The sequence below is a fragment of the Nocardia sp. NPDC087230 genome, from assembly GCF_044744725.1.
GTDB lineage: Bacteria > Actinomycetota > Actinomycetes > Mycobacteriales > Mycobacteriaceae > Nocardia > Nocardia canadensis.
The window spans coordinates 341849-570956 of sequence record NZ_JBIUYV010000003.1 but is presented as its reverse complement, the minus strand read 5'-3'; the positions used below and the strand labels follow the sequence as shown (position 1 = coordinate 570956).

The following is a 229108-nucleotide window of genomic DNA, read 5'->3' as shown; positions in this document are numbered from 1 at the left end:
TCGGGTGCGCACCTCAAGTAGTGCACAACGGCGTCAGGTGTGCGAGTGTGGTCCCTCGTGCGTGACCGTTCCCCCGCCACCCGCGTCGTTCCCCGGGTCGCAGCAACCGCCTGTCTCCTCGCCGCCGCGGCCGTCCTCACTCCGGGCGTCCCCGTGCTGGTCCCTTCGGCCCACGCCGTGCCACCTGCGCTCACCCAGGTGTCGCAGCCCGGCTTCGACAGCGATATGAGTTCGCGGATCGCGCGGGTGAACGCCTATCTAGCCGGGCGCCCCGGCGTCACCGGGTACGTGCTGCGCGATCGCCGCACCGGTGGCATCTACGCCAACGAGCACGCCGAGAACCAGGTGTGGACCGCCTCGACGATCAAGCTGGCCATCGCCGCCGACCTGCTCAACCGGGCCAGGGTCGGCGCCATCGGACTGTCTCCCGAGGACCGCGCCAACATGGAGTCGATGCTGGCCACCTCCAACGATCACGCCGCCGACGTGCTGTGGAACAAGTACATCGGCATCGATCGGATGGCCTACAACAACGCGTTTCGCGCGTACGGCATGGTCAGCCTGATCCCGCAGCCGACCGCCTCCGCGATGTTCCCCGACTGGTCGTTCCAGAAGTGCACCGCCGCCGACCTGGACCGGCTGATGAACACCATCCTCGACACGATGCACCCCGACGACCTCGCCTACCTGCTGGACCGGATGCGCTCGGTCGACTCCAACCAGCATTGGGGTGTCTGGGGCGCCGGCTCGCGGATGCGGCCCGGCCTGAAGAACGGCTGGTCGGCCGAGGCCGACGGCTGGGTGGTCAACTCGGTCGGCGTCGCCGGTGACGGCGAGCGCTACACCCTGGCCATCATGAATGCCCTCGGCAGCGACGGCGGATACACCGAGGGTTCCGAGACCGACACCAAGGTCGCCGAGCTCCTGCTTGCCGGTCGCTGACCTTTCCCGTCCCGTATTCTCGATCTTGTCGACCGGTCCGCGTGCCACGGTGTCGCTCACCGCGGTCCGCGGTTCCCGGTGAGAGAACGCACCACAGCAGGATCGGAACCGGGATCTCGTGGCGACGCTGCCTCCGGAGCCGACTACGGTTAACCCTGTCACCACCGTTGCGGGGCCCACCCCAGTCTGTCGAGGAGCAGGACGATGAGCACTCAGTCTGTCGGGAACCAGCGACACCGTGTGGTGGTGATCGGTTCCGGGTTCGGCGGCTTGTTCGGCACCAGGCACCTGCGCAAGGCAGATGTCGACATCACCCTGATCTCCAAGACCTCCACGCACCTGTTCCAGCCGCTGCTGTACCAGGTGGCCACCGGCATCCTCTCGACCGGCGAGATCGCGCCGGCCACCCGGCTGGTGCTGCGCAAGCAGAAGAACGCGCAGGTGTTGCTCGGCGATGTCCACGACATCGACCTGGTCAACAACACGGTCACCTCGCGACTACTCAACCGCGACACCGTCACCCCGTTCGACAGCCTCATCGTCGCCACCGGCGCGCAGCAGTCGTACTTCGGCAACGACCACTTCGCCACCTTCGCGCCCGGCATGAAGACGATCGACGACGCCCTCGAACTGCGCGCCCGCATCCTCGGCGCCTTCGAGCAGGCCGAACTCGCGACCACGCAGGAGGAGCGCGACCGGCTGCTCACCTTCATCGTCGTCGGCGCCGGTCCGACCGGCGTGGAGCTGGCCGGTCAGATCGCCGAGCTGGCCGACCGCACACTCGACGGCACCTTCCGCACCATCGACCCTCGTGACGCGCGCGTCATCCTGCTCGAGGGCGCGGGCGCGGTGCTCGGCCCGATGGGCCCCAAGCTGGGCGCCAAGGCCGCCAAGCGGCTCGAGAAGATGGGCGTGGAGATCCAGCTCAACGCCATGGTGACCGATGTCGACGCGCACGGCGTCGTCGTCAAGGACGCCGACGGCGGCACCCGCCGGATCGAATCCGCCTGCAAGGTGTGGTCGGCCGGTGTGCAGGCCAGCCCGCTGGGCAAGATGATCGCCGAGCGCTCCGAGGGCACCGAGGTCGACCGGGCCGGGCGCGTCATCGTGGAACCGGACCTCACGGTCAAGGGTCACCCGAACATCTTCGTGGTCGGCGACCTCATGTCGGTGCCCGGCGTGCCGGGTCAGGCGCAGGGCGCGATCCAGGGTTCCACCTACGCGGCCAAGGCCATCAAGGCCGGTCTCAAGGGCCAGACCCCCGAGCAGCGCGCGCCGTTCAAGTACTTCAACAAGGGCTCGATGGCGACGATCTCGCGGTTCGACGCCGTCTGCCAGATCGGCAAGATCGAGTTCAGCGGCTTCCTGGCCTGGCTGGCCTGGCTGGCGCTGCACCTGTACTACCTGGTCGGATATCGCAGCCGGATCGTCACCGTGATCGGCTGGTTCGTCTCCTTCCTCGGCCGCAATCGCGGTCAGATGGCCGCCACCGAGCAGTGGGTCTTCGCCCGGCTGGCGATCGAGGAGGTCCAGTCCGATCAGGCCGACGCCGACGAGCTGGCGGCGGCGCTGGGTGCCCCGCCCGGTAACAACAGCAAGGCGCGTCAACAGCGCGAAGTCGGCTAGGTGCCGTGTACCGCGAGGCCGGGTGGTTCCCCGAACCACCCGGCCTTCGCCGTATTCCGGGTTGCCGTCGTTTCGGACCCATCCGGGTCCGGTCCCGGTCCGAATGCCGGACGTCATATGTGTGACCAATCCCCCGGATGAAAGGTGATCTATGGCGACGGGGAAACACAGGGCGCCGAGCCCGCAGCGACAGAAGGTGGGTTCGGTCGTCGCGGCAGGAGCGGTACCCCTGGTCATGGCCCTGATCGGCACGGGCACCGCGAACGCCGATCCCGCGCAGGCGGCGGTGACCCAGACCGAGCATCCGGCCGGGCCGGAGTTCGACGCGGTGGCACCCAACGCCACCCCCTATGTGGGCCAGCAGATGCCGGAGAACACGCGCAGTTCGCTGGCGTGGTCGCGATCCGGCCCGGAGACGGATTACCTGTCCCCGGTGGGCACGCTGCACACGCCGACCGCGGTCGCGCCGGTGCCGCCGATCCTGCCGCCACCGGGACAGTTCCGCTTCGGTGACCAGCTGGTCCCGGTGCCGGACTTCGTCCCGGTCGACACGTCGATCCAGATCAACGACGCCGCGGCCAACACCGAGGCCAATCTCGCGACGTTCCTCGACTCGGTCGGGCTCGAGCGCAGCCGCTCGGACCGGATCGCCTCGGAGACCCTGGGCTCGGCCGCCCGCGGCGCGGCGGTCGGGTCGATGGTGGCCACCCCGTTCGCCATGGTGGCGAGCACGGGCGGCGCGGTGGCCGGTCTGGTCGCCGGTATCCCGTTCGTCCCGATCGGCCTGGTCGCGGGCCCGATCCTCGGCGGGATGGCCGCCTACATGGCGGTGTCGGTGCCGTTCACGGTGGTCGGCGCCGGTGTCGGCGCGGCGGTGGGCGCGGCGAGCGGGTTCCTCGCGCCGCCGCGCGCGGCCGCGCCGGAGTCGATCGCCGACGACGCGGCGCTGGTCAGCGCCTGATCGTCGCTTGGTACCGCAGTGGGAGCCGGGGTTCGCCCCGGCTCCCACTGTGGTTCTAGCCGACCGTGACCGCGTGCGCCGCCTCGTCCGGCGAGCCGGCGCGCAGGCGGGCGCCGGTCCGGGTCGCCAGTGATCCGCCCGCGGCCAGCGGCAACCGCACCGCGTCCAGACCACCGGACCAGGCGGGTCGATCGTCCGGATAGCGCAGTTCGCTGTCGAGGGCACGGGCGGCGCTGAGCCGGTCGTCGGTGACCGTGTCCGCACCGAGGGCGAGGCGGTGGCGCAGCAGCGGCAGATCGTCGAGATCGGCGATCAGGTCACCACGCCACCGGCCGGCGTCCTCACCGCTGCGCCCGAGCTGCACTCGCTCGCGAAGCCGCAGCCGCGCGTCGGCGGCCAGCCGCACGGTCGTCACCGTGTGGTGCTGTGCGCCACCGGCGACGATCGTCGGTTCCGGAGCGAAATCCAGTTCCGCGCCCGCGCCGACCTCGAAGTGCCAGTGCCCCACCGACATCGGTGTCCGCGCACTCGGCAGCGCGATCGTCGCCGCCACCGACCGGACGATCAAGCGCGCGCCCGGCAGCACGACGATGCGGATATCGAGCTCGTCCCCACCGAGCGGGGTCGCCGCGGTCCCGATCAGGTGCACGGTGTCGGCGCCGGTGGACCGCCCGGCCAGCCCGCCGACCGCGTCGATGCGCGGCAGCCTGCCCGGGGCGGCGACGATGCTCAGCTCAGTGCGCAACGCCGGTCGCCGCGTCCTGTGCGGCGGCCACCCGCAGCTGCTCGCGCACCCACGCCAGCACCGGGGTGGCGGCGGGATCGTCGGTCAGCGATACCAGCGCGGTGGGACGCCCCTCGCGTACCTTGGCCGCGTCGCGTTCCATGACCCCCAGATCGGCGCCGACCAGGGGCGCCAGGTCGGTCTTGTTGACCACCAGCAGATCCGAGAAGGTGACACCGGGGCCGCCCTTGCGCGGCACCTTGTCGCCACCGGCCACGTCGACGACGAAGATCTGCACGTCGATCAGGCCCGAGGAGAATGTCGCGGTGAGGTTGTCGCCGCCGGACTCGACCAGGATCAGGTCCAGCGGCGGGTTGGCCGCGACCAGGTCGTCGATGGCGTCGAGGTTGGCGGTGATGTCGTCACGGATGGCGGTGTGCGGGCAGCCGCCGGTCTGCACGGCGGTGATCCGCTCGTCGGGCAGGACCGCGTGACGGCGCAGGAAGTCGGCGTCCTCGGTGGTGTAGATGTCGTTGGTCAGCACGGCGAGGGACAGCTCGTCACGCAGCTGCCTGCACAGCGCCGCGACCAGCGCGGTCTTGCCGGAGCCGACCGGGCCGCCGATGCCGATCCGCAGCGCCTCGCCCGGCGTGCGGTGCCGCTTGGGACGGTCGTGGCTGTGATCGTGCGGTTCACCGTCGATCAGATGGGGCGGCATGGGAACTCCTTCTCGAGGGGACGGGGATGTGGGGCGGCTACGAAGCGAACAGCGGCATGTCGCGATCCAGGTGACGTTCGGCCAGCGCGTCCTGCAGGGGGTCCGACAGCGCGGCCAGGCCGGTGACCGCCTCGGCGGCGATCCGGTCGCACAGCGGGGCCAGCCGCATCGTGCCCGCGGCGATGGCGGCGGGATCGAGGGCGAGCAGCCGTTGCGCGGCGGTGGCCGCGCCGGTGAGCGTGGTGTAGACGACGACGCCCGCGAGCTGGTCGGGGCTGGCGCCGCAGGCGGCGCCGACCATCCCGAACACCGTCGACAGATGCGGCCGTGCCCCGGCGCGGGCCCATTGCTGTTCCGGCCACAGCTGTTTGGCCAGCCGCAGCAGGCCACGGCCCTGCGCGCGCGAGGCCGCCCGCGCGGCGGGCGAGGGCGTCCTGGCATCGGCTTCGAGCTCGGCGCGTTCCGGGGTGAGCGTCGCCCCGCACACGGCGGCCGCGAGCGAGGCGGCGACCAGGCCCGAGGTGGCGATCCGCCGGCGCAGATACAGCTCGACACCGGCGGTGTCACGCACCAGCCCCGCCGCCACCGCTTCCTCGACACCGCCGGAGTGCACGTGCCCGCCGATGGGCAGGCGCGAATCGGCCAGAGCGAGCAATGTCGCCAGGCCCGCCGCACCCTCGTTTCGCATCCGCCGATCCTATGCAACGGATCTGGACATCCGCCCGGTGAGGGCGCACAGTGGCGCCGGTCACCCCGCCGCTCGGTCGTGGGTCAGCGGGCGCTGCGTGCCGATCGCCAGGCCAGCGCCGCCATCGCGATCAGCAGCAGCGCGCCGCCCGCGGTCGCGACATGCATGCCGCTGACGAAGGACTCGCGCGCCGCGTCGATCAGGCCGGTGTCGCCGTTCGCCTCGGCGACGGTCTCCCCGAGGGTCTCGCCGAAGTCACCGCCCGACCGGAAGACCAGCGCCGCCACCGAGCCGAGCAGCGCCAGCCCGAGCGCGTTGCCGAGTTCGAAGCTGGTCTCGGAGATGCCGACCGCCGACCCGGCCCGCTCGGCGGGCACGGCCGAGACCGCCACGTCCGAGACCAGCGTGAACGAGATGCCGTAGCCGATACCGGCGATCACCGATCCGAGGATGTACCACGGCAGCCCACCGTCGACACCGACGCCGAGCAGCATCAGATTGCCCAGGGCCGACATCACCAGCGCGAGGGTGAAGGTGGCCCGCACGCCGAGCGCGCGCCCGACCCGCGCTCCGCTCATCGAGAACACGAACACCGCGATCGCCATCGGGATACCGAGCAGCGCCGCCTGCAGCGGGTCACGCCCGCTCACCGACTGCAGGTAGATGCTGGTCAGGTAGCTCATCGCGGCCAGCGACATCATGCCGACCAGGCTCGCGCCGATCGCGACCCGGAACAGCGGTCGGGTGAACAGGCTCAGGTCCAGCAGCGGCTCGCTCAGCTGACGCTGCCGGTGCACGAACGCCGCCAGCACCAGCACGCCGATCGCCGCGATCCCCAGCGAGGCGAGGTCGAAGCCCTCGGCCGCGAGGTGCTTGATCCCGTAGACCACCGGCAGGATGCCGCCGATCGAGAGCACGACGCTGGGCAGATCGAGCGGGCCGAGCGCGGTCGAGCGGTGCTCGGGCAGCAGGATCGGCCCGAACACCAGCAGGATCGCCAGCACCGGGATGTTGATCAGGAACACCGAGCCCCACCAGAAGTGGTGCAGCAGCAGGCCGCCGATGATCGGGCCGACGGCCGAGCCGCCGGCGAAGAACGCGGTCCAGACGCCGATCGCGGTCGCCCGTTGCCGGGCGTCGGGGAACAGGCTGGAGATCAGCGCGAGGCTCGACGGCAGCAGGGTCGCGCCGCCGATGCCCATCAGCACGCGCGCGGCGATCAGGACCGGGGCGCTGGGCGCGAACGCGGCGAGCACCGAGGCGAGGCCGAAGATGGTGGCGCCGACGAGCAGGATGTTGCGCCTGCCGATCCGGTCGCCGAGGTTGCCCATCGTGATGAGCAGGCCGGCCAGCATGAACCCGTAGATGTCGAGGATCCAGAGTTGCTGGGAGGCACTGGGATCCAGGTCCGCGGTGAGGGTCGGCATGGCGAGGAACAGCACCGAGATGTCCATCGACACCAGCAGCACCGGCAGCAGCAGCACGCCCAACCCGAGCCATGCGCGGCGTCCACCGGCGACTGCGGTGGGCACCGCCGGGTCCAGCTTCGTCATTCCGACATCCTTCCAGGGGTTTGCGTACACCGTACGCGGGGAACGGGTACAGTGTACGCAGCAAAAGGCAAAACGGAAAGCGAGTCATGGGATGACTGACGCGAAGCTCACACGCACCGCGATCGTCGACGCCGCGATCACCCTCGCCGACGCCGACGGACTCGACGCGGTGTCGATGCGCCGCATCGCCGACCGGCTCGACGTCGGCACCATGTCGCTGTATCGCCACGTGGCCAACAAGGACGAACTGATCGCGGCCATGACCGACGAGATCGCGGCCCGCCATCCCTACCCGGATCCGACCGGCCAGGGCTGGACCTGGCGTGACCGGGTCCGCATCGCCGGCGAGATCGATTGGCAGCTCTACCAGCAGCATCCCTGGGTGCTGCTGACCTTCGCCGTCCCCCGCTACAGCTTCGGCCCACAGGGCCTGACCAGCCTCGCCTGGCTGGTCGAGGGCCTGCGCGCGCTCGACGTCTCGGCCCGCGAGGCCACCACGATGGCCTTCACGGTCTGGAACTACATCTCCGGCGCCAGCCTGCCGGTGGTCGGCGGTGCCCTGCTGACCGAGAAGCGCACCGCCACCGACGACGCGAACGGCCTGCGCGATCTCCTCGACGGCACGCCGTCGTCGCCCGTGCCGCCCGCGCTGGCGGAGCTCAACGGCGCCGGGGTGAGCGAGCTGACCTCCGAGGACCTGCTGTTCCTCGGCTTGGACGCCCTCTGCGACGGTTTCGCGGCCCGCGCCGAACGCCGTGCCGCCGTGGACGGGCGGGCTTGACCTCGAGCGCCATTCAGGTTGAACAGTGGGTGGCATGCACGCAATCCGACTGCACGAATTCGGTCCGGCCACCAACCTCCGCTACGAGTCCGTTCCCGATCCCGAGCCGGCGCCCGGCCAGGTGCGCATCGCGGTGGCGGCCTGCGGCGTCCACCTGGTCGACACCGCCCTGCGCCGGGGCGAGCCCGGCCCCTTCCCGGTCCCGTCACTGCCGACGGTGCCGGGCCGTGAGGTCGCCGGCACCGTCGACCGGGTCGGTGCGGGTGTCGACGCGCGGCTGCTGGGCACCCGGGTGGTCGCGCATCTGGGCGCCGCCCCCGGCGGGTACGCGGAGTTCGCGACGGCCGACGCCGACCGGCTGCTGACCATCCCCGACGGCGTGTCCCCGAGCACGGCGGTGGCGATGCTCGGGACCGGGCGCACGACCCTGGGCATCCTGCTGTTCACCGAGCTCGACGCCGACAGTGTCGCGGTGGTGCCCGCCGCGGCCGGTGGGATCGGCACCCTGCTCGTGCAGTACGCCGTCGCGGCGGGCGCGACCGTGGTCGGACTGGCGGGCAGCCCGGACAAGGTGCGCCGGGTCGCGGCGAACGGCGCCGCTGTCGCGGTCGACTACACCGCCGAGGACTGGCAGGGCACGGTCCGCGCTCAGCTGGGCGGGCGCACCGCGACCGACGTGTTCGACGGTGTCGGCGGCGCGGTCGGCGCCGCCGCGGTCGAACTGCTCGGCTCCGGCGGCAGGCACCTGGTCTTCGGCTGGTCCAGCGGCGCGCCGACCGCCGTCGATCCGGACGCACTGGCCACGCGGGGCATCACCTCCCGATCGGTGCTCGGTCCGGCGATGCTGGAGCGCGCCGGCGGCGACCTGCTGCCGCTGTCGCGGCGGGCACTGACCGCCGCCGCCGACGGCCTGTTCCGGCCCGCCCTCACCGAGTTCCCGCTCGCGGAGGCAGCGCGGGCGCACGAATCCCTCGAAAACCGGTCGACCACAGGAAAAGTCGTGCTGATTCCCTGATTCGCCGAATCCTTTCCCGCGGCTCGCCGAATGTCGTGCGGCGGTCTCGCGCGCGGTGGTGGAGACTGGAACCATGACCGACGCGCAGCCGTCCGCCGACCGTCGACTCGCCGCCCAGGCGCTGGCGGCCGACGATCCGACCGGCTGGTTCGAACCGCTCTACGCCGAGGCCGCGGCGGGGACCTCGGTCGTTCCGTGGGACCGCGACGAACCCAATCCGCTGCTGGTCGACTGGTTCACCACCACCCCGACGCCCCTGGGCCGCCGCGCTCTGGTCATCGGCTGCGGGTACGGCGTCGACGCCGAGTTCGTTGCCGCGCAAGGTATCCGGACCACCGCCTTCGACATCTCGCCCACCGCCATCCGCGGCGCCCGCACCCGCTTCCCGCAGTCCCCGGTCACCTACAAGGTCGCCGACCTGCTGCACCCACCCGCCGCCTGGCTCGCCGCCTTCGACCTGGTCGTGGAGTCCATCACCATCCAGTCCCTGCCCTCGTCCGTCCGCGCGGCCGCGATCGCCGCCATCCGCGGTTTCCTGGCCCCCGACGCCACCCTCCTGGTCATCGCCGACATCGCCACCACCCCGGCCCCGGGCCCACCCTGGCCCCTCACCCCCGCCGACATGAACGCGATCGCCACCCCCGACCTCATCCCGATCCGCATCGAACGTCTCCCCCGCCCCGACACCCCGGGCCGCCACCGCTGGCGTGCCGAATTCCACCGCCCCGCGGCCACGGACACCTCTGCCTGACCGACACCGCTACGCCGCCCCGAGTCAGCGGGACGCCGGCGCATCGCCAGAGCCTGCCGCCGTGGTTCGGACTCCTCGCCAGCCGGCCCAGGTCAGCACAAGTCCGGCCAGCAGTCCGAGCATGGCGGGTACGGCGACCAGACCGATGCGCAATCGCACCGTCGGGTCATCGAGGCTCCCCCTCGGCTCCACATCGACACTTCCCGCTGTCCCGGACCACGGCTCATAGCTGCCGCCGTAGACCACGAAGACGTCGATGTCGCTCACCCACCATTCGAACAGGCCCATCGCGGCCAGCCCGCATCCGAGACCGAGCGTGGTGAACGCGAGAATCGTGCGAGCGCGGGAGCTCGGCATAGCGGTCGTCATGGCCCCAGTGAAGCAGCATCGACCGCAGCCCGGTCGCAGTCTCGGCGGTCGCGACGACGCCGCCGGCTATCGGGCTTGTACCGCAACCGATTCGGTCGGCCGGCGCCACGCCGGGACGGTCAGGTAGGTCGCGGCACGCAGCACCCATTCGATCGGCCCGTACGGGTGGCCGCGCAGCCACCACGAGCTCAGGGCCAGCTGGGCGGCGAAGGTGAGCAGGCCGATGCCCACGACGCCCAGGGGCGGGATGTCGTCGGCCAGGGCGAAGCCGTAGCCGGTGTAGACCACCATGAGCACGATCGATTGGCCGATGTAGTTCGACGCCGCCATCCGGCCCGCCGGTGCGAGCCGGGCGGCGAAGCGGCTCGTGCGGGCCGACCGGGCGAGCCGCACCACCACGGCGACGTAGGCGAAGGTCATCACGGGGCCGACGAGGTATTGCAGCCCGTGGATCAGCGCGGGCGCGTTCCACCAGCCCATGACGTCGGCGAAGGTGAGTGCCGAGATGGGCAGGCCGAGGCCGAAACCGACCACCAGCGCGCGGGCTGACCAGCGGCGCACGGTGTCGGGGTCCTCGAACAGGTTCCGCTTGCCCGCCGCCATGCCGAGCAGGAACATGGCGAAACTCGGAATGCCCTGGGCGAACCAGATCAGCAGCAGGAAGATCGGAGCGAGCGCGGTCTGCGCCGCGAAGGTGTCGGCGAAGCCGCCGGTGTAGTCGGCGGCCAGCTTCGGCAGGTCGAAGAACTCGCCGAGGCCGAGGATGCTCGTCTCGCCGGGCAGGAAACTCCACACCGACCACACCGTGTAGAGCACCACCCCGGTGACGACGGCGGTGCGCGGCCGCAGCTTGCGCAGCAGGATCAGGTGCAGGCACAAGAACGCGTACAGGGTGAGGATGTCGCCGATCCACAGCAGATACACGTGAACGAGCCCGATCGCCATCAGCGCGGCGCAGCGCCGCAGCAACCGCCGCGCTGGCGCGACTCCGGCGCGTTCGGCCGCCGCGATCTGCAGGGTGAACGAATACCCGAACAGGAACGCGAACAACAGGTAGAACCGGCCGGTGAACAGGGCGTCGACGGTGGCGCGCACCAGGTGGTCGGCCGTGCCGTCGAACCGGGGCACCGGTGCGTCGCGGGTTCCGGTCGCCGACCACAGTGTCGTCGCCACGATCAGGTTGGTGATCAGGATGCCGAACAGGGCGAACCCGCGCAGGATGTCGACCTCGGCGATCCGTCGACCGGAAGATACTGTGGGCGAACGCGTTCCGAGTGCCTCAGCCATAAGGTGAGCGTAGGCGCGGTGGCGGGTCCACTTCGTCCACCGTGCGGGCTATTTTCAGCCGCTACCGCCGCCGTACCCCATCCACCCTGCGGCGTATTGACTTCCCCCGCCGGGCCTGCCACGGCGCCCACCTAGACTGCGGGAGTGTCGCATTCCCTTCCGGTCCGCCCCGAGCTGTCGGCGGCCGTCGAATCCCTGCACGCCGACCTCGCCCGATGGCTGGGCACCGCCGCGCCGGTCGAGGTGTTCGACCGCTTCGCCGCCGCCCAGCACCCGGACTTCACCATGGTGACCACCACCGGCGCGGTCCTGGCCCGCGACGAGCTGCTCACCGGGCTGCGCGGTGCCCGCAACGCACAGCCCGGCCTGGCGATCGAGATCACCGAGCTCGAATGCCTCCTCGACGACGACACCGTGGTGATCCGCTTCCTCGAACGCCACCTGTCCGGCGACGCCGCGACCGCCCGCCGCGTCACCGCGGTCCTTGTCCCCGACGACCGCGCCGGGCAGCCGCGCTGGCGCACCGTCCACGAGACGCCCCTGGCCTGACCGGGCCGCCGCGCCCGCGGTGCCACAATGGAACGCGAACATGCTCGTGCAGGGACTCGCAACCACCATGGAGGCGGACATGCAGGCAGTTGTCATCGACCGGTTCGGCGATCCGAAGGACGTGCTCACCGCGCAGGAGGTGCCGCCGCCGGAGCCGGGACCGGGCGAGGTGCGGATCGCGATGACGCTGTCACCGATTCACAATCACGACCTGGCCATCATTCGCGGTGTCTACGGGTACAAACCGCCGCTGCCGGCCATCCCCGGTACCGAGGCGGTCGGCGTGGTCGACGCGGTGGGGCCCGGCGCGGGCGGGGTCGCGGTGGGACAGCGGGTCGCCGTGGCGGGCGCTCGCGCGGCCTGGGCCGACTTCGTCGTCGTCCGGGGTGAGCAGGTCGTGCCGATGCCGCCGCAGGTCCCCGACGGCACCGCCTGCCAGCTGCTGGCCATGCCGCTGAGCGCGCTGATGCTGCTCGACGATCTGCACGTGCACCCCGGGCAGTGGATCACGGTGAACGCCGCCAACGGCGCGGTCGGCCGGCTGCTCAACCTGTTCGCCCAGCAGCGCGGCGTGCGGGTGCTGAGCCTGGTCCGCGGGCCGGACTCGGTGCGAGCCCTCGAACAGTTCGGCTACGGACCGGTGATCGACACCGGGACCGAGAACTGGGCGACCCGTGCGGCCGAGGTCACCAACGGCGAGCCGATCGTGCGGGCGGTCGACCAGGTCAGCGGCCCCGCCGCGGGCACGCTGATGTCGCTGCTGGCGCCGCGTGGTGAACTGATCTCCTTCGGCGCGCTGTCGGGTCAGCCGCTGGTCATCGACACCGGCGCCGTCATCTTCAAACAGGCCGTGGTGAAAGGCTTCTGGGGCCAGCAGCGCTCCAGCGAGATCGAGCACGCCGACTACGTGCGCCTGATCACCGAACTGGTCGGCCTGGCCGCCGCGGGCACCTTACGGCTGGAGGTGCAGGCCGAGTTCCCGCTCGACCGCGCGGGCGAGGCGGCGGTCGTGTCCGAGACCCCCGGCCGCAACGGCAAGGTGGTGCTGCGCGCGGGCGCCCGCTGACCCCATCATCCACAAGTTCGATCCCACGATCGAAGCCCACGGCGACCCGACGCCGTGGGCTTCGCCCGTTGTTACGGTCCGACCATGACGCGAGAAGACACCTCGCCGCGGAAGAAGACGATCAGCAACCCCTACATCCATCGACTGCAGCGCAGGCACTTCCTGCTCTTCGATGTCGCGCCGATCGTGGGAACCGTTGCCGCGCTGGCCTTCCTGTTCGTGCGCCCGCTCGGCGCCGTGGAGCTGGGGCTGCTGTTCGGGATGTGGCTGCTGACCGGTCTCGGCATCACCGTCGGCTACCACCGCCTGTTCACCCATCGCACCTTCCGCACCACGCCCGCGGTCGCGGCCGTGCTCGCGGTGTTCGGGTCGATGGCCGGGCAGGGCCCGGTGGTGTCGTGGGTGGCGCTGCACCGGCGCCATCACGAATACAGCGATCGCGAGGGAGATCCGCACTCCCCCAACCTCTCCGGTGACGGTCTGCGCGGCGCGCTGCGCGGGCTGGCGCATTCGCACTTCCTGTGGATGCGCCGCCACGAGTACCCGAACATCGTCCACTACGCCCCCGACCTGATCAAGGACCGGTCGCTGGTACGGGTGGCGCGGCTGTACTACTGGTGGGTGGGCCTGGGCCTGCTGCTGCCCGCCGTGCTGGGCGGACTGCTCACCCTGAGCTGGACCGGCGCCGTGAGCGGTCTGCTGTGGGGTGGGTTCGTGCGGATCTTCCTGCTCGAGCACATCGTCTGGGCGATCAACTCGTTCCTGCACATGATGGGGACCCGCCCGTATCAGTCCAGGGAGAACAGCCGCAACGGCGGCGTGTTCGCGCTGATCACTCTCGGCGAGTCGTGGCACAACAATCATCACGCCTTCCCCGAGTCACCGTCGTTCGGATTGCACTGGTACCGGCTCGATCCCGGCTACTGGCTGATCTGGACGCTCGAAACCTTCGGTCTGGCCTGGGATCTGAAGATCCCCTCGGCCGACCGGCTGGCCGCCAAACGCGCATGAGGAGCTGTCGTGGACACCAGTAGAGAAGCCATCGTCACGTGGTGCCAGGAGTATCTCGGGCAGCTGCTCGAGGTCCCGGCGAGCACCATCGACCCGCTCGCCGACTTCGACCGTCTCGGTGTCGATTCCGCGCTGGCGGTCGCCCTGCTCATCGAGGTGGAGGAGCAGTTCGGCGTCGACCTGTCGCCCGAGGACCTCTACGAGAACCCGACGCTGGACGCGGTCGCCGGGCATCTGCACGAGCGGCTGACCGCGAACGCGGGCCGCCGGTGACCGAGCCGGCCGATGCCCGCGCCGACGCCGCGGCCGCGGCGATCCGGCACCACTACGACATCGGCAACGCCTTCTACCGCCTGTGGCTGGACACATCGCTGAGCTACTCGTGCGCCATGCCCGCCACTCCCGCCGACACCCTCGAGTCCGCGCAGGACCGCAAGCTCCGCCACCACCTGAGCGCGATCGGCGCCGACCGGGCGGAGTCGGTGCTCGACATCGGCTGCGGCTGGGGCGCGGTGCTCGCGCGCGGCAGCCGCGAGCACGGTGTGGCGCGGATGGTCGGGCTGACCCTCAGCGACGAACAGGCCGAGCATGTCCGGGCGCTGGCGCTGCCGGGCGTCGAGGTGCGGACCGAGAGCTGGGTGCACTACGCGCCGGAGGCTCGCTTCGACGGGATCATCTCGATCGGCGCGTTCGAGCACTTCGCGCGGCCCGACGACACCCCGGCCGCCAAGATCGCGGTGTACCGGGAGTTCTTCACCCGCTGCCGGGACTGGCTCACCGCCGACGGCACGCTGTCGCTGCAGACGATCGCCTACGGCAACATGCGCCGCGAGCAGGCCAGCGCCTTCATGCAGCAGGAGATCTTCCCCGATGCCGACCTGCCGACCCTCGCCGAGATCACCGCGGCCGCCGACGGGCTCTTCGAGATCGTCGGGCTCACCGACGACCGGCTCGACTACGCCTGGACCTGCGCGCAGTGGGCGCGCCGGCTGCGCGAACACCGGGCCGAGGCCGTCGCGCTGGTCGGCGCGGAGACCGTCGCCCGGTACGAGCGCTATCTGAAGCTGTCGGCGCTGGGCTTCCGGATGGGCAAACTCGGCCTGTTGCGCATCGTCGCCCGTCCCTATCCGGAGACCTTCTTCTCGCGCCGGGGGCGAGGATGACGCTGTCCGCGCCGCGCCCGTCGATCCGGTTCAACCCGTTCAGCGCCGAGTTCCGGCGTGATCCCTACCCGGCGTACCGAGCGCTGCGGGAGTCGCGGCCGGTGCACAAGACGCTCGGCATGTGGGTGCTGACCCGGCACGCCGACGCGCGAACCGTGCTGCACGACAAATCCTTCAGCGCGGGGCTGATCCCACGGCTGGTGACCGAGCAGGCCCGCAGGCTCGGTCAGCCCGAGGTCGCGCGGATCGAACGCCTCGGGCGCACCTCGCTGGTGTTCACCGACAACCCCGAGCACGCCCGCCTGCGCGGCCTGGTGAACAAGGTGTTCACGGCGCGCACGATCGCGACCCTGGAACCCCTGGTGGCCTCCATCGCCGACCGGCTGCTGCGGCCCGCGATCGCCGCGGGCCGGGCCGAGGTGATCACCGACCTGGCCGGACCGCTCCCGGTCGCGGTGCTGTGCGAGTGGATGGCGCTGCCGCCCGCCCTGCACGCCTGGGTCGGTGGCTGGACGCACGACATCCGCTTCCTGCTCGAGCCCGGCCTGATGAAGGCCGAGGACCTGACCCGCGTGCGCACCGTCGTGGAGTTGTTCGCCGACGCACTGGCCGAGGTGCTCGCCGAACGCCGCGCCGCCCCCGGTGACGACTTGATCAGCCGCCTGCTCGCCGCGCGCACCGCGGGCGGGGACCGCCTGACCGACGAGGAGCTGATCTTCGTCTGCATCATGTGTTTCGTCGCGGGCACCGAGACCACAAAGTCGCTCATCGGCACCGCCACCCTGGCCCTGCTGCGGCACCCGGATCAGGCCGCCATGGTGCGGCGGTCCCCCGACTCGCTGCGCGCCGCGGTCGCGGAAGCCCTGCGCTACGACGCGCCGCTCCAGCTGACCAAGCGGCTGGCCACCCGGGACGTGACGATCGGCGGGGAGACGATCCGCGCGGGCGAGCATGTCCTGGTGTGTCTGGGCGCGGCGAACCGCGATCCCGAGATCTTCGCTCGCCCCGACGAATTCGACATCACCCGGACGCCGGGGAATCACCTGGCGTTCGGGCACGGCATGCACGGCTGCCTCGGGGGCGCCCTCGCCGAGCTGCAGACCCGGATCGCCCTGGACGCCCTCCTGCGCAGGCATCCGCGCCTGGCCACACCGGCGGGCGACTTCGCCTGGCAGGAGCACAGTTTCCTGCTGCGCGGCCTCGACAGCCTGCCCGTGTCGTTCGGAGCGAGCCGATGAGCACTCTTCTGCTGCCCGAGGTCCTGCGCGAGCGTGCGCACGCCACCCCCGACCGCGTCGCCTACCGCTTCCTCGACGACACCGGCGCCGAGGCCGACCACCTCACCTACGCCGAGCTACACGCCAGGGCCATGGCGGTGGCGGCGCAGGTGCGCGCGGTCTGCGCGCCGGGCGAACGAGCGCTACTGGTCTTCCCGCCCGGACTCGACTTCCTCGCCGCCTATTTCGGCTGCCTGTTCGCGCGGGTGATCGCGGTCCCGGTCAATCCGCCGCGCCGCACGCACGTCCAGCACGCGACGCGCTCGATCGTGCGGGATTGCGCGCCCGCCGTGGTTCTCACCGTCACCGGGGCGCTCGAGCCGCTGCGCACCGCGCTGCAACCACTACTGCCACAGGCCTCCTGGCTGACCGTCGACACCCTGACGCGCACCGAGTTCCCCGCCGAGCCGATCGACCCCGGCGCGGTGGCGTTCCTGCAATACACCTCCGGGTCCACCTCGGCGCCCAAGGGCGTCATGGTCTCGCACCGCAATCTGGCCGCCAACCAGGAGATGATCCGGCACGCCTTCGGTCACGACAGCGGGTCGACGGTGGTCGGCTGGGCGCCGCTGTTCCACGATCAGGGCCTGATCGGCAATGTGCTGCAACCACTCTGGGTGGGCGCGACCAGCGTGCTGCTGTCACCGGCCACCTTCGTGCGCAGGCCGCTGCTGTGGCTGACGGCGATCAGCGAGTACCGCGCGCACTCCAGCGGCGGTCCGAACTTCGCCTTCGACGCGTGCGTCGCCAGGGCCGCCGCCGAGCCCGTGCCCGACCTGGATCTCACCAGCTGGCAGGTCGCGTTCAACGGCGCCGAGCCGATCCGCCCGGCCACGCTCGCGCGGTTCGCCGAAACCTTCGCCCCGCACGGCTTCCGGGCCACTTCGCTCTACCCCTGCTACGGGCTGGCCGAAGCGACCCTGCTGGTCACCGGCAGCGACAAGGGCCGCGGCCCGCGCACACTGACCGTCGACACCGCCGCGCTCGGTGCCGGGCACTATCGACCCGCCCGACCGGGCACGGCGCGCACGCTGGTCAGTTCCGGGCGGGTCCTGCCCGGTGAACGCGTCCGCATCGTCGACACCGCCACGCTGCGGTCGTGCCCGGCGGGCCGGACCGGTGAGATCTGGGTGACCGGCGACCATGTGGCACAGGGCTATTGGCGGCGCCCCGAGGCGACCGAGGAACTGCTGCGGGCCCGCGCCGCCGACGATCCGCGCACCGCCTGGCTGCGCACCGGCGATGTCGGGATGCTGGTGGACGGCGACCTGTATGTCGTCGGCCGGATCAAGGACATGGTGATCATCCGCGGCCGCAATCACTATCCGCACGACATCGAGGACACCGTGCAGTCCGCGCATCCCGCGCTGCGCCACGGCGGCTCGGCGGCCTTCGCCTACCCCGGTGACGCGGGTGAGCGGCTGGTGGTCGTGCAGGAGCTGCGCCGTGACCGGCTCGACGCCGATCCCGCCGAGGTGATCGGAGCGATCCGGGCGGCGGTGATCCGGGAACACGAACTCGCCGTCGGCGACCTGGTGCTGACGCCGCCGGACCAGCTGGCCAAGACGAGCAGTGGCAAGATCATGCGATCGGCCGCCCGCGCGCGGTACGCGGCAGCGGGTTTCGAGGCATGGCCATCCACCCCCGACCAGAGGAGCCCGACCCGATGACGACGCAGGCCCCCAACCCCGATTTCGCCCAGGTCGTTCCCGCCGCGGTGCTGTCCATGCCCGCTGCCGCCCATCTGGGTTTCCATTTCGGACGGATCGCGCCCGGCGAGGTCGAGATCGTGCAGCCGCACCGCCGCGAACTCACCCAGCACGACGGCTATTTCCAGGGTGGTGTGCTCGGCTCGCTCGCCGACTTCGCGGCGGGATCGGCGGCGGGCACCCTGCTGCCGATCGGCTGGATCAATATGACCGTCGACTACACGGTGAAGATCCTCGCTCCCGCCAAGGGCGCGACGGTGATCGCGCGCGGCCGGGTGATCAAGCCCGGTGCGCTGCTCACCATCGCCGCCGCCGAGGTCTTCTCCGTCGAGGACGACGGTGAAACCCTGTGCGCGACAGCGCTGGTCACGATGCGCAATGTGCGCATCGCGAGACCGTGACCCGAGAGGCCGTGATCCCATGCCCTTCGTCGTCGTCGACGGTGTGTCCATCGCCTACACCGACACCGGTACCCCGGCGGGCAAGCCCGACGCGCCCACGGTCGTCTTCGGCCACGGCTTGTTGTTCGGCGGCTGGATGTTCCGCGCCCAGCTGTCATCCCTGCAACTCGACTACCGTTGCGTCACCCTCGACTGGCGCGGCCAGGGCCACACTCCGCGCACGCCCGGCGGCTACGACATGGACACCCTCACCGCCGACGCCGTCGGCGTCCTCGCGGCCCTGCGCACCGGCCCGGTCCACTGGGTCGGTCTGTCCATGGGCGGCTTCGTCGGCCTCCGCCTCGCCGCCCGGCACCCTCGACTCCTGCGTTCCCTCGCCCTCCTCGATACCAGCGCCGACGCCGAAGACCCCACGAAAGTCGCCGAGTACCAGCGCCTCGCGTGGGCGCTGCGCTGGTTCGGCCACCGCCCCGTCTTCGGCCGCGTCGCTCCCCACCTCTTCGGCCCCACCTTCCGCGCCTCCCCGGCCGCTTCCGCGGTCCTGGGTGACTGGTCCCGCCGTCTGGCCGCCACCGACCGCGTCGCCCTCCGCAAAGCCGTCCACGGTGTCACCGCCCGCCCCGCCATCGCCCCCGAGCTCCCGTCGATCACCGCCCCCACCCTCGTCCTCGTCGGCGCCGACGACACCGCGACCCCGCCCTCCTGCGCGGACCGGATCGCCACCCTGATCCCCCACGCCCGCCGCTACCACCTGCCGAACTGCGGCCACTCCAGCACCCTCGAACAACCGCAGCTGGTCACCGAGCACCTCCGCCGCTTCCTCACCGCAGTGGACACCGAATCCGTGCACTGATGTCGATCACCGGCTGCCACTGCGCCACCGCCGTCGACCCGGCCGAGGCCCGAGCCGCCGGCACCTGCGCGGGCGCGGCGACGCCGGTCAGCGCAGCCCCGATGGCGAAGAGCGCTTCATCTCGTCCGCCGCCCTGCCCCGGCACACACCGGCGCTGAACTATCGTCGGGCACAGGCATTTCGGCGGCTGATACGACTGGCTTGTCGGGCAGCTGACCGGCCACGATGGCGGCCAGCGCGAGACCGAAGCCGACGAGCTGGACCGGGCCGAGCCATTGGCCGAGCAGGACCGCGCCGAGCACGGCCGCGACCAACGGCGACAGCAACAGCAGCACCGCGACCGAGGTGACCGGCAACGTGGCCAGCCCGCGGAACCACACGATGTAGGCGAGCAGTCCGCCGCACAGACCCATCCACAGGTAGCCGAGTGCCGCGGGCCCGTCGATCGGGGGTGGCGCGCCCTCGACCAGGGCGGTTACCGGCAACAGGACCAGCCCGCCGGCCGTCAGCTGCCACCCCGCGAAGGCCACGGGGCCGACCCCGGGCGGGCGTCCCCAGCGTTTGGTGAGAGTCAGCCCCAGCGCCATCGATGCCGCGCTCACCAGTCCGGCCGCGACCCCGGTGACGTCGAGCGCCGCACTCGGCCCGAGCACCACCAGCCCCACCCCGGTGACGCCGATCGTCCCCCAGACCAGCCGCCGCGGGGACGGCCGCTCCCCCAGCACCGGCATCGCCAGCACCGCGACCGCCAATGGTTGCGCCGCCGCGAGGGTCGCCGCGACCCCGCCGGGCAGGTGTTCGGCCGCGAGGAACAGCAGCGGGAACGGCACCCCGATGGTGAGTATCCCCAGCACCGCGATCTTCGCCCACCACAGTCCGCGCGGCAGGATCCGGGTGAGCGCGAGCGCGATCAGCCCGGCGGGCAGGGCGCGCAGCAACCCGGCGAACACCGGGTGATCGGGCGGCAGGAGTTCGGTGGTCACCACGTAGGTCGTGCCCCAGGCGGCGGGCGCGAGCGCGGTGATCGCGGTCCGTGTCACCCGCCCCGCGCCGAGGTCACCGGAAGTCGGCCGAGCCACTGAACCTTTCATGGACCCATCGAACCGCGCGACGATCTATGAATCCAACACATGTTTGTCACTGCAACGATCGTGAATCACGATGGATACATGGAGCTCCAGCAGATGCGCTACGTCCTCGCCGTCGCCGAGACCGACAGCTTCACCCGGGCCGCCGAGCGGTGCCTGGTCGTGCAGTCGGCCCTGAGCCATCAGATCGCCCGGCTGGAGCGTGAACTGGGCGCGAAACTGTTCGAACGGACGAGCCGCCGGGTCCGGCTCACCCAGGCGGGCGCTGCCTTCCTCCCGGCGGCCCGTCAGTGTCTCGACGCCGCCGAGCGGGCGGCGGCCGAGGTGGCCGCGGCGGTCGGCGAGGTGCGAGGCAGGCTCGCCGTCGGCCTGATCCCGACCGTCGCCGCGGTCGATCTGCCCGCCGCGCTGCGCGAATTCCGGACCGCGTACCCGCACGTGCGGATCAGTTTGCGGGTCGGCGCGAGCGAGGAGCTGGCCGAGCAGGTCGAACAGGGCGTCCTCGATGTCGCCTTCCTCGGCTTGCCGACGACCACACGGCCGAGCGGGGTCGCCGCCCACGAACTCGCGCGCGACAAGCTCGTCGCGGTGGTCGCACCGGGCCACCCGCTCGCCGAGGAACCGAGCGTCGACCTGCGCAGGCTCTCGACCGAGGTCTTCGTCGACCTGCCCGCGGGCACGGCGGGCCGGATCCAATCGGATCTGGCGTTCGCGGCGGCGGGCCTGACCCGCGATGTCGCCTTCGAGGTGACGACCGCCGACTACATCGCCCGCCTCGTCAGCCAGGATTTGTGTGTGGCGATGATGCCCGCCGCCCACGCCCCACAGCTCACCGGCGTGCGCATCGTGACGGTCACCGACGCGCCGAGCCGCGTCGAGTACGTCGTGTGGAACCGCGCCGACCGCAGCCCGGCGGCATCGGCCTTCCTCGCGGCACTGGATGTTCCGACGACCCAGCGCTGACAGCTCCCGGCCCCGCCGGCTGCACCGACGGGGCCGGGAACTACGTGTTCAGGCCGGGGTGACCGCGACCGCCAGCGATTCCAGCCCACGGATGACGACATTGGGCTTGAACGGCGGGTTCTCCGAACGCAATTCGACCGTGCGCACCTTGCGCAGCAGCACGTCGAGCAGGATCTCCATCTCCAGCAGCGCCAGCGGGGCGCCGAGGCAGTAGTGGATGCCGAGGCTGAACCCGAGGTGCTTCTTGGCCGGGTTCATCGGATCGGCGTAGCGGGTCAGGTCGACCCGGTCGGGGTCGGGGTAGGCGGCCGGATCGTGATTGGCCGAATTGATCAGCACCACCACACCTTCGCCCTGCTCGAACTCGTGCCCGGCGACGGTGATCGGCCGGGTCGCGGCGCGCGTGGTGATCTGCACCGACGGATCCAGGCGCAGCAGTTCGTCGGGGGCGACGGCCAGCAGTTCGGGACGATCGCGCAGCAGCTGGATCTGGTCGGGGTTGCGCAGCAAGCGCAGCATGCCGGTGCCGATCAGATTGGCGGTGGTCTCGTGACCGGCGACGAAGGTGGTGATGCAGGTCGCGAGGAGCTCCTGCTCGGTGAGCACATCGCCGCGGTCCTCGACCTGCGACAGCACGCTGAGCAGGTCGTCGCGCGGGGTGACGCGCCGCTCGTTGAGCAGCTCACGGAAGTAGCCCATGAACCCGCGCGAGGCGGCGCTGCGGGCGCTCAGGCATTCCTCGGGCAGCGTGTAGTCGTGGTCGAAGCCGCGGGCCAGGTCCTGGGACCACCGGTGGACCTGGTCGTAGGCCTGCTCGGGCACGCCGATCAGCTCGCAGGCGATGATCAGCGGCAGCGGATAGGCGATCTTCTCGACGAGGTCGAATTCGCCCGCGGCCAGGGCGTCGTCGACGAGCTGCTCGCACAGCTGCTCGATCCGGGGGCGCAGCCTGGTCACCATGCGCGGGGTGAAACCCTTGGTGACCAGGTTGCGCAGGCGGGTGTGGTCCGGCGGCTCCATCCACAGGAACGAGGTGGGCAGTTCCTCGGCGGCGTTCTCCGGCGACACCGTGGGGTGCATCATCGCCGCTTCCTCGGCGTGGCTCCACGCGGTGGTGGACAGCACGGCCGCGCAGTCCTCGTAGCGGGTCAGCACATGGTGACCGAGCGGGGTCTGATGGATGGGCCCCGCCTCGCGCAGGACGCGGGCGGGGGCGTACGGATCGGCGCGGCCGTCCGGCCCGAACAGCTGGACCAGTGCGGTCTGGACCGCCTGGGCGTCGATCGGGGAAGTCGTGGAGGTCATGGGTGGGTCTCCTGGTTCTCCGGTGGTGGTCAGGGAAGGAGGATGCGGCGCAGCGTGCCCGGCGCGGTGAGCGCGGCGGGCGGGTCGACCAGGTGGGCGACCCGCAGGAAGGTCCTGGCCACGCGCGGATCATGGTGCGCGACCCGCTGCACCCGGCTGACGAAGACAGTGGTGAGCCGGGTCCGGACCGTGCGCCTGCCCACGACGCCCGGATGCCGCAGATCCGAGCCGGCGGCCAGCTGCCAAGCCACCTCGACCGCGCCGGCGGCGGCCGCGTAATACCGGGCGGGCAGGTCGGTTTCGCCCGTACCGAGGCACTCGCGCAGCGCCGCGGCTTGCAGCGCGGCGACCGTCATGCCCTGGGCGTAGAGGGGATTGAAGGCGCACAGCGCGTCGCCGAGCACGAGCAGCCCGTCCGGCGGGGCGCTCTGGCGGTCGAAGCGGCGGCGCACGGCGGTCCGGAACCGGTAGGGCACCGCGTCGCCGAGCGGCTCGGAGCCGATCACCAGGGTGTGGATGTCGGGGGCCGACAGCGAGGCGGCGTACTCGCGAAATCCCGCGTCGTCGACGGGCGGATGATCGCCGAGCATTCCGGCCAGGGTGACGTGCCACCGATCGCCCTCCACCCGGACCGCGCCGCCGCCGCGCCCGTTCGCACCGGTCGAGACGATGACCGAGGCCTGTCCGCCGAGCTGACCGGGCCGATGCCGGAAGAACCGCGACGCGTAGCCGAGGTCGACGTCGAGCCGCTTCTCCTCGGGTACCTCGGCTCCGATCGCGGTGAGCCACTGCGTGATCCGTGATCCTCGACCGCCCGCGTCGACGACCAGGTCCGCGGACAGGGTCTGCGCGCCCGCCGGACCGATGACAGTCACCGCGCGCACCCGCCGGGCGTCGCCGACCAGGCCCTGCACGGTGGTGCGGGTCAGCAGTTCGATGCCGCGCAGCTGCAAGGTCCGCCTGCGCAGCACCGTCTCGAGCAGCGAGCGGGTGGCGATCACCGAGGTGAGTCCGGTCGAGCCCGCCGCGAGCCGGGAGCCGCCGACATACCACCGGGTGCCGACCAGCACCTCGGCGACGGTCGCGCCGTCCGAGACCGCCTGCTCGGTGAAGCCCGGGTAGAGCTCCTCCATGACGCGGCGGCCCCGGTCGAGCAGACCGTGCAGGTGCCAGGCCTGCGGAACACCCCGGCGCACAGTCTCTTTCGCGTCGAGCTCGTCGCGTTCGACCAGGGTGACCCGCTCGTAGGTATCGGCGAGCACGCGCGCGGCCAGCAGCCCGGCGACCCCGGCGCCGATGACGATCGCCTGCCCGCGGCGCGCGGTCACAGCGTCACCGGCAGGTGCAGGATGCCCCGGTGGATCAGGCTGGGACGGTAGACGATCGGCGCGTCGGCCAGGGCCAGCTCGGGTGCTCGCGCCAGCAGCGCGAGGATCGCGGCCTCGGCCTCGATCCGGGCCAGCGGCGCGCCCACGCAGTAGTGGATGCCCAGGCTGAACCCGAGATGCTTGCGCGGCGGCCGGTGTCCGGTGAACCGGGTGATGTCGAAGGTGTCGGCGTCGCGGTAGACCCGCTCGTCGCGGTTGGCCGAGCCGGTCAGCACCACGACACCGTCACCGCGCCGGAAGGTGTGCCCGCCCACGTCGGTGTCGTCGAGGGCGACCCGGATCGTGAACTGGGTCGGCGCGTCGTAGCGCAGCATCTCGTCGATCGCGGGCCCGATCAGCTCGGGATGCGCGCGCAGCAGCGCCAGCTGGTCGGGGTGGCGCAGCAGCGCGAGCAGGCCGTTGCCGATCAGGTTGATCGAGGTCTCCATGCCGGCCACGAGCAGCAGCAGCGACATCCCGATCACCTCGGGTTCGGTGGGAAGCTCACCCGAGCCGCTCGCCGCGACCAGGTCGCTGAGCAGGTCGGGGCCCGGCTGCCGCTTCTTCTCGGCGATCAACCGCGCGAAGTACCCCATGCAGGCGATCGCGGCGTCGGTGCGGGCGCTGATGTCGCCGGGACCGAGCAGCGAGTCGGGGTCGCTGCCCCGCGCGATCGCCAACTGCCAGGCGCGGAAGTCGGCTCCGTCGGCGGCGTCCGCGCCGAGCAGGCGCACCGCGACCATGGCGACGGCCAGCGGCACCGCCAGATCGTCGAGCACGTCGAACTCACCGCGATCGAGCGCGGCGTCGATCAGTCCGTCGACCACGGTGCCCGCCAGCGGCGCCAGTTCGCCGATCGTGGCGGGGGTGAACGCTTTCGCCACCAGCTTGCGGTAGCGGCCGTGCTCGGGCGGATCCATCCGGACGAAGGACCCCGGGATGGCGGCGGTGGTGTCGCGGAACGGGCTGATCCCCGCCGAGTAGCCGTGCCCCCAGTCGGTGCCGGTGAGGACCGCGGCGCATTCCTCGTAGCGGGTCACCAGCGTCACCGGGACCTCGCCGAGGGCGAACGGGAACAGCGGCGTCGCCTCGCGCACCCGGTGGTAGGCGGCGTACGGGTCGGCACGGTGCTCGGGCGCGAACGCGTCGAAGGTGAGGTCGGCGGGGACAGCGGTACTCATCGGCCCTCCAGGCTGATTCGCAGTTCGGACATGCCGCGCACGACCACGTTCGGGCGGTACGGCGGTTCGGCGAGCAGTGACATCCGCTCGACCCGGGTGGCCACGGCCCGCAGCACCGCCTGCATCTCCAGGCGGGCCAGCGGTGCGCCGAGGCAGTAGTGCAGGCCGAGACCGAACGACAGATGCCGCTCGGGTCGCCGGCCGGGCCCGTAGCGGCCGATGTCGAACCGGTCGGCGTCCGGGAAGGCCCTGGGATCCCGGGCCGCCGAACCGATCAGCACGATCACCGCGTCACCGGGCACGAAGGTCCGGCCGGCGAGCTCGATCTCGTGCCGCGCGGTCCGGGTGGTCAGGTGCACGGGCGGGTCGTAGCGCAGGACCTCGTCGACCGCGGGAACGCACAGCGCCGGATCCTCGCGCAACCGCTGGAACTGATCGGGGTGGCGGATCAGCGCCAGCAGCCCGTTGCCGATCAGGTTGACAGTGGTCTCGTGGCCCGCCACCACCAGGATCAGCAGGGTCCCGATCAGTTCGGTGCGGGTCAGCTGCACCCCGGCGTCCTCGGCCTGCACGAGCGCGGTGATCAGGTCGTCGCGGGGGTCGCGGCGGCGCCGGGCGATCAGGTCGCCGAAGAAGTCGGTGAACGCGTGCACGGCGGTGGTGCGCGCGGCCAGCTCGACCGGGCTGAGCAGGGTGTCGGGGTCGAGGCCACGGGCGATGTGCGCGGAGATCTCGCGGACGTGGGCATGGGCTTCGGCGGGGACACCGAGCAGTTCGCAGATCAGCGTCAGCGGCACCGGGTAGGCCAGCGCCTCGAGCGCGTCGGTCTCGCCTTCGGCCAGCATCGCCGTCAGCAGGCCGTCGACCAGGCGCTCGGCCCGTTCGTGCAGTCCCGCCACGGTGCGCGCGGTGAACGCCTTGCCGACCAGGCCGCGCAGCCGGGTGTGGTCCGGCGGTTCCATCCACAGGAAGGAACCGGGCAGTTCCACCTCGCTGTCGCCGTGCAGCAGCTGCGGCTCCTCGGCATGACTCCAGCGCGGGTCGCTCAGGATGGTCTGAGCCTCGGCGTGCCGGGGCACGAAGTGGATCCCGTGCGGGCCGGGGACGAACGGGCCCGCCTCCCGCAGCGTCGTGTAACTGCGGTACGGGTCGTGGCGGCAGTGCGGTGCGACGCTCTCCAGCACCGCGATCTGCACCGGGGTCGGGTCGTCGACCGCGACATGATCGGAAGTCACCGGCAGCTCCTACGGCGATAACGGTGCGGGGATTTCGCCGCCCATCGTCGCCGCCGGGCCACCGCGAATTCGTGCAGTATTGTCTGCTCCGATCGGGCGATAGCCGAATATCTTTATCGGGCAGTGCAATTGAACGATCGGCGGTCATTATCGGCGCGCGTATTTCGGAATTCGTTCAGCGCGATTTCATATGGCACTGTTGTCGTTTCCGGCATGAATTCCTCGCGTTCGGGTGAAACGCTCACCACGCTGCTGGCCGGCGTCGCCGCCGCGCATCCGCAGGTGCCCGCGACGTTCTGGTCGGTGTCGGAGCGGGTCGGCTACGCCGAGCTGCGACTGCGCGCGCAGACCACGGCCACGGCGCTGGTCCGGCGCGGGATCGGGCGCGGCGAGCCGGTCGGCGTGCTCAGTCCCAACGCCCCCGAGTTCCTGGTCTCGCTGTTCGGCATCGCCGCGGCGGGCGGGGCGGCCACGCCGCTGCCACTGCCCGCGGGTGCCCGCGCCACGGCCGCCTACCCGGCCAAGCTGGCCGCGATCACCGCCGCCGCCGGCATGCGCACCGTGCTGGTCTCACCGCGCTTCGCCTCGATGATCCCGCTGATCGGCGACATCGGCGTCGAGTTCGTCGACACCACCGACCTGGTCACCGATGTCGTCGCCGACCCGGACACGCTGCCCGAGCACGGACCCGACGACCTGGCGATCGTGCAGTTCACCTCCGGCAGCACCGCGCTGCCCAAGGGCGTGCGGCTCACCCACGCCAATGTGGTGGGCGGGCTGGCCGCGATCCGCACCGGCATCGACCTGAGCCTCGACGACCAGGGTGGCTTCTGGCTGCCGCTGTTCCACGACATGGGCCTGTTCGGCACCTTGTCGGCGGTGCTGCGCGGGATCCCCGCCCACGTCTGGTCCCCGCTGGCCTTCGTCAAGGACCCGGCGCGCTGGCTGAGCGAGTTCGCCTCGACCGCGACCACGATCACCGCCATGCCCAACTTCGGCTACGAGGCACTGCTCGGCGCGATCGGTCCCGAGCAGGTCACCGACTACGACCTGAGCCACTGGCGCATCGCGTTCAACGGCGCCGAGCCGATCTCGGAATCGGTGGTCACCGCGTTCTGCGAACGGTTCGCGCCCGCCGGCTTCGCGCCGTCGACGATGTTCGGCGTGTACGGCATGGCCGAGGCCACCCTGGCCGTCGCCTTCCCGCCGCTGCTGCGCGAGCCGCGCTTCGAGTGGGTCGACCGCGCCCGGCTCTCGGATGCCGCTGTCGCCGAGCCGGTCTCGCGCGGCGAGGACGGCGCGCGGGCGGTCGCCTCCGTCGGTTCGGCGGTCGAGGGGATCGCGCTCCGGATCGTCGACCTCGACACCGGCGCCGACCTGCCCGACGGCCGGGTCGGCGAGATCCTGATCGAGGGCGCGCCCGTCACCGGTGGCTATCTCGCCGTCGATCCCGACGCGGTCGCCGATCGTTTCGTCGACGGCTGGTTGCGCACCGGCGATCTCGGCTACCGCCGCGACGGCGAACTGTTCGTCACCGGACGCTGCAAGGACATGATCACCGTGCGCGGGGTGAACTACTACGCCCAGGACGTCGAGGCCGCGGTCCGCGATCTCGACGGCATCCATCAGGGCCGCTGCACCGCGGCCGTCGAGCCCGACGGCGACGACGTGATCGCGCTGATCGCCGAGACCGAACGCACCGGCGCCGAGGCCGAGGCGCTGGCCGCGGCCATCGTCGCCGCCGTCGCCGCCGAGCTCGGACTCTCCGCCGTGCGGGTGCATCTCGTCGCGCCGCGCAGCATCCCCCGCACCAGTAGCGGCAAGCTCCAGCGGCTGGCCGCCCGCGACCTGATCGGCCGGCGATGACGCCGCGCCGCTCGCCCCTGCGATCGAATGGGAGTGCCTAGTGCACAGCTTCGACATCTTCCGCCACTACGAACGCCTGCACTGGAAACTGAGCGACCTCGACCTGGCCGCCGTCGACCCGACGCTGGTCCGCCCGGAGTACATCACCCTCGCCAAGAGCGCGGCGATGGGCGAGTCCAATGTCATCGCGGCCGTGCACGGTTTCCTCGACGAGTTCGTCGACGACTACGACTTCTCCACCTTCGCGGTGGTGTGGGGCTACCAGGAGGTGCAGCACCACTACGCCTTCCGCTCCTGGCTGGGCGCCATCGGCGAGGACGTCGACGACCGCGCGGTGGACGCGATGCGCGAGCCGTACGCGCCGGGCAGCACGCCCTCGGCGACGCTGGCCACCAACATCATCTCCGAGCTCACCGTCAACCACGTGTACCGCGCGGTGTCGAGCTGGGTGGCCGAGCCGGTGCTGAAGACGTTGCTGCTCAACGCCAGTCGCGACGAAGCCGGGCACGCCCGGGAGTTCATCCACTACACCACCGAACGGCTGAAGCGGCGGCCCGACGAGCTGCCGTCGGTGCTCGAGACGCTCTACGTCTACAGCTCCGAGGCCAAGATCAAGCACCCGGTGAGCACCTTCAAGGCCGGCATCGCCGAGCTCGGCGACCACGAGACCATCGACACCGGTTTCGAGCTGTTCCTCGAGCAGGTCGCCGCCGAGGGCGAGCTGGAGGTCCTGCACGACAAGGTGCGCCGCACCTTCGCCGGCATCACCGGCCTCGACCTGTCCAGCAACGCGAAGGTGCGCCGCGCCCTCGCCGACGCCATCGCGTGATGACCGCAGGCGAACGGCCCGACGCCGTCGAGGTGCCGTGGTCGGTGATCCCCGACTATCACTGCTTCGGCTGTTCCCCGCACAACGCCACCGGGCTGCGTCTGAGCTTCACCCCGCGCGCCGACGGCGCGCTGGAAGCCGCCTTCCGGCTCGGGCGCGCGTTCGAGTCCTATCCCGGCGTGGTGCACGGCGGCCTGATCGGCGTCGTGTGCGACGAGGTGATGGGCAACCTGATCGTGCTGGCCCGCCGGGTTCCCGCCTTCACCGTCTCCCAACGCACCCGCTTCCTCACTCCCCTGCTGATCGACCGCGAATACCGCTGTGTGGCAACGCTGCCGCCCGCGCGGGCCGACGGCCCGATCCCCGCGCACGCCGAGATCCTCGACGCGAACGGCGCGGTGTGCGCGACCTCGACGGCCAGCTATCAGCCGTTCGATCTGCATGCCGTCCGCGACCAGCTCACCCTCGACGACGACGAAGTCGCCCTGCTCGACCACGCCCTGTCCACGGCGAAAACCCTCTCCCCGAACGGAGCCCGGCCATGACCACCACCTCTGCCGACACCATCCTGCGCACGGTCACCGAGATCGCGATCACCGAGACCGGCCTGACCGCCGCCGAGCTGACCCCCGACGCCGACCTGCGCGCCATGGCGGGCGTGGACTCGGTGCGGGTGCTGCGGATGATCGCCCGCATCGAGCGCACCTTCGACATCGAACTCGACGACGCCGACGTCTTCGGGATGTCCACCCTGGCCGAGGTGACCGCGGTGGTCGAACGGTCCGTGGCCGAGGCGGCCGCATGACCGTCGTCGCCGATACCAATCAGCACTACGATCTCGACCCGGACATCTTCGGGCAGTTCCTCGACCCGCTGCGCAAATACAGCTCCGCGCTCTACACATCCGACAGCGACACCCTGGAGCTGGCGCAGCGCAACAAGCTGCGCTTCGTCGCCGAGCGGCTCGGTCTGCGCGGCGGCGAGCAGCTGCTCGATGTGGGATGCGGCTGGGGTTCGCTGATCCTGTACATGGCGAGCGAGCTGGGCTGCCGCACGCTCGGGGTCAGCCCCGCCCCGCGTCAGCACGACTACATCGCCGAGCAGGCGGCCGCGCGCGGCGTGGCCGATCTGGTGCGCACCCGGGTCGGGCACTTCGAGCAGCTCGACCTGCCCACCCGCTCCTTCGACGCCGTCACACTGCTGGGGTCGATCGTGCACATGCCCGACCCCGACGAGGTGTTCCGCCGCGCGCGGGGCGTGCTGCGCCGCGGCGGCACGCTCTACGTCTCGGAGAGCTGCTTCCGTAATGCGGCCACCCGCAGCGCGTTCGACGATCGCGACGGCACCGGCTTCGTCCGCGAGGACATCTTCGGCTTCGGTGAACTGCGGCCGCTGTCGGAGCTGATCGCCGCCGCCGAGAACGCCGGCTTCTCGGTGATCTCGGTCGATGACCTGACCGAGCACTACCGGCGCACCATCGAGGATTGGATCGGCAATGTCGACGCCGCCGCCGAGCGCATCGACGCGCACGGCCCCGGTCTGGCCGCCAAGCTGCGCCACTATCTCGAGATCGCCAACGCGGGCTGGGGTTACACCACCAAGCACTACGCGCTGGTCTGCCGGAATGCCAGGTAGGACATGATCACCACACCGGGGCTGTTGCCCGTGCGGGACCTGGTCGCCGCGGTCGACGGCTTTCTGGCCGCGTCCCCGGCGACCCGTGCCTGGGATGTGGAGACCGCCGTCGACTGGGCCGCCGCCGACGCGGGCAGGCTCACCGAGGGTCAGCGCTCCGCGGTCCAGTTCGTCACCCTGATCGAAGACCACCTGCCCGGCTACTTCGACGTCTACCACCGGCATTTCCCCGTCGACGACAGCGTGGATCTGCCGACCTTCGAGCACAATCGGGAGCTCTACCACTTCACGGTGCGCTGGGCCCTCGAGGAGGACACCCATGCCAGGGCGCTGACCCGCTACCAGGAGGCGGCCGGCATCGCCGACCGCGACACCCTGCGCTCGGAACTGGCGATCGAGGGCCACAAGCCGTTCGACCTGCCCTACGACCACCCCGTTCAGTTCTTCGCCTACGCCTTGGTGCAGGAGAAGGCGACGCAGATGTACTACCAGCAGTTGCGCGATGTGGTCGCCGACCCGGTCCTGGCCGCGGTGCTCACCCGGTTGTCGCGCGACGAGGCACGGCATTTCAGCTTCATGGCCGAGGTGGTGACCCGGTATCTGCGCCACGACGGTGACGCGGTGGTCGAGCCGATCCGCGATGTCGTCGCCAACTTCCGGATGCCGCTGTCGGACACGCTGCGCGGCTATTGGCGGTGGGCGCTGCGGATCGCCGATGTCGCCGACTACGACCACACCGCCGCCTACGAACATCTGGTGAAGGTGATCGACCGCGCGGTCGATGCCCGCACCGAGCCGGTCGACGAGTTGATCACCTTCGTCGAGGGTTGCCGCACCCTGGCCTGAACCGGCCCTGGCCCGGACCGAAGAGAACCGGCCTTGCGCGCGATGATCCGCGCAAGGCCGGTTCTCTTCGCCGATCGGCCCTGAGCCGTCAGTTGCCCTGCGCCAGCACGAGAATCGTGGTGGTGCCGTGCGCGATCAGCTTGCCCGCCGCGTCGGTGATGCGACCTTCGGCGGTCGCGGTCCGCCTGCCGACGTGCACGGCGGTGGCCTCGCAGGTGAGCCTGCTGCCGTCCAGGGTCACCGCGCGGATGAAGTTCACCTTCAGTTCGAGCGTGGTGTAGGCGACGCCGTCGCCGAGTTCGGTGAACACCGCGCTGCCCATGGCGGTGTCCATGAGCGTGGCCAGCACGCCGCCGTGCACCGTGAACATCGCGTTGATGGTCGCCGGATTCGGGTCGAGGTAGTAGCGGGTACGGCCCTTGGACGCGCTTTCCAGCCGAATTCCCAGCGAATCGCCGACGCCCAGCTTCTCCTGCAGCCCGCGCTCGAAGACCGCGGTCAATTCGGCGACCCGCCGGTCGGCGGTCGCGTCGATTTCGGTGGTGGTCATGGTTTTCCTCCCTGCGGACGATTCCTCCGCCATTCGATCAGCGCTCGGTGAATTCCGTCTTGCCACAGGACATTCCATTTCCAGCTCCGATCGGCTGATCGGGATCACCCGAGGCCGGTGAGTCGTCGACCCGGCGCGGGTACCGTCGGGCAGATGGCCGACACCACCGCTGCTGCCCGCGTCGAGTCCATCGAGGCCGACTTCTTCGACGATCCGCACGCGCACTACCGGCGCTGGCGCGCAGGTGGCCCGGTCCATCGGGTCCGCTTCCCCGACGACGTCGTGCGCTGGGTGGTCATCGGCTACGCCGAAGCCCGGATGGCACTGGCCGATCCACGGCTGCGCAAGGACATCGTCCGGATCGACGAGATCGTGCACGACAAGCGCGGGTCGACCCCGAGCGATCCGAACGTCGTCGCGCTGCTGAGCCACATGCTCAGCACCGATCCGCCCGCGCACACGCGGCTGCGCAAACTGGTCAACAAGGCCTTCACCGCCAAGCGGGTCGCGGCGTTGCGCCCGCGGATCGAGCAGATCACCGAGTCGCTGCTGGACGCGATGGCCGAGCGCGAACAGGTCGACCTGATGGACGAATTCGCCAATCCGCTACCGGTGACGGTGATCTGCGAACTGCTCGGCGTGCCCTACGCCGATCGCGACGACTTCCAGACCTGGACCAGGGCCCTGGTCACCGTCGTCGGCGAAGGCGAGGACGACGAACGCCCCGCGGCCTCGGCCGCGATGGTCGCCTATCTGGCGAACCTGGTGCGCGCCAAGCAGTCCGAGCCCGCCGACGACCTGCTCTCCCAGCTGGTCCTGGCCGACGACGACGGCGACCGCCTCACCGATCGCGAGCTGGTGTCGATGGCGTTCCTGCTGCTGGTCGCCGGGCACGAGACCACCGTCAATCTCATCGGCAACGGCGTCAACGCGCTGCTGCGCCGCCCCGCGCAGTGGCGGGCCCTGGGCGCCGACCCCGCCGGCATCCCCGCCGCGATCGAGGAGTTCCTGCGCTTCGACGGCCCGGTCGACATGGCCACCGTCCGCTACACCGCCGAACCGGTCGCCCTGGGCGATACCGAGATTCCCGCGGGCGAACTCGTCTACGTCGCGCTGGCCGCCGCCAACCGCGACCCGGCCCGTTTCACCGACCCCGACGCGCTCACCACCGACGGCCACCCCTCCGGCCATCTGGCCTTCGGCCACGGCATCCACTTCTGCGTCGGTGCTCCCTTGGCCCGCCTCGAAGCCGAGATCGCCTTCACCGCCCTGCTCCGCCGCTTCCCCGACCTGCGCCTGGCCGAGGCCGCCGGCACCGACCACTGGCAGACCAGCACCCTCATCCGCGGCCTGCTCGAACTGCCGGTGCACGTGCGCTGAGACCCCGGTCACCCAGACCGGCGTACCGTCGGGAGTCGATCGGATCGTCGAGCTGCTCGCCTGCCCGGCGCCGCCTCGGCGTCCGCCGACCCCGCCCAGGGTTGCGCCACCTGATCCGGACCAGGTCAGAACAGGCTGGTCTGGGCAGGCGCGGTCACCGCGGTGATCGTGGCGTCGAGTTCGATGCGGCGGCCGATGAGCCGGGAGTCGTTGACGAGCACGAGTTCACCGGACCCGGTGTCGTCGGCGCAAGCGATGGTGTGGCCGTGGGCGGTGACGGCGTCGAGGACGTATTCGCCGGCGTCCTCGGTGAATTCGATGGCCTCCGGGTAGCGCCCACGCTCGAGGATGGTGGCGTAGAAGTCCCGCCCGCCGGACCACGCGGTGTCGGTGCGGGCGATGTCGTCGGGCAGGGTGCTCGCCGCGTGGTCGGCCGCGTCGGCGACGGCGGCCTCCAGCGCCGACCACGGCCGCAGCGGCTTGGTCAGGATGCGGGTCTTGGTGACACCGGCGACCGCCTGCCGCAGCCCCGCCCGTCCCGAGACGACCCGCTCTAGCTCACGCACATGCAGCCCGTCCGGCGAATCGGTGATGAAGCGGGCCACCAGCGCACCCTGCTCGAAGAGCCGCCGCTGCCGCCGTACCGCCGACGCGGTCCCGACCTTGGTCATCCCGTCGCCGAAGTAGGCGATGTAGAGGTGATGGGGCTGCGCGACATACCCGCGCACCTGCTCGGGCAATGCCGTGAGCGGACCACGATGGCTGTGCACCACCGACCACCCCTCGGTGACCCGGCATTGCGCGCACTGCTTTCCGCTGTCGACCCGGGCCCGGCTCGGGCACGCTTGACGCCCCCTGCGCCCGGCGCCGAACCCGTGGTACCCGAGACAGAACCGCCCGGCCCCGGCGAGCCGGAATGCCAACCGCGTCCCGATTCCCGGCAGCAGCTCGGTACTGCCGTCCTCGCGGATCACCTCGTAGAACCACCGGCCCTGCTCATCCCAGTGGGTCCCGCAATACAGGGCGGTGGAGGTCGCGGTCATCGGTCGAATCTACTGAACGCGCCCGGTGTTCGGTCGACGGGAGGACAGATCGCCCAGCCGGCGGGGATCGGCGAGGTTCGGTGCGATTGCACAGCCTCGGCGCGCGCTGTCGGCCCCGCACCACGTCGAATTCGATCCGGCAGACCGGGTCGACCCACCGGACGCGGTGACCGGCGACTGTTGCGCCGTAGCTGTCAGTGGTCGGCCCGTGCCCGTGCGGACAGCGACCGGACTCGCTCGTTCGGGATCGATCCCCCACGCACGAGGCCCACCCGGGCTCCCGAGCTCACAGGTCGAGGACAAGGACCTCCGAGCGGGCGCGGGAGACGCACAGCATCATCGTCTTGCCGCTGTCGCGCTCCTCGGCGGTGAGCAGGGAATCACGGTGGTCCACCTCGCCGTCGAGCACGGAGGTCTCGCAGCTGCCGCAGGTGCCTTCGCGGCAGGAGGTGATGACCGCGACGCCCGCCGATTCCAGGACGTCGACGATGGAGCGGTCGGCGGCGACCCGCAGCGTCCGCCCGGTCTGGGCCAGCTGGATTTCGAAGGCCTGGTCGGCGCCGGCCGGCTCGAGCTGTCGCGGGACGAACCGTTCCGTGCGTACTGTGACGCGCTGCCGCTGTCCCTCCGCCTCGACCGCGGCCAGCAGCGGTTCCGGGCCACAGCAGTACACGGTCGCGCCGGGCCGCTCGGCCACGATCTCGGCCACCGGCAGCAGGCCGGACTCGTCCTGGGGCACCAGCCGCACCGCCGGATAGCGCGCGGTGAGCGCCTCGGCGAAGGCCATGTGGGTGCGTGAGCGCGCGCCGTAGTGCAGCGTCCAGCGCGCGCCTGCCCGCTGCGCGGCGGCGATCATCGGCAGGATCGGGGTGATCCCGATACCGCCAGCGACGAACGTGTACTCCGGGGCCTCGGACAGCTCGAAGTTGTTGCGCGGCAGAGAGACCGACAAAGTGGTGCCGGGCAGCGCGGTCCGGAACAGGTGCGCGGACCCGCCGCGGCCGTTCGGCTCGTGCAGAATCGCGATCCGCCACCGGTCGCGCTGCGCGGGGTCGCCGCACAGCGAGTACTGGCGCAGGCCGGCCGCGCCCGCCGCCACGTCGATATGCGCGCCCGGCGTCCAGGCGGGCAGTTCCCCACCGTCGGCCGCGGCGAGCACCAGGGCGAATACCGCGTCGGCTTCGTCGGTGCGCTCGATCACCCGCACGCTCACGTCGGTCATGGCCATCCCCTCGCCCGCATGGTTGTCGAGTTTCACCGTGCTCGACGTCCGGCGTGTCCGCCCCGTGGGCGCGGCGAGACGATTGGCGCGATCGACATTCACTATCGTCCCGCCGCCCGGTGCGCACCCCGCCCGACACTGACGGCATGACTCCAGTGGCGGAACTGGTCGCCAAGACCAGGCAGTTCGTGCAAGACCACGTCATCCCGGTGGAACGCGAGGTCGTGGTCGGTGGCCGGGTCACCGACGACGCCCTGCGCCTCGACCTGCAGAAGAAGGCCAAGGAGGCCGGTGTCTTCGGCCCGCTCTCGGATCCCGCCTACGGCGGCCTCGGCCTCGACACCAGGGCGCAGGCCGAGGTGCTAGAAGCCGCGGGCGCCAGTCTGCTCGGCCCGCTCGCGGTCAACGCCTGGGCGCCCGACGACGGCAACATCCACCTGTTGGCCGAGGTCGCGAATCCCGAACAACGTGAACGGTATCTGGCCCCGCTGGCCTCCGGCGAGGTCCGCTCGGCGATCGCCATGACCGAACCGGCGCCCGGCGCGGGATCGGACCCGCGGATGCTGGCCACCGTCGCCGAGGAGACCGACACCGGCTGGGTTATCAACGGCCGCAAGCACTTCACCACCGGCGCGCAGGGCGCGGCGTTCACCATCTGCGTCGCCTCCACCACCGACGGCCCGACCATGTTCCTGGTAGACCAGGACAACCCCGGCCTGAAGGTCGGCCGCCGGATGCCGACACTGGACCACACCAGCGCGCCCGGCGGGCACTGCGAGGTCGAGTTCGCCGACTGCGAGGTCCCCGAGTCCGCGATCCTGGGCGCGGTGGGCCGCGGCCTGGATCTGGCGGCGGTCCGGCTCGCGCCCTCACGCCTGGTGTTCTGCATGAACTGGCTCGGCCTGGCCGTGCGCGCCCAGCAGCTCACCGCCGAGCACATCAACGGCCGTCACGCGTTCGGGGTACCGATCGCCGAACACGGTCTGGCCCAGGGCCTGATCGCCGACAACGAGATCGATATCGCGGCGTCGCGCAGCCTGATCCGATCCACCGCCGCCACCATCGACGAGCACGGCGCCGCCTCCTCCCAGGCGCGCCACGAGGCCTCGATCACCAAGACCTTCGTCTCCGAGGCGGTCTGGCGGGTGCTCGACCGCGCGGTGCAGCTGCACGGCGGCCTCGGCGTCTGTGAGGACCACCTGGTGGCCCGATTCCTGGTGGAAGCCAGGGCTTTCCGCATCTACGAGGGTCCGTCGGAGGTGCTGCGCGGGTCGATCGCGCGGCGCGTCCTGCGCGGATCGCGCTGAGAGGACGTCCCATGACCACCCGCAGCATCGCCGGATTCGGCGCCGCCTACCCCGCCCTCGACGCCGAGGCCGTCGACTACGCCTACCTGCGCGACGCCTCGCAGGCCCTGGTGCCCTTCGGCGCGCACGTCGGCACCCGGATCACCGAGATCTCCCCCGCCCGTTCGGTCGTCGAGATCCCGGCCGAACCGGTGATGTGCAACCACATGGGCACCGTGCACGCGGGCGCGCTGTTCACCGCCGCCGACATCGCCGGCGCCGCGGCGTTCGTGGGCGCGGCGGCGCACCGGCTGTTCACGGTCGACCGGCTGGTCCTGCGCGGCGGCACCGCCGCCTACCGCAAGCCGGCCCGCGGCCGCATCCGCGCCGTCGCCACCGTGGACCCCGACGGCCTGGCCGCCGTCCTGGCCGCGACCGCGACCGCCCGATTCGAGCTGTCCGGCCGCGCCGAGCTGCTCGACGACAACGACGTGCTCACTGCCGAATTCACCTTCGACTACGTGTGCGATGTGCGCATCGCCGGAACGGACGAGTGATGACCACGACCACGCCCGACGCCACCACGGTCGACACCGCCGACGGCGTGCGCTTCACCGTGCGCTGGCTGGCCGCCGACGACCCCACCGCCCCGGTGGTGCTGATCCTGCCCGCCATGGCGATGAAGGCACGCAACTACCAGTCGCTGACCAAGTCCCTGCACGCCACCGGTCTCTCGGTGGCGACCTGCGATCTGCGCGCCCACGGCGAGGCCGAGCCCGCGCTCGGCGAGCACACCGACTTCGGCTACCGCGAAATGCTCGAGATCGACCTGCCCGCCGTCGTTTCCGCGATCGAGGAGCGGTTCCCGCAGGCGCCGCTGCACCTGTTCGGGCACAGCCTGGGCGGCCAGCTCGCGCTGCTGTTCGCCGCCGCCGAACCCGAGCGCGTCGCCGGGGTCACCGTGATCGGTACCGGCACCGTGTTCTGGTGGGCCTTCGGCCCGCGCCGCTGGTTCGAGGCACTGAGCCAGATCCAGTGGATCGGCCTGGTGTCGCGGATCAAGGGGCACTGGCCCGGCGGCGTGCTGATCCCGGCGCCGATGCCGGGCGGGGTGATGGTCGACTGGTCGATCCACTCGCTGACCAGCTACTACCGCCCCAGCGGCAGCAAGCGCCGCTACAACACGCTGCTGGCGAACATGACCCTGCCGGTGCTGGCGATCTCGCTGTCCCAGGACGTGCTCGGCCCCAAGTCCAATGTCGACTTCCTGGTCTCGCGGATGCCCTCGGCCGCGGTGACCCAGTGGCACCTCGACGAGAACTCCGCGGTCGAGCACCTGGATCACTTCACCTGGCTCAAGGACTCGCCCGCGATCGCGGCGGGCGTGTCGCAGTGGATCACCGCCGGCACCGCGCCGGCCTGAAGGAGAGACGTGGCACGACTGCAGATCGAAGCGGTGTCGAAGAAGTTCGACACCGACTACGCCGTGCGCGAGGTCAGCCTCGACATCGCCGACGGCGAATTCATGGTGCTGCTCGGCCCCAGTGGCTGCGGCAAGTCCACCCTGCTGCGGATGATCGCGGGGCTGGAGGAGCCGAGCGAGGGCCGGATCCTGGTGGGCGGCAACGACGTCACCGACGCGGCGCCGCAGCGTCGTGACCTGGCGATGGTGTTCCAGAGCTACGCGCTCTACCCGCACCTGTCGGTGGCCAAGAACATCGGGTTCCCGCTGCGGGCCCGGCGCAAGCCGCGCGCCGAGATCGCCCAGCGGGTCGCCGAGGTCTCGGCCACCTTGGAGCTGTCCGCGCTGCTCGACCGCAAGCCGGTCGCGCTCTCGGGTGGCCAGCGCCAGCGCGTCGCCCTGGCCCGCGCCATGGTCCGCGATCCCGGCGCGTTCCTGATGGACGAGCCGCTGTCGAACCTGGACGCCAAGTTGCGCAGCGCGACCCGCGCCGAACTGATCGCCCTGCACCAGCGACTGGGCGCGACGTTCCTCTACGTCACTCACGACCAGGTCGAGGCGATGACGATGGCCTCGCGCATCGCGCTGCTCAACGAGGGCCGGGTCGAACAGTGCGGCACCCCCGCCGAGCTCTACGACCAGCCGCGCTCGACCTTCGTCGCCGGTTTCCTCGGCTCGCCGCCGATGAACCTGTTCCCCGCGGTCGTCCAGTCGCGCGCCGGTGCCCTGCGCGTGACGGCCGACGGTGTCGACGCCGCGCTCGACATCACCGACGAGCTCGACACCGCCACCCCGGTGATCGCGGGTATCCGGCCGGAGCGCCTGCGCATCGACCCCGCCGGCGGCGCCGTCCGCGGCCGGGTGCGGATGGTCGAGAACCTCGGCAGCGAGGAACTGGTGCACCTCGACGCGGGCACCACCAGCCTGTGCGTGCGCGCGCCGCGCCCGGCCGGGGTGCGCGTCGGCGAGGACATCGCCGTGCGGGTCGACCCCGCCGACATCCACCTGTTCGATCCCGACACCGGCCTGCGCCTGACCTGGCAGGCGCCGCAACCGGAGTCGATCCCCAACCAGGACGCGGCTGCCGTGCCCGTCCCCTGACTACCGCACGAACCATTGATGAGGAGAACCACCATGAAACGCACCCTGCCCATCTTGGGCGTGGTGTTCACCACCGCCGTCGCCCTGAGCGGCTGCGGTCTGGGCGGCACCGTGTCCTCGGACACCACGACGACCGCGCAGATTCCGGAGCTGAAGCCCGACCAGCAGGTCTCGATCGTGTTCGAGTCCTACAACTACGGGCTCGCCGGCGCCTGGACCGACACGTTCAACGCGCTGATCGCCGACTTCGGCAAGAAGTACCCCAACATCAAGGTCACCGCGCAGAAGCCGCAGGGCAACAGCCCGAACCCGGCCACCGACACCATCTCCAGCATCCAGAACCAGATGGTCGCGGGCACCCCGCCCGACGTCGCCCAGCTCGGCTTCTCCGACCTGGACTTCACCGTGCACCAGCTGCAGGCCAAGCCGCTCGACACCCTCGTCGGCAAGCAGGAGGTGGCCGAGAACTTCGACGGCCGACACGCCTACGCCCCGCGCGCCCGCGTCCTCGACGACTGGGACGGCCACACCTACGGCGTGCCCTTCGTGTTCTCCACCCCCGTGCTGTACCTGAACGCCTCGCTGTTCACCGAGGCCGGTCTGGATCCGGCCACACCGCCTGCCACCTGGGCCGAGGTCGCGACCGCGTCCAAGCAGATCGCCGACCGCACCGGCAAGGGCGGTGTCTACATCGACTGCCTGACCAAGACCGCCAAGGACTGGTGCTTCCAGTCGCTGGTGCGCTCCAACGGCGGCCGGGTCATCGCCGAGGACCGCCGCACCCTCACCTACGCCTCCGCGCCCGTCGTCGAGGTGACCAAGATGGCGCAGGACCTGGTGAACACGGGCAGCATGCCCAAGCTGAACCAGAAGCAGGGCTACGAGGCGTTCGCGCGCGGCGAGATCGGCATGATCCTCGAGACCAGCGCCATCCAGGGCACCTTCGTCACCGGCGCCAAGGACAAGTGGGACCTGCGGTCGGCGCCGATGCCGTCGTTCGCGGGCAAGCCGACCGTGCCCACGAATTCCGGTGCGGGCCTGCACATCCTGTCCAACGATCCGGCCAAGCAGCGTGCCTCCTGGGAGCTGATCAAGTTCCTCACCAGCGAGGAGTCCTACATCAAGATCGCGCAGAACATCGGCTACCTGCCGCTGCGCACCGGACTGCTCGATCAGGCCGACGGACTCAAGGACTGGGCCGCCAAGAATCCGCTGCTGAAGCCGAACGTCGCCCAGCTGGCGAACATGGAGCCGTGGGTGTCCATGCCGGGCAACAACTATCTGCAGATGCGCGACGGCATGATGGACGCCGTCGAAGCCATCGTGTTCCAGGGCAAGGATCCGCAGTCCACGTTGACCGCTGCGCAGGCAGAGGGCACCAAACTCCTGCCGGTCGCATGAGCGATCTGACCATCGTCCAGCTCACCGATACCCACCTGCGCCCGGCCGGTGAGCTCGTCCACGGTGTCGTCGACACCGACGCGAACCTCACCCGGGTGCTCACCCACCTGCGCGAGGCCGGGCAGCACGTCGACGCCCTGGTGCTCTCGGGTGACCTGTCCGACAACGGGTCACCCGAGGCGTACCGGCGGCTGCGGGCGGCCGTCGAACCGGTCGCGGCCGAACTCGGCGCCGAGATCGTCTACGTCATGGGCAATCACGACGAACGTGGCGCCTTCGGTGAGGAGCTGCTCGACCTGGCTCCCGGCTCGGTGGACACCACGCTGCCCCACGACCGCATCGTCGAGGTCGCCGGTCTGCGCATCATCGCGTTGGACAGCACCACGCCGCTGCGGCACGAGGGCAGGCTCGAACTCGAGCAGCTGGCCTGGCTGAGCGTGCAGCTGCGCACCCCCGCGCCCCGGGGCACCGTGCTGGTACTGCACCATCCGCCCCTGCCGTCGCCCATCGCCACCGTCGACTTCCTCAAGCTCGAGGACGCCGACCGGCTGGCGGAGGTCCTCGCGGGGTCCGATGTGCGGATGATCCTGTGCGGGCACAACCATCTGACGGCCGCCGCGGCGGTCGCGGGGATCCCGGTGTGGATCGGGCCCGCGCTGTCGTACCGGATCGATCCGATGCCCCCGGCGGGCAGGCACCGCGGGTTCGCCGGATTCGGGTACAGCCGGATCGATGTCGTCGGTTCGACGGTGCTGGCCACCGCGATCGAGGCGACCCCGGCCACCCCGGTCTACGACCGGCCCGAGGCCGAGGTGCTCGAGCAACTGGCGGCGATCGCCGCGCGGACGCGGTGACATGTTCGTCATCGACGACAGGCAGGACCCGGCGCGGGCGGCGATCATCGCCCCCGCGGCGGGTCCGCGCCGGTTCACCCGGCGCGCGGCGCTGCGCCTGATCGCGCCCTATCTGTATCTGGCGCCGGCGGTGGTCCTGCTGGTGGTGTTCACCTACCAGCCGCTGGTGCAGGCGGTGCAGCTGTCCACGGTGTCGTGGAATCTGCTGCCGACCGCGCCGATGAAGGCGGTCGGTACCGCCAATTACTCCCGGCTGCTGGATCTTCCGGCGTTCTGGGGCTCGCTGGGCCGCACCGCGACGCTGATCCTGGGCCTGCTGCCGTTCACGGTGCTGCTGCCGGTGCTGATCGCGCTGGCCAGCAGGCGGGTGCAGGGCCGGGCCCGCACGTTCTATCAGGCGCTGGTGTTCGCCCCGTTCCTGGTCGCGCCGGTCGCGGCGGCGGCGGTGTGGCGCTGGCTGCTGCATCCCGGCTCCGGATTCGTCGACCAGGTGGTCGATTCCGGCCGCAATTGGGTCTACGACGCCTCGACGGCGCAGGCGGTGATCGTGCTGATCACCGGCTGGCAGCTGCTCGGTTTCGCGGTACTGGTGGTGTGGGCCGGACTGGCCGGGATCAGTGGCGACTACAGCGAGGCCGCGCAGGTCGACGGCGCGACGCCGGGGCAGATCCGGCGCTGGATCACCCTGCCACTGCTGTCGCCGACGCTGCTGTTCCTGGTGCTCACCACCGTGCTGCTCAGTCCCACACTGTCGTTCCCGCTCATCGATTCGATGACCCAGGGCGGACCGGCGCAGGCCACGACCAACATCTACTACCTGCTCTGGGACTACGCGTTCCACAGCTTCGACGCGGGTCTGAGCGCGGCGGCGGGCGTGCTGTTGTTCGTCGGGTTCGGCGCGCTGGCGGCCGTGCTGGTCTGGATCTCGGAAAAGGTTGCCGTTCATGATGATTGACCGTCTTCGCCTGGCGGGCAGCCATGTGCTGCTCGCCGGGACGGCGCTGGTGTGCGTGTTCCCCATCTATTGGCTGTTCGCCACCGCGCTGCGCAGGCCCCAGGACGTCACCTCGCTGTCGCCGCTGCCGTGGCCGTTGTCGATCGACAACTACCTCGACGCGGCGCAGAAGGTCGACGTCACCGGCTTGATCGTCAACACCTTCGTCGTGGCGATCCTGTCCGCGGCCGGTCAGCTGCTGATCGCGCTGCTGGCGTCCTACGCCTTCGCGATGTACACCTTCCCGCTGCAGCGGCTGATGTATCTGGCGTTCGTCGGCGTCTGGCTGGTGCCGTTCCAGGTCACCATGCTGCCCAACTACATCCTGCTCAACCGGATGGGGCTGATCAACACGTTGATCGGCTGCGTGCTGCCGACACTGTGCTCGGCGCTGGCGGTGCTGCTGTTGCGCCAGCACATGAACGCCTTCCCGAAGGAGCTCGTCGCCGCGGCCAAGATCGACGGCCGTTCCTCCTGGGCCATCCTGTGGACGGTGGTGGTGCCGAATCTGCGCCCCGCGCTGGCCGCGCTGGGCATCCTGCTGTTCATCAACGCCTGGAACGAATACTTCTGGCCCGCGGTCGTTCTGCGGCAATCCAACGATGTCCTCCAGCTCGGTCTGCGCAGTTTCATGGGCACCGAGGGCGACCAGTGGGGTCCGATGATGGCGCTGGCGAGTCTGGCCTGTCTGCCGGTGCTGCTGCTCTATCTGGTGTTGCAGCGCCACATCGTCAACGCCTTCGTCCGGTCGGGGCTCAAGTGAGGCGGCGGAAGGGCGCGATCAGCTGATCCAAGTAGCCGACCGGATAGTCGGGATGTGCCGCCATGCCGAGCTGGTCGGAGGTGAACCGGCGGCGCGGATCGTAGCTGTAGGTGCGCAGCAGGTGATCCCAGAGCAGGGTGAACAGGCCGAAGTTGACGTCGCCGACGCCGGCCCATTTGAGGTGATGGAAGCGGTGACCCTCGTTGAGGGCGAGCACGTACTTCAGCGGACCGACGCGATAGTCGGCGTTGGAATGTTGCAGCAGCAGCTGCACGGCCACGGCGAGGGCCAGCGCGGCGGCGACGTCGACCGGCAGCCCGATCACGATCAGCGGGGCCACGCCGGCGGCCATCTCGGCGGTCTGGTGCAGCGGATGCTTCATCAGGCCGTTGAGGCCGTAGAACCGGGTGACGCTGTGGTGCACGGCGTGGAAGCGCCACAGCACCCCGATCTTGTGACTGGCCCAGTGCACCAGCGTGATTCCGGCGTCCGCGATCAGGATGGCGAGGACCACCTGGACCACGAACGGCCAATCGCCCGGCCACAGCCCCGGGGCGGGCACGATCGCGGCAAGCAGCGGGATCACCGCCACGCTGACCAGGATCAGCGTCTCGTTCACGACAGCGTGCAGCCGGTCGCGGACGCTGTCGGCCTGGGGTCCGTTCCAGGCGGGTTCGTACGGGATGACCCGTTCGACCGCGAACGAGGTGGCGATCGCCACGGCGAGCACGAGCAGCAGCCAGGGTTTCGGGGCATGGGCGGCGGCGAGGGCGATGCCGATTCCGTTGAGCCCCACCAGCATCAATGGGACGTAGCCGTAGCGGGCGAGACGGCGCACAGCGAGGTTCATGCCCTCAGCCTGGCCGCCGGTCCCCCGTGGACGCTTGAACGATTCGGCTGACCCGACCGTCCCAGACCACGGCGCTGGTCAGCGCCGACGGCGGCAGTCCGAAGATCTCCCGGCACGTGCGGGTGAGATGCGCGCTGTCGGCGAATCCCGTCGCGTGCGCGATCGAAGTCAGATCCTGTCCACCCCGCGCGAGCTCGACGGCGTTCATCAGCCGCAACCACAGGATGTAGCGGCGCAGCGGCAGCCCGACCTGGGCGGTGAACAGGTGGGTGAGCCGGCTGGCCGACAGGCCGACGACGGCGGCGACCTCCCCGGTGCGCACCGGCCCGCGCGCCACCATCGCCGGCAGCGCGGCCACCGCGGCCACGACCGCCGGATGCCGCGGGGAGACGGCACCGCCGCTCGCCGCCGCGAGCGTGCCCAGCAGTCCGTCGACGAAGTCCGCCGTCGAGGTGATCGGCCGGGCGCGATCGCGCAGGGCGGGACCACCGCACCACCCGGCGGTCGCCGCCCGGAGTTCGGCACCGCGACCGGCCGGGGAATCGGGGTCGAGGAACACCACGATCCCGGTCGCGCCGCCGGTGTCGACGCGGTGTTCGGTGTCGGGCGGGATGACGATCTCGGCCCCGGTGTGCGGTCGGCCGTCACCGTCGAGCACGGTTACCGGCGCGTCGGCCACGATGATCTGCGCGGCATGGTGGGCATGCGCGCGGGTGCCGCCGATCGTCCCGGTGAAGGCGAGCACGCCGGGCCGGATCAACGCCCCGGCACCGCGCCAGGCGACCTCGCTCACGCCACGGACCCGGCGCCGGAGCCGGCCGGTGTCACTGCCGGTAGGTCGCCAGGAAGCGGCCGATGCGCTCGATGATGGCCTCGAGCTCGTCGGCGTGCGGCAGGGTGACGATCCGGAAGTGGTCGGGGCGTGGCCAATTGAAGCCGGTGCCCTGGACGATGTGCAGCTTCTCCTGCAGCAGCAGGTCGAGCACGAACTTCTCGTCGTCGTGGATGCGGTACATGTCCAGGTCGATGCGCGGGAAGGCATACAGCGCGCCCTTCGGTTTCACGCAGGACACACCGGGGATGGCGTTGAGGGCTTCCCAGGCGCGGTCGCGCTGCTCACGCAGCCGCCCGCCGGGCAGGGTGAGGTCGTAGATGCTCTGATGCCCACCCAGGGCGGCCTGGATCGCCTGCTGCGCGGGCACATTCGCGCACAGCCGCAGACCGGCCAGCATGGTCAGGCCCTCGAGGTAGCTCGCGGCGTGCTGGGTGGGGCCCGACACCACCAGCCAGCCCGAGCGCAGTCCGGCGGCCCGGTAGTTCTTCGACAGACCGGAGAAGGTCAGGCACAGCAGATCGGGCGCGAGCGAGGCGACGGCGGTGTGCTCGAGGTCGTCGTAGTAGATCTTGTCGTAGATCTCGTCGGCGAAGACGACCAGATTGTGCCTGCGGGCGATCTCGAGGATCTCGCGCAGCACCTCCGGCGGATACACCGCGCCGGTGGGGTTGTTCGGGTTGATCAGCACGATGGCGCGGGTGCGGTCGGTGATCTTGGCCTTGATGTCGGCCAGGTCGGGGTACCAGTCGGCACCCTCGTCACACAGGTAGTGCACCGGCGTGCCGCCGTTGAGGGCGGTCGCGGCGGTCCACAGCGGGAAGTCCGGGGCGGGGACGAGGACCTCGTCGCCGTTCTCGAGCAGCGCGGTCATCGCCATCATGATCAGCTCGGAGACACCGTTGCCGAGGAAGACCTCCTCGACGCTCACGTCGTCGACGCCGAGTGTCTGGTAGTACTGCACCACCGCGCGCCGGGCCGAGAGCAGGCCCTTCGACGAGCTGTACCCGGTGGAGGTGGGCAGCGTTCGGACCATGTCCTGCAACAGATCCGGGGGCGCGTCGAAGCCGAAGATCAACGGGTTGCCGGTGTTGAGCTTGACGACGTGATGGCCCTCGGCCTCGAGCCGGGCCGCCTCCTCCGCGACCGGGCCGCGGATCTCGTACGACACTCCCGACAGCTTGCTGGACTGCTTGACCTGCATGAACATCCCTCCGAAGTGTGGTTGCCGCACACACTACTTGGTATTTCCAAGATTTCACTTGGTTTTTCCAAGTCTATGGTTAGAGTAGGACACGTGCCACGCCGAAGCTACGACCACTACTGCGCGGTCAGCCGCGCGCTCGACCTCGTCGGGGACCGGTGGACCCTGCTCGTGGTCCGCGAACTGTGCGCGGGCCCGCGCCGCTACAGCGACCTGTTCGCCGACCTGCCCGGGATCAGCACCGACATGCTCGCCACCCGGCTCAAGGATCTCGAGCGCGAGGGCATGATCACCCACCACCGCAACGGCATGCGCTCCAGCTACGAGCTGACCGACGCGGGCCTGGCCCTGCGCCCGGTGCTCGACGCGCTGTCGGTGTGGGGCACACCCCGCCTCGGCGACCGCAAGCCGACCGACGCGGTGCGCGCGCACTGGCTGGCACTGCCGCTGGGCCACGCGGTCGCCCAGATCGTCCCGGCGGGCACCGTGACGGTCCACATCGGCGACACCGTGCTGCACTACGTGATCACCGCCGACGGCGTCACCCACCACGACGGACCAGCCCCGGCACCGGACCGGGAACTGCGGCTCGAGCTGGCCGAGGCCACCGAGATCGCCACCGGCGCCCGGTCACTGACCGCCTGACCGGATCAGCGGGAAATCCGTGACCGCACCACCGAACCGCCGGTGACGCCTCGGCCGGATCTCGGTGCTGATGACGGTGGCCGGATCGCGTGATCGTCGTACCGGCAGCTCGGTTCGCCGGCGCTCGCCCGGACCGGCCCGGGCAGGGAGCCGTTCCGGGCGGGTGTCAGCGGGCGGCGACGGCCGGGGCCGTGCAGGTGCCGATGAGGGCGGTGTCGTGGGTGGCGGCGCGGAAGCGGGGGTGGTCGAGGATGTCGTGCAGGAACTCGGTGGTGGTGGCGACGCCCGCGCCGGTGATGGTGGTCTCGGCCAGCGCGCGGCGCATGCGGGCGATGGCGGCCGGGCGGTCGGGCGCCCAGACGACGACCTTGGCGAGCAGCGAATCGTAGTGCGGGGGAATCGCGTAGCCCGTCCTCACATGGGTGTCGACGCGCACGAACGGACCACCGGGCAGCGCGCACTCGACGAGAGTGCCTGCGGCCGGGGCGAATTCGCGCTGGGGATCCTCGGCGTTGATCCGGCACTCGATCGACACCCCGCGCGAGCGGAGATCGGCGGGCAGGGACAGCGGTTCGCCCGCCGCGATCCGCAGCTGTGCGGCGACCAGGTCGACGCCGGTGACCATCTCGGTGACCGGGTGCTCGACCTGCAACCGGCAGTTGACCTCCATGAAGTAGAACTGCCCGTCGGGACCGAGCAGGAACTCCACGGTGCCCGCGCCGACGTACCCGGCCGCCGCGCAGCCGCGCACGGCCGCCGCGCCGATCCGGTCAGCGAGTTCGGCGGACAGGCCGGGAGCGGGCGATTCCTCGACGAGTTTCTGGTGTCTGCGCTGTAGCGAGCAGTCGCGCAGGCCCAGGTGCACCACCGTGCCGTGGGTGTCGGCGAGGATCTGGACCTCGACGTGCCTGGCCGATTCCAGGTAGCGCTCCAGGTAGAGCCTGCCGTCGCCGAAGACCGCGGCGGCCGAGGCCCGGGTGTGCTGCCAGGCGGCCCCGAAGTCGTCGCCGTCGCGGACCACCCGCATCCCGCGGCCACCGCCGCCGGCGACGGCCTTGATGATCACCGGGTAGCCGATCTGCTCGGCCAGCGCTCGGGCGGCCTCGGCGTCGTCGATCGGGTCGCGGCTGCCGGGCAGCAGCGGCAGCCCCGCGTCGGCCATCAGCGCCCTGGCCGTGGACTTGTCGCCCAGCCGCGCCATGACGGCGGCGGGCGCGCCGACGAACACGAACCCCTCCGCCTCGCACACCTCGGCGAAATCCGGGTCCTCGGAGAGGAAGCCGTAGCCGGGGTGGATGGCGTCGGCGCCGGTGGTGCGGGCGGCCTCGATGATCGCCGGGATCGACAGGTAGCTGCGCTTGGCCGGGGCGGGCCCGATCTGCACGCGTTCGTCGGCCAGCCGGACCGCCGCCGAGTCCCGGTCGGCGGCCGAGTGCACCGCGACGGTCGCGATGCCGAGTTCCCGGCAGGTGCGGATCACCCGCACCGCGATCTCGCCGCGGTTGGCGATCAGCACCTTACGGAGGGGGCGGGTCACCGCAGCGCCTCGAACACGATCAGCGGCTGGCCGTGCTCCACGGCGTCGCCGTTGTCGACGAGCAGTTCGGCGACGACGCCCTCCGTGGTCGCGGTGACCGGGATCATCAGCTTCATCGCCTCGATGATGCCGACCTGCTGACCCGCCCGGACGGGGTCACCGACCGAGACGAACGGCGCGGCACCGGGTTCCGGCGACCGATAGAACACCCCGACGGTCTCGGCGGTCAGGGCGAAGGTGTTCGCGCCGGTCGCGGCGGACTCGACCGGCGCGGGCGGGGTGACGAGCGCGAGATGCCCCGTGGTCTCGGGGACGACGGCGGGAGCCGAGACGGGCCGGTCGTCCCAGGTGACCCGCAACGAGACCGGGCCGTTGGCGACGGTCACCGAGCTCGGGTCGGCGGCGGTGGCGCGCACCTGCAGCGCGTGGCGGGTCAGGACGGCGAGGCTGTGGTCGGCGTCGGTGGCGCTCACCGCCCGCTGGACGGATTCGCTGAGGGCGGGCTCGGTCATCGGTTCTCCTGAATCTCGGTGCGGGCGAGTCGAATCGGTGGTCCGGTCCGGCAAGCGCAGGACCTGACCGAGGGCCGTCAAGGGACGGAGGCGGAACGGGCGGATCGTGGCCGTCATCGGGTCGCCGCGGCCTCGGGACGCGCCAGGCCGTAGGCCCGGAATCGGCGGTGGCGCTGGGCCAGCAGCTCGGCGGTCGGCCAGGCGCGCAGTTCGTGCACGGCCTGGCGCACGGCGCGCCGCAGCAGCGCGGCCGCGCCGACGGGATCGCGATCGGCCCCGCCCGCCGGCTCGGGAACGACCGCGTCGGCGATGCCCAATTCGAGCAGGGCGGCCGCTTCGACGCGCAGGGCGGCGGCCGCGCGCGGCGCGGCGGCCGGGTCCTTCCAGAGGATGGCGGCGCAGCCTTCCGGGCTGATCACCGAGTAGACCGCGTTCTCGCACACCAGCACCCGGTCGGCCAGCGCGAGCGCGAGCGCTCCCCCGCTGCCGCCTTCGCCGGTGATCACGGTGACCACCGGAACGGGCAGTCCGGCCAGCAGTTTCAGCGACTCGGCGATGGCCACGGCCTGACCCTGCTCCTCGGCCTCGATGCCGGGGTAGGCGCCCGCGGTGTCGACCAGCGCGACGACCGGGCGACCGAGCTTGGCGGCCAGCCGCATCACCCGGGCGGCCTTGCGGTAGCCCGCCGGGGTCGGCATGCCGTAGTTGCGTTCGGTCAGTTCGGCGCCGGTGTGGCCCTTCTGGGTCCCGACCACCACGACCGGCAGGCCGTCGAGACGGGCCAGGCCCGCGATCATGGCCGGGCAGTCGGCCGACATCCGGTCGCCGTGCAGCTCGACGAAATCGTCGAAGGCGGCAGCCAGGTAGTCCAGGGTGGTCGGCCTGCCGAGCTGGCGGGCCGCGCGCACGCAGTCCCAGGATCCGCGGGCGGCGAGCACGGCCGGGTCGGTGATGACGGCGTCGGTGTCGGCGGGCTCGGTGCGGCGCGACGGGCGAGTGGTCATCGCGACCAACCGCGACAGCCGGGCGCGCAGTGCCGAACGATGGCAGATCATGTCGACGATGCCGTGGTCGAGCAGGAACTCGGCGGTCTGGAAGCCGGCGGGCAGGATCTGGCCGATGGTCTGCTGGATCACTCGTGGGCCCGCGAAGCCGAGACGCGCGCCGGGTTCGGCGATGATGATGTCGGTGGCGGTGGCGAAGGAGGCGGCCACACCGCCGTAGGTCGGGTCGGTGATGATCGAGACGGTCAGCACGCCCGCGTCGTCGAGACGGCGCAGCGCGCGGCTGGTCTTGGCCATCTGCATGAGCGCGAGAATGCCCTCCTGCATGCGCGCGCCACCGGAGGCGGTGACGATCACCAGGGGCGCGCGGTCGGCCAGCGCCGCCTCGGCGGCGGCGGTGACCGCCTCGCCCACCGCGCTGCCGAGACTGCCGCCGAGGAAGCGGAAGTCCATGACCGCCAGCACGATCGGCGTGCCGTCGAGGGTGCCGCGCACGCAGCGGATCGCCTCGGGCAGCCCGGTCGCCCGGCGCGCCTGCTCGGCCCGCTCGGGGTACGGGCGGGTGTCGACGAATCCCAGCGGATCGGTGACGGTGGCCGCGGTGACGATCGGCCGGGCCGAATCCTCGTCCAGCAGTTGGTCGATGCGCTGATCGGCGGTGAGCATGCCGTGGTCGTCGCATTCGGGGCAGACCCGGTCGGCCCGGTCGTAGCGTTTGACGTAGATCACCGTCCCGCAGGCCGGGCACAGCATCCAGGCGGTGCCGGTGGTGGCGGTTCCGGTCTCGACGATGGTCATCGGTCCTCCAGCGGGCGTGGGACGTAACGGGCACTGGCCGCGGGCAGCCGGACACCCGCTGTCCGCAGCTGGGCGACGCGGGTCAGGTAGGCGGCGCCGAACAGCAGCTGTCCCGCGATGTCGGCGACGGCGCGGTTCTCCGGCGCGGCCAGGTAGGTGCCCGCCGCCCAGGTGTTGAAGGCGCCCATCGCGGGCCCGCACCAGATCTGGTAGTCGGCGACCCGGTCGGCCTCGCCGCGGATGCTCCAGCCCGAGGACAGGCCGAGGTACCAGCGGAACACCAGCGCCATCTTCGCCTTCGGGTCCTGTTCGGCGCCGGCGAGCTGGGCCGGGTCGCGTTCGGTGAAGTACCGCACGCACTCCTGCCACACCTCGTCGAGCGGCCTGCGGAACAGGCTGGACTCGAGCTCGGCGCGCAGCGTCGCGGGCAGAGCGTCGAGACCGTCGTAGGCGCGGTAGGCGTCGTAGAGCCGCTGGGCTCGGGCGGCGAACATGGTGCCGCGCCGCAGCACCTGGACCTGCACGCCGAGTTCGAACATGTCCGAGGACGGCGACATGGCGCAGTCGGCGAATTCGGCCCTGGCCAGCAAGGTCTTGGTAGCGCCGCATTGCGCCGCCTCGACGGCCGACTGGTTGACCGACCCCGTCACCACATAGGCCGCGCCGAGCCCGAAGGCGGCCGCGACGGCATCGGGGGTGCCGATACCGCCCGCGGCACCGATGCGCACCCGGTCGGCCCCGGTCACGGTGGCGGCCAGGCGATCCCGGGCCGCGATCAGTTCGGGCAGCAGGACCGTGAGCGGTCGGCGGTCGGTGTGGCCGCCGGAATCGGCCTCGGCGGTGATGTCGTCGGCCATCGGCACCCGCTCGGCGAGGCGGGCCTGCTCGGCGGTGATCCGGCCCGCCGCGACGAGCTCGCTCAACAGCCGCGCGGGCGCGGGCCGCAGGAACAGCTCGGCCACCTCGACCCGGGACACCTTGGCGATCACCCGATGCCCGATCGCGATGCCGCCCTGCCGGTCCACCGTGAGGCCGGCGGCCCGGTACCGCACGACCTCGGCGGTGAGATCCATGAAGGCCGAGGCCTCCACGCAGCGCACGTCGTGGCGCAGGCAGGCCTCGACGATGGCGCGTTCCAGCGCGGGCTCGCTGGGACTGTGGATGAGGTTGCAGGCGAACGGCTGTCCGCCCAGCTCCCGGGCCAGCTCGCCCAGCGCCGCGTCGACCGCGGCGGGCGGGACTCCGGCCGCGCCGTAGGCGGCCAGATAGCCGTTGCGCGCCATGGCTTTCACCAGGGCGGGTGAGGCGATGCCATTGGCCATGGCGCCCGCGGCATACGCCGCCCTGACCCCGTGCGCGGCGCGGAACGCGCTGTCGCCGAGCCGTTGCGGCGGCAGCGGCCCGACGGCGGCGAGCACCTGGGCTCCGGCCGCCACGGCCTGGTCGGCGGTGGCGCCGACCCCGTCCGCGGTGCGGACGATCCAGACGGGGGCGTCCAGATCGAGCAGCAGCGCGGTGATCTCCTCGGCGGTGTTCGCCACCGCGGTGCGCATCGTGGTCATCACGCCCTCCGATCGACGAGTTCGACGGCCAGATCGGTGACTTCGTAGATCCGCAGGCCCGGCTTCCACAGCGAACCGTCCACCACCGCCGTCACCCCGTGCGGACCACGGCGCAGTTCCTTGATGTGCGCCTCGAGTTCGACGGTGCCGTCGGTGGGCAGGAACTGGCCGCGATAGCGCCAGCTGAACGGGATGTCGGCGGGGATACGGAACACCGGATCGGCCATGCCCGCGGCGTGGCCGGCGTCGACGAGCCATTCCTGCACGGCGTGGATCACCGATTCCACGCCGAGCGAACCGGGGATGACCGGGTCGAGGTGGAAGTGGCGGGCGAAGAACCAGTCGTCGGGGTCGATGGCGCGCAGCGAATGCAGGTATCCCGCACCGTGTTCGCCGCCGCCGTCGACCACGTCGATCCGGTCGATCAGGGCCAGCGTGCCGCGCGAGCACAGCGGTGCGGACGGATCGGCGCGGCGGCCGGCCACGTCGATCGTCCTGACCTGGGCCCGCGGGTGCTCGGCCAGCCAGGACGGGGCGGGACGGCCCGCGTCCAGGCCGGTCTGGTTCGCCAGCGCCTCGTCGCTGAAGTACCCGAACATGGTCTCGCCGGTGTAGAACGGCTCACCGTCGACGCTGAGCGTGTAGTCGAAGGTCTGCAGCGAGGACCCGGGCAGGATCGTCGTCGACAGCATCCGCGAGGACTGCTCGATCGTGCGGTCGCGCAGGTCGACCTGGCGCAGTACGGTGGCCGTGCCGCCGAGATTGCGCAGGCTCAGAGTGACGCCCGGCTGGGTCAGCGTCGGCCCGGCGTAGTAACCCATGAGCAGCGCGGCCTGCAGCGAGGTCTCCATGTACACGAAGTGCGGCATGGAGTCGTTGGCCGTGTCGGCGTAGTACCAGGAGTCGGCGGGCGAGTCGTACTCGGTGGTGTAGGACGCGGCGTCGAGCGTGCCTCGGGCACCGTCGAAGTCGCGGACCCGGTCGACCAGGAGCAGGCCGCCGGTGGGCAGGCGGGTCGCACGCACACCGGTGTACTCCGCGAACTCCGGGCCCATCGCGATCGCCTGATCACCGCGGGCCAGGTGCGTCATGTGGAACTCGTTGAGCAGCAGGCCCGGCACGGCCCGGCCCGGGCCGACGTCGGCGCCGGAGGGTTCGGCGACGGTGACCTGGACCGCCACGCTCGCCTCGCCACCGCTGACACTCGCGGTGGCCGCGACGTGCGGGCGGGGCACGAGATCCAGGCCGGTGACGACGAGTTCGAGCGTCCCGCGGGCCGCGCCGGACACCGCCGGGGTGGCACCGGTCAGTGTGCTGCCCGACAGACACAGGTGCATACCGGTGAACAGAGCGAACACCTCGGCGGCCTGACGCGCGGCCGCGCCGAACGCGCCGTCGTAGTGGGCGACCACGCGACCGTCGCCGGTTCCGCCGTAGAGCTCGATCGAGGCGATCTCGGTGAGCGCCAGCGGTTCCCCGGCAGCGAGCCGTGCGGCCACCGCGACACCGTCGCGCTGATGGCCGGGTCCGAACACCTCGGTGATCGCACCCTGGGCCAGTGATTCCAGGGCCGCGCGGTCGAGCTGGGTGCGCCCGGTACGCGCCAGCGGCTTGAACGCGCCTTCCCTGGCTACCGGAGAGGTTGCCGAACCGGCCTCGCCGGCCACGGCTCCCCCGGTGCCCGGCTGCGGCACCGGACCAGCCGCCGCGCTGCGGAGGCCGATCGCCCCCGACTCGCCACCGTCGGTCCGGCCCGCCCCAGCGGCCTGGCCTGTGCCTGTGAGCTGGGCCGTGCCGGCTGAGCCGGCCGGTGCGCCGGACCCCGCTCGGTGGCCGAGGGACGTCGCGGCAGCCTGTGCGGTGACGGCCGACTCCGCCCCGCCGACGGCTCGGTCGGCGGCCGGCGCGGCGCCGGTCGCCCGCTGCCACAGGGCCCGCTGGAGCGCGACCTGCGCGCCGAGGGCCGCGCGGTGGGCGGCGACGAGGCCGGTGCGCAGCTCGCCGATCGGGCCGAGGGCCGAATCGGGCACCGGCGCACCGGAGTACCGCGCGCTCTCGGCGGTGGGCGCAGGCGACATTGCCCGCGCGGTGGACGTGGTGGTCGGCTGGGCCCGCGGCGCGGGCGGTGCGTCGACCGCACCGACCGGGTCGAAGGCGACGCCGTCGAAATCGAGGACTGTCATCGGGTCCACTCCCTCACCGAGGTCTGGAACTTCTCCGTCAGATCGGGCGTCGTGAGGACCGTGACGTCCGAGAACCGCTGCAGCACTGTGCCGTCGGTGGCCAGCGCGGTCGCGTCGATGCGGGCTTCGAGCCGCCCGGCGCGCGGGTTGTCGACCACCAGGACGAACGGTTCGGTGGTCGGCAGCGGGTGGTGGTAGTCGATCCGGCCGACACCCAGCGGCAGGCAGGCCGCGCCGAGCAGGCGGTGGCCGAGGACCGGCGGTCCCTGCAGGATCAGGTCGGCGGCGACGGGATCGTGCAGGCGGCCCGCGTAGGCGCCGTCGGCGACCGGGCCGGTGGGCAGGAAGCACTCCAGCACGATCGCGCTGTCGCTCTCGGAGCGGATGCCGCGCAGCCCCTGGAGCGCGGGGGCGTGGAACTGGACGGCATCGGTGTAGATCCGTCCGGCGTCGACGCCAGGACCGGCCACGATCGGCTGGGTGCCCGCCGTCTCCGGCCCCGCCGCCAGCAGCAGGGTCGCCCGGAAGTGGGCGGCCTTGTCACCGAAGACGGTGGCGCGCACCGCGGTGCGGCCGTCGACATCGGCCACCGGTTCGAGCTCGATCTCCAGCGCGGTGACCGGATGATCGAACACGAGCCCCTTGAGCACCTGGTAGTCGCGGACTCCGATCACGGTGCGGCCCGGCCGGGTTCGCTCCGCGAGGTTGATCATCGCGCCGAGCCCGAAGGTCGCGGGCAACACGATGTGCTCGCCGATCCGGTGCGCGGCGATCACGGGTTCGTCGACCAGATCGGTGACGTCGCGGCGGGCCCGCACCGGCGTCGCCGGGCGTTCGCCCGTCGACAGCGCGGTAGCCGCCCCGACCAGCAGGACCGGTTCGGGCCTGCGCGCCGTGGTGAACTGCGTGGTGAACGCGGCGGCACCGGCGGCGGGTGCGAGCAGCGGGATGCCGCGGCTGCGGAAGTGCTCGCGCAGGTCGTCGGTCACCATGCCGCCGTCCCAGGCGCCCCAGTCCAGCGCGGTGACGCGGTGGCCGGGATGCCTGCGCCGCCAGCTCACCGCGAAGCGGCACAGCGCCTCGTTCGCGGCGGCGTAGTCGGCCTGCCCGGTATTGCCGAACAGCCCGGCCACCGAGGTGAACAACACCAGATCCTTCGGCTCCCCCACCGCGGCCAGCACGGCGGCGAGACCACCGATCTTCGGACGCAGCACCCGCCCGATCGAGTCCGCCGTCTTGTCCGGGATCAGCGAGTCGGCCAGCACACCGGCGCCGTGCACGACACCGGTGACGGTGTCGCGCCACGGCGCGATCGCCGCGGCGAGGGCGGCCGCGTCGGTGGCGTCGACGGCCAGGTAGTCGGCGCGGTCGCCGAGCGTGGCCAGGGTGGCGCGGATTTCGCGGATCGCGCGGATCTCCCCGCACGCCCGGTCGATGTCCTTGGGCTTGACCCCGGTGCCCGCCAGGGCCCGCACGGCGGCCGGCTTGAGGTCACCGTCGGCGACCCCCACCGCCCAGGTGGGCTCGTCGGTGAGCTGGGTCCGGCCGAGCAGGACGAAGCGCGCGGCGCTGTGCGCGGCGAGGGCGAGCACACAGGTGGCGGTGACGCCGCGCGCGCCACCGGTCACCAGCAGGACGTCGTCGGCGGTCAGCACCGACGGATCGAGTTCTGCTGCGGCACTGATGATCTCGGTGGTGAGGGCGGGCTTGTGCCCGCTCGGCACCGGCGTGCGGCGGCGGCCGGAGCCGTCGACGCCGACCTCGACGGTGTCGATCGCCGCGTCGCACAGTTCCTCGAGCACGATCTGGGCCACCCGCCCCGGCGTCGCCGCGGGGGCGATGTCGAGGGCCCGGCAGAACAAGGCCGGTTCCTCCGCGGCCAGGGTCTTCACCAGACCGCCCAGCCCGCCGAGCAGCGCCGGCACCGGCTCGGCGTCACCGAGCAGACCCAGGTGCCCGTCGAGCCGGGTGACGGTGACAAAGCCCGCCCGGGCGCTCGCGCCGCGCAACGCGGGCAGCACCCGGCCGCCGACCAGGATCGCCTCGGTGAGGACGCGTTCGGCCTGCTCCCATTCCGACGCGACACCGGCCACGACCACGCAGACGTCCGCCGGTCCGGTCACGGCGTCGGCCGCGCCGACCCGCTGCACGCTCCAGCTGCGTTCGCGCAGTGCCTCTTCGATCGCCTCGCCGTCGGTCTCGGCGGATTCGTCCAGGCAGACCACCAGTGCGCGACCCGCCGGGCGATACGGATCGACCGCGAGATCGACCGGCGCCAGCTCGACGAGTTCGACGACGTGCCGCGGCGTTTCGGCCGCGGCCTCAGCTTTTGGGTGGACATCACCCCCGGCCAGCTCGGCCACGATCTGATCCAGCGACCGCAGGGTGCCGAGTTGCTCGGGTCCGAGGCTGGGCAGATTCGGAAACCGTTCCTGCAGAGCGCCGATCACCTGGACCCGCTTGATCGAGTCCACGCCCAGATCCGCTTCCAGATCCATGGTCGGGTCGACCATCTCGACCGGGTAGCCGGTTTTGTCGGCGACGACTTCCCGCAGCGCCTGCCGCAGGGTGTCGGCGCTGGTGGCGTCGTCGGCCGGGGCGGCCTCGCTGGTCACGGGGACGTCGGGCGCGGCGGAAGTGGCGTCCGCGCCGGCCAGCAGATCCGCGATCTGGTCCAGAGTGCGCAGGGTGCCCAGTTGCTCGGGGCCGAGGCTGGGTAGCGACGGGAAGCGTTCCTGGAGTGCGCCGATGACCTGGACGCGCTTGATCGAGTCGACGCCGAGGTCGGCTTCCAGATCCATGGTCGGGTCGACCATCTCGACCGGGTAGCCGGTCTTGTCGGCCACGACCTCGCGCAGTGCCGCGCGGACGGCGTCACCGGTGACCGCACCAGCCGAAGCCGCGGGCTGCGGGGCGACGGCGGCCGGAGCGGCCTGCGCGGCAACCGGCGGTGTGGCGACCGCAGGAGCGGCCTGCGGCGCGATGGCAGTCGGAACCGCGTGGGCGACCGACCCGTTCGTGGCGGGTACGGGCTGGGCGGCGTGCCCGTTGGTCGGCGCGGGAGCCTGGGCGGCGATCGCGGGTACGGCGGGCGCGGCGGTGATCGCCCGCGGCGCGGGCCGGGCGGCGGCGACGGTGCGGGTCCCCGAGATCGGCGCACCGCCCTCGAGCTCGGCCAGCTGGGCGAGCACATCACTGGCCCGCGAGTGGCTTTCGCTGATCGCGATGCCGTGGTCCTTCACCGCTTCGATGGCGCGCAGGGTGTTCTCGTCGAGCGTGCCGTTGCTCAGCGCGCCCGCCAGGCCGCGGGCCAGGTCGAGCTGTCCGTCCAGGTACTGCCGGTGCGTGTCGAGGTGCTGCACCAGGGCGGTGTCGAGCGAGTCGGTCGTCCGGTACTCGGACGGGCCGGGGGCGGGGATGGTCACGAGCTGTTCCTCCACGATCGGTGGCACCACAGGCTGGTGCGGGGATGCGGGCACCTCGATGTGCACGCGGTAGCCGTCGGACAGGGCCGCGGCGTAGGCGTCCCGGCGGCTGTCGGGCACGTATTCCGGGGCCGACAGGGTCACGGTCATCCGGTTGCCCGCGGGGGCGGGCCGCGCGTCGTCGCCGGCGGCGTAGCGGTTGATGCCGGCGATCTCGACGCCGAGGACGGCCAGGCGCACCGCGGCGCGCTTGAGGGCGACGTCGCCGTTGCCGATGGGACCGGTGTCGGTGGCGAAGGCGATCACGTCGTCGCCGAGAGTGCGGCGCACCAGCGAGGTGAGGACCTGCTTGGGACCGCATTCGACGAAGACGGTGCATCCGTCGGCGTGCATGGCGCGCAGCGCGTCGACGAACTCGACCGGCTGGCTGAGCTGGGCGGTGAGCGTCGCCCGGTTGGCGGCCACGTCGGCACCGTAGGACGCGCCCGCGGTGTCGGCGTAGACCGGCGCGTCCGGCTCGGTGATGTCGACCTCGGCCACGGCGGCACCGAATTCGGTGACAGCGTGCGCGACGTAGGGCGTGTGGAAGGCCGCCGCCACCGGCAGATCCCGGGTGGCCCAGCCCTTCTCGGCACTGCGCGCGGTGAAGGCGGCGATGCCCGCTCCGCCGCCGCCGACCACGATCTGATCGGGGGCGTTGTGGTTGCAGATCCACACGTCGTCGAGCTCGGCCAGGACCGCGGCGACGTCCTCGCGCGGTGCGTTGACGGCCACCATCGTGCCCGCCTCGGCGTCGTCGGCGACGGTCATCGCCTCGCCGCGGGCCCGGGCCAGGGCGAAGAAGTCCGCGGTGCTCAGCGCGCCCGAGGCCCACAGCGCGGTCAGTTCGCCGAAGCTGTGGCCGAGGTACCCGTGGGCACGCAGACCGAACTCGGTCAGCACCCGGAACTGGCCCGCGGCGAGCGCGCCGATCGCCGGCTGCGCGAACGCGGTACGGCGCAGGGCGGATTCCTGGTCCGCCCGGTCCTGTTCGGTGAACGCGGGCGGCGGGAAGACCACCGCGCCCATCCGCTGCGCGGCACCGGTGAACGCGGCGTTGGCAGCGTCGAAGGCCGCGCCGACGGGCGGGTTGTTGAGCGCGGTGTCCAGGCCCATGTCCACGTACTGGCTGCCCTGGCCTGCGAACAGCACGCCGACCTTCGGGGCGGGTAGCGCCGCGGCGCGGAAGTAGACGCCCTCGGGGTGGTCCCAGTGCGCCGCTTCGGGATTGCGCACCATCTCGTCGACGGCCAGCGCGCGCAGATCGGCGGCGGTGTCGGCGTCGACGGAGACGAAACCGATCCGGGCGTGGTCGGCGGGAATGTCGCCGCCGTCGGTGCCCGGAGTGCTGCGCACCACGTCGATCAGGCCGGCCACGTCCGGCGCGTGCCACAGGTGCGCGCGGGGGACGCGGTGCAGCACCGGGCCGCGCTCGCCGTCGGCCTCCTCGAGCACGAGGTGGAAGTTGGTGCCGCCGAAGCCCATCGCCGAGGCGGCGGCCCGGCGCACCGGGCGCTGCGGGTCGCGCACCCACGGCCGGGTCCTGGTGTTGACGTAGAACGGGGTCCGGGTGGCGTCGACCTCGTTGTTGGGCGCGTCGACGTTGATCGTCGAGGGCAGGATCTTCTGGTGCAGGGCGAGGGCCAGCTTCATCACGCCCGCGGTGCCCGCGGCGCCCTTGGTGTGCCCGATCTGCGACTTCACACTGCCCAGCGCGGCGAACCCGGTCTCCGAACTCGCGTCGGCGAGCAGGCCTTTCAGCGCGGTCAGCTCGGTCTTGTCGCCGACGGCGGTACCGGTGGCGTGCGCCTCGATCAGCTCCACGTCGGCGGGCGAGCATTCGGCGTCGGCGTAGGCGCGCTCCAGCGCCACCCGCTGGCCGGCGGCGACCGGGGCGTAGATGCTCTTGGCGCGACCGTCGCTGGAGGACCCGAGACCGCGGATCACCGCGTAGATCCGGTTGCCGTCGCGGCGGGCGTCGGCGAGCCTGCGCAGCGCCAGCATGGTGATGCCCTCGCCGAGCAGGGTGCCGTCGGCCTCGGCGGAGAACGGGCTGATCCGGCCGGTCGGCGACAACGCGCCGACCTTGCTGAAGCACAGATAGATGAAGATCGAGTTCTCGGTGTCGACGCCACCGGTGATCATCATGTCGGCGCGACCGTCCTGCAGTTCGGCGATCGCGGTGCGGATCGCGGCCAGCGAGGCCGCGCACGCCGCGTCGACGGTGCAGTTGATGCCGCCGAGGCCGAGCCGGTTGGCGACCCGGCCCGCCACCACATTGGCGAGCAGGCCCGGAAAGGAGTTCTCCTCCCACGGCGCGAACGCGGCCACGAACCGGCGCGAGATCTCCGCGACGTCGCTGTCGGACAGGCCGACCGAGCGGGCCGCCTCCTCGAGCACCGGGGTCGACAGGCGCGCGGCCAGCGGGTGCATCAGCGGCACCGGGCCGGTGGTGCCCAGCACCACGCCGGTGCGGGCCGGGTCGTACCACGACGAACCGGTCGCGCCCGCGTCGAGCAGCAGATCCCGCGCGACCCCCAGGCTCAGGGTCTGCATGGTGCTGGTGACCTCGAGCTGGTTCGGCGGCATGCCGAACTCCAGCGGGTCGAACTCGACGTCGGGCAGGAAAGCGCCACGACGCGAATAGGTCTTGTCCGGCGCCGAGCGGTCGGCGTCGTAGTAGTCGTCCAGGCTCCAGCGCGACGCGGGCACCTCGGAGGTGCAGTCGACGCCGTCGATGATGTTCTGCCAGTACTCGCGGTGGGTGTGTGCCTTGGGCAGCAGACCCGACATCCCGACGATGGCGATCGGGTCGCGGGCCAGACGTCGTTCGTCCGTCACGTAATTTCCTCTCGAAAACGGGCAGTCGCGAAACTCAAGCGGCGACAGTGGTGGCGGTGGTCGACGAGATCAGTTCGGCCGCGGTGGCGGCGAAGAGGCGGTGACCCGCCGGACTGGGGTGCAGACCGTCGGCGGTCCACACCTCCGGCCGGGCCCAGTCGGGGTGCGCCGCGATGTCGAGCAGCAGGGTGCCCGTGTCGGCGGTGACACGGGCCAGCACCTCGTTGGCGACGGCGAAACGCTCACGCAGCAGGGCGCGGAAGCCGTCGGGGACGGGCAGCCGGGCGGGGATGTCGGGGTAGGTCGCCGTGAACACGGTGGCCCTGCCCGCCCGCAGGGTGGTGAAGATGGTGTGCAGATTGTCGGCGAACCGGTCCTCGTCGTAGGCGCTGACCAGGTCGTTCACACCGACGACCACACCGTAGAGGCCGGCCCGGGCGCTCGTCGCCGCCGCGAGCTGACCCGCGACGACATCACCGGTGGTGGCGCCGTGGGTGCCGAAGTTGCGAATCGTGGCGGGGCGCAGGCCGAGCTGGCCGCCCAGCCGCGACACCCAGCCCCGGTAGCCGCCCGCCGCGGCCGGGTCGCCCCGGCCTTCCACGAAGCTGTCGCCGAGCGCCGTCAGGCCGGCCGCGATCACGCCGCCACCTCCCGCGGCAGCGACGGGTGCCCTGCCTGGTGCCGCCGCGCTACCACCGCCGGGCGCTGACCGTTCATGCCGAGACTCCGGTGTTGACCACGTGCCGGTCGGCGACGGGGAAGTTCACCTCTTCGTAGAGCGCGGCCAGCTCCTGCTCGCCGAAGAACTTGTCCGGCGGGTACAGCCCGGCGATCAGACCGAAGAACTTCTTCGAGTAGTGCGGGCTCAGGCTCGCGGCGCGGAACACCGAGTCGTAGTACGGCGTCAGGGTGAGGTCGGAGATCGACTGGGTCAGCTCGTAGGTGCTGGCGCTCTGGGCGTCGCGCTCGCGCTGGTACTCCGGCATGGTCTCTTCGAACGGCCGCGCGCCCGAGAGGCTTTCGTGCACCAGGTCGGCCAGCAGCTGGCTGTACTTGAAGGCATCGGTGATGCCCCAGCCGGTGAACGGATCCTTGTGGTAGCCGGCGTCGCCGACCAGGGCCCAGCCGGGGCCGAAGGACTGGCGACGGTAGTTGTCCGGGTAGAGCATCGGCCGGAACGGCTCGACGCGCTTGCCGGTATCACGCAGGCGCGCACCGATCTCCGGGTCGACCTGGTCGACGATCTCCTGCAGGCCCGCGTCGGGATCGGTGCGGAAGTCGCGGAAGCGGTCGCGCTTGCGCATCACCGCGACCAGGGCCAGGCCGTCGTTGGTCGGCCAGGACGCGAACTGCTGCTCGCCGAAGCCGGTGCGGTGGTGCATGCCCCAGTCGACGCCCTCGTAGTAGGAGTAGTAGACGAAGCAGGCGGCGGGCGAGCCCTCGTAGGTGGCCGCGCCGACCTCCTTGGCGACGATCGAGTTCGCGCCGTCGGCACCGACGACCAGCCTGGCCCGGAACTCCTGCTCGGGGCCCTCGCCGACGCGGCCGCGGATACCGGCGACCCGGTCGCCGTCGCGCAGCAGGCCGGTGACGGTGAAGCCCTCGATCAGCTCGGCGCCGGACTCCCCCGCCGCGTCGACCAGGATCTTGTCGAGCACGGTGCGGCGCGGGCAGTACACGGCGTCGATGCCGTCGGCCGACGGATCGGCCATGCCCGGGATCTCGATGTCGGTGTAGGTGAAGTTGAGGTGGCGGATCGGCGGGCAGCCGGTGGCCACGACGGTGTCGAGCAGACCCCAGGACTTCAGAAAGCCGAGGCCGGCCTGGTGGATGTAGTGCGTGGACGGGGTGTCGCTGGGAAAGGTCGCGCGATCCACGGCGAGCACCCGGTAGCCCTGACGGGCCAGCAGCATGGCCAGGGGCGAGCCCGCGACCCGGGTTCCGACGACGATGACGTCATACATGATGTGATCACTTTCGGTGGTCGAATTCCGATTTCGAGTCTGTCGCCGATGAATTGCGGAAACCACTGCGGGCCACCGCTATTCATCGGCCGATCGGTCCCGGCTATCGTCGGCGGGACGGCTGGGGAATTTCGCGTCGCGTTACCCGCGCGACATGTACAGCTGATCGATTTCCGCGGAATAGGCGTCGGCGATCGCGGCCCTGCGCAATTTCAGCGACGAGGTGAGCAACCCGGCCTCGACGGTGAAATCGCCGTCGACGACACGGAACGCGCGAATGGATTCCGCGCGCGACACCAGGGAATTGGCGTCGTCGACGGCGGCCTGGATCTCGGTGGCCGGCTCCGCGTCGGGATGGTCGATCTGCCACTTGGCGGCGCGATCGGCGTCGAGGGTGATCAGCGCGGTCACGAACGGGCGCCCGTCACCGACGAGCATGCAGTTGCTCACCAGCGGGTGCAGCCGGACCCGGTCCTCGAGCAGGGTCGGGGCGACGTTCTTGCCCCCGGAGGTCACCAGGATCTCCTTCTTGCGCCCGGTGATTCGCAGGTGGCCGTCGTCGAGCTCGCCGATGTCGCCGGTGTGCAGCCAGCCCTGCTCGTCGACGGGCCGCTGATCGGCCGCCGCGCCCCAGTACCCGGGCGAGACGTGCGGACCGCGCACCAATACCTCGCCGTCGGCGCCGATGCCGACCTCGGTACCGGGAATCGGACGCCCGACCGTGCCGACCCGGTTGGTCTCGGGCGCGCTGACGGTGACCGCGGTGGCCGCCTCGGTGAGGCCGTAGCAGTTCAGGATCACCACGCCGACACCGGCGTAGAAGCCCGCGGTGGTGTCGTCGAGCGACGCGCCGCCGGAGATCACGTAACGCAGCTGCCCGCCGAACGCGGCCGAGACGGCGTCGTTCGTCGCGGTCGGCGCCGCGCCCTCGGCCAGCAGGGCGAGTCCGCGCTCGACCGCCGCCGCCTCCTGCTCCTCGGTGAGCAGGGCCCGGGTGTGCTTGCGGATCTTCTCCAGCGCGTAGGGAACCAGCGCCAGGAAGGTGGGGCGCAGCCGGGCCAGCGCCGGCACCAGGTCCGGGACGCCCGGCAGCAGGTGGGTGCGGCTGCCGCCGTAGAGGCAGGCGAACAGGATGGTCTGGCCGAACACGTGCGACAGCGGCAGGGCCAGCGCGGTGGTGCCGTCGAACAGCGTGCCGGTCTGGCGGGCGGTGTTCGCGGCCGTCACGTACATGTTGCGGTGGCTGATCATGCAGCCCTTGGCCAAGCCGGTGGTGCCGCTGGTGTAGACGATCATCGCCAGATCGCCGGCGCCGACCGCGGCGATCCGCGCGTCCAGCTCCGGGTGCTCGCCGTCTCGGCCGGTGGACCATGCGCCGAGTTCGTCGAACGACCACACCTCGCCGTCGGCGCCCGCCGAGGTCAGGCGGACCGCGTCGGCGGCGGTCTCGGCCGCGAAGAAGCGGCTGCCGCTGTCGCGCAGGATGTGCTCGATCTGGGCGGGTGAGGAGGTCGGGTACACCGGCACGATCACCGCGCCGATGGCGACGGCGGCACAGTCGAGCAGTGCCCATTCCAGGCTCGTGCGCCCGAGCACCGCCACGCGATCGCCCGCGGCCACCGCTCGGTCGAGCAGGGCCGAGGCGAGCGCGCGGACACGGGTGTCGAGGTCGCCGGTGGTCAGCTGGGTTCCGTCGACGGCACACAGGGAATGGCGCGCGGGGTCACGCCGTGCCGCTTCGGAAACAATCGCATACAGACTGGAGGTATCGGATGGAACGAATCCGTTCGCGGTGACAGACACTGTGTTCACGAATTGAATTCTTCACGGCGGCAACCATTCCCGTCGCCGCCGCCATCGCTGTTCCTACCGCGCGAAAGTCATGTCCTATCGACGGGTTCACGCCGACAATGCCCGGACATCATCTAGCTGTGTCGATTCGATGCATTCCAGGAACAGCGCGACGGCGGGATTGGGCTCGTCGGCACGCCACACCGCGTGCAAATCCAGGGTCGGCACCGGGTCGAACAATTTCACCGCCACCGAACTACTGCCCGCCACTCCCATTCCCATCGAAATCGCCCGCGGTAGCGAGGCGAATCCGACGAGCGGACGGACCGAGACCATGTGCGCGGTCGCGCCGGGGTCGTCGGCCGAATGCGTGACGTTGAGCGAGATCCTGGTCTCGGCGGCCGAGCGCAGGATCGTGTCGTACATCGCGGGACACTGCTCGCGCGCGAACAGCACACAGTCCTGATTCTGTAGTTCGGCGAACGGGACTCCTGGCCGGTCCGCCCACCGATGTCGTCGTCCGACGACAGCCACCAGTGGAACCCGGTGCAGCAGGCGGCGATACCGGAAGTCCGCGGTACTGGGGTGACCGTAGACCAGGGCCAGATCGAGTGAGCCGTCGGCGAGACCGGCCAGCTGGGGCCCGGTCCGCTTCTCCCACAGCGACACCACGATGTCGGGGTGTCGTTCGGTCATCCTGGTCAGCGCCTCCGGCAGCACGTGTCTGCTGGCAGGCAGGTTGTAGCCGATGTTGAGACTGCCCGCGCGACCTTCGGCGGTCGCCTTGGCCGCCTGGGCGGCACGGTCGAGCTGGGCGACGATCTGGCGGGCCTGGAGTTCGAACTCCCGTCCCGCCGGGGTCAGCCGCACCTCATGGGAGTTGCGGGCGACCAGTTGGACGCCGAGCGACTTCTCCAGCTTCTGCAGCTGGGCACTGAGACTTGGTTGGGTCAGATGGAGGCGCTGCGCTGCGCGACCGAAATGCAACTCTTCGGCGATGGTGATGAACGAAACGAGGTGTCGGAATTCCATGACGCCGGGCTCCTTCCGAGTACCACCACGCTATCGAGAGCGGATAACCCGTGATGAATACCGATCGCCCAGAAGTCGCCATGCGCGTTGCCGGTGGGTGAACCCGCCCCGGATTCGGCGTGGCCGCCCCGGCGCGGCGCGCGTGCGGCCGAAACACACGGCGCGCCACCGGCGCACCGGGGAACCGCCCACTCTACCGCGCGGCCGCCCTGGATGGCGCTCAGGAGACCGGGCCGTTGACCACCGCGTAGGCGAAGCCGTCCCAGCCCTTCGCGCCGACCGTCTGCAGCACCGTCGCGTCCAGGCTCGGCTCCGCGGCGAGCAGGTCGACGAGCTCGCGGCTCGCGCGCACGTTCGGGTCCTCGGAGTGCTCGTCGGCCAATCCGCCCTGGCGCACCACGTTGTCGACGATGATCACCGAGCCGGGACGGGTCAGCCGTAGCGCCCACTGCACGTAGTTGGCGTTGTTGACCTTGTCGGCGTCGATGAACACCAGGTCGAACGGTTCGGTCGTGTCCTCGGCGACCTCGGGCAGCGTGTCCAGCGCGGCGCCGACCCGGATGTCCACCCTGGCCCCGACTCCGGCCCGGTCCAGGTTCTCCCGGGCGACCTTGGCGTGGCGCGGCTCGAATTCGAGGGTGACCACGGTGCCGCCGTCGCCGACCGCCCTGGCCAGCCATTCGGTGCTGTAGCCGCCGAGCGTGCCGATCTCGAGGATCCGCCGCGCGCCGGTCGACCGGGCGAGCAGGTGCAGGAACTTGCCCTGTGGGGGCGAGACATCGATCGCGGGCAGTCCGGCTTCGGCGTTGGCAGCCAATGCGGGCGCGCCGTCGCCGCCGACCAGCGCGTCCACGATATAGCGATCGACAGCGGCCCAATCGTTGTCCGTCATGGGGCCAGTGTGCCACCGTCGGCGGCCCTCGGCTTGTTCTCGACCGCGCGAGCAGCCGGATGTCCCACTCCCGCAGATGCGCTCGCCGCCCGGCACCGCCGGACGGAGCACATCCCCGACCCGGGGTTCCCGGCGTGCAGTAACAGTGTTACCGTTCGGTCGGCCGCTGCGGCGTGACGTGCGTCATGAATCCGCTCCGACGCGGCCGGGGACACAGTCGCGACGGTGCGGCGGTGGCATCGATGGGAGTGGTATGCAGCAAGCACGATCGCTGGCGCGCCGGGCGGCGGTGACCGCACTGGCCTGTCTGGCCGCGGTGGCCGGGTCGGGGGTGGTCGGCACGCAGGTCGCCGCGGAGCCGGTCAGCGCGTTCTACGTGCCGCCCGCGCAGATCCCCCAGGCGCCGGGCGCGATCGTGAAGACCCAGCCGATGACGATCCTCGCGACGCCGCCGACCGCGGCGGGCTGGCCGACCCAGGCCCAGCACGTGATGTACACCAGCCGGTTGCAGGACGGCTCCCCCGTCGCCGTCACCGGCACCTATATCGAGCCGAAGAACCCGTGGCAGGGCGCCGGTCCACGGCCGACCGTGGTCATCGGTCCCGGCACCTCCGGCCAGGGCGACCGGTGCGCGATGTCGGTGGCGTTCTCGACCGGCGTCTCGGTGACCGCCGATCCGCTCGGGCTCTCGGCGAATCAGGAACTGCCGTCCTCGGCGGTGTGGAGCGCGCTCGGCGCGCGGGTGCTGATCACCGACTACATCGGTCTGGGCACCCCCGGCATCCACACCTACGCCAACCGGTTCGAGAGCGGCCACGCGATCCTCGACGGCGCTCGTGCCGCGAACGCGCTCGGCGGGGTCGGACCCGAGACGCCCCTGGTGCTGTGGGGATACTCCCAGGGCGGCGGTGCCACCGCGGCGGCGGCGGAGATGGCGCCCAGCTACGCGCCGGAGCTGAATCTCAAGGGCACCTGGGCCGGTGGACCGGTCGCCGACCTGTCGGCCATCCTCGAGCGCATCGACGGCGCGCTGATCGGCGGCGCGATCGGGTTCGCCGTCAACGGCATGCTCGCCCGCTACCCCGAACTCGAGCAGGCCGTCGACCGGGTGACCAGCCCGCAGGGCCGCGCCATGCTCGCCACGCTGAGCGACTCGTGCGTCGCCGACCTGATCACCTATCACCCGTTCCTGCGGACGAATTCGCTGACCGTGGACGGGCGTTCGCTCACCGAGCACCTCGCCGAGATCCCCGAGGCCGCGCCCGTACTGGCGGAACTGCGCCTGGGCAGCACCACGCCGACCACCCCGGTGCTGATCACCAGCGGTCGCAACGACGACACCGTCCCTTACGGCCAGGCCCGGCGGCTCGCCGAGGACTGGTGCGGGCAGGGCGCCACGGTCACCTTCCGCACCAACGAACTGCCGCCGATCCTGCCCGGCACGACCATCCCGAACCACTTCGGTCCGGAACTGATCGACGGCTTCGGTCCCGACAACGCGGTGACCTACCTGCTCGACCGGCTTGCGGACAAGCCGGTCGGCGGCTGCTCGTTCGACTGAGCGCCGCACGGCAACGGGGCCCGCAACGGCGCGGGCCCCGTTGTCGTGTCCGGTCTCAGAACAGGAAGTAGCGCTGGGCCATCGGCAGTTCGGTGGCCGGGTCCTCGGCCCACACCTCGCCGTCGACCCGGACGGTGAAGGTGTCGGGGTCCACCTCGATGCGCGGCATGGCGTCGTTGCGCGGCATGTCGGCCTTGGTGACCCGGCGGACGTTCTTGACCGGCACCAGCTTCCGGCGCACGGCCAGCCGGTTCGCGAGACCGTCGTCGATGGCCTGCTCGGAGACGAAGTGCAGCGAGGTGGCCGCGGCGGCGGGCGCCGCGGCGCCGAACATCGGCCGCGGCAGCACCGGCTGCGGGGTCGGGATGGAGGCGTTGGCGTCACCCATCGCGGCCCAGGCGATCATGCCGCCCTTGAGCACCGCGTGCGGGCGGACACCGAAGAAGGCGGGCTCCCACAGCACCAGATCGGCCAGTTTGCCGACCTCCACCGAGCCGATCTCGTCGTCGAGGCCGTGCGAGACCGCCGGGCAGATGGTGTATTTCGCGATGTAGCGCTGCACGCGGGCGTTGTCGGCCGCGCCGTCGCCGGGCAGGGCGCCACGGCGGCGCTTCATCACGTGCGCGGTCTGCCAGGTGCGCATCACCACCTCGCCGATGCGGCCCATGGCCTGCGAGTCCGAGCCGATCATCGAGATGGCGCCCAGGTCGTGCAGCAGGTCCTCGGCGGCGATGGTGGACGGGCGGATCCGCGATTCGGCGAAGGCCAGATCCTCGGGGATCGACGGGCTCAGGTGGTGACACACCATGAGCATGTCGAGGTGCTCGTCGAGGGTGTTGACCGTGTGCGGCCGGGTGGGGTTGGTGGAACTGGGCAGCACGTTCGGATGCGAGGCGACGGTGATGATGTCGGGCGCGTGCCCGCCGCCCGCGCCCTCGGTGTGATAGGCGTGGATGCCGCGGCCGGCGATGGCGGCCAGGGTGTCCTCGACGAAACCGGCCTCGTTCAACGTGTCCGAGTGCAGCGCCACCTGCACCCCCGCCGCGTCGGCGACGGTGAGGCAGGCATCGATCGCGGCGGGCGTGGAACCCCAGTCCTCGTGCAGCTTGAAACCCGAAGCGCCGCCGCGCAACTGCTCCCACATGGATTCCTGGCTGACCGTGTTGCCCTTGCCGAGCAGCACGATGTTCATCGGCCAGTGGTCCAGCGCTTCCAGCATCCGGGCCAGGTGCCAGGAGCCGGGGGTGACGGTGGTGGCCTTGGAGCCCTCGGCCGGGCCGGTGCCGCCGCCGATGAGCGTGGTGATGCCGCCGCCGAGCGCCTCGTCGAGCAGCTGCGGACAGATGAAGTGCACGTGACAGTCGATGGCGCCCGCGGTGAGGATGCGGCCGTTGCCCGCGATGATCTCCGTCGACGGGCCGACGACCAGGTCCGGGTGCACGCCCGACATGGTGTCGGGGTTGCCCGCCTTGCCGATGCCGCAGATGCGGCCGTCGCGGATGCCGACGTCGGCCTTGATGATGCCCCAGTGGTCGATGATCACCACGCCGGTGATGACGGTGTCGGGGGCGCCGTCGGCGCGGGTGGCCCGGGACTGGCCCATCGACTCGCGCAGCACCTTGCCGCCGCCGAAGACGGCTTCCTCACCGGCGAGTCCCGGTCCGCCGCTGCGGTCCTCGGTGATCTCGATGATCAGGTCGGTGTCGGCGAGCCGGATGCGGTCGCCGGTGGTCGGCCCGAACAGTTCGGCGTAGCGGGCGCGGCTCAGTTCGGTCATCGGTTCTCTCCCGAAGAGGTCGTGTTCTCACGCATCGAGGCGGCCCGGCGGGTCGGCGCTGATCCCGTACACCTCGCGGGTGCCGCCGATCGGCACCAGCGAGACTCGTTGTGGCAGACCGGGTTCGAAGCGGACAGCGGTGCCGGCGGGGATGTCGAGGCGGTGGCCGTGGGCGGCCGCGCGGTCGAAGTCCAAGGCGGCGTTGGCCTGCGGGAAATGGACGTGGCTGCCGACCTGGACGGGGCGGTCGCCGGTGTTGACGACGTCGAGCGCGAGGCGCACCGCGCCCGCGTTGAGTTCGATCGTGCCCTCGGCACAGAGGTATTCACCGGGAATCATGGACCTCGCCTATCCGATCGGGTGGTGCACGGTGACGAGTTTGGTGCCGTCGGGGAAGGTCGCCTCGACCTGCACGTCGTGGATCATCTCCGGCACCCCGTCCATGACGTCGTCGCGGGTGAGCACCGAGCGGCCCGAGGACATCAGCTCGGCCACGGTCCGCCCGTCCCGCGCCCCTTCGAGCACGTGATCGGTGATCAGGGCGACCGCCTCGGGGTGGTTGAGCTTGAGTCCCCGCGCCTGCCTGCGGCGGGCGAGTTCGGCCGCGTAGCTCAGCAGCAGCCGTTCCTGCTCGTGCGGCGACAGGCGCATCGGGTCTCCTCGCGGATCGTGGACGGGTGTCCGACATTCTGACACGCCCGACGCGCCCTCGCCCGTCCACCCGACACGATTACCGACCGCTCGGTCTCTCCCATCGGCCGGTCCCGAACCCGCACTCCGGCACCGAGGTCGAAATCGGTGGCACGCCGCGCGACCCGCGCCTGACGTCGCTCGGCATGGACGAAGGGACCGGGCTGCTCGATGTGGTCGACGTGGAGGCGACGTGCTGGGCGGGCGCGGTGCCGTCGGGGCAGTGCGGCGAGATCATCGAGATCGGACTCACCGTGGTCGATCTCGGGATGCGGAAGCGGGTGCGCAGGCACGGGATTCTCGTGCGGCCCGCGCGGTCGACGGTGAGCGCGTTCTGCACGGAGCTGACCGGCCCCACGCAGGAGCAGGTCGACGGGGGTGTCACGTTCGCCGAGGCCTGCCGGTTGCCGGCAACCGAGTTCGACTCGGGGTCGCGGCCGTGGGCGAGCTGGGGTGACTACGACCGCAAGCAAGTTCCTCGCGCAGTGCGCGGCCACGGGCGTGCGGTATCCCTTCCGTGGCCGGCACACCAACGCCGAGCAGGTCTTCGCCGAGAGCTACGGGTTGCGCAAGCGGCAGGGCATGGCGGGGGCGCTCCGCATCGCCGGGTTGCCGCTCGAGGGCCGCCACCATCGCGGCGAGGACGACGCGTGGAACATCGGGGCGCTGGTCGTCGACGTGCCCGGCCGCGAGGGGTGGCGGGTCACCACGGAAGGAGTGGGGTCAGGCGGCGAGATTCTGTAGGCGGACCTGGCCGCGGGCGACGGTGCGGCCCTCGGCGTCGGTGATCACCACGACCCACAGCTGCTGGCTGCGGCCGCGGTGGAGGGGGGTGGCCTCGCCGGTGAGGACGCCCTCGCGGACCGCGCGCAGGAAGTCGGTGTTGTTGTTGACACCGACGACCGAGCCGCGCTCGCCGAACCAGACGCCGGCGCCCACGCTGGCCAGGGTCTCGATGACGGTGCAGTAGACGCCGCCGTTCTGGATGCCCGCGGGCTGGTGCAACTGCGGGCGCACCTCCCATTCGCCGCGCACCCGGTCGGGGCTCACCTCCGTGTAGCGCAAACCGATCAGATCGGTGAAGGTACCTTCGCTGGCCTTGGTCATCAGCTCCGGGGTGATCTCGGCCAGAGACAGGGTGTTGTCGGTCATACGTTCCGGTCTACACCATCGAATTCGGCGGCCGACACCCCGGGAGACGAAGCGGCGGACCCCGTCACTGGGACGGAGCCCGCCGCGGCAGGAATGAGGGGGTCGACCGCAGCCCTCGGGACCACCGGCTCATCCATACGCCGAGATGAGCATAGGTCAGGCTTACCTAAGTGGTCAACCCTCACCCCGACTCGTCTCATCTGTCTCACAAAGAGTCTCATAATCATCTATTGGAGATACCGGTACACCGTCGCGCGAGAGACGCCGAGCGCGGCCGCGATCTCGGTGGCGCTGCGCTGTTCCACCGCGCTCATCCGGCGCGCGGTGGCGATGCGTTCCGCGTCCAGCGCCGCCGGGCGCCCGCGCGTGGCGACCACCCGACCGGCGTCCACGGGATAGAGCAGTTCCACCCCGGCCAGCACCTCTGCCCGCAGGTCGCCGGGTGATTCCGCGGCGAACACCACCACCGGATCGCTGAGCGCGCCCAGCGCTTGCGCCGCGCGAACCCGGTCGGCCAGCGCCGGACTCGGCCCGGCGACGAGCCGGTGCGCGGCCAGCATCGTGGCACGGAACCGCTCGAAGATCGCGCCCGGCGCGGCGAGGGCCAGGTCGTTCATGGTGAGCCGCAACAGATACCGGTGTTCGAGGAAGACGTCGAGCAGCCCTTCGAGGACGCGCCGCCGGGCCGTGCGCGGATCGGGGTGGGCGGCCTCGGCGACCGCCGCCGCCATAGCGGCGAGCAGCGGCTCGGCGAGTCCGGCGAGGATGTCGTCTTTGCTCGGAAAGTGATAGAGCACACCAGCTTTGGAGATATCCAGCCGATCGGCGATCGCCCGGACCGTGGTGCGGTGGTATCCGTGCGCACCGAACAGTTCCAGGGCGACCATCAGGATGCGCTCGCGGGTACCCGGCATCCGCTCGTCGGTCATCGCGACATCCTAGCGCCCTTCACTGACCGGCGGTCAGAATCTACCGCGCGGGGACTAACCATGGGTCAGCCCCTTCGCGGAGAGTCACCACGCCGACCCGTCCACGCCCTCTCAGCTCCGGCGCCGGCATCGGCAGGCCCACCCTCGCCTACCGGCTCGCCCGGCCCGACGCCGAACCGACGGCCGTCGAACTCGCACCCGAGCCGCGTCCCGGCGGCAACGGCGTCGACCCGCGCGGTGCGCATCGCCGACGCCACGGGCGTGCTGCCCGCGACGAGCGGGGGGTTGCACGCCACCGCGCAGTCGGTCAGCGCGAGCGGCGCCCTGCGGGTCCCGGCGTCGAAACCGCCCCCTGGCTGCGCAATCAGCTCACCCGCTGACGATGCGGCCGCCGTTGGTCGCCCGGGCGTTCCGGCCGGAGAGCGCGCGGGCCGCGTGACGGCACGCCGCAGCCGGCCGCGTGGGCTTGCTCAACACGATCGCAATACTCCATGATCACACCTACCTCTATGTTTCCGAGGCTTGTGTCGATGTTGAAAGCTCATGTTCTGGGCGCACGACGGCCAGGGGTGGGCGCGGCGAGAGAGGCAAGATTTCGTGAGTAGTAGTCGTATCCCCCGCTGGGCCGCGCAAGCGGCCATGTGCGCGGCCGTCGCCGGTGCCGCCGTCGCGGCACCGGTGCAGGCCGAGCCGCTGTGGCCCGGCGGTCCCGATGTGCCCGGCGTTCCGGCGATCATTCCCGCGCCGCCGCCGGAGCCGGTGGTCGCGCCGTGTAGTGAGAAGGCGCGCGCCTGCCTGCAGCTGTCCACCAACAATGCCTGGCTGATGGACAACGGCAAGGTGACCTACGGGCCGACCCCGATGTCGCACGGCCGTCCGGGTTACGAGACCCCGCCCGGCGTCTTCAAGGTGGCGTTCAAGAAGCCGTTCCACTGGAGCACCCTGCACAACGCGCCGATGGAGTACGCGGTGTTCTTCAACGGCGACATCGCCTATCACATCGGGCCCACCGAGGAGCAGTCCCACGGCTGCATCCGGCTGACGCCCGAAGGCGCCAAGGCGCACTACGAGTGGCTGGAACCGGGCGACGTCGTCGAAGTGGTGCCCTGAGTCGTCGCGAACCGAAGGGGAGGCCGGATCATCGGCCTCCCCTTTCTCATGCCACCGACACGGTCAGCGCGTCGAAGAGCCAGAGGTGGGCGGCACCGGAGGTCACCGTGGGCCGGTGAGGGTCGCGGTGAGCCGCCAGTACCGGATTCCGGCACGTCTCCGGCGTGCTCCTCGCCAGGGGGATTGACGGCGTCGACGGCGAACGTGATTGTTCGCCGTCGACCTGACGGGACCGGTCGTCGGCACAGGTCACGCCGCGATCGGCTGTGACAGGACACCACTACCGGCCAGTAGTTCCACCAGGAAGTATCTGGATTCGAATTTCGCGAATCGGCCGATTTCCTTGCCGAGGGAAATGAGCGGGGCTACGTTACCCACATCACAGCAGAGGAGATCTGATTGTGATCCCCATCCCGGCCGACGGGTCCTCCATTTCCGGCGGGATGCTCATCGATCATGCAAGGAGATTTACCATGGGTTCGCTGACCGAGATAATGATGGCCGCCATTGCGGGATTGGGTTCGATGGTCGAGGGCGATGGACTCCTGGCGGTCTTCCTCGGCTCCGTCGAGGCATTCTTCCCGTAAAAACTGCCGGTGACACCCCCCTGCCGGACTCGTCGACGAGTCCGGCGACCCTCCCGAGGCAAGGACAATAACCATGGGATCTCTCTACGAATTGATGCAGACCGGCGCGGGCAGTTTGAGCGATGCCGTGCTGCCTTTCATCCAGGCGCTGATCACCGTCAGCGGCGGCACGCCGACGCCGGGTAAATAGCACACAGCGAAACAGCGCGGGGGCGGGCCGGTCACGGTCCGCCTCCGCCCCGTTTCCGGCCACCTCTCTCGCCCGAGCAGCACAGCATCAATAGCTGAACCGAATAACTGATCAACACCGCGCGGCGAGAAGAATGAGGATGCCGAACACTGCTCGAATCCGCGGAAAGTGGGGACCGGCGAACAGGCCGGTGCGCGACGGTTGCCACACGTCCGCCCACTTCAGGCGCTGCGGTGGTGCCCCCGCAGCACACCGCCCCCCATCGCGAGTGCCACCATCGGAACTCCCTCCGCCCCACCCGCGACGACGACTCATCGCAGATCAGGCCGACCACAGGTCGAAATCCACCCCACTTGACGCACTCGTCGTGAACAGCTCCGTTCGCAGCGTCCACCCGGAGTCGCCGTACCAGACAGTCGCCGTAACCACAGGTCACACGTAGCTCCGCCATGCCCGACGGCAATCGTCGGGGAGCTTCCAGAAGGAAAGAAAAGAATGAACGAATCACCATGAGTGAAACAGCGGGTTGCCACACTGTGGCGGCAGCGCTACGTTACCGGCATCACATCGAGTTACGACGTGATGACCGCCCCAGGAAGAGGGACCACCCCATTTTCGGGGGCATGACAACAGCGCAAGGAGATACTGCATGGGCTCGTTCGATGAGCTGCTACTCGGCGTACTGGGAGGAATGGCTTCCGCGAACCAAGGAGATCTTCTGCTCGAGACCTTCCTGGGCTCCGTCGAAGCGTTCTTCCCGTAATCCGAAAACACCCGCAGGAGTAATACATGGGTTCCCTCTACGAAATGTTCGCGACCGGCATGGCCAGTCTCGGCGATACCACCCTGCCCCTCGTCCAGGCGCTGATCTCCCTGAGCGGTGGCACGCCCATCGGCGGCTGATCCACCCGCTGACCTCAGGTTTCTCGACAATCAAGCAAGGAGTTCGACCATGGGTTCGTTGACAGAGCTGATGATGGCGGCGATCGCGGGCTTGGGTTCCGCGGCCGAAGGTGACGGCCTGCTCGCCGTCTTCCTGGGCTCGGTAGAAGCCTTCTTCCCGTAAACCGCCCACCCCACCGACCCTCAGGAGTACGACATGGGTTCCCTCTACGAACTGCTGGAGACCGGCGCCGGCAGCCTCAGCAATGCCGCGCTGCCCTTCATCCAGGCGCTGATCACCGTCAGCGGTGGCACGCCCACCCCGGGCAAATAATCACCAGCGCACGTAGTTTCAGCGCGGTGTGGGGGCAGGCCGCCCACCGGCCCGCCCCCGCATCCGCCCGAGAAGTCAGCAGGCTCGCATCACCATGAAGATCGACATGCTCCGCGCGCTCGTAGCGGCCGCCTGCGTCGTGGCTGCCGCCGCGACGCCCGTGTTCGTCGACACCGCGCAGGCCGGAGCCACCCCCGGCGCCCGGCTGGTCAGCCGGACCGAATCCGGCCAGGTCGCCGACATCAGCGTCTACTCCCCCGCCATGGATCGCACGATCGCGGTGCGCGTCCTGCGACCGGTCGATGCCTCGACCCCGGCGCCGACGTTGTACCTGCTCAACGGCGCGGGCGGCGGCGAGGACTCGGCCAACTGGCCGGGGCAGACCGATGCGGGCGGGTTCTTCGCCGACAAACACGTCAATGTCGTCATCCCGATGGAAGGCGCGTTCAGCTACTACACCGATTGGCTGCGCCCCGACGAGAAGCTCGGCAAGAACCTCGAGAACAACGGCCGCAACATGTGGACGACCTTCCTGACCCAGGAACTGCCGCCGGTCGTCGACGCCGCCTTCGGGACGAACGGCGTCAACTCGCTGGCGGGCATCTCGATGGCGGGCACCTCGGTCCTCGACCTCGCGATCCAGGCCCCCGATCTATACCGCAGCGTGTCGGCCTACAGCGGCTGCGCGATGACCAGCGACCCGATCGGGCGGGCCTTCGTCTCGACGGTGGTGCGTATGGGCGGCGGCGACGTCGAGAACATGTGGGGTCCGGTCACCGACGCCGCCTGGCGCGAACACGACCCCTTCGTCCAGGCCCACCGCTTGCCGAATATCCCGATGTACATTTCCGCCGGCACGGGTTTGCCCGGAATTCACGATACTCTCGACAATCCGCGCGTCCATATCAATGGAAAGAATCCGACCTCCATTCTGACGAATCAGATGATCGTCGGTGGCGGTATCGAGGCGGCGACGATGTATTGCACGGCCAATCTGGCTCAGCGCACCCGCGAACTCGGCCGCACGAATATCACCTACAACCTCCGGCCGACCGGCACCCATTCGTGGGGCTATTGGGAAGACGATCTGCACGAGTCGTGGCCGATGATGGCGACGGCACTCGGCCTGTGAGCGCCGAACTGCGCGTCGGCACCGAGCAGCTGCGCCCGCGCGACGCGGTGTTCGTCTACGACGAGACCGACCGCCACCTGTCCAACGTCGTCGGGGTGTACTTCGCCGACGCGTCGGACCGGGAACCGTTGACCCTCGGCGAGGTGCTGGACTGGGCGCGGGCGGGTATCGGGCACGCGGCGCTGTTCCACCGACGGCTCCAGCGCGTGCCGATGGATCTGGATCTGCCGTACTGGGTGCCCGATCCGTCCCTGTCGGTGCGCGAGCACGTCACCCTGACGCGGCCGGGGGCCGGAACCTGGGACGACGCGCGCGCCCGGATCGCCGAGATCACCGCCACGAGAATGGACCTGACGCGGCCGCCCTGGCAGATCCACGTGCTCGATCGCATCGAGGGTGTCCCGGCGATGCCGGGCCCGACCACGATCGTGGTGCTCGCGTTCCATCACAGCGTCGGCGACGGCGTCGCCACCCGCGCGCTCGAGCAGCGGCTGTTCGGTACCGCCCCGGCGCCCGCGATCCGGCTCGACGAACCGCGTCCGCTGGTGCGGGCGCTCCGGACGACCGCCGCGCTCCCGCTGCGGCCCGCGCAGTTCGTCGGCGGACTGCGGCGGGCCCGCGCGGCGCGGGACGAACTGCGCGCGCTGGTCGAGGCGGGCGCCGTGCACGAGCCGGTGGCCGAGCGTCCGGCGACCCGGTTCAACCGGGACATCCACGCGGAGCTCACCTTTCACCTGTTCCCGATTCCGCTGCCGGAGGTGCTTGCCGCGAAGACCGCCGCGCCGCAGCGGGTGACGATCAACGACCTGATGCTGACGACGATCGCCGGCGCGCTGGCCGCCTATCTGGCCGAGCACGACGAGACGCCCGAGGGCTCGCTCGCCGCGATGGTGCCGATGTCGATGCGCGGTGTCGCCGACTGGGATTCGGCGAATCAGCTCAGTCAGATGATCGTCGACCTGCACACCGACCGCACCGACCCCCTCGCCCGGCTGACCGCGCTCAAGCGATCGGCGGACCTGGCCAAACAGCGCACCGCCGATCCGGTGGTGCGGCGTGGGGACCGCCGGGTGGAGACCGCGCCCGCCCTGCTGCTGCGCGCCGCCGGATGGGCCAGGGCGCAACGACGTTTCGACGACGCGGCGACGGTACCGCTGTGCAACACCACCATCAGCAACGTGCCGCCGGTGACCGACACCCTGGTCTTCTGCGACCGCCCGATCCGCCGGGTCGTCGGCTCGCTGCCGATCCTCGACGGTGACGGCCTGCGGCACCTGATCACCTCGCAGGGTGACGAGATCGTCATCGCGGTGACCACGAATCCCGCGATGATGCCGGACCCGGAGCACTACGGCGAGCTGCTGCTGCGGTCCTTCCGAGAACTCGCCGCCGCGCTGCGCGCGTCGACCGATCCCTAGCGTTGCAGGCAGCTGGTCCGGCGCACCGGCAGGCCCCGATCCTCGAGCGCGCCGAGCAGCAGCTGGCCGCGCCGGGCACCCGCGGTGGCGTCGGTGCGAGCCAGGTCGGGCACGTAGGTCGCCGCGCCGATGACGGATTCGCCGACCAGCGACCAGAACCGGCGCGCGGGCAGGCCCGAGCAGCGGGTGAGCACCGATTGCAGCGGGATCAGCGAGGACGCGCACCGCTGGGCCAGCCAGACCGCCATCGCCGCCTCGCAGGGCAGGGCGACGGTGTCGCGCTCGTCGACCTCGGGGTCACCGTCGACGACGCGAATCGTGGTGTCGGACAAGCCCGCCCAGTCGATGCCGCCGTCGTTGTCGTGGTGGATCCAGAGGTTGTCGCGGCCGGGGTCCCAGGCACGGCCGGCCATCACGAACAGGGCCGTCACCCGGCCCGCGACGGCGTGGATGAGGGCGGTCGCCACCACCTCGGCGGCGATGTCGTCGTTGATCATCTCGGCGGCGTGCCTGCGGTACATGAGTTCGACGCGGCCCTCGGACAGGCCGTTCGGCACGTGCCACCAGCGGCGTTTACCCTGACCGGCCATCGCCGCCACGGCATAGACCCGCGGATGTTCGGGTTGCAGCGATTGCAACCGGGCGCACGCGCGATCGAACGCGGCGGTGCTGCGGGACGTGACGGTGGTGACGGGCTCGGGCATCGAACCTCCTCGAACAGTGGGTTCCCGTGACGATGATGTCTCGGAACATAGGTTAGGCTTACCAGACTTCACAAGTCGTGTCCGGATTCGAGTCAGGAGAAGTACGTCGCCGTGATCCACCCTGGCACCGTCAGACGTCGTCGTCTGACCGGCCTTCTTCTGCTCGTTGTCCTGCTCACCGTCGCGGTGGTGGCGAGCATCGCCATCGGTACCCGCTCGCTCGCACCGGCCACGGTGTTCAACGCCGTCACACACGCTCTCGGCTGCGACGGCGGCCCGTTCCGATGCCCGGCCCGCTCCACCGCCGAGGAAATCGTGCGTGAGCTGCGTCTGCCGCGCACCGCGTTGGCCCTGGTCGCCGGGATGGCACTGGGCATCGCGGGCGCGCTCATCCAGGGGTATACCCGCAATCCGCTCGCTGATGCCGGTTTGTTGGGACTGAATGCGGGCGCGGGCTTCCTGGCCGCGCTCAGCATCTACCTGTTCGGCTTCACCGCGCCGAGCCAGTACATCTGGTTCGCCTTCGCCGGGTCGGCGATCGCGGGGGTGGTCGTGTTCGGGGTGTCCTCGATCGGTGGCGGCAAGGCGAGTCCGCTGAGCCTGGTGCTCGCCGGAGCGGCGGTCACCGCGTTCCTCCAGGCGATGACCAACGCCGTGGTCGTGCTCGACAACGCCGCGCTCGACACCTACCGGTTCTGGGTCGTCGGCACGGTGAACGGACGCGAGGGCGGGGTGTTCTGGCAGGTGCTGCCGTTCCTCGTGGTCGGCATGGCGATGGCGGTCGCCGCGGCGCCCAGCCTGAACCTGCTCAGCCTCGGCGACGACGTCGCCCGCGGGCTCGGCGTCGATGTCGGCCGGGCGCGCGCGTTCGGGCTGTTCGCGGTGGTGCTGCTCAGCGGCGCGGCCACCGCGGCCATCGGGCCGATCGCCTTCCTCGGCCTGGTGGTGCCGCATATCGCGCGCACGATCACCGGCCCCGACAATCGCTGGCTGATCCCCTACTCGGGACTCATCGGTGGACTGTTGCTGCTGGTCGCCGACATCGCGGGCCGGGTGGTCGCCCGGCCGGGCGAACTCCAGGTCGGCGTGATGCTGGCGGCGATCGGCGCGCCGTTCTTCATCGCGCTGGTGCGCCGCAAGAAGTTGGTGACGCTGTGAGCACACTCGAGACGGACAAGCCCACCGACGCGGGCGCCGCCCTGCGCAAGGTGCGCCCCGCGCTGCGGATCGGGCCGGTGTCGCTGGTGTGGCGACCGGTGCTGTTCGGGGCCGTGCTGGCGCTCGCGGCGCTGGTCTTCGCGCTGTTCTGCCTGGACATCGCCGTCGGCGAGACCCACATCCCGCTGCGCCGGGTCCTCGATGTGCTCGGCGGCGGTGGCACCCGGTCGCAGCGGTTCATCATCATCGAGTCGCGGCTGCCGCGGGCGCTGACGGCCGTGGTGGTCGGCGCGGCACTCGGCCTGTCCGGCGCGCTGATGCAGTCGATCCTGCACAACCCCCTGGCCGGACCCGATGTCCTCGGGATCACCACCGGCGCCAGTGTCGGCGCCGTCGCGGTGCTGGTCGGCAGCGGCGGCGCGACCACGGGGCTGATCGCCACGCTCGGCGCGCCGCTGGCCGCGCTCACCGGCGGGCTGCTGACGGCGGTCGTGATCTATCTGCTCGCCTGGGGCCGCGGCCGGGCCGGGGAACGCGGGGTCACCGGATTCCGCCTGGTCCTCATCGGCATCGGCGTCAACGCGGTACTCCTGTCGGTGATCAGCTGGCTGCTCACCCGGGCCAGCCTCACCGATGCCGCCAGGGCCCAGCTCTGGCTCACCGGGTCGCTCAACGCCGCGGACATGGCCAGGGTCGCGCCCGCCGTGGTCGCATTGGCCCTGGTGACCGTCGTCGCGCTGGTCTCGGCGCGCACGCTGGCCGCGCTGCGCCTCGGCGAGGAGTCGACCCGGGTGCTCGGCGTGCGCATCCAGGCCCAGCAGGCGCTGCTCATCGGCGCCGCGGTGGTGGCGGCGTCGGTGGCCACGGCGGCCGTCGGGCCGGTCGGTTTCGTGGCGCTCGCGGCGCCGCAGATCGCCAGGATGGCGCTGCGCACGCCGGGGGAACCACTGCTGGCCTCCGCGCTGACCGGCGCCGGGCTGGTCGCGGCGGCCGATATCATCTCGCGCACACTGCTTCCCGTCGAGCTGCCCGTCGGCATCGTGACCGCCGCGCTCGGCGGGCCGTTCCTGCTCTACCTGCTCGTCCGCATGAATCGGAAGGCCACGCTCTCATGACCAGCCCCGCCCATCGCCTCGCCGCCGACAGCGTCTCCCTCGGCTACGGCGAGCGGGTGATCGTCGACGAGCTCAGCCTCGACATCGCCCCCGGCGTGGTCACCACCGTCATCGGCCCCAACGGCTGCGGCAAGTCGACGCTGCTCAAGTCGCTTGGCAGGCTGCTGCGCCCGCGCGAGGGACAGGTGGTGCTCGACGGCAAGGCCATCTCGTCGATGAAGACCAAGGACGTCGCCCGGGTGATCGGCATGCTGCCGCAGACCCCGGTGGCCCCGGAGGGACTCACGGTCGCGGATCTGGTCGCCCGTGGCAGGCACCCGCACCAGTCCTGGCTGCGGCAGTGGTCGGCCGACGACGAGACCGAGGTCGCCGCCGCGCTGGCCCAGACCGGCATCGCCGACCTCGCCGAGCGCACCCTCGACGAGCTCTCCGGCGGCCAGCGCCAGCGCGCCTGGATCTCGATGGCCCTGGCCCAGGGCACCGACATCCTGCTGCTCGACGAACCGACCACCTACCTCGACCTCGCGCACTCGCTCGAAGTGCTCGACCTCGTCGACCGGCTGCACGCCGAGTTCGGGCGCACGGTGGTGATGGTGCTGCACGATCTCAACCTCGCCATCCGCTACAGCGACGAGCTCGTGGTGATGTCGGCCGGGCGCATCGTGGCGCGGGGGAAGCCCGCCGACGTCGTCACCGCCGAGCTGCTGGCCGAGGTGTTCGGACTCGACGCGACCGTGCTCACCGATCCGGTCTCGGGGCGGCCGATGATCGTCCCGATCGGCACCCGGCACGTGCACGGCGCGGACGGGTATGACGAATGACACACCAGCAAACCCCCCGTTACGACAATCTGTAGTACGCATCTTTGTCGTTGAGTCCGTAAAATTGTGGGATGGCAGGACTCGGCGAACTCGAAAAAGCGGTCATGGACCAGTTGTGGTCGGCCGACGAACCGCAGACGGTGCGGCAGGTCCACGAAGCACTGGCCGCACGGCGCGAGCTCGCGTACACGACAGTGATGACCGTGCTGCAGCGGCTGGCGAAGAAGGATCTGGTGGTGCAGCGGCGCGATGATCGTGCCCACAGATACGCACCGGTACACAGCCGCGACGAACTCGTCGCGAGCCTGATGGTCGACGCATTGCAGCAGGCCGACGCGGCGGGCAGCCGTGCCGCGGCACTGGTGCACTTCGTGGAACAGGTGGGCAAGGACGAGGCCGATGCCCTCCGGGAGGCACTCGCCAAGCTCGAATCCGACGAGAAGAGCAGCTAGACTCCCTGGCGGCTCTCACAACGACGTGAGCGCCCCTGGTCCCACAACGCAGTGAGCAGAGTCGATGAACGCAACCGCGGCAGTCTTCGCCGGTCTCGCCTTGCTTCTCGCAGGGCCGGTACCAGCGCTGCTCAGCCGCGCGACCTGGGTGCATCGGTCCCCGCGCGCGGCCCTGGTGTTGTGGCAGGCCATCGCGCTGGCCGCCGTGCTCAGCGCCTTCGGCTCCGGGCTGGCCATCGCCAGCCTGCTGCTCGTCCCCGGCCCCGACGGTAGGCCGACCACCTCCCCCACCCAGGAGATCGACGCCCTCGGTCTGCCGCTGTGGACGATCTACGTGCTGGTCTTCGCGCTGACCCTGATGATCGGCGCCCGGCTCATCTTCTCCATCGTGCGCGTCGGCGTGCACACCCGTCGCCGCAGGTCCCGGCATCGCATGCTGGTCGATCTGCTGGATCAGAGCGGGCCGGTCCGCCGCGCCGCCGATATCCGCGTGCTCGCCGCGACCGAACCCATCGCCTACTGCCTGCCCGGGCTGCGGCAGCGGGTGGTGCTCAGCGAAGGCACGCTGACCAGCCTCGACGATGCCGAGGTCACCGCGATCGTCAGCCACGAGCGCTCCCATCTGCGGGCCCGTCACGACCTCGTGCTCGAGGCGTTCACCGCCGTGCACGAGGCGTTCCCCCGGGTGGTCCGCAGCAAGGCCGCGCTCGGCTCGGTGAAACTGCTGATCGAACTGCTCGCCGACGACTCCGCCGTCAAGGTGACCGGCCCCAAGCCGCTGGCCCGCGCGCTGGTCGCCTGCGCGAAGTCGACCGCACCGCAGGGCGCGCTCGCCGCGGGCGGACCGAGCACGCTGATCCGCATCCAGCGGCTCGCCGGCCGCACCGGCGACGTGAGAGTCGCCACCGTCGCCTACCTCGGTTCGGCGGCCATCCTGGTCGTGCCGACCCTCGCGGTCGCGGTGCCGTGGCTACAGGAGCTCAACCGCCTCTTCCGGGGCTGACCTGGCGATTCGTCGCCGCGCGTCCGGCCTGACGAGGACCCGATCGACGCGTCGCGCCGCCGCCGGACCAACCCGCACAATCCTCGCTACAAACAGTCACCTGACCAGCGTGTTTACCCACGCGCCGCCGATCCCGCCTATCCTGGGAGATCGGTCCTTCCTGCTGGGCCGCACCCCGTGCACGCCGTCGGCGTATCCGGGTCATCGGCGCCGGTCATCTTCCAGCGCGATGCGCAGCCCAACGAAAGGCCATTTTGTCTTCCTCTCCGCGTCCCGACGCCTCCTTCGCCGACCTCGGTCTGCCCGTCGCACTGGTGCAGACCCTGCGCAACGCGGGCATCGAGAAGCCCTTCCCCATCCAGGCCGCCACCATCGGCGACGCGCTCGCCGGGCGTGACGTGCTCGGCCGCGGCCCGACCGGCTCGGGCAAGACCCTCGCCTTCGGCCTGCCGATGCTGACCCGGCTCACCGGCGCGTCCGCCAAGCCGGGCCGCCCGCGCGGCCTGGTCCTGGTGCCCACCCGGGAACTCGCGACCCAGATCGAACGCGCGCTCGACGAGGCCGCGCTCTCGCTCGGCCTGCGCGTGGCCTCCGTCGTCGGCGGTGCGCCGATCAAGCGCCAGGCCGACCGGCTCGCGCGCGGCGTCGACCTGCTCATCGCCACCCCCGGACGGCTCGACGACCTGATCAAGCAGCGCGCCGCCGATCTGTCCGACGTGATGATCACCGCGCTCGACGAGGCCGACCACATGGCCGACATGGGCTTCCTGCCCCAGGTGACCCGCTTGCTCGACCGCACGCCGAAAGACGGTCAGCGCCTGCTGTTCTCGGCCACCCTCGACGGTGACGTCGACAAGCTGGTCAAGCGCTACATGCACCAGCCGGTCACCCACTCCACCGCGCCGCCGGAGGCGTCGGTGACCACCATGTCGCACCACCTGCTCTACGTACGCGACAAGAACGTCAAGCGTTCGGTCGCCACCGAGATCGCCGCCCGCGAGGGCTTGACCATCATGTTCGTGCGCACCAAGCACGGCGCCGACCGGCTGGCCAAGCAGCTGCGCGGCGCCGGTGTCGCGGCGGGCTCGCTGCACGGCGGCAAGGCGCAGAACAACCGCACCCGTACGCTGGCGGCCTTCGCCGACGGCTCGGTGCCGGTGCTGGTGACCACCGATGTCGCCGCGCGCGGCATCCACATCGACGGCGTCTCGCTGGTCGTGCACTTCGACCCGCCCGCCGAGCACAAGGCCTACCTGCACCGCGCCGGGCGCACCGCGCGCGCCGGTGAGGACGGTGTCGTGGTCACCCTCGTCACCGACGAGGAGCGCAAGGACGTCGCCGCGATGACCCGCAAGGCAGGCGTGCAGACCGACGGCGTCGACGTCCGCCCCGGCGACCGCAAGCTGGTGGAGATCACCGGCGCGCGCAAGCCCAGCGGCATCGCGCTGGCCGCCCCGGCCGCGCCGGCGCAGGCCACCGCACCGAGGTCGGCGACCGGTGGACGCACGCGACGCCCCCGCTCCGGTGGCGCACCGGCGAGCGAGGCCGCGCAGGGCCACAGCCGCACCGGCGGCGCGCCGCGCCGGGAACGTCCGACCGGCGAGTCCCGCAGCCGCAAGCCCGCGGGCACCGGCGGACACGCCCGCAGCGGCGACACGCCGACGAATTCGCGTCGTCGAGCCGCGCGTCCGGCCGCTCCGGCGGCCCGCCGCAACCGCTCGGCAAACTGAATCATCGCGTGGCCGAACCGATTACGGTTCGGCCACGCTGCTGTTCGGGGCGCGTCGGATCGGTGCCGTCGCCGACGTCGTGATCCGGCGCCGACGACGTGTTCGCATCGTCGTCGCATCGCGGGCGCCGCCCGCGTCCACACCGTCGGCCGGCTCGGCCCCTCGAAGCGGCCGGGCGCCTCCCGCCGACGTCGTGGTCCGGCTGCCACACTGACCTGGTGACGAACCGTTCGATCGCCGCGATCGTGTGCGCCGTCGTCGCCGCGATGCTGTTCGCGGTGGCGTCGGTGGCGCAGCAGCGCGCGGCCGCCGCGGTCCCCGGCGACGCGTCGCTGGTGCGTTCGCTGCTGCGGAACAAGCGGTGGTGGGCCGCGATCGTCGGCGATGCCGGCGGGTACGGCATGCAGGTGCTCGCGCTGGCCTTCGGCGCGGTATTGGTCGTCCAGCCCATCCTGGTGAGCTCCCTGGTCTTCGCGTTGCCGCTGTCCGCGCGGTTGAACCATCAGCGGATCACCGGCCGGGCCGCCGCGACGGCGCTGGTGCTCGTCACCGCCCTCGTCCTGTTCCTCGTCATCGGCGATCCGACCGCGGGCGAGCAGACCGCGCCGCTGCGAGAGTGGCTGGTGCCCTTGGCGATTCTGCTGAGCGTCGTCGCGATCGCGACGCTGGCGGGGGTGCTGCTGCGCAATCCGTCCGAGCGGGCGCTGTGCCTCGGACTCGCCGGTGGCGCGCTGTTCGGCCTGGCCGCCGCCCTCACCGATCGCGTGGTCACCCTGTTCGGCGACGGGCCCGGCAGCGTGATCACCGGCTGGCAGACCTGGGCGCTGGTCGGGGCCGGTCTGCTCGGCTTCTACCTCCAGCAGCGGGCCTACCAAGCCGGACCACTGTCGGCCTCCCTGCCGGCCGCGGCGGTGGCCGAACCGCTGGCCGCCGCCTTCCTCGGCCTCACCGCCCTGAACGAGCAGCTGCGCACCGACGATCTCGGCCTGGTGGCGGTCGTGACCTGCGTCGTCGTGATGTGCGGGGCCACCGTCGTGCTGTGCCGGACGCAGGCGGCGCCGCTGCCGGAAGCCGCCGACACCGCGCACTGAGGTGCCGCCCACGGCGGACCTCACCCGGCTATCATCGAACAAGTGCGATTTCTTCCGGGACCCCAGCCGCCGTACGACCTGACCTACGACGACCTCTTCCTCGTCCCGAACCGGACCGATGTCGCGTCCCGGTTCGATGTGGACCTGGCCAGCGTCGACGGGTCCGGCACCACCATCCCCCTCGTGGTCGCGAACATGACGGCCGTCGCGGGCAAGCGGATGGCCGAGACCGTCGCCCGGCGCGGTGGCCTCGTCGTCCTGCCCCAGGATCTGCCGATCCCGGCGGCCGCCGACACCATCGCGTTCGTCAAGAGCCGCTCGCTCACCGCCGACACCCCCGTCACCCTCGACCCCGACCACTCGGTGTCCGACGCGGTGGCGCTGATGCACAAGCGCGCGCACGGCGCGGTCGTGATCGTCGAGGACGGTAAGCCGGTCGGCGTGGTCACCGAGGCCGCCTGCGCGGACGTCGACCGGTTCGCGCGACTGCGCGAGGTCGCCTTCACCGATTTCGTCCAGGCCCCCGTCGACGAATCCCCGCGCGAGATCTTCGACCGCCTCGCCGAGGCGCACGCCCAGCTCGCCGTACTCACCCACACCGACGGCACGCTGGCCGGGGTGATGACCCGCACCGGCGCGATCCGGGCCGGCATCTACACCCCCGCGATCGACGCGAACGGCAAGCTGCGGGTCGCCGCCGCGGTCGGCATCAACGGTGACGTGGCGGCCAAGGCGAAGGCGCTGGCCGAGGCGGGCGCGGACGTGCTCGTCATCGACACCGCGCACGGCCACCAGGCCAAGATGCTCGAATCGCTGCGCGCCGTGGCCGATCTCGGCCTCGGCGTGCCGCTGGCCGCGGGCAATGTGGTCTCCGCCGAGGGCACCCGCGATCTGGCCGCGGCGGGCGCCACGATCATCAAGGTCGGGGTCGGCCCCGGCGCCATGTGCACCACCCGCATGATGACCGGCGTGGGCCGCCCGCAGTTCTCCGCGGTGGCCGAATGCGCCGCGGCGGCCAAGGAACTCGGCGTGCACGTGTGGGCCGACGGCGGCGTACGGCACCCGCGCGATGTCGCGCTGGCGCTGGCGGCGGGCGCGTCGAACGTGATGATCGGCTCCTGGTTCGCCGGCACCTACGAATCCCCCGGCGACCTGCGTGTCGACCGCGACGGCAATGCCTACAAGGAGAGCTTCGGCATGGCCTCCAAGCGGGCCGTGGCCGCCCGCACCGCCGCCGACAGCGGCTTCGACCGGGCCCGCAAGGCGCTGTTCGAGGAGGGCATCTCCAGCTCGCGCATGCGCCTGGACCCCGAGCGCCCCGGTGTCGAGGACCTCATCGACCACATCTGCTCGGGCGTGCGCAGCTCCTGCACCTACGCCGGCGCCCGCTCGCTGCCGGAGTTCCACGAACGCGCCGTGCTCGGCGTGCAGTCCGCGGCCGGATTCGCGGAGGGCCGCCCGCTGCCCAGCGGCTGGTGACGACCGACCGACCACGGCCGATCGGCACGCCGGTGCCGATCGGCCGCTGTCGTTTCCGCCGGTCCACCGGTCGGCCCACCCGCGCCGCTGACACATCATCGGTGGGGACCGATTACTATGGAGTTGCCGATCTCGGCAGTGCTTTCTTCCCCACTCGAAAGGATCCAGTTGTCACCCGCGTCCAAGGGCGCCACACAGGAGGGTTCCTCTACGGAGCCGGGTGACCAACCCGGCGTCCTCCTTTCCGCAGCGTCCGTTCGATCCTCCGATCTCCCCACGGCATCACCCGGGTGGTGCTGAGGATGTCCATCGTTGTGACCGTGCTCAGCCTTCTCGGCTTCGTCGCACTCACCCTCGGCACGGCGCTCTTCGTCGCCGCCGAGTTCTCGCTCACCGCACTCGAACGCAGCACCGTCGAGGCCGCGGCCCGCGAAGGTGACGTCCGCTCCCGGCTGGTCAAGCAGGCCCACCACACCCTGTCGTTCCAGCTCTCCGGTGCGCAGCTCGGCATCACCATCACCACCCTGATCACCGGCTTCATCGCCGAGCCCGTGCTGGCCCGGCTGCTGGACCCGCTGCTGGACGCGGCCGGTCTGAGCCCGAGCGCCGCGCACGGCGTCGCCCTGGTGGTGGCGCTGGTCCTGGCGACCTCGCTGTCGATGATCTACGGCGAGCTCGTGCCGAAGAACATCGCCATCGCCAAGCCGATGGCCACGGCCCGGCTCACGGCGGGCCCGATGATCGGGTTCTCGGCCATGTTCAAATGGTTGATCCGGTTCCTCAACGGCGCCGCCAACTGGATCGTGCGCAGGCTGGGCATCGAGCCCGCCGAGGAACTGCGGTCGGCCCGCTCGCCGCAGGAGCTGGGTTCGCTGGTCCGCACCTCGGCGCTGCGCGGAGCGATGGACCAGCGCACCGCGCAGGTGATGGACCGCTCGCTGGAATTCGGTGAGCGCAGCGCCGAAGACCTGATGACGCCGCGGGTGAAGGTCGAATCGCTCGATCGCGACGACACCATCGCCGACCTCATCGCCGCCTCCGCCCGCACCGGATACTCCCGGTTCCCGGTCATCGACGGCGACCTGGACAATACGCTGGGCGTCGTGCACGTCAAGCAGGCGTTCACCCATCCGGCGCATCTGCGCAAGCAGATCCCGCTGAGCAAGCTGGCCGTCGCGGTCCCGATCGTGCCGGCCAGTCTCGACGGCGACGCCGTGATGGAGCGCGTGCGCGCCGATGGCATGCAGGTCGCGCTGGTCGTCGACGAGTACGGCGGCACCGCCGGCATGGTGACCATGGAGGACCTGATCGAGGAGATCCTCGGCGACGTGCGCGACGAGCACGACGAGGAGGAGCGCGATGTCCGCCGGGTCTCCGACGGCTGGGACTGCTCGGGTCTGCTGCGCATCGACGAGGTGTCGCGCGCGACCGGATACGAAGCGCCGGAAGGCGAATACGAGACGCTGGGCGGCCTCGTGCTGACTCAGCTCGGCCGGATCCCGGCCACCGGCGACGAGGTGGTGCTGCCCGAATCCCGCGGTTCCGGCGGCGGCTGGATCGCCCGGGTGGAACGGATGGACGGCCGGCGCATCGATCGGGTGCGGTTGATCCCGGTCGACGCGGCGAACCTCGCGGCACGGGAGCACAACCATGGGTGATCTGTTCGGCATCGTGCTGACCGTCGTGCTGCTGGCGGGCAACGCCTTCTTCGTCGCCGCCGAGTTCGCGCTGATCTCGGCGCGGCGCGACCGGCTCGAGGCTCTTGTCGCGCAAGGCAAGAAGAACGCGAAGACGGTCATCGAGGCGGGTGAGAACCTGTCGATCATGCTGGCGGCGGCTCAGCTCGGCATCACCATCTGCTCGATCCTGCTGGGCCGGGTCGGTGAACCCGCGGTGGCGCATCTGCTCGAGCGCCCGTTCGAGCTGCTGGGCTTGCCCGATCAGCTGCTGCACCCGGTTTCGTTCACCCTCGCGCTGACGCTGGTGGTGATCCTGCACATCCTGCTGGGCGAGATGGTGCCGAAGAACATCGCGCTGGCCGGGCCGGAACGCTCGGCGCTGCTGCTGGTGCCGATCCACCTGATGTGGTTGCGGATCGCGCGCCCGCTCATCGCGCTGTACAACTACCTCGCCAACCTCTCGCTGCGGATGCTGCGGGTGGAACCGAAGGACGAGCTCGACGCGACGGTCTCCACGGTGGAGCTGGCCGAGATGATCGGTGAGTCCCGCTCGGAGGGGCTGCTCGACGAGGAGGAACACCGCAGGCTGACGCAGGCGCTGGGCACCTCGGAGCGGATCGTCGGCGATGTGATGGTGCCGCTGGCGCAGGCGCGCTCGGTGCCGTTGCGCGGCAACGGCACCACGCTCGGCGACATCGAGGCCGCGGTCGGCGAGACCGGGTTCTCGCGCTATCCGGTGCGCGCGGCCGACGGGTCGCTGGTCGGCTATCTGCACGTCAAGGATGTCCTCGACAAGGTCGCCGACGACACCGCCGGACCGGAGACGCAGATCCCGCGCACCGACATCCGCCCGCTGCCGACGGTCAGCTCCGGCACCACGCTCTACGAGGCGCTGGCGCGGCTGCGCCGGACCAACAGTCACCTGGGGCGGGTGGTGGACAGCCGGGGCAACACGGTCGGCGTGGTCGCGCTGGAGGATCTGATCGAGGAGTTCGTCGGCACCGTGCGCGACGGCACCCACCGGCTCGCCGAATGAGTTCCGTGACACCGGATCTCGCGCTCGTCGACACGCGGTAACAGGCATCTCGGGAACGGCCCGACCACATCGGTCGGGCCGTTTCTCGTGCGCTGCGTGACTCGCGCCCTTGACTAATTGGTAACAGATGAGTTACCAATAGAGGATGGATGTGTTCGAGGCGCTCGCCGATCCGGTACGTCGCGACCTGCTCGTGCGGCTCGCCGGGGCACCGGCCCGGGTCGTCGATCTCGCCGCCGAATACCCCATCAGCAGGCCCGCGATCAGCAAGCACCTGCGCCTGCTCACCGAGGCGGGGCTCGTCGAGGCCGAACCACAGGGCCGCGAACGGCACTATCGCCTCGCCCCCGAGGGCCTGGCCCCGCTGCGGGCCTACCTGGAGCAGCTGCCCCTGATCAGGCCACTGATTCCGGAGCACGCGCTCGACGGTCTCGACCTCGAGGTCCGCCGCACCACCCGGGAACGCCGGGCCACCACCGGCACCGCCACCGACAAGGAGCAGACAGCATGACCATCCCCACCGCGACCGGACATCGCCGCGATCTCGCCGACGGCACCTATTGCGAATGGACGCGCACCTTCCGCGCCCCGATCGAGGACGTCTGGGCCGCCGTCACCGAGCCACACCGGCTCGCGCGCTGGCTCGGCACCTGGACCGGCGACCCGGCCACCGGCGAGGTGAAGTTCCAGATGCTGTTCGAGGACGAGATGCCCGCCGAACGCTTCCACATCGACGAGTGCGATGCCCCGCACCGGCTGCGGATCACCACCGCCATGCCCTACGACGGGGACAACCCCGAGCACTGGCAGCTCCGTCTCGATCTCTCCGAAGAAGCGGGCATCACCACCCTCGTCTTCGCCCAGAACGTGCCCGACCCCACCATGGCCGAGGGCGTCGGCCCCGGCTGGGACTACTACCTCGATCGCCTGGTCGCCGCCGAAACCGACCAGGACCCGGCCACCGTCCGTTTCGACGACTACTTCCCGGCCCTGTCCGAGCACTACCGCAAGGAATTCGGCGCGACCGACTGATCCCCTCTTGGTGCCCGCTCCCCTCCGGGCAAGCAGGCCGTCGCCGACGTCACCAGCGAACAGTCCCGTCACCGGCGTGAGTTCGGGGTGGCTCCGCCGCGTCGAACCGATGCGGGAGAATGTCCCGGTGAGCGCGCATGACGACCTGGACCATGCTCTCGGCCCGCGGGTGCTGCCCGCGGTCGAGTGGCAGGCCCGCGCGCGGGCGCATCGGGAGCGGCTCGACGAGCTGGTCGGGCCCTACCTCGAACGCCGGGCGGCGGGCACCACCCATCCGGTGATCGACTTCCTGTTCACCTACTACGGCCACAAGCCCGCGCAGTTGCGACGCTGGCATCCCGGGTTCGGCATCGCCCTGAGCGACGCGCGCGAGTACGCGGGCGCTCGCGGCTACCACCGGGTCGACGCCGACGTGTATACCGCCGACCCGGCCTACCTGGCGAAACGGCGCGACACGATCGCCTTCGTCGAACGGCTGCTGAGCGCGACCGCCCAGCGTCCCACCCACCTGTCCTGCTTCGGCCTGCACGAGTGGGCGATGGTCTACCGCACCGACGACGTCCGCCACCAGCAGGTCCCCCTGCGCCTGGGCCACGCCGGTACCGACGCGGTCGTCGAGTCGATGTCGCTGCGCTGCACCCACTTCGACGCCTTCCGCTTCTTCACCCCCGACGCCGTCGGCCGCAACGCCGAGCCCCTCACCCGCGCCGACCAGATCCTGCGGGAACAACCCGGCTGCCTGCACGCCAACATGGACCTCTACAAGTGGAGCTTCAAGCTCGCTCCCCTGATCCCGTCGGACCTGCTGCTGGACTGCTTCGAACTCGCCTGCACCGCACGCGAACTCGACATGCGCGCCAGCCCGTACGATCTGCGCGAATTCGGCTACGAGCCGGTCCGCATCGAAACACCCGGCGGCCGCGCCGACTACGTGCGGGCCCAGGCCGCGGTGGCCGAGAGCGCCGATATCCTGCGGGACCGCCTGCGCCGCGCCTGCGCCGAGCTCACCTCGGCGCAGGCGCGGATCGAGCGAACGGTCTAGCTCGGCTTCTCGTCGGCGTCCTCGGTGGGTTCGGTGACCAGGGCGAAGTCGCCCTCGTGTTGTTCGGTGCCCTTGTCGACGGCGACCTCGACGAGTTCGATGCCGCGGTCGGCGCGCAGGATCAGGGGGTCCTCGCGGAGGTCCTTGTAGAGGGAGACACACATCGCGGCCATCACCACCAGGAACGGCAGGGAGACCACGGTGGTGAGGGCTTGCAGGCCGGTGAGGGCGCCGCCCAGGTCGTCGGAGTCGGCGATGACCAGCATGATCGCGGCGACGGCGCCGGTGGCTGCGCCCCAGAAGATGACGATCGGGCGGGAGGGTTCGATGCTGCCGCGTTCGGACAGGGTGCCCATCACGATCGAGGCCGCGTCGGCGCCGGAGACGAAGAAGATGCCGACCAGGATCATCACGACCACCGTGGTGATCGAGGTGATCGGGTACTGGTCCAGCAGGTGGAACAGCGCGAAGTCCGAGTCGACCGTGCCGTCGGGCTCGGTGAGGTCGCCGTGCTCGGCCTGTTCGGCGATGCCCGCACCACCGAAGATCGCGAACCACAGCAGGCTGACCACGCTGGGCACCAGCAGCACGCCGGTGACGAACTGGCGGATGGTGCGGCCGCGGCTGATCCGGGCGATGAACATGCCGACGAACGGGGTCCACGAGATCCACCAGGCCCAATAGAAGATCGTCCAGCTCGACAGCCACCCTTGCATCGCCTCGTCGCCGGCGCCGGTGCGGGAGGCCATCGTCGGCAGCATCTCCACGTAGTCGCCGATCGAGGTCGGCACCATGTTCAAGACGAACAGGGTCGGCCCGGCGACGAAGACGAACGCCGCGATCGCCAGCGCCAGCACCATATTGATATTCGACAGCCACTGGATGCCGCGCTCGACACCCGAGACCGCCGACAGCACGAACGCGACGGTCAGGCCCGAGATGATGGCGACCAGGCCGATCTTGCCGATGCCGTCGATCCACCCGTTGAACTCCATGCCCGCGCCGATCTGCAGGGCACCGAGACCGAGCGAGGCCGCCGAGCCGAACAGGGTCGCGAAGATCGCCATCATGTCGATGGCGCGCCCGCCGATCCCGTCGGCGTGCCTGCCCAGCAGTGGCCGGAACACCGCGGAGATCAACTGCGAGCGGCCCTTGCGGAAGGTGCCGTAGGCGATGGCCAGGCCCGCCACCGCGTAGATCGCCCACGGGTGCAGTGTCCAGTGGAACAGCGTGGTGGCCATGGCGACCTCGGCGGCCGCTGGCGTGCCGGGTTCGGCGGTGTGCGGCGGCGGAGTCACGAAGTGTGACAACGGTTCCGCCACACCCCAGAACATCAGGCCGATGCCCATGCCCGCGCTGAACATCATCGCGATCCAGGAGACGGTGCGGAATTCGGGCTTCTCGTCGTCGGCGCCGAGCGGGATCCGGCCGTAGCGGCTGACGGCCAGCCAGATCACGAACACGACGAACGCCGTGGCGACCAGGACGAACAACCAGCCGGTGTTGGTGATGACCCATTTCTGCGCGGTGCCCGCCGCCGAGGCCAGACTCTCGTCGTCGAGGACACCCCAGGCGACGAAGGCGAGTGCGCCGATCGCGGTGGCGCAGAAGACGAACAGATCGATCCGGGGCTTGCCCGGCGATCGACCGGCAACCCGGCCACCGTCCGCGTCCGCGGCTCCGGACCTGCCTACGACATCGTTCGACATGGAATCCGAGTCCTTTCCGGTCGCGGAAGACGGCCCTGACAGACGCGCAGTCGTAACGCAGGCAACCGTACAGCGTTCCCCCACCGGGGTGGGGGACCCCGACCCGCCGGTCGAGCGGCCGTTCGGCGAAATCGCCCGCGCCGAGGGGCCGCCCGACTTACCATCCAAAGCAGCGACTGCTGTCTGAGTCAGTTTGGGCGCAGGGCATGATCGGGAGGCAACGATGCGCGCACGGTCGGGACGGACGGTCCTGCGATTCACGGCTTCGGCCGCGGTCGCGGTGCTGGTGGCGATGGGGGTGCCGGCGGGATCGGCGGCGGATCCGTTCGCGGATCTCACCGGTGCCGTGCAGGAATTCCTGGATGTCGGACGAACATCGGTGCCGCGGGCCGACTGTGGACCGGGTTCGCTTCCCGAGACGGGAATGCAGGGCGACGTGCCCGCCGCTGACCGAGACAGTGGCCGCAGCACGCAGGGCTACCGCTGCAATATGTCGATGGTCGGCAACTACCAGGGGCGCGGGGCGGGCATCACCTCCACCAGCTTCGAGCACTGCGCCTATGTCGGCACGTTCTTCCCCGGCAACATGCTCAGCGAGCAGCAGGGCGTGCAGGTGCTCGACGTGTCCGATCCGGCGAACCCGCGTCGCACCGCGACGCTGGCCGAGCCCGCCATGCTGGCCGGGACCTGGGAGACGTTGAAGGTCAACACCACTCGCAAGCTGCTGGTCGGCACCGGGGTCCCGGTCGGGATCGGCGCGGGCTATCTGTCGGTCTACGACATCTCCGACTGCGCGCACCCGCGACTGCTCAATCCGGGCACCGGCTCGAATCTGCTGATGCCGCTGCCGATCACGACGCACGAGGGCGGCTTCTCCCCCGACGGCCGCACCTACTGGGCCTCCGGGATCGCGCCCGGCTTCCTGAGCGCGATCGATCTCACCGACCCCGCCCACCCCCGCGTGATCTGGCAGGGACTGACCGGAATCGAGGCGCACGGCCTCGGCGTGAGCCCGGACGGCAACCGGCTCTACATCTCCGCGCTCGGCGGTTTCACCGTGCTCGATGTGAGCGCGGTGCAGCGGCGCGACCCGAATCCGCAGGTGCCCCACCTGGGCCGGACGTTCTGGACCGACGGGTGGGCCACCCAGCACAGCGTGCCGGTGACCTACGACGGTGTGCCGCACGTCTTCACCGTCGACGAAGGCGGTTCCGGCGGGGTGAAGCTCATCGATGTCTCGGTCGACGGTGATCCGCGGATCACGGCGAAGATCAAGCTGGAGATCAATCTGCCGGCCAACATCGATGCCAATGTCGGGTCGTCGATGGGCGGTTCGGCGTTCTCCTACGAATCGCACTACTGCGCGGCGGATCGCCCCGACGATCCGACAGCGCTCGCGTGCGGATGGATCTCGTCGGGGATCAGGGTGTTCGACGTGCGCGATCCGGGGGCGATCCGCGAGATCGCGTACTTCAACCCGCCCGCGCGGACCGGCCGCAACCTGGAGGTGTGGAACTCACCGCACGCGCTGGCCTCGATCATCGGCGTTCCGGTGATGAGCGCGCCCGCGGCCCTGCGGGCGATGGCCGAGGGGCTGTTCGATCCCGCCCAGGTGCTGACTTCGCGGGCGGGCGACATCGCGTTCGGCGACATGTCGAGCGATTGGTGTTTCTCGCCGCCGGAGTGGCGAGGCGACCAGCTCTATGTCACCTGTTCCGACAACGGGTTCATGGTGCTGCAACTCGACAACGACGTGTATTCGCCGCCGGCGGATCAGCAGTCGACCGTGGGGTCGTGAGGGTGGGGCGCGCGATGCGGGTCGCGGCCCTGGGGGCGGCCGCGGTGTTCCTGATGGTGCTCGGCGCGGCGCTGCGGCCGTTGCTGATCACCGAGACCGCCACGCCCGCACCGGTACTCGACGCGGTCGAGCTGGGCTTCGTGCAGGACATGACCGCCCACCACCAGCAGGCGCTGATCCTCACCGAACGTCTCGATCCCGCCGCCGATCCGGCCGTGCGCAAGATGGCCGACCAGATCGCCGCCGTCCAGCGGGTGGAGATCGGCACCCTGCTCGGCTGGACCCAGCTCGCGGGCGCGGCTCCGACGTCGGCACAGCCGATGACGTGGATGGCGACCTCCCCAGGGCACCACCATGATTCGACGACGGCGATGCCGGGCATGGCCACCCCCGCCGACCTCGACGCGCTGTCGGCCGCGCGCGGCGCCGACGCCGAAACCCTGTTCCTGCAACTGATGTACCGCCACCACTCGGGCGGGATCACCATGGCCAGGGCCGCCGACGCCCTGCTCACGTCCGGGCCGGTGAAACAGGCCGCCCGCGCCATGGCCCAGGCCCAGAGCCAGGAACTCGGCTACCTCGGCATGCTCCTGGACGCCCGGGGCGTGCGTCCCTGAACGACCCGGCGCTCCACCCGGCGGGTCGCTACGATGCGATCGGGGATCGGGCTCCGGGGGGCACGGCTGCGCGCGAGGAGCGGCCGGGGATCGCGCCGAGGGTGATGTGTCCGAATCCGCACGAGCGGGGCTGCCGCCGGGTGAGCACAACGTCATCGTGGGGCAACTGGCCAGAAAATCGCAGGCAATGGCCGATGCGCACGATGAGTCGGATTGTCGGTGAATTGTGGGCGGAGGCTGGACGTGGTGGTGAGCGCGCGAGCGGGCGTGGTTGTTCCGGCCGTGGGATGTGGGCTGGCCGAGGTGCGCGCACTGATCGCCGCGCGTCTGCGACCGATCGGGGTCAGGGAGCTACCCGTGGCCGACGCGATCGGCGCCACGCTGGCCACCGCGCTCACGACCGGCGGGCCACTGCCCCGCGTGGACAGTGCGGCGATGGACGGCTACGCCGTCGCGGGCCCCGGACCGTGGTGGAGCCTGCACCAGCAGGTCCGCTACGCAGGCCGCGGCTGCTCGGTGGTGCTCGCGCCCGGTGAGGCGGTGCGGATCGCGACCGGCGCCGCCACCCCGCTGGGTACCACCGCCACGCTGCGCGACGAGCACGTGGTGCAGACGACCGTCTCGGGCAAGCCGGTGGTGATGCGCGCGCCGGGCGCCCCGGTGCGCGACGACACCCGCCGCCAGGGTGAGCACTGGGACAGCGGGGTCGAGCTGGCGCGCGCGGGCACCCGGGTGTCGGCCGCACTGGCCTCGGCGGCCCTGAGCGCCGAAGCCGAGACCGTCACGGTGCGCGGCCCGCTGCGCGCCGACGTCGTGATGACCGGCGACGAGATCCGCGCGGTCGGCCCGCTCGGCGCGAACGAGACCAGGGACTCCCTCGGTCCGGTGCTGCCCCAGTTCCTGCGCTGCTGCGATATCGAGAGCACCGGCCTGTGGCATCTGGCCGACGGCGAAGACCTGCTGCGCTCCTGGCTGACCCTGAAATCCCACGCCGACCTGGTGGTGATGGTCGGGGCGACCGGGCGCGGCGCCGCCGACCACCTGCGCACCCTGCTGGCCGACCTGGGCGCCCGGATCGTGGTCGAACGCGCCGCCATCCGGCCGGGCGGCTCCACTCTGGTCGCCCAGCTGCCCGACGGACGCGTACTGCTCGGGCTGCCCGGCAACCCGTTCGCCGCAATCGCGGCGCTGCTCGCCATCGGCCCGGCGGTGGTCGATGCCCTGACCCAGCGGACACCGGGGCCCACCATGTGGGGGCGGCTCTCCGACGCCGGCGTGCTCGAGGGGGCCTCGACCCGCCTGGTTCCCGTTCAGCAGCAGACCGGTGGTGTGTGGCGCAGCACCGGACCCGCGCACACGCCGCACCTGGCCGGGCTGATCGGCTGCCAGGCCCTGGCCGTGCTGCCACCCGGCACCGGCCGGGGCACGCTGGTCGAGCTGCTCCCGCTCCCGCACTGACCCCGGGGGCTAGTGCCGGCGCCCGCAGCGCGGAAAGACCGCCCGCGCGGCCTCGTCGGCGACGTCGACGAGGATATGCGCCAACCGGCTCGTGCCGGGTGCGCGCGGCCCACCGAGCCTGCCCGACAGCGACAACGCGGCGACCGCCCCGGGCGCCCGGCCCCGGATCGGCACCGCCACGCACACGACACCGGCGACCGATTCCTCCCGATCGACAGCGATCCCCTGATGACTCCGGACGCGATCGAGCTCGCGGTGCAGTTCGGCCCGGCGACCGATCGTGCGGGGCGTCCGCTGCGGCAGCCGCTCCCGGAACGCCAGCTCGACGACGCTCGGCTCCAACGTGGCCAGCAACGCTTTGCCGACCGCTGTGCAGTGCGCGGGCATCCGGCCGCCGAGCCGGGTGGGGATGCTGTCGCGGGAACGGCCCGCCGCCTTGTCCAGGTAGAGCACTTCGGGACCGTCGAGCACACCGAGGTGCCCGACCATGCCGGTCCGCTGACACACCTCGTGCAGCAGCGGACTCACCGCCTCCCTGATCTCGTTGTGCTCGACCGCGAGCCCGCCGACCTCGAGCGCCCGTGTCCCGAGCCGGTATCCGCCCGGCGCGTGCGCCAGCCAGCGCAACCGGACCATCTGATCGATGATGCGGTGCACGCTCGAGCGGGGCAGGCCGGTGCGGTCGGCCACCTCGAGCAGCGAGCGGACCGGGTCGGGCCCGTCGAACGCGTCCAGGATCGCCGTCATCCGCTCGATCATGGACGACGGCGGCGGACCGCTGTGCTGCGCGGACCGGGGCTGGACGAGTACGTCGACCGTCATGGGTCACCTCATTTGCCTAGCGATGGTGTCCCCCATCACAGTGCCGTCCCGGTGGTGCGCGGGAATCGCGGAAACTACGGAGATCGCTCGGCGACTACGGATGTTTCCCCCGTCACCCCCGTCCCCACTGTCGGCACGGGGTTGCACTGCGCGCGGATTCGGTCCCACTCAGTGGCAGGCCGGGCCCGCCCTGTGGGACCGCCTGCCCCGTGTCACCGCGACGGTGTCACCGTCAGAGGGAGTTCCGGCTGGCCCAGGCGGCGATCTGGGTGCGCGAGGTGAAGCCGAGTTTGGTGAGGATGTGGTCGACGTGGCTCTCGGCGGTGCGGATCGAGATCACCAGCTCCTGCCCGATCCGGCGATTGCCGTAACCCTTGGCGATCAGGCGCGCGACATCGCGTTCCCGCCGGGTCAGTATTTCCATCCCGCCGGGTTCGGCGGCCGGGGCCTGCGCCGACGAGGTGTCCATCGCGTAGTCGACGGCGTCGTCGAGGGGCAGCGCGGCACCCGCGGCGAAGCACGCCCCGAACTCCCGCTCGCCCAGTGCGGCGAGGACCTGATCGCGCACTCCCCGACCGATGAGCTGGGTCATCGCGTGCGCCAGCCGTTGCGAACTGCCCCGGCGGACCGTCGATGCCACGCCCATCAGGCGGGCCGCGCGCACCAGGTCGCCGTCGGCGGCGGCCGCCCAGGCCAGGCCGTCCACGCTGGTGGCGAGCCAGGCGCACCGATCGAAGAGCTGGAACAGTTCGATCGACCGGCGCAGCGCCGCGACCGCGCTCCGCTGATCACCGTCACGCCACTGCTGGGTGCCGACCGCCCAGTAGGCCAGCCCCCCGAGCAGGTGCGAGCCGTGCTCGGTGGTCACCGCCAGCAGCCGCTCGGCCATGGCACCGGCGATCGGGTCGTTCAGGGCCAGCGCGCAGACCGCGGCGAAGGCCAGGCTCTCCATCTCCACTTGGGGGTGCGCGCACTCGTGCGCGCTCATCGACGAGGCCACCGAGATGTCCAGCGCCCGATGCAGCTCGCCCGCCCCGAAGGCCAGCACCGCGCCCGCCATCGCGGTCTCGACCTGCACTTCGGCCGACCCGGTTTCGACCGCGATCTCGGTACCGGCCCGCACGAATTCCGCCGCCGTCTCGGTCTCGGAGAGCATGGCCGCCATCACCGAGCTCGCGGCCAGCGCCCTGGCCCGACAGACCGTGCGCTCGGTGTCCTTCGCCAGCGCCGCGGACAACCAGCGGTAGCCCTCCAGCAGGAAGTGACAGTGCTCCCAGAACGGCCACAGCTCCGTCGCGATCTCCAGCGCCCGCCGCGCACCGGCCGGATCGCCGAGTGAGAATTGCAGTGCGGCACGGAGATTGGCGTGCTCGCGGCTGACGTCGCGGAACCAGTCGACGTCGGTGGCGCTCCAATAGTCGGTGCGCCCGCGGCACGCGAGCCGGTAGTAGTACTCGCGATGGCCGACGCGCACCGTGTACTCGGTGCCGCGTGCCCGCAGCCGCTCGCCGGCGAACTGACGCAACGGCTCGAGCATCGAGTACCGGCCTGCGCCGTCGCCGCCGGGCCCGTAGGCCAGCACCGACTTCTCCACCAACCCCGTCAGCGCGGCCAGCAGCGCGTCCGGCGCATCGACCAGGCAGACCGCTTCGGCGGCGTCGAGGTCGAAGCCACCCGCGAACACCGACAGCTGCTCCCACAGCGACTGCTCGTCGGGAGTGCACAGGTCATAGCTCCAGCGGATCGCCGAGGCCAAGGTCTGCTGCCGGTGCGGCGCGGTCCGCAGTCCGGTGGTGAGCAGACCCATCGCGTCGTCGAGGCGGGTGAGGACCTGTTCGGGGGTGAACATCCGCATCCGCAGCGCCGCCAGTTCCAGCGCGAGCGGAATACCGTCGAGCCGTCGGCAGATGGCGGCCAGGGTCGCCGCGTTGGCCGGGGTCCGCCGGAAGGCCGGGTTCGCCGCGCTCGCGCGATCGACGAGCAGCCGGGCCGCGGGACTGTCGAGCTCGCCGGAGTCCGGGTCGGGCACCGACAGCGGCGCCACCGGCAGGACCTGCTCGCCCGCGACGCCGAGCGGCTCACGGCTGGTCGCGAGGATCCGCAGGCCGGTCGTCGCGGGGATGATCCGGTCCGCGAGCGCCGCGCACGCGCCGATCACGTGCTCGCAGTTGTCCAGGATCAGCAGGAGATCGCGGTCGGCCAGGAAGTCGGTGAGCACGGCCAGCGGGGCACTGGTGTCATCGCGCAGGCCGAGCTCACGCGCCACCGTCGGAGCGACCAGGTTCTGGTCGCTGACGTGCGCCAGCTCGACCAGCCACACACCGTCGGCGAACGCCCGCTGCACGGCCTCGCCGACCCGCCTGCTCAACCGGGTCTTGCCGACCCCGCCCACCCCGGTCAGGGTGAGCAGCCGGGTACCGGCGAGCAACTGCTTGGCCGTCGCGACATCGTCATCGCGGCCGACGAAGCTGGTCACTTCCGCCGGGAGGTTCCCGGACACACGCCTGCCCACGCCCGCTACTGTCGCACGCGCGCCGAGGCCGGTGGCGGCTTTCGGCACACTCGCGCGCAGGCGGGGGCGGCCGGGCTCGCTCGGCTCAGCCGTGGTGCGGCGGCTGCCAGGGACGGCCGTACGGATCGTCCGGGCGCGACGCGGGCGGCTGCTGCTGCGGGGCGATCGGCGGCGGTGTCGGCAGCGGCGAGGGTTCCACCGGCGCAACGGTTTTCGGTCGTGGCGGCTCGAAACCCTCGACGGGGGTGCGAGCGGTGGCCTCGGCGGCGCGCACGGCCTGCTCGATCTTGGGGTCCGACGCGGTCTCGAACCAGTCGGCGACGTCGGAGTCGTCCTCGATCTTCACCGGCGGATGGTCCTCGGTCGACGGCTCGTAGCGGAACACCCCGTCCTCGCCCTTGGTGGCGAAGTTCTGGGCGAAGCCCTCGAGCGCCTTGCCGAAATCACTGGGCACCAGCCACACCTTGTTGGCGTCGCCGCGCGCCACCATCGGCAGCGTCTGCATGTACTGGTAGGCCAGCAGCTCCGGCGTCGGCTTGCCGTTCTTGATGGCGGCGAACACCTTCTCGATGGCCTTGGCCTGGCCCTGGGCCTGCAGGTAGGAGGCGGCGCGTTCACCCTGCGCGCGCAGGATGCGGCTCTGCCGCTCACCCTCGGCCGACAGGATCGCCGACTGCTTGCCGCCCTCGGCGGCCAGGATCTGCGCCTGCTTGGCGCCCTCGGCGGTCTTGATCTGCGATTCGCGGGTGCCCTCGGCGGTGAGGATCATCGCCCGCTTCTCGCGGTCGGCCTTCATCTGCTTCTCCATCGATTCCTGGATCGACGGCGGCGGATCGATGGACTTGAGCTCGACCCGGGCCACGCGCAGGCCCCAGCGACCGGTCGCCTCGTCGAGGACGCCACGCAGCTGGTTGTTGATCTGGTCGCGGGAGGTCAGGGTCTCCTCCAGCGTCATCCCGCCGACCACGTTGCGCAGCGTGGTGACGGTGAGCTGCTCGACGGCGGCGATGTAGTTGCTGATCTCGTACACCGCGGCCTGCGGGCTGGTGACCTGGAAGTACACCACCGAGTCGATCTGCAGGGTGAGGTTGTCCTGGGTGATCACCGGCTGCGGCGGGAAGGACACGACCCGCTCACGCAGGTCCACCTTCGCGCGGACACGGTCGGCGAACGGGACGAGGAATGTGAGCTGACCGGACACGGTGCGCGAGTAGCGTCCGAGCCGTTCGATCACCGCCGCCTCGGCCTGCGGAACGAGGGCGATCGATTTGAAGACCACCACCACGACCAGCAGGACGAGGACAGCGGCCACGATCAAGGCAACCATTGCTAGGGACCCTTCCAGACGACGGCGGTCGCGCCGTCGATCTTCATCACATAGACGGTCACGCCGGCGTCGTAGACTTCGGTCGGGTCCAGCGGTCGTGCGGTCCAGACCTCACCGCCGAGCTTCACCTGACCCGAATGCGCCGCGACCTGTTCGAGGACGAGCGCCGACTTCCCCGGCAGCGCATCGACATTGGTCGGAATCGGGGGCGGGGAACCGAATTTGCGGCGCAGCACCGGCCGCACCCCGAGGAACAGCACGCCCGCGACCGCACCGAACACCAGCGCGTCGCCCCACAGCGGTAGGTCCGCGGCGGCGCTGATACCCGCGGTGCCCAGCGCGGCGACACCGAGCATGAGCAGGGTGAGATCCCCGGTGAGCATTTCCGCCGCCGCGAGGACGATGCCCGCGATCAGCCAGACTATTGCGGCCACCATCCCAGACTAGCCGCGATAACGGCTTTCTGGGCGGCCTCGCCGACCCCGGCCGCGATCATGGGGTCCAACCGCTTTCGCGCGCCGCTACCGCCGCCGGCCTGCCCGCGCCTCTAAGCTCGGCCGGGTGAGTGGGCGTGACATGTACGGCGGCGACATCTATTCCGGACACCGGCGGACCAAGAAGACACCGGTGCCGAAGGTGAGCGCCGACCGGGATCTGGTCGTGGAGGACGCGGCGAGCGGATTCTGCGGCGCGGTAGTCGGTTTCGATCGCAGCTACGACGGCGACTTCGTCAAACTCGAGGACGGGCGCGGCGCGGTCCGGCTGTTCGCGCTGCGCGAGGCGGCCTTCCTCATCGACGGCAAACCGGTCACGCTGGTACGGCCGACGGCGACCGCGGCGGCCAAACAGCCGACCCGGTCGGCCTCCGGATCGACGCGGGTCGAGGGACTGCGCGCCCGCGTGGCCAGGACCAGTCGGATCTGGGTGGAGGGCGTGCACGACGCCGCCCTCGTCGAACGGGTCTGGGGTCACGACCTGCGAGTGGAGGGCGTCGTCGTCGAGCATCTGGAGGGGCTGGACAATCTCGGCGGCAAGCTGACCGAATTCGGGCCGGGCCCCGGCGCCCGGGTCGGCGTGCTGGTCGACCACCTGGTGACCGGTTCCAAGGAGACCCAGCTGACCACCGGCCTCGGCCCGCACGTCTTGGTGACCGGGCATCCGTTCATCGATGTGTGGCAGGCGGTGCGGCCCGCCGCGGTCGGCATCGACGCTTGGCCGACTGTCCCGCGCGGCGAGGACTGGAAGACCGGGATCTGCGCGCGCCTGGGCTGGGGAACACCGCAAGAGGGGTGGCGGCGCGTCTACAACGCCGTCGACTCGTTCCGCGATCTGGAGGCGCCGCTGATCGGCGCGGTCGAACGGCTCATCGACTTCGTCACCGAGCCGGAATAAGTCCACCCGCAGGTCAGACAGGCCCTCAGTGCCCGCACACGATCCCGGGCAAACCTTTATGCTCGATGATTATGTGCTCTCCCAGTGCCACGCTGACGCTGTGGGCCGGCTCCTGGCTGGCCGGTACCAGCGCGCCCGACGACGTCCTGGAGGCACTGCACGCCTGGGCGGCACGACACACGCTGGCCGCGGGTGACCCGGTCACCGGCGGCCGCACCGACCTGCCGTGGACCTCGCGGGGCGAGTCCGTCGGCACCGGAGTCATGCCGCTGCTCAAGGTGATCCGCGAAGCGATGGCACCCGAGGGCGCGCACCTGCGCCTGGTCCTGCCCGCCCCCGGTGACGTGCGCGGGCTGCCGGTCGGCACCGCCTTCGCCGCCGACGCGATCGACGCCGAGGAGGGCCTGCTGCTCGGGGTCCCCGGCGAACAGGGCACCGGTTTGATCCCGCAGTGGGATGACGACGAGACGCTGCAATGGACCGTGTACAGCGTCGACATCCCGCACGTCACCGGGCCCGACATGTCGCTGGGCGAAGCCGAATACACGATGCGCGAGTCCGTCCGCGACGCCGCCGACGCGCTCATGCAACTGCACACCACCTCCGTCGGCACCGGCGACGCCGACCCGCGCGAGCAGATCGAAGCGCAGCTGGCAGCGTACTCCCGGCACGCCTATCCCGACTCGATCCCGTTGCGCGCCAAGCGCATTCTCGACACCGCCGACCATGTGGCCGCGATCCTCACCGTCGCCCAGCACGAGCCCGCGTCCGCGCCGACCTCGGCCAGCGCGATCGGCGCGCACGAGTCGCTGCTGCGGCCACTGTGGAACACCATCAGGGAAGCCCGGCTGGTGGCGGTACACGCCGCCGCCGGGCCCGCCCGCTAGCCGCGGTCAGCGCCGGTAGGGCTGCTGATACTGCGGCTGTCCCTGGTACGGCGCGTACTGCTGCGGATACGGCATCGGCTGCTGCGCCGGGTATGGCTGCGGATACTGCGCCTGCGGATACTGCGGCGGGTACGGCTGCTGTTGCGGGTACGGCTGCTGCTGCGGGTATCCGTGTGGCTGCTGGTACTGCTGCGGCGGCATCTGCTGGGGCGCACCGGCATTCGAGCCGCTGCTGAGCTTGCGGATCACCACGACGGCGACGATCACCACGACGATGATCAGGATGGTGATCCACAGCCAATCGGGCAGGCCGATCCCGACGCTGGTTCCCCCGCCACCACCGCGGCGGGCCAGCACACCGTCCGGCATGTGGGCATGATTCATCGGGCCTCCCCCGTCTCGAACATCCACCTTCCCTCGAAGGTCTGCGCGCAGATGCTAGCGCAGCGGATATCCGAAGTGGCAAGCGCCGGTTCGGAATCCGTTCACCTCGCGCTCAGCGGCAATCGTGGGCGGGTGGGACGGCGCCCGGGGGAAAGAAGTCGATCCGGCTGGCCTCCGAGCGCGGCAGCAGGAAGGCGACCCCGCCCGCCCGATTCCAGGACTCCGGGAGCAGCAGGTACTGATTCCCCGACTGCAGAACGAGTTTGAGGCCGTCGTAGCGGAAGTGGTAGGCGGTATCGGGAGCGGGGCAGGTGAGTTCGGTGACGCCGGGAGCCGCCAGACCCAGGCGCTTGTCCGAATACACCGAGACACTGGGCTGGTCCGGGAACTGCGCGACCTGCTCGATCGCCCGTCCGGTGCCGACCGCAGCCGAATAGTCCGCGACCGCCCAGAACAAGCCGACCCCGACGAGCGCGAACACCGCACCCCACTCCCCCGCGGTGAGCACGTCCCCGACCGGTTCGGCACCACCGCGCGCGGCCCGCCGCAACCGCACCGCGGCGACGACCAGCACGACACCACCGACCAGACACAGCCCCGGCGCCCCGACCAGCGACCGCAGCGGGGTCGCGACAACGATGCTGACCAGTCCGGCGGCCACGAGCACACACCCGACCACCATGGTCACGCCCACCAGCCGACGACGCTGCGCCTCACTCAGCCGCGGCACCACGAACTCCCGGAACACCCTGCGTCCCAGCAGATACAGCAGGAACAGACAGGCCCCGGCCGCGAGCGGAATGAACAGCGAATCCTGACTCCGCATCAGATAGTCCTGCGTCGTCAACCCGATCGTCGTCGAGTTCACGCCGAAGTAGTCGAAGAACCAGAAGGCGTGCGACCACCCGAAGAAGAACAGCAGCGCGGTCACCAACGTGGTCGGCGCGGCGAAATTGCGGACCATCGGACCGAGGCGGGACAGGCCGGTCTCGGCGGGCGGCGGGGCCGGGGCACCCGGGGCCGGGGTCGAGACCGGCGCGTCGCTCGTGGGGGCCGCCGCAGGCGCGTTCGAGGCGGGGGCGGGGGTGGAGGTAGGGGCCTCCGTGGTGAGGGTGGGTCGCGGTACACCGTTTACCCGGTGTGTGCTGTTTCCGGGGTCGGTCGGGGTGGTGTCTGTGCTCATGTCGTCCTCCTTTGCCTCGCGGTTCAACCGCCGGACGGTGCCGGTGAGACTTCGGTGCCGCCGGTGTCCGCAGGGTCGTTCAGGGTGTCGTCTCCGAGGCGGGAGCTCGTGTTTCCAGCGGTCCCGCTGCCGTCGCCGGGCCCGCCACCCGAAGTCCCGGCGCCCGTTCCACCGGTCGTCCCCGAGCCGGGACCGGTTGTCTCGCCGCCGCTCGTACCCCCGCCGTTGCCGGCACTGCCGCCCGTCGAACCGTCGCCGCCGCTAGTGCCGCCGGCGGCCCCGCCTCCACTGGTCGTCTCGCCGGGCGTCTCGTCTCCCCCAGTCGTTCCCTCTCCGCCGGGCGTTCCGCCACCCCCAGTCGTTCCCTCCCCGCCGGGTGCTCCGCCTCCGCCGCTGCCCGCTGTTCCGTCACCGCCGGTCCCGCTACCTGCGCCGCCACCACCGGTGGAACCACCGCTGCCGGCCGGGCCTGCGCCACCGGTTCCGGTGCCGCCGTTGTCGTCGGTGGTCGGGCACGGCTCGCTGCCGGACAATTGCACCGTGACCGGGGTGCCGGGGTCGACGGTTCCGTTGGACGGCGAGAGCCCGCTGAAGGTGCAGACGCGGGCGTCCGGGGTTCCCAGGACGAAGGAGAGTGCGAGGCAGGTCGGGTCGTGTCCGGCCTCCTGGCAGGCCGTGGCGACGGCGGCTTCGATCCGTCCCTTCAGCTCCGGGGTGAACGGGCTGCCGATTTCGGTGAAGGACGGGATCTTGACCGGGGAACCCTTCGCCTGGTTGCCACCGGGCTTCTTCGCGGGCGCCGGGCCGCCGCCGGGAGGCCGGGCGCCGGGACCGACCGGGCCGCCCGGTGCGCTCCCACCACCGGCCTCACCGACCGGACCGCCCGGGGCCCCGCCGCCGTCGGGAGCCGACTCACCGCCGGGTGACCGGCCACCCGGTGCGGTCGCCGACTGCTGATCGGCGGTCGCCGAGAGACCGGGGTCCGAGGGGCCGGGCGAGCGCGAATCGGCCGCGGGCCGCACACAACCCACCGACAGCGACACGACGGCGGCCACCGCGGCCAGTACCACGCCGCAGCGGATACGGCCGGTGGGCCGGCGGATGCCGGCCCGGGGGCGGGCTCGGGCCGGATCAGGTCGAACGGGGTCGCGTCGCATCGTCCTCTCCTGTCGTGCAGGTGGGACGAGAATGCGCCGGGCGGGCGAGGGAACGCGCGAGTACCCGACTACTCGACTATCCGGTCCGCGATCAGGTGCGGCGAAGCGGCAAGCGCTGGTTCAGAATCCGCCGAGCGCGGCCTTCAGGTCGGGGACGTCGAGCACCACCAGGGTGTCGTCGCGGACGACCGGACAGGTCTGAGTGGTGACGGTGTCGACGATGTGGCGATTCCAGGAGAGCGCGGCGTTGGCGGTGGTGTCCTGCACGGTCCACAGCTTCATCGCGCCGGTGAACGCCACCCGGGCGACCCGGGGGCCCAACGCCTTCCAGGTGCCCTGCTGACCGTCGAGGATCCCGCAGAGTTCGTCCACCGAGGCCTGCGAGATGGTGGGTTCGGTGGGGACCGGGCCCGCGTCGTCGTACCCGGAGTCGTTGCCGCAACCGCTCAGGCCCAGTGCGGTCACGGTCAGCACGAACAGGGCAGCCACCCGGCTGCGGTGGAGCATCGTCGAACGCATCGGAATACCTCCGATCTGTCGAGCACAACTCCGCAAAGCCTACTCCCCGGACCCGGGCGACCCGGCGAATGTTTATCCGGTTGTGTTCAGGGCCGGGCCGGACGCGACGCCGGTGCGCAGCAGCCGGGTGCGCACAGGGCCCCGTCGACGGTGCAGCCGTAGCCCGGCACCTCACCCAGTTCGCGCACCGGTCCCCCGGCGAGTCGCTCCTGGATCAGCTCGACGATCATGCGCGAGAAACGCGCATCGGTGCCCGGCGTCGCGGCCCGGGCGAAGGCCATGCCGAGCTCGGCCGCCTTCTGCGCGGCCTCGTTGTCGAGGTCCCAGATCACCTCGAGATGATCGGAGACGAAACCGACCGGGCAGACGACCACGGCGTCGATCCCCTTGCCGTGCAACGCATCCAGATGGTCGACGATGTCGGGTTCCAGCCACGGCACCTGCGGCGGGCCCGACCGTGACTGCCACACCAGGTCGTAGTCGGCGAAACCGGTCGCGGCGGCGCACAATCGGGCCGCCTCGGCGACCTGCCTGCTGTAGAGGCGGCCGCCGTCGGCGGGCGGGCCCGCGGCGATGTCGGCCGAGATCGGGATGGAGTGCGCGGTGAACACCAGGCGCACACCGTCGCGGCGATCGGCCGGGATCCGGGCGACCGCGGCGGTGATCGCGTCGGCGAACGACGCGATCAGCAGCGGATGGTCGAAGTACTGGCGCAGCTTCACCAGTTCCGGCGCATCGGCACCGACCGCGGCCCGCGCGCGGGCGATGTCCTCGTCGTACTGGCGGCAGCCCGAGTACCCGCCCCACGCCGAGGTCGGGAAGACCAGGGCCGAGCGCACACCGTCGGCGGTCATCCGCGCGACCGTGTCCTCCACCAGGGGATGCCAGTTGCGGTTGCCGAAGTACACCGGCAGGTCGAGGCCGGCGTCGGCCAGATCGGCCTCGACCGCGGCGATGATGTCGCGGTTGAGCGCGTTGATCGGCGAGACACCACCGAAATGCAGGTAGTGCTGGGCAACCTCGTCGAGCCGCGCCCGGGGTACCCCGCGGCCCCGAGTGACGTTCTCCAGGAACGGGATCACGTCCTCGGGACCCTCGGGGCCACCGAAGGACAGCAGCAACAGGCCGTCGGTCATCAGTTGGCGGTGAAGCCCTCGGGGAACCACATGTTGTGGCTGGCGCCGCCGTCGACGTAGATGATCGAGCCGGTGGTGGCGGGCAGCCAGTCCGACAGCAGCGCGACGATCGACTTGCCGACCGCGCGCGCGTCGGCGCCGTCCCAGCCGATCGGCGACGCGCCGTCCCAGTACTCGTCGAGCTGACGCAGCTGCTTGGCGTCGTCGGTCGCGGTACCGGCGATGGCCTTGGCCGCGAGGGTCTTCACCGGACCCGCGGCGATCAGGTTGGAGCGGATCTTCTTGGCGTAGCCCACTTCCCGGGCCACGTACCGGTTCACCGACTCCAGCGCGGCCTTGGAGACACCCATCCAGTTGTAGTACGGCATCGCCACGCGCGGATCGAAGTCCATGCCGACGATGGAGCCGCCCTCGTTCATCACGGGCAGCACGGCGCGGGCCAGCGAGGCGTAGCTCCACGCGGAGATCTCGAACGACTTCGCCACATCGGGGCCGGGGCCCTCCAGGAACGGCACCGCGTCCGGGCCCATCAGGGTCTTGGGCGCGAAGGCGATCGAGTGCAGCACACCGTCGATGCCCTCGGGCGCCAGCTCGCGCAGGGCGTCGGCCAGCGCGCCCAGGTTCTCCTCGTTGGTGACGTCCAGCGGAATCGCCGGCGGCACCTCCTGCGGCAGGCGCTTGGCGATGCGGTCGATCAGCCGCAGCCGTTCCGGGATGCCGGTGATGATCACCTTCGCGCCCTGCTCCTGCGCGACCGCCGCCGCGCTGAACGCGATCGACGAATCGGTGATGATGCCGGTGACCAGAATGGTCTTGCCTTCGAGCAGTCCGCCCATGAGTTTTCGGTTCTCCTGAAATCAGTATGGTTGCCGCCACCTTGTCGGTGGCGCGGGGCAATCCGTTAGCGGATCAGTGACCCATGCCCATGCCGCCGTCGACCGGAATGACGGCACCGGTGACGTAGCGCGAGTCCTCCGACGCCAGGAAGCTGACCACCGCGGCGACGTCCTCGGCCTGGCCGAGGCGACCCAGCGGAATGAACTTCTTGGCGGTTTCCTTCAGATCCTCGGGCAGCTCGGCGGTCATGTCGGTCTCGATGAAACCGGGAGCGACCACGTTGGCGGTGATCGAACGCGAGCCCAGCTCACGAGTGATGGAGCGCGCCATACCGATCACGCCCGCCTTGGAGGAGGCGTAGTTGATCTGGCCGGGGCCACCGCCGAGACCGACGACGGAGCCGAGGAAGATCATCCGGCCCCACCGCGCGCGGAGCATGGCGCGGTTGGCACGCTTGGCACAGCGGAAAGCGCCGGTGAGGTTGGCGTCGATGACGCGCTCGAACTGGTCCTCGGTCATCCGCATCAGCAGGGTGTCGTCGGTGATACCCGCGTTGGCGACCAGCACCTCGACCGGACCCTGGTGCTCCTCGACCTCGGTGAACGCACGGTCGACCGACTCGCTGTCGGTGACATCGCACTTCACTCCGAACAGACCCTCCGGCACCCCCGATCCGCGGTGCGTGACGGCGACCTTGTGGCCGTCGGCGAGCAGGCGCTGGGCGACCGCGAGACCGATACCGCGGTTACCACCGGTCACCAGGACCGAGCGGGATGTGACGTTCAACATAGGGTCCAACCTATCTGTTCCGGTTCGTGTGCCCCGCGTCAGGGTCGCGGCACTGCGACGTCTCACAACGCGGGGCGAGGCGTGCTAGGGCAGGCGTTGACGATAGAGCAAACTGACCACGACGCCGGCGGCGACGAACAACATACCGAGCAGCAGCCACGGCCTGCTCGCGTCGCCGCGGGTGGTCTCGTAGCCGATCTGTTCCTCGAGGGTGTCGTAGACGGCACGCAGTTCGGCCAGTGAGGAGGCGGTGTAGAACTCACCGCCGGACAGCTTGGCGATCTCCTGGAGCGAGGCGTTGTCCACGGGCACCTTCACCCGCTGCGAACCCTTGCCGTCGGAATCCGGGATCTCGACGGTGCCCCATTCGGTGCCGAAGGAGATCGTGGAGACCGGGATGTTCTTGTTCTTGGCCAGCCGGGCCGCGGTGAAGCCGTGCCGCGGGTTGTCGACGTCCTTGTCGTCGGGCACGGTCTGCTTACCGTCCGACATCAGCACGATGCGGGCGGGCGGCGGGGTCTCCGCGCCGCCGAGCACGGCGGCCAGGGTGTCGATCGACTGCAGGGCGGTCAGGATGCCCTCGCCGGTGGCGGTGCGCTCGGCCAGCTTGATGTTGTCGATCGAGTGCTTGACGGCCTCGCGGTTGGTCGTCGGCGACACCATCACCGACGCGGTTCCGGCGAAGGTGACGAAACCGAGGTTGATGCCGGGGGTCAGGCCGTCGACGAATTCCTTGCCTGCCTTCTGCGCGACCTGCAGCCGGTTCGGCTCCACGTCGGTCGCCTCCATCGACAGCGACACGTCCATCACCAGCACGACGGTCGCGCGGTTGCGCGGCACCTTCTGCACTGCGGTCGGTCCGGCGGCGGCGACGGTCAGCAGCACCAGGCCGGCGAGGATGAGCGCGATCGGCACGTGCCGCATCGGGCTGGGTCGCGACGGGGCGACCCGCTCGAGCACGGACATGTTGCCGAACTGCAGCATCCGTTTGTGCCTGGCCCGCTGGACCAGCACATAGCCGAGGACCAGCAGGGCGACGACGACCAGGAAACCGAGCCAGACGACGGCCGTGAAATGCGAAATACTCACTGGCGAGGCACCCGCCCGCTCGGGGCGCCGAGGCTGTGGCGCCGGGTGGACACGAACCGGACCACGTCGGCGATCCAGTCCCGATCGGTCTGTAGCGACAACACCGGCGCACCGCAGCTGCGCAGCGCCTGCTGCACCTGCGCGCGCTGGGCCTGGGCGGCGGCCGCGAAATCGGCACGCAGTGTGGGGGTGACGCTGAACTCGCGGGTGCGACCCGATTCCGGATCGTGCAGCACCACGTCGCCACCGTCGGGCAGCGCGACGTCGAGGGGATCGAGCACCTCGACCGCGAGCAGGTCGTGGCGGGCCGAGATCGCGCGCAGCGAGCGCTGCCAGTCGACGTCACCGAGGAAGTCGCTGATCACCACGGCCAGACCACGTTTGCGCTGCGGGCGGCGCAACGACTCGATCCCGGCCTTGAGGTCACCGCGCACGCCGTCGCGGGCGTGCGGGGTGGTCGCGATGCCGCGCAGCATGGTCTGGGCGTGCAGGCGACCGCTGCGCGCGGGGATGCGCACCAGGTCCTGGCCCGTGGCGACGACGGCGCCGATGCGATTACCGCCGCCGGAGGTGAGGTGGGTGATCGCCGCGGCCGCCGCGATCGCGAGATCGCGCTTCTGCACCCGGCCGGTGCCGAAGTCCAGACTCGACGACAGGTCGACGACGAGCCAGGTCTCGAGCTCGCGGTCGGCGATCATCTGCCGCACGTGCGGATGGGTGGTGCGGGCGGTGACCGACCAATCCATCTGTCGCACATCGTCACCGGGCTGGTACAGCCGCGCCTCGCCCGGTTCCGAGCCGGGCCCGGGGATCAGGCCCTGGTGGTCGCCGTGCAGGACACCGTCGAGGCGGCGCCGCACCGTCAGTTCGAGTGTCTTGAGCGCGGCGGCCAGCTTCGGGTCGGTCAGTTCACCGGCACGGAACGACGGCGGCGCGTGGGACGAGGTGGGCACGCGGACAACGGGTTCCGGCGCACTCACTGGGGCGCGACGTGGCCGGCGGGCTGGGACTGCTGCCCGTTCACCGGCTGCGGCACGGGCTGTTGCTGGGCGGGCGGCTGGGGTACCGCGGGCTGCTGGGGCGCGGCCTGGCCACCGACGGCCTGGGGCGCGACCTGCGGCAGGCCGACGGTCTGCAGCACCCGCTTGATGACGTCCTCGGGGGTGACCTCGTCGGCCAGCGCGTCGTAGGACAGCACCAGACGATGGCGCAGCACGTCCGGGATCACCTCGACGACGTCCTGCGGCACCACGTAGTCGCGGCCGCGGATCAGGGCGACGGCGCGCGCGGCGGCGATGATGCCGAGGCTGGCACGCGGCGAGGCGCCGTAGGAGATCCAGCTGGCCACATCGGGCATGCCGAACTCGGCGGGGGTGCGGGTCGCGGTGATGACGCGGACGACGTAGTCGACCAGCGCGTGGTGCACGAAGACGTTGGCCGCCAGCTTCTGCAGCCGGATGATGTCCTCGGGCGCGAGGATCTGCTTGGGCTCCGGCGGGGTCACGCCCATCCGGTAGATGATCTCGCGCTCCTCCTCGACCGAGGGGTAGTCGACGACGACCTTGAACAGGAAGCGGTCGCGCTGGGCCTCGGGCAGCGGGTACACGCCCTCGCTCTCGATCGGGTTCTGGGTCGCCATGACCAGGAACGGATCGGGCATCGGGTAGGTCTTGCCGCCGATCGACAGCTTGCGCTCGGCCATCACCTCGAGCAGTGCCGACTGCACCTTGGCGGGCGCGCGGTTGATCTCGTCGGCGAGAACGAAGTTCGCGACAACCGGGCCGAGTTCGGTGTCGAACTCCTCGCGGCCCTGCCGGTAGATGCGGGTACCGATGAGGTCGGTGGGCACCAGGTCGGGCGTGAACTGCACACGCGAGAACGAACCGCCGACGACCTTGGCGAAGGTTTCCACGGCGAGGGTCTTCGCGACGCCGGGCACACCTTCGAGCAGCACGTGGCCGCGCGACAGCACACCGACGAGCAGCCGCTCGACGAGACGATCCTGGCCGACGATGACCCGCTTGACCTCGTAGATCGCCTTCTCGAGAGTCTGGACGTCACGCTCCAGGGTGCTCGGCGTTGCCGTACCGGCGTCCTTCGCCAGCTTCGGCCCGCTCACACCTTCCGTCGAAGTCACCAACATCCCCGCTTTCGCTTTGGTCCTGTGCGTGCCGCCCCAACTATTCCAGGTAATCGCCCGGCGCGCCGCAACCGGCCGGGAGCGGACGCGGATTCGTCGTATTACCCAGCCCAGCTCGGTACGCCCGTCACCCTACGCATGTCGCGTGCCGGTCGCCCGCGCGACGCGGACACCCGGCCGCAGCGCCGATTCCGGCGGAGCACAGTGGCTAATCATCAGCAACATGATCTCGCTCGCAGGGGGCGCCACCGGTAACGATCCGGAATCGGCGATGGTCACTCGCCCAGGTCGGCGCGGCCATCCGCCCGCGCGTGGTGTTGAACACACAGATCAGCGGCATTTTGACTGACCTCGTTGCGGTTCCATGGACTACCTCCGCAAGCCGATCAACTTTTCGCATCCATACCGGCCTGTCGGATTGTTTCGATCCTTAGAAGGTGATGTTCATGCGGTTTCCACCCCTCTCGCGATTCTCTCGCCATTTGCTGCCGTCGGCCGCCGTCGCCACCGTGGCGGCGATCGGCCTCGCCGCCGCGCCCGCGGCCGTAGCGAACCCCCTCACCCCACCCGGCATCGGCGTGCTCGGCATCGACACCGGTTCCGCGGGCCTGGATCTCGGCGCTACCGGTTCCGGCGCGGCGGGCCCGGCGCTCGGGCTGGGGGCCGACGGCTCCGGTGCGGGAGTGCTCGACACGGGCAGCGGCGCCGGGACCGAGCTCGGCCTGGGCACCGGCTCGGGAGCCGGTGGCGCGCTCGGCACCGGCAGCTCCGACGCGGCCGCGGGCAGCAGCGCCGCGGGAACCGAACTCGGACTGGGTCCGGGGGCCGGCGGTGCGGCGGGATCCGGGAGTGGCGCGCTGGGTTCGGGTAGCGCCGACGTCGGCAGCGCAGCGGCATCCGGCAGCTCCGAAGCACTCGGCACCGGCAGCGCGCTCGGCGCGGGCGACGCCCTGGCCAGCGGCAGTGGGGAGGTGCTCGGGACCGGCAGCGCCCTCACGGGCAGCGCTGCGGGAGCACTCGGCACCGCACTGGGCGCGGGCGGTGCCCTCGGCAGCGGCAGCGCGGCGTCCGGAAGCGGGGCCGAGCTGCTCGGGACCGGCAGCGCCCTTGCCGGCGGCACGGCAGGAGCACTCGGCAGCGGCAGCGCGGCGTCCGGAAGCGGGGCGGGGTTGCTCGGGTCGGGCAGCGCCGCCACCGGTGGTGTTGCCGGACTCGGCGCCCTCGCAGCCCTGCTCGACACGGGCAGCGCGCTAGGCGGGTTCGGCGCAGCAGCCGGCTCGGCAGGGCTGCTCGGCACCGGCAGCGCGGGAGCGGGCGCCCTGGCGACGGGCAGCGCCGGGGTTCTCGGCACCGGCAGCGCGCTCGGCCTCGGCAGCAGCATCGCAACACTGGCCCTCCTGCTCGGCACCGGCAGCGCAGGGGTCGGCAGCGCCGCGGTCGGCAGCGCGGCGGTCGGCAGCGCCGCGGTCGGCAGCGCCGCACTCGGCAGCGCCGCACTCGGCAGTGCCGCAGTCGGTGGCGCGGTGCTCGGTGGCGCGTTGGCAGGGTCGGGGTCGGCTCAGGGGCCCGGCGCCTCCGGCGACCAGGGCACACCTTCGCCGGTCGAACAGGCTCCGGGCGCCGGCGCTCGGAACGGGTCCGACACGCCCGCAGGGAATTCCGGCGACACGACGAAGCCGGACAACGGCCGTTCCGGTGGCGCGTCCGTCACCGGCGGCGCCACCACAACCGGCGGCACGGGAACAGCGACCGCCGCGAGCGGCTACGGCATGCCCTCGGGCGCACCCGAGACCGGTGCCGGCGGCCGGTTGCGCGACGACCGGCTCATGCTGGCCGGGTTCGGCGTGCTGGCACTGCTCGGCGCCGCCGTCGCCGTGACTCGCGACCAGCGCCGCGCAGGAAGGACCCGACCGTGACCACTCGATCGACAGCCGGTCCGCGGCCCGACCACACCCGGGTCCGATGGGCCACCGATCCCGACCCCACCCGGCTCGAACGAACTCGAGTGCTGCGCTCCGGCACTGCTCGGCGCCGCGGCCGCGCTGACACTCGACCGCTCGGTCCGGACGACACCGAGGCAGGCAAACGACGTGGTTCCAGGTCGGGCGGCGGTCGACGGCGCGATCGAGCATGGCGCAGAACGAGTTTTGGCGATGCGCGGTAGGCAGGGGTGGCGGACCGTCGTGGTAGCGGTGGTCCTGGTCGGTGTGGCGGCGGCGTTCTTCCGGGCCGCCGCCACACGGGTTCCGGGGCAGGCCGCACCGCCGCCCGCCCACGTCGCCACCGCGCTGCCGGGCGCGGTGGCGGCGGCCGCCCCGCTGGGCCGCTCGGCACCGGTCCGGCTGGAGATTCCGCGGATCGGGCTCGACACCGGCGTGGAGCGCAGCGGGACCGCCTCGGCCGGGGCACTCGCCGCGCCCCCGGACTTCGAGCGCCCGTCGTGGTTCGAGCCGGGCGCCAGTCCCGGGGAGGCGGGGGCGGCGGTGATCCTCGGACACGTCGACTCGACCGGCGGGCCCGCCGTCTTCTTCCGGCTCGCCGAGCTCGCCGCGGGCGACGAGATCCGGCTGACCAGGGCCGACGGCAGCACCGTCCGGTTCGTCGTCGACCGCACCGAGTCGGTGGACAAGACGCAGTTCCCGACCGAGCGCGTGTTCGCCGACGACGGCACGGCCCGCCTGCGCCTCATCACCTGCGGCGGCGCGTTCGACCCGGCCCAGCGCCGCTACCTGTCCAATGTCATCGTCTCCGCGACCCTGGTCGCCACCACCTGACCCCGGTGACACCACCTGAGCGGAATAGCCATCAGGGTCCGGTCCTGGCTCGGCCTCGGTGCGCAGGTCGGCCCCAGACGCGCAACCCGATCCAAGGTCCGCAGCCCAACCCCAGGTGCCCGACCCGGCCCAGGCGCACAACCCGGTGCAGCGCCTACTCGGTGACGATGCGGACCGCGTACGGCATGATCCCGTCCTCACGGACCGGCGAGATCTTCACGACGTCACCGGATTCGGGAGCCTCGATCATTTTCCCGTTGCCCAGGTAGAGCGCGACGTGCGCGCTGCCGCCCGGCCCCCAGAACAGCATGTCGCCGCGTTCGCGGTCCTCCACGTCGACGCGGGTGCCCGCGTTGTATTGGTAGCCGCTGTAGTGCGGCAGCGAGACGCCGATCCCGGCGAAGGCGTAGAGCATCAGGCCCGAGCAGTCGAAGCCGACCTTGTTGTAGTCGCCGTGCGCGTCGGCGGTGCCGCCGTCGCGGATGCCCAGGGTCGGCCCGTCCTCGTCCCCGCCGCCCCAGGCGTAGGTGACCCCGAGTTGCGACATCGCCCGGTCGATCACCGTCTCGATCGCGGCCGATCCGGTGACCTGTGGTTTCGTCGGTTTCGGCTGGGTCTTGCGCGGCGAGGCGGGCGTGGACTCCAGCTCTGTGTGGGGGCGCTGGCCCTCGCCGAGGCGGGCGGCGCGGTCGCGGGCGGCCTGATCGGCGGCCGCGCGCTGGGCGGCGGCGTTGGCGGCGGCGAGCAGCGCGGTGACCTCGGCCTGGCGCTGATCGTCCCAGGCCAGGAACACCTCGCGCTGGCTCTGCAGGCCCGCCACCGTCTGGCGGGCGACGTCGAGGGCGGACTGCGCCGCGGCGCGATCGCGCTGGAGGTTGTCGCGGGTCACGGTCTGGCTGTCGTATTCGGACTTGGCCACGGCCACCGCGTTCTGGGCGGCGTTCTTCTTCTGCTCGGCGGCGTCGGCGGCACTGTCGGCGTCGGCCTTGGCCTGACGGGCCGCGGCGTTCTGGTTGGCCTGCGCGATCTGGGTGCGGCGCAGGTCGTCGAGCACCTGGCGCTGGTTCTTCGACACCATGCTCAGCACCTGCGCGCGATCCATCGCGGCATCAGGGGTCGAGGAGGCCAGGTAGGTGACGACCGAACTGTTCACCGGCCGCACATAGGCCTGGGTCGCGAGCTGATCGAATTCCTGGCGGGCCACACCGACTTTGGCGCCCGCGTCGGCCAGCAGCGCCTGGGAATCGGTGACCGCGGCCGCGGCCGCGTCGGCGGCGTCACGGGCGGTCTGCAGATCGACCAGCGCCTGGTTGACCGCCTCGCGTTTGGCGGCGAGTACGTCGTCGAGGGCCCGCAGCTGCTGATCGGCCGCGGCGACGCGGTTGATCAGCACACCGATCTCGCCGACCCGCGCGTCGACCTGCGCGCCCGCGCCCGCGATCTCGCCGGCGGAGGGATTGGGGGGCGGCGGTGGCACCGCCGCGACCGGTCCCGCACTCGCGAGAACGGCCAGCGCCATCAGCAATCCTGCCGCTACCCGTAATAGCCCTGGTTCGTCCTGCCTGCCCGCACCGCGCACGGCACCTCCGAGTGACTCGACTCGACATACGCCACCGGTGCATCAGCCCACCCATCGACCACACAAGTCGACCAATGCCCCCTGTACCACTGCTTTCACGATCGCGATCACCGCAACCGTACGACACATAGTTCACAAAGGAAACATCTGCCACAGGATGACAGGGGTGTAATTTGCCGATTGCCCGGAATTAGCCTTACGAGCGACAGGTTTGCACGCGAAAAACAGACCAGAGGTCTGGAAATGTGACGAAAGGGAGACTTGTTACTCGGGGGATCCCGCATCGCGGTGCGCCACAGCGACCCGATCCCGCTCCTCGCCCTCGGGTCCGCGACGGACCTTGACGAGGTACAGACCGGCGATCACGAGCGCGGTGAGCACCAGCAGCACAGCCGTGATCACCCCCCAGGACACACCTTCGGGCTCCTCGAGCCGGGTGACGAAGGCCTGCACGGCCTCCTCGGGATGGTTGCCCTTGTATTTGGCGCCGTCCTCGGCCCACTCCAGCCGGACGCGGCTGATGCCGTCGCTGTAGGTGCCGATCCAGTCGTCGCTGAAGACCGCGACGGTGCCCTGCGTACTTTTGCCCACCTCGGTGGCCAGGTCACGTAGGCTCGAGTCGTGGCCTGGGTTGCCGGGAACGACGACGACGCTCAGCGGGATCCCCTCGGATCGCGCCTCGGCGACGATCGCCGCCAGCTTCTCCTGGTTCACGCCTTTGGGAGCGGCGACATGATTGTCGGCGAGATCGGACCGGACACTGCTCAGCACGGTGTTCGGCGGCAGTTCGGCGGCCATCGGCGCAAAGGTGTGCAAGACGGTCATCTTCCATCCGGTCTGTCGAGCCTCGATCGCCTGCGTTGCGACGGGCATCCAACACTGCAGGGTGAGCGTCAACGCGTCATTCCCCGACTCGCTCGACTGGCACAGTAGCCGACGGTGCGCGCGGACACGCTCACACGGCTCGCCGAACCGCCCCCGCGTATTTCATAGGACAAGCGTACTGTTAGGCTCGTACGGCGAGGAATCCGGCGCTCACGGCGCCGAACCCCCTCCGAAGACGCGAGTCGCCGGCACAGCCCCGCCGGCGGCACACCCTCACAGATGAGTGGAGCTGACGTGACGAAGATTGATACCTTCGGCGCCAAGGGCACGCTCGAGGTCGGAAGCAACTCCTACGAGATCTTCCGTCTCTCGGCTGTTCCCGGCACCGAGAAGCTGCCCTACGCCCTGAAGGTGCTGGCGGAGAACCTGCTGCGCACCGAGGACGGCGCCAACATCACCGCCGATCACATCCGCGCGATCGCGAACTGGGACCCCTCGGCGCAGCCGAGCGTCGAGATCCAGTTCACCCCCGCGCGCGTGATCATGCAGGACTTCACCGGCGTGCCCTGCATCGTCGACCTCGCCACCATGCGTGAGGCCGTCACCACTCTCGGCGGCGACCCGAGCAAGGTGAACCCGCTCTCCCCCGCCGACATGGTCATCGACCACTCGGTGATCCTGGACGTCTTCGGTCGCGCCGACGCGCTGGAGCGCAACGTCGAGCTCGAGTACGAGCGCAACGGCGAGCGCTACCAGTTCCTGCGCTGGGGCCAGGGCGCCTTCGACGACTTCAAGGTCGTCCCCCCGGGCATGGGCATCGTCCACCAGGTCAACATCGAGTACCTGGCCCCCACCGTCATGGTCCGCAACGGCCAGGCCTACCCCGACACCTGTGTGGGCACCGACTCGCACACCACCATGGTCAACGGCCTCGGCGTGCTGGGCTGGGGCGTGGGTGGCATCGAGGCCGAGGCCGCGATGCTGGGCCAGCCGGTCTCCATGCTGATCCCGCGCGTCGTCGGCTTCAAGCTGACCGGTGAGATCAAGCCGGGCGTCACCGCCACCGACGTGGTGCTGACCGTCACCGACATGCTGCGCAAGCACGGCGTCGTCGGCAAGTTCGTCGAGTTCTACGGCGCCGGCGTGTCCGAGGTGCCGCTGGCCAACCGCGCCACCCTGGGCAACATGAGCCCCGAGTTCGGCTCCACCGCGGCGATCTTCCCGATCGACGAGGAGACCATCAACTACCTGCGCCTGACCGGCCGCACCGACGAGCAGCTCGCGCTCGTCGAGGCGTACGCCAAGGAACAGGGCATGTGGCACGACGCCGACAACGAGCCCGCGTACTCGGAGTACCTGGAGCTGGACCTGAGCACCGTGGTGCCGTCCATCGCCGGCCCGAAGCGCCCGCAGGACCGTATCCTGCTCAGCGAGTCCAAGGCGGCCTTCCGCTCCGACATCGTCAACTACGTCGGCCAGGGCGAGCTGTCCGCACTGGACGAGGCGGGCGAGGAGTCCTTCCCCGCGTCGGATTCGGTCGCCGTGTCCGCCAACGCCGCCGACGACACCTACACCCCGGCCCACTCGGCCGCCAAGGGTGCCAACGGCCGTCCGTCCAAGCCGGTCGAGGTGCGCTCGGCCGAGCGCGGTGACTTCGTCCTCGATCACGGCGCCGTCGTGGTCGCGGGTATCACCTCCTGCACCAACACCTCCAACCCGTCGGTCATGCTGGGCGCCGCCCTGCTCGCCCGCAACGCGGTGGAGAAGGGCCTGTCGACCAAGCCGTGGGTGAAGACCAACATGGCGCCGGGCTCGCAGGTCGTCTCCGACTACTACGAGAAGGCCGGTCTGTGGCCCTACCTCGAGAAGCTCGGCTTCTACGTCGGTGGCTACGGCTGCACCACCTGCATCGGTAACACCGGCCCGCTGCCCGAGGAGATCTCGGCCGCGATCAACGACAACGACCTCTCGGTCACCGCCGTGCTGTCGGGTAACCGCAACTTCGAGGGTCGTATCTCCCCTGACGTGAAGATGAACTACCTGGCCTCCCCGCCGCTGGTCATCGCCTACGCGCTCGCGGGCACCATGGACTTCGACTTCGAGACCGACGCCCTCGGCCAGGACGCCGACGGCAACGACGTCTTCCTGAAGGACATCTGGCCCTCGGCCCAGGAGATCGACGACACCATCAAGGCGTCGATCAGCCAGGACATGTTCCGCAACTCCTACGCCACCGTCTTCGACGGCGACGCCCGCTGGCAGGGCCTGGCCACCCCGGAGGGCGACACCTTCGCGTGGGACGAGAAGTCGACCTACGTCCGCAAGGCGCCGTACTTCGACGGCATGTCGATGGACCCGAGCCCCGTCACCGACATCAAGGGCGCCCGCGTCCTGGCGCTGCTGGGCGACTCGGTCACCACCGACCACATCTCCCCGGCCGGCCCGATCAAGCCCGGCACCCCCGCCGCGCAGTACCTCGACGCCAACGGTGTGGCCCGCAAGGACTACAACTCGCTGGGCTCGCGTCGTGGTAACCACGAGGTGATGATCCGCGGCACCTTCGCCAACATCCGGCTGCGCAACCAGCTGCTCGACGACGTCTCGGGTGGCTACACCCGCGACTTCACCCAGGAGGGCGGCCCGCAGGCGTTCATCTACGACGCCTCGCAGAACTACCAGGCCGCGGGTATCCCGCTGGTCGTGCTCGGTGGCAAGGAATACGGTTCGGGCTCCTCGCGTGACTGGGCCGCCAAGGGCACCAGCCTGCTGGGCGTCAAGGCCGTCATCACCGAGTCGTTCGAGCGCATCCACCGCTCCAACCTGATCGGCATGGGCGTTGTGCCGCTGCAGTTCCCGGCCGGCCAGTCGGCCGCGTCGCTGGGCCTGACCGGCACCGAGACCTTCGACATCGAGGGCATCACCGCCCTCAACGAGGGTGTCACCCCGAAGACCGTCAAGGTCACCGCCACCGCGGAAGACGGCAAGGTCACCACGTTCGACGCGGTCGTGCGCATCGACACCCCCGGTGAGGCCGACTACTACCGCAACGGCGGCATCCTGCAGTACGTCCTGCGCAACATGATCCGCGGCTGAGATCATGCGTCGCTTCGCGGCGGGGTCCGGGGCCTCGTGACCCCGCCGCCGGACACTCGAGACTCGCGCCTGCGGCGCATGCGCTTCGAGTGCCCGGCGGCGGGGCGGCCCCGGACATCGCTCGTCGGGCTCGCTCCCGACGGGGTGGGTTCCTGCTCGGACCTCATCCACCATTGCTCGGCCACAAGCCAATTCATCATCGACCCCCGCTCCGCACTCCGGGGCGGGGGTCGATGTATCGTCAGTCGGAGGACTCATGCCCAAGGTCAGCGACGACCACCTCGCCGCCCGCCGCAGCCAGATCCTCGACGGCGCACGGCGCTGCTTCGCCGAATACGGCTACGACGGCGCCACGGTGCGCCGTCTGGAGGAGGCCATCGGCCTCTCGCGCGGCGCCATCTTCCACCATTTCCGCGACAAGGACGCGCTGTTCTTCGCCCTGGCCAAGGACGACGCCGAGCGCATGGCCGAGGTCGCGGCCAACCAGGGCATCGTGCAGGTCATGCGCGACATGCTCGCCCGCCCCGAGGAATTCAACTGGCTGGGCACCCGCCTCGAGATCGCGCGCCGGGTGCGCACCGACCCGGAATTCCGCGCAGGCTGGACCCAGCGCTCCGCCGAACTCACCGCGGCCACCCTGGCCCGCCTGGAACGCCGCAAGGCCGCGGGCGCGCTGCGCGACGACGTCCCCACCGACGTCCTGCTCGGCTATCTGGACCTGGTGCTGGACGGCTTGATCGCCCGGATCGCCTCCGGCCACACCGACGACAACCTCTCCGCCGTCCTCGATCTCGTCGAAGCCTCCGTCCGCCGTCGCGACTGAGCTCCGGAACCCGAACCGCCGCAATGTTTTCCGGAACACCGCGGCGGTTCTTTCGTCGGTGCACCCACTGCCGACTCACCGATTGCGGTGCGCGGGATCTCCGATGACGATGGTTGCGCGTTGCGGGATCGGCTAGCCTTCGAGGCTGCGCAGCATGATGCGCGCGATCCGGTCCAGCGCCACACGATCGGCGGGATCGAGCACCGACAGCATGCGCGTCTCGTTCTCGATGTGCGCGCCGACGACGACGTCGACGAGTTCGCGCCCCGCGCCGGTGAGCGCGACGCGCACCGCCCGGCGATCGCCCTGATCGGCGATCCGGCGGACCAGTCCGGCCGTCTCCAGCCGGTCGATCCGCCCGGTCATCCCGGCGCGCGAGAGCATCAGCGTGTCGGCGAGCACCGAGGGGTTGAGTTCGTACGGCGCCCCCGAACGGCGCAGTGCCGCAAGCACATCGAACTCACCACGCTGCAATCCGTGCGCGGTGAACACGGCCTCGATGCGGGCCGTGGCGACGGTCATCAGCCTGCCGAGCCTGCCGAAGACGGCCATCGCCGCCAGGTCGAGGTCGGGGCGTTCGCGCCGCCACTGGGCGGCGATGGCATCGACGGCATCCGGATCATCCATGGACGCAATTCTATTCGCTGCGATATAGTTCGGTAGCGAATTATCAACCAGCGAATGGAAAAGCCATGACGAACGCCCGCGATATCGCCCTCTGCCTGCCCGAGGACGCGGAGACCCTCGGCACCGAGTCCGTGCGGATGCGCCTGCTCACCGACGCCGACGCCAGCGACGGCACCGTCAGCACGCTGGAGGTCACCATGGCGCAGGGCGCCGACGGCGCGGCGCCGCACTTCCACACCCGCTCCGACGAGCTGTTCTACGTCGCCGACGGCGAACTCCAGGTCATGGCGGGCGACCACATCCACACCGTCGGCGCGGGCGGCTCCCTGGTGGTCCCCCGCCACATGCCGCACGCCTTCGGCGCCACCCCCGACAGCGGCGCGCGCATCCTCATCGCCCTGATGCCCGGCGTGCAGCGCTTCGAGTACTTCCGCCTGCTCGACCGCCTGATCCGCGGCGAGGCGACGCACGACGAATTCGTCGCCGCCCAAGAGGAATTCGACAACCACTTCGTCGACGCGCCCGCCTGGTGGGCCGAGCGCAACGCCCACCGCCGCTGACCCGCGATACCGAACCGAGCAGTCTGTGGCACAGATTGCAGCCATCGCGGGAACAATAGCGGCGAAACCCCTGGTTATACGCCGTATGACGTTCTCCGTACCGGTCCTCGTCCGCGGCTACGAGCTCGACACCCAGGGCCACCTCAACCACGCCGTCTACCACCAGTACGGCGAGCACGCCCGCTGGGAGCTGATGCGGGCGGCGGGGATCCCGCAGGACAAGTTCCTCGCCGGCGGGATCGGCGCGGTCGTCCTCGAATCGACGATCAAGTACCGGCGCGAACTGCGCGGCGGCGACGAGGTGACCGTGACGGCCACCTGCGAATGGGACGGCGGCAAAGTCTTCCGCTTCCACCACCAGATCATCAAGCTCGACGGCACGGTGTCCGCGGAGATCACCGTGGTGGCCGGCGCGATGGACCTGACCGAGCGCAAGCTGGTCCCCAACCCCGGCGAGCACTTTCGCGCTCTGGCCGAACGCCCGGAGCTCCTCGGCCTCTGAACCCGAGCCGACACGGCCCGTATCGTTCAGCAATCTCGCGGCGATGCGGGCCGTCGGCGTACCCGACATCGTTAGCTGATCGATTGCCGGTGCGACGGTGTGATCCCTGGTCGAGTTGTCCGAAATTCTCTCCCCGCTAGGCGATCACGCGCCGCTCGGCGGTTTGCCCGAGGCCCCGCAAATCTTGCGAACCGACTCGGTGACGCCCGCTCGCGCGTTATGATCCGTAGCACCTTCGGGGGTTCTGGCAAATCGCGAGCAGACGAGAAGATCGGAGTGAGTGCCCATGACCGACGCCATCCACCTCCCCGCTACCGCGTCGTCCCGAGATCGGGGCCCCGCCTTGCGCGGATTGCTGGTGGCCGAGTCCGAGCGCGACATCTCGGTGCGGGTCGACGGTGGTACGTGGACCTTCGACCGGCGTGACGTCGTGCGGCTCACCGAAGACCGCGCCACCGCGGGGGAACGGCAGGTGCGCGTCGACATCCGGCCCGGCGCGACCGCCGATTTCACCCGCCGGATGCGGGTGGAACTGGTCGACCGGCCGATCACCCTGGCGCCCGAGCCCTCCGAGGCACTCGGTGACGACCTGCTGGCCCAGGCCACCCGCGCCTGGGCGGCCAAGCTGCGGATCGCGGAGCGCGGCGGAGTCACCGGCGCCACGTTCACCTTCCGCGACGGCATCAACTGCGACAGCCTCGACTGAACGGCCCACGGTCATGGAACGCGCGACCGACGCGGTGCTCATCGTCTCCGAAACCGACGACCTGCACGCCGATGCGCTGGCCGCCACGTTACGAGAACACCACGGGCTCGACCCGATTCGGCTGGATCTGCGCGACTTCCCCAGGGAGACAGGCAGTTTCCGGCTGGACAAGGCAGGCACCAATCGCGCGCTGGCCCACATCCACGGTCTCGACGACGTGCGCGCGGTCTGGTGGCGCAGGCCGCACCCGTGTCTGGTACCGCACGGCGTGCGCGCCGCCGACGACGAGTTCCGCCAGGCCGAATGCGACGGGTTCCTCCAGGGCATGCTGTGGTCGATCCCGGCGTACTGGATCAACGATCCGGCCGCCGAGCGCACCGCCAGCCGCAAGATCGTGCAGCTCGAGACGGCACAGCGGGCCGGGTTCGCCATCCCGGAGACACTGATCACCAACGATCCGGACGAAGCCCGCAGTTTCGTCGAATCCCGTTCCGGCCCAGTGGTATACAAGCGCACGGGCACCGGGCGCGGCGAATTCTCCGAGACCAGGATCATTACCCGGCCGGAGCTGAGCAGGCTCGGCTCGATCCGGTCGACCCCGACCACGTTCCAGGACTACGTCGAGGCCAGCTGCGATCTGCGGGTGGTCTGGGTCGACGGCATCGAGTGGTCGGTACGCATCGATTCCCAGGCCGGCGTCGGCCGGGTCGATTCCCGGCTGGACACCTCGGTCGGCTTCGCCCGCGACCGGCTGCCCGCCTCGGTCAGCAAGTCGCTGGCCACCCTGATGGGGGCCCTCGGGCTGAGCTTCGGCGTCGTCGACCTGCGACTGGGCAACGACGGCGAGTACTACTTCCTCGAGGTCAACCCACAGGGGCAGTTCGCCTATCTCGAGATCAAGACGGGCCTGCCGCTGTTCACCAGCCTGGCGAACCTGCTCGTGCACGGGGACGGTGCGGTCCCCGGCTGGTGAGCGCGCCTCAGTCGGCCGGATTCTTGCGCCGGTTGGCGCCGCCACGGCCGCGCAACTCGACGTGCGACTCGACCAGCACATTGTGGATGAAGCCGTACGAGCGGCCGGTGGCCCTGGCCAGCGAGCGGATGCTCGCGCCCGCCTCGTACTGCTTCTTCAGCTGGGACTGCAACCGGTCGCGGGACTTGCCCGTGACCCGGGTGCCCTTTCCCAGCGCGGCCTTGCCGATCGTCGTCTTGCCCTTGGCCGACCTAGCGGCCTGTCTCGCACTGTCGCTCATGGCTTCCTCCGAGTCGCCGAGCAGCTGATTCCAGGCTAGACACTCCGGAGTCGGTGATCAACGAAAACAGTGATGAAACTCACGCGAGTGCCGCGAGTTCCCTCCCGACACAGCGTTTCACGCGCGACACACCGCCGTCACGGGCCCATGACGGCTCAGGCGGTGTAGGACAGCGCCCGAGCCGGGGACCTCCGTGGTGACGCTGCGCTACCGCCTCCGGCCCCTGACGGCTCAGGCGGTGTAGGACAGCGCCAGAGCCGGGGACCTCCGTGGTGACGCTGCGCTACCGCCTCCGGCCCCTGACGGCTCAGGCGAGGTCGATCAGCTCGGCGTATTCCTTCGACCAGTGGTCCTCGGTGCCGTCCGGCAGCAGGATGACGCGTTCCGGGTTCAGCGCCTCGGCGGCGCCCGGGTCGTGCGTCACCAGGACGACGGCGCCCGCGTAGGTGCGCAGCGCCTCGAGCACCTGCTCGCGCGAGATCGGGTCGAGGTTGTTGGTCGGCTCGTCCAGCAGCAGCACATTGGCCGCCGAGGACACCAGCCCGGCCAGCGCCAGCCGGGTCTTCTCACCACCGGACAGGGTGCCCGCGGGCTGCTCGAGCTGCGGACCGGTGAACATGAAGGCGCCGAGCAGGCTGCGCAGCTCCTGCTCGCCCGCGTCCGGGGAGGCGTGCCGGATGTTCTCCCACACCGTCGCCTGATCGTCGAGGGTGTCGTGCTCCTGGGCGAAGTAGCCGACCTTGAGGCCGCGGCCCTGTTCGATGCCGCCCGAGGTCGGCGTCTCGACACCGGCGAGCAACTTGAGCATGGTCGTCTTGCCCGCGCCGTTGAGGCCGAGCACCACGACGCGGCTGCCCTTGTCGACGGCGAAGTTGACGCCGGTGAAGATCTCCAGCGACCCGTAGAGCTTGGTCAGGTTGTTCACCATCAGCGGCGTCTTGCTGCACGGCGCGGGCTCGGGGAAGCGGATGCGGGCGACCTTGTCGGCCACGCGCACGTCGTCGAGCTCGGCCATCAAGCGCTCGGCCCGGCGCACCATCTGGTGTGCCGCAGCAGCTTTGGTGGCCTTGGCGCCGAGCTTGGCGGCCTGCTGACGCAGTGCGCTCGCCTTCTTCTCGGCGTTGGCGCGCTCGCGGACGCGGCGCTGTTCGTCGGTGGCGCGGGCGTCGAGGTACTTCTTCCAGCCCATGTTGTAGACATCGGGCTCGCCGCGCACCGCGTCGAGGAACCACACCTTGTTGACCACGGCCTCGAGCAGTTCGACATCGTGGCTGATCACGATGAGGCCGCCGTCGTGGTTCTGCAGGAACCCGCGCAGCCAGGTGATCGAGTCGGCGTCGAGGTGGTTGGTCGGCTCGTCGAGCAGCAGGATGCGGTCCGAGCGCCCGCCCGAGCCGTCGGAGGCGGAGAACAGGATGCGCGCGAGCTCGATGCGGCGGCGCTGACCGCCGGAGAGCGTGCGCAGCTGCTGGCCCAGGACCCGGTCGGGCAGGCCGAGGCTGTTGCAGATGCGGGCGGCTTCGCTTTCGGCGACGTAGCCGCCGAGCGAGGAGAACTGGTCCTCGAGGCGGCCGTACTTGCGGATCGCCTTCTCGCGTTCCTTCTCGTCGGCCACCTCGGCCATCAGCGCCTGCTGCTTCTCCATGTCCCGGATCAGGGTGTCCAGGCCGCGCGCGGACAGCACCCGGTCGCGGGCGATCACATCGAGATCGCCTTCCTTGGGGTCCTGCGGCAGGTAGCCGATCTCGGTGGAGCGCGTGATCTTTCCGGCGTAGGGCTCACCCTCACCCGCGAGGATGCGCAAGGTGGTGGTCTTGCCCGCGCCGTTGCGTCCGACCAGTCCGATCCGGTCGCCGGACTGCACCCGCAGCGCCGGCCCGGGGGCCGAGAGCAGGGTGCGGACTCCGGCCCGGACCTCCAGGTCGGTCGCCGTGATCACAGGGCTTCTCCTCGTGTCGAAAAAGAATGGTGAGCGCCGATTCGACCCATCGTGCACCGTCGATGTCGGCAAGAACCACTCATTTTACCGTCCGCGGACTCGGCGACCGAACCGGCGCCGCCCGGTGTGAGCGTGGTTACTCTCGTCGCATGACTACCGATCTACTGGGCAGGACCGCCCTCGTCACCGGAGCGAGCCGCGGCATCGGCCTGGCCACCGCCGCCGAACTCCTGCGTCGCGGGGCCAACGTGCTGATCACCGCGCGCAAACCCGAACCGCTCGAGGCGGCGGCCACCGAGCTGCGCGCCCTCGGACACCCGGGGCAGGTGAGCGCGCTGGCGGGCAACGCGGGCGACGCCGAGGCGCGCGCCGAGGCGGTGGCCCGCGCGGTCGCGGAGTTCGGTTCGCTCGACATCCTGGTCAACAACACCGGCATCAACCCGGTGTACGGCGCGCTGATGGACGCCGACCTGGGCGCGGTCGGCAAGATCTTCGACGTGAACGTGGTGGCCTCGCTGGGCTACATCCAGCAGGCCTACCGGGCGTGGATGGCCGAGCACGGCGGCGCGATCGTCAACGTGGCCAGCGTGGCCGGCATCCGGTCCTCGGGCGTGATCTCCGCCTACGGCGCCTCCAAGGCGGCGCTGATCCGGCTCACCGAGGAACTGGCCTGGCAGCTGGGCCCGAACATCCGCGTCAACGCGGTGGCGCCGGGCGTGGTGAAGACCAAGTTCGCCGACGCCCTGTACTCGGCCGACGAGGACCGCGCCGCGAGCGTCTACCCCTTGAAGCGCCTCGGCGTCCCCGAGGACGTCGCCAAGCTGATCGCGTTCCTGGTCTCCGACGAAGCCGCCTGGATCACCGGCGACTGCGTCCGGGTCGACGGCGGCCTGCTCGCCACCGGCGGCATCTGACCGACGCGAAGGGCGGCATCGGTTTCCCACGCGAAACCGATGCCGCCCAGCGGAACTACGACGTCGGGGTCAGTCCGCGGACTCCCGTCCGGCGGCGGCCAAGCCCTCCTCGGCGCGGGCCGCCTGCGCGCGCGCCAGCGGGTCGTTGACCAGGGTCTCGGTCTCGGCCACCGGCCTGCCGGTGGTGACACCCAGCGGATCACGCACGGGGACATCGTGATTCAGCGACCGGCCGGCGCCGCCCTCGTCCAGGCCCCACCGATCGTGCAGGCGGCGCAGGAATTCCGGTGCGTACCAGTTGGCGTCGCCGAGCACCTTCATCGCGGCGGGCAGCAGGAAGCCGCGCACCAGGGTGGCGTCGACGATGACCGCCAGCGGCAGGCCGATGCCGAAGGCCTTCATGAAGGTGATGTCGGAGGCCAGGAAGCCCAGGAACACCACCGAGATCAGGATCGCGGCGGCGGTGACGATGCGGCCGATCCGCTCCAGGCCGAGCGCGACGGCGGTGTCGTTCTTGCCGGTGCGGTCGTACTCCTCGCGGATGCGCGAGAGCAGGAAGACCTGGTAGTCCATCGCGAGACCGAACGCGGCGGCGAACAGCATCACCGGCACGGTGGCGGACAGATCGCCGGTGACGGTGAAGCCGAGCAGCCCGGACAGGTGCCCGTCCTGGAAGATCCACACCAGCGCGCCGAAGGTCGCGGTCAGGCTCAGCGCGCTCAGCACCACCGCGAGCACGGGCAGCACCACGCTGCCGGTGAGCGCGAACAGCACGAGCAGCATCACGATCACCACGAAACCGAGCGCCCAGGGCAGGGCGTCCTCGATGGCGGTGATGGAGTCGACGTTGGCCGCGGGTACGCCGCCGACCAGCAGCTCGCTCGGCGTCTCGACCGCGCGCACCTGCCCGACCAGGTCCGACAGCGCGGCGCTGTCGGTGGTGGCGGGCACGATGGACAGGTAGACGGCCCGATCCGCCCGGAACCGGGCGTTGGCCGCGGTGGGACCGGTGAGCAGACCGCCCTGGGCGTAGCTGCCGGTCGCGGTGTCGACCCGGCGCACGTGCGTCAGATCCGACATCCGGCGGGCGATGGCGTCCACTCCCGCCGCGCTGTAGGCGCTCTCGGGCAGCACGGCGACCAGGGGGTTCTGGTCGCTCTCGCCGAAGTCGGCGTGCACGATCTCGGTGACCTGGCGCGAGGGCATCGACGCGGGCAGGCTGCGCTCGTCGGGGAAGCCCAGCTGCACGCCCAGGAACGGCGCGCCCAGGATCAGTAGCAGCGCGGTCACGGCCAGGCCGATCGGGATCGGCTTGCGCATCACCGCGGTGGCCAGCTTGTGCCAGGCGCCCTCGCCCGGAGCCGGCCGCGGCGCCCGCAGGAACCACCAGCCGAGCTGGCCCTTGTCGATGCGGGTCCCGAGCAGCAGCAGGGTCGCGGGCAGCACGGTCAGCGAGACCGTCGCGGCCAGCGCCGCGACGAGGATGCCCGCGTATCCCATCGACCGGATCGCCAGCAGCGGGAAGAACAGCAGACCGGCGAGCGCGACGGCGACCGTCAGCGCCGAGAACGCGACCGTGCGGCCCGCGGTGCGCAGGGTGGTCGCCACCGCGCCGGCCGGGGTGCGGCCCTCGGACAGTTCGTCGCGATAGCGGTTGACGATCAGCAGGCTGTAGTCGATGGCCAGACCGAGACCGAGCAGGGTGGCCACGTTGGTCGCGCTCACCGAGAGCGGCGTGAACAGGGTGAGCATCCACAGCGCGCCCATGGTCGTCAGCACGGTCACGAACGCGACCAGCAGCGGCAGACTCGCCGCGACCAGCCCGCCGAAGACGAACAGCAACGCGAGCAGTGTGAGCGGGAAGGCGATCGCCTCGCCCTTGGCGATGTCGCGCTTGCCCTGCTCGACGGTCTCGTGCATCAGCATGGCGAAGCCGCCCGCCCGCACCTGCAGCGTCCCGTGGGTGCCGCTGAGCTCGTCGGCGATCGCGGCGACGCGTTCGTCGATCTCGCGTTCGCTGCCGAGCACACTGGCCACGATGAGGCCCTGCTTGCCGTCGACACTGCGCAGCGCGGGCTGGTGGGTGGTCCAGTAGGAGGCGACGTCGGTGACGCCCTCGCGTTCCTGCAGGTTGGCGACCAGCGCCGTTGCCGCGGCAGTGGATTCGGGGTCCTCGACCGAGGACTCCGTCTGTACCAGCAGCAGCAGGTTCGGCGGTGACTGCCCGAACTCCTCGCGCAGCACCTCGAGCGCTCTGCTGGATTCGCTGCCCGGGTCGGTGTATCCGCCGCCCTCCACCCGCTCGAACAGCGTGGCGCCGAGTGCGCCGAGCACCACCGCGAGCACCGCGAACACGCCGAGCACCCAGCGGCTGCGCCGCTTGGTGAATTCGAACACCGATATTCCCCTAACTAGTCACGCAACTGGGCGGCACGCACATCGACGCGCGGGGCTGGGGGAACTCCCGGCCATCCGCCTCGTCGGCCCGATCCTGTTGGCGGGTGGGCGCGTTCGCTCGGCGATGGTAGCAACTTCGTGGCGCCGCCGCCGGGCCTCGGGCCGACCCCGCGCACACCCACCGGATCCGGGTCAGCGACCGGTCCGCTACACCGCGCCGCGCGAGCACCGCTCGTCGTGCTCGGCGCACCAGCACCCGGCACGTCGGGCGGTCGCGATCGGGCCGGATCTCACCCGATTCCGGCCACCGAGATCACCAGGGTGCGGCGCAGGCGCGGAGGTAGCGCGGCGAACAACGCGCGCATCGCCGCCAGGGTGCCGCCCAGGTCGTCACCGGACAGGTACGACCGTTGCAGCGTGTCGGGCAGCGCGAAGAAGGCGGCGAAGAAGATCGCGACGTCACGCGGCGGGAGCGCCAGCAGCGCCCGCAGACCGGCGCGGCGCAGGGCGGCCACGGCGCGCGCCCGGCCGGTCCACGCAGTCCCGCCCGCGACGACGAGGTCGGCCGCGCGCAGCGAGGCGGCGACGCTGTACCCGGTGGCGGGATGGGTCAGGCCACCCGCGGCCCCGAACCGGCCACCGCCCGGCCTGCCACCTTCCACGGGGAAGCGCACCCGCTCGACCGGTTCCGCACCGGTGACCGCGATGCCGCGGGCGCGCAAGCGGTGTTCCAGCCTGCGCCGCAGCACCTCGAGCCCGAGAGCGGGCCTGCCCGCGAGGCACGTTTCCTCGAACAACATGGTGTCCGGGCCGAGCGGGACGACGTAGAGGAACGAGGCCGGATCATCGGTGCCGGCGCCGTTGTCCGACCGCCAGTCCATGAACAGCGTCGGCTGGTCGGCGTCGAGGGTGTCGCGGCGGACGACGATGCCGTACGCCGTCTGCTCGGCCCGGCGTGCCGATCTGGTCAGGCCGCGGGCGTCGATCACCCGGCCGGCTCGGGTGATCCCGCTCGCCGTGCGCACCGTGCCCGCCCGCGCGTCCAGGTCGACGACTCGATCGGCGATCACCTCGGCACCGTCGATCGTCAGCGATCGTTGCAGCGCCGCGGTATCGAGGACCTGATAGGCGCGCTCGAGCCGGTGCTCGCCGAGCGCCCAGGCCGTCGGCCGGTCGACGGTCGCGGCGACGACCGCCGGGTCGAGCCAGTCCGGCAGTTCGTCGGCCCAGGCGGCATAGGTGGGCGTCCAGACGCGGTCGGGGTGCGGATCGATCACCGTCACCGGCCGCCCACGGGTCAGGGCGCGATGGGCCACCGCCCGGCCCGCGGGGCCGAGTCCGCAGATGATCAGCTCGGCGTGCACCCGTCGATTGGATCAGACGCGACGATTTCAAGCACCGCCGCGTCACGGACGGGCACCGGTTCGGCGGCGGCCGCTCGCCCCCGGGCGATATCTCGGCCATCATGGGGAAATGAGATCGATCTGGAAGGGCTCGATCGCATTCGGGCTGGTCAATGTCCCGGTCAAGGTCTACACCGCGACCGAGGACCACGATATTCGGTTCCATCAGGTCCACGCCAAGGACGGCGGCCGGATCAAATACGACCGTGTCTGCCAGGTGTGCGGCAATTCCGTCCAGTATTCCGACATCGACAAGGCCTACGTCTCCCCCGACGGCGACCAGGTCGTGCTCACCGACGCCGATTTCGCGAAACTCCCCGCGGCGGAGAAGCACGAGATCCCGGTGCTGGAATTCGTGCCCTCCGAACAGATCGACCCGGTGCTGTTCGACAAGAGCTACTACCTCGAACCGGATTCGGCCACGCCCAAGGCCTACCAATTGCTGGCCGCCACCCTCGAGCGCATCGACAAGACCGCGCTGGTCCACTTCACGCTGCGACAGAAGACCAGGCTGGCGGCATTGCGGGTGCGCGACGGCGTGCTCGTGCTGCAAACCCTGCTGTGGCCCGACGAGGTGCGTGCCGTCGACTTCCCGGCCCTCGACGACGCGCCCGCGCCGCGCCCGCAGGAATTGAAGATGGCCGAGACGCTGGTCGAATCCATGTCGGGCGATTTCGATCCCAGCGAATACACCGACGAATACCAGATCGAATTGCAGAAACTGCTCGACGAGGCGATCGCCAGCGGCTCGGGCAAGGTGGAGTCCACCGCGGCGGCCGAGCCCGCCGAACAAACCGATGCCGAGGTCGTCGATCTGGTCGCCGCGCTGCAACGCAGTCTCGAGGCGAGCGGCCGCCGCGACGCCGACTCGGCGCAGGCACCAGCGAAGAAGGCGGCGAAGAAGGCGCCCGCCAAGAAAGCGGCGCCCCGGAAAGCCGCGCCGAAGAAATCCGCCGACAGCAAGACCGCGGCGCGCAAAGGCGCGTAGGGCAGACTGGCCCGCATGGACTCCTCGATCGCTGTCGTGCCGATGGGGCTGGGACATCTGCGTCAAGTCCTCGATCTCGGCCACCAGGTGTTCGACACGACCACCAAGCCCTACACCTCGTGGTCGCTCACGGCGGTCGCCGAGCATCTGGACAGCCCCGACAACGCCTGCTGGGTCGCCCTGGACTCCGACCGCGTCGTCGGCTTCGTGCTCGGCTCGATGGAATTCGAGCACCGCGACGACTGGGCCTACCTCGAATGGATCGCCGTCGCGCCCGACATGCAGGGCCACGGCATCGCCCGGCGGCTGGTGAACGTGTGCTCGGAGGCGCTGTTCGCGCGCGGCGCCCGCCATATCGTCACCGATGTCGAGGACCGCAACAGCGCCTCGGCGGCGCTGATGACCAGCACCGGCTTCGTGCCCGCCGCGACCGTCACCCTGCTCGTGCGCCCGAACCCCGACGAGGCGGGCGGCGAACAGCCGCTGCCGCCGATGTCGGCCACCACCCGCCACGATCTGATCCGGCGCGGCAGGCTGTCGGTGGAGCACCCGCGCCGCTGAACGGGCCTATCCTCGACGGGTGGCTCCCACCGCACCGGACGAGCACGACTCCGCCGCGCTGACCGTGGTCGGCGAGGTGTGGTCGCCCGCGTGCGCGGCCATTCGCACCTTCCTGAGCCGTAACGAGATCGCCTGCCGGTGGGTGCGCCCCACCGATCCGGCGGGCCGGGAGCTGCTCACCGCGCACGGCTTCGACGCCGCCGACACCCCCGTGTTGATCGGGCCGGACGGGCGCGCCCTGCGCCCCGCCGACGAGGAACAACTCGCCCGCTGGGCCGGGCTGCACACCACGCCGAGTTCCGGCGGCTACGACCTGCTCATCGTCGGCGGCGGGCCCGCGGGGATGGCCGCCGCCGTCTACGGCGCGTCCGAGGGGCTGCACACCGTCCTGCTCGAACGCTGGGCGATCGGCGGGCAGGCCGGGCTGAGTTCCCGCATCGAGAACTATCTCGGCTTCCCCGACGGCATCTCCGGCGCCCAGCTCACCGATCGGGCGCGTCGCCAGGCGGGCAAGTTCGGCGCGGAACTGGTGATCAGCCTGGCCGCCGACGCGCTCACGGCCGACGCCGACGGCGTCACGGCGCACTGCGGCGCCACGACGGTCACGGCGCGCTCGGCGATCATCGCCACCGGCGCGACCTTCCGCACCCTCGACGCGCCCGGCATCGCGGACTTCGCCGGTCGCGGCGTCTACTACTTCTCGGCGCTCACCGAGGCGCCGCTGTGCTCGGGGGCCGACGTCTACATCGTCGGCGGCGCCAACTCGGCGGGCCAGGCGGCGGTCTACTTCGCCAGCTGCGCCCGGCGGGTGTTCCTGCTGGTCCGCGCCGAGTCGCTGGCGGCGCGGATGTCGACCTACCTGATCGAGCAGATCGAGTCGATTCCGGAGATCCACGTCCGCACCGGCACCGAGGTCGCCGCGGCGGCAGGCGGCACCCACCTCGAACGCCTCACCCTGCGTGACCGGCGTACCGGCGCCGCCGAGGAGGTGGCCGCGACCTGGCTGTTCGCCTTCATCGGCGCCGACCCCGCCACCGGCTGGCTCGCCCCCGGGTTCGCCCGCGACGACAACGGCTATCTGCTCACCGGACCCGACATCGCGGCCGCCCCGCTCGCCGCCGCGCGCTGGCCACTGCCCCGGCCGCCGCTGCATCTGGAGACCACCGTGCCCGGCGTCTTCGCCGCGGGCGACGTGCGCGCCTACAACGGTCGCCGGGTGGCGGCCGCCGTCGGCGAGGGCTCGATGGCCGTGATGCTGGTCCACCAGTATCTGGGCGACTGAGCGCCGAAAACTCGGCGGCGCCGAGGATTTCGGTGCGGTAGTTTGGCGATCGTGACCACTGCTACCGAGGCCGACAGACTCTAGCCACCGGTCCGCCGGTGGCCGTTCCCGACGCGACGACACCGTGCCGACAGGCACGGCGGTTCGTCGTGCTCCGAACACACCGGCCGGCCACTGTCTGCCCGTTGTCGCGCGTCCCTCTGTCGCCGGGACGCGCGCAGTCAGCTCGGTACCAGTGGGAGTCTGCTATGCCTCGATGGTTGGTGGCGCTGTTCGCCGCCTCGTTCGTCTTCTACACCGACGATTACGTGATCGCCGGTGTCCTGCCCGAGATCGCCCGTGATCTCGGTGTGCGTCAGGCCGCGGCCGGTCAGCTCGTGACGGTCTTCGCCGTGACCGTCGCGATCGTGGCGCCGGTCGCCGGTGTGCTGCTCGCGCGCGTCGCGCGTCGCGCACTGCTCGTGACCTGTCTGGGTGTCTTCGTCGCGGCCAATCTCGGCGCGCTGCTGACGCCGTCGTTCGGTGTCCTGATGGGGTGGCGGATCGTGGCGGCCGCCGCGGCCGCGGCCGCGACCCCGTCGTTGTTCGCCACCGCGTTCCAGCGGGCGCCCGACGGCAAGGCGGGCCGCTATCTCGCCGTGGTGACGCTGGGCGTGACCGGCTCGATCGCGGTCGGCGTGCCGATCGGGACCTGGATCGGCGGCGCGTACGGCTGGCGCGCGAGTTTCGCCGCGATGGCCGTCGGCGGCGCGCTCGCCCTCGGTGGACTGCTCGCGACCCTGCCCCGGCAGCGCCCCGACGGGGTGTTGCCGGACTGGCGAGCACAGCTGCGCAGTCTCGGTCGGCGACCCGTGGCGGTGGGCCTGCTGGCGAACGTCTCGCTGATCACCGGGTCGATGATGATGCTCACCTATCTCGCGCCGTTCCTCACCGAGGTCACCGGGTCGGGCGTCGATGCCCGTGCGGTGTCGTTCGGGCTGGCCGGAGTCGCCGGGATGGCCGGAATGTGGGGCGGTGGCGTGGCGACCGACCGGTGGGGTCCGCGGCGCGCGCTGGCGGCCGGGATCACCGCGATCGCGGTCTCGATGGGATACCTGGGGGTGACGTGGGTCGTACGTCCGGTGCCGATCGCGGCGCTGCTGCCGGTCCTGGCGGTGTGGGGCGCGGCCGCGTTCTGGAACGCGCCCGCGATCCAGGCCCGGCTGGCGTCGCTGACCGGCCCGCTGGCGCCACAGGCGTTGGCGCTCAACACCTCCGGCACCTACCTCGGCGTCTCGCTCGGTGGCCTGGTCGGCGGCGTCGCGCTCGGCACGTGGGGCGCCGCGGCGCTGCCGCCGATCGCGGCCGGGTTCGCCCTGGCCGCGCTCGCGGTGCTCGCCGCCGCTAGGTCGCAGCGGTGGGCACCACGCCCGCGGCGAGCGCGTCGGTGACCATCCGGGCGACGATGCGCGCGAGTTCCGGTGCGCGCGTGGGGTCCTCGTCGAGCACGACGATCCACGCGAACAGCGGACCGAGCAGCAACGCCTGCGTGATCGCCGGATCGGGGCGACGAGCCAGCTCACCCCGGGCGATCGCGCGGTCGAGCAGCATGCCGATGACGGAGTTGCTCGCCGATCCGCTCGATGAGCGCGGCCAGGTCGCCCTCGAGCGAGCCGGTGTCGGCGGGCGGGGCCTCGTCCAGGCCGTGCACCACGACCGCGAACGTCATTTCCTGCTTGGTGGCGAAGCGGCGGTAGATCGTCGCCTTGCTCACCCCGGCCCGCGCCGCGACCGCGTCGACGGTGAGTGCCGCGTACCCGGGCTCCTTCAGCACGCCGGTCTCGAAGATCCCGGCGCAGCCGGCCTCGGCCCGGATCGCCGCGACGACCTCCGGATCGTGGTACAGGGTGAGCGGGAAGATCTCCGTCGCCCCGATCGGCACCAGGGCGTCACGGGGCGGGCACACCCACCGCCGGCGTGACCAGGACCGGGAGCACCAGCAGACGGCGCAGGAATCGCATCGTCCGCAAACTAGACGCACGTCCAAGAGTTAGCGAGGGTTTCGCTCGAGGCAACGCAAACCGTTGTTTCCGCGTACGAACCACGGCTTGGATGACCGGGTTCACCCTCAGCGAGCAATTCGGGAGTATCAAGTGAAATTCCGTCGGGTACTGGCGATCCCGGTCCTGGTAGCAACCGCGGCCCTCACCCTCACGGCGTGCGGTTCGGACGACACCGAGTCCGGCACGGTGGTGCGTATCGGCACCACCGACAAGGACAAGGCCTGGGACGTCTTCGAGCAGAAGGCCAAGGAGCAGGGCATCACGCTGAAGATCACCAACTTCTCCGACTACAAGCAGCCCAATGCCGCGCTGTCGCAGAAACAGATCGATGTCAACCTGTTCCAGCACCTGCAATTCCTCGGCCAGTACAACGTGGCGAGCTCGGACACGCTGACCCCGATCGGCTCGACCTACATCGTGCCGCTGGGCCTGTACTCCACCAAGCACAAGGCACTGGCCGACATCCCGGCCGGCGGTGAGATCGCGATCCCCAATGATCCGACCAACCAGGCCCGCGCGCTGTTCGTGCTCCAGGCCGCCGGACTGCTGAAGCTGACGGGCTCCTCCGCCCAGCCCACCCCCGCCGACATCGACAAGGGCGCCTCCAAGGTGAAGGTGACCCCGGTCGACGCCGCGCAGACCGCGCTGTCGCTGGCCTCGGTCGACGGATCGGTGATCAACAACACCTTCCTCGACCGCTCCGGCATCGACCCGCAGGCGGCCCTGTACAAGGACGATCCGAAGAACCCGTCCGCCGAGCCGTACATCAATGTGATCGTCACGCGGGCCGAGGACAAGACCAACCCGACCTACCTGAAGCTGGTCGAGATCTGGAAGGACCCGGCCGTGGCCGCCGCGCACGCGGAGGTCACCAAGAACACCGCGGTCGCCGTGACCCGTCCGGGCGCCGAGCTCGAGCAGATCCTCGACCGGGTGCAGCAGGGCATCCGCGCGAACAAGTGAGCGCACCCGACGCCGCCGTCGAATTCCGTTCGGTCACCAAGGTCTTCGGGCGCGGCGCCGAGCGGCACGTCGCGCTCGACGACGTCGATCTGCGGATCGAGGCGGGCGAGATCTTCGGCGTGATCGGCTATTCCGGAGCGGGCAAATCGACCCTGGTCCGGCTGATCAACGCCCTGGAGAAACCCACCTCGGGCACGATCACCGTCGCCGGCGCCCCGATCACCGGGGTGCGGGAGTCGGCCGTGCGCACCCTGCGCCGCGATATCGGCATGGTGTTCCAGCAGTTCAACCTGTTCCGGTCGCGCACGGCCGCGGGCAATATCGAATATCCGCTCAGGGTCGCGGGCTGGAAGCGCGCCGAACGCAAGGCGCGCGTCGCCGAGCTGCTCGACTTCGTCGGCCTCACCGACAAGGCGCGCGCCTATCCCGATCAGCTCTCCGGCGGTCAGAAGCAGCGCGTCGGCATCGCTCGTGCCCTGGCGACCTCGCCGTCGCTGCTGCTCGCCGACGAGGCGACCTCGGCGCTGGACCCGGAGACCACCGCCGAGGTGCTGCGGCTGCTGAAGAAGATCAATGCCGAGCTCGGGGTGACCATCGTGGTGATCACCCACGAGATGGAGGTGATCCGCGCGGTCGCCGACCGGGTGGCGGTGCTGGCCGAAGGCCGGATCGTCGAATTGTCGCCCACCTTCGATGTCTTCGCGGCACCGCGGGCCGCGTCGACCCGCTCGTTCGTGGCCACCGTGCTGCACAACCGGCCCGACGCGGCCGAACTCGAGCGGCTGCGCGACCTGCACGGTGGCCGGCTGGTCACCGTCGACGTCGACGACGACAGCGGGATCGGCGCCGCGCTGGCCGCCGCGGCCACGGCCGACGTGCGCTTCGAGATCGTCTACGGCGGGGTGAGCACGTTGCAGGACAAGACCTTCGGCAGCATCACCCTAGCGCTGCACGGTCCCGACGACGCGGTGGACCGCGTGGTCGCCGACCTGGAGCGGAGGGCGCGCTGATGGAGACCAACTGGGAGAAGTTGCGGCCCACGCTGTTCGAGGCGATCGGGACCACCGTCTATCTGGTGGGCGTGACCTTCGTGGTGGCCGGGGTGATCGGCCTGGCGCTGGGCACCGCGCTCTACACCACCCGCAAAGGCGGGCTGCTGGCGAACGCGCCGCTCTATCTGGTGCTCAACGTGCTGGTCAACATCGTGCGCCCGATCCCGTTCATCATCCTGCTGGCCGCGCTGGGTCCGGTCACCCTCGAGGTCGTCGGCACCACGATCGGCACCGAGGCGGCGCTGTTCGTGATGATCGTCGCGGCCTCGTTCGGCATCGCCCGGATCGTCGAACAGAACTTGGTGACGGTCGATCCGGGAGTGATCGAGGCGGCGCGCGCGGTCGGCGCGGGTCCGCTGCGGATCATTCTCACGCTGCTGATTCCGGAAGCGCTCGGGCCGCTGATCCTCGGCTACACCTTCGTGGTGATCTCGATCGTGGACATCTCCGCCATGGCGGGCACGGTCGGCGGCGGCGGCCTCGGCGATTTCGCGCTGGTCTACGGCTATCAGCAATTCGATTGGGAAGTCACGATCGTGGCGACGCTGATCATCATCGCCGGCGTGCAGGGCGTGCAGTTCTTCGGCAATTGGCTGGCCCGGAAGGTATTGCGGCGCTGAGAATATCGGCGACGAAGAAAAGCGGGGTGGGGGCCCCAAAGGGGCGCCCCCCCGGTGCGCGCCGTGGGGAGTAGGTGGCCGGGCGGGCGGGCCAGCTTACGCCCGGCCCGCGCGGCGGGGGCGCACCCCGGGGGGGGGCCGGCGGTGCGCTGATCCCGAGCACATCGATCGCCGAGCGCTCGGCCGCGGCCAGGGAGTGATCCCAGGACCAGCCGAAGCGGTAGTCGGCACCCTGCGCGACGGCGCCGCAGGCATTGCGGAACTCGACGACGATCTGGCAGTCCCAGACGCCGCACTCGGCCAGCGCGGCCTGGCTCGCGGCCGCCCAGCTGCCGTAGTTGACCGCCGAGGCGACCACGGCTTCCTTCGACGACAACGCCAGCGCGCCGTAGAGATCACCGGCGGCGGCCTGGAAACCACCGTCGCGCGAGACGGCCGTGTAACCCGGCGCCTCGGCGATCGCCACCCCGCTCTCGGCCGCCGCGGCCGAGCCCGCGTTCACGACGGTGAACGCGGCCACCGCGGACATGGCGGCCACACCCAGGGCATATTTGCCCATAACAGACATCAGTGAATCTCCCCATCGAAAAGTCGGCTTCGTAGTCGAAGCCGAACCAATCATGAACCGCCGCACGCGCCATCGAGAAATAGCTTTCCCGCCTAGCTCGCCGCGGCCAGCACGTCCCGCGCCCGCATGAGAGCGAAACCGAGCAGGTTGAGGCCCTGCCACCGGCCCGGATCGGTGGCGCGCGCGTCGTCGGCGGCCAGCCCGATGCCCCAGATCCGGTCCACCGGACTGGCTTCGACGAGCACGCGCGCGCCGGTGCCGAGCAGATAGGCGCGCAGGTCGTCGTCCTGGCCGAATTTGGCCACGCTGCCCGCGACGACGATCTCGAAGCGGGCGCGCTCCCAGACGGTGTCGTCGAAGGCGCGGATCTGTCTGCCCAGCTTCTTGGCCACGCTGGGATGGTTGGCCTCGAGCACGCGGGCGGCGGTGCGCTCGTCGTCGAACAGCAGCGCCTTGCGCCACATCATGTAGTGCTCGGCGCTGCGGAACGCGGTGCCGTCGACGACGAAATCGGTGGGCCACCACTGGCTCAGGCAGCTCGCACCGATCGTGCCGTCGGGGCGTGGGGTGTGCCCCCAGAACGCCAGGTACTTCGGTGTCGCACCCTGCTCGATCGCCTGGCGCAGCTGGTCGACGGTGTCGACGGTCATGATCCCTCCCCGGTTTTGGTCTAGTGAACCATATATCGGGGAGTCGGCCTCCGCCACCGGTTTCCGGTCAGGCCAGGCGCGCTTCCACGGTGGGGCCGGTGTGGAAGCTGCGCGCGATCATCGCCGAGCGCAGTTGCCACAGGCCCGAGCCCTGGGCCGGGTCCAGGCCGGTCAGCTGGGCGATGCGGCGCAGGCGATAGTCGACGGTGTTGGTGTGGATGTGCAGCAGGCGGGCCGTGCGCCTGCGATTCATATTGTTGGCGATGTGCACCCGCAGGGTCTCGAAGAGTTCGGGGTGGTCGTCCAGCGGCGCGAGCAGCTCGCCGAGGCGGGCCCGGCCGGGACCGGGACGGGTGAGCTGATACTCCAGGGCGAGGTCACCGAAGCGATAGAGGCCGGGTTCGCAATCGAGGCGTTCCACCATGTCGAGCAGCTCGTGCGCGCGCTCGGCGGCCGCCGGGATCTCCTCGGTGGTCGCTGGGACCAGCGCGCCGGTGACGTCGACATCGGCCGCGCGCGACAGCGTCGCGATCAGGGCGTCGATGGCGGTGGTGTCCATCAGCTCGGCCGGGACGAGCAGGGTTCCACCGTCCACCGACAGCAGCGACAACACCTGGTCGCCACCGTGGTGCGCCAGCGCCGCCTGCACCCGGCGCAGTGCGCGCCGGGCGACCACGGCCCGGTCGACCCGCGGGTCGGCGGCCTCGCCGCGGCGCCGGATCGACAGCGCCAGCACCGAATACGCGTCGGCGACGGCGATCCCGCACTCGCGCGCCATGGTGACCGTCGACTGGCCCGCCAGCAGCGCCGAGGTGAGCGTGTGCACGGCCGTGTGGTGCTCGCCCGCGACATCGCGGTGCTCACGGATGTAGGCACGGGTCACGGTGGTGCACAGCTGATCCGAGATCGCGACCGCCCGGCGGAAGCCGTCGAGCAGGCTCGCCCGGTCGTCGTCGGCGCCGGCGTCGAAGACCGCGTCGAAACTCAGCCGCACACCCTCGTGGAAGGCGTGCAGGATGGCGTCGATCGGCACACCCTCGCGCGCCCAGCCCGCCGCGGCGACCGAGAGCCGGTTCAGCCGCTCGGTCTCGTCGCGACCGTCGAGCATCCCGCCGACGATCTCCAGGCACAATCGCGTGACCGCGGTGACGTCACCGGAGATCGCGTCGCCGGGCAGCGTTCGACAGGTGGCCACGGTCTCGACGAAGTGGCTCACCAGCGTGCCCGACAGCGTCCGGACATCGCGCAGCGGCTGCCACATCGGGGCTCCGTCCACGGGGATCGTCATCATCGTCGACTCCTTCCACACCGCGTCGGCGGGGCCGGCGGTGGTTCAGCTGCCGTAGTGCCCGGCCCCTGTGATGGCCTACACTCCGGTTTCTCCGTGATCATGACTCTAGGATGAGCAACTGCTCACCTTCTACTCCTCTTTCGACCGAGGTCCCCGAATGCCACCGCACGCCGATAAGCAGCGCAAACGCCCCAAGCAGGATCGGGCGAAGGAAACCCGCACCCGCATTCTCACCGTGTCCGCTCATCTTTTCGGCACCCGCGGTATCGGCAACACCTCGACCAACCGGATCGCCGCCGAGGCGGGCATGAGCATCGGCACCCTGTACCGGTACTTCACCGACCGCGACGAGATCGTCAAGGAGCTCACCGACAGCCTGTTCCTGCAGGTCGAGGACCGTTACGCGCGGTTGCTCACGGTCTCCGCCGACAAGCCGCCGCGCGACGCCGTCGCCGAGGTCATCCGGATCGCCGTCGAGATCCTTGTCGCCAACGGCCCCCTGGTGCGGGCCTTGGTGGCCGATCTGCACTTCTACGGCAGCGGCATCCCGGAATTCGAGCCCCGGCTGCGGATGATCATGAAGCTCTACCTGATCCACCTGCTCGGCCCGACCAAGGACATCGATGTCGACACGATGGCCTTCGTCGTCCTCAACGCCGGTTTCGCCACCGCGCTGCGCTCGGTCGAGATGGAGGACGACGGCCTCGATCGCGAGGTCGTCATCGACCACACCGCCGACATGATCGGCGCCTGGATCGCCTCGCTCACCGAGCCGGAGCCGGAGCCGGTCTAAGCCCACCCACCGCGAAGGGCCCGGATCCCTGCGGATCCGGGCCCTTCGGTGATGCGGTGATCAGCGCGCGTTGGCCGTGCAGATCGTCTTGACGACGTGAGCCCCGCTCAGCGCGGCCGAACCCGTGTTCGCCAGCAGCGCCCGCGGTTCCAGCTCGCCCAGGGTGGCGTAGGCCGCGGTCTCCGCCTCACGGCTGGTGGCACCCGTGCCGACCCCGATCGCGCCGCCGTCGCCCTCGACGATGACACCGCAACCGTTGGCCCAGGAGGCCCAGATGTGGCAGTCGGCGAAATCGCAAGCGGCGAGCGCTTCGTCGGCGGCGGCCTCGGCGCTCGGCTTGTTCACGCTGTAGGCGAAGGCCCACTCCGCGTCGCTGAACGAGATCGCCGCGTGCAGGGTCTCCGCGTTCGCCGCACCGGCGCCGAAGACCGAACCCGCCGCAAGGCCGAGCGCCGCCACGGCGAGACCGGCCTTACCCAAGAAACTCATCGAACAATTCTCCTCTGGAAACTGCCCCGGAAATCCGGAGCCCCCAGATCATCGCCGAACACCGGCGTACATCCAATACCATTGAGCAAAATCACAGCGCGACAAACGAAGACATCACCGCGCGAACTCACCAGGGCCCGACGACGAATTCCAGCAGCGCCAGTCCGAGCGCACCCAGAAACGCCGCGCACACGCCGGCCGCGCCCGCTCGCAGATATGTCCGCCGGGTCGGCGCCGGATTCGCCCATGTCATCAGCAGCGCACCCAGCGCGCCCGCCGCCGCGAGCACCACAGCGCCGCCGAGTACCAGGTAGAAGAGGCTGCCGACCGCCGCGGTCAGGGCGCCACCGATTCCACGGGTATAGCCGACGAGCGGCACGGGGAATCGATAGACAGCAGCGGTCGTCGCGGCCGCCACCGGCGCGAGAACTACCGCGGCGAGGCCGCCGACGAGCGCGTGTCGACCGCGTTCGGCGACAATGCTCCTGCTCGACTCGGCCATTCCTCCATAATGCTCGCCCCGCCCTCGACCGCAACCACATATCGGCCCACAGCGGCGATTTCGACGGTGGCGCAGAGACCGAAAAAGGTCCGGATTCCCAAGGAATCCGGACCTTTTCGCGATGTTCGCTAGACCGTGAAGCCGAGAGCGCGCAGCTGTTCGCGGCCGTCCTCGGTGATCTTGTCCGGGCCCCACGGGGGCATCCAGACCCAGTTGATCTTCAGGTCCTCGACCAGGCCGCTGCGCACCAGGGCGTTGCGGGACTGGTCCTCGATGACGTCGGTCAGCGGACAGGCCGCCGAGGTCAGCGTCATGTCGAGGGTGGCGACATTGTCGTCGTCGACGGACATGCCGTAGACCAGGCCGAGGTCGACGACATTGATGCCGAGCTCGGGGTCGACGACATCGCGCATGGCCTCCTCGAGATTCTCGAGGTGCTCGGCCTGTTCGGGCGTCAGCTCCACCTCGGGAGCGGCGGCCTCGGTGGCTTCGACAGCCGGTGTCTCACTCATCACGCTTCCCCATTTCCCATGGCAGGCTTCACTTCTTCGGCCGAGGCGATCCGCACGACGGCGTCCTTGAACGCCATCCACCCCAGCAGCGCGCACTTCACGCGCGCGGGGTACTTGGCGACACCGGCCAGGGCGATACCGTCGCCGATCACGTCCTCGTCACCGTCGACGGTGCCGCGGCTGGAGATCATCTCGCTGTAGGAGTCGACCACCTTCAGCGCCTGCTGCACCGGCAGCCCGATCACCTGATCGGTGAGGATCGAGGTGGCGGCCTGGCTGATCGAGCAGCCCTGCCCGTCGTAGGAGACGTCGGCGACCTCGCCCGCGTCGTCGATGTGCACGCGCAGGGTCACCTCGTCACCGCAGGTCGGGTTCACGTGGTGCACTTCGGCACCGAACGGTTCCCGCAGCCCGCGGTGGTGGGGATGTTTGTAATGGTCCAGGATCACTTCCTGGTACATCTGCTCCATGCGCATGACTTATGCAACTCCACAGTGTCTGATCATCGGCCCTCGCTTGCGCTCACGCCGAAGAAGCTCTGGGCCTTCCGCACGGCCTGCACCAGCGCGTCCACCTCGTCGAGGGTGTTGTACACGGCGAACGACGCGCGCGCGGTCGCCGCGACGCCGAACTTGCGGTGCAGCGGCCAGGCACAGTGGTGCCCGACCCGGATCGCGACACCCTGGTCGTCGAGGATCTGACCCACGTCGTGGGCGTGGATACCGTCGACCACGAACGACACCGCGCCGCCGCGGTCCACGTTCTCGGTCGGCCCGATGATCCGCACGCCCTCGATCGCGCCGAGGCCGTCGAGCGCGGCGCCGGTCAGCGCGTGCTCGTGGGCGGCGATCGCGTCCATGCCGAGGTCTTCCAGGTAGCGGACCGCGGCGGCCAGCCCGACGACCTGCGAGGTCATCGGCGTGCCCGCCTCGAAGCGCTGCGGCGGCGGCGCGTAGGTGGTCCGCTCCATCGTGACGGTCTCGATCATCGACCCGCCGGTGATGTAGGGCGGAGTCTCCTCGAGCAGCGCCCGACGGCCGTACAGTCCACCCACACCCATCGGGCCGAGCATCTTGTGGCCGGAGAACGCGGCGAAGTCCACGCCGAGCTCCCGGAAGTTCACCGCCATGTGCGGCACCGACTGGCAGGCGTCGAGCACGACCAGCGCGCCGACATCCTTGGCCCGGCGGACCAGCTCGGCCACCGGCGCGACCGCACCGGTCACGTTCGACTGGTGGGTGAACGCGAGCACCTTGGTCGCGGGCGACAGTTCGAGCGAATCCAGGTCGATGCGGCCGTCGTCGGTGATGCCGTACCACCGGAGCGTGGCGCCGGTGCGGCGCGCGAGTTCCTGCCACGGCACGAGATTCGCGTGATGCTCGAGCTCGGTGATGACGATCTCGTCGCCCGGGCCCACCTTGTAGGGGAATCGGTCGTCACCGAAAGCGTTGGCCACCAGGTTCAGCGACTCGGTCGCGTTCTTGGTGAACACGATCTCCCCGGCGTCGGCACCGACGAAGCGGGCGATGGCGACGCGGGCGTCCTCGTAGGAGTCGGTCGCCTCCTCCGCCAGCTGGTGCGCACCGCGGTGCACGGCCGAGTTACGGGTGAGCAGGAAGTCACGCTCGGCGTCCAGCACCTGCAGCGGACGCTGCGAGGTCGCCCCGGAATCCAGGTACACCAACGGTTTCCCGTCCCGGACCGTGCGGTTCAGGATCGGGAAGTCGGCCCGGATCCGGGCGACGTCGAGGGCGGGACCCGAGAGAGACACAGCGGTCATCGTCGTCAGGCTCCAGCGGTGGCGGAGGTGAAGCGCACGTAGCCGTTCGCGTCGAGTTCCTCGGCCAGCTCGGAGCCACCCTCGGCGACGATCTTGCCGTTGACGAACACGTGCACGAAGTCGGGCTTGATGTAGCGCAGGATGCGGGTGTAGTGCGTGATCAGCAGCACGCCGCCGTTCTCGCGCTCCTTGTAGCGGTTGACGCCCTCGGAGACGATGCGCAGCGCGTCGACGTCGAGGCCGGAGTCGGTCTCGTCGAGGATCGCGATCTTCGGCTTGAGCAGGCCCAGCTGCAGGACCTCGTGGCGCTTCTTCTCGCCACCGGAGAAGCCCTCGTTCACGCTGCGGTCGGCGAAGGCCGAGTCGATCTCGAGCTCCTTCATCGACTCCTTCACCTCCTTGACCCAGGTGCGCAGCTTGGGGGCCTCGCCGCGGACCGCGGTCGCGGCGGTGCGCAGGAAGTTCGACATCGAGACACCGGGGACCTCGACCGGGTACTGCATGGCCAGGAACAGGCCGGCGCGAGCGCGCTCGTCGACCGACATCTCCAGCACGTCCTCACCGTCGAGGGTGATGGTGCCCTGGGTGACGGTGTACTTCGGGTGACCGGCGATCACATAGGACAGCGTCGACTTGCCCGAGCCGTTGGGGCCCATGATGGCGTGCGTCTCGCCGGACTTCACGGTCAGGTTCACGCCGTTGAGGATCTGCTTGGACTCACCCTCGGGGGTGGTGATCTCGGCGTGCAGGTCCTTGATTTCCAAGGTGGTCATCGAATTCGAATTCCTTCGTGGGGAGTATGAGGGGTGTCAGATGCCGACAGTGGCGAGCTCGGCCTCGATGGCCGCCTCCAGCCGCTCCCGGACCTCGGGGACCGTGATCTTCTGGATGATCTCGTGGAAGAAGCCACGCACCACCAGACGGCGGGCGACGTCTTCGGGAATGCCGCGCGAGCGCAGGTAGAACAGCTGCTCGTCGTCGAAACGGCCGGTGGCACTGGCGTGTCCGGCACCGGCGATCTCGCCGGTCTCGATCTCCAGGTTCGGCACCGAGTCGGCGCGCGCGCCGTCGGTGAGCACCAGGTTGCGGTTGGCCTCGTAGGTGTCGGTGCCCTCGGCGGCCGCGCGGATGAGCACGTCGCCGACCCACACGGTGCGGGCATCGCCCTTGGGGGACTTCGGATCGCCCTGCAGCGCACCCTTGTACAGCACGTTGGACTTGCAGTTGGGCTCGGCGTGGTCGACCAGCAGGCGCTGCTCGAAATGCTGGCCCGCGTCGGCGAAGTACAGGCCGAACAGCTCGGCCTCGCCGCCGGGACCGGCGTAGCGCACGGTGCCGGTGAGACGCACCAGGTCGCCACCGAGGGTGGCGGCGAAGTGGCGCACGGTGGCGTCGCGGCCCAGCTTCAGATGATGGGCGGTGGCGTGCACGGCGTCCTCGGCCCACTCCTGGACGGCGACGACGGTCAGCTTGGCGCTGTCGCCCAGCACGAATTCGACGTTCTCGGCGTAGGTTCCGCTGCCGCGCTGGTCGAGGACCACCGTGGCGACGGCGAAGTTGTCCAGGCGCACCTGCAGGTGGCCGTAGGCGGTCTTGCCCTCGCCGGGACCGGTGACGGTCACGGTGATCGGGTCGGAGACCTCGGTCTCCTGGCCGACGGTGATCACGGTCGCCGACTCGAAGCCCGAGTAGGCCTGGGCGGCGACGCGATCGGCGGGGGTACCGGCCTGGCCGAGGCGGACGTCGGTGCGGTCCACCGTCTCCACGGTGACACCGGCGACCTCGCTCACCTCGACGGTGGCCCGACCGTCGCGCACCGCGGTGCCGTCGTGCAGGCCGCGCAGCCGGCGCAGCGGGGTGAACCGCCACGCCTCGTCACGGCCCGACGGCACCTCGAACTGGTCGACGTCGAACGAGGTGAAGACCTCGCCCTTGTTGACCGCGGCACCGGCGCCCGGATTCTGAATCGGCGTCTCGAGCGACGACATCAGCCAACGGCCCCTTCCATCTGCAGCTCGATGAGCCGGTTCAGTTCCAACGCGTATTCCATCGGCAGTTCCTTGGCGATGGGCTCGACGAAGCCGCGCACCACCATCGCCATCGCCTCGTCCTCGGTCAGACCGCGGCTCATCAGGTAGAACAGCTGATCCTCGGAGACCTTGGAGACGGTCGCCTCGTGGCCCATGGTCACGTCGTCCTCGCGGATGTCGACGTAGGGGTAGGTGTCGGAGCGGCTGATCGTGTCGACCAGCAACGCGTCACACTTCACGGTCGACTTCGAGCCGTGGGCGCCCTTGTTGATCTGGACCAGACCGCGGTACGACGCGCGACCGCCGCCACGCGCCACCGACTTCGACACGATGGTCGAGGAGGTGTGCGGGGCCAGGTGCAGCATCTTGGCACCGGTGTCCTGGTGCTGGCCGACGCCGGCGAACGCGACCGAGAGCACCTCGCCGTGGGCGTGCTCGCCGGTCATCCAGACCGCCGGGTACTTCATGGTGACCTTGGAGCCGATGTTGCCGTCGACCCACTCCATGGTGGCGCCCGCCTCGGCCTTGGCCCGCTTGGTGACCAGGTTGTAGACGTTGTTCGACCAGTTCTGGATGGTCGTGTAGCGGCAGCGGCCGCCCTTCTTCACGATGATCTCGACGACCGCGGAGTGCAGCGAGTCGGACTTGTAGATCGGGGCTGTACAACCCTCGACGTAGTGGACGTAGGCGTCCTCGTCGACGATGATCAGCGTCCGCTCGAACTGGCCCATGTTCTCGGTGTTGATCCGGAAGTAGGCCTGCAGCGGGATGTCGACGTGCACGCCCGGCGGCACGTAGATGAACGAGCCACCCGACCAGACGGCGGTGTTGAGCGCGGAGAACTTGTTGTCACCGGCGGGGATCACCGAGCCGAAGTACTCCTGGAAGATCTCCGGGTGCTCCTTGAGCGCGGTGTCGGTGTCGAGGAAGATGACGCCCTGCTTCTCCAGGTCCTCGCGGATGGAGTGGTAGACGACCTCGGACTCGTACTGCGCGGCGACACCGGAGACCAGCCGCTGCTTCTCCGCCTCGGGGATGCCCAGCTTGTCGTAGGTGTTCTTGATGTCCTCGGGCAGGTCTTCCCAGCTCTCGGCCTGCTTCTCCGACGAGCGCACGAAGTACTTGATGTTGTCGAAGTCGATGCCGTCGAGGTTGGAACCCCAGTTCGGCATGGGCTTGCGATCGAAGATGCGCAGGGCCTTGAGGCGGATGTCGAGCATCCACTCCGGCTCGCTCTTCTTGGCCGAGATGTCGCGAACGACAGCCTCCGACAGGCCGCGTTGCGCGCTGGCACCGGCCACATCCGAATCGGCCCAGCCGTAACCGTAGTTGCCCAGCGAGGCGATGGTCTCGTCCTGGGTCAGCGGTTGCACCTGGTCGGTGGTCGTCGTCATTCGGCACTCCTTCCGGAGTCGTTCGTTCGTCCCGCCGCGGGCTGTGCGGCGGATGGGGTGGAAGCTGTTTTCGGGAGCGCGACCAGCGGTACGTGGGTGGTGCAGGCGCAATCGCCGTTGGCGATGGTCGCAAGTCGCTGGACGTGGGTGCCGAGCAGGTCCCGGAAAGCGTCCAGTTCTGCGTCGCACAACTGCGGGAACTCCTCGGCCACGTGGGCCACGGGGCAGTGGTGCTGACAGATCTGCACACCGGCGCCGACCTGGCGGGTGGTGGCGGCGAAGCCGGCCTCGGCGAACGCTTCCGCGATCTCCTCGACCTTGGCCTCGATGACGGGGGCCGTGTGCTCGGCGGCCGGCTCGATGCCGTCGACGATGGTGCGGACCCGCTTGCGCGCGAACTCGGCGATGGCCGCCTCGCCGCCGATCTCGCCGAGCTGGCGGATCGCCGCGCCGGCCAGATCGTCGTAGGCGTGGCCGAGATTGCCCCGGCCCGCCGCGGTCAGCTGGTACTGCTTGGCCGGGCGGCCGCGGCCCTTCTGCTGCCACGGCGCCGACCGGCTCGCCCGTGCCTGTCCGGCGTCGATGAGCGCGTCGAGATGCCTGCGCACGCCCGCGGGCGCGAGCCCGAGCGCGGCGCCGATCGCGGTCGCGGTGATCGGGCCGTCTTCGAGCAGCAACTGGACGATGGCCGCCCTGGTGTGCCCTTCCTGCGCGGTCGCCGCTGGACCGGCGGACGACCGGGCGCCGGTCGTCTTACGACCGGTCCCGTCCACGTCTGTCCGCAAACCCACGGTTTTCACAACACCAGTGTGGCGGAATTGCTTCCCTAAATCTAATAAGGGTCACCTGACAAAGGGTGCCCTGACCTGCGATGAAGATCGTCCGACACCGCAACCGCTGGGTAAAACCGCTGGTGCGGACCACGCGCACGCGCCGGACCGCGCCACCGGGGTGACCCATCGCACACGACCGACGACCGTTCCGATGCCCGCCGAATTACGCAATACCGGTGTCGCGCCCCGGCGCCCTGTCGCGTCGCGGTCGGCCCGACAGGGCGCCGGGGCCGTGGCACGATGACGAGGTGTCCAACCCGCCCGCACCGACGTGTGTCCGCCATCCCGACCGCCCCACCGGCCTCGCGTGCACCCGGTGCGGCAGGCCCGCCTGCCCCGAGTGCCTGCAGCCCGCCGCCGTCGGTCAGCACTGCGTGGACTGCGTGCGCCAGGGCCGACGCGACGTGCGCCAGGTGCGCACCGTCGGCGGCGCCGCGGCCGGGGCCGCCGCGGTCCCGTATATCACCTACGGGCTGATCGCGGTCAACGTGCTCGTCTATCTCGTGACCGCCGCCCAGGCGGGCAGCCCGATGGACAACTATCGCGGCTCGGCGCTGTTCCGGGAGTTCGTGCTGGTCCCGCTGCTGGTGGCCGACGGCGAATGGTGGCGTCTGCTCGGCTCGGGCTTCCTGCACTACGGCGCGATCCACCTGCTGGTCAACATGTTCGCGCTCTATGTCGTCGGCCGTGACCTCGAGCGGGTGCTCGGCCGGGTGCGGTTCGGCTGTGTCTACCTGATCTCCCTGCTCGGCGGTTCCGCCGCGGTGATGGCCCTGTCCGACACGGTCGTCGCGACCGCGGGCGCCTCGGGTGCGGTGTACGGCCTGTTCGGCGCGGTCACCGTGACGCTGATCCGGCTGCGCCAGAGCCCGACGCCGATGCTGGTCGTGATCGGCGTCAACGTGCTGATCAGCTTCTCGCTGCCCGGCATCTCGCTGTGGGGTCACCTCGGCGGACTGGCCGCGGGCACGCTGGCCGCGCTGGGCATCCTGTTCGTGCCCGAATGGCTGTCGGCGCGCTCGCCCGAGGCCGCGCGGCGGATCGGGTGGGCGTCGCTCGGTGCGGTGGCGGTGGCGTGTGTGGCCGTCATCGTGGCGGCCACGCTGACGGTGCGCAGCGACATCCCGGCCGTGCCCATCCAGGTGTCGGCCCCCGGCACCGAGGCGCCGGCGCCGCGCTAGCCGCCCCGATCCGCGCTGGTCGCCGACGCGGCCCCGACCGGAGCGCCACCGGTCGCGGCGCGTCACACTAGGCTCGCTCACCGTGGCGGTACTGGAGGGCGCGGCGCGCAAGACACTGGCGTTCGGGAGGCGAGCTCTCGGGCTCGATGTGTCGACGCCCGATCACACCGTCGCGGTGCTGCACCGCGACGAGAACGAGGTGCCCGGGCTCGATCGGCGCGAGCGCGCGCAGCTGGATCGCATCCGCCTGATGGGCGCCACCGGCGCGGTCCTCATGGCGATCGCGGCGCTGGGCATCGGCGCGCAGCCCGTCCACCAGAACCCCGTCTCCGGCATGCGGGTGCTCGGCATCTTCGCGCGAGCGCACACCGGTTCGCTGGCGATGTGCATGTTCGGCACCGTGCTGGTGATCGGGGCGTGGCTGTTGCTCGGCCGCTTCGCGGTCGGCGGCCTGGCCGGGTCGCCGGTGCACCGGCTGACCCGATCGCAGCTGGACCGCACGCTGCTGCTGTGGATCATCCCGCTCAGCGTGGCGCCGCCGATGTTCAGCAACGACGTCTATTCCTATCTGGCGCAGAGCGAGATCGCCGCGCGCGGCATCGACCCGTATCTGGAGGGTCCGGTCGCCGGTCTCGGCATCGACAACGTCCTGACCAACAATGTGCCGACCATCTGGCGCGACACCCCCGCGCCCTACGGCCCACTGTTTCTCTGGATCGGCCGCGGCATCGCGGAACTGACCGGGGACAACATCATCGCCGGAGTGTGGGTGCACCGGCTGCTCGCGCTCGCGGGCGTGGCCCTGATCGTGTGGGCGCTGCCGCGGCTGTCGGTGCGCTGCGGTGTCGCCCCGGTGAGCGCGTTGTGGCTGGGCGCGGCCAACCCGCTGGTGCTGTTCCACCTGGTCGGCGGCGTGCACAACGACGCGCTGATGCTCGGTCTGATGCTGGCGGGGGTGGAGCTGATGCTGCGCGCGATCTACGGGGAAGGCGGCACACCCGACCGGCTGACCGAGACCGGACTCGCGCCGTTCGACGCCCGCGCCTACGGACTGCTGATCGGTGGCGCGGTGGTGATCACGCTGTCGTCGTCGATCAAGTTCACCTCGATCATCGCGCTCGGCTTCGTCGGGATGGCACTCGCCCGCCGCTGGGGCGGCGATCTCAAAGCCGTCGTCAAGGCCGCGCTGCTGCTCGGCGTGATCGCCGGGGTGACAACACTGTTCGTGAGTTCGGTCAGCGGCCTGGGCTTCGGCTGGATCTTCACCCTCAACACCGCCAGCGCGGTGCGCAGCTGGATGTCGCTGCCGACCGTCATCGGCATCATCACCGGCTTCGGCGGCGTGCTGCTCGGCCTCGGTGACCACACCACCGCGCTGCTGTCGATCACCCGTCCGATCGCGGCGGCGGTCGCGGCCTACATCACGGTGCGCATGCTCGTCGCCACCGGCACCGGGCGCCTGCATCCGGTCGGCGCGCTCGGCGTCTCGCTCGGCGCGATCGTGCTGCTGTTCCCGGTGGTGCAGCCCTGGTACCTGCTGTGGGCGATCGTGCCGCTGGCCGCCTGGGCCACCCAGCCGGTGTTCCGCGTCCCCGCCGTCGCGTTCTCCGCGGTCGTCTCGATGCTGGTGATGCCGCGCGGCGCGGAGTTCCAGGTCTTCCAGATCATCGGCGCCGCACTGGCCGCCGCGGTCTGCTTCGCGTTGTTCTTCGCGCTCACCCGGCACTCCCTGCCGTGGCGGGCTCAGCCGGGGGTGTCGGCTCCGTCACAGGAGGGCACGGCTTACCGTGTGACATCGTGACAAGTCGCTCCGGACCCGCTGTTAGCGTCGACGGCGTGGTCAAGCGCTACGGCGAGACCACCGCGGTCGACGGCCTGCGGTTCGATGTCGAACAGGCCCAGGTGTTCGCGCTGCTCGGTCCCAACGGCGCGGGCAAGACCACCACCGTCGAGATGTGCGAGGGCTTCGTGCGTCCCGACGCGGGCACGGTCCGCGTCCTCGGCCTGGACCCCCTCGCCGATTCCGAGCAGCTGCGCCCGCGCATCGGCGTCATGCTCCAGGGCGGCGGCGCCTATCCGGGCGCGCGGGCGGGCGAGATGCTCGACCTGGTCGCCGCCTACTCCGCCGACCCGATCGACCCCGACTGGCTGCTGTCCACCCTCGGCCTGCAGGACAACCGGCGCACGCCCTACCGCCGCCTGTCCGGCGGCCAGCAGCAGCGGCTGGCGTTGGCCTGCGCGCTGGTCGGCAGGCCCGAGATCGTGTTCCTCGACGAGCCGACCGCCGGTCTGGACGCCCAGGCGCGCCTGATCGTGTGGGAGCTGATCGACGCCCTGCGCCGCGACGGCGTGAGCGTCGTGCTGACCACGCACATGATGGACGAGGCCGAGCAGCTCGCCGACCAGCTGGTGATCATCGACCACGGCGAGATCGTCGCCCAGGGCACGCCCGCCGAGGTCACCGCGCACGGCGCCGCCGGCCAGCTGCGCTTCTGCGCGCCACCGAAACTCGATATCGGCCTGCTGAAATCGGCTCTGCCGGAAGGCTTCTCGCCCCGGGAGACGACACCCGGCACCTACCTGGTCGAGGGCGAGATCAACCCGCAGGTGCTGGCGACCGTCACCGCCTGGTGCGCCAGGATGAACGTGCTCGCCACCGACATCCGCATCGATCAGCGCCGCCTCGAGGACGTCTTCCTCGAACTGACCGGACGGGACCTGCGCGGATGACCGAGACCACCGGCCGATTCCGGCCCGGCACCTTCGCCCCCGCCCCGCGCCCGGCCGCCCGGCGCGCGATGCTCCTCGCGCAGACCGGCCTCGAACTGAAGCTGCTGCTGCGCAACGGCGAACAGCTGCTGCTCACCATGTTCATCCCGATCACGCTGCTGATCGGCCTCACGCTACTGCCGTTCGGCGAGCTCGGCGAGCACCGGGTCGACAAGGTGGTGCCGATGGTCATGATGACCGCGGTGATGTCGACCGCGTTCACCGGCCAGGCCATCGCCGTCGGCTTCGACCGGCGCTACGGCGCGCTCAAGCGGCTGGGCGCGACCCCGCTGCCCCGCTGGGGCGTGATCGCGGGCAAGTGCGCGGCGGTGCTGATCGTCGTGGTGTTGCAGGCGATCCTGCTCGGCGCGATCGGCGTCGCCCTGGGCTGGCGACCGGGCATCGGCGGCCTGGCGCTCGGCGCGCTGGTGATCGCGCTCGGCACCGCGACCTTCGCCGCGATGGGCCTGCTGCTGGGCGGGACGCTCAAGGCCGAGGTCGTGCTGGCGCTGGCCAACATCCTCTGGTTCATCATGCTCGGCGTCGCCAGCCTGGTGCTCGTCGGCGACTCGCTGCCCGATGTGCTCACGGTGCTCGTGCGGTTGGTGCCCTCCGGCGCGCTGGCGTTCGCGCTGGAGTCGGCGCTGACGGGCGTGGTCGACTGGTTCGGAGTCGCGGTGCTCGCCGTGTGGGGCGTGGTGTGCGGCTGGCTCGCGACCCGCCTGTTTCGGTTCAGCTGAGTGATCAACGACGCACTGTAGTAGCCCTGGTATCGGTCGGGATTTCGCGGCCAGTACCATCGTGACGTGCTGTATCGCGCCTTCGTTGGCCTCGTCGACCGGCTGCCGCTCCCCTCGCTGCGGGTGCAGCGGCTCATCGCGCTCGCGGTGATCCTCAGTCAGGCCGGAATCTCGGTGACCGGCGCCGTCGTGCGCGTCACCGCCTCGGGCCTGGGCTGCCCGACCTGGCCGCAGTGCTTCCCCGGCAGCTTCACCCCGGTGGGGGTGTCGGAGGTGCCGGTCCTGCACCAGACCGTCGAATTCGGCAACCGGATGCTCACCTTCGCGGTGACGCTGTGCGCCGCGCTGATCGTGCTCGCCGTGGTCAGGGCGCGGCGGCGGCGCGAGGTCCTCGTCTACGCGTGGCTGATGCCCGGTGGCACCGTCGTGCAGGCGATCATCGGCGGGATCACCGTGCGGACCGGCCTGCTGTGGTGGACCGTGGCCGTGCACCTGCTGGCCTCGATGGTGATGGTGTGGCTGGCGGTGGTGCTGTACGCCAAGATCGGCCAGCCCGACGACGGCATCGACACCGTCCAGGTCCCCACTCCCCTGCGCTGGCTCACCGCGCTGAGCGGCGTCGCCCTCGCCGGCGTGCTGATCGCGGGGACCCTGGTCACCGCGGCGGGCCCGCACGCGGGTGACAAGAGCATCGAGCGGCCGGTCGCCCGGCTCGAAGTCGAGATCGTCACGCTGGTGCACCTGCACTCGCAGCTGCTCGTCGGCTATCTGGCGCTGCTGATCGGCCTGGCCTTCGGCCTGTTCGCCGTCGGCATCACCCCGGCGATCCGCACCCGCCTGTACGTGCTGCTCGGCCTGGTGCTGTCGCAGTCCCTCGTCGGCATCGTCCAGTACTTCACCGACGTTCCCGCCGCGCTGGTCGCCCTCCACGTCGGTGGCGCGGCCGCGTGCACCGCGGCCACCGCCGCGCTGTGGGCCGCGCTGCGAATCCGCGAGACGGTGGACGCACCCGCCGCGGTGTCCCCGGCCGCCGCGCACTGACCTCCCACGACGACGACAGCCCGCGATCCGAGGATCGCGGGCTGTCGTGCGTTCGTGCCGGGCTCAGGCGCCGGCGAACAGCTTCCAGTTGCGCGCCTTGGGGAACTTGGTCTGATGGGCGACCCAGCCCGCCATCTTCTTCCAGTGCGACGCGGTCGGCGTCACCACGGAGACCAGCTCGCGGTTCCACTCGTCGGTCGCGGTGAGCCCGTCGACCCGCTCGACGAGGGCCTTCGCGGTCGCCAGGTCGGCCACCACCCGGTCACCGAGGATGCCGTCGGCGCCGACCAGCGTGATGCGCACGCCCTGCTCGCCGAGGTACTGCAGCACGGCCGTGCCCGAACCGCCGTGCTCGGCGACGAACTCGGCCACGGACTTCTCGACCTCGGCAGGCACCTTCACGGCGACCGGGGCGGCGGTGGTAGCACTCATGGCCGAGAGTTTACCGGCCGGTAGTCGCGAGTCCACCCCCGAGTGGCGTCGAACACGGGGTGTACAAAGGAGACTCATGCGCGCGATTCAGGTTTCCGAGCACGGTGGTCCCGAGGTCCTGCGGTACGTCGAGGTGGCTGATCCGCAGATCGGGCCCGGTCAGCTGCTGGTCGACACCCGGGGTGTCGGCGTCAACTACATCGACATCTACTTCCGCACCGGCCAGTACCCGCAGGCCACGCCCTATATCCCGGGCTCGGAGGGCACCGGTGTCGTGACGGCGGTCGGCGCGGAGGTCACCGAGTTCGCGGTGGGCGACCGGGTCGCCTGGGCCGCGGCGCCGGGCAGCTACGCGGACCGGGTCGCCGTCGACGCGGCGGTGGCGGTGCGGGTACCCGACGGCGTCGACACGACCGTGGCGGCCGCCGCGCTGCTGCAGGGCATGACCGCCCACTACCTGGTGGAATCGGTGTTCCGGCCCGAGCCGGGCGACCCGGTGCTGATCCACGCGGGCGCGGGCGGGGTCGGCCTGCTGCTCACCCAGATGGCCGCCGCCAAGGGCGCGCGGGTGATCACCACCGTCTCCACCGACGACAAGGAGAAGCTGTCCCGCGAGGCGGGTGCCGCCGAGGTCCTGCGCTACGGCGACGACCTGGCCGCACGGGTCCGCGAACTCACCGACGGCGAGGGCGTCGCCGCGGTCTACGACGGCGTCGGCGCGAGCACGTTCGAAGCCGGCCTCGCATCGCTGCGGGTACGGGGCACGCTGGCCCTGTTCGGCGCGGCCAGCGGCGCGGTCCCGCCGTTCGACCCGCAGCGCCTCAATCCCGCCGGTTCCCTGTGGCTGACCCGTCCGTCCCTGGGCGCTTACACCCGTACCCGCACCGAATTGCTGTGGCGCGCAACGGATGTCTTCGACGCCATCGCGGCGGGCACGCTGACCTTCCGCATCGGCGCGACCTACCCCCTCGCGGACGCGGCCCAGGCCCATCGGGATCTCGCCGCCCGCAAGACCACGGGTTCGCTGGTCCTGCTGCCCTAGGCACACGGCCCAGGAGCTGGCCGACCGGAACGCGCCCGCGCTGACCCTGACCCTGACCGATCTGTCCTGGGTCACGGTGTGGCGCACCGACATCCGCCTCGCCGCGCGGTTGCGCGACGGCCGGATCCTGCTCGCGGGCGGCGCCGCCCACGTCCGCCGACCGGCGGCCTAGGCCTCGATACCGGGGTCCAGGACGCCGACAACCTCGGCTGGAAACTGGCGGCGGCGCTGGCGGGCGACCCGGCCCCGCTCGACACCTACGAGCCGGAACGCCGCACCGTCGCGGCCCGGGTCCGCGGCCTGAGCACCGAGCTGCTGGACAAGCTGGTCGACGGCGACGAGGACGCGATGCGCCGCGGCCCCGAGACCCGCCAGCTCGGCATCTCCTACCGCTCCCCCACCGACCGGGGTCCGTTCGTCGCAGGCGATCGCGCGCCGGACGCACCGCTCGCGGACGCCACGGGCACGCTGCTGCGTTTCGCGCCGACGACCGAGGCCGCGGGCACACCGCCGCCGTCCGGGCTCGCGGCGAACAGCGCCTCCCTCCGCACGTGCCCCGTGCGCACGGTCGAGATCCGCCCCCGGCACGTCGGTGCTGATCCGCCCGGACGGACATCTCGCCCGCCGCTGGTGAGCCCGAGGTGGACCGACAACGACGGCGGCCGGGCAGTCACTGCCCGGCCGCCGTTCCTCCGAGAGAGCTACAGCCCGATGAACGAGCCCACCGTGTCCCAGCCGAGCACCGAATCCACGGCCAGACCACAGAACACCACGGCCAGATAGTTGTTCGACTGCAGGAACAGCCGCAGCGGCTTCACCGACTCGCCGCGGCGCACCCCGGCGTAGAGCTGGTGCGCCATCAGCAGGAACCAAGCGCCCGCGACCAGCGCGACGGCGGCGTAGATGACACCGGTCGCCGGGACCAGGGCGAGCGTGGCCAGCACGGTCAGCCAGGTGTAGATGACGATCTGCTTGGTCACGACCTGCTCGGTCGCGACCACCGGCAGCATCGGCACGCCCGCCGCGCGGTAGTCCTCCTTGTAGCGCATCGCCAGCGCCCAGGTGTGCGGCGGCGTCCAGAAGAAGATGACGGCGAACAGCACGATCGCGGGCCAGCCGATGGTGCCCGTGACCGCGGACCAGCCGACCAGCGCGGGCATGCAGCCCGCGGCGCCGCCCCAGACCACGTTCTGCGAGGTCCGGCGCTTGAGGCCCTTGGTGTAGACGAAGACGTAGAACAGGATCGTCGCGACGACCAGTACGCCGCTGAGCAGGTTGGCCTGCCACCACAGCCACGCGAACGAGATCGCGCCCAGGGCCACACCGAAGACGAGCGCGTGCCTGGTCGGCACCGCATCGCGGGCCAGCGGGCGTCGCGCGGTCCGCTTCATCACCTTGTCGATGTCGGCGTCGGCGACACAGTTGAGGGTGTTGGCGCTGGCCGCGCCCATCCAGCCACCGAACAGGGTGACCAGGATCAGCCGGATGTCGACGGTGCCGCGATCGGCCAGCAGCATGGTCGGGATGGTGGCGACCAGCAACAGCTCGATGACGCGCGGCTTGGTGAGCGCGATGTAGGCCAGCGGCTTGCGCAGTACCTTGGAGACGAGACCGTCTCCGGTGAGGCGATCGGCCAGTGCCGTCGAGGAATTGTGCGCACCGCTACTACCCGGCTGGGGATCGATCCGCACTGTTTCTCCTCGCACGCTGTGCTTCGCATCCGGCATTGGAACGAGCAGCGCGCGGCTGCGGCGCGGCCACTACTACAGACGATGGTAGACCCACGCCGGTGCCGCTCCACGCCAGGGCCCCGCCACCGTGGGCGCGGTCACTGCGCCGTCGATGGCCTCGCGGCGGCCCCACCCGGTGGTGAACCGGCATCGACATGCAGGTGAACGGCACCGCGGACACGCCACCGTCCGGCGCGCCGATCGATGCCGCCCACACCGGGAGACGACGCCCGGGTCGGCACTAGACTCACAACCAGGGTTCGCGCCGGTCCCACCGAGCACCACCACTAGGGTATGGATGTACATCGGTACGCACCCCCGGCCGCGTGCGATCCGCATCAGACACCCATCGCCGCTGCCATGTATCGCCGTCGACGAAACCTAGGTCAGGAGAACCACGGTCGTGTCAGTCACAGACGACATTCGCGCCCTCACTCAGCGGAACTACCCCAGCGACTGGACGGACCTCGACACCAAGGCCGTCGACACCGCCCGCGTGCTCGCCGCCGACGCGGTGCAGAAGGCGGGCAACGGGCACCCCGGTACCGCGATGAGTCTCGCGCCGGTCGCCTACACGCTCTTCCAGCGCACCATGCGCCACGACCCGGCCGAGCCGCGCTGGGTGGGCCGCGACCGGTTCGTGCTCTCCTGTGGGCATTCCAGCCTCACCCTCTACGTGCAGCTGTACCTGGCCGGTTTCGGCCTGGAGCTGACCGACCTCGAGAACCTGCGCCAGTGGGGCTCGCTGACCCCGGGCCACCCCGAGTTCCGCCACACCGACGGCGTCGAGATCACCACCGGCCCGCTGGGGCAGGGTCTGGCCTCCGCGGTCGGCATGGCGATGGCCGCCCGCCGTGAGCGTGGCCTGTTCGATCCCGAGGCCGCGCCGGGCACCAGCCCGTTCGACCACTTCATCTACACCATCGCCTCCGACGGCGACCTGCAGGAGGGCGTCACCGCCGAGGCCTCCTCGATCGCGGGCACCCAGCAGCTGGGCAACCTCGTGGTGATCTACGACGACAACGAGATCTCCATCGAGGACGACACCGACATCGCCTTCACCGAGGACGTCGCCAAGCGCTACGAGGCCTACGGCTGGCACGTGCAGATCGTCGAGGGCGGCGAGGACGTCGTGGCGATCGAGGCGGCCATCGCGGCGGCCAAGGCCGAGACCGGCAAGCCGTCGATCATCATCCTGCGCACCATCATCGGCTTCCCCGCGCCGAACAAGATGAACACCGGTGGCGTGCACGGCGCGGCGCTGGGCCCCGACGAGGTCGCCGCCGTGAAGAAGGCGCTCGGCTTCGATCCCGAGAAGTCCTTCGACGTCGACCCGGCCGTCATCGAGCACACCCGTGCGGCCCTCGGCCGCGGCGCCGAGGCGAAGGCGAAGTGGCAGCAGAGCTTCGACGCGTGGGCCGAGGCCAACCCGTCGAACAAGTCGCTGTTCGACCGCCTGCAGGCCCGTGCGCTGCCCCAGGGCTGGGTCGAGGCGCTGCCGACCTTCGAGACCGACCCGAAGGGCATGGCCACCCGCAAGGCGTCGGGCAAGTTCCTCGCCGCCGTCGCCGACGAGCTGCCGGAGCTGTGGGGCGGTTCGGCCGACCTGGCCGAGTCCAACAACACCACCATGCCCAACCAGCCGAGCTTCGGTCCGGAGTCGATCTCGACCGGCATGTGGAAGGCGCAGCCCTACGGCCGCACCCTGCACTTCGGTATCCGTGAGCACGCGATGGGCTCGATCCTCAACGGCATCGCGCTGCACGGCCCGACCCGCCCCTACGGCGGCACCTTCCTGGTGTTCTCCGACTACATGCGCCCGGCCGTGCGCCTGGCCGCGCTGATGCGGGTGCCCGCCATCTACGTCTGGACCCACGACTCCATCGGTCTCGGCGAGGACGGCCCCACCCACCAGCCGATCGAGCACCTGGCCGCGCTGCGCGCGATTCCCGGCCTCAACGTGGTCCGGCCCGGCGACGCCAACGAGACCGTGCACGCCTGGCGCACCATCCTCGAGCGCGACTCCGACGAGCACACCTCGCACTTCGCGACCTACGACGCGCCGCACCAGGACGGCCCGTCCGCGCTGGCGCTGACCCGTCAGGACGTCCCGACCCTGGCCGGCACCAGCTACGAGGGTGTCAAGAAGGGCGGCTACATCCTGGCCGAGGCCTCCACCGGCACCCCGCAGGTCATCCTGATCGGCACCGGTTCCGAGCTCCAGCTCGCCGTCGCCGCGCGCACTACGCTGGAGGAGCAGGGCATCCCGACCCGTGTGGTCTCGATGCCGTGCGTGGAATGGTTCGACGCGCAGGAGCAGGGGTACCGCGACGAGGTGCTGCCGCCCTCGGTGCGCGCCCGGGTGGCCGTCGAGGCCGGTATCGCGATGCCGTGGCACCGGTTCGTCGGCGACGCGGGTGAGGTCGTCGGGATCGAGCACTTCGGCGCCTCCGCCAACTTCAAGAAGCTGTACTCCGAGTTCGGTATCACCGCCGATGCCGTCGTCGCCGCCGCGCTGCGTTCGACCGACAAGGTGAAGGGGTAAAACCAATGGCACAGAACGAGAATCTCGCCGCGCTCTCGGCCGCGGGGGTCTCGGTGTGGCTCGACGACCTGTCCCGTGATCGGATCAAGTCCGGCAATCTCGCCGACCTGATCGCGACCCGCAGCGTCGTCGGTGTCACCACGAACCCGAGCATCTTCCAGGCCGCGCTGAGCCAGGGCCACGACTACGACGGTCAGCTGAAAGAGCTGGCCGCTCAGGGCGCCGACGCCGACGCCGCGATCCGCACCATGACCACCGACGACGTGCGCGCCGCCTGCGACGTGCTCGCCCCGGTGTTCGAGGCCAGCAACGGTGTCGACGGTCGGGTGTCGATCGAGGTCGACCCGCGCTTCGCCTTCGACGCGGACAAGACCGTCGCCCAGGCCATCGAGCTGTGGAAGATCGTCGACCGCAAGAACCTGTTCATCAAGATCCCGGCCACCGAGGCGGGCCTGCCCGCCATCACCGCGGTGATCGGCGAGGGCATCAGCGTCAACGTGACGCTGATCTTCTCGGTGCCGCGCTACCGCGCGGTGATGGGCGCCTACCTCGACGGCCTGCGCAACGCCAAGATCGGCGGCCACGACCTGGCCAAGATCCATTCCGTCGCTTCGTTCTTCGTCTCGCGCGTGGACACCGAGATCGACAAGCGTCTCGAGGCCATCGGCACCCCCGAGGCCCTGGCGCTGCGCGGCAAGGCCGGCGTCGCGAACGCCCGGCTCGCCTACGCCGAGTACCAGGACGTGTTCGACGGTGGGGCGCACACCTCCACCTACAACCACCTGGCCGCGCAGGGCGCCAACCGGCAGCGGCCGCTGTGGGCTTCGACCGGCGTGAAGAACCCGGACTACTCGGACACCCTCTACGTCACCGAGCTGGTCGGCCCGAACACCGTGAACACGCTGCCGGAGAAGACGTTGCAGGCCTTCGCCGATCACGGCGAGGTGCGCGGCGACACCCTCAGCGGTCTGGCCGGGGAGGCCGCGCAGGTCTTCGCCGACCTGAGCGCGGTCGGCATCGACCTCGACGACGTGTTCGCCCTGCTCGAGCGCGAGGGCGTCGACAAGTTCGAGGCGGCCTGGAACGAACTGCTGGAAGCCACCACCGGCGAGCTGAACTCCGCGGCGGCGGGGGGCAACTGACCCGATGGCCGGCACAGCATCGACGGATCAGGCGGGGCTGTGGCATAACCCGCTGCGCGACGAACGAGACAAACGGGTTCCCTTCATCGCGGGCCCCTGCTGCATGGTGATCTTCGGTGTCACCGGAGATCTGTCCCGCAAGAAGCTGATGCCGGCCATCTACGACCTCGCGAACCAGGGCCTGTTGCCGCCCGGGTTCGCCCTGGTCGGCTTCGCCCGGCGCGACTACGCCGACGAAGACTTCGCCGCCGTCGTCCTCGACGCGGTGAAACAGCACGCGCGCACCCCCTTCCGCCAGGAGGTCTGGGACCACCTGGCGGAGGGGCTGCGGTTCGTCCAGGGCAGTTTCGACGACGACGCCGCCTTCGCGACGCTCGCCGACACCCTGCGCACCCTGGACGCCACCCGCGGCACCGGCGGCAACTACGCCTTCTACCTGTCGATCCCACCGAACATGTTCCCGGTGGTGCTCGACCAGCTCTCCGAGCACAAGCTCGCCCAGCCCGCCGGCACCGACGCCGACGGCTACCTGCCGTGGCGCCGGGTGGTGATCGAGAAGCCCTTCGGCCACGACCTGGCCAGCGCCAAGGAACTCAACGCGCTGGTCAACCGGGTGTTCCCGGAGGAGCAGGTCTTCCGCATCGACCACTATCTCGGCAAGGAGACGGTGCAGAACATCCTGGCGCTGCGCTTCGCCAACGAGTTGTTCGAGCCGCTCTGGAACGCCAACTACGTCGACAGCGTGCAGATCACCATGGCCGAGGACATCGGCCTGGGCGGACGCGCCGGGTACTACGACGGCATCGGCGCCGCCCGTGACGTCATCCAGAACCATCTGCTGCAGCTGCTGGCGCTCACCGCGATGGAGGAACCCACCTCCTTCGAGCCCCAGCAGCTGACCACCGAGAAGATCAAGGCGCTCTCGGCCACCAAACTCGTCGAGCCGCTGGACGAGACGACCGCGCGCGGCCAGTACACCGAGGGGTGGCAGGGCAGCGAGCACGTGGTCGGCCTGCACGAGGAGGAGGGTTTCGATCCGCAGTCGCGGACCGAGACCTACGCCGCGATCACCCTGCACGTGGAGAACCGCCGCTGGGCCGGTGTCCCGTTCTATCTGCGCACCGGAAAACGCCTGGGCCGCAGGGTCACCGAGATCGCGGTGATCTTCAAGCGCGCCCCGCACCTGCCCTTCGACCAGACGATGACCGAGGAGCTCGGCCAGAACGCGCTGGTCATCCGGGTGCAGCCGGACGAGGGCATCACCCTGCGCTTCGGTTCCAAGGTGCCGGGCTCGGGCATGGAAGTGCGCGACGTGAACATGGACTTCAGCTACGGCGAGGCGTTCACCGAATCCTCCCCCGAGGCCTACGAGCGGCTGATCCTGGACGTGCTGCTCGGTGTGCCCTCGCTGTTCCCGGTCAACGCGGAGGTCGAATTGTCCTGGCGCATCCTCGATCCGGTGCTCGCGCACTGGGCGGCCGAGGGCAAGCCCGAACCCTACGAGGCCGGCACCTGGGGTCCGATCTCGGCCGAGGAGATGCTCGCGCGCAGCGGGCGGGAGTGGCGGCGCCCGTGATCGTCGACATGCCCGACACCACCACGGTCGATGTGGCCAAGAAGATGGTGCAGCTGCGCGAGACCAACGGCGTCATCACCCAGGGCCGGGTGCTCACCCTGGTGGTCTGCACCCTGGACTCCTCCGAGGCCGAGGACGCGATCGACGCCGCCAACGACGCCAGCCGCGAGCACCCCTGCCGGGTGATCGTGCTGGCCCGCGGTGACCGCGACGCCGACACCCGCCTCGACGCCCAGATCCGGGTCGGCGGCGACGCCGGCGCGGCCGAGGTGATCGTGCTGCGGTTGCAGGGTCCGCTGGTGAACCACGAGAGCAGCGTCGTCACCCCGTTCCTGCTGCCCGACACCCCCGTGGTGGCATGGTGGCCGCGCGGCGCGCCCGAGTTCCCGTCGATGGACTCGGTGGGCAAGCTGGCCAAGCGCCGGATCACCGACGCCACCTTCGCGCCCGATCCGCAGGCCGCGATCAAGAAGCGCCGCTACTCCTACGCGGTGGGCGACACCGATCTGGCGTGGAGCCGGATCACCTACTGGCGGGCGCTGCTGGCCGCCGCGCTCGACGAGCCGCCGTTCGAACCGGTCACCTCGGTGACCGTGTCGGGCCTGGCCAGTGAGCCCGCGCTGGACACCCTGGCGGGCTGGCTGGCCGCGCGACTGAACTGTCCCGTCGTCCGCAAGACGGGTGAGCTGCGGGTGGAACTGCACCGCGGCACGGATTCGATCGCCATCAGCCGACCGCAACTAGGAAGGACCGCCACGCTGACCCGCACCGGTGAACCCGACCAGCGCATCGCGCTGGCGCGCCGGGAAACTCGCGACTGCCTCGCCGAGGAACTGCGCCGGCTCGACGCCGACGAGATCTACGCCGAGGCGCTCGCCGGAATCGAGAAGGTGACCTATGAGTGACCACATCGACGTGCACGACGAGCTCGGCGCCGAATTCCCCGCCAACACCATCGAAGTCCACGACGACCCCGACGGTCTGGCCGATGCCGCGGCCGAGCGCTTCGTCGACGTGATCGTCGCCGCCCAGGCCGAGCGCGGCACCGCCTCGGTGGCGCTCACCGGCGGCAGCGACGGCATCCGGCTGCTGGAGCGGGTCCGGCAGAACCCGGGCGATATCGACTGGTCGACCCTCTACGTCTACTGGGGCGACGAGCGTTTCGTGCCCGACGGCGACCCGGACCGCAACGAGCTGCAGGCCAGGCAGGCGCTGCTCGACTTCGTCCCGCTGAACCCCGCGCACGTGTTCCCGATCGCCCCGTCCGACGGGACCTACGGCTCCCCGGAGGCCGCGGCGGCCGCGTACGCGCAGATCGTGCACACCGAGCTCGACGAGCGCGGCGAGTTCGACCTGACCGTGCTCGGCATGGGTCCCGAGGGGCACATCAACTCGCTGTTCCCGCATTCCCCGGCGATCAGGGAGACCACGGATTACGTTGTGGCGGTTCACGACTGCCCGAAGCCGCCGCCCACCCGGGTCTCGCTGACGTTGCCGGCGATCCATCGCTCCCGCCACGTCATGCTGGTGGTCAGCGGGGTCGGTAAGGCGGCCGCGGTCGCCGCCGCCGTCAACGGGGCCTCCCCCGACGACGTCCCGTCGGCCGGCGCGGTCGGCATCGAATCGACCACCTGGGTCGTCGACGAGGCCGCCGCCGCCGACCTGCTCCTCGACGAGGAGTAATCGCGTCGCCGAAGGGCCGGGTCCCGCTGGGCCCGGCCCTTTCGCGTGCGCACCCTGCCTGCCGGCGCCGACGACACATCGATATCGTCGGGGGTGTTCCACGGCCGAAAGGGTGACCATCAGCATGATCCAGACCGAGACGGTGACGATTCCGGCCCATGTGCACGGCTATCCGCAGGTGGCGTTCGGCGGTTACGTCGCCGGACTGCTGGCCCGCCGCTCCGGCGCCGATACCGTGCGCGTCGATTTCCGCCGCGCGGTCCCGATCGAGACGCCGATCGCCCTGCCCACCGCCGAACCGGGACACGCGATCCTGACCGACGCCGCCGGTGCCGTCCTGGCTCAGGCCGCTCCCGCCACTCTCGACATCACCGCGCCGCCCGGCCCGTCCTGGTCGGCGGCCAAGCGCGCGGCCGACGCCGCGCTCGCGAGCCCGCACCGCCCGGTCACCGACTGCTTCGGCTGTGGTGTGGAGTGCTCCCCCGGCCACGGTCTGCGTCTGTTCCCCTGGCCGGTCCCGGACCGGCCGATGGTCGCCGCCGCGTGGACACCCGACCTGAGCCTCGCCGACGACTCCGGCGAACTGCCACCGGAGATCGTCTGGTCCGCTCTCGACTGCCCCGGCGGCATCGCCGCCTGGACGTTCCAGAAGATGGCCCGCGGCGCGGTCACCGCGGCCCTCACCGCCACCCGATTCCGGCCGGTCCCGGCAGGGGCGGAGTACATCACCCACGCCTGGGCGATCCGCAGCGAGGGCCGCAAACACACGGTGGGCGTTGCCCTTTCCACCCGCGACGGCGACCTCTGCGCCCTCGCGGAGGCCCTGTGGGTCGTCCCCCGCGAGCAGACACCGCCGCCTGCCGAGCAGTAGCGCCCGCTCAGGCGGCCCGATCGCCGAGCCGAGCCCGTTCGACGACACCGACGGCAGGTGCTGGTGCCGCGACCACGACATCCACCGGTCGACCTCGCGTGAACGCCCTGGTTCGACCACCGGAGCGCCTAGCATCGGAGTCCTGGGCAGGCCGGCGGAACGGACGTCGACTCGACTCGAGCGAGGAGTGCTGACGATGCGCGAGATTCGTGGAGTCGCCGCTTCGGGTCGGGTTCGACCATGAGCGGGCCGGTCGACCTCGACGCGGCGTTCCGTACCGCCCTCACGGAGCTGACGGTCCCGCTGCGCACCGACGCGCCGCCGGCGATCGACGCGGCCGTCGGGATCGAGATCTTCGAATCCCAGGTCACCAGCAGGCATCTCGACCTGACCGCGCGCCGGCTCGGCGCCGCCCGGCAGGGGTACTACAGCATCGGATCCTCGGGACACGAGGGCAACGCGGCGGTGGCGGCGGCGCTGCGCGTCGACGACCCCGCCCTGCTGCACTACCGCTCCGGCGCCTTCTTCGTGCAGCGGTGCCGCCGGGTGATCGGCCTCGATCCGATCCGGGACGTGCTGCTCGGTGTCGTCGCCGCGGCCGCCGATCCCATCTCCGGTGGCCGGCACAAGGTCTTCGGCAGCAAGCAGGCCGCGATCATCCCGCAGACCTCGACGATCGCCTCGCACCTACCGCGCGCCGTCGGTCTGGCCTTCGCGCTGGATCGGGCCGCGCGCCAGGAGGTGGCGTGCCCGTGGCCGGCCGACGCGGTGGTGGTGTGCAGTTTCGGTGACGCCTCGGCCAACCATTCCACCGCGGCGGGGGCGATCAATGCCGCCGTGCACGCGTCGCACCAGGGCGTGCCGATGCCGATCGTGTTCGTCTGCGAGGACAACGGTCTGGGCATCAGCGTGCCGACACCGCCGGACTGGATCGAACGCGACTACGGTCCCCGGCCGGGCCTGACCTACCTCGCCGCCGACGGCTGCGAGCTGCCCGACGTCCTCGGTGCCGCCGACGACGCGGTGCATCTCGCGCGGACCTGGCGGGTGCCGGTCTTCCTGCACCTGCGCACGGTGCGGCTGGGCGGGCACGCGGGCTCCGATGTCGAGGCGGCCTATCGCCGCCCGGCCGAGATCGCCGCCGACCTGGCCCGCGATCCGCTGCTCGGCACCGCCCGCTACCTGGTGTCCGCCGGGATCGCCGACACCGCCGACCTGCTGGCCCGCTACGACCGCATCGGCGGGGTCGTGCGGGAGACGGCCGAGAAGGTGGTGCGCGAACCCCGCCTGAGCTCGGCGGGCGCGGTCACCGCGCCGCTGGCGCCCGCCACCCCCGACGCGGTCCGGGCCGATGTGCTGCGGGGCCACGCCGATTCACCGGTGCCACCGATGACGCTGGCCCAATCGATCAACCACACCCTGGGCGAACTGCTGGCCCGCGATCGCGACGTGCTGGTCTTCGGCGAGGACGTCGGTCGCAAGGGCGGGGTCTACGGCGTCACCAAGGGGCTGCGCAAACGGTTCGGCGCGCGCCGGGTCTTCGACACGCTGCTCGACGAACAGAGCATCCTCGGGACCGCGCTGGGCACCGCGCTGGCGGGCTTCGTGCCCATTCCGGAGATCCAGTACCTGGCCTATGTCCACAATGCCGCCGATCAGATCCGGGGTGAGGCGGCGACGCTGTCGTTCTTCTCGAAGGGTCAGTACCGCAATCCGATGGTGGTACGGATCGCGGGGCTCGCCTATCAGAAGGGCTTCGGCGGCCACTTCCACAACGACGATTCCCTGGCGGCGCTGCGGGACATCCCCGGCGTCGTGCTGGCCGTACCCGCCCGCGCCGACGACGCGGCGGCGATGCTGCGGACCTGTGTCGCCGCCGCCAGGGTCGACGGCCGCGTATGCCTGTTCGTCGAGCCGATCGCGCTGTACCACACCCGGGATCTGCATCCCGGCGACGAATCCTGGCTCGCCGCACCGACATCCGACCATGTCCCGATCGGCCGCGCCCGCGGCTACGGGGAAGGCACCGATCTCACCCTGGTCACCTTCGGCAACGGGGTGCCGATGAGCCTGCGAACCGCGGATCGGCTGGCCGCGCAGGGGATCCGGGTGCGGGTCCTGGATCTGCGCTGGCTCAATCCGCTCCCGGTCGCCGACCTACTCCACCACGCCGAGGCGAGCGGACGCGTGCTCGTCGCCGACGAGACCCGCCGCAGCGGCGGGGTGTCGGAATCGGTGTTCGCGGCCCTCGTCGACGCGGGATTCCAGGGCACGCTCGCCCGCGTCACCAGCGCGGACAGCTTCGTTCCACTCGGCCCGGCGGCGGACACGGTCCTGCTGAGCGAGGACGCCATCGAGGCCGCGGCACAGCGGGTCGTCTGGTCGGTGCGCTGACGACCTCGGCGCAGACGAAAACCTGCCGTCACGCGGTGCGTGGCGGCAGGGTCGAGCGCGGAGTTCGGGCGAACTCAGGCGAACTTGATCTCCAGGCCGATGCCGAGGATCGCGATCAGCCAGACCAGGCCGACGAAGATCGTGATGCGGTCGAGGTTCTTCTCGACCACGGTGGAGCCGGACAGGCTCGACTGGACGCCGCCACCGAACAGGCTGGACAAGCCGCCGCCCTTGGCGCGGTGCAGCAGCACCAGCAGCACCAACAGCACGCTGGTGATCACAAGGAGGATATCGAGGAACAGCGACATGGCGACCATCCTATGGGGTCGACGGGCGGTGGGTCTAACCAGGCTCGACCGCGACCAGGTGGGAGACCGTCTGCGCCCCGGCCGACCAGCCCGCGACCATCAGCTCGATCTCCTCGTCGCGCGCGGTCAGGCGGACCCGATGCTGGTGCATGTGCTCGGCCCACGACCGCACGACGAACGCCTCGACGAATCGGTCGACGGTGCCGACATCACGGTAGAGCCGCCATTCCATCGCCCCGGTGCGCTGGCGGGACCGCCCGACCAGCGCCATCGACTCGGTGAACACCGCGACGTCCTCGGGCGGCACGTCGTAGCCGCGCATCACCAGGACCGGGCCGTCCTCCGGGTCGGGTTCGACGACGAGCTGCGGTTCCGGCCAGAAGGCCGCCGGGGAGAGGTCGATCTCCTCCACGTTGTGCCGGATCGGCCACCACACCGTGCTCACCGCGCAGCAGGCCAGCAGGACCGCCGCGATCAGCAGCGCCGCCACCGCACCGTACGCGCCGGCGACCAGGCCCCACAGCAGTGAGCCGATGGCCTGCCCACCCATGAACACCAGCATGTACACCGACAGCCCGCGGGCCCGCACCCAGGCGGGCAACAGCAGCTGCATCGTCGAGTTCAGCGTCGACATCGCCAGCAGCCAGGCCAGCCCCGCCCCGATCAGCAGGATCAGCACGACCGGCACGCTGGGCACCAGCGCGGTCGCCACCGCGCCGAGTCCGAACAGCACCGCCGCCAGCGCGAGCCGCTGGGTGGGCGTGAACAGCACCCGCAGCCGGGACAGCGCCAGCGCGCCGCAGACGGCGCCGAGTCCGAGCGCGCCGAGCAGCAAGCCGTAGCCGTCGGAGGCCAGGCCCAGCCGATCGTGCGCGATCACCGGCAGCAGCGACCACACCGCGCTCGCCGGCGCGATGAACAGGATGGCGCGAAAGAGCACCCGCCGGATCGCGGGCGCCGCGCGGATGAACCGGGTGCCCGCCTGTAGCGCCGCGAGCGGACGTTCGCTGGGCAGGATGCGCGGCCGCGTCGGCCACGTCGACATCAGCAGCACCACGACGATGCCGACGAACGAGACGGTGTTGAACCCGAAGACCACTGTCGGCCCGGCGATCGAGACGATCACACCGGCCACCGCGGGCCCCACCGCGCGGCCGATATTGACGCTCATGCTGCCCAGCGCCGCCGCGGAGGTGATCTGGTCGCGCGGCACCAGCTCGGGCTGGATCGCCTGCCAGGCGGGCGCGGTGAGCGCCTGTCCACAGCCGAGCAGGAACAGCAGGGTCAGCAGGACCGCGGGCGTCGTGTGTCCGGTCGCGGTGGACACGGTGAGGGTCAGCGAGGCCAGCGCCATGCCGGTCTGCGCACCGATCAGCAGTCTGCGCCGGTCGACCAGATCGGCGAGCACCCCGGACGGGATGGACAGCAGCATCACCGGCAGCGCGAGCGCGGTCTGCACGAACGACACCAGGGCCGCCGCGTTCGGCGCGTCGACCAGGATCCACTGCGCGCCGACCGTCTGCATCCAGGTGCCCAGATTCGACACCAGCTGCGCGATCCACAGCGCCCGGTACACCGGCGACCGCAACGGCGCCCACGTCGACACCGGTTCGGCCGCCACGCTGCTCACCCGCCGAGCATATCCCTGGCGAACGACCGGGAACGGGTGCGCAACGGTGCGCGACCCGGTGCGGTCGGACGACGGATTCGCCGCACCCCGAGCCGTACGATGGGCGGCATGTCGGCAACACTGATCCGTCTCGCCGCGCTCTGTGTGCTCGCCACCGCCGCGGCCACGGCCTGTTCGTCCGCCGAGGAGCCGAAGGCACCCGACGACACGGCCACCCCGATGGGACACACGTATATCTCCACCGAGGTCGACGGCGACACGATCCCCGGCGGCGGCCCGATGACGCTGACCTTCGCCGACGGCCGTATCTCGGCGAACTCCGGCTGCAACACCAGCAGCGGCACCGTCGACCTGAGCGACCACGTCCTGCGCACGTCCCCGCTGGCGGGCACCATGATGGCGTGCGCCGGCGAGCGCGGCCGCGCCGACGCCTGGCAGAACACTTTCCTGGAGTCCGCCCCCGCCTGGCGCCTCGACGGCGACAAACTGACACTGACCGGCACGTCGGTCACCGTCCATCTCACCGACAAGAAGATCGTCACCCCGGACAAGCCGCTGACCGGCACCACCTGGGTGGTCACCACGCTGATCACGCCGCAGGGACAGGTCCGCTCCACCACCCTCGACGAAGTGAGCCCGAACCTGACGATCGGCGAGGGCGGCACCGTCAACGGCATGGCCGGCTGCAACCGGATGACCGGCACGGCCGGCGTCGGCCCCGGCGACGCGGTGAACTTCGCGATCGCCACCACCAAGATGATGTGCGCGCCGGAGGTCATGGAGGTCGAGAGCAGCGTGCTGCGCGCCCTCGACGGCCGCACGACCGCCACCATCGACGGCGACACCCTCACCCTGCGCAACGACAACGGCAACGGCCTGGTCCTGCACGCGCAGTAGCGGCGAACGACACAGGGCCGGAAACCTCGTCGGTTTCCGGCCCTGCGCGTAGCTCTACCCGATCAGGGCAGCGGCCCACCCGCGGCGATCGCCGACAGGGTGGCGAACTCGTCCGCCTTGAGCGAAGCGCCGCCGACCAGCGCGCCGTCGATGTCGGCCTGACCGACCAGCTCGCCGACGTTCTTGGCGTTGACCGAACCGCCGTAGAGCACGCGGACACCCGCGGCGACCTCCGGCGAGGCCAGCTCGGCCAGTTCGGCCCGGATCGCGCCACAGACTTCCTGCGCGTCCGCCGCCGAGGCGACCTTGCCCGTACCGATCGCCCAGACCGGCTCGTAGGCGATGACGACCTGCGAGATCTGCTCGGCCGTCAGGCCTTTCAGCGAACCGCGCAGCTGCTCGAGGTTGTACTCGACGTGCGTGCCCGCCTCGCGGATGCCCAGACCCTCACCGATGCAGACGATCGGGGTGATCTCGTTCTTCAGCGCCTGCTTGGCCTTGGCCAGCACGGTCGCGTCGTCCTCGTTGTGGTACTGACGACGCTCCGAGTGCCCGACCACCACGAAGGTGCAACCCAGCTTGGCCAGCATCGACCCGCTGATCTCACCGGTGTAGGCGCCCGAGTCGTGCACCGACACGTCCTGCGCGCCGTAGGTGAGCAGGAGCTTGTCGCCCTCGACCACCGACTGCACACTGCGCAGGTCGGTGAACGGCGGGATCACCGACACGTCGACCTTGGCGAAGTACTTCTCCGGCAGCGCGAAGGCCACCTTCTGCACCAGCGCGATGGCCTCGAGGTGGTTGAGGTTCATCTTCCAGTTGCCCGCGATGAGCGGCTTACGTGCCATCGCTCAGCCCTCCAGCACCGAAATACCGGGCAGCTCTTTGCCTTCCAGATATTCCAGGGACGCGCCACCACCGGTGGAGATGTGCGAGAAGCCGTCGTCGGGCAGGCCGAGCGTGCGCACGGCGGCCGCCGAGTCGCCGCCGCCCACCACGGTGAACGCGCCCTTGCCGGTCGCGGTCACGATGGCCTCGGCCACCCCGCGGGTGCCCGCGGCGAACTTCTCGAACTCGAACACGCCCATCGGGCCGTTCCAGAACACCGTCTTCGCCTCGGTCAGCAGCGCGGAGAACCGGGCCACCGACTCGGGGCCGATGTCCAGGCCCATCCAGCCGTCGGGGATCTCGGTCGAGGCGACGGTCTTCGCATCGGCGTCGGCGGCGAACTTGTCGGCCGCGACGATGTCGACCGGCAGGTGCAGCACGTCGCCGAAGCGCTCGAGCAGATCCTTGCAGGTGTCGATCATCTCTTCCTGCAGCAGCGAGGTGCCCACCGAAAGGCCCTGTGCGGCAAGGAAGGTGAAGCACATGCCGCCGCCGATCACCAGGGTGTCGACCTTGGGGGCCAGCGCCTCGATGACCGCGAGCTTGTCGGAGACCTTGGAGCCGCCGAGCACCACGGCGTAGGGACGAGCCGGGTCCTGGGTGAGCTTCTGCAGCACCTCGACCTCGGCCGCCACCAGCGTGCCCGCGTAGTGCGGCAGCTGCTGGGCGACGTCGTAGACCGAGGCCTGCTTGCGGTGCACCACACCGAAACCGTCGGAGACGAACGCGCCGTCGTCGCCGACCAGCTCGACATAGGCGGCCGCCAGCTTCGCCCGCTCGGCGTCGTCCTTGCTGGTCTCGCGCGCGTCGAAACGCACGTTCTCCAGCAGCAGCACGTCGCCGTCGGTGAGGCCTTCCGAACGCGAGAGCGCGTCGTAGCCCACCACGTCACCGGCCAGCTGGACGTTGCGGCCCAGCAGCTCCGCCAGCTTCACGGCCACGGGGGCCAGCGAGTACTTGGCGTCCGGCTCGCCCTTGGGGCGGCCCAGGTGGGCCATGACGACCACCTTGGCGCCGGCCTCGACCAGCGCCTGGATGGTCGGCACCGAGGCGATGATGCGGCCCGGGTCGGTGATCTGTCCGTTGTCGTCGAGGGGGACGTTCAGGTCGGAGCGCACGAGCACGCCCCGGCCCTCGACACCCTCGGCCAGGAGATCCTGCAGTGTCTGAACAGTCATCGCGGTCAGAGCGACTTGCCGACGAGACCGATGAGGTCGGCGAGGCGGTTGGAGTAGCCCCACTCGTTGTCGTACCAGGACACGACCTTGACCTCGTTGCCGATGACCTTGGTCAGCGGGGCGTCGTAGATCGAGGAGTGCGGGTCGGTGACGATGTCGCTGGACACGATCGGGTCCACGTTGTACTTCAGGATGCCCTGCAGCGGGCCCTCGGCGGCAGCCTTCATCGCGGCGTTGATCTCGTCGATGGTGGCCGGCTTCGCCAGGGTCGCGGTCAGGTCGGTGACCGAGCCCGTCGGGACCGGAACGCGCAGCGCGTAGCCGTCGAGCTTGCCCTGCAGCTCGGGAAGCACCAGGCCGATGGCCTTGGCCGCGCCGGTGCCGGTGGGCACGATGTTCAGGGCCGCGGCGCGGGCGCGACGCAGGTCCTTGTGCGGCGCGTCCTGCAGGTTCTGGTCCTGGGTGTACGCGTGGATGGTGGTCATCAGACCCTGTACGATGCCGAACTCGTCGTTGAGGACCTTGGCGATGGGGCCGAGGCAGTTGGTGGTGCACGAGGCGTTGGAGATGATGTTCTGGCTGCCGTCGTACTTGTCGTCGTTGACGCCCATCACGATGGTGATGTCCTCGCCGGAGGCCGGCGCGGAGATGATGACCTTCTTGGCGCCCGCGGACAGGTGGCCCTTGGCCTTGGCGGCGTCGGTGAAGATGCCGGTCGACTCCACGACGATGTCGACACCCAGGTCACCCCACGGCAGCGCCGACGGGCCCTCCTTGATGGCCAGCGCCTTGATGCGCTGCTCGCCCACGACGATCACGTCACCGTCGACGGAGACGTCCTGCGGCAGCCGACCCAGGATGGAGTCGTACTTCAGCAGCGTGGCGAGGGTGTTGATGTCGGTGAGGTCGTTGACCGCGACGATCTCGATATCGGTCTTGCCGACAGCCTTCAGCGCCTCCACCGCACGGAAGAAGTTACGTCCGATACGACCGAAGCCGTTGATACCTACCCGGACAGTCACGTTATCGCTCCTCAGCTTTCAAGCGGATTCATTCCGACGGGAACCACAGTAGTAGCCGACACCGGCTTCACGACAGCCACCTGCGATTTGTGAGGTTCCCGGCCCCCTGCCTGCGGGAACCACAGAATAGAGGGCAGAGCGGTCATGTATGACCGCTCTGCCCTAAACGTCGGATTCGCCACAGCGCACGGCGAATGCCCGGGTTACGCGTCGTCGAGCAGCTCCGCCGTCACCGCCGACTCGGTGTCGGGAATACCCAGGTCCTTGGCCCGCCGATCAGCCATCGACAGCAGGCGCCGGATCCGGCCCGCCACCGCGTCTTTCGTCATCGGCGGCTCGGCCAGCTGCCCCAGCTCCTCGAGCGAGGCCTGCCGGTGCTGGACCCGCAGCCTGCCCGCGGCGGCCAGATGGTCGGGCACGTCGTCGGCGAGGATCTCCAGCGCCCGCTCCACCCGCGCGGCCGCGGCGACGGCCGCCCGCGCCGAGCGACGCAGGTTGGCGTCGTCGAAGTTGGCGAGCCGGTTCGCGGTCGCCCTGACCTCGCGGCGCATCCGGCGCTCTTCCCAGGTGAGCCTGGTGTCCTGCGCGCCCATCCGGGTGAGCAGGGCGCCGATCGCCTCGCCGTCGCGCACCACGACTCGGTCGGTGCCGCGCACCTCACGAGCCTTGGCGGTGATGCCGAGCCGACGAGCCGCACCGACCAGGGCCAGCGCGGCCTCCGGGCCGGGGCAGCTCACCTCCAGCGCCGAGGACCGGCCCGGCTCGGTCAGCGAGCCGTGCGCGAGAAACGCTCCGCGCCAGGCCGCTTCGGCGTCACCGATACTGCCGCCCACCACCTGGGCGGGCAGGCCGCGAACCGGGCGTCCGCGCACGTCGAGCAAACCGGTCTGGCGGGCCAGCGCCTCACCCTCCTTCGACACCCGCACCACGTAGCGGGAGGTCTTGCGCAACCCTCCCGCGCCGAGCACGTGCACGTCGGAGCCGTACCCGTAGAGCTCGAAGATCTCCCGGCGCAGTCGCCGCGCGATGGAACCCATGTCCACCTCGGCCTCGACGATCACCCGGCCCCCGACGATGTGCAGACCGCCCGCAAATCGCAGCAGGGCCGACAATTCCGCCTTGCGCGAGCTGACCTGCGACACCACGAGCCTGCTCAGCTCGTCCTTCACCTCGGCTGTCATCGCCACGAGACGCGCTCCTTTCCCACCGACCCGGAACGCACATCCGATCCCGTGTGCCGTCCCTCGACTCGAAGCCCTGCCAGTTGCGGCCGCGGCGCCCGGATCAGCTGATCCAGTGCGGCGGCAAGTTTTCCGGGATGATGCCGATCCGTTCCCGGCTCGGCGACATCGCAGAACGTTACCCGTGCGCGCAACTGTTCGGCGGCTCTTGCCACATGTTCCCGTTGCCGCCCCTCGGGCACCGACGCCGAGTCGACGAGCACCTCGTCGACCGCGAAATCCGGTGCGTGCTGGGACAATACATGCAGGTGACGTTCGGCGGAAAAGCCGGCCGTCTCGCCCGGCTCGGCGGCCAGGTTCAACACGAGCACCTTGCGTGCCCTGGTGTGTACCAGCGCGTCGTGCAGTTGCGGCACCAGCACATGCGGGATGACGCTGGTGAACCATGAACCCGGGCCCAGCACAACGACATCCGCGTGCTCGATGGCCGAGGTGGCCTCGGGGCTGGCAGGCGGATCGGACGGAATCAGCCGCACCCGCCGGACCTTACCCGGCGTGGTCGCCACCGCAACCTGGCCCCGCACACTGCGCCCGATCCGCGGATCCGATTCCAGGCCCGAGACTTCGGCCTCGATGTCGAGCGGAACCGGCGACATGGGCAGCACCCGGCCGGTGATCCGCAGCAGTCTGCCCACCTCGTCGAGTGCGGCCACCGGATCACCGAGGACATCGGTGAGGCCGGCCAGGATCAGATTGCCCACCGAATGGCCTGCCAGCGCGCCGGTGCCGCCGAAGCGGTGCTGCACCGTCGTCGTCCACACGCCGTCGGCGTCCTCGGACAGCGCGGCCAGCGCCATCCGCAGGTCGCCCGGCGGCAGCATGCCCAGTTCGCCGCGCAGCCTGCCCGAAGACCCGCCGTCGTCGGCCACGGTGACGACCGCGGTGATCCGCCTGGTCAGCCTGCGGACCGCCGTCAGGGTCGCGTAGAGCCCGTGTCCGCCGCCCAGCGCGACGACGGCTGGGTCGGCTTCCCATCCGCTCATTCGCGCCCCAGATCCCGGTGCACGACGCGGACGACGTCCACGGCCGCGTGCCCGGTATCGGCGCCGATGCGCTCACCGAGTGCCTCGGCGATCGCGACGCTGCGATGCTTGCCGCCGGTGCACCCCACTGCCACCGTCATGTATCGCTTCCCCTCTTGGCGGTATCCGGTCGTGGTCAGGTCGACGAGATGGTGGCAGGTCTGCAGGTAGTCCTGCGCACCCGGCCTCGACAACACGTAGTCGCTGACCACCGATTCCTGACCCGTGTGTTCCCGCAGTTCGGGAATCCAATGCGGGTTGGGCAGGAATCGAACATCCAACACCATGTCGGCGTCGAGTGGAACACCGTACTTGAACCCGAACGACTGCACGGTCAGTTGCAGCGCGGCGGGCGCGCCCGCGCCGTAGACCTCCTCCAGCTTGCGGTGCAGCTGGTGGATCGACAGCTCGGTGGTGTCGATGACGACATCGGCCGCCGCCTTGACCGCCGCGAGCCGGACCCGCTCGGCGGTCAGACCGGCCGAGAGGGTGCCGTCGGGGCTGTCGCTCTGTAGTGGATGCCTGCGCCGGGCGAAACCGAATCGCCGGATCAGTACGTCGTCGGAGGCCTCGAGGAACAGCACTCGTGTCCGGATGCCCGCCGAGCGCAGTTGCTCGGTGACACCGGAGAGGTCACCGGTGAAGAAACGGCTGCGCACGTCCATGACCAGCGCCAGACGCCGGACCGGTGGTTCGGCGGCGGCGCCCAGCTCGATCATCCGCCCGATCAGTTCGGGCGGCAGGTTGTCGGTGACGTACCAGCCGAGATCCTCCAATACGCGCGCGGCGGTGCCGCGGCCCGCGCCGGACAAGCCGGTCACGATGACCACTTCTACTGGTTGCTGTGTATCGGAGACCGCCCCGGCCTGTCCGGGTACCGCCCCCGCATTATTGTTCGATTCGACGCGTGTCATGTCCTACCGGATCCGTTTCTGGGTGCCTTTCGATCATCCCGCACCGGTTCGGGTATCGGGCGCAGACACACAACGTACGGCACTCGCAATGTTGCGTCCTGCGATCCGCCCCTCCTCGGCTACGGGCTGTTCAGCGCTTCCAGCACTGCTTTCGCCGTGGAGACCCCGATGCCGGGCACCGATGTGATCTCGTCGACAGTCGCGTCCTTGATCCGGGCGACCGAACCGAAGTGGGTGACCAGCGCGGTCCGCCTCGCCTCACCGAGTCCCTTCACCGAGTCCAGCGCCGAGGCCGTCATCCGGCGCGAGCGCTTGCTGCGGTGGAAGGTGATCGCGAAGCGGTGCGCCTCGTCGCGCACGCGTTGCAGCAGGTAGAGCGCCTCGCTGTTGCGCGGCATGATCACCGGGTCGGGTTCGCCCGGCACCCACACCTCTTCGAGGCGCTTGGCCAGGCCGATCACCGCGACATCGGTGATGCCGAGTTCGTCGAGCACCTCGGCGGCCGCGGCGACCTGCGGCGCGCCACCGTCGACGACGTAGAGGTTCGGCGGATAGGCGAAGCGGCGCGGCTTACCGGTGGTCGGATCGACACCGGGGCGCGAGGTCGGCTCGTCGGCGTCGTCGACCTCGACGTCGACGGCCTGCTGCCGGTCCTTGGCGAGCCGGGCGAAGCGGCGCCGGGTCACCTCGGCGATGCTGCCGACGTCATCGGAGCGGCCGTCGCCCGCCGCCTCCTTGATCGCGTAGTGCCGGTAGTCGGACTTGCGGGCCAGCCCGTCCTCGAAGACCACCAGCGAGGCGACGACATCGGTGCCCTGCACGTGACTGATGTCGACGCACTCGATCCGCAGGGGCGCGCTGTCGAGATCGAGGAAATCCTGGATATCTTGCAGCGCTTGGGATCTGGAGGTCAGATCGCCCGCGCGCTTGAGTTTGTGCTGGGCCAGCGCCTCGCCCGCGTTGCGCTGCACGGTCTCGGCCAGCGCCTTCTTGTCACCGCGCTGCGGCACGCGCAGCGAGACGGCCGAGCCGCGCAGCCTGCTCAGCCAGTCCTGGATCTCCTCGGCGTCGGCGGGCAGTTCGGGGACCAGCACCTCGCGCGGCACCACCACCACGTCGCCGTCGGCGTTCTGGTCGGCCAGCGCGGCCTGCTCGCCGTAGAACTGGGTGAGGAACTGCTCGACCAGCGCCGCGAGTTCGGTGCCGGACTCGGCGACATCGAGCGCGTCACCGGACTTGTCGACCACCCAGCCGCGCTGGCCGCGCACCCGCCCGTCGCGGACGTGGAAGATCTGGACGGCGGCTTCGAGTTCGTCGGTGGCGAAGGCGATCACGTCGGCGTCGGTGCCGCTGCCCAGGACCACGGCCTGCTTCTCCAGCGCGCGCCGCAGCGCCTGCACGTCGTCGCGCAGCCGGGCCGCGGTCTCGAAGTCCAGGTCGTCGGCGGCCTCGTGCATACGCCGTTCCAGCGCGCGCACCATCTTGTCGGTCTTGCCGGAGAGGAAGTCACAGAAGTCGTCGACGATCTGGCGGTGCTCGCCGGCGGTGACCCGACCGACGCACGGCGCCGAGCACTTGTCGATGTAGCCGAGCAGGCAGGGTCGTCCGATCTGGTTGTGCCGCTTGAAGACTCCGTTAGAACAGGTGCGCGCGGGGAACACGCGCAGCAGCAGGTCGAGGGTCTCGCGGATCGCCCAGGCGTGCGCGTAGGGACCGAAGTAGCGCACGCCCTTCTTGCGCGCGCCGCGGTAGACGAACAGCCGCGGATACTCCTCGTCGAGCGTCACCGCGAGCACCGGATAGGTCTTGTCGTCGCGGTAGCGGACATTGAACCGCGGATCGAATTCCTTGATCCAGTTGTATTCGAGCTGCAGAGCCTCCACCTCGGTGGACACCACGGTCCACTCGACGCTCGCGGCCGTGGTCACCATCTGCCTGGTCCGCGGGTGCAGCGAGTACACGTCGGCGAAGTAGGAGTTCAACCGGCTGCGCAGGCTCTTGGCCTTGCCGACGTAGACGACGCGCCCGTGCACGTCCCGGAACTTGTAGACACCGGGTTCGACGGGAATGGTGCCCGGCGCCGGCCGGTACGTCGCGGGATCTGCCACCCATCCAGCCTAGCGAGCGCGTCCGACAGACCGGCACCGCCGACCGCGCACCGGCGGTGGGCCGGCCGGGCGCACGCGCTGTGTAGCGTGGAGGCCCGGACTCCGTGCCGGAAAGGACCTTCGATGACCAACGCGCCCACCCTCCCCGCCGACGACCTGTTCGACGACGAGGCGACCCCGGCCGGGGTGATGCCGGGCAGCGTGCGCGGTGCCCGGTTGATCGCCTGCGTCGCGACGCTGGTCGGCATCGTGCTGATCGCGGTCACTGTCGCGCTCGGCACCCACGGTTCACTCGGCGTCCTGATCGCGGGCTACCTGCCGACGTTCGCGCTGGTCCCGTTGGCGGTGCTGTTCGGACGCGGTGGCGACCTCGTCAGAAAGGCCGCGATCGGCGTCGCCGGGCTGGCCGGGCTGGTCTCGTGCACCGGGATCCTCACCGGGCTCCCACCAGGTGCCGTCGGCATCGTCGCCAACGGCGCGATCGTCGCCCTGCTGCTGCGTCCCACGGCCTCTGCCTGGTTCACCCGCGAGCGCTGAGCGGACGCGCGCTCCCGGTGACCGTCGTACCGCGGTGGTTCGCCGGCCCCGCCCCGATCAGGTGGTCGCGGCGCCGTCGAGACCGATGCCGTGGGCGCTGAGCGCCGCGATCAGGGCGCGCGGACGGTCAGCGGTCGGCAGTGGCTCGACGAGGGCGAACCGCGCGCCCAGCGCGGCGGCGCCGCCGTCGGCCTCGGCGCTGTCGCCGATCATCAGCACCCGTTCCGGGTCGACGCCGAGCCGGTCGGTGGCGTCGCGGAAGATCGCGGCGTTCGGCTTGATCGCGCCGACCTCGTAGGACAGCGTCATCGCGCCGACCAGTGCGTCCCAGCCGTGTTTCGCGAAGGCGGGGCGGATGTCGAAGGCGATATTGCTGACGATGCCGATCGGAATGCCCTGAGCGGACAGGGCTTCCAGCACGAGGCCGGTGTCGGGGTACGGGGTCCACGCCAGCGGGTCGATGAGGCGGTCGTACAGGCGCGTGGCCTGGGTGTCGGGGACACCGGAGCCGCGCAGCACCTCGAGGTAGGCGTGCCGGTGCAGGGCCGGGTCGAGATCGCGGTGGTCCCAGGCATGCTGACCCGCCGCGTCGAAGGTCATGAACTGCTCGACGGGGGCCGTCATCCGGCGCAGCACTTCGGCTTTCGCGGCGACGTCGAACGGGGTGCCGTCGTCGCCGATCAGCTCGTCGGCCCAGGTCCGATCGTCCTCCAGGCGGAAGACCGTGCCGGAGAAGTCGAACAGCACCGCGTCGATGTCCATGTCGCCAGGGTAGCGAGCCCGCGACCGGTCGCCGGGCGGAAACTGGTTCGTCAACCGAACATTCGCGTGCCCGTCACCGGGAAATAATCGGCCGGGCCGGGCCGCGCGGGGTTACGCTGCCAGGATGACGCCAAGGCGACAGACGTGGATCGGGGCCGCGGCGGCCGGACTTCTCACGGTGGGTCTGCTGACGGGCTGCTCGTCCGAGGACTCCGCGGCAGCCGAGTGCACGAGTACGCCGAACGGTACGCCCGTCTCGGCCGCTCCGGCGACGAACGCCCCGACCACGCAGAACCTCAGCACGAACCCGGAGATCGCGTCGGGCTACCGCTCGGGCATGACCGCGGTGCGCACCCGCACCTACGCGGTCTCCACCGCGAACCCGCTGGCCACCGAGGCCGCGTGCCGGGTACTGCGGGACGGCGGCACCGCTGCCGACGCGCTGGTCACCGCACAGGCGGTGCTCGGGCTGGTCGAGCCGCAGGCCTCCGGCATCGGCGGTGGCGCGTTCCTGGTGCACTACGACGCGAAGTCACGCACCGTCGAGGCCTACGACGGCCGCGAGACCGCGCCCGCCGCGGCCACCGAGAACTACCTGCGCTGGGTCAGCGACACCGACCGCACCGAACCGGCCCCGAACACCCGGGCCAGCGGACGCTCGATCGGAGTGCCCGGGGTGCTGCGGATGCTCGAACTCGCCCATCGCGACCACGGGCTGACCGCGTGGAAGGAACTGTTCGACCCGGCGATCAGCCTGGCCGACAGCGGTTTCGAGATCAGTCCCCGGCTGGCGGGCCAGATCGCCGAGTCGGCCAAGGACCTGGCCGCCGACGAGGACGCCCGCGGGTACTTCCTCGAGGCGGACGGCTCGCCGAAGAAGTCCGGCACCGTCCTGACCAACCCGGCCCTGGCCAAGACGCTGTCCGCGATCGCGGGCGACGGCGCGCAGGCGTTCTACAGCGGCGCCATCGCCCAGGACATCGTCGAGGCGGCGGGCAGCACCGCGGGCGGGCGCACGCCCAGCCTGCTGACCGCCGGCGATCTGGCCGGGTACCAGGCCAAGAAGCGCACCGCGCTGTGCACCGGCTACCGCAAGTTCGAGCTGTGCGGCATGCCCGCGCCGTCCTCGGGCGGCAGCACCGTCGCCGCCACGCTGGGCATCCTGGCCAACTTCGACATCCCGTCGTTGCGCCCCCAGGACCTCGACGCCGACGGCGGTCGGCCCGACGCGCAGGCCGTGCACCTGATCTCCGAGGCCGAGCGGCTCGCCTACGCCGACCGCAACAAGTACGTCGCCGACCCGGATTTCGTTCCACTGCCGGGCAATTCGGTGCTCTCGCTGGTGCATCCGCAGTACCTCAAGCAGCGGTCCACCTTGATCGACCCGCAGCGCAGTATGGGCACCGCGAAGCCGGGCGACCTCGGGCCGGTCCCGCTGGGCAACGGCCCGCAGCCGCCCGAGCACGGCACCAGCCACATCTCCGTCGTCGACAAGTACGGCAACGCCGCCGCCATGACCACCACGGTCGAGTCGGCGTTCGGTTCGTTCCACTTCGTCGACGGTTTCGTGCTCAACAACCAGCTCACCGATTTCGCCGCCGACCCGCTCGACCCGGACGGCACCCCGGTGGCCAACCGCCTGCAGCCCGGCAAGCGCCCGCGCAGTTCGATGGCGCCCACCCTGGTCTTCGACCGCGACGACGCGGGCAACCGCGGCGACCTCACCTTGGTCACCGGCTCCCCCGGCGGCTCGGTGATCATCCAGTTCGTGGTGAAGACCCTGATCAACACCCTGGACTGGGGCCTGGACCCCCAGCAGGCGGTCTCGGGCGTCTCCTTCGGCGCGGGCAACACCCCGGTCACCGGCATCGGCGGCGAACACCCCGCCATCGACGCCACCGACAACGGCGACCACGACCCCCTCGTCCAGCGCCTGCGCGCGATGGGCCACCAGGTCTCGGTAGCACCGCAATCGAGCGGCCTGAGCGCCCTGCAACGGGACGGCAAGGACGGCTGGATCGGCGGCGCCGACCCCCGCCGCGAAGGCGCCGTCCTCGGCGACACCCGCTAAGGCCGCGCCCCCATCGGATACAGCTCGACCTCGGCCACCCGCACCGGGTCGGTCACCCGGAAGCCGAACCGCTCGTAGAACGGCACGTTCGACGCCCGGGTCGCCACCAGGAACGCAGGCCCGGCGGCGCTGTCCATGCGCCGCCGGATCAGCTCGGCCGCGTGCCCACGACCCTGCCGATCCGGGCGGGTGCCGATGGTCGCGAGATACAGGTGCGGCTCGTGCGGCCGGGTGCCGTCGATACTGCGCAGCGCGGGCAGCGCCTTGGGCAGGCTCCGGCCGAGGGCACGCAGCAGCGTGATCCGCTTGGCGAGGGTCGACTCCACCCCGGGCGGCTCCCACATCGCGACGGCGGCGACGGAGCCGTCGTCGGCGTAGGCGAGGTCGACCGCGCCGTGCCGGCGACGGGAGGCCAGACGCGATTCCCACAGCAGCGGCAACGCTTTTCGGCGGCGTGCCGGGTCCGGCCAGAGGTAGCTCATCAGTGGGTCGTCGGCGAAGGCGGCGGCCAGGACCTGCGCGGGCGTCATGCCCGCGAGACTACCGAGCCGGGTCGGTGCCGGGTGCGGCGTACTTGGCGCCGAGTTCGCGGAGGCGTTCGATGGCGTCGGCGGCGTGGGACTTGTCGTTGGAGCGGATCGCGAGCATGGGGACGTAGTCGTCGTCGGCCAGTTCGAGGCGGGCCCAGGACTTGCGGTCGGGGAAGGACGCGCCACGGATGTAGGACCAGGGGTACTCGTGGTCACCGAGGATGTTGCGGACCGAGACGCCCGCGGCGCCCGCGCGCACCCGGGGACGGGTGAGCAGCAGGACCGCGGCCGCGCCCAGCACGCCGATCAGGATCATCGCGATCTGGTCGGCGAAGCGGAAATTCACACCGGTCGAGCCGGTGCGCAGCAGCAGACCGCCGAAGGTGAAGAAGACCAGGATGACGATCGCGACGACCACCGAGGTCCGGATCGCCCGGCGCGGACGGACCTCGAACTCCCAGGCCGACTCCGGTTCGGGGGCACCCGAACCGCGCCGCCAGGTCCGCACCACCGGCACGGTCACGCCGATCGCAGCGCGCGCAGGGTGAGCGCGGCGTCGAGGGCGGCGGCACAGGCCTGCTCGCCCTTGTCCTCCGCCGAACCGGGCAGCCCGGCGCGGTCGCGCGCCTGCTCCTCGTCGTTGGTGGTCAGCACACCGTTGGTGACGGGAGTGGCCGCGTCCAGCGACACCCGGGTCAGGCCCGCGGTCACCGCGTCACACACGTACTCGAAATGCGGTGTGCCACCACGGATCACCACGCCCAGCGCGACGACGGCGTCGTGCGTGCGGGCCAGTTCCTGGGCGACCACCGGCAGTTCCATCGCACCGGCGCAGCGCACCACGGTCACCTGCTCGACGCCGGCTTCCTTCGCGACCCGCTGCGCGTTGGCGACGAGGGTGTCGCAGATCTCGGTGTGCCAGCGCGAGGCGACGATGCCGAGCTTGAGGTCTTTGGCCTGGGCCAGCGCGAAGGACGGGACACCCGTGCCGCTCATCGTTGTCGCCTTTCGGGAGTGTGCGTGGTGATCACTGCGCGGTTTCGCCCAGATCCAGGTCGTCCAGGCCGATCAGGTCGTGGCCCATCCGATCCCGTTTGGTGCGCAGGTAGTGCAGGTTCTCGGCGTTGGCGCGCAGCGGCATCGGCACCCGCTCGGTGATCCGCAGGCCGTACCCGTCGAGCCCGACACGCTTGGCCGGGTTGTTGGTGAGCAGACGCATCGACCGGATGCCGAGGTCGACCAGGATCTGCGCCCCGGTGCCGTAGTCGCGCGCGTCGGCGGGCAGGCCCAGATCGAGGTTGGCGTCGACGGTGTCGCGGCCGGTGTCCTGCAGCTGATAGGCCTGCAGCTTGTGCATCAGGCCGATGCCGCGGCCCTCGTGCCCGCGCATGTAGAGCACGACACCGCGGCCCTCGGCGTCGACCATCTCCAGCGCCGCGTCCAGCTGCGGACCGCAGTCGCAGCGCAGCGAACCGAAGACGTCGCCGGTCAGGCACTCGGAGTGCACGCGCACCAGCACGTCCTCACCGTCGGCGATGTCGCCGCGCACCAGCGCGACGTGCTCGGCCTCGTCGAAGATGCTCTGGTAACCGACCGCCTTGAAATCGCCGTGCGCGGTCGGGATCCGCGCCTCGGCCACCCGCACGACGTGCTTCTCGTGCTTACGCCGCCAGGCGATCATGTCGGCGATCGAGATCATCGCCAGGTCGTGTTCGTCGGCGAAGACCCGCAGCTCGTCGGTGCGGGCCATGTGGCCGTCGTCCTTCTGGCTGACGATCTCGCAGATCACGCCCGCCGGGCGCAGTCCGGCCATCCGGGCCAGATCGACCGCGGCCTCGGTGTGGCCGGGGCGACGCAGCACGCCGCCGTCCTTGGCGCGCAGCGGCACCACGTGACCCGGCCGGGTGAACTCGTCGGCCTTGGCCTGGGCGCTGGCCAGCAGCCGCATGGTGACCGCGCGGTCCGCGCCGGAGATGCCGGTGGTGATGCCCTCGCGCGCGTCGACCGAGACGGTGTAGGCCGTGCCGTGCTTGTCCTGGTTCATCGCGTAGGCGGGCGGCAGGCCGAGGCGGTCACAGTCGTCGCCGGTCAGCGGCACGCAGATGTAACCGGAGGTGTAGCGGATCATGAACGCGACCAGCTCCGGGGTGGCCTTCTCGGCCGCGAAGATGAGATCGCCCTCGTTCTCACGATCCTCGTCGTCCACGACGACGACAGCCTTACCGGCCGCGATATCGGCGACCGCGCGCTCGATGCTGTCCAACCTGGTCACGTCTGCTTGCTCCGTAATCTTGGCGGCCGGGGCCGCGTGTTTCTCGGCCTGCCGGCCTCGATTCGCATCGGATACCACATTACGACGTGCGATCGGTGGTTCCGATGACCGCATGCCGCCTGGTGGTCATCCGCGCTGGGCGAGTCGCTCCACGTACTTGGCGATCACATCGACCTCGAGATTCACCATGGTGCCGACCGGGGCGGTGCCCAGCACGGTCAGCGCCAGCGTGGTCGGGATCAGCGACACCTCGAACCAGTCGCGATTGCCGTCCGCGGCGGGCTCGTCGGCGATGCCGAGGCCCGAGACGGTGAGGGAGACGCCGTCGACGGTGATCGAGCCCTTCTCCACCACATACCGCGCGATCGCGTCGGGCAGCGAGATCCGCACGACCTCCCAGTTCTCCGACGGGGTCCGCGAGAGGACGGTGCCGGTGCCGTCGACGTGGCCCTGCACGAGGTGACCGCCGAGGCGGCTGTCGAGCGCCGCGGCCCGCTCGAGGTTGACCCGGGAGCCGGCGACCAGCGCGCCGATGCTCGACCGGTTCAGCGTCTCGGCCATGACGTCCACGGTGAAACTGTCGCCGTCGACCACGTCGACCACGGTCAGACAGACACCGTTGACGGCGATCGAATCACCGTGTCCGGCATCGGAAGTCACCAGCTTGCCGCGGATCGTCAACCGGGCGGCGTCGGCCAGCTGTTCGGTGGCGACGATCTCGCCCAGCTCTTCGACGATCCCTGTGAACATGCCTGCACTCCCTTGTCGCGTCATCCGTACCCGTTGGGCCCAACAGCAGGTGCGTGGCCGCTATTCCCGGCGGTACCCGCTCGCGCACAGCCTAGTGGCGAGCTCCGTGAGCCCCGACGGGTCGGGGTCGAATCAGACCTCGAGCATGATCACGTCCGGGAAAACGAGCGGCGGCGCATCGAACGGTCGGCAAACAGACATCGACATGACGCAACCCCACCGTTAATCATTCCGGCGGTAATCGTTCAATCGAATTTTCGGCGAACCGGTCCCGGCCATTCACTCGACGGCTCTAACCTGGCTTTTACCCCGGAATTCCGAACTCGAAACACGGTGATTCGAATGCTTGCGCCGCGGATGCCATTGACGCAATATTGTTACGTCACCGATTCTTGCCGTTCAACTGATGATCATGGGCAGGTCGGTGGCGCATCCGACCTGCGGCCAGGCCGCGGGGAGTTCGACCCAGGGATAGTCCACCACTCCAGGAAGTCAGACAACACTGTGGGTCACAACAGGTTCGAAAGATGTGGGGGTGCCGCGTGAGCACATTGGTCGATTCCACGCTGGAAATTCGTTGCGTCCGTTATCGGCGGGAACTCCACCTGCCCGCGACGATCGATCCGGACTCCCGTCGCATTCTGCTCCAGATCGGCGCGCATTACGGCGCGGTCACCATGCCGGGTGATCTCGGCGAGCGGGTGCAGGCCCGGTTGCGCGGCGCCGCGATCGCGGGCCCGGTGGTCGACCACCCACGGGCCAGGCGCTGGACGTTCCTGACCGGCCCGTGCCGCCCCGAGACCCTGACCGCCACCGCCTCCGCCGAGCTGTTCCGGCTCTACGCCACGGTCGCGTGCAACGGCAGCCAGATCGTGCTGCCCTCGCCCGACGACGAGCGCACCGGCTACCGCACCTGGGTGCAGGCTCCGGAGGCCGCCGACAACCGGCCCCCGCTGCACGCCGTGATCGACGCGGCGCGGGCGCTGGGCACCCGCAAACTCCGCTCCCTCTGACCGGATTCGCGCGCTACAGCCAAGCCGACGTCGCCATGCTGCGCAGGGTCTGCACGGCGGCGCCGGGATCGGCGGTGTTGTAGACGGCCGAGCCGGCGACGAAACAATCGATGCCGGCCGCGGCGGCCTGTTCGATGGTGTCGGTATTGATGCCGCCGTCGATTTCCACGACGAGCCGCAATTCGCCCGCGTCGACGAGATTGCGCACGATCCGCGCCTTCTCCAGCACGCCCGGGATGAACGACTGCCCGCCGAAGCCGGGTTCGACGCTCATCACGAGCAAGGTGTCGAATTCCTTGAGGATTTCCAGGTACGGCTCGATCGGGGTGTTCGGCTTGACCGAGAGCCCGGCCTTGGCGCCCGCGGCGCGGATGTCGCGGGCCACCGCGATCGGGTCGTCGGTCGCCTCCGCGTGGAAGGTGACGTTGTAGGCGCCCGCCTCGGCGTAGCCCGGCGCCCAGCGGCCCGGGTCGTCGATCATCAGGTGGCAGTCGAAGGGGATGTCGGTCGCCTTGAGCAGACTCTGCACGACGGGCAGGCCGAGTGTGAGGTTCGGCACGAAATGGCCGTCCATCACGTCGACGTGGAGCCAGTCGGATCCTTCGACAGCGGCGGCCTCGGCGGCCAAATTCGCGAAGTCCGCAGACAGGATGGACGGGGCGATCATCGGCGCGGCCGGGCGGGTGAACGTCGGTGTGGACACAGCGCGCAAGTGTAGCGACCAAATGGTGATTGCCCTGCCGGGATGTGGGTAGCCTCCATAGGGTGACCAATTTTTCGGCGGAACAAGGGCTGTTCAGCGCCCCGGTGGAGATTCGCGTAGCAGCATCACTGAACCAGCTGCCGATCCTGCGCGGGCTGGCCGAAACCCTGGTCCTACTCAGCGATTTCACCCTCGACGAGGTCGCCGACGTGCGCCTGGCCGTGGACGAGGTCTGCTCGACGCTCATCGCGATCGCCGCGCCCGATTCGGCGCTCACCTGCGAATTCGTCGTCGGTGACACCGAACTGCTGGTGCGCGTCGACGGGGTGGCCGCGGCCGAGGGCATGCCCGACCAGCGCAGCTTCGGCTGGCATGTGCTGCGCACGCTCAGCGACGAGGTGACCGCCGATCAGGCGGGCTTCGACGCGGCCGTGTCCGGCTATCCGACGACGGTCCGATTCCGTCGGGTCCGGGGGAAGGCGTAGTGCACGGCGAAGACACCACCGAAGACCACAAGCCCGACCAGGAGACCCGCGCCGACACCGTCACCGAACCGGAGAACCCCGCCGAGGACACCGTCGACGACACCGAGACCGAGGAACCGGTCTCTGGATACGACGACGTCAGCGTCCTGTTCGAGCGGCTGGCGGCGACCACGCCCGGCAGCGTCGAGCACGCGGTGGCGCGTGACGCGCTGATCAACCGCTGCATCCCCCTGGCCGACCACATCGCCAGGAAGTTCAGCGGTCGCGGCGAACCGTTCGACGATCTGTCGCAGGTGGCGCGCGTCGGCCTGGTGCACGCGGTGGACCGGTTCGACCTCAGCCGCGGCTCGAACTTCCTGTCCTTCGCGGTGCCCACGATCATGGGTGAGGTCCGGCGCTACTTCCGCGACAACACCTGGGCGATGCGGGTCCCGCGCCGGGTCAAGGAGACCCACCTCCGGATCGGGGCCGCGGTCGACCAGCTGTCGCAACGGCTGGGCCGCTCCCCCACCGCGAAGGAGATCGCGGCCGAGCTCGAGGTCGACCCCGACGAGGTCACCCAGGCGGTCATCGCGGGCAACGCGTATCAGCCGACCTCGATCGATGCCGCGTCGGTCGGTCGCGACAGCGACGCGTCGCTGCTCGACACCCTGGGCGAGGAGGAATCGCAGTTCGACCGGGTCGAGGAGTACATCGCGGTTCGTCCGCTGCTGGCCGGGCTGCCCGAACGCGAGCGCCGCATCCTGACGATGCGCTTCTTCGAATCGATGACCCAGACCCAGATCGCCGCCCAGCTGGGAATCTCCCAGATGCACGTCTCGCGCATCCTCGCGAAAACCCTTGCCCGCCTGCGCGAATTGTCCGAACGGGACTGAGCTACCCGTCGCGCCGGGACAACGACGTCCCCGCCGCGCCCTGCCGTTCGCGCCGCATCCGGGCCGGCGCCCGCAGCCACCAGGCACTGTCGACGAGTTCGGCGAGCTGGTCGGGATCGACCGCCGTGAGATCGATCAGGATGAACGGATGCCCGTCGTAGTGCGGTGTCGTATAGAACGCCGGGTCGCCGGCGGCCAGCAGCGCTTCCTTCTCGGCCGGTTCACACAGCAGGGCCAGGCCGCCCTCGGCCTCGACGCGTAACCGCGCGAAGCCCTTGCCACCGACTTTCAGTCCCGGAGTGCGCCACCAGGTGCCTTCCTCGACACCCGGTAGCGCCGTCGCCACCGCGACCACCTGTTCCCATGTCATCGCCATGCACCGATTCTGCGCCGCCGCGGGGCGCGACGATTGGACGAATGTCGCGTGTCTGCCCGTCGCCGGGTCCAACTCCGACGAAGGCAGCGCGGCCCGCGGCGACGCAGCGCAGCGGGTACCTGGCGTGATGTCGACACCGCCGCGTCGGCGGCGCCGGGTCAGCCGAGCGGTTTGCGCAGGGCCGCGAGGAACATCGCGTCGGTGCCGTGGCGATGCGGCCACAACTGTGCCGACGGGCCGTCGCCCAGATCGGTGACACCGGGCAGGTACTCGCGGGTGTCGAGTTGCTCGGCGCCCGAGCGGCGGACGAAATCGCCGACGACGCCGACGGTTTCGGCCAGATGCGGCGAGCAGGTCGAGTACACGACCACCCCGCCGGGGCGCAGCAGGTCCCAGGCGGCGGCGAGCAGTTCGCGCTGCATGGTGACCAGTTCCGGCACATCGGCCGGGGTGCGCCGCCAGCGCGCTTCCGGACGGCGGCGCAGCGCGCCGAGACCCGTGCACGGCGCATCGACGAGGATACGGTCGTAGCCTGGGGTCAGCCCGCTGTCGCGGCCGTCGGTGACATGCACGGTGACCGGCAGCCCACGGGTGGACTTGCGGACCAGTTCGGCCCGGTGCTCGGCCGGTTCGACGGCGTCGACGGTGAACAGGTCGATCGCGGCCAGCGCGCCCAGCAGCGCCGCCTTGCCACCCGGTCCCGCGCAGAGATCGAGCCAGCGGCCCTGATCCGGGCCGTCCAGGGGCGCCCTGGTCAGCGCGAGGGCGACCAGCTGACTGCCCTCGTCCTGGACGGCCGCGATGCCCTCGCGGACCGGCTCCAGCTGACCGGGGTCGCCGCCGTCGAGGTACACCGCGTACGGCGACCAGCGGCCCTCCTCGCCGCCGGTGACCAGCGCGAGTTCCTCGGCGGTGATCTCACCGGGCCGCGCGACCAGGTGCACGACCGGGCGCTCGTCGTCGGCGGCCAGCAGCGCGCCCAGCTCGCCCGCCCGCGCGCCGAGCGCGTCGGCGAAGGACTGGGCGATCCAGGTGGGATGGGCGTATTCGAAGGCGAGACCGCCGACGGGATCGGCGGGCGCCAGTTCGGCCACCCACTGCTCGACCGTCTTCTCCCCCGCCCGGCGCAGCACCGCGTTGACGAAACCGGCACGGCCCTGGCCGAATTCGGCGCGGGCCAGGTCGACGGAGGTGTCGACCGCGGCGTGCGCGCTCGTGCGGGTGCGCAGCAGCTGGTAGACGCCCAAGCGCAGGATGTCGAGGATCGGCCCGTCGATCTCGGCGACCGGGCGGCCGGCGCACGCCGCGATCACCGCGTCGAGCTGCCCCTGCGACCGGCTCGCACCGTAGGTGAGTTCGGTCGCGAACGCGGCATCGCGTCCGCTGATCTTGCGCTCGCGCAACAGCTTCGGCAGCACCAGGTTGGCGTAGGCATCGCGATCACGTACCGCGCGCAGCACATCGAGGGCCACTTCGCGCGCCGGATCGACGGGCTCGCCGCGCCGCTTGCGCGGACTCGGCACACTCGGATCCGGCCGATCCTCACGCCTGCGCTCGGTACCTCGCCCGGCCTGGCTACCGCCACGCTCACTCGCCGGCCGTTTGCCACCACGCGCGGCATCGCCACCCGTGCGAGCACCACCGTCGCGCCCCGCGCCCCCACGAGGATCCCCGGCGCCACCGCGCGAATCCGTCACGCGCGCACCGCGATCCCCGGCAGGCCGACCGCCGGTCGCACCACCACGACCTTGCGGACCACCCGATCGGTCGTCCCGACCACGCCGATCGTCGGCGCGACCGCTCGCCCGTGTGCCGTCGCCACCGCGATCATCCGCAGACGCGCGCCCGCCGTCCCCACGACTCCGATCGCCACCGCGACCCCGGAGATCGCTCGCACGACCCCTCTCGCCGCCACCGCGCGAATCGCCCGCGCCACGCCGCCGGTCGCCCGCGCCACGAGTGCCCTCGTCGCTGCCGCTCGAGCCCCGGCCCCGCTCGTCCCGACGCCAGTCGCTCGCGCCACGCCCACTGGCACTCTCGCGCCGGTCGTCCGTACCGCCGTACCGCCGGTCGGCGGCCTCACCGCGAGCGTCCGCCCAGCGCGCACCGCCGGTGCGCTGCGGAGCTGCGCCGCCCGCGCGGACCGTCCCGCCGCCCTTGGCGGCACGCGCCGCCCAGCCGCCGTCGACGTCCTTGCCGGCGACCTTCTTCTCGTCCCGGGGCGTCGTGCCGCCGCGGGCGTCGGCTTCCCGGCGGCGCCGGCGATCGGAGGCGCTCATCCGATCACCTGACCCGGTGCCAGGCGCGCGCCGCGGGCCCAGTCGAGGGCGTTCATCATCTTCTTACCGGGTGGCTGGACCTGCCCGAGCCGGATCGCTGTGGTCGACGTACCGACGAAGACGCCGGACTTGCGCACCTCGATCTCGCTTTCGGGCAAGGTTTCCTCCACCATCTCGACCGGGCCCAGTTTGAGCCGCAGTCCGTTCATCTCGGTCCACGCGCCGGGCGCCGGGGTGACGGCCCTGATGCGACGGTGGATGGCCAGTGCGGGCTCGTCGAACCGGATCCGGCCCGCTTCCACGGTCACCTTGGGCGCGTAGGACACGCCGTCGGCGGATTGCGGAATCGCTTGCAGCGTCCCGTCTTCCACTCCGTCGAGGGTCCGCTCCAGCAGGACCGCGCCGCCCTCGGCCAGCCGACCGAGCAGCTCGCCCGCGGTGTCGGTGACGTTGATCTTCTCGGTCATCACGCCGTACACCGGGCCGGTGTCGAGCCCGGCCTCGATGCGGAAGGTCGACGCGCCGGTCATGTCGTCACCGGCGTCGATCGCCGCCTGCACCGGTGCCGCGCCGCGCCAGGCGGGCAGCAGCGAGAAGTGCAGGTTGATCCAGCCGTGGGCGGGAATATCGAGCACCTGCTGGGGCAGCAGCGCACCGTAGGCGACCACGGGGCAGCAGTCCGGCGCGAGCTCGGTCAGCGCGGCGACGAACTCGGGGTCGGCCGGCTTGCGGGGGGTGAGTACCGGAATGCCGTGCTCGTCGGCGAGCTGACCGACCGGCGAGCGCAGCAGCTTGCGACCGCGACCGGCGACGGCATCGGGCCGGGTGACCACGGCGATCACCTCGTGCCGATCGCTGTCGATGAGCCGCCGCAGCGACGGCACCGCGGGTTCGGGGGTGCCTGCGAAGACGACGCGCATCAGCGGCCACCGCCGACACCGCTGGACTCACGCACGGTGACGCCGTTGCGGAACCAGTCGGATTCGCGGATGGTCCGCATCGCGTCCTTCCGGTCGCCGGGCTCGAGCTTGCTGACGAACAGCACGCCGTCGAGGTGATCGGTCTCGTGCTGCACACACCGCGCGAGCAGCCCCTCGGCCTCGAATTCGACCGGCGCACCGGCGCTGTCGACGCCGGAGACCTCGACCCGCAACGCCCGGCGCACGTCGTAACGCACGCCGGGGATCGACAGGCAGCCTTCCGGCCCGACCTGCTCCTCGTCGCCGATCGCCGACCACTGCGGGTTCACCACGTGGCCCGCGGCGTCGCCGGTGTCGTAGACGAACACCCGCAGCCCGACCCCGATCTGCGGCGCCGCCATCCCGACCCCGCCGTCGTCGTGCATGGTCTCGGTGAGATCGGCGATGAGCTGACCGAGTTCGGCACCGAACTCGGTGACCGCATCCGCACGGGAACGCAGAATCGGATCGCCGAACAGGCGAACGGGCTGAATGGTCACGCGGCGGCTCCCGGCTGGACGAAGTGCGGTCGTCCCATTCTAGTGACCGCGGCCGATGCTCCCGCCCGGCGTGGTCGTCAGGAGTTCCCGGCGATGATCACCTGGGGAATGCCGGTGCCGAGCGCGACCGGTGTGCACACGGGCGCCGGCGCGTGGGCCGGATCCAGCACCCGCAGCAGCAGCTGCTGCACGAACGGGTCGTAGACCATGTGGAAGTGTCCGGTCAGGTCGTCGGCGCACAGATCCTGCAGGACCAGGTTCTCCGCGCCCGGGCCGTGCAGGGCGATGTTGTTGAAGGGCTGGATCATCTCGTCCACGCGGCTGCCGACGGTGACGTAGCGGACGCCGGGCACGGTGTCGCCGCCCGCGTTGAGCTCGACCATGAGCGGCTCGCCCTGCGCCTGCTGGACCGCCGCCGTCGAGGTGACCTCGGCGAAGACGTCCATCATCCCGGGCACCGCCTGCCCCACCGGGACCAGGCCGTACATGACGCCGCCGTAGCTGGGCGAGGCGAGGCCGACCCAGGTGCCGACCTTCGCCGCCCCGCCGAGCTTGTTGACGTAGTAGCGGCTGACCGTGGCGCCCTGGGAGAAGCCGACCAGGTCGACCTTCGTGGTCCCGGTGACCGCCAGCACGTCGTCGACGAACGCGGCGAGCTGGGCGAAGCTGACCCGCATGTCCTCGGTGCCGTAGGTGTCGGCGCCCGGCGCGCCGCCGTAGTTGAGCGCGAACACGCACATGCCCGCGTCCACGAGCTGCGGACCGATACCCGCCCAATCGGAGTACGCGCTCGAGTCGGTACCGTGCACGAGCACCACCGGACGCGGATGGTCGGCGGTCGGCTTACAGCCGAAGTTGTTGACCCCCAACGGAACCGCGGTGGGATGCGTGTCGAGGTAGCGGGCGGCGGCGAGATGGTCGGTTTGCCGGGGACCCGGCTCGTTCGGCACCAGGGCGGGCCGGTATCCGGCCGGTTCGGCGGCGGCGGGCGAGGTCAGCGTCGCCGCGAACACCGCGGCCACGGCTAAGGCGATCGCGCCCGTTCGTCGCCTTTGTGCCGTTCCCCAAACCCACCTGCGCCGCGGCTGTTCCATATCCCAAAGAATTACACCGTCCGCACAGGTTTCGCACCCCCGGGAAGAGGGTATGAGTGCCCTGAATTATCGGGGGTCGTCCCCGGGCGTGACATCGTCCTCGGCGAGGATCCGATACAGCGCCCGCCGGGTCTCGGTGAGCACCTCGGCGGCCTTGGCCGCCTGCTCCGCCGTCCCGACCTGGGCGACCTGACCGACCGCGCCCATGACCTGCCCGACCAGGCCGCGCAGATCCAGCGCCTGGGCGCCGACGTCCTGCTTGACCTCGGCCCACGGGTCACCGAGTTCCTCGCGATTGGCCTCGACATAGGCCTTGCCCTCGCCGGTGAGCTGGGCGGTCTTGCGACCGGCCACCTTCTCGATGAGCACCAGTCCCTCGTCCTCCAACTGGGCCAGGGCGGGGTAGATCGACCCCGGGCTCGGACGCCAGATGTCGTCGCTGCGCTCGCGGATCTGCTGGATCAGCTCGTAGCCGTGCATGGGCCGCTCGACGAGCAGCAGCAGCACCGCGGCGCGCACGTCACCGCGCCTGCCCCGGCCGCCGCGGCCGCGTCCACGACCGAAGCCGGGACCGAAACCCGGGCCGAACCCGGGGCCGAAGCCCGGCCCGAACTCGGGACCGTGCCCGTGTCGCCCGCCCCGGCGGAACTGCCGCCGATCGGGACCGAATTCCGCGGGGCCGGGTCCACGACCGCGACCGAAGTGTCCGAATTCTCGATTCTCTGCGTTGTGCATGACAGCCTCCTCAGGCTCTCTCGTTGTTCTTGACGTTATCGACGATATATCGACAATGCATCGAGCGCAAGGGGTCCTCTGAAATCACCATGACGGAGCCGCGCCTGGCGCACCGCGGGCAGCCACATCGAGCACATCTACACCAAGATCGGGGTGCACAGCCGTGGCTCGGCCGCGGTGTTCGCGATGCGCCACGGTCTGCTGCCGGACGAGGATCAACCCGCGAAGATCGGGTGATCACCCGATGTCCGACCGGTGCGTGGGGCCGACACTTCCGAGATGACTGCTTCCACCCTCCCCCCGAAGTCGACCGAATCCCCGGTCGCCGACGCGTTTCTCGCCGCACTGATCCGGCGCGACTTCACCGCCATGACCGCCTGCCTCGCTCCCGAAGTGCGCCTGCACGGCCTCATCCCGCCCGGCCCGTTCGACGCGCTGGGCCCGGCCGCGACTATCGACCGGTTCCGCGGCTGGTTCGGCGGACCGGACGACTTCGCCGTCGTCGACGCCGGTCACGAACGCCGCGGCGACAAGCTCGCCCTGCACTGGCTGGTCCGGATGCGGCCGACTCACGATCCCGGCGCGGCCAGGATCGCCGAGCAGCGGGCGTTCCTGACGACCGCTCAGGACCGGATCACCACGATCGATCTGCTGTGCTCGGGTTGGCAGCCCGCCGGGTGAGCTCAGCCCCGCCCGGCCAGCTCGTCGATCCAGCGCGCCAACCGCGCGCCCTCGGTCACCATCAGGCCGGGGTCGCGGAAGGTGTTGGCGAGCAGTGAGATTCCCTGATATGCCGCGACGAAGGCGACGGCGAGTTCGGCGGCGTCGGGCCTGCCGAGTTCGGCGAACTGCCCCCGGGCCCAGTCGATGAGCAGGCTCATCAGCCGTGCCGGTTCGCCGCCGAAGGCATCGGGACGCTTGTCGAGTTCGGCGGCCAGCGAGCCGGTCGGGCAGCCGTAGCGCGCGGCGAGATCGCGCTGCTCCACCCAGCTCGCGACCATCGCCTTCAAACGCTCGGCCGGGCCGGGCAGCGGCTCGATCCCGGCGACGATCTCCGCCAGCACCCCCGCGTGCGTGTCGATGACGGCCTGGACGAACTGATCCTTGGTCTTGAAGTAGTAGTAGACGTTGCCGACCGGCACGTCGGCCGCGGCGGCGATGTCGGCGATGGTCGTCTTCTCGACGCCCTGCTCGTAGAAGACCCGCGCGGCCGCCGCCACGAGCCGCTCCCGCTTCCCGATCTTCGGCCGCCCCTGCGCCACTGAGTCAGTCATGCAACTAACTATAGACAGCCCCGTCGATCGTTGCTACGGTGAGTTAGTCAGCCAACTAACTCAAGGAGTTCTCATGATCGTCGTCACCGGTGCCACCGGCAATATCGGCCGCACGCTCGTCGGCCTGCTCGCCGAGGCGGGTGAGCGGGTCAGGGCCGTGTCGCGTGGCGCCGCGCCCGTCGACCTGCCCGCGGGGGTGGAGCACGTCGTGGCCGACCTGGGCGACCTCGACAGCCTCTCCCCCGCGCTCCAGGGCGCGGACGCACTGTTCCTGCTGATCACCGGCGAGCAGCTGATGACCGGGCCCGAGCCCGCTCAGCTGCTGAAGGCCGCGTCCGCGGCCGGTATCGGCCGGGTGGTGTTCGTGTCCTCGCAAGGCGCGGTGACCCGGCCCGACTCCGCCGGCTACGCGCGCACCATCGCGTTCGAGCGGGCGCTGGCGGAGTCCGACCTCGCCTGGACCGTGCTGCGGCCGGGCGCGTTCTTCTCCAACACCTATGCCTGGATCGAGCCGGTGCGCACCGCGCGCACCGTCGCCGCGCCGTTCGGCGAGGTCGGCCTGCCCGCGGTCGACCCGGGCGACATCGCCGCGGTCGCCGCCGTCGCCCTGCGCGCCGATGGGCATGCCGGACGCGCCTACACGCTGACCGGTCCGGCGCTCGTGACCCCGCGAGAGCAAGCGGCCGCGATCGCCGCGGCCGTCGACGAGCCGATCAGCTTCGTCGAACTCGACGCCGCGCAGGCGAAGGCGAACATGCTGCGCTTCATGCCGGAGGCGGTCGCCGACCACACGCTGACCATCCTGGGCACGCCGACCACGGCCGAGCAGGAGGTCAGCGGCGATATCGAGCGGGTGCTCGGTCGCCCGGCGACCTCGTACGCGCAGTGGGTGCTGCGGCAGCGCGCGCTGTATCTCTGAGCAGGGTCCAAGCCCGCTCAGGGCTTCTCGGCCAGGCGGGCTCGCAGCGTCGGCAGGCCGGGCCCGGTGAGGTCGTCGGCGTAGGTGCTGCGGCCCGCCATGACCATCACCAGCGCGATCGTCGGACCCGTGACCAGCGGCCCGGCGCCCGTGGCGAAGGGCCCGTCGGTGGCGTCCAGGCGCAGGCCGGCGATGGTGGTCCGGCTGGGCACGGTGAAATCGCGGCTCGCGTAGAAGTCGGCGACCGCGGTGGCGGCGGCCGTCGTCGGGGTGGTGGGCAGCCCGAGCGGACGCCGGATGTCCTGACCGTGCACGACGACCTCGCCGAGCCAGGCCGCGGTGTGCCCGGACGCCGCGGTCGTGCTGGTGGCGATCGATCGGAACCGGGCGAGCGTCTCGGCGGGTGTGGCCCCGCGGTGCTCGGCCAGCCGCCGGGCATTGTGCAGATCGAAGTCGAAGCGGGCGCCGAGCACACTGGCCAGCCAGCGCAGTCGCCCGATGCTCGCCGCGGCGGTCAGGTGGGCGACGACCTCCTCGACCACCCAGGTCCCGCACAGCGACGGCCGGGTCCACTGCGCGTCGTCCAGACCGGCGAGATCGTCGGCGAGGGCCGCCCGTTCGGCGTGGGTCATCGCCCACAGCTCGTCGCGGGAGAGAGGTGTCGCCACGGGGCCTCCAGGCACGGTTCGGGGACGCGCGGGCGTGCGCCGTCGTCAGTGCAGACGACGCGGGCACCCCGAATTCATCGGTGCCGGTCTCAGCCCTCAGCGGTCGCGGGCACCGGTTCGCCACGGTGCGCGGGGGCCGACCGGCGCCGGTCGTTGGCCACGGCGGTGATCACGCAGGTGCCGAGCGGGCCTTCGCGGTCGTACATCGTCGCGGTACTCACCGCGACACCGGCGTTGCCGACGTGGTCGAGGGCCTGCATGCCGAGTTCCGGGCCCACCGGCAGGCGGGACAGGGTGAGCGTCATGTCGGCGTTGATGTAGCCGACCCCGCGCGAACCCCAGTGGCAGACGAGGTTGGTGAGGTCGCCGGTGGCGGCGGCCCGCTGGAACGGGGTGAACGGTTCCCCGGCCACCAGCGGCGGCAGGTTCTGCCAGGTGACCTTGCGCTCGGCGTCACGCGCCGCGCCGAAGTCGGTGATCCAGTCGCCGTCACCGGACTTGAACAGTGGAAGGGCACCCCGCGGATCGTCGCGTCGTTCCGTCGGGACCGGCAGCGTCCGTGGCGGTTGCCAGACCGTTCCCGGCGGGTCGTCGGCGGCGGCCAGGAAGGTCACTGTCGCCCTGGCTCGCGTCTGGTCCTGCTGGACGAGCCAGGAATCGACGACCTTGATGCGATTGCCCGCCCGCACCACCGCGCTGTGCAGCGTGATCGGGTCCCGGGTGACCTGCTGGAACAGGTCGACCGAGAGCCGCGCCGGGACGAATCCCGTTCCCGGACTGTGCTTCTCGGCCTCCAGCGCGAGCAGGCCGCACACCGCGACGCCGTGCAGCTGATTCGGCGACCAGCGGCTCACCGCCAGATCGTTCGCCACGTACGTCCCGTCGCGTGTCGTGAAGAACTCCACCACGATCCTCTCTGCTCACCCGAGGTCATGGTAGGACAGGGTTCGGGACCACCACTGCGGCAGGCGCGCGACGACCAGGCCGACCGCTGTCGCCGGGCGCCTCCGACCCGACCGTCAGCCGATGTCGACCGGGTCGATCTGCACCCGCAACGGCGCGTCGGACCGATGCGAGCTGCGCACCGCCTGAGCCGCCGTGAGCGCCCGGGCGAGGGGACCGCCCTCGGTCCGGCCCACCCGCAGCAGCATGCGCTCGACCTCGGCCGGTTGGTCGGAGCCGGAGAAGGGTTTGCGGGCCGTCGGCGGCAGCGGCACCGGTCCGAGGATGTCGACCCGGTCCGGCAGCTGGGTGGCCTCGAGCAATTCGGCGATGGCGGCGGTGGTGCCGTCGATCGCCGCCAGCCGCACCGCGGGCGGGAAGCCGACCTCGGCGCGCGCCGCCAGCTCGGCGGCGGCGTGATGGACCGGGTCCCAGCGCACGAGCGCCTGCACGGTGGGCAGCGACGGCTCGGCCATCACGATCACCTGCCCGCGCGGGCGGACCAGCGCGGCGGCGCCCATCCACCGACGCAAGGTGTCCTCGGTCGCGCGCAGGTCGGCCCGTCCCAGCAGGGCCCAGCCGTCCAGCAGCAGCGCGACCCCGTAGCCGCCCCGCACCAGCGGTTCCGCGCCGACGGTCGCGACCACGACCTGCGCACCCGGTTCGACGCTGTCGAGCACTTCCCCGCCACCCGAGCCACGGATCGGGACACCGGGGAAGGCGCGGCCGAGTTCTTCGGCCGTGCGGGCGGCGCCGATGACCATCGCGCGCAGTGCGCGCGCACCGCACGCCTGGCAGCGGAAGGCGGCCTCGGTGATGCCGCACCAGCGGCACTGCGGGCTCGCGGCTTCACCCGTGCTCGACTGTGGCAACGCCAACGGCCCGTTGCAGTGCCTGCAGCGCGCGGGGGTCCGGCACTTCGCGCAGGCCAGCGAGGGGACATAGCCGCGCCGGGGCACCTGGACCAGGACCGCGGCGTTCTCCTTGATCGCCGCGCGGGCGGCGGCGAACGCGACACCGGGCATACGGACCGCCCGCGCCAGCGCGTCGCGTTCCAGCGCGAAGTCGGTGTCGCCGGGCGCGCTGATCCGGGGCATCACCTCGCGCAGCACCTGGCGTTCGGCGAGCAGGTCTCGCGCCCAGCCGGACTCGACGACGGCCTGGATCTCCGCGGTCCTGGCGAAACCGGCCGCGACGAAGGCGGCGCCGGTCTCGTGGGCGCGCAGCATCGCCACTTCCCTGGCATGCGGATACGGTGCCCGCGGCTCGGCGTAGGTGTCGTCACCGTCGTCCCAGAGGGCGATCAGTCCGAGATCACGCGCGGGCGCGAAGACGGCCGCGCGGGTACCGACGACGACGCGCGCCTGTCCGCGCAGCACCGCCAGCCACCGCCGATACCGCGCGGCGGGCCCCAACCCGGCCGACAGCCCGACGGCCGAATCCCCCACCAGCCGAACGCATTCGGCGAGCAGCCGATCCAGGTCGCGCTGATCCGGCACCATCAGCACGGCACTGCGACCGCTCGCGACCACGGTCGCGGCGAGCTCGGCCAGCCGCGCCGCCCAGTCCTCCCCGGGCAGCGCCTGCCAGGCCGCCCGGGGTGCGCGTCCGGCACTCAGCGCGGCCACGAAGGCGCCGCCGTGCTGGTACCTGTTCCACGCGGTGGTATCGACAGGATCGCTCGCCACCGCGTCCGGAACCGCTGCGGGCGAATCCTTTTCGACGCAATCGCCCGGACCCGCCGCTGGTGACGACGGGCCGTCCGCCGGCGAATCGGCTTCAGCAGCAGCCGGTTCCGCTTCGTCGAGCGCGGATTCTGTTGCGGCAGTGGACTTCTTGGTTCCGCCGGTCTCGGTACGGGCGTGGCGGGGCGGGATGGCCAGGCGCAGGACATCGGCGCGGGTGCCCGCGTACCGGGCGGCGACGGCGGTGGCCAGCCGCAGGATCTCCGGGGTGAGGACGCGCTCCGGGGAGACGACGCGTTCGAGCTTCACCATCTTGCCGGTGTGCTCGCTGTGCGGAAGACGTTCGAGCAGGTACCCGTCGACGAGGCGGCCGGCGAACCGGACTCGGACCCGAACCCCCGGCTGCGCGATCTCGTCCAGTTCCGGGGGTACCAGATAGTCGAAGTCGCGGTCCAGGTGCGCAGGCGACAGCAGCGGGAGCACCCGAGCGATCGGGTGTCCCGCTGCTGTCGTCGTGTCGTCCGCTGCCACGCGGGCGGTGGGTCTTACAGGCCGACGGCCGCGCGCAGCTTGTCGGCGCGGTCCGTGTGCTCCCAGGGCAGATCGACGTCGGTGCGGCCGAAGTGACCGTAGGCCGCGGTCGGCGCGTAGATCGGGCGCAGCAGGTCCAGGTCGCGGATGATCGCGCCCGGACGCAGGTCGAAGACCTCCGAGATGGCGGCGGAGATGCGGGCCGGATCGACCTTCTCGGTGCCGAAGGTCTCGACAAACAGGCCGACCGGCGCCGACTTGCCGATCGCGTACGCGACCTGCACCTCGACGCGCTCCGCCAGCTCGGCGGCCACGACGTTCTTGGCGACCCAGCGCATGGCGTAGGCGGCCGAGCGGTCGACCTTCGACGGGTCCTTGCCGGAGAACGCGCCACCACCGTGGCGTGCCATGCCGCCGTAGGTGTCGACGATGATCTTGCGGCCGGTCAGGCCCGCGTCACCCATCGGGCCACCGAGCACGAACTTGCCGGTCGGGTTGACCAGCAGGCGGATGTCGGAGGTGTCCAGGGTCGGCAGGTTCAGATCGCCGATGACGGCGTCGACGACCTTCGACCGGATGTCGGGGGCCAGCAGGTTGTCCAGGTCGATGTCGGCCGCGTGCTGGGTCGAGATGACCACGGTGTCCAGCCGGACCGGCTTGTCACCGTCGTATTCGATGGTGACCTGGGTCTTGCCGTCGGGACGCAGGTACGGCAGCACGCCGGACTTGCGGACCTCGGTGAGCTTGCGCGAGAGCCGGTGCGCGAGCGCGATCGGCAGCGGCATCAGCTCGGGGGTGTCGGTGGTGGCGTAGCCGAACATCAGGCCCTGGTCACCGGCGCCCTGCCGTTCGATCTCGTCGTCGGAACCGCCGACACGCGCCTCGTGCGAGGTGTCGACACCCTGCGCGATGTCGGGCGACTGGGCACCGATCGCGATGTTCACACCACAGGAGTTTCCGTCGAAACCCTTTGCGGAGGAGTCGTATCCGATCTCGAGGACCTTCTCGCGGACGATCCGCGGGATGTCGGCGTAGGCGGAGGTGGTGACCTCGCCCGCGACATGCACCTGACCCGTGGTCACCAGGGTCTCCACCGCGACCCGGCTGCGCGGGTCCGCCGCGAGCAGCGCGTCGAGGATGGAATCGCTGATCGCGTCACAGATCTTGTCCGGATGCCCCTCGGTCACGGACTCACTGGTGAATAGCCGACTACCTGTCGTACGCACAGTTATTCCCTCTCCCTCAACGGGTTACTCGTGTCGGCTTGTGACGGTAACTTCTCGGTGCTACCGCACAACCCTTCTTCTCAGACTATTCCAAACCACCGACGAGGTGGCGCAGTGCACACAGACTGTCCCGGACTGTTCACCGAACCGGCGAAGGCGCCCACGGACGGCGTCCACACGCCGTACACTGCGCGACGATCCTTGCAGCGCAACAGATCTCGCGAAGCTATCGGCGACCGTACCCGGTCAGCGCAGGAGCGGGACGAGCGCGTCGAGCACCCGGCTGGCCAGCAGCGCCTTGGACCCGTGATCGAGGGCCTGTTCGGTGCCGTCGGCGCCGAGCAACCAGCCGTCGTTGGTGTCCACCTCGAACGCCTTGCCCTCCCCGACCGCGTTGACCACGAGCAGATCGCAGCCTTTACGGGCCAGTTTGGCGCGCGCGTGGGTGAGCACGTCACCGTTGTCGTCCCCGGTCTCGGCGGCGAAGCCGACGATCGCGGTGCCGGCGAGCCTGCCGTCGGTGCGGGCGTCGACCAAGCCGGCGAGGATGTCCTCGTTCTTGGTCAGCGGGATCACGTCGGGCTCGTCTGCGCCCTTCTTGATCTTCGCAGCGGCCACATGGGTCGGACGGAAATCGGCGACCGCGGCCGCCATGATCACCGCGTCCGCGCCCAGCGCGTGCTTGTCGACCGCGGTCTTGAGCTGGTCGGCGGTGGTGATGTGGACCAGGTCCACGGCGGCGGGCGGCGCGAGCTCGATGGTGTTGCCCGCGATCAGCGTCACCTGGGCGCCACGCTGGGCGGCGACCCGGGCCAGGGCGTAGCCCTGCTTGCCCGAGCTGCGATTGCCGAGGAAACGCACGGGATCGAGCGGTTCCCTGGTGCCACCGGCGGTGATCACCACGCGGCGACCGGTCAGGTCGCGGGGCAGCGCGTCGGGGCGTTCGAGCAGCAGCGAGGCCAGGCCGAAGATCTCCTCCGGCTCGGGCAGCCTGCCCGGACCGGTGTCGGTGCCGGTGAGCCGGCCCGACGCGGGTTCCATGACATTGGCGCCGTGCGCTCGCAGCGTCGCGACATTGGCCACCGTCGCCGGATGCTCCCACATCTCGGTGTGCATCGCGGGCGCGAACAGCACCGGACATCGAGCCGTCAGCAAGGTGGCGGTGAGCAGATCGTCGGCGCGCCCCTGTGCGGCGCGCGCCATCAGATCCGCGGTGGCGGGGGCGATGACGACGAGATCGGCCTCCTGGCCGATCCGGACATGCGGCACCTCGGGCACATCGGCGAACACACCGGTGTGCACCGGTTGGCCGGACAGTGCCTCGAAGGTCGCCTTACCGACGAACTGCAGGGCCGACTCGGTGGGGATGACCCGCACCTGATGGCCGGTCTCGGTGAACCGGCGAACGAGGGCACACGCCTTGTAGGCGGCGATGCCCCCGCCGACCCCGACGACGATCCGCATGGTCTCTACGCCTCCGGAAAAGAGATTGTCACTCGCCCTCGGTGTGCTCGAGCAGGTCGGAGTGGATTTCACGCATGGCGACCGACAGCGGCTTCTCCTGCAGGCCGGGCTCGACGAGCGGGCCGACGTACTCGAGGATGCCGTCACCGAGCTGGTTGTAGTAGTCGTTGATCTGACGCGCGCGCTTGGCCGCGTAGATCACCAGGGCGTACTTGGACGACGTGCGCTCGAGCAGCTCGTCGATCGGCGGGTTGGTGAGGCCGATCGGGGTGTCGTACGCGGGCGCGGCTGCGGTGTCCGTACTCACTAGGGGAGGCTCCTGCGGGGTTAGTGGGTCAAGAACTCGAATTTGTGCTAACGAATAACGATACCAACTGCTCGCAGGCAGTCGTCACCTCGCTGTTCACGATGACCGTGTCGAACTCGTCACAGGCCGCCAATTCGACCCGGGCGGTCTCGAGTCTGCGCTCGATCACCTCGGGCGTCTCGGTGCCGCGTGACCGCAGGCGCGAGACCAGTTCTTCCCAGCTCGGCGGTGCGAGAAACACCAGCAGTGCTTCGGGCATCGCCTGCCGAACCGATCGCGCACCGGCCAGATCGACCTCGAGCAGGACGTGATGTCCGGCCTCCAGCGCTTCGCGCACCGGGGCCGCGGGGGTGCCCGAGCGCTGCAACCCCCCGTGGATGTCTGCCCATTCGAGCAGTTCGTCCGCCTCGATCATGGCGTCGAACTCGGCTCGGGAAACGAAACGGTAGTCCCGGCCGTCGACTTCCCCGGGCCGGGGGGCCCGGGTCGTCGCCGACACGCTGAAAACCAGTTCGGGCAGGCGTTCCCGCACGCACCGCACGACCGTGGACTTACCCACGGCCGAGGGGCCGACCAGTACAACCAGCCGACCCTTCCGCGTGTGTTCGACCACCTGAATCAGGCGTCGAAGTCGAAGCGAGCCAGCAGCGCCTTGCGCTGACGGTCGCCCAGGCCACGGAGCCGCCGGGTGGGGGCGATCTCCAGCTCGGTCATGATCTCGGCAGCCTTGACCTTGCCCACCTTCGGCAGAGCCTCGAGCAGCGCAGAGACCTTCATCTTGCCGAGAATCTCATCGGATTCGGCGTCGGTGAGGACCTGCTTCAGGTTGGTACCGCCACGCTTCAGGCGCTCCTTGAGCTCCGCCCGAGCACGGCGAGCGGCAGCCGCCTTCTCCAAAGCAGCGGCGCGCTGCTCGTCAGTCAGCTGGGGAAGGGCCACGGTTCCTCCGTCTCATCGTTCATTGCTAGATCTACCGCCGGTTACCCGGACGGTCTGTGCGACCGTACCCACGACGCCCGCCGATTGCGAACCCGACCCCCAGGTCAGGGCCGGATTACGCATGCCGTATGGGGCGCGCGGGCCCGATGCGGTGACCGGCGATTCTTCCGCCCCGATCGTACCGCCGAATTCACAAAATGCATCCCCACCTGCGGTTATGCCGATATGGGCGATGTTAGCCATTCGGTTGCGCCCGTGGCGGTCACAGGCCCCGCAAACCCGGTGGCGCGCGACCAGCGGGTTTCCGGAAAATCCCCGCGTGTCGCAGGATTTCGCACAGTGTGTCGTCAAGATCGGGAATGGAAACGATCCAGAACCGCGCCGGTGGCGGTCGCGGTGACCTCGTCGATCCACGCCGGAATCGGCGCCGCGCGGGCGATGTAGTCACGCACCAGGCCGTACGGAATCGCCTTCACCGCGGCCTCCGCGACGGCGGTGGTCTCGGCGTCGGCGGTGCCGAATTCGGTGACCACCGCGGCCAGCAGGGCGGCGTTCATGGCGTCGTTGACCGTGGCGATCTCGTGCCGCAATTCGTCGGGACCGACCGCGAGCAGTTCGTCGCGATGGAACATCTTCATCGCCCTGGCCTCGGTCGGGTGCTCGCGGCAGTACCGGGGCAGGTAGGTCGCCGCGGCCAGCAGCGGCGACGGCCCGGCGAGCGCGTCGAGCAGGCCCTCGTGGAAACGCCGGATCGAGCGCAGCCAGAGCCGGGCGAGCAGTTCGTCACGTGAGGCGAATCGCACATAGATCGACCCGGTGTGCACGCCGGCGGCCTTGCCGATCGCGGCGATGGCGGGCCGGATGATCGCCGGATCGACCAGCAGGTCACGGGCCGCGTCGAGCACCTGGTCGTCGGTGAAGAGACGGGGTCTTGCCACCGGCTCAGCCTAGTGGCACAGTTTATGAACATGAATTCAAGAACTAGATTTCCGCTGGCTGGGGCCGCCCTGGTGTTCATCGCGACCGTGCACACGATCATGGGGGTGGCGTTGCTCGCGGCCGGCGATCAGGGCACCGAACTGTCGTTCTGGTTCACCCTGTTCGGTGTGGTCGGCATCGGACTCGGCCTGGCCATGATCGAGCTGGAGCGCGCTCGCGGTTTCGTCCCGGTGCCGGTCCTCGTCGCCCTCGCCGTCACGACCGTCGCCGGGCTGGCGTACATGCCGCTGTCGGGGTTCCTCACCCTGCTGGTGCCGCTCGGTGTCGGCGCGCTGGGCTGGTGGCGCGGCCGGATTCCCGCCGCGGCGCACGCCTGACCGCGACGAGCACCGGCTAGGCGTCGACCGCACCCGCGCGCAGGTGCTGCAGGATCGCGAGAACGCGCCGGTTGTGCGCTTCGCCCGCGGGGAGGTCCAGCTTGGTGAAGATCGCGTTGATGTGCTTCTCGACGGCGCTACGAGTGACGAACAGCTGCTGACAGATCGCGGCATTGCTCAGGCCCTGCGCCATGAGCTCGAGCACCGCGCGCTCACGCTCGGTCAGCCGGTGCAGCGGCGCATCGGCGCGATTGCGCAGCAGCAACTGACGCACCACCTCCGGATCGAAGGCGGTGCCGCCCGCGCCGACCCGCTCGACGGCGTCCAGGAACGCGCCGATCGCGGCGACCCGGTCCTTGAGCAGGTAGCCGATGCCGCCCGTGCCGGTCAGGAATTCCGCGGCGTGCCTGCGCTCGACGTACTGCGAGAGCACCAGGACCGCGATACCCGGCTGGTCCCGGCGGATCTCCAGTGCCGCTCTGATGCCCTCGTCGACGTGATCGGGAGGCATCCGGACATCGGCGATGACCAGATCGGGCGGCCGGACCCGCACGGCGGCGAGCAGCTCGGTCGCGGTGCCGACGGAGTCCACTATCTCGTGGCCCTCGGCGGTCAGCAACTGGGCCAGGCTCTCGCGCAGCAGCGCGGAATCCTCGGCCAGGGTTATTCGCACGGAACCTCCACGGTGACGGTCGTCGGGCCGCCCGGCGGGCTGTCCACCCTCATCGTGCCGTCCATCGCGGTGACCCGGGTCACCATCCCCGCGAGCCCGTGGCCGGTGGGGTCGGCGCCACCGATGCCGTCGTCGCGCACCCGCAGGCGCACGACCGGCCCGTCGCGCTCGACGCCGACCGCGACGGCCGCGGCCCCGGAGTGTTTGATCGCGTTGGTGATCGCCTCGCTGGCGGCGAAGTAGCAGGCCGATTCGACCCGGTGCGGGGCACGCTCGGTGAGCGCGTAGTCGAGCCGGGTCGGCAGCGGGGTCCGATCGACCAGGGCCTCGAGCGCGGCGTGGAGTCCGTCGCGGGCGAGCATCGCCGGGTAGATGCGCCACGACACCTCACGCAATTCGTCGAGGATGTGGCCGGTCTCGGTGATCGCGCGCCGCTGCAGCTCGGCCCTGGCGGCGCCGTCGGATTCGCGCTCCACCCGCCCGAGCAGGATGGACAGGGCGACCACGCGCTGCTGTACGCCGTCGTGCAGGTCGCGTTCGATGCGGCGGCGCTCGTCGTCGATGATGTCGACCACCTCGGCCCGGGTCGTGGTCAGCTGCGCCACTCGCTGGGCCAGCTCGCCCGAGCCCGGCCGCACGCTGCGCCGCAGCGCCCACGCCTCGGCCCGCACCACTCCGACCAGCCCCTGCACCCCGAGAAAACACAGCACCGCGCCGGGCAGCACGACCACCGCCACCGTCGTCCAGGTGATCTGCCCCGGTGCGGTGGCATCGACGATCGCCACCGCGGCGCCGGTGCTCGCCCCGTACACCAGGGCCGCCGCAACCACGACGCCCGCACCGCACAGCGCGAGCACCACCGCCCCGACCGACCCGATCACCGCGCGAACCGCCAGATATCCGGCCGCCCGCGCGCCCCCGGGGGCAGCGGTCGCGCGAACACCGAGCAGCCGCGTCACCCGCCACCGCTCGACCGCCACGATCCGGTCGGTGACCGGCATCGCGACCGGCGCGGCCAGCACACCGAGCAGGTCGAGCGGCGCGGTGACGACGCCGAGCAGATACCCCGCGATCGCCGCGGCGCCGCGCGATGCTCGCGCCGGAGAAGAACCCATCACCCGATCCTCCCGTGCCCCGGCCACATCGATGACCGCCGCACGGTCACAGCACCGTACGGGGCGAACGGCGGCGACACGACGGTCTCGGCCCGCCGCCCCGACATCGGCGGTGCGGTAGCCGTCGTCATCGGACGTCGATCCGGGCGCGTCGGTCACGAAGACGTCTGACCAGCAACCACGTCGTGGCCACGAGCACCGCGGCGATGACCAGTTTCTGCAGCACACCGGCGTAGGTCTGCACGACGTGCCAGTTCTCCCCGAGAAAGTACCCCGCGAACACGAAGACCGCGTTCCACAGCAGACTGCCCGCGGTGGTCAGCACGGTGAAGCGCCCCACCGGCATCCGTTCGACACCGGCCGGGATCGAGATCAGGCTGCGGAAAATCGGGATCATGCGGCCGAAGAACACCGCCTTGTCGCCGTGGCGGGCGAACCAGTCCTCGGTGCGGTCCAGGTCGGACAGGCGCAGCAGGGGCAGCCGGTCGACGATGCGGCGCAGCCGGTCGCGGCCCAGGGCGGCACCGAGGCCGTAGAGGGCCAGCGCGCCGAGGACCGAACCGAGCGTCGTCCACAGCAGCACCTCGGCGAGGCCGAACCGGCCGCGGCCGGCCGTGAACCCCGCCAGCGGCAGGATCACCTCGCTGGGCAGCGGGGGGAAGAGGTTCTCGAGTGCGATGGCGATGCCGGCGCCGAGTCCGCCGAGCTGTTCCATCAACTGGACCGCCCATCCCGCGATGCCGGTCAGTTCGGTCGAAGTGCCTGTCGTTTCCATGCTTTCGACGCTAGGAACCCGGCGCTCGGCGATCAGTAGCGCCAACCATCCGGTCGGCGGGGTGCGACCGCAGTCGAGGGGTGGGGTTTTCCGCACCCCGGTCGCGGGGCCTGCACCCTCGTTGGCGGCACGGAGCGCCCCTAGCGTCGAACCCTATGCGACAGAAACTGTTTCGTGCCTCTGCGGTCGTTCTGGGCACCGTGCTGACGGCCGTGCTGGTGGCCGCCACCGTCCTCGTGACGGCGCGTTGGCGGGTGGTCGGGGACACGGTCGAGGCCGCGGCGCGGTGGACCGATACCGACATCGTGCTTCGGATCTCCGAGGGGGAACGGCAACGGGAGTGGCAGTACGGCGGCACCGGGCAGTCCACGCCCGACCCACACAGCAGGTTCCGGATCGGCAGCATCACCAAGACCTTCGTCGCCACCGTGGTGCTGCAACTGGTCGACGAAGGCAAGGTCGACCTGGATGGTTCGATCGCGGCACAGCTACCCGACCCGATTCCCGACGGAAACCGGATCACGGTGCGGCAGTTGATGAATCACACCAGCGGGCTCTACGACTACATGAAGGAACCCGGCCTGTCGACGAACCGGTGGCGCGGCGACGATCGATTTCGCAGTCACGCGCCCCGCGATCTGCTCGCCACCGCGGTGCGCCACGACCCGTATTTCGCGCCGGGCGCCCGCTTCCGGTACTCGAACACCAACTACATCGCGCTCGGCCTGCTCATCGAGCACGTGACAAGCCACCGCTACGGCGACGAGATCCGCAACCGCGTTCTCACTCCCCTGCGGTTGACCGCCACCACCGTGCCCGGCGACGACCCCCGCCTCCCCGCACCCGCCCTCACCGCATATCGCGACATCGACGGCGCGGGCCGCGTGGACGTGACCGAGATGAACCCGTCGCTGGACTGGGCCGCAGGCGAGATGCTCTCCACCACAGCCGATCTCGATGCGTTCTACGCCGCGTTGCTGGGCGGGCGGCTGATCAGCCCCGCCTCGCTGGACCGGATGCGCGAGACCGTCCCGATGGGCATGGGTTTCCACTACGGTCTGGGCCTGCAGCGTTTCGCCCCACCGTGCGGTGACGAGCTGTGGGGGCACGGCGGTGAGCTGCTCGGATACGTCTCGTATGCGTTCCGGTCGACCGATGGCCGCTCGCTGACGATGGTCCTCGGCTCGGCGGCGTCGTCGGACGCGTTGTCGCTGTTCGCGACGGTCACCGCGACCTACTGCCTCGCCTGATCGCGGGACGCGATGGAAACGACGAGGCCGGGGCAGCATTTCGCCACCCCGGCCCCTCGTTGCCGTCAGGCCTGCAGGAAGGCGAACTCCTCCTGCAGCTGAGTCATCTTGTCGCACAGCGCCGTCACCGACGGGCCCGCGTTGAGAACTTCGCGCGACACATTGGGCACCACGGCCGTCAGGTTCGCCGCGGGGACCAGGGCGCGGATGGAGTCCGCTCCCCCGCCCTGCGCGCCGACCCCGGGCATCAGGATGGGGCCGTTGAGTGCCGACAGGTCCGGCGCCTCGGTGAGCGTCGCGCCGACGACCACGCCGACCGAGCCGAAGCCGTGGCCCGCGTTGCGGGCCGCCGCCTCGTCGACCATGGTCTGGGCGATCGTGCGGCCGTCCGCGGCGGTGATCCGCTGCAGTTGCGCGCCTTCGGGATTCGACGTCGCCGCGAGGACGAACACGCCGCGATGGTTGGCCTGCGCCAGACTCAGCGCCGGGTCCAGGGACCCGAACCCGAGATACGGCGAGACCGTCACGGCGTCGGAGCCCAGCGGGCCGTCACCGAGCCAGGCGTGCGCGTAGGCGTCCATGGTGGAACCGATGTCGCCGCGTTTGGCGTCGGCCAGCACCAGGGTGCCAGAGGCCCGCAGGACCTCGATGGTCCGCTCGAGCACCGCGAGACCGCCCGAGCCGTAGGTCTCGAAGAACGCGACCTGCGGCTTGACCAGGGCGACGCGGCCGTCGAAGGCCTCGACGCAGATCTCGGCGAACGCCTCGAGCCCGTCGACGTCCTCGGTGAGCCCCCACGCCCGGAGCAGGCCGGGGTGGGGGTCGATGCCGACGCACAGCGGGCCGAATTCCCGCATGGCGTGCTGCAACCGGTGACCGAAGCTGTGCATGTCAGCCCCGCAGCACCGAGTGCAGCTGCTGCAGCGAGCGCACGCCGATGCCGCCGTTGATGCTCGCCTCGATGCCCTGCACCGCCGCGGCCGCGCCCTGCACGGTGGTGATGCACGGGATGTTCGCGCCCACCGCGGCGGTGCGGATCTCGTAGCCGTCCACGCGGGGGCCCGAGTTGCCGTAGGGGGTGTTGAACACGATGTCGATCTCGCCGTCGCGGATCTGCTCGACGATCGAGGCCTCCGGCATGCCGGTCGCCGGGTCGGTGGCTTCCGGGTCGGAGTGCTTGCGCACCTGCTCGCACGGAATGCCGTTGCGGCGCAGGGTTTCCGCGGTGCCCTCGGTGGCGAGGATGCGGAAGCCCAGATCGTGCAGGCGCTTGATCGGGAACACCATGGCGCGCTTGTCGCGGTTGGCGACGGAGACGAACACGGTGCCCTCGGTCGGCAGCGAGCCGTAGGCGGCGGCCTGGCTCTTGGCGAAGGCGGTGCCGAAGTCGGCGTCGATGCCCATGACCTCGCCGGTGGACTTCATCTCCGGCGACAGCAGCGAGTCGACGCCGGAGCCGTCGGCGCGACGGAACCGATGGAAGGGCAGCACGGCTTCCTTCACCGCGACCGGCGCGTCCAGCGGCACGTGGCCGCCGTCGCCCTCGGGCGGCAGCATGCCTTCCTTGCGCAGCTCGGCGATGGTGGCGCCGAGCATGACACGCGCGCAGGCCTTCGCCAGCGGCACCGCGGTCGCCTTGGAGACGAACGGCACCGTGCGGCTCGCGCGCGGGTTGGCCTCGAGCACGTAGAGGATGTCGTCCTTGAGGGCGTACTGCACGTTGAGCAGGCCCTTCACGCCGATGCCCTTGGCCAGCGCGATGGTCGAGCGGCGCACGGCCTCGATGTCGCTGCGGCCCAGGGTGATCGGGGGCAGCGCGCAGGCGGAGTCACCGGAGTGGATACCGGCTTCCTCGATGTGCTCCATGACGCCGCCGAGGTAGACCTCCTCGCCGTCGCACAGGGCGTCGACGTCGATCTCGATGGCGTCTTCCAGGAAGCGGTCGACCAGCACCGGGTGCTCGGGGTTGAGCTCGGTCGCGCGGGAGATGTAGCCCTCGAGGGAGGTCTCGTCGTAGACGATCTCCATACCGCGACCGCCCAGCACGTAGGAGGGGCGCACCAGCACCGGGTAGCCGATCTCGGCGGCGATCTTCTTGGCCTGCTCGACCGTGGTGGCGGTGCCGTACTTGGGCGCGGGCAGCCCGGCGGCGACGAGCACGTCACCGAACTCGCCGCGGTCCTCGGCCAGGTCGATCGCGGCCGCGGAGGTGCCGACGACCGGCACGCCCGCGTCGGTCAGCCGTTGCGCCAGGCCCAGCGGGGTCTGTCCGCCGAGCTGCACGATCACACCGGCGACGGTGCCCGACTCGGTTTCGGCGTGGTAGACCTCGAGGACGTCCTCGAAGGTGAGCGGCTCGAAGTAGAGGCGATCGGCGGTGTCGTAGTCGGTGGAGACGGTCTCGGGGTTGCAGTTGACCATGACGGTCTCGTAGCCCGCGGCCGAGAGGGTCTGCGCCGCGTGGACACACGAGTAGTCGAACTCGATGCCCTGGCCGATGCGGTTGGGGCCCGAGCCCAGGATGATCACCTTGTCGCGCTCACGCTGCGGCGCGACCTCGGACTCCGCGCCGGGATCCAGCTCGTAGGAGCTGTAGTGGTACGGGGTCTTGGCCTCGAACTCGGCGGCGCAGGTGTCGACGGTCTTGTAGACCGGCCGCACACCCAGGCGGTGGCGCAGCGAGCGCACGCCCGACTCGCCCGCGAGCTCGGGCCGCAGGGCGGCGAGCTGACGGTCCGACAGGCCGTAGTGCTTGGCGCGGCGCAGCAGGTCCTCGTCCAGGACCGGCGCGTCGAGCACTTCCTGGCGCAGCGCGACCAGGCCGGCGACCTCGGCGACGAACCACGGGTCGACACCGGAGGCCAGTGCGACTTCCTCGATGCTCGCGCCGAAGCGCAACGCCCGCTCGACCTGGTAGATGCGGCCTTCGGTGGGCACGCGCAGGTCGGCGAGGATGGCCTCGATGGCGTCGCGCACCGACGCCGGATCGCTGGGATCCTGCGGGGCCCACTGTCCGTCGTCGAGGGTCCAGAAGCTGGCGGCCTTGGTCTCGAGCGAACGCAACACCTTGCCCAGCGCTTCGGAGAAGTTGCGGCCCATCGACATCGCCTCGCCCACCGACTTCATGGTGGTGGTCAGGGTGGCGTCGGCGCCGGGGAACTTCTCGAACGCGAACCGCGGCGCCTTGACGACGACGTAGTCCAGGGTCGGCTCGAAACAGGCCGGGGTCTCACCGGTGATGTCGTTGACGATCTCGTCGAGGGTGTAGCCGATGGCCAGCTTGGCGGCGATCTTGGCGATCGGGAAGCCGGTGGCCTTCGACGCCAGCGCCGAGGAGCGCGAGACGCGGGGGTTCATCTCGATGACGATCAGGCGACCGTCCTTCGGGTCGACCGCGAACTGGATGTTGCAGCCGCCGGTGTCGACGCCGACCTCGCGCAGGATCGCGATGCCCAGATCGCGCATCTTCTGGTACTCGCGGTCGGTGAGCGTCATGGCCGGGGCGACGGTGACCGAGTCACCGGTGTGCACGCCCATCGGGTCGACGTTCTCGATCGAGCAGACGATGACCACGTTGTCGCGGCCGTCGCGCATGAGCTCGAGCTCGAATTCCTTCCAGCCGAGGATGGACTCCTCGATCAGGACGTTCGCGGTCGGCGAGGCGGCGAGGCCGCCACCGGCGATACGGTCGAGGTCCTCGTCGTTGTAGGCCATGCCCGACCCGAGGCCGCCCATGGTGAACGAGGGGCGCACGACGACCGGGAAACCCAGGTCGGCGACGGTCTCGCGGACCTCGTCCATGGTGTAACAGACCCGGCTGCGGGCACTCTCGCCGCCGACCTTGGCGACGATGTCCTTGAACTTCTGCCGGTCCTCACCGCGCTGGATGGCGTCGAAGTCGGCGCCGATCAGCTCGACGTTGTACTTCTCCAGCACCCCGCGCTCGTGCAGCGCGACCGCGGTGTTGAGGGCGGTCTGGCCGCCCAGGGTGGCGAGAATGGCGTCGGGACGCTCCTTCTCGATGACCTTCTCGACGAATTCGGGGGTGATCGGCTCCACGTAGGTGGAGTCGGCGAACTCGGGGTCGGTCATGATGGTCGCCGGGTTGGAGTTCACCAGCGATACGCGCAGTCCCTCGGACCGCAGCACCCGGCACGCCTGGGTACCGGAGTAGTCGAATTCGCACGCCTGGCCGATCACGATCGGGCCAGAGCCGATCACCAGGATGTGCTTCAGATCCTCGCGGCGAGGCATCAGGCTCCTTCCATGAGACCGGCGAAACGGTCGAACAGGTATGCGGCGTCGTGCGGGCCTGCGGCGGCCTCGGGGTGGTACTGCACCGAGAAGGCGCGACCGTCGATCAGTCGCACACCCTCGACGGTGCCGTCGTTGGCGCAGATGTGGGAGACCTCGGCCTTGCCGAAGGGGGTGTCGAACACCTCGCCCTTCTCACCCTCGAGGGCGAAGCCGTGGTTCTGCGCGGTGATGGAGATGCGGCCGGTGCCCGCTTCGACCACCGGGATGTTGATGCCGCGGTGGCCGAACTTCATCTTGTAGGTCTGGCGGCCCAGGGCCCGACCCAGGATCTGGTTGCCGAAGCAGATGCCGAACAGCGGGATCCCGCGCTCGAGCACACCCTGGGTCAGCGCGATCGCGCCGGTCTGGGTGGCCGGGTCGCCGGGGCCGTTCGAGAGGAACACGCCGTTGGGGTTCAGCGCCAGGATGTCGTCGAGGGAGGTGTTCGACGGCACCACGTGGGTGCGCACGCCGCGCTCGGCGAACATGCGCGGGGTGTTGGTCTTGATGCCCAGGTCGACCGCGACCACGGTGAAGCGGTGGTCGCCCACCGGCTCGATCGTGTACATGCCGTCGGTGCTGACCTCTTCGGCCAGGTCGGCGCCGAGCATCGAGGGCTGACCGTTCACGCGAGCCAGCAGTTCCGCGTCGTCGGCGAGGGCGGCGCCGGAGAAGATGCCCGCCTTCATCGAGCCGCGGGTGCGCAGGTGACGCACGACCGCGCGGGTGTCGATGCCGGCGATGCCGACCACGTTCTGCTTGTCGAGCTGGTCCTGCAGGGTGCCGGTGGCGCGCCAGTTCGAGGAGATCGTCGAGGGGTCGCGCACGGCGTAGCCGGCGACCCAGATCTTGCCCGACTCGTCGTCCTCGTCGTTCCAGCCGGTGTTGCCGATCTGCGGGGCGGTGGCCACCACGATCTGGCGGTCGTAGCTGGGATCGGTCAGGGTCTCCTGGTACCCGGTCATCGCGGTGCAGAACACCGCCTCGCCCAGGGTCTGGCCCTCGGCGCCGAAGGCGGTACCGCGGAACACGCGGCCGTCCTCCAGCACGAGGGCTGCCTTTGTCTTCGTCATTCGTCGTCTCCCGTCGTCGCCCTGGTCGCATCCGCGGTCCATGCCGGGTACACCGTCTTGTCGTCGCCCCGGAATCCGGTATCGATCTCGGTTCCGGTCGGCAGTGTCCAGCGAATTACCAGCACACCATTCTCTGTCATCACTTTGCCCGCGTGTCCGCGTTCGGTCCGCACGGCGACCACGGATTCCTGCGGAATCCAGATCACCGTCGCCCCGTCGCGTTCGAGCAGGATTCCGCGTTCGAACCGCGTCAGTTCGGCGGTCGCCCGGAATCCCAGGTCACCGACCGCGATCCGGTCCTGCCAGCTGGGCGCGATGGTGCTGCCCAGGTAGAGGCCGGTGGTCGGTTCCAGTAGTTGCGCGCCCAGCTCGGCGGGCACCGTCGGCAGCTCGCCGATGCGTGCCTGCTGCCGCGCGGCCTTCTTCTGCCAGGCTCGGTACATCAGCCACAGGCACAGGAGGAACAGGGCCAGACACCCCAGTACCCACAGAGTTCTTTCCACGTTCCTGGCCTCCCTAGATCCCGACCGCCTTGCCCTCGCGGGCAGTTACCCGGCCGCGCAGCACGGTGGCTGACACCTGAGCCGGGAACGTCATGTCCTCGAACGGGGTGTTGTTCGAGATGCTCGCCAGCTCGGCGCCGTGCACCGTCCACTCGGCGTCGGGGTCGATCAGCGTGAGGTTGGCCGGTTCACCGACGGCGATCGGGCGGCCGTGGTCGTCGAGGCCGACGATCGCGGCGGGCTTCTCGCTCATCACCCGGGCGACGCCGCGCCAGTCGAGCAGACCCGGTCGCACCATCGTCTGCACGATGATGGACAGCGCGGTTTCCAGCCCGAGCATGCCGGGGCGGGCCGCCGCGAACTCGCAGCACTTGTCCTGCTCGGCGTGCGGGGCGTGGTCGGTGGCGACGCAGTCGATGACGCCCTCGGCCAGCGCCTGGCGCAGGGCGGTCACGTCGGCGGACTCGCGCAGCGGCGGGTTGACCTTGTTGACCGCGTCGTAGGTCTCCAGGCGCGAGTCGTCGAGCAGCAGGTGGTGCGGGGTGACCTCGGCGGTGATCGAGATGCCCTGGGACTTGGCCCATTTCACCAGCTCGACGGTGCCCGCCGTGGAGGCGTGGCAGATGTGCACGCGGGCGCCGGCGTCGCGGGCCAGCAGCGCGTCGCGCGCGACGATCGACTCCTCGGCGGCGCGCGGCCAGCCGGCCAGACCCAGGCGGGCGGCGTTGGGGCCCTCGTGCGCGACAGCGCCCTTGGTCAGGCGCGGCTCCTCGGCGTGCTGGGCGATGAGCACGCCGAGGGAGTTCGCGTACTCCAGCGCGCGGCGCATGATCAGCGGGTCGTAGACGCAGTGACCGTCGTCGGAGAACATCCGCACCTGGCCGACACCCGCGGCCATGGTGCCCATCTCGGCGAGCTGCTTGCCCTCGAGCCCGACGGTGACCGCGCCGACCGGGAACACGTCGACCAGGCCGACCTCCTGGCCGCGTCGCCACACGTGATCGGTGATGACGTGCGAATCGGCGACCGGATTGGTGTTGGCCATCGCGAACACCGCCGTGTAGCCGCCGAGTGCGGCCGCGGCCGAACCGGTTTCGATGGTCTCGGTGTCTTCGCGGCCGGGCTCGCGCAGGTGGGTGTGCAGGTCGACGAAGCCGGGCAGCAGGATCTGGCCGCCGCCGTCGATCACCTCGGCCTCGGCCGACGCCGCGATGCCGCCGCCGATCTCGGCGATGACGGTGCCGCGCACCAGCACGTCGACCGGCTCGCCCTCACCGTAGGGCCGGACATTCTTGATCAGCAGTTCACTCACGCCGCCACCTCCTGGGTGCCGACGAGCAGCCGGAACAACACGGCCATTCGCATGTGCACTCCGTTCGTCACCTGTTGCAGGACCGCCGCTTTCGGCGAGTCGGCGACCGCCGAGGCGATCTCCATGCCGCGCAGCATCGGACCGGGGTGCAGCACCACCGCGTCGTCGCCGAGCAGGCCGAGCCTGCGCTCGGACAGTCCGTAGTTGATCGAGTACTCGCGGGCCGACGGGAAGAAGCCGCCGTTCATCCGCTCGGCCTGCACCCGCAGCATCATGACCGCGTCGGCGCCGGGCAGTTCGGCGTCGAGCGAGGTCGCGACCCGGCACGGCCAGGCCTCGACCCCGACCGGCAGCAGGGTGCGCGGGGCGACCAGCACGACCTCGGCACCGAGGGTGTTCAGCAGGATCACGTTGGAGCGGGCCACCCGGCTGTGCAGGATGTCACCGACCAGCACGATCCGCTTGCCCTCGATGTCGCCGAGGCGCTGGCGCAGGGTCAGCGCGTCGAGCAGCGCCTGGGTGGGGTGCTGGTGGGTGCCGTCGCCGGCGTTGATGATCGAGGGCGCGGCGCGGTTCTCCTCGCGCGCCCACTGCTCCATCCAGCGCGCGATCTGGTGCGCGGCGCCGGAGGCCGGGTGGCGCACGATCAGCGCGTCGGCGCCGGCCGCGTGCAGGGTCAGCGCGGTGTCGCGCAGCGATTCGCCCTTGGAGACCGAGGAACTCGACGCGCTCACGTTGATCACATCGGCGCTCATCCACTTGCCCGCGACCTCGAACGACACCCGGGTGCGGGTCGAGTTCTCGTAGAACACCGTCATCACCGTGCGGCCGCGCAGCGTCGGGAGCTTCTTCACCTCGCGGCCGAGCAGGGCCTGTTCGAAGCGCTCGGCTTCGTCGAGAAGTTCGGTGGCGGTGCCCCGATCGAGATCGGCGACCGTCAGCAGGTGCTTCACGCTTGCGCCTCCTGGTGCAGATACACACCGTCGTGTCCGTCGTGTTCGGTCAGCAGGACCGAGATGTCCTCGGCGCGCGAGGTCGGCACGTTCTTGCCCACGTAGTCGGCGCGGATCGGCAGTTCGCGATGGCCGCGGTCGATGAGCACGGCGAGCTGGACGGCGCGGGGGCGGCCGAGGTCACGCAGGCCGTCGAGGGCCGAGCGGACAGTGCGGCCGGAGAACAGCACGTCGTCGACGAGGACCACCAGGGCGTTCTCGATGCCACCGTCGGGCACGGAGGTGCGCTCGAGCGGGCGGTGCGGACGGCTGCGCAGGTCGTCGCGGTAGAGGGTGATGTCGAGCGAGCCCAGCGCGGGCCGCACGCCGGAGAATTCCTCGATCTTGGCGGCGAGCCGGTTGGCCAGGGTGGTGCCGCGCGTCGGGATACCCATGAGAACCACCCGCGGTGCGTCGGCGTCGCCGGAATCCAGGGCGGTCTTCTCGATGATCTGATGGGCGATGCGCGCGACGGTCCGATTCACGTCCGAGGGCGACAACAGCTCGCGCCCGGCTGCCACCCACTCCGGAGTGTGCCGTTGCGATGTTTCGCCCGCGCCGGTTTTGGCCGCCCGTTCGGGCACAGCCATGCCGACCTCCTTCCCCGCCTCACCGGACGGTCCGTTAAAGGATGTCTAACTCGCGCTCCACCCTATCAGCGTCCTGACCGGCCTTTGACCAGGTAGGCCCGCCTGTGAGCGCGGCCACGAAGCCCCACGCGGCCCGGGGCGGTGCGTCGCCGATCACACACCGACAGAAAGCCCAGTGAGCGCTGGGGTTTCACGTCTCGGCTGCGCCGCCCGGCCGAGACAGCACGTGACGGTATTCACGAGCCGTCCGCGCCCTGGTCGGTGGCGGGCCCGAACCACACCGACAGTCGTGCGCACAAGGCCGCGAGTCCGGCGTCGTCGAGACGTTCACGGATCGGGCCACGAGTCCACGTCGTGCCAGTCGAAGTGCGCGGGCATCGCCCGGGGCCGCGCGAACACGTGTGGGTGCTTGTCGGCCCCCGGGGCGCCGACTACACTGTGACGCGCGCCACAGCCGTTCGCGCGGGGTGGTGCTGACGCTCAGCGCACAGCGTGGCCCGATCGGAGCGCCGGGTCGCGGCGATCCTCTCCGACCCCGTTCGTCGACGAGCCGGGCCCGACAGTCGCTCCACTCCAGCTCGGCCGCCGTGGCGGCGAGCGATCCCGTGCGCACTTCCGCACGACCCTTCGGCAAGGAGATGACGTCATGGCTGTAGTCGTCGAACTCGATTTCACCGGCGCGACGCTCGATCAGTACGACCAGGTGCTCGACAAGATGGGCTTCGTGCACGGCGGGGCGGGCGGGCCAGGGATGGTCTTCCACGTGGCGCGCAAGACCGACGACGGATTCCATGTCACCGATGTGTGGGAGTCGGCGGGCCAGTTCCAGGAGTTCGCCGAGACCACCCTCCGGCCGCTGAGTCGGGAGGTCGGGATGAGCGCGGAACCCACCATCACGATCCACGAGGTCTACAACTATCTGACGCAGGGCTGAGCCTGCTCGCCGACCGTGGCGCGGGGTCACAGTCGGCGAGCGGCAATCAGGCGGTGGCCGCCTGCAGAGCCTGGGCGAACCAGGTGAACACCGGCGTCAGGTCCGGCTGTTCCGGCCAGCCGTTGACCACGGCCAGCAACCGCCAATAGCGGTGCACACGTGGATCGTTCGCGACCGCGAGGCGTTCGAGGATCCATCGGCGCAGCGCCGGGTCGTCGGGGCGCTCGAACGTGCTCGCGTAGCGGGCGGTGAGCGCGTCGAGCACCGGTCGCGCGGCCGGACTGTCGGCAGCCACACCCGCGTCGACGGCTGCTGCGACCTCGGTACGGACCGCTTCGGTGAGTTCGTGGTGCAGGCCGGTCGTGTCGCCCGCGGCACGTTCCCTGGCCTGGTAGGCCGCCATGCGCCGCACCGCGTCACGGAAGTCGGTGTCGCGCACCAGTTCCGCCAGTTCCATCCAGGCCGCGAGCTGATCGGGCGACGGATCGTCGGGTAGTTCGGGCACCGCGGCGCGGACCAGCTCGACCATGGCGGGGTTGGCGGCGTAGCGGCCGAAGGTGTCGTCGACGAAGTCCTCGATGAGGCGGTGTCGTTCGGCGGCGGACAGGGTGGCGAGTCGGTGCATGAGATCCATCTCCGGTGGGGTCGGTTCCCGGGCGGCCACCGCGCGCAACACCGCTCGACGGACCCGCAACGCCCGGATCTCGACCTCGAGCGCGTCGGCGTGGGTCGCGGCGACCTCGGTCATCGAGGCCTCGCGGGCGAGCACCCGGCGCACCGTGGCGAGGTCGATGCCGAGAGCGCGCAGCGTGCGCACCAGTTCCAGGCGGGCGAGGGCGGCGGTGTCGTAGCGGCGGTGGCCCGCCGGATTGAGGGTGGTCGGCGCCACGATGCCGCGGTCGGCGTAGAAACGGATCGCCTTGACCGTCAAGCCGGTTCGGGCGGCCACGTCGCCGATCGTGAACAGGGTGTCGTCGTCCATGACGCTCAGCGTGCCGTCTCCCCTCGGGGGAGAAGCAAGCCCGGATCCTCGACGACGATCCGGACCCCGGACCCCAGCAGGTCGGCGGCGGTGAGCCCGAACAGGGCGTGGAAGGTGTCGCTGAAATGCGACGGGCTGGCGAATCCGGCGTCGGCCGCGGCGGTGGTGAGGTCGGCGCCCTCGGCTACCGCCCGGCCGACGGCGAGCATGCGCGCCCACACCCGGTACCGCCGGAAGCTGGTACCCGCCTGGGCGGAGAACAGGTGCAGCAGCCGCGATTTCGACAGATGCACCGCGGCGGCGAGCTGATCGGCGGAGAGATCCGCAGCTGGGTGCGCGCACAGGAGGGCGGTCGCGGCGGCGATCCGGGGATCGAGGTCAGGGCCTGCCGTTCCGGACACCAGGTCCAGGAGATCGTCAGGGGCGGTGTCACCCTCGGCGAGCCGGATCAGTGTCGACTCGTCGACGTGGGCGATGCCGAAACCACCGGTGTCCGCGCGCATCCGGCTCCGGCAGCCCGCGGCGCGCGGTGAGCCGGGATCGAGGTAGCAGAACAGCATTCGCCCGTCGGCGACGATCCGGTGCGGTGTGCGTGGCGGCACCAGAACGCTGCGCAACGTTCGGGTGCCGATCGCGTCGGCGTCGATCGTGAACGGCCCGTCGAGCCCGACCGCCAGGCAGCCCACCGACCCGCAGTGGCGGTCCAGCCGCAGCGACGGCCCCCGGTAGATCGCGTGCCCGGCCCACAGCCACACCGTCGGCGCAGGACGGCACGTTTCCGGAAGTGGTGCTGCGCCCATAACGCCATGCTTGCACGAACGGTGTCGGAGGAGAGGGTGGATATATGGTCGCGGAGGTCGTCGGCGCGGTGTTGCTGGTGGTCGTGGGGCTGGTGCATGTGCTGCCGGGTGTGGTCGCGATCGCGCCGGGGCGAGCAGCGACGGCCTACGGCACAGACGTGCCGAACCGGGATCTCGAGTTGTTGCTGCGGCATCGGGCCGTGCTGCTCGCGCTGGTCGGGATCGGGCTGATCGTCGGCGCGTTCGTGCCGTCGGCGCGGCCGGTGACCATCGCGGCCGGAATCCTCAGCACCGGTTCGTTTCTTGTGCTCACGATGGCGATCGGTCCCCGTGCCCTCGATGCGCGGACGCTGCGGGTGGCACGGATCGACGTGGGTGCGCTCGCCGCGCTGGTGCTCGCGGTGCCGCTGTTCGGGTTCGCCGAATGAGGTGCGTCGAGCGGATCCTGCCCGCCGCATCGTTCGGCTCGCCGCCGGATCATCACTGTGACAGCTCGTTCGGCGACGAACTAGTCCCAGGTAGCCGTCTCCGGATCGACGCCGTGCGCCCTGGCGTTGGCATCGATGACCGCGCTCAGCCAGCTGGTCAGGCCGGGCTCGATGGCGTCGTAGAAGGCCGTGTACTCCGGGTCGCCGACGTAGCGGCGACCGAGACACACGTGCATCGGGTGCGTGCAGTCGAAGTACACGGCGATCGACGCGCGATGCCGTTCGGCCAGCGAGTCGGCGCGGGCACTGCCCGGCGCGACGCCCGCGCGGAGGGCATCGGCCAAGTCGGCGTGCAGGGCGGCGGTGTCTTCGGCGATGCGCTGCCAGTCCTGCGCCGATCGGTCGGCCGCGCGTTCGGCGTACTGGGTCCACTGCGGGGTGTCGCCCCATTTCTCGCGGGCCTGCGCGACCCAGGAAGGTTGCCAGTCGCCGCCGAAGATCGCGACCTGATCCTGGGGGCTGAGCCGGATGCCCGACTCCCTGGCCTCGATCATCCGGTCCATCGCCTCGGTCGTGCGCCACAACCGCCGCATCCTGGCGTGCAGGGCGTCGCGCTGCCTGCGCAGGGTGGCCAGGGCGTCGGCGGCTGGCGCGTCCAGGAGCGCGCCGATCTCGTCCAGGGGCACGCCCAGCTCGCGATAGACGACCACGCGCTGGGCACGGACCAGGTCGGCCGCCGTGTACAGGCGATAACCGGCGGACGTGCGGTCGGACGGGTGCACCAGCCCGACCGCGTCCCAATGGTGCAGCGTGCGCGTGGTGACGCCGAGCAGTTCCGCCGCGACGCCGACGGTGAGCGGTTCGGACACGGCCTCCAGTGTGCCGTGCCCGGCGCTCGTCATCGCTCAGGCGACTCGATGCCGATCGAGCGCAGATGCGCGGCCGCCGGGCTGTCCGGGTCCCACTGCTGGGCCGCCGTCATGATGACGCGGAGGTTCTCCGGGGTACGGACCTCCACTTCGACGGAATTCCACGGCATGACCCGGGGCCCGGCCGTGCAGCCGGGCGTCACCGCCTCGCAGGCGGCGACGATGCCGTCGATCTCGGCGAGCACACAGGAGAAACTCACGGTCGTGGTCGGCGCGTCGGCCGGACGGTCCCCCGGGACCAGCAGCACGTCCTGAAATGCCCAGCGGCGCAGGTGGGTCAGCTGACCCGGCACCGTGAACAGGTCGAAGAAGCCGAGCCCACGGACCCAGAAATCGACCGACGCGGCGAGGTCCCTGGTCGGGACGGTGACGAACATCGGCATGCCGTAGATCCCGCGGAACGGTTCGGGCACCACAGCATCCGGGCCGGGAACGGGGACGGGGCTGATCTCGAAAGCGGGAAACGATGTGTTCATACCCGCATCGTCGACCCTGACGCTACGTCAGGGTCAACCACGATCAGTCGCGCACCGCGAGCACCACGCCGACCTGCGGATCACCGACCGCCACCGGGCGTCCGAGCGGTGCGACCAGGTCGTCCCAGGCGCGGAACTCGGTGCGCCAGCCGTGTTCGATCAGCCAGCGCTCCCCCGGCCGCGCGGTGTCGTCCCGTGAGCCGGGCGCCGCCGCGTCGCCGGAGACCAGGCGACGCAGCTCGGCATAGTGCGGTGCTTCGGGGTCGACCGCGAAGCGGCTCAGGCCGAAGCGACTGCCCGGCGCGGACAGACAGCTCAGCGTCTCCAGCACCCGGACGTGGTCTGCGACGGGGAGATACGGGAGCGCGCCCTCGTCGACCCAGTGCGTCGGCAGGTCGGGGCGGAAACCGCGCTCGCGCAGCAGAGTCGCCCAGTCCGCGCGCAGATCCAGCGGCAGCACCTCCCGTCGCGCCGTCGGCCGCGCGGCGACCGCGCGCAGCACGGGCTCCTTGAAGGCGAACAACTCCGGCAGATCGAGCTCGAAGACGACGACGTCGGCGGGCAGTTCCATTCGGTAGGCACGGGTGTCCAGCCCGGCGCCGAGCAGGACTAGCTGGGTCACGCCGTCGGCGACGACCTCGGCGACCCGGTCGTCGGCCAGCCGCACCCCGGCCGAACGGCCCTCGAAGAACGCCTCGGCCAGCGACTCGACCCGGGCCCACCGTGCCGCGCCTTCGTCGGTGCGGGTGAAGTCGCGGCGCGCGGCGTCCACGAAGGCCGCGGCGAGCGGGTCGCCGTAGAGCCGGTCGGGCCTGCGCGTTTCGCGGGCCCTGATCAGCGCGACGCCGAGGGCGGTCAGCGCGGCTCCGGCCGCGGGTGCGTGGGTCTTCGTCATGGTGCCCCTCCTCACAACTAACTTGACGACCGGCTAGTGATCTCGGTCACGAATCGACGGTAAGCTCCTCCTAGCCGGTCGTCAAGCAAAGGAAAGCCCCGTGGACGGACGTCGAAGCGATACCAGGGAACGCATTCGCGCGGTGGCGATGGCGTTGTTCTCCGAACGCGGGTACGAGAAGACGTCGCTGCGCGAGATCGCCGAACGCCTCGGCGTTACCAAAGCGGCGCTGTACTACCACTTCCGCACCAAGGAGGACATCGTCGTCAGTCTCTCCGACGACCTGCGGCGCGGCATCGACGACATCGTCACCTGGGCCGAGCAGGCTCCCCCCGGACCCGAACGTGCCGAACAGATCCTGCGCCGCTACAGCGACCTGCTGCACAGCCTGGGCCGCGACATGGTGCGGTTCTGGCACGAGAACCAGCCCGCCTTCCGCGATCTCGGATTCGGCGCGGGATTGCGGTACCAGTTCCGGGTGCTGGCCGATCTCATGACGGCCCCCGATCACGCGCCACTGGACGTCTATCACGCCCGCCAGGCGCTGCTGGCGATCAGCTGGAGCGTGTCGATGATGGGCGACCTCGACCTGTCCGACGACGACATGCGCACCGCCGCGACGGCTGTCGCGGTCGACATTCTCGCGAAGATCTCCTGACGGAGCGCTACAGCGGGGCGGGCGGTTCCGGGGCGGTCTGCCGGGTGGGCAGCGCGCTGACCGTCAGCGCCAGCATGACCAGGGCGATACCCGTCAGCTCGGGGACAGTCGGGCGCTGGGCCAGCGCGACCGCGCCGACCACGGCGGCGGTGGCCGGGAGCAGCGCGAGCAGCAGAGCGAAGCGGGCCCGGCCGACCGCGGTCAGGACCACCTGGTCCAGCGCGTACGGGACCGCGCTCGACAGCACGCCGACGCCGAGCCCGAACAGCCAGGTGCGGGGATCGGCGAAGACCGACGGGTCGATCGCCGATTGCGGGATCAGGACGAACG

The 229108-nt window shown here is 70.6% G+C and carries 219 protein-coding genes and 2 pseudogenes (1 of these 221 only partly in view); 100 read left to right on the top strand and 121 right to left on the bottom strand.

Annotated features, from left to right (window positions below):
* The first annotated feature begins 45 nt into the window (after window positions 1–45).
* From ACIO52_RS14765 to ACIO52_RS14755, 3 genes are all read left to right on the top strand, one after another.
* Window positions 46–942, top strand: a complete 897-nt coding sequence (locus ACIO52_RS14765; protein ID WP_218719766.1) for a tat pathway signal sequence — start codon at window positions 46–48, stop codon at window positions 940–942.
* A 204-nt stretch (window positions 943–1146) separates the two neighbouring features.
* Complete coding sequence (locus ACIO52_RS14760) at window positions 1147–2568, top strand: NAD(P)/FAD-dependent oxidoreductase (RefSeq protein ID WP_218719767.1); 1422 nt, start codon at window positions 1147–1149, stop codon at window positions 2566–2568.
* 151 nt (window positions 2569–2719) lie between these two features.
* Window positions 2720–3529 (top strand): hypothetical protein, encoded by an 810-nt coding sequence (locus ACIO52_RS14755; RefSeq protein ID WP_255588146.1) that lies wholly within the window; start codon window positions 2720–2722, stop codon window positions 3527–3529.
* 55 nt (window positions 3530–3584) lie between these two features.
* On the opposite strand, the gene ACIO52_RS14750 is transcribed toward ACIO52_RS14755, so the two are convergent.
* The 4 genes from ACIO52_RS14750 to ACIO52_RS14735 all read right to left on the bottom strand — a co-directional run bounded on the left by ACIO52_RS14750 (window position 3585) and on the right by ACIO52_RS14735 (window position 7212).
* On the bottom strand, window positions 3585–4274 hold the full coding sequence (locus tag ACIO52_RS14750) for an urease accessory protein UreD (protein ID WP_316575223.1): 690 nt from the start codon (window positions 4272–4274) through the stop codon (window positions 3585–3587).
* Window positions 4264–4971, bottom strand: coding sequence for an urease accessory protein UreG (gene ureG / locus ACIO52_RS14745; protein WP_316575224.1), 708 nt, complete (start codon window positions 4969–4971; stop codon window positions 4264–4266). Before ureG ends, ACIO52_RS14750 begins: the two co-directional genes overlap by 11 nt.
* Window positions 4972–5008: 37 nt before the next feature.
* Window positions 5009–5659 carry an urease accessory protein UreF gene (locus tag ACIO52_RS14740; protein WP_218719770.1) on the bottom strand — a complete coding sequence of 217 codons (651 nt, stop codon included), beginning with the start codon at window positions 5657–5659 and terminating at the stop codon, window positions 5009–5011.
* An 83-nt stretch (window positions 5660–5742) separates the two neighbouring features.
* Window positions 5743–7212 carry an MFS transporter gene (locus tag ACIO52_RS14735; protein ID WP_316575225.1) on the bottom strand — a complete coding sequence of 490 codons (1470 nt, stop codon included), beginning with the start codon at window positions 7210–7212 and terminating at the stop codon, window positions 5743–5745.
* A gap of 91 nt (window positions 7213–7303) precedes the next feature.
* Between ACIO52_RS14735 and ACIO52_RS14730 the strand changes: the two genes are divergently transcribed.
* The 3 genes from ACIO52_RS14730 to ACIO52_RS14720 all read left to right on the top strand — a co-directional run bounded on the left by ACIO52_RS14730 (window position 7304) and on the right by ACIO52_RS14720 (window position 9759).
* Window positions 7304–7993, top strand: a complete 690-nt coding sequence (locus tag ACIO52_RS14730) for a TetR/AcrR family transcriptional regulator (RefSeq protein WP_316575226.1) — start codon at window positions 7304–7306, stop codon at window positions 7991–7993.
* A 34-nt stretch (window positions 7994–8027) separates the two neighbouring features.
* Window positions 8028–9008: a zinc-binding dehydrogenase gene (locus tag ACIO52_RS14725; protein ID WP_316575227.1), complete on the top strand. Its 981-nt coding sequence runs from the start codon at window positions 8028–8030 to the stop codon at window positions 9006–9008.
* A 73-nt stretch (window positions 9009–9081) separates the two neighbouring features.
* Window positions 9082–9759 (top strand): methyltransferase domain-containing protein, encoded by a 678-nt coding sequence (locus tag ACIO52_RS14720; protein WP_316575228.1) that lies wholly within the window; start codon window positions 9082–9084, stop codon window positions 9757–9759.
* A gap of 24 nt (window positions 9760–9783) precedes the next feature.
* Here ACIO52_RS14720 and ACIO52_RS14715 read toward each other — a convergent pair whose 3' ends face one another.
* Together ACIO52_RS14715 and ACIO52_RS14710 are read right to left on the bottom strand one after the other, a co-directional pair.
* A complete protein-coding gene (locus tag ACIO52_RS14715) occupies window positions 9784–10128 on the bottom strand; it encodes a hypothetical protein (protein ID WP_316575229.1) in 345 nt (114 codons plus the stop codon).
* 66 nt (window positions 10129–10194) lie between these two features.
* A complete protein-coding gene (locus tag ACIO52_RS14710) occupies window positions 10195–11415 on the bottom strand; it encodes a DUF418 domain-containing protein (protein WP_316575230.1) in 1221 nt (406 codons plus the stop codon).
* A 144-nt stretch (window positions 11416–11559) separates the two neighbouring features.
* Here ACIO52_RS14710 and ACIO52_RS14705 point away from each other — a divergent pair, with 144 nt between their 5' ends.
* The 9 genes from ACIO52_RS14705 (at window position 11560) to ACIO52_RS14665 (ending at window position 19444) form a co-directional block, all read left to right on the top strand.
* Complete coding sequence (locus ACIO52_RS14705) at window positions 11560–11964, top strand: DUF4440 domain-containing protein (protein WP_218719776.1); 405 nt, start codon at window positions 11560–11562, stop codon at window positions 11962–11964.
* Window positions 11965–12043: 79 nt separating this feature from the next.
* Entirely contained in the window at window positions 12044–13030 is a 987-nt protein-coding gene (locus ACIO52_RS14700; RefSeq protein WP_316575231.1) for a zinc-binding dehydrogenase, read from the top strand.
* 84 nt (window positions 13031–13114) lie between these two features.
* Window positions 13115–14041, top strand: coding sequence for an acyl-CoA desaturase (locus ACIO52_RS14695; RefSeq protein ID WP_218719778.1), 927 nt, complete (start codon window positions 13115–13117; stop codon window positions 14039–14041).
* 9 nt (window positions 14042–14050) lie between these two features.
* Window positions 14051–14314 (top strand): acyl carrier protein, encoded by a 264-nt coding sequence (locus ACIO52_RS14690; RefSeq protein WP_316575232.1) that lies wholly within the window; start codon window positions 14051–14053, stop codon window positions 14312–14314.
* Window positions 14311–15204, top strand: coding sequence for a class I SAM-dependent methyltransferase (locus ACIO52_RS14685; protein ID WP_402644212.1), 894 nt, complete (start codon window positions 14311–14313; stop codon window positions 15202–15204). The genes ACIO52_RS14690 and ACIO52_RS14685 overlap by 4 nt, the downstream gene beginning before the upstream one ends.
* A complete protein-coding gene (locus tag ACIO52_RS14680; protein WP_402644209.1) occupies window positions 15201–16442 on the top strand; it encodes a cytochrome P450 in 1242 nt (413 codons plus the stop codon). The genes ACIO52_RS14685 and ACIO52_RS14680 overlap by 4 nt, the downstream gene beginning before the upstream one ends.
* Window positions 16439–18151, top strand: coding sequence for a fatty acyl-AMP ligase (locus tag ACIO52_RS14675; RefSeq protein WP_402644207.1), 1713 nt, complete (start codon window positions 16439–16441; stop codon window positions 18149–18151). The genes ACIO52_RS14680 and ACIO52_RS14675 overlap by 4 nt, the downstream gene beginning before the upstream one ends.
* Entirely contained in the window at window positions 18148–18591 is a 444-nt protein-coding gene (locus tag ACIO52_RS14670; protein WP_402644204.1) for a PaaI family thioesterase, read from the top strand. Before ACIO52_RS14675 ends, ACIO52_RS14670 begins: the two co-directional genes overlap by 4 nt.
* Window positions 18592–18610: 19 nt before the next feature.
* Window positions 18611–19444, top strand: coding sequence for an alpha/beta fold hydrolase (locus tag ACIO52_RS14665; RefSeq protein ID WP_402644201.1), 834 nt, complete (start codon window positions 18611–18613; stop codon window positions 19442–19444).
* 116 nt (window positions 19445–19560) lie between these two features.
* Here ACIO52_RS14665 and ACIO52_RS14660 read toward each other — a convergent pair whose 3' ends face one another.
* The gene (locus ACIO52_RS14660) at window positions 19561–20535 is read right to left on the bottom strand and encodes an EamA family transporter (RefSeq protein ID WP_402644198.1); all 975 of its coding nucleotides are present in this window, start codon (window positions 20533–20535) and stop codon (window positions 19561–19563) included.
* Between the two features lie 78 nt (window positions 20536–20613).
* Here ACIO52_RS14660 and ACIO52_RS14655 point away from each other — a divergent pair, with 78 nt between their 5' ends.
* Window positions 20614–21495, top strand: a complete 882-nt coding sequence (locus ACIO52_RS14655) for a LysR family transcriptional regulator (RefSeq protein ID WP_316575237.1) — start codon at window positions 20614–20616, stop codon at window positions 21493–21495.
* 48 nt (window positions 21496–21543) lie between these two features.
* Here ACIO52_RS14655 and ACIO52_RS14650 read toward each other — a convergent pair whose 3' ends face one another.
* The 4 genes from ACIO52_RS14650 to ACIO52_RS14635 are packed head-to-tail and all read right to left on the bottom strand — an operon-like array spanning window position 21544 to window position 26583.
* Complete coding sequence (locus ACIO52_RS14650; protein WP_316575238.1) at window positions 21544–22800, bottom strand: cytochrome P450; 1257 nt, start codon at window positions 22798–22800, stop codon at window positions 21544–21546.
* A gap of 29 nt (window positions 22801–22829) precedes the next feature.
* The gene (locus ACIO52_RS14645) at window positions 22830–24128 is read right to left on the bottom strand and encodes an NAD(P)/FAD-dependent oxidoreductase (protein WP_402644194.1); all 1299 of its coding nucleotides are present in this window, start codon (window positions 24126–24128) and stop codon (window positions 22830–22832) included.
* Window positions 24125–25348: a cytochrome P450 gene (locus tag ACIO52_RS14640; RefSeq protein WP_218719788.1), complete on the bottom strand. Its 1224-nt coding sequence runs from the start codon at window positions 25346–25348 to the stop codon at window positions 24125–24127. Before ACIO52_RS14640 ends, ACIO52_RS14645 begins: the two co-directional genes overlap by 4 nt.
* Window positions 25345–26583: a cytochrome P450 gene (locus ACIO52_RS14635; RefSeq protein WP_316575240.1), complete on the bottom strand. Its 1239-nt coding sequence runs from the start codon at window positions 26581–26583 to the stop codon at window positions 25345–25347. Before ACIO52_RS14635 ends, ACIO52_RS14640 begins: the two co-directional genes overlap by 4 nt.
* Window positions 26584–26796: 213 nt before the next feature.
* Here ACIO52_RS14635 and ACIO52_RS14630 point away from each other — a divergent pair, with 213 nt between their 5' ends.
* From ACIO52_RS14630 to ACIO52_RS14605, 6 genes are read left to right on the top strand one after another with little or no spacing between them, the layout of a single operon-like run.
* Window positions 26797–28449 carry an AMP-binding protein gene (locus tag ACIO52_RS14630; RefSeq protein ID WP_402644190.1) on the top strand — a complete coding sequence of 551 codons (1653 nt, stop codon included), beginning with the start codon at window positions 26797–26799 and terminating at the stop codon, window positions 28447–28449.
* Window positions 28450–28489: 40 nt separating this feature from the next.
* A complete protein-coding gene (locus tag ACIO52_RS14625; protein ID WP_218719791.1) occupies window positions 28490–29278 on the top strand; it encodes a ferritin-like domain-containing protein in 789 nt (262 codons plus the stop codon).
* Complete coding sequence (locus ACIO52_RS14620) at window positions 29278–29823, top strand: PaaI family thioesterase (RefSeq protein WP_402644187.1); 546 nt, start codon at window positions 29278–29280, stop codon at window positions 29821–29823. The genes ACIO52_RS14625 and ACIO52_RS14620 overlap by 1 nt, the downstream gene beginning before the upstream one ends.
* Window positions 29820–30083 (top strand): acyl carrier protein, encoded by a 264-nt coding sequence (locus ACIO52_RS14615; RefSeq protein ID WP_218719793.1) that lies wholly within the window; start codon window positions 29820–29822, stop codon window positions 30081–30083. The genes ACIO52_RS14620 and ACIO52_RS14615 overlap by 4 nt, the downstream gene beginning before the upstream one ends.
* On the top strand, window positions 30080–30913 hold the full coding sequence (locus ACIO52_RS14610; RefSeq protein WP_402644183.1) for an SAM-dependent methyltransferase: 834 nt from the start codon (window positions 30080–30082) through the stop codon (window positions 30911–30913). Before ACIO52_RS14615 ends, ACIO52_RS14610 begins: the two co-directional genes overlap by 4 nt.
* A 3-nt stretch (window positions 30914–30916) precedes the next feature.
* Window positions 30917–31759, top strand: coding sequence for an acyl-ACP desaturase (locus tag ACIO52_RS14605; RefSeq protein ID WP_402644180.1), 843 nt, complete (start codon window positions 30917–30919; stop codon window positions 31757–31759).
* Between the two features lie 88 nt (window positions 31760–31847).
* On the opposite strand, the gene ACIO52_RS14600 is transcribed toward ACIO52_RS14605, so the two are convergent.
* Window positions 31848–32309 carry a PaaI family thioesterase gene (locus ACIO52_RS14600; RefSeq protein ID WP_218719796.1) on the bottom strand — a complete coding sequence of 154 codons (462 nt, stop codon included), beginning with the start codon at window positions 32307–32309 and terminating at the stop codon, window positions 31848–31850.
* Between the two features lie 153 nt (window positions 32310–32462).
* Between ACIO52_RS14600 and ACIO52_RS14595 the strand changes: the two genes are divergently transcribed.
* Window positions 32463–33689 (top strand): cytochrome P450, encoded by a 1227-nt coding sequence (locus ACIO52_RS14595; protein WP_402644177.1) that lies wholly within the window; start codon window positions 32463–32465, stop codon window positions 33687–33689.
* 125 nt (window positions 33690–33814) lie between these two features.
* Here the strand turns inward: ACIO52_RS14595 and ACIO52_RS14590 are convergent, their stop codons facing one another.
* Both ACIO52_RS14590 and ACIO52_RS14585 read right to left on the bottom strand, forming a co-directional pair.
* Complete coding sequence (locus tag ACIO52_RS14590) at window positions 33815–34732, bottom strand: hypothetical protein (protein WP_402644174.1); 918 nt, start codon at window positions 34730–34732, stop codon at window positions 33815–33817.
* Window positions 34733–35018: 286 nt separating this feature from the next.
* On the bottom strand, window positions 35019–35960 hold the full coding sequence (locus tag ACIO52_RS14585) for a PDR/VanB family oxidoreductase (RefSeq protein WP_402644449.1): 942 nt from the start codon (window positions 35958–35960) through the stop codon (window positions 35019–35021).
* 140 nt (window positions 35961–36100) lie between these two features.
* Between ACIO52_RS14585 and ACIO52_RS14580 the strand changes: the two genes are divergently transcribed.
* From ACIO52_RS14580 to ACIO52_RS14545, 8 genes are read left to right on the top strand one after another with little or no spacing between them, the layout of a single operon-like run.
* On the top strand, window positions 36101–37261 hold the full coding sequence (locus ACIO52_RS14580; RefSeq protein ID WP_218719799.1) for an acyl-CoA dehydrogenase family protein: 1161 nt from the start codon (window positions 36101–36103) through the stop codon (window positions 37259–37261).
* Window positions 37262–37272: 11 nt separating this feature from the next.
* Window positions 37273–37797 (top strand): YiiD C-terminal domain-containing protein, encoded by a 525-nt coding sequence (locus ACIO52_RS14575; RefSeq protein ID WP_218719800.1) that lies wholly within the window; start codon window positions 37273–37275, stop codon window positions 37795–37797.
* Window positions 37797–38663, top strand: a complete 867-nt coding sequence (locus ACIO52_RS14570) for an alpha/beta fold hydrolase (protein ID WP_402644170.1) — start codon at window positions 37797–37799, stop codon at window positions 38661–38663. Before ACIO52_RS14575 ends, ACIO52_RS14570 begins: the two co-directional genes overlap by 1 nt.
* 9 nt (window positions 38664–38672) lie before the next feature.
* Window positions 38673–39803, top strand: coding sequence for an ABC transporter ATP-binding protein (locus ACIO52_RS14565; protein ID WP_402644167.1), 1131 nt, complete (start codon window positions 38673–38675; stop codon window positions 39801–39803).
* A gap of 33 nt (window positions 39804–39836) precedes the next feature.
* Window positions 39837–41204: an ABC transporter substrate-binding protein gene (locus ACIO52_RS14560; RefSeq protein WP_218719803.1), complete on the top strand. Its 1368-nt coding sequence runs from the start codon at window positions 39837–39839 to the stop codon at window positions 41202–41204.
* Window positions 41201–42058 (top strand): metallophosphoesterase, encoded by an 858-nt coding sequence (locus ACIO52_RS14555; RefSeq protein WP_218719804.1) that lies wholly within the window; start codon window positions 41201–41203, stop codon window positions 42056–42058. Before ACIO52_RS14560 ends, ACIO52_RS14555 begins: the two co-directional genes overlap by 4 nt.
* 1 nt (window position 42059) lies before the next feature.
* Window positions 42060–43013, top strand: coding sequence for a sugar ABC transporter permease (locus tag ACIO52_RS14550; protein WP_316575249.1), 954 nt, complete (start codon window positions 42060–42062; stop codon window positions 43011–43013).
* The gene (locus tag ACIO52_RS14545) at window positions 43003–43815 is read left to right on the top strand and encodes a carbohydrate ABC transporter permease (RefSeq protein WP_218719806.1); all 813 of its coding nucleotides are present in this window, start codon (window positions 43003–43005) and stop codon (window positions 43813–43815) included. The genes ACIO52_RS14550 and ACIO52_RS14545 overlap by 11 nt, the downstream gene beginning before the upstream one ends.
* On the opposite strand, the gene ACIO52_RS14540 is transcribed toward ACIO52_RS14545, so the two are convergent.
* Genes ACIO52_RS14540 through ACIO52_RS14530 form a run of 3 tightly spaced genes read right to left on the bottom strand, consistent with a single transcriptional unit; the run spans window position 43808 to window position 46701 of the window.
* A complete protein-coding gene (locus tag ACIO52_RS14540; RefSeq protein WP_218719807.1) occupies window positions 43808–44665 on the bottom strand; it encodes a sterol desaturase family protein in 858 nt (285 codons plus the stop codon). The two genes, ACIO52_RS14545 and ACIO52_RS14540, sit on opposite strands and share 8 nt — an antisense overlap.
* Window positions 44666–44669: 4 nt before the next feature.
* Entirely contained in the window at window positions 44670–45458 is a 789-nt protein-coding gene (locus tag ACIO52_RS14535; RefSeq protein ID WP_218719808.1) for a helix-turn-helix transcriptional regulator, read from the bottom strand.
* Window positions 45459–45489: 31 nt separating this feature from the next.
* Entirely contained in the window at window positions 45490–46701 is a 1212-nt protein-coding gene (locus tag ACIO52_RS14530) for a pyridoxal phosphate-dependent aminotransferase (RefSeq protein WP_402644447.1), read from the bottom strand.
* 93 nt (window positions 46702–46794) lie between these two features.
* On the opposite strand from ACIO52_RS14530, the gene ACIO52_RS14525 reads away from it, so the two are divergent.
* Window positions 46795–47346 (top strand): helix-turn-helix domain-containing protein, encoded by a 552-nt coding sequence (locus ACIO52_RS14525; RefSeq protein ID WP_316575251.1) that lies wholly within the window; start codon window positions 46795–46797, stop codon window positions 47344–47346.
* A gap of 166 nt (window positions 47347–47512) precedes the next feature.
* Here the strand turns inward: ACIO52_RS14525 and ACIO52_RS14520 are convergent, their stop codons facing one another.
* The 11 genes from ACIO52_RS14520 to ACIO52_RS14470 form a co-directional block, all read right to left on the bottom strand.
* Entirely contained in the window at window positions 47513–48883 is a 1371-nt protein-coding gene (locus tag ACIO52_RS14520; RefSeq protein ID WP_402644160.1) for an acetyl/propionyl/methylcrotonyl-CoA carboxylase subunit alpha, read from the bottom strand.
* Window positions 48880–49395, bottom strand: a complete 516-nt coding sequence (locus ACIO52_RS14515; protein ID WP_218719811.1) for an acetyl-CoA carboxylase biotin carboxyl carrier protein subunit — start codon at window positions 49393–49395, stop codon at window positions 48880–48882. Before ACIO52_RS14515 ends, ACIO52_RS14520 begins: the two co-directional genes overlap by 4 nt.
* 113 nt (window positions 49396–49508) lie before the next feature.
* Entirely contained in the window at window positions 49509–51197 is a 1689-nt protein-coding gene (gene accD / locus ACIO52_RS14510) for an acetyl-CoA carboxylase, carboxyltransferase subunit beta (protein ID WP_402644157.1), read from the bottom strand.
* Window positions 51194–52759: a PfaD family polyunsaturated fatty acid/polyketide biosynthesis protein gene (locus tag ACIO52_RS14505; RefSeq protein ID WP_402644154.1), complete on the bottom strand. Its 1566-nt coding sequence runs from the start codon at window positions 52757–52759 to the stop codon at window positions 51194–51196. The genes accD and ACIO52_RS14505 overlap by 4 nt, the downstream gene beginning before the upstream one ends.
* Window positions 52759–54942 carry a beta-ketoacyl synthase gene (locus ACIO52_RS14500; protein WP_402644151.1) on the bottom strand — a complete coding sequence of 728 codons (2184 nt, stop codon included), beginning with the start codon at window positions 54940–54942 and terminating at the stop codon, window positions 52759–52761. Before ACIO52_RS14500 ends, ACIO52_RS14505 begins: the two co-directional genes overlap by 1 nt.
* Entirely contained in the window at window positions 54939–61247 is a 6309-nt protein-coding gene (locus tag ACIO52_RS14495) for a beta-ketoacyl synthase N-terminal-like domain-containing protein (RefSeq protein WP_402644149.1), read from the bottom strand. Before ACIO52_RS14495 ends, ACIO52_RS14500 begins: the two co-directional genes overlap by 4 nt.
* A 34-nt stretch (window positions 61248–61281) precedes the next feature.
* Entirely contained in the window at window positions 61282–61887 is a 606-nt protein-coding gene (locus ACIO52_RS14490; protein ID WP_218716282.1) for an SGNH/GDSL hydrolase family protein, read from the bottom strand.
* Between the two features lie 73 nt (window positions 61888–61960).
* Window positions 61961–63211: an NAD(P)/FAD-dependent oxidoreductase gene (locus ACIO52_RS14485; protein WP_218716283.1), complete on the bottom strand. Its 1251-nt coding sequence runs from the start codon at window positions 63209–63211 to the stop codon at window positions 61961–61963.
* 141 nt (window positions 63212–63352) lie between these two features.
* On the bottom strand, window positions 63353–65014 hold the full coding sequence (locus tag ACIO52_RS14480) for an AMP-dependent synthetase/ligase (RefSeq protein ID WP_218716298.1): 1662 nt from the start codon (window positions 65012–65014) through the stop codon (window positions 63353–63355).
* Between the two features lie 96 nt (window positions 65015–65110).
* Window positions 65111–66034 (bottom strand): LysR family transcriptional regulator, encoded by a 924-nt coding sequence (locus ACIO52_RS14475; RefSeq protein WP_218716284.1) that lies wholly within the window; start codon window positions 66032–66034, stop codon window positions 65111–65113.
* 220 nt (window positions 66035–66254) lie between these two features.
* Window positions 66255–66926: an O-methyltransferase gene (locus tag ACIO52_RS14470; protein ID WP_218716285.1), complete on the bottom strand. Its 672-nt coding sequence runs from the start codon at window positions 66924–66926 to the stop codon at window positions 66255–66257.
* 253 nt (window positions 66927–67179) lie between these two features.
* On the opposite strand from ACIO52_RS14470, the gene ACIO52_RS14465 reads away from it, so the two are divergent.
* Window positions 67180–68487 (top strand): lipase family protein, encoded by a 1308-nt coding sequence (locus ACIO52_RS14465; RefSeq protein ID WP_218716286.1) that lies wholly within the window; start codon window positions 67180–67182, stop codon window positions 68485–68487.
* A gap of 55 nt (window positions 68488–68542) precedes the next feature.
* On the opposite strand, the gene ACIO52_RS14460 is transcribed toward ACIO52_RS14465, so the two are convergent.
* The 3 genes from ACIO52_RS14460 to ACIO52_RS14450 are packed head-to-tail and all read right to left on the bottom strand — an operon-like array spanning window position 68543 to window position 70915.
* Window positions 68543–70264 carry an urease subunit alpha gene (locus tag ACIO52_RS14460; RefSeq protein WP_218716287.1) on the bottom strand — a complete coding sequence of 574 codons (1722 nt, stop codon included), beginning with the start codon at window positions 70262–70264 and terminating at the stop codon, window positions 68543–68545.
* Between the two features lie 27 nt (window positions 70265–70291).
* On the bottom strand, window positions 70292–70603 hold the full coding sequence (locus ACIO52_RS14455; RefSeq protein ID WP_342801995.1) for an urease subunit beta: 312 nt from the start codon (window positions 70601–70603) through the stop codon (window positions 70292–70294).
* A gap of 9 nt (window positions 70604–70612) precedes the next feature.
* Complete coding sequence (locus ACIO52_RS14450) at window positions 70613–70915, bottom strand: urease subunit gamma (RefSeq protein WP_218716289.1); 303 nt, start codon at window positions 70913–70915, stop codon at window positions 70613–70615.
* A 185-nt stretch (window positions 70916–71100) separates the two neighbouring features.
* On the opposite strand from ACIO52_RS14450, the pseudogene ACIO52_RS14445 reads away from it, so the two are divergent.
* Window positions 71101–71292, top strand: a pseudogene (locus ACIO52_RS14445) (DNA polymerase III); the annotation flags it as partial.
* 115 nt (window positions 71293–71407) lie between these two features.
* Window positions 71408–71698, top strand: a complete 291-nt coding sequence (locus tag ACIO52_RS14440) for a hypothetical protein (RefSeq protein ID WP_402644462.1) — start codon at window positions 71408–71410, stop codon at window positions 71696–71698.
* Here the strand turns inward: ACIO52_RS14440 and ACIO52_RS14435 are convergent.
* Window positions 71678–72061, bottom strand: coding sequence for a PaaI family thioesterase (locus tag ACIO52_RS14435; RefSeq protein WP_316575404.1), 384 nt, complete (start codon window positions 72059–72061; stop codon window positions 71678–71680). The genes ACIO52_RS14440 and ACIO52_RS14435 overlap by 21 nt on opposite strands.
* Window positions 72062–72333: 272 nt before the next feature.
* Window positions 72334–73035, bottom strand: a complete 702-nt coding sequence (locus ACIO52_RS14430) for a TetR family transcriptional regulator (RefSeq protein WP_402644142.1) — start codon at window positions 73033–73035, stop codon at window positions 72334–72336.
* Between the two features lie 597 nt (window positions 73036–73632).
* Here ACIO52_RS14430 and ACIO52_RS14425 point away from each other — a divergent pair.
* The 3 genes from ACIO52_RS14425 to ACIO52_RS14415 all read left to right on the top strand — a co-directional run bounded on the left by ACIO52_RS14425 (window position 73633) and on the right by ACIO52_RS14415 (window position 78688).
* A complete protein-coding gene (locus ACIO52_RS14425; protein WP_316575260.1) occupies window positions 73633–74145 on the top strand; it encodes a L,D-transpeptidase in 513 nt (170 codons plus the stop codon).
* Window positions 74146–76232: 2087 nt separating this feature from the next.
* A complete protein-coding gene (locus tag ACIO52_RS14420; RefSeq protein ID WP_402644139.1) occupies window positions 76233–77270 on the top strand; it encodes an alpha/beta hydrolase in 1038 nt (345 codons plus the stop codon).
* On the top strand, window positions 77267–78688 hold the full coding sequence (locus tag ACIO52_RS14415; protein WP_402644136.1) for a wax ester/triacylglycerol synthase domain-containing protein: 1422 nt from the start codon (window positions 77267–77269) through the stop codon (window positions 78686–78688). The genes ACIO52_RS14420 and ACIO52_RS14415 overlap by 4 nt, the downstream gene beginning before the upstream one ends.
* Here the strand turns inward: ACIO52_RS14415 and ACIO52_RS14410 are convergent.
* Window positions 78685–79392 carry a hypothetical protein gene (locus ACIO52_RS14410; protein ID WP_218715952.1) on the bottom strand — a complete coding sequence of 236 codons (708 nt, stop codon included), beginning with the start codon at window positions 79390–79392 and terminating at the stop codon, window positions 78685–78687. The genes ACIO52_RS14415 and ACIO52_RS14410 overlap by 4 nt on opposite strands.
* Before the next feature lie 111 nt (window positions 79393–79503).
* Between ACIO52_RS14410 and ACIO52_RS14405 the strand changes: the two genes are divergently transcribed.
* The 13 genes from ACIO52_RS14405 to ACIO52_RS14345 all read left to right on the top strand — a co-directional run bounded on the left by ACIO52_RS14405 (window position 79504) and on the right by ACIO52_RS14345 (window position 93030).
* Entirely contained in the window at window positions 79504–80550 is a 1047-nt protein-coding gene (locus tag ACIO52_RS14405; protein ID WP_402644132.1) for a FecCD family ABC transporter permease, read from the top strand.
* The gene (locus tag ACIO52_RS14400) at window positions 80547–81665 is read left to right on the top strand and encodes a FecCD family ABC transporter permease (protein WP_402644129.1); all 1119 of its coding nucleotides are present in this window, start codon (window positions 80547–80549) and stop codon (window positions 81663–81665) included. Before ACIO52_RS14405 ends, ACIO52_RS14400 begins: the two co-directional genes overlap by 4 nt.
* Window positions 81662–82486, top strand: coding sequence for an ABC transporter ATP-binding protein (locus ACIO52_RS14395; RefSeq protein WP_342802229.1), 825 nt, complete (start codon window positions 81662–81664; stop codon window positions 82484–82486). The genes ACIO52_RS14400 and ACIO52_RS14395 overlap by 4 nt, the downstream gene beginning before the upstream one ends.
* Before the next feature lie 71 nt (window positions 82487–82557).
* Window positions 82558–82938 carry a BlaI/MecI/CopY family transcriptional regulator gene (locus ACIO52_RS14390; protein WP_019047691.1) on the top strand — a complete coding sequence of 127 codons (381 nt, stop codon included), beginning with the start codon at window positions 82558–82560 and terminating at the stop codon, window positions 82936–82938.
* A gap of 64 nt (window positions 82939–83002) precedes the next feature.
* Window positions 83003–83941, top strand: coding sequence for a M56 family metallopeptidase (locus ACIO52_RS14385; RefSeq protein ID WP_218715956.1), 939 nt, complete (start codon window positions 83003–83005; stop codon window positions 83939–83941).
* A gap of 254 nt (window positions 83942–84195) precedes the next feature.
* Window positions 84196–85671, top strand: coding sequence for a DEAD/DEAH box helicase (locus tag ACIO52_RS14380; RefSeq protein ID WP_402644124.1), 1476 nt, complete (start codon window positions 84196–84198; stop codon window positions 85669–85671).
* Window positions 85672–85889: 218 nt separating this feature from the next.
* Window positions 85890–86762, top strand: coding sequence for a DMT family transporter (locus ACIO52_RS14375; protein WP_342801742.1), 873 nt, complete (start codon window positions 85890–85892; stop codon window positions 86760–86762).
* 42 nt (window positions 86763–86804) lie between these two features.
* On the top strand, window positions 86805–88241 hold the full coding sequence (locus ACIO52_RS14370) for a GuaB1 family IMP dehydrogenase-related protein (protein WP_316575267.1): 1437 nt from the start codon (window positions 86805–86807) through the stop codon (window positions 88239–88241).
* Between the two features lie 302 nt (window positions 88242–88543).
* Window positions 88544–89899: a hemolysin family protein gene (locus ACIO52_RS14365; protein WP_316575268.1), complete on the top strand. Its 1356-nt coding sequence runs from the start codon at window positions 88544–88546 to the stop codon at window positions 89897–89899.
* Window positions 89892–90956: a hemolysin family protein gene (locus tag ACIO52_RS14360; protein ID WP_218716528.1), complete on the top strand. Its 1065-nt coding sequence runs from the start codon at window positions 89892–89894 to the stop codon at window positions 90954–90956. Before ACIO52_RS14365 ends, ACIO52_RS14360 begins: the two co-directional genes overlap by 8 nt.
* Before the next feature lie 145 nt (window positions 90957–91101).
* The gene (locus ACIO52_RS14355; protein WP_218716527.1) at window positions 91102–91467 is read left to right on the top strand and encodes a helix-turn-helix transcriptional regulator; all 366 of its coding nucleotides are present in this window, start codon (window positions 91102–91104) and stop codon (window positions 91465–91467) included.
* A complete protein-coding gene (locus tag ACIO52_RS14350; protein WP_402644118.1) occupies window positions 91464–91988 on the top strand; it encodes an SRPBCC family protein in 525 nt (174 codons plus the stop codon). The genes ACIO52_RS14355 and ACIO52_RS14350 overlap by 4 nt, the downstream gene beginning before the upstream one ends.
* Before the next feature lie 109 nt (window positions 91989–92097).
* Entirely contained in the window at window positions 92098–93030 is a 933-nt protein-coding gene (locus ACIO52_RS14345; protein ID WP_402644442.1) for a 3-methyladenine DNA glycosylase, read from the top strand.
* On the opposite strand, the gene ACIO52_RS14340 is transcribed toward ACIO52_RS14345, so the two are convergent.
* Window positions 93027–94739 (bottom strand): BCCT family transporter, encoded by a 1713-nt coding sequence (locus ACIO52_RS14340; RefSeq protein ID WP_218716525.1) that lies wholly within the window; start codon window positions 94737–94739, stop codon window positions 93027–93029. The genes ACIO52_RS14345 and ACIO52_RS14340 overlap by 4 nt on opposite strands.
* 223 nt (window positions 94740–94962) lie before the next feature.
* Here ACIO52_RS14340 and ACIO52_RS14335 point away from each other — a divergent pair, with 223 nt between their 5' ends.
* From ACIO52_RS14335 to ACIO52_RS14325, 3 genes are all read left to right on the top strand, one after another.
* Window positions 94963–96537 (top strand): LVIVD repeat-containing protein, encoded by a 1575-nt coding sequence (locus tag ACIO52_RS14335; protein WP_402644115.1) that lies wholly within the window; start codon window positions 94963–94965, stop codon window positions 96535–96537.
* Entirely contained in the window at window positions 96534–97154 is a 621-nt protein-coding gene (locus tag ACIO52_RS14330) for a DUF305 domain-containing protein (RefSeq protein WP_402644112.1), read from the top strand. Before ACIO52_RS14335 ends, ACIO52_RS14330 begins: the two co-directional genes overlap by 4 nt.
* A gap of 249 nt (window positions 97155–97403) precedes the next feature.
* Window positions 97404–98612: a molybdopterin-binding protein gene (locus ACIO52_RS14325; protein WP_308248363.1), complete on the top strand. Its 1209-nt coding sequence runs from the start codon at window positions 97404–97406 to the stop codon at window positions 98610–98612.
* Between the two features lie 9 nt (window positions 98613–98621).
* Here ACIO52_RS14325 and ACIO52_RS14320 read toward each other — a convergent pair whose 3' ends face one another.
* From ACIO52_RS14320 to ACIO52_RS14305, 4 genes are all read right to left on the bottom strand, one after another.
* Window positions 98622–99434 (bottom strand): IclR family transcriptional regulator, encoded by an 813-nt coding sequence (locus ACIO52_RS14320; RefSeq protein ID WP_218716523.1) that lies wholly within the window; start codon window positions 99432–99434, stop codon window positions 98622–98624.
* 232 nt (window positions 99435–99666) lie between these two features.
* The gene (locus tag ACIO52_RS14315) at window positions 99667–101946 is read right to left on the bottom strand and encodes an ATP-binding protein (protein WP_402644109.1); all 2280 of its coding nucleotides are present in this window, start codon (window positions 101944–101946) and stop codon (window positions 99667–99669) included.
* A gap of 85 nt (window positions 101947–102031) precedes the next feature.
* Window positions 102032–103273 (bottom strand): SPFH domain-containing protein, encoded by a 1242-nt coding sequence (locus tag ACIO52_RS14310; protein WP_218716522.1) that lies wholly within the window; start codon window positions 103271–103273, stop codon window positions 102032–102034.
* Window positions 103274–103275: 2 nt separating this feature from the next.
* Window positions 103276–103707 carry an NfeD family protein gene (locus ACIO52_RS14305; protein WP_218716521.1) on the bottom strand — a complete coding sequence of 144 codons (432 nt, stop codon included), beginning with the start codon at window positions 103705–103707 and terminating at the stop codon, window positions 103276–103278.
* Between the two features lie 127 nt (window positions 103708–103834).
* On the opposite strand from ACIO52_RS14305, the gene ACIO52_RS14300 reads away from it, so the two are divergent.
* Window positions 103835–104665 carry a DUF3097 domain-containing protein gene (locus tag ACIO52_RS14300; protein ID WP_402644104.1) on the top strand — a complete coding sequence of 277 codons (831 nt, stop codon included), beginning with the start codon at window positions 103835–103837 and terminating at the stop codon, window positions 104663–104665.
* Between the two features lie 71 nt (window positions 104666–104736).
* Window positions 104737–105552, top strand: coding sequence for a hypothetical protein (locus tag ACIO52_RS14295; RefSeq protein WP_218716519.1), 816 nt, complete (start codon window positions 104737–104739; stop codon window positions 105550–105552).
* A gap of 6 nt (window positions 105553–105558) precedes the next feature.
* Here the strand turns inward: ACIO52_RS14295 and ACIO52_RS14290 are convergent, their stop codons facing one another.
* From ACIO52_RS14290 to ACIO52_RS14245, 10 genes are all read right to left on the bottom strand, one after another.
* Window positions 105559–105936 carry a hypothetical protein gene (locus tag ACIO52_RS14290; RefSeq protein WP_402644102.1) on the bottom strand — a complete coding sequence of 126 codons (378 nt, stop codon included), beginning with the start codon at window positions 105934–105936 and terminating at the stop codon, window positions 105559–105561.
* A gap of 112 nt (window positions 105937–106048) precedes the next feature.
* Window positions 106049–107119, bottom strand: a complete 1071-nt coding sequence (locus tag ACIO52_RS14285; protein WP_402644099.1) for a hypothetical protein — start codon at window positions 107117–107119, stop codon at window positions 106049–106051.
* Window positions 107120–107142: 23 nt separating this feature from the next.
* Complete coding sequence (locus ACIO52_RS14280) at window positions 107143–108276, bottom strand: hypothetical protein (RefSeq protein ID WP_402644096.1); 1134 nt, start codon at window positions 108274–108276, stop codon at window positions 107143–107145.
* Window positions 108277–108396: 120 nt separating this feature from the next.
* The gene (locus ACIO52_RS14275) at window positions 108397–108795 is read right to left on the bottom strand and encodes a hypothetical protein (protein ID WP_402644093.1); all 399 of its coding nucleotides are present in this window, start codon (window positions 108793–108795) and stop codon (window positions 108397–108399) included.
* 86 nt (window positions 108796–108881) lie between these two features.
* On the bottom strand, window positions 108882–109931 hold the full coding sequence (locus ACIO52_RS14270; RefSeq protein WP_218716514.1) for a ferrochelatase: 1050 nt from the start codon (window positions 109929–109931) through the stop codon (window positions 108882–108884).
* On the bottom strand, window positions 109931–110767 hold the full coding sequence (gene inhA, locus ACIO52_RS14265; protein ID WP_218716513.1) for an NADH-dependent enoyl-ACP reductase InhA: 837 nt from the start codon (window positions 110765–110767) through the stop codon (window positions 109931–109933). Before inhA ends, ACIO52_RS14270 begins: the two co-directional genes overlap by 1 nt.
* A 73-nt stretch (window positions 110768–110840) precedes the next feature.
* Window positions 110841–111557 (bottom strand): 3-oxoacyl-ACP reductase FabG1, encoded by a 717-nt coding sequence (gene fabG1, locus ACIO52_RS14260; protein WP_402644088.1) that lies wholly within the window; start codon window positions 111555–111557, stop codon window positions 110841–110843.
* Window positions 111558–111641: 84 nt separating this feature from the next.
* A complete protein-coding gene (locus tag ACIO52_RS14255) occupies window positions 111642–112646 on the bottom strand; it encodes a VWA domain-containing protein (protein WP_218716512.1) in 1005 nt (334 codons plus the stop codon).
* On the bottom strand, window positions 112643–113599 hold the full coding sequence (locus ACIO52_RS14250) for a DUF58 domain-containing protein (protein ID WP_218716511.1): 957 nt from the start codon (window positions 113597–113599) through the stop codon (window positions 112643–112645). Before ACIO52_RS14250 ends, ACIO52_RS14255 begins: the two co-directional genes overlap by 4 nt.
* Window positions 113600–113622: 23 nt before the next feature.
* Window positions 113623–114789, bottom strand: coding sequence for a MoxR family ATPase (locus ACIO52_RS14245; protein ID WP_218716510.1), 1167 nt, complete (start codon window positions 114787–114789; stop codon window positions 113623–113625).
* 443 nt (window positions 114790–115232) lie between these two features.
* Between ACIO52_RS14245 and ACIO52_RS14240 the strand changes: the two genes are divergently transcribed.
* Window positions 115233–116702 carry a hypothetical protein gene (locus tag ACIO52_RS14240; RefSeq protein ID WP_402644084.1) on the top strand — a complete coding sequence of 490 codons (1470 nt, stop codon included), beginning with the start codon at window positions 115233–115235 and terminating at the stop codon, window positions 116700–116702.
* Between the two features lie 237 nt (window positions 116703–116939).
* A complete protein-coding gene (locus ACIO52_RS14235; protein ID WP_402644081.1) occupies window positions 116940–117560 on the top strand; it encodes a class F sortase in 621 nt (206 codons plus the stop codon).
* Between the two features lie 154 nt (window positions 117561–117714).
* Here ACIO52_RS14235 and ACIO52_RS14230 read toward each other — a convergent pair whose 3' ends face one another.
* Both ACIO52_RS14230 and ACIO52_RS14225 read right to left on the bottom strand, forming a co-directional pair.
* Complete coding sequence (locus tag ACIO52_RS14230; RefSeq protein ID WP_402644078.1) at window positions 117715–119079, bottom strand: NlpC/P60 family protein; 1365 nt, start codon at window positions 119077–119079, stop codon at window positions 117715–117717.
* A gap of 324 nt (window positions 119080–119403) precedes the next feature.
* Entirely contained in the window at window positions 119404–119964 is a 561-nt protein-coding gene (locus ACIO52_RS14225; RefSeq protein ID WP_402644076.1) for a DUF6676 family protein, read from the bottom strand.
* 279 nt (window positions 119965–120243) lie between these two features.
* Between ACIO52_RS14225 and acnA the strand changes: the two genes are divergently transcribed.
* Both acnA and ACIO52_RS14215 read left to right on the top strand, forming a co-directional pair.
* A complete protein-coding gene (gene acnA, locus ACIO52_RS14220; protein ID WP_394358712.1) occupies window positions 120244–123057 on the top strand; it encodes an aconitate hydratase AcnA in 2814 nt (937 codons plus the stop codon).
* Between the two features lie 256 nt (window positions 123058–123313).
* Entirely contained in the window at window positions 123314–123880 is a 567-nt protein-coding gene (locus ACIO52_RS14215) for a TetR/AcrR family transcriptional regulator (protein WP_019047713.1), read from the top strand.
* Window positions 123881–124012: 132 nt separating this feature from the next.
* On the opposite strand, the gene ACIO52_RS14210 is transcribed toward ACIO52_RS14215, so the two are convergent.
* Entirely contained in the window at window positions 124013–124507 is a 495-nt protein-coding gene (locus tag ACIO52_RS14210) for a MarR family winged helix-turn-helix transcriptional regulator (protein ID WP_218718209.1), read from the bottom strand.
* Between the two features lie 65 nt (window positions 124508–124572).
* Here ACIO52_RS14210 and ACIO52_RS14205 point away from each other — a divergent pair, with 65 nt between their 5' ends.
* The 4 genes from ACIO52_RS14205 (at window position 124573) to ACIO52_RS14190 (ending at window position 127248) form a co-directional block, all read left to right on the top strand.
* Window positions 124573–125067, top strand: coding sequence for a cupin domain-containing protein (locus tag ACIO52_RS14205; RefSeq protein ID WP_374104853.1), 495 nt, complete (start codon window positions 124573–124575; stop codon window positions 125065–125067).
* 85 nt (window positions 125068–125152) lie between these two features.
* On the top strand, window positions 125153–125569 hold the full coding sequence (locus tag ACIO52_RS14200; protein ID WP_218718210.1) for a thioesterase family protein: 417 nt from the start codon (window positions 125153–125155) through the stop codon (window positions 125567–125569).
* A gap of 286 nt (window positions 125570–125855) precedes the next feature.
* Window positions 125856–126275 (top strand): hypothetical protein, encoded by a 420-nt coding sequence (locus tag ACIO52_RS14195; RefSeq protein ID WP_218718211.1) that lies wholly within the window; start codon window positions 125856–125858, stop codon window positions 126273–126275.
* A gap of 13 nt (window positions 126276–126288) precedes the next feature.
* The gene (locus ACIO52_RS14190; RefSeq protein ID WP_316575280.1) at window positions 126289–127248 is read left to right on the top strand and encodes a hypothetical protein; all 960 of its coding nucleotides are present in this window, start codon (window positions 126289–126291) and stop codon (window positions 127246–127248) included.
* Between the two features lie 7 nt (window positions 127249–127255).
* Here the strand turns inward: ACIO52_RS14190 and ACIO52_RS14185 are convergent, their stop codons facing one another.
* Together ACIO52_RS14185 and ACIO52_RS14180 are read right to left on the bottom strand one after the other, a co-directional pair.
* Entirely contained in the window at window positions 127256–127528 is a 273-nt protein-coding gene (locus tag ACIO52_RS14185) for a helix-turn-helix domain-containing protein (RefSeq protein ID WP_019047730.1), read from the bottom strand.
* 307 nt (window positions 127529–127835) lie between these two features.
* A complete protein-coding gene (locus ACIO52_RS14180) occupies window positions 127836–129467 on the bottom strand; it encodes an ABC-F family ATP-binding cassette domain-containing protein (RefSeq protein ID WP_218718213.1) in 1632 nt (543 codons plus the stop codon).
* 149 nt (window positions 129468–129616) lie between these two features.
* Between ACIO52_RS14180 and ACIO52_RS14175 the strand changes: the two genes are divergently transcribed.
* A complete protein-coding gene (locus ACIO52_RS14175) occupies window positions 129617–130381 on the top strand; it encodes an SDR family oxidoreductase (RefSeq protein WP_218718214.1) in 765 nt (254 codons plus the stop codon).
* A gap of 69 nt (window positions 130382–130450) precedes the next feature.
* On the opposite strand, the gene ACIO52_RS14170 is transcribed toward ACIO52_RS14175, so the two are convergent.
* Both ACIO52_RS14170 and ACIO52_RS14165 read right to left on the bottom strand, forming a co-directional pair.
* Window positions 130451–132778, bottom strand: a complete 2328-nt coding sequence (locus tag ACIO52_RS14170; protein WP_218718215.1) for an MMPL family transporter — start codon at window positions 132776–132778, stop codon at window positions 130451–130453.
* 290 nt (window positions 132779–133068) lie between these two features.
* Complete coding sequence (locus ACIO52_RS14165; protein ID WP_316575282.1) at window positions 133069–134142, bottom strand: lycopene cyclase family protein; 1074 nt, start codon at window positions 134140–134142, stop codon at window positions 133069–133071.
* 109 nt (window positions 134143–134251) lie between these two features.
* On the opposite strand from ACIO52_RS14165, the gene ACIO52_RS14160 reads away from it, so the two are divergent.
* The 4 genes from ACIO52_RS14160 to ACIO52_RS14145 all read left to right on the top strand — a co-directional run bounded on the left by ACIO52_RS14160 (window position 134252) and on the right by ACIO52_RS14145 (window position 138442).
* The gene (locus tag ACIO52_RS14160) at window positions 134252–135169 is read left to right on the top strand and encodes a Ku protein (RefSeq protein ID WP_218718216.1); all 918 of its coding nucleotides are present in this window, start codon (window positions 134252–134254) and stop codon (window positions 135167–135169) included.
* Between the two features lie 15 nt (window positions 135170–135184).
* Window positions 135185–135730, top strand: a complete 546-nt coding sequence (locus ACIO52_RS14155) for a GNAT family N-acetyltransferase (RefSeq protein WP_218718217.1) — start codon at window positions 135185–135187, stop codon at window positions 135728–135730.
* Between the two features lie 19 nt (window positions 135731–135749).
* Window positions 135750–137012 carry an FAD-dependent oxidoreductase gene (locus tag ACIO52_RS14150; protein WP_218718218.1) on the top strand — a complete coding sequence of 421 codons (1263 nt, stop codon included), beginning with the start codon at window positions 135750–135752 and terminating at the stop codon, window positions 137010–137012.
* A 248-nt stretch (window positions 137013–137260) separates the two neighbouring features.
* Complete coding sequence (locus tag ACIO52_RS14145) at window positions 137261–138442, top strand: MFS transporter (RefSeq protein WP_402644066.1); 1182 nt, start codon at window positions 137261–137263, stop codon at window positions 138440–138442.
* On the opposite strand, the gene ACIO52_RS14140 is transcribed toward ACIO52_RS14145, so the two are convergent.
* The gene (locus ACIO52_RS14140) at window positions 138396–138602 is read right to left on the bottom strand and encodes a hypothetical protein (protein ID WP_402644063.1); all 207 of its coding nucleotides are present in this window, start codon (window positions 138600–138602) and stop codon (window positions 138396–138398) included. The two genes, ACIO52_RS14145 and ACIO52_RS14140, sit on opposite strands and share 47 nt — an antisense overlap.
* The gene (locus tag ACIO52_RS14135; RefSeq protein WP_402644060.1) at window positions 138571–138957 is read right to left on the bottom strand and encodes a TetR/AcrR family transcriptional regulator; all 387 of its coding nucleotides are present in this window, start codon (window positions 138955–138957) and stop codon (window positions 138571–138573) included. Before ACIO52_RS14135 ends, ACIO52_RS14140 begins: the two co-directional genes overlap by 32 nt.
* Before the next feature lie 187 nt (window positions 138958–139144).
* Here ACIO52_RS14135 and ACIO52_RS14130 point away from each other — a divergent pair, with 187 nt between their 5' ends.
* Genes ACIO52_RS14130 through ACIO52_RS14120 form a run of 3 tightly spaced genes read left to right on the top strand, consistent with a single transcriptional unit; the run spans window position 139145 to window position 141689 of the window.
* Window positions 139145–140017 (top strand): MetQ/NlpA family ABC transporter substrate-binding protein, encoded by an 873-nt coding sequence (locus ACIO52_RS14130; RefSeq protein WP_402644057.1) that lies wholly within the window; start codon window positions 139145–139147, stop codon window positions 140015–140017.
* A complete protein-coding gene (locus ACIO52_RS14125; protein WP_316575287.1) occupies window positions 140014–141027 on the top strand; it encodes a methionine ABC transporter ATP-binding protein in 1014 nt (337 codons plus the stop codon). Before ACIO52_RS14130 ends, ACIO52_RS14125 begins: the two co-directional genes overlap by 4 nt.
* On the top strand, window positions 141027–141689 hold the full coding sequence (locus ACIO52_RS14120) for a methionine ABC transporter permease (protein ID WP_316575288.1): 663 nt from the start codon (window positions 141027–141029) through the stop codon (window positions 141687–141689). Before ACIO52_RS14125 ends, ACIO52_RS14120 begins: the two co-directional genes overlap by 1 nt.
* On the opposite strand, the gene ACIO52_RS14115 is transcribed toward ACIO52_RS14120, so the two are convergent.
* The 3 genes from ACIO52_RS14115 to ACIO52_RS14105 form a co-directional block, all read right to left on the bottom strand.
* On the bottom strand, window positions 141622–142248 hold the full coding sequence (locus ACIO52_RS14115) for a DUF4189 domain-containing protein (RefSeq protein ID WP_402644052.1): 627 nt from the start codon (window positions 142246–142248) through the stop codon (window positions 141622–141624). The genes ACIO52_RS14120 and ACIO52_RS14115 overlap by 68 nt on opposite strands.
* A 101-nt stretch (window positions 142249–142349) precedes the next feature.
* Entirely contained in the window at window positions 142350–142907 is a 558-nt protein-coding gene (locus ACIO52_RS14110; protein WP_402644049.1) for an NADAR family protein, read from the bottom strand.
* Between the two features lie 67 nt (window positions 142908–142974).
* The gene (locus ACIO52_RS14105; RefSeq protein ID WP_316575291.1) at window positions 142975–144198 is read right to left on the bottom strand and encodes a helix-turn-helix domain-containing protein; all 1224 of its coding nucleotides are present in this window, start codon (window positions 144196–144198) and stop codon (window positions 142975–142977) included.
* A 157-nt stretch (window positions 144199–144355) separates the two neighbouring features.
* On the opposite strand from ACIO52_RS14105, the gene ACIO52_RS14100 reads away from it, so the two are divergent.
* Window positions 144356–144991, top strand: a complete 636-nt coding sequence (locus ACIO52_RS14100) for a TetR/AcrR family transcriptional regulator (protein WP_218718226.1) — start codon at window positions 144356–144358, stop codon at window positions 144989–144991.
* A 60-nt stretch (window positions 144992–145051) separates the two neighbouring features.
* Here the strand turns inward: ACIO52_RS14100 and ACIO52_RS14095 are convergent, their stop codons facing one another.
* The 9 genes from ACIO52_RS14095 to ACIO52_RS14055 all read right to left on the bottom strand — a co-directional run bounded on the left by ACIO52_RS14095 (window position 145052) and on the right by ACIO52_RS14055 (window position 152489).
* Entirely contained in the window at window positions 145052–145480 is a 429-nt protein-coding gene (locus ACIO52_RS14095) for a DUF4189 domain-containing protein (protein WP_218718227.1), read from the bottom strand.
* Between the two features lie 127 nt (window positions 145481–145607).
* Complete coding sequence (locus ACIO52_RS14090) at window positions 145608–145982, bottom strand: hypothetical protein (RefSeq protein WP_316575293.1); 375 nt, start codon at window positions 145980–145982, stop codon at window positions 145608–145610.
* 128 nt (window positions 145983–146110) lie between these two features.
* Window positions 146111–146494, bottom strand: coding sequence for a metal-sulfur cluster assembly factor (locus ACIO52_RS14085; protein ID WP_218718229.1), 384 nt, complete (start codon window positions 146492–146494; stop codon window positions 146111–146113).
* Complete coding sequence (gene sufU / locus ACIO52_RS14080; protein WP_316575295.1) at window positions 146494–146970, bottom strand: Fe-S cluster assembly sulfur transfer protein SufU; 477 nt, start codon at window positions 146968–146970, stop codon at window positions 146494–146496. The genes ACIO52_RS14085 and sufU overlap by 1 nt, the downstream gene beginning before the upstream one ends.
* 26 nt (window positions 146971–146996) lie before the next feature.
* Entirely contained in the window at window positions 146997–148274 is a 1278-nt protein-coding gene (locus ACIO52_RS14075; RefSeq protein WP_316575296.1) for a cysteine desulfurase, read from the bottom strand.
* Window positions 148275–148279: 5 nt separating this feature from the next.
* On the bottom strand, window positions 148280–149047 hold the full coding sequence (sufC, locus tag ACIO52_RS14070) for a Fe-S cluster assembly ATPase SufC (protein WP_316575297.1): 768 nt from the start codon (window positions 149045–149047) through the stop codon (window positions 148280–148282).
* 36 nt (window positions 149048–149083) lie between these two features.
* A complete protein-coding gene (gene sufD, locus ACIO52_RS14065) occupies window positions 149084–150262 on the bottom strand; it encodes a Fe-S cluster assembly protein SufD (RefSeq protein ID WP_218718233.1) in 1179 nt (392 codons plus the stop codon).
* A complete protein-coding gene (gene sufB / locus ACIO52_RS14060; protein ID WP_218718234.1) occupies window positions 150262–151698 on the bottom strand; it encodes a Fe-S cluster assembly protein SufB in 1437 nt (478 codons plus the stop codon). Before sufB ends, sufD begins: the two co-directional genes overlap by 1 nt.
* A complete protein-coding gene (locus ACIO52_RS14055) occupies window positions 151695–152489 on the bottom strand; it encodes a transcriptional regulator (protein ID WP_308248463.1) in 795 nt (264 codons plus the stop codon). Before ACIO52_RS14055 ends, sufB begins: the two co-directional genes overlap by 4 nt.
* Before the next feature lie 290 nt (window positions 152490–152779).
* Between ACIO52_RS14055 and ACIO52_RS14050 the strand changes: the two genes are divergently transcribed.
* From ACIO52_RS14050 to ACIO52_RS14030, 5 genes are all read left to right on the top strand, one after another.
* Window positions 152780–153712 carry a rhomboid family intramembrane serine protease gene (locus ACIO52_RS14050; protein WP_316575299.1) on the top strand — a complete coding sequence of 311 codons (933 nt, stop codon included), beginning with the start codon at window positions 152780–152782 and terminating at the stop codon, window positions 153710–153712.
* A gap of 82 nt (window positions 153713–153794) precedes the next feature.
* Window positions 153795–155513: a polyprenol phosphomannose-dependent alpha 1,6 mannosyltransferase MptB gene (mptB, locus tag ACIO52_RS14045; RefSeq protein WP_218718237.1), complete on the top strand. Its 1719-nt coding sequence runs from the start codon at window positions 153795–153797 to the stop codon at window positions 155511–155513.
* A complete protein-coding gene (locus ACIO52_RS14040) occupies window positions 155510–156442 on the top strand; it encodes an ABC transporter ATP-binding protein (RefSeq protein ID WP_218718238.1) in 933 nt (310 codons plus the stop codon). The genes mptB and ACIO52_RS14040 overlap by 4 nt, the downstream gene beginning before the upstream one ends.
* Entirely contained in the window at window positions 156439–157221 is a 783-nt protein-coding gene (locus ACIO52_RS14035) for an ABC transporter permease (RefSeq protein ID WP_218718239.1), read from the top strand. The genes ACIO52_RS14040 and ACIO52_RS14035 overlap by 4 nt, the downstream gene beginning before the upstream one ends.
* Before the next feature lie 66 nt (window positions 157222–157287).
* On the top strand, window positions 157288–158262 hold the full coding sequence (locus ACIO52_RS14030; protein ID WP_218718240.1) for a heme A synthase: 975 nt from the start codon (window positions 157288–157290) through the stop codon (window positions 158260–158262).
* Window positions 158263–158325: 63 nt separating this feature from the next.
* Here ACIO52_RS14030 and ACIO52_RS14025 read toward each other — a convergent pair whose 3' ends face one another.
* Window positions 158326–158694, bottom strand: coding sequence for a hypothetical protein (locus tag ACIO52_RS14025; protein ID WP_218718241.1), 369 nt, complete (start codon window positions 158692–158694; stop codon window positions 158326–158328).
* Window positions 158695–158770: 76 nt separating this feature from the next.
* On the opposite strand from ACIO52_RS14025, the gene ACIO52_RS14020 reads away from it, so the two are divergent.
* Both ACIO52_RS14020 and ACIO52_RS14015 read left to right on the top strand, forming a co-directional pair.
* Complete coding sequence (locus ACIO52_RS14020; protein ID WP_316575301.1) at window positions 158771–159736, top strand: quinone oxidoreductase; 966 nt, start codon at window positions 158771–158773, stop codon at window positions 159734–159736.
* 76 nt (window positions 159737–159812) lie between these two features.
* Window positions 159813–160519: pseudogene (locus ACIO52_RS14015) on the top strand (FAD-dependent monooxygenase).
* Here ACIO52_RS14015 and ACIO52_RS14010 read toward each other — a convergent pair.
* The gene (locus ACIO52_RS14010) at window positions 160438–161427 is read right to left on the bottom strand and encodes a heme o synthase (protein ID WP_218718243.1); all 990 of its coding nucleotides are present in this window, start codon (window positions 161425–161427) and stop codon (window positions 160438–160440) included. The pseudogene ACIO52_RS14015 and the gene ACIO52_RS14010 sit on opposite strands and share 82 nt — an antisense overlap.
* 442 nt (window positions 161428–161869) lie before the next feature.
* Here ACIO52_RS14010 and tkt point away from each other — a divergent pair, with 442 nt between their 5' ends.
* From tkt to ACIO52_RS13975, 7 genes are all read left to right on the top strand, one after another.
* Window positions 161870–164011: a transketolase gene (tkt, locus tag ACIO52_RS14005; RefSeq protein WP_218718244.1), complete on the top strand. Its 2142-nt coding sequence runs from the start codon at window positions 161870–161872 to the stop codon at window positions 164009–164011.
* 5 nt (window positions 164012–164016) lie between these two features.
* Window positions 164017–165153, top strand: a complete 1137-nt coding sequence (gene tal / locus ACIO52_RS14000) for a transaldolase (RefSeq protein ID WP_402644035.1) — start codon at window positions 164017–164019, stop codon at window positions 165151–165153.
* Window positions 165154–165157: 4 nt separating this feature from the next.
* Entirely contained in the window at window positions 165158–166729 is a 1572-nt protein-coding gene (gene zwf / locus ACIO52_RS13995) for a glucose-6-phosphate dehydrogenase (RefSeq protein WP_402644034.1), read from the top strand.
* Window positions 166726–167634 (top strand): glucose-6-phosphate dehydrogenase assembly protein OpcA, encoded by a 909-nt coding sequence (gene opcA, locus ACIO52_RS13990; protein WP_218718247.1) that lies wholly within the window; start codon window positions 166726–166728, stop codon window positions 167632–167634. Before zwf ends, opcA begins: the two co-directional genes overlap by 4 nt.
* Window positions 167627–168412 (top strand): 6-phosphogluconolactonase, encoded by a 786-nt coding sequence (gene pgl / locus ACIO52_RS13985; RefSeq protein ID WP_402644030.1) that lies wholly within the window; start codon window positions 167627–167629, stop codon window positions 168410–168412. The genes opcA and pgl overlap by 8 nt, the downstream gene beginning before the upstream one ends.
* 112 nt (window positions 168413–168524) lie before the next feature.
* The gene (locus ACIO52_RS13980) at window positions 168525–169283 is read left to right on the top strand and encodes a hypothetical protein (RefSeq protein WP_316575303.1); all 759 of its coding nucleotides are present in this window, start codon (window positions 168525–168527) and stop codon (window positions 169281–169283) included.
* Window positions 169284–169523: 240 nt separating this feature from the next.
* A complete protein-coding gene (locus ACIO52_RS13975; RefSeq protein ID WP_402644026.1) occupies window positions 169524–171677 on the top strand; it encodes a thiamine pyrophosphate-dependent enzyme in 2154 nt (717 codons plus the stop codon).
* Between the two features lie 74 nt (window positions 171678–171751).
* On the opposite strand, the gene secG is transcribed toward ACIO52_RS13975, so the two are convergent.
* On the bottom strand, window positions 171752–171985 hold the full coding sequence (gene secG / locus ACIO52_RS13970; protein WP_218718250.1) for a preprotein translocase subunit SecG: 234 nt from the start codon (window positions 171983–171985) through the stop codon (window positions 171752–171754).
* Between the two features lie 34 nt (window positions 171986–172019).
* Entirely contained in the window at window positions 172020–173606 is a 1587-nt protein-coding gene (locus ACIO52_RS13965; protein ID WP_374104855.1) for an MFS transporter, read from the bottom strand.
* 117 nt (window positions 173607–173723) lie between these two features.
* Here ACIO52_RS13965 and ACIO52_RS13960 point away from each other — a divergent pair, with 117 nt between their 5' ends.
* Window positions 173724–174512, top strand: coding sequence for an META domain-containing protein (locus ACIO52_RS13960; protein ID WP_402644022.1), 789 nt, complete (start codon window positions 173724–173726; stop codon window positions 174510–174512).
* A gap of 62 nt (window positions 174513–174574) precedes the next feature.
* On the opposite strand, the gene tpiA is transcribed toward ACIO52_RS13960, so the two are convergent.
* The 7 genes from tpiA to uvrC form a co-directional block, all read right to left on the bottom strand.
* Window positions 174575–175360: a triose-phosphate isomerase gene (gene tpiA / locus ACIO52_RS13955; RefSeq protein ID WP_255587656.1), complete on the bottom strand. Its 786-nt coding sequence runs from the start codon at window positions 175358–175360 to the stop codon at window positions 174575–174577.
* A gap of 3 nt (window positions 175361–175363) precedes the next feature.
* The gene (locus tag ACIO52_RS13950; RefSeq protein ID WP_255587657.1) at window positions 175364–176578 is read right to left on the bottom strand and encodes a phosphoglycerate kinase; all 1215 of its coding nucleotides are present in this window, start codon (window positions 176576–176578) and stop codon (window positions 175364–175366) included.
* 5 nt (window positions 176579–176583) lie between these two features.
* Window positions 176584–177600: a type I glyceraldehyde-3-phosphate dehydrogenase gene (gene gap / locus ACIO52_RS13945; RefSeq protein ID WP_218718252.1), complete on the bottom strand. Its 1017-nt coding sequence runs from the start codon at window positions 177598–177600 to the stop codon at window positions 176584–176586.
* Window positions 177601–177803: 203 nt separating this feature from the next.
* The gene (whiA, locus tag ACIO52_RS13940) at window positions 177804–178787 is read right to left on the bottom strand and encodes a DNA-binding protein WhiA (protein WP_019047780.1); all 984 of its coding nucleotides are present in this window, start codon (window positions 178785–178787) and stop codon (window positions 177804–177806) included.
* Window positions 178778–179824 carry a uridine diphosphate-N-acetylglucosamine-binding protein YvcK gene (yvcK, locus tag ACIO52_RS13935; RefSeq protein WP_218718253.1) on the bottom strand — a complete coding sequence of 349 codons (1047 nt, stop codon included), beginning with the start codon at window positions 179822–179824 and terminating at the stop codon, window positions 178778–178780. The genes whiA and yvcK overlap by 10 nt, the downstream gene beginning before the upstream one ends.
* Window positions 179821–180777, bottom strand: coding sequence for an RNase adapter RapZ (gene rapZ, locus ACIO52_RS13930; protein WP_402644017.1), 957 nt, complete (start codon window positions 180775–180777; stop codon window positions 179821–179823). The genes yvcK and rapZ overlap by 4 nt, the downstream gene beginning before the upstream one ends.
* A 119-nt stretch (window positions 180778–180896) precedes the next feature.
* Window positions 180897–182885, bottom strand: coding sequence for an excinuclease ABC subunit UvrC (uvrC, locus tag ACIO52_RS13925; RefSeq protein ID WP_218718254.1), 1989 nt, complete (start codon window positions 182883–182885; stop codon window positions 180897–180899).
* Window positions 182886–183008: 123 nt separating this feature from the next.
* Between uvrC and ACIO52_RS13920 the strand changes: the two genes are divergently transcribed.
* The gene (locus tag ACIO52_RS13920; protein WP_218718255.1) at window positions 183009–183422 is read left to right on the top strand and encodes a hypothetical protein; all 414 of its coding nucleotides are present in this window, start codon (window positions 183009–183011) and stop codon (window positions 183420–183422) included.
* Window positions 183423–183479: 57 nt separating this feature from the next.
* On the opposite strand, the gene ACIO52_RS13915 is transcribed toward ACIO52_RS13920, so the two are convergent.
* Window positions 183480–184184, bottom strand: a complete 705-nt coding sequence (locus ACIO52_RS13915; protein ID WP_218718256.1) for an HAD family hydrolase — start codon at window positions 184182–184184, stop codon at window positions 183480–183482.
* Between the two features lie 124 nt (window positions 184185–184308).
* On the opposite strand from ACIO52_RS13915, the gene ACIO52_RS13910 reads away from it, so the two are divergent.
* Window positions 184309–186255 carry a gamma-glutamyltransferase family protein gene (locus tag ACIO52_RS13910; RefSeq protein WP_316575306.1) on the top strand — a complete coding sequence of 649 codons (1947 nt, stop codon included), beginning with the start codon at window positions 184309–184311 and terminating at the stop codon, window positions 186253–186255.
* On the opposite strand, the gene ACIO52_RS13905 is transcribed toward ACIO52_RS13910, so the two are convergent.
* From ACIO52_RS13905 to ACIO52_RS13885, 5 genes are all read right to left on the bottom strand, one after another.
* A complete protein-coding gene (locus tag ACIO52_RS13905; RefSeq protein ID WP_402644013.1) occupies window positions 186252–186785 on the bottom strand; it encodes a GNAT family N-acetyltransferase in 534 nt (177 codons plus the stop codon). The two genes, ACIO52_RS13910 and ACIO52_RS13905, sit on opposite strands and share 4 nt — an antisense overlap.
* Window positions 186786–186795: 10 nt before the next feature.
* Window positions 186796–187308, bottom strand: coding sequence for a PH domain-containing protein (locus ACIO52_RS13900; protein WP_218718259.1), 513 nt, complete (start codon window positions 187306–187308; stop codon window positions 186796–186798).
* Window positions 187305–187781, bottom strand: coding sequence for a 6,7-dimethyl-8-ribityllumazine synthase (gene ribH / locus ACIO52_RS13895; RefSeq protein WP_218718260.1), 477 nt, complete (start codon window positions 187779–187781; stop codon window positions 187305–187307). Before ribH ends, ACIO52_RS13900 begins: the two co-directional genes overlap by 4 nt.
* A gap of 31 nt (window positions 187782–187812) precedes the next feature.
* Window positions 187813–189057 (bottom strand): bifunctional 3,4-dihydroxy-2-butanone-4-phosphate synthase/GTP cyclohydrolase II, encoded by a 1245-nt coding sequence (locus ACIO52_RS13890; protein WP_218718261.1) that lies wholly within the window; start codon window positions 189055–189057, stop codon window positions 187813–187815.
* Between the two features lie 126 nt (window positions 189058–189183).
* Window positions 189184–189807: a riboflavin synthase gene (locus ACIO52_RS13885; protein WP_218718262.1), complete on the bottom strand. Its 624-nt coding sequence runs from the start codon at window positions 189805–189807 to the stop codon at window positions 189184–189186.
* 542 nt (window positions 189808–190349) lie between these two features.
* On the opposite strand from ACIO52_RS13885, the gene ACIO52_RS13880 reads away from it, so the two are divergent.
* Window positions 190350–190820: a hypothetical protein gene (locus ACIO52_RS13880; RefSeq protein ID WP_308248466.1), complete on the top strand. Its 471-nt coding sequence runs from the start codon at window positions 190350–190352 to the stop codon at window positions 190818–190820.
* A gap of 13 nt (window positions 190821–190833) precedes the next feature.
* Here ACIO52_RS13880 and rpe read toward each other — a convergent pair whose 3' ends face one another.
* On the bottom strand, window positions 190834–191487 hold the full coding sequence (rpe, locus tag ACIO52_RS13875; RefSeq protein ID WP_218718275.1) for a ribulose-phosphate 3-epimerase: 654 nt from the start codon (window positions 191485–191487) through the stop codon (window positions 190834–190836).
* Window positions 191488–191585: 98 nt separating this feature from the next.
* On the opposite strand from rpe, the gene ACIO52_RS13870 reads away from it, so the two are divergent.
* Both ACIO52_RS13870 and ACIO52_RS13865 read left to right on the top strand, forming a co-directional pair.
* Complete coding sequence (locus ACIO52_RS13870; RefSeq protein ID WP_402644006.1) at window positions 191586–192008, top strand: anti-sigma factor; 423 nt, start codon at window positions 191586–191588, stop codon at window positions 192006–192008.
* A complete protein-coding gene (locus ACIO52_RS13865) occupies window positions 192008–192883 on the top strand; it encodes an RNA polymerase sigma factor SigF (RefSeq protein WP_218718265.1) in 876 nt (291 codons plus the stop codon). Before ACIO52_RS13870 ends, ACIO52_RS13865 begins: the two co-directional genes overlap by 1 nt.
* Before the next feature lies 1 nt (window position 192884).
* On the opposite strand, the gene ACIO52_RS13860 is transcribed toward ACIO52_RS13865, so the two are convergent.
* The 7 genes from ACIO52_RS13860 to ACIO52_RS13830 form a co-directional block, all read right to left on the bottom strand.
* Window positions 192885–193259 carry an MmcQ/YjbR family DNA-binding protein gene (locus tag ACIO52_RS13860; protein ID WP_218718266.1) on the bottom strand — a complete coding sequence of 125 codons (375 nt, stop codon included), beginning with the start codon at window positions 193257–193259 and terminating at the stop codon, window positions 192885–192887.
* A 158-nt stretch (window positions 193260–193417) separates the two neighbouring features.
* Window positions 193418–194782 carry an RsmB/NOP family class I SAM-dependent RNA methyltransferase gene (locus tag ACIO52_RS13855; RefSeq protein ID WP_402644003.1) on the bottom strand — a complete coding sequence of 455 codons (1365 nt, stop codon included), beginning with the start codon at window positions 194780–194782 and terminating at the stop codon, window positions 193418–193420.
* A gap of 170 nt (window positions 194783–194952) precedes the next feature.
* Window positions 194953–195216 carry a hypothetical protein gene (locus ACIO52_RS13850; RefSeq protein ID WP_402644001.1) on the bottom strand — a complete coding sequence of 88 codons (264 nt, stop codon included), beginning with the start codon at window positions 195214–195216 and terminating at the stop codon, window positions 194953–194955.
* Window positions 195217–195534: 318 nt separating this feature from the next.
* On the bottom strand, window positions 195535–196458 hold the full coding sequence (gene fmt / locus ACIO52_RS13845; RefSeq protein ID WP_218715831.1) for a methionyl-tRNA formyltransferase: 924 nt from the start codon (window positions 196456–196458) through the stop codon (window positions 195535–195537).
* Window positions 196458–196997 (bottom strand): peptide deformylase, encoded by a 540-nt coding sequence (def, locus tag ACIO52_RS13840; RefSeq protein ID WP_218715832.1) that lies wholly within the window; start codon window positions 196995–196997, stop codon window positions 196458–196460. The genes fmt and def overlap by 1 nt, the downstream gene beginning before the upstream one ends.
* A 77-nt stretch (window positions 196998–197074) precedes the next feature.
* A complete protein-coding gene (locus tag ACIO52_RS13835) occupies window positions 197075–198091 on the bottom strand; it encodes an esterase/lipase family protein (RefSeq protein ID WP_402643996.1) in 1017 nt (338 codons plus the stop codon).
* A 66-nt stretch (window positions 198092–198157) separates the two neighbouring features.
* Window positions 198158–198826 carry a PadR family transcriptional regulator gene (locus tag ACIO52_RS13830; protein WP_218715833.1) on the bottom strand — a complete coding sequence of 223 codons (669 nt, stop codon included), beginning with the start codon at window positions 198824–198826 and terminating at the stop codon, window positions 198158–198160.
* A gap of 279 nt (window positions 198827–199105) precedes the next feature.
* Between ACIO52_RS13830 and ACIO52_RS13825 the strand changes: the two genes are divergently transcribed.
* Window positions 199106–199507 (top strand): nuclear transport factor 2 family protein, encoded by a 402-nt coding sequence (locus ACIO52_RS13825; protein ID WP_402643993.1) that lies wholly within the window; start codon window positions 199106–199108, stop codon window positions 199505–199507.
* A 2-nt stretch (window positions 199508–199509) separates the two neighbouring features.
* Here ACIO52_RS13825 and ACIO52_RS13820 read toward each other — a convergent pair whose 3' ends face one another.
* Complete coding sequence (locus tag ACIO52_RS13820) at window positions 199510–200100, bottom strand: TetR/AcrR family transcriptional regulator (RefSeq protein WP_218721697.1); 591 nt, start codon at window positions 200098–200100, stop codon at window positions 199510–199512.
* Window positions 200101–200173: 73 nt separating this feature from the next.
* Here ACIO52_RS13820 and ACIO52_RS13815 point away from each other — a divergent pair, with 73 nt between their 5' ends.
* A complete protein-coding gene (locus ACIO52_RS13815; RefSeq protein ID WP_402643990.1) occupies window positions 200174–201019 on the top strand; it encodes an SDR family oxidoreductase in 846 nt (281 codons plus the stop codon).
* A 17-nt stretch (window positions 201020–201036) separates the two neighbouring features.
* On the opposite strand, the gene ACIO52_RS13810 is transcribed toward ACIO52_RS13815, so the two are convergent.
* The 9 genes from ACIO52_RS13810 to ACIO52_RS13770 form a co-directional block, all read right to left on the bottom strand.
* Window positions 201037–201687 carry a maleylpyruvate isomerase family mycothiol-dependent enzyme gene (locus ACIO52_RS13810; RefSeq protein WP_402643987.1) on the bottom strand — a complete coding sequence of 217 codons (651 nt, stop codon included), beginning with the start codon at window positions 201685–201687 and terminating at the stop codon, window positions 201037–201039.
* 89 nt (window positions 201688–201776) lie between these two features.
* A complete protein-coding gene (locus ACIO52_RS13805; RefSeq protein WP_342801389.1) occupies window positions 201777–202559 on the bottom strand; it encodes an acyl-CoA thioesterase domain-containing protein in 783 nt (260 codons plus the stop codon).
* A gap of 147 nt (window positions 202560–202706) precedes the next feature.
* Complete coding sequence (locus ACIO52_RS13800) at window positions 202707–204845, bottom strand: primosomal protein N' (RefSeq protein ID WP_342801388.1); 2139 nt, start codon at window positions 204843–204845, stop codon at window positions 202707–202709.
* 14 nt (window positions 204846–204859) lie between these two features.
* A complete protein-coding gene (gene metK / locus ACIO52_RS13795; protein ID WP_218721692.1) occupies window positions 204860–206071 on the bottom strand; it encodes a methionine adenosyltransferase in 1212 nt (403 codons plus the stop codon).
* 246 nt (window positions 206072–206317) lie between these two features.
* Window positions 206318–207535, bottom strand: coding sequence for a bifunctional phosphopantothenoylcysteine decarboxylase/phosphopantothenate--cysteine ligase CoaBC (gene coaBC / locus ACIO52_RS13790; RefSeq protein ID WP_218721690.1), 1218 nt, complete (start codon window positions 207533–207535; stop codon window positions 206318–206320).
* Between the two features lie 28 nt (window positions 207536–207563).
* Entirely contained in the window at window positions 207564–207923 is a 360-nt protein-coding gene (gene rpoZ / locus ACIO52_RS13785; protein ID WP_374104921.1) for a DNA-directed RNA polymerase subunit omega, read from the bottom strand.
* Complete coding sequence (gene gmk, locus ACIO52_RS13780) at window positions 207871–208455, bottom strand: guanylate kinase (RefSeq protein ID WP_218721686.1); 585 nt, start codon at window positions 208453–208455, stop codon at window positions 207871–207873. The genes rpoZ and gmk overlap by 53 nt, the downstream gene beginning before the upstream one ends.
* Window positions 208456–208460: 5 nt before the next feature.
* A complete protein-coding gene (gene mihF / locus ACIO52_RS13775) occupies window positions 208461–208781 on the bottom strand; it encodes an integration host factor, actinobacterial type (RefSeq protein WP_043653536.1) in 321 nt (106 codons plus the stop codon).
* 347 nt (window positions 208782–209128) lie between these two features.
* Entirely contained in the window at window positions 209129–209719 is a 591-nt protein-coding gene (locus ACIO52_RS13770) for a TetR family transcriptional regulator (protein WP_402643981.1), read from the bottom strand.
* Between the two features lie 30 nt (window positions 209720–209749).
* On the opposite strand from ACIO52_RS13770, the gene ACIO52_RS13765 reads away from it, so the two are divergent.
* Window positions 209750–210097 carry a DUF6463 family protein gene (locus tag ACIO52_RS13765; protein WP_402643979.1) on the top strand — a complete coding sequence of 116 codons (348 nt, stop codon included), beginning with the start codon at window positions 209750–209752 and terminating at the stop codon, window positions 210095–210097.
* Window positions 210098–210113: 16 nt separating this feature from the next.
* Here ACIO52_RS13765 and ACIO52_RS13760 read toward each other — a convergent pair whose 3' ends face one another.
* The 3 genes from ACIO52_RS13760 to ACIO52_RS13750 form a co-directional block, all read right to left on the bottom strand.
* On the bottom strand, window positions 210114–210770 hold the full coding sequence (locus ACIO52_RS13760; protein ID WP_218721683.1) for a response regulator transcription factor: 657 nt from the start codon (window positions 210768–210770) through the stop codon (window positions 210114–210116).
* A complete protein-coding gene (locus tag ACIO52_RS13755; RefSeq protein ID WP_402643976.1) occupies window positions 210761–211885 on the bottom strand; it encodes a sensor histidine kinase in 1125 nt (374 codons plus the stop codon). The genes ACIO52_RS13760 and ACIO52_RS13755 overlap by 10 nt, the downstream gene beginning before the upstream one ends.
* Before the next feature lie 127 nt (window positions 211886–212012).
* Window positions 212013–212660, bottom strand: coding sequence for a DedA family protein (locus ACIO52_RS13750; RefSeq protein ID WP_402643973.1), 648 nt, complete (start codon window positions 212658–212660; stop codon window positions 212013–212015).
* A gap of 155 nt (window positions 212661–212815) precedes the next feature.
* On the opposite strand from ACIO52_RS13750, the gene ACIO52_RS13745 reads away from it, so the two are divergent.
* On the top strand, window positions 212816–213910 hold the full coding sequence (locus ACIO52_RS13745) for a serine hydrolase domain-containing protein (RefSeq protein ID WP_402643970.1): 1095 nt from the start codon (window positions 212816–212818) through the stop codon (window positions 213908–213910).
* Between the two features lie 65 nt (window positions 213911–213975).
* Here ACIO52_RS13745 and pyrF read toward each other — a convergent pair whose 3' ends face one another.
* The 7 genes from pyrF to pyrR are packed head-to-tail and all read right to left on the bottom strand — an operon-like array spanning window position 213976 to window position 222676.
* Entirely contained in the window at window positions 213976–214800 is an 825-nt protein-coding gene (gene pyrF / locus ACIO52_RS13740; protein ID WP_342801385.1) for an orotidine-5'-phosphate decarboxylase, read from the bottom strand.
* A gap of 1 nt (window position 214801) precedes the next feature.
* Window positions 214802–218164: a carbamoyl-phosphate synthase large subunit gene (gene carB, locus ACIO52_RS13735; protein WP_218721675.1), complete on the bottom strand. Its 3363-nt coding sequence runs from the start codon at window positions 218162–218164 to the stop codon at window positions 214802–214804.
* Window positions 218164–219279 (bottom strand): glutamine-hydrolyzing carbamoyl-phosphate synthase small subunit, encoded by a 1116-nt coding sequence (carA, locus tag ACIO52_RS13730; RefSeq protein ID WP_218721673.1) that lies wholly within the window; start codon window positions 219277–219279, stop codon window positions 218164–218166. The genes carB and carA overlap by 1 nt, the downstream gene beginning before the upstream one ends.
* Window positions 219276–219782, bottom strand: a complete 507-nt coding sequence (locus tag ACIO52_RS13725) for a transporter (RefSeq protein ID WP_218721672.1) — start codon at window positions 219780–219782, stop codon at window positions 219276–219278. The genes carA and ACIO52_RS13725 overlap by 4 nt, the downstream gene beginning before the upstream one ends.
* 13 nt (window positions 219783–219795) lie before the next feature.
* Complete coding sequence (locus ACIO52_RS13720) at window positions 219796–221094, bottom strand: dihydroorotase (protein ID WP_218721670.1); 1299 nt, start codon at window positions 221092–221094, stop codon at window positions 219796–219798.
* A complete protein-coding gene (locus ACIO52_RS13715) occupies window positions 221091–222047 on the bottom strand; it encodes an aspartate carbamoyltransferase catalytic subunit (RefSeq protein WP_218721669.1) in 957 nt (318 codons plus the stop codon). The genes ACIO52_RS13720 and ACIO52_RS13715 overlap by 4 nt, the downstream gene beginning before the upstream one ends.
* On the bottom strand, window positions 222044–222676 hold the full coding sequence (gene pyrR, locus ACIO52_RS13710; protein ID WP_255588659.1) for a bifunctional pyr operon transcriptional regulator/uracil phosphoribosyltransferase PyrR: 633 nt from the start codon (window positions 222674–222676) through the stop codon (window positions 222044–222046). The genes ACIO52_RS13715 and pyrR overlap by 4 nt, the downstream gene beginning before the upstream one ends.
* Window positions 222677–223322: 646 nt before the next feature.
* On the opposite strand from pyrR, the gene ACIO52_RS13705 reads away from it, so the two are divergent.
* Window positions 223323–223610, top strand: a complete 288-nt coding sequence (locus ACIO52_RS13705; protein ID WP_316575317.1) for a hypothetical protein — start codon at window positions 223323–223325, stop codon at window positions 223608–223610.
* Between the two features lie 46 nt (window positions 223611–223656).
* On the opposite strand, the gene ACIO52_RS13700 is transcribed toward ACIO52_RS13705, so the two are convergent.
* Both ACIO52_RS13700 and ACIO52_RS13695 read right to left on the bottom strand, forming a co-directional pair.
* Entirely contained in the window at window positions 223657–224592 is a 936-nt protein-coding gene (locus ACIO52_RS13700) for a MerR family transcriptional regulator (RefSeq protein ID WP_402643963.1), read from the bottom strand.
* 5 nt (window positions 224593–224597) lie between these two features.
* Complete coding sequence (locus tag ACIO52_RS13695) at window positions 224598–225392, bottom strand: AraC family transcriptional regulator (protein ID WP_316575319.1); 795 nt, start codon at window positions 225390–225392, stop codon at window positions 224598–224600.
* Window positions 225393–225436: 44 nt separating this feature from the next.
* Between ACIO52_RS13695 and ACIO52_RS13690 the strand changes: the two genes are divergently transcribed.
* The gene (locus tag ACIO52_RS13690; RefSeq protein WP_218721664.1) at window positions 225437–225820 is read left to right on the top strand and encodes a hypothetical protein; all 384 of its coding nucleotides are present in this window, start codon (window positions 225437–225439) and stop codon (window positions 225818–225820) included.
* An 80-nt stretch (window positions 225821–225900) separates the two neighbouring features.
* Here the strand turns inward: ACIO52_RS13690 and ACIO52_RS13685 are convergent, their stop codons facing one another.
* From ACIO52_RS13685 to ACIO52_RS13675, 3 genes are read right to left on the bottom strand one after another with little or no spacing between them, the layout of a single operon-like run.
* On the bottom strand, window positions 225901–226689 hold the full coding sequence (locus tag ACIO52_RS13685) for a MerR family transcriptional regulator (RefSeq protein WP_402643959.1): 789 nt from the start codon (window positions 226687–226689) through the stop codon (window positions 225901–225903).
* A 29-nt stretch (window positions 226690–226718) separates the two neighbouring features.
* Window positions 226719–227225: a VOC family protein gene (locus tag ACIO52_RS13680; RefSeq protein WP_402643956.1), complete on the bottom strand. Its 507-nt coding sequence runs from the start codon at window positions 227223–227225 to the stop codon at window positions 226719–226721.
* 43 nt (window positions 227226–227268) lie between these two features.
* Entirely contained in the window at window positions 227269–228120 is an 852-nt protein-coding gene (locus ACIO52_RS13675; protein ID WP_316575323.1) for an SAM-dependent methyltransferase, read from the bottom strand.
* Between the two features lie 100 nt (window positions 228121–228220).
* On the opposite strand from ACIO52_RS13675, the gene ACIO52_RS13670 reads away from it, so the two are divergent.
* Window positions 228221–228778 carry a helix-turn-helix domain-containing protein gene (locus tag ACIO52_RS13670; RefSeq protein ID WP_316575324.1) on the top strand — a complete coding sequence of 186 codons (558 nt, stop codon included), beginning with the start codon at window positions 228221–228223 and terminating at the stop codon, window positions 228776–228778.
* 7 nt (window positions 228779–228785) lie between these two features.
* Here the strand turns inward: ACIO52_RS13670 and ACIO52_RS13665 are convergent, their stop codons facing one another.
* Window positions 228786–229108, bottom strand: partial view of an EamA family transporter gene (locus ACIO52_RS13665; protein ID WP_402643952.1) — the 3' portion only. The gene runs 589 nt beyond the window's last position; the window shows 323 of its 912 coding nt (coding positions 590–912); the start codon falls outside the window, past its right edge; its stop codon occupies window positions 228786–228788.

Bases quoted from the DNA above. Each gene is read 5' to 3' on its own strand.
- ACIO52_RS14760 (WP_218719767.1), top strand. From the start codon at position 1,147: ATGAGCACTCAGTCTGTCGGGAACCAGCGACACCGTGTGGTGGTGATC.
- ACIO52_RS14755 (WP_255588146.1), top strand. From the start codon at position 2,720: ATGGCGACGGGGAAACACAGGGCGCCGAGCCCGCAGCGACAGAAGGTG.
- ureG (WP_316575224.1), bottom strand. From the start codon at position 4,971: ATGCCGCCCCATCTGATCGACGGTGAACCGCACGATCACAGCCACGAC.
- ACIO52_RS14740 (WP_218719770.1), bottom strand. From the start codon at position 5,659: ATGCGAAACGAGGGTGCGGCGGGCCTGGCGACATTGCTCGCTCTGGCC.
- ACIO52_RS14735 (WP_316575225.1), bottom strand. From the start codon at position 7,212: ATGACGAAGCTGGACCCGGCGGTGCCCACCGCAGTCGCCGGTGGACGC.
- ACIO52_RS14730 (WP_316575226.1), top strand. From the start codon at position 7,304: ATGACTGACGCGAAGCTCACACGCACCGCGATCGTCGACGCCGCGATC.
- ACIO52_RS14725 (WP_316575227.1), top strand. From the start codon at position 8,028: ATGCACGCAATCCGACTGCACGAATTCGGTCCGGCCACCAACCTCCGC.
- ACIO52_RS14720 (WP_316575228.1), top strand. From the start codon at position 9,082: ATGACCGACGCGCAGCCGTCCGCCGACCGTCGACTCGCCGCCCAGGCG.
- ACIO52_RS14715 (WP_316575229.1), bottom strand. From the start codon at position 10,128: ATGACGACCGCTATGCCGAGCTCCCGCGCTCGCACGATTCTCGCGTTC.
- ACIO52_RS14710 (WP_316575230.1), bottom strand. From the start codon at position 11,415: ATGGCTGAGGCACTCGGAACGCGTTCGCCCACAGTATCTTCCGGTCGA.
- ACIO52_RS14700 (WP_316575231.1), top strand. From the start codon at position 12,044: ATGCAGGCAGTTGTCATCGACCGGTTCGGCGATCCGAAGGACGTGCTC.
- ACIO52_RS14695 (WP_218719778.1), top strand. From the start codon at position 13,115: ATGACGCGAGAAGACACCTCGCCGCGGAAGAAGACGATCAGCAACCCC.
- ACIO52_RS14680 (WP_402644209.1), top strand. From the start codon at position 15,201: ATGACGCTGTCCGCGCCGCGCCCGTCGATCCGGTTCAACCCGTTCAGC.
- ACIO52_RS14675 (WP_402644207.1), top strand. From the start codon at position 16,439: ATGAGCACTCTTCTGCTGCCCGAGGTCCTGCGCGAGCGTGCGCACGCC.
- ACIO52_RS14670 (WP_402644204.1), top strand. From the start codon at position 18,148: ATGACGACGCAGGCCCCCAACCCCGATTTCGCCCAGGTCGTTCCCGCC.
- ACIO52_RS14665 (WP_402644201.1), top strand. From the start codon at position 18,611: ATGCCCTTCGTCGTCGTCGACGGTGTGTCCATCGCCTACACCGACACC.
- ACIO52_RS14660 (WP_402644198.1), bottom strand. From the start codon at position 20,535: ATGAAAGGTTCAGTGGCTCGGCCGACTTCCGGTGACCTCGGCGCGGGG.
- ACIO52_RS14655 (WP_316575237.1), top strand. From the start codon at position 20,614: ATGGAGCTCCAGCAGATGCGCTACGTCCTCGCCGTCGCCGAGACCGAC.
- ACIO52_RS14650 (WP_316575238.1), bottom strand. From the start codon at position 22,800: ATGACCTCCACGACTTCCCCGATCGACGCCCAGGCGGTCCAGACCGCA.
- ACIO52_RS14640 (WP_218719788.1), bottom strand. From the start codon at position 25,348: ATGAGTACCGCTGTCCCCGCCGACCTCACCTTCGACGCGTTCGCGCCC.
- ACIO52_RS14630 (WP_402644190.1), top strand. From the start codon at position 26,797: ATGAATTCCTCGCGTTCGGGTGAAACGCTCACCACGCTGCTGGCCGGC.
- ACIO52_RS14620 (WP_402644187.1), top strand. From the start codon at position 29,278: ATGACCGCAGGCGAACGGCCCGACGCCGTCGAGGTGCCGTGGTCGGTG.
- ACIO52_RS14615 (WP_218719793.1), top strand. From the start codon at position 29,820: ATGACCACCACCTCTGCCGACACCATCCTGCGCACGGTCACCGAGATC.
- ACIO52_RS14610 (WP_402644183.1), top strand. From the start codon at position 30,080: ATGACCGTCGTCGCCGATACCAATCAGCACTACGATCTCGACCCGGAC.
- ACIO52_RS14605 (WP_402644180.1), top strand. From the start codon at position 30,917: ATGATCACCACACCGGGGCTGTTGCCCGTGCGGGACCTGGTCGCCGCG.
- ACIO52_RS14600 (WP_218719796.1), bottom strand. From the start codon at position 32,309: ATGACCACCACCGAAATCGACGCGACCGCCGACCGGCGGGTCGCCGAA.
- ACIO52_RS14595 (WP_402644177.1), top strand. From the start codon at position 32,463: ATGGCCGACACCACCGCTGCTGCCCGCGTCGAGTCCATCGAGGCCGAC.
- ACIO52_RS14590 (WP_402644174.1), bottom strand. From the start codon at position 34,732: ATGACCGCGACCTCCACCGCCCTGTATTGCGGGACCCACTGGGATGAG.
- ACIO52_RS14585 (WP_402644449.1), bottom strand. From the start codon at position 35,960: ATGGCCATGACCGACGTGAGCGTGCGGGTGATCGAGCGCACCGACGAA.
- ACIO52_RS14580 (WP_218719799.1), top strand. From the start codon at position 36,101: ATGACTCCAGTGGCGGAACTGGTCGCCAAGACCAGGCAGTTCGTGCAA.
- ACIO52_RS14575 (WP_218719800.1), top strand. From the start codon at position 37,273: ATGACCACCCGCAGCATCGCCGGATTCGGCGCCGCCTACCCCGCCCTC.
- ACIO52_RS14570 (WP_402644170.1), top strand. From the start codon at position 37,797: ATGACCACGACCACGCCCGACGCCACCACGGTCGACACCGCCGACGGC.
- ACIO52_RS14560 (WP_218719803.1), top strand. From the start codon at position 39,837: ATGAAACGCACCCTGCCCATCTTGGGCGTGGTGTTCACCACCGCCGTC.
- ACIO52_RS14555 (WP_218719804.1), top strand. From the start codon at position 41,201: ATGAGCGATCTGACCATCGTCCAGCTCACCGATACCCACCTGCGCCCG.
- ACIO52_RS14550 (WP_316575249.1), top strand. From the start codon at position 42,060: ATGTTCGTCATCGACGACAGGCAGGACCCGGCGCGGGCGGCGATCATC.
- ACIO52_RS14545 (WP_218719806.1), top strand. From the start codon at position 43,003: ATGATGATTGACCGTCTTCGCCTGGCGGGCAGCCATGTGCTGCTCGCC.
- ACIO52_RS14540 (WP_218719807.1), bottom strand. From the start codon at position 44,665: ATGAACCTCGCTGTGCGCCGTCTCGCCCGCTACGGCTACGTCCCATTG.
- ACIO52_RS14530 (WP_402644447.1), bottom strand. From the start codon at position 46,701: ATGCAGGTCAAGCAGTCCAGCAAGCTGTCGGGAGTGTCGTACGAGATC.
- ACIO52_RS14515 (WP_218719811.1), bottom strand. From the start codon at position 49,395: ATGACCGAGCCCGCCCTCAGCGAATCCGTCCAGCGGGCGGTGAGCGCC.
- accD (WP_402644157.1), bottom strand. From the start codon at position 51,197: ATGACCATCGTCGAGACCGGAACCGCCACCACCGGCACCGCCTGGATG.
- ACIO52_RS14505 (WP_402644154.1), bottom strand. From the start codon at position 52,759: ATGACCACGATGCGCACCGCGGTGGCGAACACCGCCGAGGAGATCACC.
- ACIO52_RS14500 (WP_402644151.1), bottom strand. From the start codon at position 54,942: ATGACAGTCCTCGATTTCGACGGCGTCGCCTTCGACCCGGTCGGTGCG.
- ACIO52_RS14485 (WP_218716283.1), bottom strand. From the start codon at position 63,211: ATGTATGACGTCATCGTCGTCGGAACCCGGGTCGCGGGCTCGCCCCTG.
- ACIO52_RS14475 (WP_218716284.1), bottom strand. From the start codon at position 66,034: ATGGAATTCCGACACCTCGTTTCGTTCATCACCATCGCCGAAGAGTTG.
- ACIO52_RS14470 (WP_218716285.1), bottom strand. From the start codon at position 66,926: ATGACGGACAACGATTGGGCCGCTGTCGATCGCTATATCGTGGACGCG.
- ACIO52_RS14465 (WP_218716286.1), top strand. From the start codon at position 67,180: ATGCAGCAAGCACGATCGCTGGCGCGCCGGGCGGCGGTGACCGCACTG.
- ACIO52_RS14460 (WP_218716287.1), bottom strand. From the start codon at position 70,264: ATGACCGAACTGAGCCGCGCCCGCTACGCCGAACTGTTCGGGCCGACC.
- ACIO52_RS14455 (WP_342801995.1), bottom strand. From the start codon at position 70,603: ATGATTCCCGGTGAATACCTCTGTGCCGAGGGCACGATCGAACTCAAC.
- ACIO52_RS14450 (WP_218716289.1), bottom strand. From the start codon at position 70,915: ATGCGCCTGTCGCCGCACGAGCAGGAACGGCTGCTGCTGAGCTACGCG.
- ACIO52_RS14435 (WP_316575404.1), bottom strand. From the start codon at position 72,061: ATGACCAAGGCCAGCGAAGGTACCTTCACCGATCTGATCGGTTTGCGC.
- ACIO52_RS14430 (WP_402644142.1), bottom strand. From the start codon at position 73,035: ATGACCGACGAGCGGATGCCGGGTACCCGCGAGCGCATCCTGATGGTC.
- ACIO52_RS14420 (WP_402644139.1), top strand. From the start codon at position 76,233: ATGAAGATCGACATGCTCCGCGCGCTCGTAGCGGCCGCCTGCGTCGTG.
- ACIO52_RS14410 (WP_218715952.1), bottom strand. From the start codon at position 79,392: ATGCCCGAGCCCGTCACCACCGTCACGTCCCGCAGCACCGCCGCGTTC.
- ACIO52_RS14395 (WP_342802229.1), top strand. From the start codon at position 81,662: ATGACCAGCCCCGCCCATCGCCTCGCCGCCGACAGCGTCTCCCTCGGC.
- ACIO52_RS14390 (WP_019047691.1), top strand. From the start codon at position 82,558: ATGGCAGGACTCGGCGAACTCGAAAAAGCGGTCATGGACCAGTTGTGG.
- ACIO52_RS14385 (WP_218715956.1), top strand. From the start codon at position 83,003: ATGAACGCAACCGCGGCAGTCTTCGCCGGTCTCGCCTTGCTTCTCGCA.
- ACIO52_RS14365 (WP_316575268.1), top strand. From the start codon at position 88,544: ATGTCCATCGTTGTGACCGTGCTCAGCCTTCTCGGCTTCGTCGCACTC.
- ACIO52_RS14360 (WP_218716528.1), top strand. From the start codon at position 89,892: ATGGGTGATCTGTTCGGCATCGTGCTGACCGTCGTGCTGCTGGCGGGC.
- ACIO52_RS14355 (WP_218716527.1), top strand. From the start codon at position 91,102: ATGGATGTGTTCGAGGCGCTCGCCGATCCGGTACGTCGCGACCTGCTC.
- ACIO52_RS14350 (WP_402644118.1), top strand. From the start codon at position 91,464: ATGACCATCCCCACCGCGACCGGACATCGCCGCGATCTCGCCGACGGC.
- ACIO52_RS14345 (WP_402644442.1), top strand. From the start codon at position 92,098: ATGCGGGAGAATGTCCCGGTGAGCGCGCATGACGACCTGGACCATGCT.
- ACIO52_RS14340 (WP_218716525.1), bottom strand. From the start codon at position 94,739: ATGTCGAACGATGTCGTAGGCAGGTCCGGAGCCGCGGACGCGGACGGT.
- ACIO52_RS14335 (WP_402644115.1), top strand. From the start codon at position 94,963: ATGCGCGCACGGTCGGGACGGACGGTCCTGCGATTCACGGCTTCGGCC.
- ACIO52_RS14320 (WP_218716523.1), bottom strand. From the start codon at position 99,434: ATGACGGTCGACGTACTCGTCCAGCCCCGGTCCGCGCAGCACAGCGGT.
- ACIO52_RS14310 (WP_218716522.1), bottom strand. From the start codon at position 103,273: ATGGTTGCCTTGATCGTGGCCGCTGTCCTCGTCCTGCTGGTCGTGGTG.
- ACIO52_RS14295 (WP_218716519.1), top strand. From the start codon at position 104,737: ATGTGCTCTCCCAGTGCCACGCTGACGCTGTGGGCCGGCTCCTGGCTG.
- ACIO52_RS14290 (WP_402644102.1), bottom strand. From the start codon at position 105,936: ATGAATCATGCCCACATGCCGGACGGTGTGCTGGCCCGCCGCGGTGGT.
- ACIO52_RS14285 (WP_402644099.1), bottom strand. From the start codon at position 107,119: ATGAGCACAGACACCACCCCGACCGACCCCGGAAACAGCACACACCGG.
- ACIO52_RS14280 (WP_402644096.1), bottom strand. From the start codon at position 108,276: ATGCGACGCGACCCCGTTCGACCTGATCCGGCCCGAGCCCGCCCCCGG.
- ACIO52_RS14275 (WP_402644093.1), bottom strand. From the start codon at position 108,795: ATGCGTTCGACGATGCTCCACCGCAGCCGGGTGGCTGCCCTGTTCGTG.
- ACIO52_RS14270 (WP_218716514.1), bottom strand. From the start codon at position 109,931: ATGACCGACGGCCTGTTGCTGCTGTCCTTCGGTGGCCCCGAGGGTCCC.
- inhA (WP_218716513.1), bottom strand. From the start codon at position 110,767: ATGGGCGGACTGCTCGAAGGCAAGACCATTCTGGTCACCGGCATCATC.
- fabG1 (WP_402644088.1), bottom strand. From the start codon at position 111,557: ATGTTGAACGTCACATCCCGCTCGGTCCTGGTGACCGGTGGTAACCGC.
- ACIO52_RS14245 (WP_218716510.1), bottom strand. From the start codon at position 114,789: ATGTTGGTGACTTCGACGGAAGGTGTGAGCGGGCCGAAGCTGGCGAAG.
- ACIO52_RS14240 (WP_402644084.1), top strand. From the start codon at position 115,233: ATGCGGTTTCCACCCCTCTCGCGATTCTCTCGCCATTTGCTGCCGTCG.
- ACIO52_RS14235 (WP_402644081.1), top strand. From the start codon at position 116,940: ATGCGCGGTAGGCAGGGGTGGCGGACCGTCGTGGTAGCGGTGGTCCTG.
- ACIO52_RS14230 (WP_402644078.1), bottom strand. From the start codon at position 119,079: ATGGCGCTGGCCGTTCTCGCGAGTGCGGGACCGGTCGCGGCGGTGCCA.
- ACIO52_RS14225 (WP_402644076.1), bottom strand. From the start codon at position 119,964: ATGACCGTCTTGCACACCTTTGCGCCGATGGCCGCCGAACTGCCGCCG.
- acnA (WP_394358712.1), top strand. From the start codon at position 120,244: ATGAGTGGAGCTGACGTGACGAAGATTGATACCTTCGGCGCCAAGGGC.
- ACIO52_RS14215 (WP_019047713.1), top strand. From the start codon at position 123,314: ATGCCCAAGGTCAGCGACGACCACCTCGCCGCCCGCCGCAGCCAGATC.
- ACIO52_RS14210 (WP_218718209.1), bottom strand. From the start codon at position 124,507: ATGGATGATCCGGATGCCGTCGATGCCATCGCCGCCCAGTGGCGGCGC.
- ACIO52_RS14205 (WP_374104853.1), top strand. From the start codon at position 124,573: ATGACGAACGCCCGCGATATCGCCCTCTGCCTGCCCGAGGACGCGGAG.
- ACIO52_RS14200 (WP_218718210.1), top strand. From the start codon at position 125,153: ATGACGTTCTCCGTACCGGTCCTCGTCCGCGGCTACGAGCTCGACACC.
- ACIO52_RS14195 (WP_218718211.1), top strand. From the start codon at position 125,856: ATGACCGACGCCATCCACCTCCCCGCTACCGCGTCGTCCCGAGATCGG.
- ACIO52_RS14190 (WP_316575280.1), top strand. From the start codon at position 126,289: ATGGAACGCGCGACCGACGCGGTGCTCATCGTCTCCGAAACCGACGAC.
- ACIO52_RS14185 (WP_019047730.1), bottom strand. From the start codon at position 127,528: ATGAGCGACAGTGCGAGACAGGCCGCTAGGTCGGCCAAGGGCAAGACG.
- ACIO52_RS14175 (WP_218718214.1), top strand. From the start codon at position 129,617: ATGACTACCGATCTACTGGGCAGGACCGCCCTCGTCACCGGAGCGAGC.
- ACIO52_RS14160 (WP_218718216.1), top strand. From the start codon at position 134,252: ATGAGATCGATCTGGAAGGGCTCGATCGCATTCGGGCTGGTCAATGTC.
- ACIO52_RS14155 (WP_218718217.1), top strand. From the start codon at position 135,185: ATGGACTCCTCGATCGCTGTCGTGCCGATGGGGCTGGGACATCTGCGT.
- ACIO52_RS14145 (WP_402644066.1), top strand. From the start codon at position 137,261: ATGCCTCGATGGTTGGTGGCGCTGTTCGCCGCCTCGTTCGTCTTCTAC.
- ACIO52_RS14140 (WP_402644063.1), bottom strand. From the start codon at position 138,602: ATGCTGCTCGACCGCGCGATCGCCCGGGGTGAGCTGGCTCGTCGCCCC.
- ACIO52_RS14120 (WP_316575288.1), top strand. From the start codon at position 141,027: ATGGAGACCAACTGGGAGAAGTTGCGGCCCACGCTGTTCGAGGCGATC.
- ACIO52_RS14115 (WP_402644052.1), bottom strand. From the start codon at position 142,248: ATGGGCAAATATGCCCTGGGTGTGGCCGCCATGTCCGCGGTGGCCGCG.
- ACIO52_RS14110 (WP_402644049.1), bottom strand. From the start codon at position 142,907: ATGACCGTCGACACCGTCGACCAGCTGCGCCAGGCGATCGAGCAGGGT.
- ACIO52_RS14105 (WP_316575291.1), bottom strand. From the start codon at position 144,198: ATGATGACGATCCCCGTGGACGGAGCCCCGATGTGGCAGCCGCTGCGC.
- ACIO52_RS14100 (WP_218718226.1), top strand. From the start codon at position 144,356: ATGCCACCGCACGCCGATAAGCAGCGCAAACGCCCCAAGCAGGATCGG.
- ACIO52_RS14095 (WP_218718227.1), bottom strand. From the start codon at position 145,480: ATGAGTTTCTTGGGTAAGGCCGGTCTCGCCGTGGCGGCGCTCGGCCTT.
- ACIO52_RS14090 (WP_316575293.1), bottom strand. From the start codon at position 145,982: ATGGCCGAGTCGAGCAGGAGCATTGTCGCCGAACGCGGTCGACACGCG.
- ACIO52_RS14085 (WP_218718229.1), bottom strand. From the start codon at position 146,494: ATGAGTGAGACACCGGCTGTCGAAGCCACCGAGGCCGCCGCTCCCGAG.
- sufU (WP_316575295.1), bottom strand. From the start codon at position 146,970: ATGCGCATGGAGCAGATGTACCAGGAAGTGATCCTGGACCATTACAAA.
- ACIO52_RS14075 (WP_316575296.1), bottom strand. From the start codon at position 148,274: ATGACCGCTGTGTCTCTCTCGGGTCCCGCCCTCGACGTCGCCCGGATC.
- sufC (WP_316575297.1), bottom strand. From the start codon at position 149,047: ATGACCACCTTGGAAATCAAGGACCTGCACGCCGAGATCACCACCCCC.
- sufD (WP_218718233.1), bottom strand. From the start codon at position 150,262: ATGTCGTCGCTCGAGACGCCGATTCAGAATCCGGGCGCCGGTGCCGCG.
- sufB (WP_218718234.1), bottom strand. From the start codon at position 151,698: ATGACGACGACCACCGACCAGGTGCAACCGCTGACCCAGGACGAGACC.
- ACIO52_RS14035 (WP_218718239.1), top strand. From the start codon at position 156,439: ATGACCGAGACCACCGGCCGATTCCGGCCCGGCACCTTCGCCCCCGCC.
- ACIO52_RS14025 (WP_218718241.1), bottom strand. From the start codon at position 158,694: ATGAGTGCTACCACCGCCGCCCCGGTCGCCGTGAAGGTGCCTGCCGAG.
- ACIO52_RS14020 (WP_316575301.1), top strand. From the start codon at position 158,771: ATGCGCGCGATTCAGGTTTCCGAGCACGGTGGTCCCGAGGTCCTGCGG.
- tal (WP_402644035.1), top strand. From the start codon at position 164,017: ATGGCACAGAACGAGAATCTCGCCGCGCTCTCGGCCGCGGGGGTCTCG.
- zwf (WP_402644034.1), top strand. From the start codon at position 165,158: ATGGCCGGCACAGCATCGACGGATCAGGCGGGGCTGTGGCATAACCCG.
- pgl (WP_402644030.1), top strand. From the start codon at position 167,627: ATGAGTGACCACATCGACGTGCACGACGAGCTCGGCGCCGAATTCCCC.
- ACIO52_RS13975 (WP_402644026.1), top strand. From the start codon at position 169,524: ATGAGCGGGCCGGTCGACCTCGACGCGGCGTTCCGTACCGCCCTCACG.
- secG (WP_218718250.1), bottom strand. From the start codon at position 171,985: ATGTCGCTGTTCCTCGATATCCTCCTTGTGATCACCAGCGTGCTGTTG.
- ACIO52_RS13960 (WP_402644022.1), top strand. From the start codon at position 173,724: ATGTCGGCAACACTGATCCGTCTCGCCGCGCTCTGTGTGCTCGCCACC.
- tpiA (WP_255587656.1), bottom strand. From the start codon at position 175,360: ATGGCACGTAAGCCGCTCATCGCGGGCAACTGGAAGATGAACCTCAAC.
- ACIO52_RS13950 (WP_255587657.1), bottom strand. From the start codon at position 176,578: ATGACTGTTCAGACACTGCAGGATCTCCTGGCCGAGGGTGTCGAGGGC.
- yvcK (WP_218718253.1), bottom strand. From the start codon at position 179,824: ATGAGCGGATGGGAAGCCGACCCAGCCGTCGTCGCGCTGGGCGGCGGA.
- rapZ (WP_402644017.1), bottom strand. From the start codon at position 180,777: ATGACACGCGTCGAATCGAACAATAATGCGGGGGCGGTACCCGGACAG.
- ACIO52_RS13920 (WP_218718255.1), top strand. From the start codon at position 183,009: ATGACCAACGCGCCCACCCTCCCCGCCGACGACCTGTTCGACGACGAG.
- ACIO52_RS13915 (WP_218718256.1), bottom strand. From the start codon at position 184,184: ATGGACATCGACGCGGTGCTGTTCGACTTCTCCGGCACGGTCTTCCGC.
- ACIO52_RS13910 (WP_316575306.1), top strand. From the start codon at position 184,309: ATGACGCCAAGGCGACAGACGTGGATCGGGGCCGCGGCGGCCGGACTT.
- ACIO52_RS13905 (WP_402644013.1), bottom strand. From the start codon at position 186,785: ATGACGCCCGCGCAGGTCCTGGCCGCCGCCTTCGCCGACGACCCACTG.
- ribH (WP_218718260.1), bottom strand. From the start codon at position 187,781: ATGAGCGGCACGGGTGTCCCGTCCTTCGCGCTGGCCCAGGCCAAAGAC.
- ACIO52_RS13885 (WP_218718262.1), bottom strand. From the start codon at position 189,807: ATGTTCACAGGGATCGTCGAAGAGCTGGGCGAGATCGTCGCCACCGAA.
- rpe (WP_218718275.1), bottom strand. From the start codon at position 191,487: ATGATCGCCCCGTCCATCCTGTCTGCGGACTTCGCGAATTTGGCCGCC.
- ACIO52_RS13860 (WP_218718266.1), bottom strand. From the start codon at position 193,259: ATGGCGATGACATGGGAACAGGTGGTCGCGGTGGCGACGGCGCTACCG.
- fmt (WP_218715831.1), bottom strand. From the start codon at position 196,458: ATGCGCGTCGTCTTCGCAGGCACCCCCGAACCCGCGGTGCCGTCGCTG.
- ACIO52_RS13835 (WP_402643996.1), bottom strand. From the start codon at position 198,091: ATGGAACAGCCGCGGCGCAGGTGGGTTTGGGGAACGGCACAAAGGCGA.
- ACIO52_RS13830 (WP_218715833.1), bottom strand. From the start codon at position 198,826: ATGCACAACGCAGAGAATCGAGAATTCGGACACTTCGGTCGCGGTCGT.
- ACIO52_RS13825 (WP_402643993.1), top strand. From the start codon at position 199,106: ATGACTGCTTCCACCCTCCCCCCGAAGTCGACCGAATCCCCGGTCGCC.
- ACIO52_RS13820 (WP_218721697.1), bottom strand. From the start codon at position 200,100: ATGACTGACTCAGTGGCGCAGGGGCGGCCGAAGATCGGGAAGCGGGAG.
- ACIO52_RS13815 (WP_402643990.1), top strand. From the start codon at position 200,174: ATGATCGTCGTCACCGGTGCCACCGGCAATATCGGCCGCACGCTCGTC.
- coaBC (WP_218721690.1), bottom strand. From the start codon at position 207,535: ATGCGGATCGTCGTCGGGGTCGGCGGGGGCATCGCCGCCTACAAGGCG.
- ACIO52_RS13765 (WP_402643979.1), top strand. From the start codon at position 209,750: ATGAATTCAAGAACTAGATTTCCGCTGGCTGGGGCCGCCCTGGTGTTC.
- ACIO52_RS13755 (WP_402643976.1), bottom strand. From the start codon at position 211,885: ATGGGTTCTTCTCCGGCGCGAGCATCGCGCGGCGCCGCGGCGATCGCG.
- ACIO52_RS13750 (WP_402643973.1), bottom strand. From the start codon at position 212,660: ATGGAAACGACAGGCACTTCGACCGAACTGACCGGCATCGCGGGATGG.
- ACIO52_RS13745 (WP_402643970.1), top strand. From the start codon at position 212,816: ATGCGACAGAAACTGTTTCGTGCCTCTGCGGTCGTTCTGGGCACCGTG.
- pyrF (WP_342801385.1), bottom strand. From the start codon at position 214,800: ATGCACAGCTTCGGTCACCGGTTGCAGCACGCCATGCGGGAATTCGGC.
- carB (WP_218721675.1), bottom strand. From the start codon at position 218,164: ATGCCTCGCCGCGAGGATCTGAAGCACATCCTGGTGATCGGCTCTGGC.
- carA (WP_218721673.1), bottom strand. From the start codon at position 219,279: ATGACGAAGACAAAGGCAGCCCTCGTGCTGGAGGACGGCCGCGTGTTC.
- pyrR (WP_255588659.1), bottom strand. From the start codon at position 222,676: ATGGCTGTGCCCGAACGGGCGGCCAAAACCGGCGCGGGCGAAACATCG.
- ACIO52_RS13705 (WP_316575317.1), top strand. From the start codon at position 223,323: ATGGCTGTAGTCGTCGAACTCGATTTCACCGGCGCGACGCTCGATCAG.
- ACIO52_RS13700 (WP_402643963.1), bottom strand. From the start codon at position 224,592: ATGGACGACGACACCCTGTTCACGATCGGCGACGTGGCCGCCCGAACC.
- ACIO52_RS13695 (WP_316575319.1), bottom strand. From the start codon at position 225,392: ATGGGCGCAGCACCACTTCCGGAAACGTGCCGTCCTGCGCCGACGGTG.
- ACIO52_RS13690 (WP_218721664.1), top strand. From the start codon at position 225,437: ATGGTCGCGGAGGTCGTCGGCGCGGTGTTGCTGGTGGTCGTGGGGCTG.
- ACIO52_RS13680 (WP_402643956.1), bottom strand. From the start codon at position 227,225: ATGAACACATCGTTTCCCGCTTTCGAGATCAGCCCCGTCCCCGTTCCC.
- ACIO52_RS13675 (WP_316575323.1), bottom strand. From the start codon at position 228,120: ATGACGAAGACCCACGCACCCGCGGCCGGAGCCGCGCTGACCGCCCTC.